This is a genomic window from Paraburkholderia polaris, from assembly GCF_012927345.1.
Lineage (GTDB): Bacteria > Pseudomonadota > Gammaproteobacteria > Burkholderiales > Burkholderiaceae > Paraburkholderia > Paraburkholderia polaris.
Genome location: NZ_JABBGJ010000010.1, coordinates 1 through 207,775, shown reverse-complemented (window position 1 = coordinate 207,775; position 207,775 = coordinate 1). Strand labels below are relative to the sequence as shown.

Genomic DNA, 207,775 nt, shown 5'->3' with positions numbered 1-207,775 from the left:
CCCCGCTCGTGCCGCGCAACGACTTCGGCTTGCGCCCGGGCCCATCGCTTGAGGGCGGCTTGCTGGAGTTACGACTGTTCTTCTCGAGTTTCGCTTCGAGCGCGTTCAGACGCTTCACGAGATCAACGATGAGCGCGTCCTTCTGTTCGTGTGTGAGGTCTTTGAAATCAGGCATCTTCGTCATGTCCTTCACTATGCACAGCCTGGCTGCAGTTTACAAGCGCTGAATAGTTACGCCGCCGCAAAGAAAGTAAGCAAAGAAAGCGGCTCAAACCGCTAATGCTAAGTGGGCGCCCTTGATCGGAAGAGGTAGTGGCTCCGTAGAATCTGTGCCCGTGCCCATTCACCTCTTAGTGACAAAGGCGTCATACTTCCAGCGACGCTGCGCGCGCCGAAGAGCACTTCATAAAACCAACCACTGCGTTTCGGCTCTTGCATTGGGGACCTCGCGTTTTGCCCCGCACCGTGATTCGTCGTCGCATCGCCACTGTCGCCGTCACTGTCACTGTCACTGTCACTGCGACTGCGACTGCGACTGCGACTGCGACTGCGACACACCGACATTTCATTCGAAGTGCGGGTTCCCTTATGAAGTACGCAGTCGCCTCGCCGAGGCGAAGCCGATGGCCCCCACCTCAATTGAACGAAGCCCTTGGTTTCCCTGGCAAACCCGTCCGCGACGCACGCAGTGCGGAGTGGGAGCTGATGAGCCCTTAGTCACTCCGGGTGGAGCTTGTGAGGGCCCGGATTCCACGGAGCCACTACCTCCTCTAAGCAAGGGTGCCCACTTAGCATTAGCGGTTTGAGCCGCTTTCTTTGCTTACTTTCTTTGCGGCGGCAAAGAAAGTAAGTGCCTGCCCCGCACAGGGGCGAACGCTAATAAACCACTAACAAATCAAGGAAAGGCCAACACCGCAAGCGCACAGACAAAAAAGCGCGACGCAGGCAAACCAAATCAAGAAAAGGCCTACCCCACAGGCACACAGCCGAACAAGCGCCGAGCAGGCAAACAAATCAACCAAACCGCCGCACAGGCAAAAACCCAAACCTATTTCGCCACCGGCATAGTGAACTCAGCCCCCTTCCCGATGCTATCGGGCCACCTCTGCATGATGCTCTTGTAGCGCGTATAAAACCGCACCCCCTCTTCCCCATAGGCATGGTGATCACCAAAGAGAGACCTCTTCCACCCACCAAAAGAGTGCCAAGCCATCGGCACCGGAATCGGCACATTAATCCCCACCATCCCAATCTCAATCCGCCGCGCAAAAGCCCGAGCAACCCCACCATCGGAGGTAAACAACGACACCCCATTAGCAAACTCGTTAGAGTTGATAAGCTCAACAGCAGAAGCAAAATCCGGCACCCGCACCACACACAGCACCGGACCAAAAATCTCTTCACGGTAAATCTTCATATCGGTCGAGACATCATCGAACAACGTGCCGCCGAGAAAGAATCCCTTCTCATGCCCGGCCACCTGATGGCCGCGCCCGTCAACGACCAGCTTCGCACCAGCCGCAACGCCGGCATCGATATAACCCGCCACTTTCTCGCGATGCGCCGCCGTCACCAACGGCCCCATCTCAGCTTCCAATTCCATCCCATTCAAAATCTTCAGGCTCTTCACCCGCGGCGTCAGTCGCTCGATCAGTTCATCGGCAATATGCCCCACCGCGACTGCCACCGAAATCGCCATGCATCGCTCGCCAGCGGAACCATAGGCCGCGCCGATCAGCGCATCGACAGCCTGATCGAGATCCGCGTCCGGCATCACCACGAGGTGATTCTTCGCACCGCCCAACGCCTGCACGCGCTTGCCATGCTTCGCGCCTTCCGTATAGATGTATTCGGCAATCGGCGTCGAACCGACAAACGACAACGCACTCACCTCGGGATGCACGAGCAACGCATCCACCGCCACCTTGTCGCCATGCACGACGTTGAACACGCCGTCCGGCAATCCCGCTTCTTTCAGCAGTTCGGCCAGTCGATTCGAAACGGACGGATCACGCTCTGACGGCTTCAGCACGAACGTGTTGCCGCATGCGATCGCCACCGGAAACATCCAGCACGGCACCATCATCGGGAAATTGAATGGCGTAATGCCGGCGACCACGCCCAGCGGTTGGCGCAGATTCCAGTTGTCGATGCCGCCGCCGATCTGGTCGGTGAAGTCGGTCTTCAGCAGATTCGGAATGCCGCACGCGAACTCGACGATCTCGATACCGCGCATCACCTCGCCCTTCGCATCGGAAAACACCTTGCCGTGCTCACGCGTGATCAACTCCGCCAGTTCGTCATGGTGACGGTCGAGCAATTCCTTGAACTTGAACAGCACGCGCGCCCGCTTGATCGGCGCGGTTTCGCTCCATGCAGGAAACGCAGCGTTGGCGGCAGCGACCGCCGCGTCTACTTCTGCGACGCTCGCCAGCGGCACGCGTGCGCTCACGCTGCCAAGCGCAGGATTGAAGACGTCGCCGAAACGGCCGCTCGTGCCTTCGATGGTCTTGCCGTTGATGAAATGGGTCAGCGCGCGTGCGCTCGTCTCGCTCCGGACGGTCGCGTCCTGATATGTCTCGCTCATCTTCTTGTCCTCTTCCTATGAATGTCTTCCGCCCAACGCGAACGGCGTGATGAACGCAAGCGTACGGCGCTTCGGGGCCACAAATCCAATGAGTAATGCTCAACTGCGCTATAAGCCGAGCTAATATCAGGATATGGATCTGACTCTGCTACGGGCATTCGTCACCGTCGCACGCGAGGGCAACCTCACGCGTGCCGCGGTGCAGCTTCACCTGACCCAACCTGCCGTCAGCCTGCAAATCAAGCATTTGCAGGAGACGCTCGGCGTGACGCTGTTCACGCGAACCTCGCACGGGCTTTCGCTGACACGCGATGGCCAGGCCCTGCTGCCCCATGCCGAACGTGCGCTGGGCGCCGCGAGCGACGTGCAGCGTGCAGCGGCGTCGCTGCGCCACGAAGTGCGCGGCCGATTGCGGATCGGCACAATCCTCGATCCGGCGTTTCTGCGCCTCGGCGGCTTTCTCAAGCAACTGGTGGAAACCTGGCCGCGCATCGAAACGGCCTTGCGACACGGCATGTCGGGCTGGGTGCTGGATCAGGTTCGCGCGGGGGAACTGGATGTGGGCTATTACATCGGCCTTCCGTCCGATGACGATGCCCGTGACGGCGCCGCGTTTCACGCCGTCACACTGACGCACTTCCAGTACCGCGTGCTGGCGCCGGCCGGCTGGAAAGATCGCGTGAAGGGTGCGCGCGACTGGCGTTCGCTCGCCGCACTACCGTGGATCTGGACGCCGCCGGCGTCCGCGCACAATAGATTGTTGTCGCGCTGCTTTGGCGAGGCCGGCGTAAAACCGGTTAAGGTGGCGGAAGTGGATCAGGAGCCGTCGATGCTCGATCTGGTCAAGTCAGGCGTCGGTCTAACGCTCGCGCGCGACGCCACCGCGATCGCCGAAGCTCATGCGCATGCGTTGACCATCGTCGAAGGCGTCACCGTGCCGACCCAGCTCAGCTTTATCACGCTGGCGGAGCGCAAGGACGAACCGGCTATTGCCGCCGCGTTAAAGCTGATCGAGCAGCAGTGGGCGACATGAAGGCGGACATGGAGGCAACCTGAGGGCAAAACGGGAGCGATATGAGCCACTCTCATGACAGCCGCGCTCCATTCGGCCGATGGTCACCGTCATTGGCTGCGCCATTAGGGCGGCGTCCTTTGTTGTCCCGTACCGGCCGCCGTCGCTGCTCGCCGCCGCACGCGGGTGGTCGGCGCTGATCGCTTTCCCAAGTGACGTTGATGGCCCGCGCTCGTCGCCCCTGATCCGAAACCACACCGTCACGCGCTTTTTGTTAGATTGAGGGTTTGCGCTCATGCGCCGGCCCGCTTCGTTTTTTGTTCCGTCTGACTTTGTCCTTCCCGGCAGCTTCGCCCCGGCAACACCGGAAGCCGCCGACCACGCCATCCTTCGACAGGAGCCTGACATGGCACGCAACATTGAAATCAAAGCCCGCGCCCAGCATTTCGAGCAACTGCGCGAGCGAGCTGCAAAGCTTGCACCGGACGCGCCGCTGATCTTTCGCCAGCAGGACTTTTTCTACGATGTGCCGCGTGGCCGCCTGAAGCTGCGCCAGTTCGACGACGGCACGCCAGCCGAACTGATCTTCTATCAACGCGACGACCGCGACGGCCCGAAGGCGTCGTATTACACGCGCAGCCCGGTCACCAACCCTGAAGCGATGCACGCGCTGCTCGCCACCGCGCTGACCACGCGTGGCATCGTCACGAAGGAACGTCACGTTTATCTGACGGGCCGTACGCGCATCCATCTGGACCGCGTCGATGGTCTTGGTGACTTCGTCGAGCTCGAAGTCCTGCTGGCTCAGGACGACGACGAAGAAGGCGGCCATGCCGAAGCGCACGCGATGTTCCAGACCCTCGGCGTGCCGGAATCGGACCTGGTGGCGGTGGCCTACGTCGATTTGCTGAGTCCGGACAGTGAACCGAAGCAAGCTGCTTAAAACTTGAGCATCAGGGGTCGCGGCGGCCTCAATCCTTGAGCCGCCCTCCCCAAAAATCCCAAACATCCCGAAAGCCGGGAAGCCGCCGCATCAGGCGGCGGCCGCCCCCGGCGACAGATGGCCAAGCGGCAACGGCCCGTTGCGCTTGAACGTGGTCAACACGATGTTGGAGCGCACACTGTCGACGCCCGGTACACGCATCAACTTTTTCATCACGAACGTCGACAGATAATTCAGATCGGGCGCGACGATGCGCAGCAGATAGTCGGCGTCGCCGACCACCGCGTGACATTCCAGTACTTCCGGCAGCACCTCGATCTGTTGCTGGAATTGCTCGATGATCGAGTCGCCGTGATGCTTCAACTTCAGACTCGTGAAAGCCGTCACGCCGAGCCCGAGTTTTTCCGGGCGCAACACGACGCGATAGCCGTCCACCACGCCCACCTGCTCCAGGCGCTGCAAGCGCCGCCCGATCTGCGACGGTGATAGCGGCACCTGCTCAGCCAATTGCTGATGCGTGGCCCGGCCGAAGCGCTGAAGAACGTCCAGCAGCGCGAGATCGAAGTGATCGAGTTCTAACATGATGAATATCCGCATTAAACATGTAGTCTATGCACGATTATTGCATATCAGCATGCCATAACGCCATCGTTGCGCCCTTTCCGTACGCTCGCCGCTTGACACTTGCATTACCGTTTCAACCCGCAGTCACCGTAGAGCGCGCAGCATCATGTCCACAGCCAACACCGCCAAACTCAAAGAGCAATTCGACGCCGGCCTCGAAACCCGCGCGGATTTCACCATCGACCAACCGACCGCACGATACGGCGCAGTCGACCACGCAGTATGGCAACAGCTTTATGCACGCCAGACCGCGTTGCTCAAGGGCCGTGTGTGCGATGAGTTTCTGGCAGGCGTCGACTGTATCGGCATGCCATCCGACCGCGTGCCCGCCTTCGACGAAATCAACGCAAAGCTGACGCCCGCGACCGGCTGGCAAATCGTTGCCGTGCCCGGACTCGCGCCCGACCAGGTGTTCTTCGAGCATCTGGCGAACCGTCGCTTTCCCGTGACATGGTGGATGCGCCGCCCCGACCAACTCGATTATCTGCAGGAACCGGACTGTTTTCACGATCTGTTCGGCCATGTGCCGCTGCTGATCAATCCGGTGTTTGCGGACTATATGCATGCGTACGGCCGCGCCTCGCTCGCCGCTAATGATGCCGGCGCCCTGCCGCTGCTCGCGCGGCTCTATTGGTACACCGTCGAGTTCGGTCTGATCCGCGACGCGGCGAGTCCGAACGGCGTGAAGATCTACGGCGCGGGCATCGTGTCGAGCAAAGGCGAAACGCTCTACAGCCAACAAAGCGCGGCGCCGAATCAGCTCGGTTTCGACCTCGAACGCGTGATGCGCACGCGTTACCGCATCGACACGTTCCAGAAAACCTACTTCGTGATCGACGACTTCGCGCAATTGTTCAGTGTCGCGCAAACCGACTTCGCGCCCCTGCTGGCAAAGCTGGCCGCGGAACCGGCGTTCGCGGCAGGCGACGTGCTCGCGCGCGATCGCGTCATCACGCGCGGCTCGCAGGAAGGCTGGCAAGCCGACGGTGATATCTGACAATGCAGCCTGATCAGATCGACAGCAAGCTGACGGCATCCGTGAAAAAATAGCGGATGCGCACGCCCACCGGCGCGCCTGTTCAGATCAACGAGGTAGCACCATGATTAACAAACTGACTTCCGAAGAACGCGCCACGCAAGTTGCGGAACTGCACGGCTGGCAAACCGTGGCGGGCCGCGACGCGATCCAGCGCCACTTCAAGTTCGCCGACTTCAACGAAGCATTCGGCTTTATGACGCGCGTGGCGATCAAGGCGCAGGAGATGGATCACCACCCGGAATGGTTCAACGTGTACAACAAGGTGGAGATCACACTGTCGACGCACGAGGCCAACGGCTTGACCGAGCGGGACATCAAATTGGCTCGATTTATCGACACTATTACCGCGTAATACACGCGATCAGAGGCCTTGATGCACCCTGCATCGAACAATTTGATGGAAATGAAAGGGCATTGCAGGCAATCTGACGCCCAAACCTTCAGTTCTACAGGCTATTATTAAGGCGCACGTAAGAATCCCACGCAAGCCTCGCAATCCCGTCCAAACGATCCGGCGATAGCGTCTGCTGACGCTGTACAATCATCAGCGCATACGGCTTGGAGAGCGCGCTTGCCTCCTTGCACAGAACGAGTTCGTCGCCGCTCGAAGGTGAGCGGGCGCGCCAGAAGTTGATCGCGGCTTCCAGTTCGTGAATCGTTATCTCGGACATGACGTCGTGATCGCTCGGTGGCTGCTTGATGGCTGCTTGATGGCTACATCACGGCTGCTCGATAGCGGCTTCATGGCCACCTGGTGCCCATTCGGCACGGCCGTGCAGCACGCTGCCTGTGCAGCAGGCGCTCCGGCGAACCGCTTGCCCAAACGCCTAAACCCATTGTACTTGAGCGAAATCCATGCGACTCCTTCTGATCGAAGATGACCGCCCCATCGCACGCGGCATCCAAAGTAGTCTCGAACAAGCCGGCTTCACCGTCGACATGGTCCATGACGGCATTTTCGCCGAACAGGCCCTCACCCAAAACCGCCACGAACTGGTGATCCTCGATCTGGGCCTGCCCGGTATCGACGGCATGACGCTGCTCGCGCGCTTCCGTCAGAGCAATCGCCACACGCCGGTGATCATCCTCACCGCGCGCGACGAGCTGAACGACCGCGTGCAAGGCCTGAATTCCGGCGCGGACGACTACATGCTCAAGCCGTTCGAACCCACCGAACTCGAAGCGCGCATTCGCGCCGTGATGCGCCGCAGCGGCCCGCACGGCGATATGCCGCGTCCGGAAGTGTCGCTGGGCGGTGTGCGTCTGTCGGGCGTCGATCGCCGCATTTTCAACGACGACAAGCCGCTCGAACTGTCGCCGCGCGAATTCGCGGTGCTGGAAATGCTGCTGCTGCGCCACGGCCGCGTGGTCAGCAAGGCTCAGCTGCAAGACCATCTGACGCACTTCGGCGGCGATCTCGGCGATACCGCGATCGAAGTCTATGTGCACCGGGTACGTAAAAAGCTCGAAAACTGCCGTGTCGAAATCGTCACGGTGCGTGGCTTCGGTTATCTGTTGCAGGAAATCCGCCAGGCCGCATAATCGTCGCAAGGGCCGCAACTTGTGTTGCGGCCTGACAGCGCCGGGCCGGCGCCGCGCACTCGGTGCGCCATTCGCCGGCTTCCGGCGAATTTTCACGGCGCCACGGTGATTTACGCCGTTGCCTCTTTCCCGCGCGTTCGATCATGCCCCAGCCGGCCGCCAATAGTCTGCGCCGCACGCTGCTGCGGCGCCTCGCTGCTCCCCTTTCGCTGCTCGCACTGATGAGCGGCCTGATCGCTTACTGGCTGGCATGGCAGTACACGCAGCACGTGGTTGACCGGTCGCTCGCCGATCTCGCCACCGCGATCTCCAAACAGATCCAGATAGCCGGCCCTAACGCCAAGGTGACGGTGCCGCCGCTCGCGCAGGCCATGTTCTCCGATCCGGTCGAACATCTCGTCTATCGAATCAGCAACGGCGAAACCGAAATCGCCGGCGACCACAATCTGCCGCTACAGGGGACGAGCGTGCGCCGTATGCATTACGCGTACGTCTTCGAGACCCAACACGAAGGCGTGACAGTACGCGTGGCACAGGTACGCGTCGATCAGCCGACCGGCAATCCGATCGTCGTCGAAGTGGGTCAGCCGGTGCATCACCGTTTTCGCATCGCCGCCGAGTTTCTGGTCGCGATCATGATGCCCCTGCTGTTGCTGCTGCTGGCGGGCTGGGTGATCGTATGGCGTGTCGTCAATCAACAGCTCAATCCGCTCACTGATCTCGCAGACTCGCTGAACCGGCAGACCCACACGTCGCTCGAACCGGTGGACGAAACCTATGTGCCGGTTGAAATCCGGCCGCTCACTGGCGCCCTGAACGCGCTGCTCGATCGTCTGAAAACCGCCCTCGACGGCCAGCGCAAATTTATCGCTGACGCCGCGCATCAGCTGCGCACGCCGCTCACCGCCGTCAAGCTGCATGCAGAACAGGCCGCGGTCGCGCGTGACCCGCAGCAGACGCTCGCTGCGGTCCGTGAATTGCGCGCAGCGGCCGACCGCGCCGTGCGGCTGTCGAACCAGCTGCTTTCGCTTGCTCGCGCCGAGCCGGGCGAACAGGCGGCACGTTTCGTCAACGTGGATATGGCCGCACTCGCATTCGATACGGGTGCGGAATGGGTGCCGCGCGCGTTGACCTTCCACGTCGACCTCGGCTTCCAGCGGCTCGACGATCCGGCCAACGATCACCCGCTGATGGCGCGCGGCAATCCGGTGCTGCTGCACGAAGTGCTCGCCAATCTGCTGGATAACGCGCTCAAGTACGTGCCGCCTTCACGCTTCGATGGCGGCCGCATCACAGTGACGGTGTCGCAAACCGTGATCGACGATGTGCGCATGGCCGAAATCATCGTCGAAGATAACGGGCCGGGCGTGCCGCTCACGCAGCAAGCCGATCTGTTCAAACGATTCTTCCGCGGCGACGGCCAGAGCGACGCCGGTGTGGATAGCGGCGCCGGTCTCGGTCTCGCGATCGTTCACGACATCATGGTGCTGCATCGCGGCAGCGTGCATTACGAAGATGCGCCGGAAGGCGGTGCGCGCTTCATCGTGCGTATTCCGCTTATCGCGACCAGCGTTCAGCACGACGTCGTTCCCGAGACACGGCGTCCGGCAAAAAAATCGGCGCACTCGGCGCCGATCGATATGTGACTCTGCAGTGGGTCAATGCGCTGCCACGGGCCGGCTTGAGTTTACTTACGTTCAACTCAGGCAGCCCGCGTCTTATTTCTTCTTCGCTTTTTTTCCCGGCGGCTTCACCTTCTTAGCCGACTTGTCGGACCTGGAAGCGCCCTTCTCTTTCGCCGGCGGCGCCAGCATCGTGCCGCGGCACTTGCGCGCGCCGCAACGGCATTCGTATTCCTTTTTGAGCTTCTTGGTCTGGCGCGCATCGATGACGAGGCCGTAGTCGTAAAAGACTTCCTCACCCTCGGCGATGTCGCGCAGCGCGTGCACGTACACGTGACCGTCGATCTCTTCGGCTTCGCAGTTCGGCGCGCATGAATGGTTGATCCAGCGCGCGCTGTTGCCGTCCACCTTGCCGTCGATCACCTTGCCACTGTCGAGCGCGAAATAGAACGTGTGATTCGGTTCGTCCGGATTATGCGGATGACGGCGCAACGCTTCTTTCCAGGAGATCCGCTCACCCTTGTATTCGATCAGCCGTTCGCCGGCCGCAATCGGCTCGATGGCAAACACGCCTTTGCCGTGCACACCCGAACGGCGCACGGCGATCCTGCGTGAACTCATTGAATGAATCCTTGTGAAGAACTGGGGGTGAAGATCCGGCAGCCGCCAGAAACGCCCGCGTCTAACGCGCTGCTTTTTCTGACGCGGATAGCAAACGCGGCGCCTTGCGAGCGCCGCGTCGACCTGCGACGCTCGTGCGCCACATCCGGCATCCTACACGTTCAAGACGGCTTCCTTCAACCGTCAAAAAGACGTGGGCGCACGGGGCGCTCTGGCAGGTTCACCGTTGTCCGAACGAAATCTCGCCAAACAGTGCCTTTTGATCGCGCGGTTGCGAACGCCAGTACTGCGGCGGCGCTTCGACCGTCGCGCCGAGTTGCGCCGCGGCATGCCACGGCCAACGCGGGTTGTACAGCAACGCGCGAGCCATCGCGATCAGATCGGCATCACCCTCTTCGATGATTTGTTCGGCATGAAACGGATCGGTAATCAGGCCCACGCCGATCGTAACAAGGCCAGTTGCCTGTTTGACGGCCCTCGCGAAGGGAATCTGATAGCCCGGCTCAAGCGGAATCTTCTGCAACGGCGAGACACCCCCGGACGACACGTCGATCCAGTCGCAGCCGCGCTTTTTCAACTCCTGCGCGAACGCGATCGTGTCTTCGAGCGTCCAGCCGCCGTCGACCCAATCGGTGGCCGAGACACGCACGCCGACCGGTTTGTCGGCGGGAAACGCGGCGCGCACGATGTCGAAGATTTCGAGCGGAAAGCGCATACGGTTTTCTAGCGAACCGCCGTAGTCGTCGCTGCGTTGATTGGCGATCGGCGACAGGAACTGATGCAGCAGATAGCCGTGCGCCGCGTGCAGTTCCAGTGCATCGACGCCGAGGCGCGCGGCACGCCGCGCGGAGGCCGCAAACGCTTCGCGAATCCGGTTCAGTGCCGGTGTATCGAGCGCCAGCGGCGGCTCTTCACCCGGTTTGTGCGGCAACGCCGACGGCGCATGCGGCAGCCAGCCGCCTTGCGAAACCGGAATCAGCTGACCGCCTTCCCAAGGCGCCTGACTCGACGCCTTACGCCCTGCATGCGACAACTGCATCGCGACACGAATATGCGAATGCTTGCGGATCGCGGCCAGGACCGGCTCCAGTGCGGCTTCGGTGGCGTCGTCCCACAGTCCGAGATCGCCTGGCGTGATACGGCCATCCGGTTCAACGGAGGTCGCCTCGATGCACAACATGCCGGCGCCGGATAACCCGAGACTGCCAAGATGGATCATGTGCCACGCCGTAGCCTCGCCACGTTCGGCGGAATACTGGCACATCGGGGAAACGACAATACGATTGGGAAGCGTCACGCTACGCAGCGTGAGCGGGGAAAAAAGCGCGCTCATGGAATACGCCCAGTAAAAACCCGAGAGCGAACGAGCATAGCACCGCGGTTGATTGTCTGCAGGCGCGCGCAGATCAGGGTTTCGGTTCGACCTGATCGAGCCACTCGCCGAACATCCGGCGCGCGGCGGCTTCCAGCGCCGGACCGAACTGCGCCGTCTCGGCCCGCAACTGACGTGCATCGATACCGCGGCCGGCAATCTCGCCGGCGTTGCCGATCAGCCAGGGCTCGAACCGGTCAGCGCGAATCTCCGGGTGACATTGCAGACCCAGCACGTGACCGCCCCAGGCGAACGCCTGATTTTCGCAGGCAGGCGTCGAGGCGAGACGTGTGGCTTTGTCGGGCAGATCGAAGGTGTCGCCATGCCAATGCAGCATCGACGTGTGCGCGCCATCCAGATGACGCACCGGCGAAGCACGGCCGGCATCGGTGAGCGTAAGCGGTGTCCAGCCGAGTTCGGTATGGCCTGCGGGATAGACGCGCGCACCGAGCGCACGCGCGATCAATTGCGCGCCGAGGCAGATGCCGAGCGTCGGCAAACCGGCGGCAATGCGCTTTTCGATCATGGACAGCAACGGGACGAGCGTCGGGTAAAGCGCGTCGTCGGTTGCGCTGATCGGGCCGCCGAGTACGACCATGAGCGATGCGGCAACCGGGTTCGGCGCTTCGATACGGGCAAAACCGACATCGAGATAACGCACCGGCCGACTACGCTCGCCGAGCACCAGTTCAAGACTGCCCAGATCCTCGAAGTGCACATGGCGAATGGCCAGAACTTCGTGATTCATCGGCCTGCCCCACCTTCAGGTTGACTAAAGACTTGCCGCTACGCGGCGCGAACCGTCCGGCGGACGGCAATCGCCGCCCGCCGGAACACGGCGTGGCAGTGTAGCGGATTGTCCCGGGAGAAGCCGCCTTATTGGGCGAAGATCTTCCAGGTCTTCTTTTGGGTAGCGACGTCGGCCACTTCGTACACCGAGCAATCGAGACGCAAATCCGTGTCCGACATGTTCATGTCGAGCAGCGCGCAATGATGCGGCGTCTTCTTCGGATTCTTGCTCGGCTCGAAGTGCGTGCAGCTCAGGCACATGCGGTGCGGCGGAATGGTGCCTTGCGCTTCCAGCTGGTGGATGGTCTTGAGCAGCGTGCGATAGAACAACGTCTGCTCTTCGTCACGCAGCGTGCCGACCGCTTTGGCCAGGAAGTCCGGCCATTGCGCGGCGCGCTTCGCGGCGGTGCGGCCACGCGCCGTCAGACGGACCGCGAGGGCGCGGCCGTCGTCGAGAGCACGGCGTTTTTCGACCAGGCCTTTGGTCTCGAGCGTGCTCACGGCATCGCTGGTGGTCGCGGCGGTCAGCGCCGTTTCCCGGGCAATTTCGCCAAGACGCATCGGGCCTTTACGCTGCATGAGCAAGACCAGGATTTCGCCCTGGGTCGGCGTAAGGCCTGCGCCTTCCGCCCATTCCCAAGCCTGGCTCCGCATGGCCGTGCTCAATCGCAATAGGCTGTGGGTCACTCGCCCGGTTGCCTGTTCTCCGTATACGCCTTCGCTCATAATCTTCGTGTGGTTTATTAAAGCTTGCGTGCGATGCCGGCGAACCGCTGCCGAACACGCCCGTAGCCTGTGTGGGGTAGCCTCGCCCAAAAGCAGACGAGACGGTTTCTACTATCTCAAAAATTTACCGCCTTGCAAGCCAAAGGCAGCGAAAACGACATTCTATGCGAGACCGGCCAATCGTACAGCTAAGTTATTCAACGTAAGCTGTGGATAACCATGGGAAAACATAGGGGATGGCATGTGTGTCGATTCTTGATAAGCAACTAGCCGCCTCCGCCCCTACCGAAGTTGTCCTCGTTTACCGGCGCCGATGCGCCCCGGATCAGCCCAGTTATGGTTTACCTAGCGCTTTGACTTTTCAGGGAATTATTCAGTTGTCCACAGGCAGATGCAATGCTTGTTAACTACTACTACGTTTGTATACGTAAACTTTGGAAAAACCTAAAGCCCTGCGAGCTAGAAATTTATTTACGAAAAAAAACCCGCTCGAAGCGGGTCTTCCTTACGGTTTAACGTAAACAATCCTGTGTCCGGCTAGGCTCGCCACTGCAGACACTGCTGCCTGACAGCTTCGTGCAAGGACTTTTCCTGCTCGAAGACACCGCGCAGCCATGTCGCATCATTGATCTGACCGCGTGCAATCGCGCCGATTTCGGCGAGCGCGTTGCCCGAACCCAATGCTTCGGCGTGCGGCGCAATCAGATCCAGCGTTTCGAGGATGTCTTCGGAAATCGTCTTGCGTTCGCTCGTCTGCGGATTGATGCAGTTGCCGGCCAGACCGAAGCGGCATGCTTCGAAACGGTTGAACGTGTAGACAAGGTAATCGTCTTCCTTCGGCGTGATCGGCTTGTCGAGCAACAGATGCCGTGCAAGCGTCTGGATGTAGCAGGCAATCGCCGCGGCGCGATCCACTGAAAACGGCGTATCCATCACGCGCACTTCGATCGTGCCGAAACCGGGCTTCGGCCGGATGTCCCAGTAAAAATCCTTCATGCTGTTGACCACGCCCGTGTGGACCATCTTCGAGAAGTATTCCTCGAAGCTGTCCCACGTCAACACGAACGGCGCGCGGCCCGACAGCGGAAACGCGAACACGGAATTCAGTCGTGCCGAATGAAAACCGGTGTCAACACCTTGTACGAACGGCGACGAAGCGGACAACGCGATGAAATGCGGAATGAATCGCGACATGGAATGCAGCAGATACAGCGCGCTGTTCGGGTCCGGACAGCCGATGTGCACGTGCTGGCCGAACACCGTAAATTGCTTGGCAAGGTAGCCGTACAACTCTGAAAGATACTGAAAGCGCGGCGTATCGACGATCTGCCTTTCACTCCATTGCTGGAACGCGTGCGTGCCGCCGCCGCACAAGCCGACGTTCAGATGGTCAGCCGCGGACACCAGCGTGTCGCGGATCTTGCGCAAATCGGTGACGGCCTGTTCATGGGTCGTGCAGATACCGGTCGACAACTCGATCATGCTTTCGGTGATTTCCGGCGTGATGTTGCCGGGAATTTTCTCGTCCTTGATGAGGCGCATCAGATCCGAGCCGGCTTTGGTCAGATCATAGTCGTGCGTATTCACGATCTGCATCTCGAGTTCGACACCGAAAGTGAACGGTTTCGAATCGATGAAGGGTTCGAGTGACATGGCGTCCCTTGAGTCAGGTCGGCCGGTACGTGGCACCTGTCTGTGTCACATACCCGGCCGTTTTTGAATCGAATAAGTTGGATAAAGCGCGCAAATCGAGCGCCCGAAGCATCGAGCAGCGTTGCTGCGCCTAGTCTTCGCGCCGTTCAGCCACCAGCGCCAGGCTGCGATACACGAGCCACGGCCCGAGAATCTGCAGCACGAAAATCGAGCACATCACGATCGCACGCAGTTGCGGATCGAAATTCGGATAAAGGTTGTAGGTATCGTCGACAAGCAGGTACGCCAGCGCCGACATGGGCGATAGCGACAAACCGAGCGCCATCCCCTGCTTCCAGTTCAAGCCGCTCGGTTTGGCGAAGGCCATCACGCCCACCAGTTTCGCAACCAGACGCGCAACAATCAGACCCAGCGCGGCGACACCGCCAAGCGCGATGTCTTTCCATTCGAATGAAGTCAGCGTCAACACGAACAGAATCACGGTCAATAACCAGCCGGCCGTACCGAAATGTTCCGGCCACAACTGCGGACGCGCTTCAAGATTCTTCACGATGATGCCTGCGGCTAGCAACGCAAGAATGGTGGAAAGCTTGAACACATGCGCCACCGCGATCGCCAACAGCACGAGGCCGAATAGCGCGACGAACGAATGCTCGTCCTGCATGTTCAGACGGCGATAAAAAAACGTGCACGTGCGCGCCAGCAGATAGGCCAGCACGAGCGAACCGACCAGCAGATACAGGGGCTGCAGAATCGTGGCGTAGACGTTGCCGTAAACCTCCTGATGCAACCAGCTCGATACGAGCTTTTCGATCACCACGGCATACATGCTGTTCAGCGCGGTAAGGGTCAACAAACGTTGGGTGACCTGACCTTCCGCGCGCAGTTCGGTTTTGAGCTGGATCACCATCGCCGGTGAAGTCGCCATGGCAATCGCGGCGAGCACCGTTGCCACCATCAGCGGCACGTTCAGAAACAACAAAACCGGCAAAACCAGCGCGAACGTGAGCGTGGCTTCGGCGACGCTCGACAGAATCAGCCAGGGATTGCGGCGTATCCAGCGCAGATCAAGCCGGCTGCCAAGTTCGAATAGCAACAAACCGAGCGCCACATCGAGCAGCGGCCGCGCGGCGCTCGCAGAATCCGCGTCGATCACGCCGAAACCGGCTGCGCCAGCTACCAGACCGATGACCGCATACCCGGAAATGCGCGGCAAACGCCATGCGCGATAACAAAGTTCGCCGCACAGACCCGCGGCGAGCAATGCAAGACCAGCCCAAAAAATGGCGTCGGGTGTGAGTGGCCAGGCTGGAAAAAATGAAAACGCCGAATTCATTGTGATGGGTTCTCCTTGGCAGCAACGGCAGGCGACACGAACCGGCGCAAACACCGGCGAGCGGCTGAACGCACGAAGCGCTCACTGTCGCGATCGCTTCGCGTGACCCGCGTTGCGAGTTTTCAACGATCGGATGATCTGAACGCGCCGCAGCCGCAGGGAGCGCGGCGCGTTCTGGGGTGCGGCCGTAGCAACCGGCCCGGCACGGTGAAAGAATGCCGTCGACTTTGAATCAGATTCTGATTGAGCGGCACCGTTCCGTTGCAGCGTGTGCCGCCAGAGGCGAGGCACGACGCGGAAAAGAACGGCGATTGTGCCATAGCTTTTTCAGACTTGACCGAAAACACAGGAACATGCAGGCAAAACGGTAAAAACGTACGTTATCTTCGCAAGATGAGGAAAAAGCGACCGTTTAAAAACCGGGTCGGGCTCTCATAGCGTACAGATTCGACCTTGCAGATGTGTTTCCTGGGACACCGCCGGAGGCGTTTTCCTCCAACTTTCGACGATTCGAGCCCAACGATTGCGCTCGATCTGGGGACGGCCTTTCTGTTTACAGGTTTACCGTATGTATACGTAGTAACAGTTAACAAGGTGCCTCGTTTTCTGTGGATAACCTCCGTTTACCGAATCAATTCATCGGCTTGCCGCTCGCATAACAGGACGCACAGCGTGTGCGGCAGCGGCGGGTATACATGAGTAACTTTTGGCGATTTTCGACCGCAGCAAAGTTACCCCGTTTACGTCCACAACGGTTCCACATGAGTTAGGCCGGTAAACGATGCGGTTATCCACAAGCTTCAGTGGATAACTTTTCTTGTTGCGGACATTCAGCGCGCAGTGTTAACTCGCCGTGCCATGGCGCAACGCGCGTAAAAGGAAGCGAGCGGGATCGATGTCTTCGGCCAACTCCCGTTCGATCGGCCACGGCTCACCTTCGATCTGCGAGGCGATCAGCTCGGCACCGAGCGCTGCCCATACCAGACCGCGTGACCCGTAAGCGAATGCGCTATACAAGCCGTCGACCCGCGGCAAATCGAGTGGCCATGCGCCACGCAGGCGCTGGGCGTCGCGCGTCGATGCGGCTTCGTCGGCGAAATTGCCGATCATTGGCATCCGGTCGCTCGTCACGCAGCGAAACGCAACGCGCCCGGCGAGTGCCGCTGCGCGTGCCGGATCGACGATGCCGTCAAAGGCCGGCAGCATCTGCGCGACACGCTCGAGGTTTTCCAGATGGCCGTCCGGTCGTAGCGAGGTGTCAGGGTCGTCTAGCTCATAGGTAGCGCCGGTCAGCGTGACGCCGTCAGCGAGTGGGACTGCGTAGCCTTCACCGATTACCGGCATTCCGAGCGGAGGGACGGTGCCCGGCGGCAGCAAAGTCAACTGGCCGCGGATGCTGCGGGTCGGCGCGTGCCGCAAACCGGCGATGCGTGCGGCGTCGTGTGCGCTCGCGACAATGACCACCGGCGCGCGCGCGACGGCCTGCCCTGCTGCGTCGAAGACGGTCCATTGATTGCCGGACCGTTCGAGGCGCGCCACGTCCACGCCGAATCGGCGTTCGAGCAACCCGCCGGCCGCTGCGCACTGCGCGGCGCAAAGCGACGTTGGGTCGATCCAGCCGCCATGCGGAAAGAGCCAGCCGCTGCGCGCGAGCGGCATGCCCGCAAGCCTTTGTGCTTCGCTCAGTGATACGGGCGTGACATATTCAGACGGGTAACCGAACGCCGCGATTGCCTCGCTCATCGAGCGTGCTTCTTCGTCGTCCGCGGCGATCTGCAGCAGGCCAGGAGCGCCGCGCAATGGATCGTGTCCAAGCCGTTCGAGCGCCGCCCAGCGGCGCAGCGTGTAGAGAAAGCCGGCACGCGTGACGCGCGAAGCGACGCTGTCGTCGCGTGAGATCATTGGATGGAACACGCCGGCCGGATTGCCCGAGGCGTCCTGGGCCACCGACCCGTGTCGCTCCAGCGACGTGACGCGCCAGCCGCGCGAGGCCAGACGTTCGATCGCCGCGCAGCCGGCGAGCCCAGTGCCGATCACGATCGCATGCCGTTCATCGACTTCCAGTGGCGCGGGCGGCTCATAGCGGCGCACGCGCCAGCGTGGCGCGAAATGGCCGACCAGCATCGCGCGTTTCCAGCCGAAGCCGTCGACTTTTTGGTACACAAAGCCGTTTTGCGTCAAAGCACGTTTGATGTCGCCGGCACTGCTATAGGTCGCGAACGTGGCACCCTCGCCAGCCAGCCGAGCGAGCGCTTTGAAGATCGCGGGCGCCCACATTGCAGGGTTTCTGGCCGGCGAGAAGCCGTCGAGATAGAACGCATCGGCGCGCAGCCTCAACGCTGGCAAGCTGTCCGCCGCGTCGGCGAACACGAGCGTCAGCGTGATCCGTCCGCCCTCGAAATCGAGCCGGTGCGTGCCGGGGACGAGCATCGGCCATTCAGCGGCCAGCGTTTCCGCCAGCGCGGCAATCTCCGGATCTGAAATCGTCGCCGCGTAGACGCTGCGCAAATCGACCTGAGTAAACGGATGCTTCTCAGTCGAGACGAAGTGCAGTCGCTCGCAACGCGTCGGGTCGGCGCGCCAGGCAGCCCAGGTCGTGAGGAAGTTGATGCCCATGCCGAAGCCGGTTTCGAGCACGGTGAAGAGGCGGCGTTCCTGCCACCGCTGCGGCAGTCCATTGCCGCGGAGGAACACGTATTCAGCCTGTTCGAGACCACCGACGGCGCTGTGATAGATGTCGTTGTAGAGCGGCGAAAAAGGCGTGCCGTTGTCGCGGAACGCGAGGACGGCTGGGATCAGCGGATCGGTCATGCGCGGTGGAAAATGATGCTCGAAAGAGCGAGTCAGACGTTACCGCCAGCGCGCGCAGCTCGCCGGGCGGCGAAAAAGACGTGCTGCAACGTTGGCAAAATCCAACGCTAAGCCCCGTCCGTACTGGGTTTCAGCCTTCGATTGGGGCTCGCGAAGAGAAAAAAGAAGGGTTTCCCCTCGATATTGCTCCCGGAACCGCTTAATTCTTTGAAACCCTTATCCTGATTGGGTTTGCGCTGCGCTATCATAGCAAGCGCCGCGAAGGGAGCGGCAGCACGGCCGACGGGCAGTCAATCGCCCGGCGCTATATCCGGAGGGGATCCGGAGCCGCCGCTGCTCGACGGCGCGGCCCGCGCACGTATAATCGGCGCGTTCGCGCTGTTCGTGTCAACCTAAACTCAGAAAGGAACCTTAATGAACAAACAGGAACTGATCGACGCCGTCGCAGGACAGACCGGCGCCAGCAAGGCTCAAACCGGTGAGACGCTGGACACGTTGCTTGAAGTGATCAAGAAGTCTGTGTCGAAGGGTGACGCGGTCCAGTTGATCGGCTTCGGCAGCTTCGGTTCGGGCAAGCGCGCAGCACGTACGGGTCGTAACCCCAAGACCGGCGAAACTATCAAGATCCCGGCCGCCAAGACCGTCAAGTTCACGGCTGGTAAGGCGTTCAAGGACGCAGTCAACAAGCGCTAAGCAGATTACTGCCCGGCAGTTGACACCCGCCAACGGCGGGTTTTTTTTCGTCTGCGATTTTTGTTTTAGCCGCGACGGGCGACGCGGCTAAACACTCAGCGCCAGGCGGAAAGGCCGCTCAAGCTCAATCGTGGCGATGCACGATTTCGCCGTGGCCATGGCCGTCGTGGTCATGATGATCGTGGTCATGGTCATGGTCATGGTCATGGTCATGGTCGTCTTCGTCGAAGTCCCACGCCGGGAACGGATCGACGAATTGTTGCCACGCTTGCGGTCCCGCCGCGCATTCCTCGTCGGTTACGAGGCACGCGTCGAACTTTGCTTTCCAGACAGCCGGCTCAATGCCGACGCCGATCATCACCAGTTCCTGGCGACGATCGCCGATGCTCAGATCGTCCGGATCGCCGTGCCAGTCGGCGGCAATTTCGGCGGCCAGCTCATCATCGCCGTCGGGCCATTCGCTGCGATCCTGAGCGGCCCACCACATTCCTGCCGGACCATGCCGGCAAGCGCCACCCGCCTGCGACAGCGAACCGGCAATGTCGTTACGCGTGGCGAGCCAGAAGAAGCCCTTGCTGCGCAAGACGCCCTTCCACTCCTGATGCAGCAGCGCCCACAGGCGCTCCGGATGAAACGGCCGCCGCGCGCGGTAAATGAAATCGCCGATGCCGAATTCGTCCGCTTCACCGTGATGGGCATGGCCGTGCTGATGGCCATGTTCGTGCTCATTTTCATGATTAAGCGACGCCAGCCAGCCCGGTGCGCTCGATGCCTCGTCAAAATCGAAACGCCCGGTGTTCAGCACTTCGGCAAGCGGTACCTCGCCGAAACGGCTCACCACCTGCACGGCGCGCGGATTGATACGGGCGAGGATGCGCTGCAAACGCGTGAGTTCATCGGCGCTCACCAGATCCACCTTGTTCACCACCAGCACGTCGCAGAATTCAATCTGCTCGATCAGCAATTCGACCAGCGTGCGATCGTCCTCTTCGGTCGCGGCGATGCCCCGTTCGGAGAGCGCGTCGGCTGAACCGTAGTCGCGCAGGAAGTTGAACGCGTCGACCACCGTCACCATCGTATCGAGCTGCGCGACATCGGACAGCGACGCGCCGTCGTCGTCGACAAAGGTGAAGGTTTCGGCGATCGGCATCGGCTCAGCCACGCCGGTAGACTCGATCAGGATCGCATCGAAGCGCTTTTCGCCGGCAAGCCGCTTGATCTCGACCAGCAAGTCGTCGCGCAACGTGCAGCAGATGCAGCCGTTCGACAGTTCGACGAGCTGCTCCTCGAGATGCGAGAGCGCGGCGGCGTCGCGCACGAGCGTTGCGTCGATATTGACGGCGGCCAGATCGTTGACGATCACGGCGACGCGCAAACCGGCACGATTCGCGAGGATGTGGTTCAGGAGCGTGGTCTTGCCGGCGCCCAGAAAACCGGAGAGCACGGTGACGGGCAATAGCGGCTGGTTCATCGCAAGTACGGAAAGACAAGAGGATTGGAGGGCGTGCCGGGCTTGGGGTCGCATGACTCCGGGGCCAGAAGATGGCCGAACACCGGCGGCAGCACGAAGCCGCATTGTGCATCAAACGGGAAACGGGTGCGTGGCGGGGACTGCTCAGCGTGCAGCCGGCATCAGATTCCACTGGCGCAGGATTGCGGCAATTTGCTGCGCGTATTTATCACGCAGCGCCGGCGTCTCGGAGTGATACGCACCGACCGCCTGCCAGGTATTGCCGTACTTGTTCATCTGGCGGCGCAGATGCCATGCTGCTATATAGACGTTCTTGCAAGGCTCCATCAGCGTGCCTTGCGAGATGCCGTACTGGGCGAGCGTGGGCAGATGAACGGAGTTGATCTGCATCAGGCCGTAGTCGGTCGAGCCGTTGGCGTTCTTATGCAACGCATCCGGTCGATTGTGTGACTCTTGCCACGCAATTGCGCGCAGAATCAGGGGGTTGACCTTCTGGTATCCTGCCGCCGCGTCAAAGCAGTCGGCGCGTGCGGACCCTGCTGCAACCAGCACGGCAAGTCCTGCGGCGACGGTGACGAAGGCTCTTTTCATCAGTCCAGAAGATCGGTCAAGACGACTAAACAACTCGCAAGGGTAAGGTTTGGTAAGGCATCACATCGGCCATAGTTCAGTCGCTGGAAGCCGGTAAGGCTCGCTGGCCGGGCCTTTGTCGGGCATCGGGGAAAACCCGTGTCAGCAAGTCGCAACCAGCACCTCGAACGGCTCGTATCATACCGGCAGACCTACACGCGTCAAGTTGGCTAACCGACATAATCACGCGTAAAACGAAGCGCTTCTGCGGCTCGGCGCACAGAAGCTCATTGCTTTCAATTGATTGACAGTTCGTAACGGTCTCTAGAGTAATCGCACGGAGCCGTTTGTTTTGTGACAAATCCGACATGAAAAACTGTTACTGTTCATTTTTTTCGGACATTGGATGGTCGGCATCCGGGGCGTTGATCGCCTATGAGGCTGGCTGGCAGACCGACAGGGCGGCGGCCTGCTCAAATGTTCGCAGCGCATGACCGTCGACGGCTGTGGCCGTCGGCATCGATCCCACATTCCATGAGAAGAAATCGTATGGCATTGCGTCGCGTCGCAACGGCGCTGCTGGTGGCTGGATTGATCACCGCGCAGGCAGCACAGGCACAGGTGACACTCAACTTCGTGAACGCCGATATCGACCAGGTGGCCAAGGCGATTGGCGCGGCAACCGGCAAAACGATCATCGTCGACCCACGCGTGAAGGGTCAGCTGAACCTCGTGTCGGAAAATGCGGTGCCTGAAGACCAGGCACTGAAGACCTTGCAATCCGCTTTGCGGATGCAGGGCTTTGCGCTGGTGCAAGACCACGGCGTGCTGAAGGTCGTGCCCGAGGCCGATGCCAAGCTGCAAGGCGTGCCGACCTACATCGGCAATGCGCCTGTGGCGCGCGGCGATCAGGTGGTCACGCAGGTGTTCGTGCTGAAGAACGAATCGGCCAACAACCTGCTGCCGGTTTTGCGTCCGCTGATCTCGCCGAACAATACGGTCGCAGCCTACCCGGCCAACAACACCATTGTCGTGACCGATTACGCCGACAACGTGCGGCGCATTGCTCAGATCATTGCGGGGATCGATACGGCTGCGGGCCAGTCGGTGTCGGTGGTGCCGGTGAAGAACGCGAACGCGATCGATATCGCCGCGCAACTGACCAAGATGCTCGATCCCGGCGCGATCGGTAGCACCGACGCGACGCTGAAGGTGTCGATCACCGCGGACCCGCGCACCAACTCGCTGCTGATCCGTGCGTCGAACGGCGGCCGGCTCGCGGCGGCGAAGCAGTTGGCGAAGGAACTCGACGCGCCGACCACCCTGCCCGGCAATATGCACGTCGTGCAACTGCGCAATGCGGACGCGACGAGACTCGCGAAGACCCTGCGCGGGATGCTCGGGAAAGGGGGCGACACCGGCTCGTCGGGCGGCTCGAACGAAGCGAATTCGTTCAACCAGAACGGCGGCGGTGGTGGATTGGGCGGTAATTCGACGGGCACGTCGGGTACGCCGCCGCTGCCGTCGGGCGGACTTGGAAGCAGCTCGACGGCGTCGCCGATGGGCGGCAGCGGGGGAGGATACGGCTCGAGCGGTTCCGGTTCCGGCGACCTGATCGGGAGCGACAAGAGCAAGAGCGACGACAATCAGCCAGGCGGCATGATCCAGGCGGACGCCGCGACCAACTCGCTGATCATCACGGCGTCCGAGCCGGTGTACCGCAACCTGCGGGCGGTGATCGACCAGCTCGACGCGCGGCGTGCGCAGGTCTATCTCGAGGCGCTGATCGTCGAACTGAACTCGAATACGAACGCCAATCTCGGCATTCAGTGGCAGGTCGCGAACGGTTCGACCTTTGCCGGCACCAACCTGGCGACCGGCAACGGCAACAGCATCATTAATCTCACGGCGGCCGCGGCGACTGGCGGTCTCGGTGCTGCGCTCGCAACCCAGCAGCTCCAGCAGGGCCTCAACGTCGGCTGGGTGCACAACATTTTCGGCGTACAGGGGCTCGGCGCGCTGCTGCAGGCGCTGTCGCAGACCGCTGACGCGAACGTGCTGTCGACGCCTAACCTCATCACGCTTGACAACGAGGAAGCCAAGATCGTCGTCGGCACGAACGTGCCGATCCAGACCGGTTCGTATTCGAACCTCTCGAGCTCCACCGCGACCTCGGCGTTCAATACCTACGACCGCGTCGACGTCGGTCTGACGCTGCACGTGAAACCGCAGATCACCGAAGGCGGGATTCTCAAGCTGCAGCTCTACACGGAAGACTCGGCGATCGTGAACGGCACGACCAACGCGACGACCAACCCCGCCGGCCCGGAGTTCACCAAGCGTTCGATCCAGTCGACGGTACTTGCCGATAACGGCGAGATCATCGTGCTGGGCGGCCTGATGCAGGACAACTACCAGGTCAGCAACAGCAAGGTGCCGCTGCTGGGCGATATCCCGTGGATCGGGCAGTTGTTCCGCTCGGAACAGAAGACCCGCAACAAGACCAACCTGATGGTGTTCCTGCGCCCCGTGATCATCAACGATCGCGATACCGCGCAGGCCGTGACGGCGAACCGTTACGACTACATCCAGGGCGTGCAGGGTGCGTACAAGTCGGACAACAACCTGATCAAGGATAAGGACGATCCGGTTGTGCCGCCGATGCCGATCGGCCCCAGCCAGGGTGGCTCGCCCGCGATGAACTTGTTCGATCTGAACAATATGCGCCGTCAGCAGATGATGGCACCGCCAGTTTCTGCTCCGGCGCCGGTCACAAACGGCGGCGCTGTACAGACGAACCCTGTCATCACGAACGGCGGCACTGTGCAGACGAACCCTGTCACGAACGGTGGCGTTGTGCAGACGAACCCTGTCACGAATGGCGGCGCTGTGCAGACGAACCCGGTACCGTCCACCGCGTCGCCTGGAGTGCAGCCGTGAGCACGCCGTCCACGCCGCCGTCAGCTTCCGGGTTGCGGACAGCGACGCAAGCCTCGGCGATTCCGCCCGCAGTCGTGGCGGAGCATGCCGAACGCATCGCGCCGTCGGCGGTCGCCGCGCGCCTCGTGCCCTACGGCTTCGCCCGCAGCGGCCAGATTCTGGTCGCGCATCAGCACGCTGACAGCCTCGAAGTGTGGATCAGCGAACGCACCAATGACGCGGCGCTTGCCGAAGTCGCGCGCAACTTCGGCGCATTGTCCGTCGTGCGTGTGTCGGCTGACGAACTTGCCCAGGCGATCAACCAGGCCTATGCGCGCCAGGATGGCAGCGCGGCGCAGGTGGTTGGCGAAGTGGAAGGCGAAGTCGATCTGTCGCGCCTGATGCAGGACATTCCCGAGGTCGAGGATCTGCTCGAATCGGAAGACGACGCGCCGATCATCCGCATGATCAACGCGCTGCTCACGCAAGCGGCGCGCGAACAGGCCTCGGATATTCACATCGAGCCTTTCGAGACTTCATCGGTGGTGCGCTTTCGCGTCGACGGCACGTTGCGCGATGTCGTGCGGCCGAAAAAAGCGCTGCACGGCGCGCTGATCTCGCGGATCAAGATCATGGCGCAACTCGATATTGCCGAGAAGCGTCTGCCGCAGGACGGCCGTATCACGCTGCGCGTCGGCGGACGCCCGGTCGACGTGCGTGTCTCGACACTGCCCACAGGTCACGGCGAACGCGCGGTGCTGCGTCTGCTGGAAAAGGACGCATCGCGCCTGAATCTCGAAGCCCTCGGTATGGCGCCCGACACGCTCGTCAAATTCGACAAGCTGATTGGCAAGCCGCACGGCATCGTGCTGGTGACCGGCCCGACCGGCTCGGGTAAGACGACCACGCTGTACGCGTCGATGTCGCGCCTCGAAACCGCGACGACCAACATCATGACGGTCGAAGACCCGATCGAATACGACCTGTCCGGCATCGGCCAGACGCAGGTCAACGAGCGGATCGGCATGACCTTCGCGCGGGCACTGCGCTCGATTCTGCGGCAGGACCCGGACGTCATCATGATCGGTGAAATCCGCGACCTGGAAACCGCGCAGATCGCGGTGCAGGCATCGCTGACGGGCCACCTTGTGCTGGCGACGCTGCACACGAACGATGCGGCATCCGCGGTGACGCGTTTGACCGACATGGGCGTCGAGCCGTATTTGCTGGCGTCGTCGCTGCTTGGCGTGCTGGCGCAGCGGCTGGTGCGGCGCTTGTGCCCGGTGTGCCGCGAAGAACGCGTCGAAGAAGATGGCAGCGTGCGCTGGCACCCGGTCGGTTGCGAGAAGTGCGGGCAGTCCGGCTACGCAGGCCGACGCGGCGTGTACGAACTGCTGCTGATCGACGACGAAATCCGCTCACTGGTTCACCGCAACGCATCCGATGCGGAAATTCTTGCGTCGGGCCGCGCGCAAGGCATGCGCACGCTGCGCGAAGACGCGGACCGCTGGCTCGCCTCCGGGCTGACGTCGCTCGAAGAAGTGATCCGCGTGACGGGCGGAGCATAAGGTCATGCCGGCATTTCGTTTCGAAGCGATCGATGCGGCGGGCAAGGCGCAAAAAGGCGTGCTCGACGCGGACAGCGCACGCGGCGCGCGGACCAATCTGCGTTCGCAAGGACTGACGCCGCTCGTCGTCGAGCCGGCTGCGACACGCACCCGTGGCGAGCGTAATCAGCGCTTGTCGCTGGGACGGCGCTTGTCGCAGCGCGAGCAGGCGATTCTCACGCGTCAACTGGCCAGCCTGCTGATTGCCGGCTTGCCGCTCGACGAAGCGCTTTCAGTGCTGACCGAACAATCAGAGCGTGATTACATCCGCGAACTGATGGCGTCGATTCGCGCTGAAGTGCTCGGCGGCCATTCGCTCGCGAATGCGCTGACGCAGCATCCTAAAGATTTCCCCGAGATCTATCGCGCGCTGGTCGCGGCCGGTGAACATACCGGGAAGCTCGGTCTCGTGCTCTCGCGGCTCGCCGACTACATCGAGCAACGCAACGCGCTCAAGCAAAAGATCGTGCTCGCGTTCACGTATCCGGCGATCGTAACCCTCATCGCCTTCGGCATCGTCACGTTTCTGTTGAGCTACGTGGTGCCGCAAGTGGTGAACGTGTTCGCCAGCACCAAACAGCAACTGCCGATTCTCACCATCATGATGATGGCGCTGTCCGGTTTCGTGCGGCACTGGTGGTGGGCGATGCTGATCGGTGTGGTCGCGCTGGTGTATCTGGTGCGCTCGATCCTGAAGCAGCCCGGCCCGCGCCTCGCTTTCGACCGGTGGCTGTTGACCGCCCCGCTGCTCGGCAAACTCGTGCGCGGCTATAACACGGTGCGCTTTGCCAGCACGCTAGGCATTCTGACGGCAGCGGGCGTGCCGATTCTGCGTGCGCTGCAAGCCGCCGCCGAAACGCTCAGCAACAACGCGATGCGTGAAAACATCGACGATGCGATCGTGCGTGTGCGCGAAGGCACGTCCCTGTCGCGCGCGCTGGGCAATACGAAGACGTTTCCGCCGGTGCTGGTGCACCTGATCCGTTCGGGTGAAGCAACCGGCGACGTGACGACCATGCTCGACCGTGCAGCAGACGGCGAAGCACGTGAGTTGGAGCGTCGCACGATGTTCCTGACGAGCCTGCTCGAGCCGTTGCTGATTCTGGCGATGGGAGGTGTGGTGCTGGTGATCGTGCTGGCGGTGATGCTGCCGATCATCGAGTTGAACAACCTGGTGCAGTAAGGCGGTGAGGGGCTTCGATGGCAGGGCTGCGGCGGTTGATGTTGCCACCGCAGTGGCAACCACACGGTGGCAGCCGCATGGGGAACCTGCTGTGGCAAGCGTGGCGACCGCATGTAGCAAATCGCAGCGCCACCGCATGTGGCAATTGCGTCGGATGGCGCAATCAGCTGAAGCTTGCAGAACGGCTTAGGCAGAACGCTTGAGTCAGCGCACGTAGATGGTAGGACCTGCGGGATTGGCCGGCAGGAACACTTCGGAATGCGCGCCATTGCGGTCGATGATGATCGAGCGAGCGCGGACCTCGGAGAGTTTGGCGCCTTGCATGAGCGTGCTGCCGAGCGACACCGCATGCGGCGGTTCGCCGCCGACGCTGACGATGGCCGCAGCGCCTTCGCGCAAAGCGAGGATGCCGAACAGATGCACGTCCTGGTTGGCGCCGCGGGTGAGCTGGCCGCCGAACAGCGTGGCGGCCTGTTCGGTCGAGACCTGCGCATGCGCGGCGGCAGCGGGCAACGGCGCGCCGGACATCGTGGAGAGCGTGATGACCCAGTAGGTCAACGTCGCGCAAAACACGGCGAACAGGGCGAGCGACAGAAGGCGGATTTGAATGGCGTTCATGCGCATATTGTACGGACTATTGTGAAAATTGCGTTGGTGGAAAGCACCCCTAACCTGGCGCTTCGTGCCAGGCCCCCGAAGGGGGGCGATCCCTCAACGGGCTCCCTGCGGAGCGGAAACTTGGGGCGGCCCGGCGTTTTGTCGCAACCCTTCAAGAACATGACATTAGAATGACCGGCCGGGCGTGTTCAATGGCACCCTGATTACCTGACACGCGAATCCCGCCCGATCAAAAATTTCACCTGAAAAGAGGTAGCAAGCTATGCAACTGTCGACCACTCGCCGTATCGAAATCGCGGGTCCGCGCAGCCGTCGTCAACGCGGTTTTACGCTGATTGAAATCATGGTCGTGATCGCGATTCTGGGCATTCTGGCTGCGTTGATCGTGCCGAAAATCATGAGCCGTCCGGACGAAGCGCGCCGCGTGGCTGCCAAGCAGGACATCGGCACGGTGATGCAGGCGCTGAAACTCTACCGTCTCGACAATGGGCGTTACCCGACTCAAGAGCAAGGCCTGCGCGCGCTGATCGAAAAGCCGACCACGGACCCGGTGCCGAGCAACTGGAAGGACGGCGGTTACCTCGAACGTCTGCCGAACGATCCGTGGGGCAATACCTACCAGTATCTGAACCCGGGCGTGCATGGCGAAATCGACGTGTTCAGCTATGGGGCAGACGGTAAACCGGGCGGCGAAGGCAACGACGCCGACATCGGTTCGTGGCAGTAGTCCGGTAGTTGAGTAGTTCATTAAGCGCCGTTGATTTATCAGGCGCGCCGGGTCGCCCTGCTCTTTGGCGATCCACCGCGCGTCTTATCGACTCATTGTTTTTCTGATCTTTAGTTGATCGTTCGTGGCCGGCACTATGCGACTGTCCGCTTGCAAGTCCTGTGTGGACGCTCCGTGTACGGCACCACTGCCGGGCACGGTGTGCGCCGGCGCGCGTGTGCGCGACCCGCGGGATCCACGCGCAGGCGGCCCGAAGCGTGCGGCGGGTTTTACGCTGCTGGAAATGATGGTGGTGCTGGTGATCGCGGGCATTCTGGTATCGCTGACAGCGCTGACGATGACCCGCAACCCGCGCACCGATCTGAACGAAGAAGCGCAGCGTCTCGCGCTGCTGTTCGAATCGGCCGGCGACGAAGCGCAGGTGCGCGCACGGCCGATCGCCTGGCAGCCGCTCGACGGCGGCTTTCGTTTCGATCTGCGTACCGAGGACGGCTGGCGTCCGCTGCGTGACGATCTGCTCGGGCCGCGCAACTGGGAAGGCGGCGTGACCGGCGTAACGATCAATTACCCTGGGTCGGATTCGCACCCGAGCCGTGTCGTGTTCGGTACCGAAGCGATCGACGTGCCCGTGCAGATCACGCTGTTTTCGGCTGTGGGGAGCGCGACGATCGTCGGCACCGGCAACGGCCGCTATGAGGTGCACTGAGATGCGTCGTTGCAGGGACATGGGCGCGCGCGTATCGCAGTGTGATTCGCAGCGCGGTTTTACGATGATCGAAGTGCTGGTGGCGCTGGCGATCATTGCGATTGCGTTGGCGGCGTCCTTGCGTGCGGTGGGGAGTCTGGCGAACGGCGAAGCCGATTTGCATCAACGGCTACTGGCGGGATGGAGCGCGGACAATGCGCTGGCGCAATTGCATTTGACGCATGGCTGGCCGAACGTCGGCTCGACGAGTTTTGACTGCTCGCAGGGCAATTTGGAGTTGATCTGTACCGAGCAAGTGACGGCGACGCCGAACCCGGTGTTTCGCCGCGTGGAAGTGATGGTGACGACGCCTGGGCGTTCCGGCAATCTTGCCCAGATGGTGACGGTGGTCGCGAATGAAAACAACCGTTCGCTCTAAGCGCCGCGGCCGAATGGGCGCGCGTGGTTTCACGCTGATCGAGTTGCTGGTTGCGATTGCGATCATGGCGGTGATTGCCGTGTTGTCGTGGCGCGGGTTGGACCAGATCATTCGTGGCCGGCAGACGATTACGAACGCGATGGAAGACGAGCGCGTCTTTGCGCAGCTATTCGACCAGATGCGGATCGACGCGCGGCAGGCCGCGTCGGATGATGAGGCTGGCCAGGCGGCCGTGTCGGTCAGCGGCAGCGTGCTGCAGATCGTGCGGGAGACGTTGTTGCCGGGGACCGCGCCACGTTTGCAGGTGGTGAGGTATCGCGTGTCCGAGGGGCGTGTGGTTCGGTATGCGTCGCCGCCGTTGGAGAATGTGGGCGAGTTGCGGAGTGCGCTGCGCGGTGGCGAGGGAGATGACTGGACGGCGGTGCCTTTGATGGGCGGCGTCGGTGCTATTTCGGCTCGTTTGTATGTGCCGAAGGTTGGCTGGTCCACGCAGATGAAGGATGTGCAGAGTGCGATTACGGAGAACGATAATAATTTGAAGGTGCCCCAGTTGGGGAATGCGCCGCTGCCGCGGTCGGTGACTGGGCTGGAAGTGAGTGTCGGGGGTAAGTCGTTGGCGCGGCCTATTACGCGGGTTTTTCTCGTCGGAGAATGAAATGAGGTTTTCTTTTTTGTCTCCGCGACGGTCTGGATTTTCGTTTTCGTTGTTGTTGTCTCCGCGACGCTCTGTGTCTGGGCGCCTGCGGCGGTGCTTTTCCTTGGCTCCTTTGCCTGCTGCCTGGCGGTTTTGTCTGCGCTCTTATGGCGTTGGCCTTTCCTTGAATTGCTTTTCGTCTATTAGCGTCGCCCCTGTGCGGGGCAGGCACCTACTTTTCTTTGCCGCCGCAAAGAAAAGTAGGCAAAAGAAAGCGGCTCAAACCGCTAATGCTAAGTGGGCACCTTTGCCTGGAAGGCGTAGTGGCTCCGTGGAGTCAGTGCCCCTGCCCCTTCAGGCGTCTGTGACAAGGGCGTCATACCTCCCGTCTCGCACTACGTGCTCGCCGGAAGAGCACTTCAAAAAACCAGTGGTTCGCTCGGTCCCGCCCCATTCGCAATTACTGCCTTTCACTTCGAGCGCCTGTGCAATTCGCCACCGACTAATCAGGCACCTCGCCGAGGCGAAGTCGACGGCACCTGCTGCAAAAAAATCTGAGCACTGGTTTTCTGAAGTACGCTTCGGCGCGCGCAGCGCCGCCGGAAGAATGACGCCTTTGTCACTGACGCCGAATGTGAGAGAACACGGATTCCACGGAGCCACTGGCGGTTCTGAGCTACGGTTCCCGCTTAGCATGAGCGGTTTGAGCTGCTTTCTTTTGCCTACTTTTCTTTGCAGCCGGCAAAGAAAAGTAGGTGCCCCCCCGCACAGGGGGAACGCTAATAAACCAAAAGCAAAACAAGGAAAGGCCAACGCCGTAAGCGCACAGACAAAAGCGCCGAGCAGTCGGCAGAGAAGCCAAGAAAAGGCCAACACCGCAAGCGCACAGACAAAAACGCCAAGCAGGCAAAAAAGCCAAGAAAAGACCAGCGCCGCAGGCAAACAACCGACCTCAGCGCAGGCAACCCAACACGGAGTTGCCATCATCAGCGCCCTACTAGTAGTCGCGCTATCAGCGATCCTGGTATCGGGCATGCTCTGGCGCCAGCAAGTCCAAATCCGAAGGATAGAAAACCAGCGCCTCCTATCCCAGGCGCAATGGATCGCACGAGGCGCGCTTGACTGGACGCGCCTGATCCTCCGCTCAGAGGGCGACACCTCAGCAGGCATCACCTATTTAGGCGGCCTATGGGGCGTCCCCATCGCCAAAACCCGCCTGTCGGATTTCCTCGGACAAATAGGTGAAGTCAGAGCCGAGCAAGGCCAGGAGACCTTCCTCTCAGGTTCAATCGAAGACGCCCAGGCGAAATTCAACCTCCGTAATCTGGTCTCGAGCCCAGCTCCCGGCATCATGCAACTGAACACGGAACAGATCGGCGCCTATCAGCGTCTGCTCGTGTCGCTCGGCGTAAACAGCCAGCTGGCGAAAGCCACCGCCGTCCAGGTTCGCACGAGTCTCGCTCAATCGGCGACACGTTTTCAGCAGGTCACGTCCCCCAGCGGGACAACGGCGACCCCGATCACCGCGGGCGGCGGCGCCACCGGCGGCAGCTTCACCGACAAACCCGGTATCGAAGACGGCGACGACAACGCGGCGGTCGCGCCGCTGCAAATGACCAGCGTCGATTCGCTGCTCGATATCCCCGGCTATACGCCGGAAATGGTCGCGCGCTTGCGGCCGTTCGTCACCGTGCTGCCGACCGTGTCGCCGGTCAACATGAATACGGCTTCCGCCGAAGTCATCGCGGCGATCGTGCCGGGAATGAGCCTGTCCGCCGCGCAAGCCTTCGTCGCGCGTCGGCAGACAGTGTTTTTCCATAACGTCAGCGACGTGCAACTCGCCTTGAGCGGCGCCGGCGTACCGTCGGCCACAATCGATCCGAATGAAATGGACGTCAACACGAACTACTTTCTGATTCACGGCCGTGTGCAGCACGAACGTGCGGAAGTGGACCGCACGACCCTCGTCTATCGCGATGCATTGACTCACACTACGCGTATCGTGCGGGTACAAGATCAACTATGAATAACGCCTTTCCCAGAGAGAGTGGCCTTTGAGCACGCTGATCGTTCTATTGCCGCCGCGTGATCCGGCGGTGCCATCGCAGGAATGGCAACTGCCGGAGTTGCCGTTCGTGTTGCTCGACAAGTCGGGCCGCACCCAACGCGCGGGCCGCTCGGCGCTCGCGCTGCTGCCGCGCGCCTCGTCGACGGTGCTGATGGTCGCCGCCCGCGACCTGCTGATGATGCCCGCCAAGCTGCCGCCATTGCGCGGCCCGCGGCTGCGTCAGGCATTGCCCAATATCGTCGAGGATCAGCTGATCCAGGACCCGCAAACCTGTCACATCGCCGTCGATCCGCAGCCGGTCGCGGGCGGCCGGCAGTTGCTCGCGATCATCGACCGCGGCTGGTTCCGCTTCATCTGCGAAGGCTTTGCCGCAGCCGGCCACCGCAGCGTGCGCGCCGTGCCGGTCACGCGCTGTCTGCCGCAAGGCGTCCCGCTCGATACACCCGCCGAAGTCGCGGAAATGGTCAATGCGGGCGAGCCGGTCATGGCGGGCTCCGCTAGCGTGGCGACGTCGCTGCCGGGTGTCGCGCCGGTGGTGGCGCCAGGCGTCGCGTCGGTGTTGCCGATGGTGGCGGCCGTGCTCGGCGCCGTTGTCCAGACCGCGCCCGCGTTGCTACTTGAAGGCGCAGTCGAAAACATGGTGGCCAACGGCGCGCCACGCGTCGAGCTGGCTATCGCGCGCGGCGTGCAAGGCGAAGGACTGGCGGTGCCGGCTAGCGCCGTGAACGCGACGCTCAGCGCGCTCGCCGGCGCAGCGCCGGTCTCGCTGTACATGCTGACCGAGGTGCCCGGCAACGAGCCGAGTCTCGCAGCAACCAGTCCGGCGAAGCTCGCCGCCTACGTGCACGGGGCCAGCCCGTTGCCGTTCGAGCAACTTGCGCGCCGCGCGCTGGCGTGCCGCTTCGACCTGTGTCAGTTCGAATTTGCCTCGCAACCGTGGCGGCTCGACCGCGCGACGTTGCGGCGTCTGCGCCTGCCGGTCATGCTGGCGGTCGGCGCGCTGGTGATCGCGCTTGTCGGCGCGAACGTGCAGTGGCTGATGCTCTCGCGTGAGCGCGACGCAATCAACACGCAGATGACCGAGCTGCTCCTCAACACTTTCCCGAAGACGACGGTCGTGCTCGATGCGCCCGATCAGATGTCGCGCCAGTTGCAGCAGTTGCGGGTGGCGGCGGGTGAACTGTCGCCGGACGATTTTTTGTCGCTCGCCGACGGCCTCGCGCGTTCGTTGGCGCCGGTGCCGGTCAACGGCATCGCGGCGCTCGACTATCACGACCGGCGGCTGGATGTGACCTTCAAGCCCGAGGTGAAACTCGACGCTGATTTCGCCAAGCGCCTTGCGCGCAACGGCCTGACCGGCGCGATCGACAGCAACACCGGCAAGTGGACCATCAGGAACGGACAATGAAAGCTGAACTCGCCCAAAGCTGGGCTGGATTCTGGGACCAGCGCACCGAGCGCGAAAAAACGCTGCTGGTATGGGGCGGCGGGGCGCTGGCCGTGGTGATCGCGTGGTCGGTGCTGTGGGCGCCGGCACAGGATGGCCGCGCGCATCTGCGTGAATCGCTGCCCAGCTTGCAGCGTCAGTTGGCACAGATGACCGCGGAGTCGAATGAGGCACGCCAGCTCTCCGCAGCGGCTCAAGGTGTCGCGCCGACTGGCGCTGCGCTGAAGGACGCGCTTACCGCCTCGCTCAGCGATCACGGCCTTGCCGCGACCCAGGTACAGGTGATCGGTAACGCGGTGCAGATTCAGATGAAGAATGCGTCGTTCCCCGCGTGGACGAGCTGGGTCGACGACGCGCGCAAGCAGTTCAAGGTGCAGGTCGCCGAGGCGCACGTCACCGCCCTCAAGGAAGACGGCCAGGTGGACCTGACGGCGTCGCTGCAGCCGTCTACCGCGAAATGACCGCGCTGTTACAGGATCTCGCATGACTTACTGGATGCGGCGCCTGCGCGTCGCGCTACCCTGGCTGGCGGTCGCGGTGCTGGCGAGCGCCGCCGTGATGCTCACGCTGTTGCCGGCCGCCTGGATTACGCCGCAGTTCGCCAAACAGACCCGGGGCCACGTCAATCTCGTCGATCCGGCCGGCTCGCTGTGGCACGGCTCGGCCACGCTGATGCTCGCCGCCGGTTCCGACATGAGCGCGGCGACCCTGCTGCCGGGGCGGATCGAATGGCGCACGGCGTTCTGGCCGCTCTTCACCGGCCGTGTACGGATGATCATGCGGCACAGCGAAGCGATGCCCGACCCGATCACCGTCGATATCACCCCGCGCAGCGCCACCGTTTCGCCGGGCGCGATGGCGGTGCCGGCGTCGCTGCTGAGCGGCCTCGGCGCACCGTTCAATACGCTCGATCTGCAAGGCGACGTGCGCCTGGCATGGTCGGATTGGCGCAGCTTCAATCAGGAGGCGTTCGGCCAGCTGACCGTGACGCTCAACGATGTCAGTTCGCGCGTTTCGCTGGTCAAGCCGCTGGGCTCTTATCGGCTGCTGTTCCAGGCGCAGGGTACGTCGTCCACGCTTGATCTGACGACCCTCAAGGGGCCGCTGATGCTAACCGGCAACGGTGCGGTGTCGGCAGTCTCGACATCGTTTCATGGGACGGCCAGTGCCGCCCCGGAAGCGCGCGACAACCTCGCGGGGCTGTTGAATCTCTTGGGCCGGCCAAGCGGACCCGATACGGTTGCGTTGACGTTCGTGCGCTGAGGCGGATGCCTCGCGCGCGTGCGCGATTGCGGTGCGGGGATAGGCTCGCCGTTCTCACCGCCGCAGTTCGGGCAGTGCGAAGCGGGGGCCGGTTTGCCCCGCGCGCCTAGTTGCTCTGCGCCGGTTGCGGCGCGGCGCCGCTTTGCGCCACCGGCGTGGCCGACGCTGCCGGCAGCGGCGCGGGCGCCGCCATATCGCCCGTTTCGCGATTCATTTGCGACGCATCCCAACCACCGCCGAGCGCCTTTACCAGACCCACCGACGACACCATCCGCTGCCCTGCGAGGCTCTCGAGCTTCTGCTCAGTCAGGAAGGCCGTGGTCTGCGCGGTCAGCACGTTGACGTAGCCGACCGTACCCGCTTTGTACTCGTTCGTGACGATGGTGACCGCCTGACGCGCCGAATCCACCGCTTGCCGCTGCACGACGATTTCCTGTTCAAGGATGCGCTGCGAGGCGAGATTGTCTTCGACGTCCTGGAACGCCGCCAGAATCGTTTGACGGTACGTCGCGACGTCCTGATCGTAGACAGCGCGAGCGGCTTCGGTCTTTGCCTGTCGCAAGCCGGCGTCGAAGATCGTGCCGGCGAGTTGCGGGCCGAGCGTCCAGAAGCGCGACGGCAAGGTCAGCAGCTGCGAGAACACCGAACTTTCGAAGCCGCCGGTAGCCGACAGCGTGAGCGACGGGAAGAACGCCGCGATGGCGACGCCGATCTGTTCGTTCGCCGCCGCCGCCTTGCGCTCGGCCGACGCAATATCCGGACGCCGCTCGAGCAGCGCCGACGGCATCTGCGCGGGCACGGCGGGCGGCGTGGCGGTCAGCGGCATCGGCGGAATCGAGAAGGTCGAGGCCGGCTCGCCGACGAGCACGGCGATCGCGTGCTCGTCCTGCGCGCGCTGCACACCGTTGTCGATTGCGGCCGCTTGCGCCGATTGCAACTGCGTTTGTGCCTGAATGACGTCCGAGCGTGCGGCGACGCCCGCCGCGTACTGATTCTGCGTGAGCTGCAGCGAGCGCTGATAGGCGACGACGGTGTCGTCGAGCAGCTTCTGGGTGGAGTCGAGCGCACGCAGCGAGAAATAGGTTTGCGCGAGCGTGGCCTGGGCGGACAGCCGCGCATTCGCCAGATCGGCGGCCGCGCCCTGTTGGCCGGCTTTCTGCGAATTCACCGAGCGGGTGACCGAACCCCACAAGTCCGGCTCCCAGCTTGCGTCGAGTTGCACGTTGTAGCTGTTGTTGACGCCGGAGCGGCTTGAGGTGGTGGTCGCGTTGCCACTGGACGACGAACCAAAGCCGGAACGCGTACCGCCTGCCGATGCCCCGACGGTCGGGAAATACGCCGCGCGCGCTTCGCCGACCAGCGCACGTGCCTGGCGATAGGCGGCGGCAAATTGGGCGATGGTCTGATTCGACGCGTTCAGCTTGTCTTCGAGCGCGTTGAGTTGCGGGTCTTCGTAGATGGTCCACCAGTCGCCGCGGTCTTGCTGATCGGCCGGCTGGGCGACTTTCCAGCCGGGTGCGGCTTCCTTATAGGACGCGGGGATTTCGGCCGCGGGCCGCTTGTAGTCAGGGCCGACCGCACACCCGGCCAGCAGGGTGGCGAGGGCAGCGGCTACTGCAATAGTCAGGGCGCGGGGCGCAAGCGTCCGCGCGCGCGAGATTCGATCAAACTGCATGCAATGGATTCCTTCAGGACGCCGCAGTGCGGCCGATGGCGGCACTGCCGGCCGGGCGAGATCATGGCTCTGCCGGGATGTTAGCGTATGGGACCGCTTGGGCGCGGGAAACTGAAAGGGTAATGCGGGGGAAGGCGGAGGTGTGTTACTTAGGGTGTCGGGATGGTTACGTGCTGTTACCGGCTTCGTGGCCTTTGGCGGCGGCAAAAACGCCACTCAGGCAACGAAGGCCGGCTCTGCCAGAGAAGAATTAAACCCGCGAATCCGATGACGTAGTTTGCCGGGCCAGCTTTCCAGCTGCAGCCCGACACGGCGCACCTAAGCGTGCCTGGCAAGCGCCCGTGGCGCTTGGCGCCGCGCTCGAAGCCGCGGCAACACTCGCCGCCGCAATGGAGGACCCCGCCGATTCCGCTGGAACGGCCTTAGCCCCCTTCTGCACCCGCCGATGTTCAACCCACGCAAACACCGCGACTCCCACCGATCCGCCGGGCAGCACGAACAGCACAGCGAACAACGCCAGTCTCCACCAGCGATGCGGCCCTTGAAAGCTGCTCAGCGCGGAATCGGTCAGGGAGCGGCTCAAGCCGCCAAGGGTGTTTTTGAGGTACAGCATCGCGGGAAATCCTTTTCGCACGGCGCCGTTGCGGCGTGCAGACAATCGGTCAGAACATGGTCTCGGGTGGCGCGGATCGCGCGTAACTCGTTGCCTATAATAATATTGACTATGCAATCAAATTTCAAGATACTTTGCTTCGCGCGCGATGGTGGTGTTGTTTTTTGCGCGGTTCACGCTACGCGAAATCCCGTTTGACTTGTCTGCTTAGGCAGCTAGAATTCGTTCTGCTTGGCGATGTTCCCGGATACACGATGACTGACGGCCCCTACAAAGCGGACGAGATTCACCTCGAATCGAGTCTTGGCTATTACCTGACGAAAGCGCGAAATGTGCTCGTCGAGCGGATGGACCGTGCGGTCAAACCGTTAGGACTGACTGCGCAGCAGATCGGTGTGATTCTCGTGTTGTCCGCGCAACGCGCGAGCACGCCGTTCGAGTTGTCGCGCGTCATGTCATACGACAGCGGATCGATGACGCGTCTGCTCGATCGCCTTGAAAAGAAAGGCTTTATCGTGCGCACGCGCAGCGACGCCGACCGCCGGATGGTCAAGCTGGAGCTGACGCCGCAGGGCCACGAAGCCGCGCGGCAATTGCCCGGGTTGGGCGCCGCCGTGCTGAACGAGCAGTTGCGTGGATTTTCCGCCGCCGACCACGCCACCCTGCTCGACCTGCTCGGCCGTTTCATCGCGAACGGCATCGGCGAGGGAGCAAGCGCCGGCTGTGGACTCGGACCGTCGCAGGAATCGCTGGAAGACTCACCCGAAGAGCCGTCGTCAGATCACGGCGGGCAGTAACCAAGAGGCGCTTTTGAAAGCGCCATCGTTTGAAAATGTCTGTCTGGGCAGAGGGTGATCCGGCATGTAAGCGCGCCATTCGGTGGGCGTAATAAAGCTGCCGCGACAAGCTTTCCCAGCTGAGGAGAAACACACATGGCTGCCACGGCTCCCGCCGAAGCCCTACCCGCCGCCGAACTCGCCCCGCTCAAAGGCGGGGCGCTGGCGTTGCTCACCGTCGGTCTCGCGCTCGGCACGTTCATGGAAGTGCTCGACACATCGATCGCGAACGTCGCTGTGCCGACCATTTCTGGCAGCCTTGGTGTGGCGACCAGTCAGGGCACCTGGGTCATCTCATCGTATTCCGTGGCCTCGGCGATCGCGGTGCCGTTGACCGGCTGGTTGGCGCGGCGCGTCGGCGAGGTGCGGCTGTTCACGCTGTCCGTTCTGCTGTTCACGATCGCCTCGGCGCTGTGCGGCTTCGCGCAGAACTTCGAGTCGCTGATTGCGTTCCGGCTTCTGCAAGGGCTCGTCTCCGGGCCGATGGTCCCGCTCTCGCAGACGATTCTGATGCGCTCATACCCACCGGAAAAGCGCGGGCTCGCGCTCGGCCTCTGGGCGATGACCGTGATCTGCGCGCCGATTTTCGGGCCCGTGATGGGTGGCTATATCACCGACAACTACACGTGGCCGTGGATCTTCTACATCAACGTGCCGATCGGGTTGTTCTCGGCGGTGTGCGCGTTCCTGCTGCTGCGCGGCCGGGAAACCAAGGTCACCAAACAGCGTATCGATGCGGTCGGCCTGGCGTTGCTCGTGATCGGTGTGTCGTGCCTGCAGATGGTGCTCGACCTGGGCAAGGATCGCGACTGGTTCAACTCGACGTTCATTATCACGCTGGCGATTATTGCGGTGGTGTCGATTGCGTTCCTGCTAGTGTGGGAGATGACGGATAAGGAACCCGTCGTCGATCTTTCGCTATTCAAGGATCGTAACTTCGCGCTCGGCGTCGTGATTATTTCGTTCGGGTTTATGGCGTTCTTCGGGTCGGTGGTGATTTTCCCGCTCTGGCTGCAGACGGTGATGGGGTATACCGCTGGGCTTGCCGGTTTGGCGACAGCGCCGGTCGGCATTCTTGCGCTATTTTTGTCGCCGATGATCGGCAAGAATATGCATCGGCTGAACCTGCGCGTGGTGGCGAGTTTTGCGTTCATCGTGTTTGCGTTCGTGTCGTTCTGGAACTCGACTTTTACGCTCGATGTGCCGTTCAATCATGTGATCTGGCCGAGGTTGGTGCAAGGGATTGGTGTGGCTTGCTTCTTTGTACCGATGACTACGATTACGCTGTCCAGCGTGTCGGATGATCGGCTTGCTAGTGCTTCCGGGTTGTCGAACTTTTTTCGGACGCTGTCCGGGGCTATTGGGACGGCTATTAGTACGACTTACTGGGAGAATGACACGATTTATCATCATGCGATGTTGACCGATTCGGTCAATGTCTATGCGGCTAATACCAATGCTTATACCAATGCGTTGGCTGGGCTCGGGCTTTCTGGTGATAGCCTCACCGCTCAGCTCAATCAGGTCGTTACGGCTCAGGCTTATATGATGGCCACTAATGACTTTTTCCGCATTTCTTGTGCGGCGTTTCTTGTGTTGGCTGTGCTTGTTTGGGTTACTAAGCCGAGGAAGGGGATGGGGGCTTCTATGGGGCATTGAGGTTTTTTTGCCTTTGGCGGCGGCGTTGGGTGGTGTGCGTTCGGTGTTGGCCTTTGGTTGAATTGTTTGCGTGGGCGCTGTTTTGTGTTTTGTGTTTGTGTGCTTGGGGTGGTGCCTTTTCTTGTTTTGTTAGTGGTCTATTAGCGTCGCCCCTGTGCGAGGCGGGCACTTACTTTCTTTGCCGCCGCAAAGAAAGTAAGCAAAGAAAGCGGCTCAAACCACTCCTGCTAAGCGGGTCCCCTAGCTTGGAGGGGGTAGTGGTGCATCTGGAATCTGTGTCCTCGCACATTCGGCGCTAGCGACAAGGGCATCATTCTTCCGGCGGCGCTGCGCGCGCCGAAGAGTCGTTCTTAAAACCTCTCGCTGCGCTTTCGCGCGGCGGGGTTGGTCGGCGCTCCGCTTGCTGTTCATGCCCCCCGCTTTTCCCTCCCTCACTGCGTTACCGCTTCCCCACTCGTTCCCGGGATCGATTGTCCCGACGCGTCCGGGTGCATCGCCGTTGGCGCAGGTTGCGATGGTTTCTCGCCGCTCTGTGGCGAGCCCGCTGCGGTGCCTCGTACGTATTCCTTGAAGTCGGCGCCCGCCTCCCATGGGTTCGGGTTGCAACCCGTCGAACCGTCACAATGCGCCGCGAAACCAATCGTTGCAGTGCCGTCCGGGTTCGGTGTGCGCGTGATCTGGTACGCCAGCGCACGCTTGCCGCCGTCCGGGCCCGCTGTCTGAATTAGCGTGTCACTCGAGGATTCGATCTTGTACTTCGAATGGCCCGCTACCCACGTCTGCGCTCGCTGCCACCAGACATCACACTCGGCTTTGGTCGAACACGTCAACGGCGTGGTCGCGATCTGCATGACGTCCGGATTGACCTGCCCCTGCGTCGAACACCCCGCCGCCGACATCAGGCACAGTACGGCCAACAGACCTTTTTTCATCACGTTGAAGCCTCCCTCTCTGGAGCGTGTCATCCATGTTGGACCGCATCCCCCGCACGGTGTTTCATACGCATTTGCGATTGGCTAAACCGAGTGGAGATTTTGCCGATACAGTTGGGCGGCTAGCATCGCTTTGCGTAGACGTTACCTGTGCGCAATAAAAAAGCGGCCCTGAAGGCCGCTTCCTGCTTCACAAATGAAAATGCCGTTCAGCGTTAACTGAACGGCATTTGCTCTCGGGGCCGTTTTTTTCGACGCGGTCTACGTTCGTCGTTTAGACGCTAAACCGGTTCAGTGTGTATGCCCGATATGCCGCGACAAATGCGTCGAATGAACCCACCTCTTCCCGTTCAAGTTTGGCCTGCTCCGCAAGCGATCGCGCAGCAAGGTCGGCGAATTCCCTGGTCTGCGCAGCATCCAGCGGACGCGCACGGAAATCCGCGGCGTGCGCTTCGCTTTGTTCGAGGCCAAATGCAAGGAAGCTTTGCTGCTTGTCGCGCATCATCTGCAGCACACGTGCTGACGGCGTCAGCGATGCGTCCGCCAGTTTCGCGCGCTGAACCGCTACGGCGCGCGCGTGTGCGTCGCCGCCGTGTAATGCGTCGAGTGTGGCCGCGGCTGCGTCGATCTTGACGAGCAATTCGTTCGACCAATCCGTCATCGCGATCGGACTGCCGTCGCGCGTCAGTTCGAGGCCCGGCTTGCGGCCTTCCATCGTCACGCGGCCGAAGTTCTGATTCGCCTCGGCATAGGCGTCCGGCGGCAGCGGCGCGCTGTCGTCGAGCGCGCAGACCAGCAGGTAGGCATCGAGGAAGCGCGACGTCTCCAGCGAAATGCCGGTCGGCTCAAACGGATCGATGTCCATGCAACGCACCTCGACATACTGCACGCCACGCGCAGCCAACGCATGCAGCGGACGCTCGCCCGGATACGTGACGCGCTTCGGACGGATCGTCGAATAGAACTCGTTTTCAATCTGCAGCACGTTCGTGTTGATCTGCACCCACTCGCCGTTGCGCTGTGTGCCGATCGCCTCATACGCGGGATACGGCTGGCTCACGGCCTTCGCGAGCGCGTCAAGGTAGCCCGGCAACGTGTCGTAGTCGGCGTGCAGCGCGGCTTGCGCAGTAGTGTTCGAGTAGCCGAGGTCACTCATGCGCAAGCTGGTTGCATACGGGCGATACAGCGTGTCGGCGTCGAAGGTTTCGAGCGTATGTTTACGATCACGCAGGAATCGGCGATCCAGCGCCGGCGACGCGCCGAACAGGTACATCAGCAGCCAGTTGGTGCGGCGGAAATTGCGGATCAGCGCGAGGTAACGGTCGGACTGGAAATCGACGGCGTTTGCCGTGGATTGCTGGTCGGCATGCAACACCCGCCACACTTCTTCGTTCAGCGAATAGTTGTAGTGGATGCCCGCAATGCACTGCATCGTACGGCCGTAACGGAGCGCCAGGCCAATGCGGTACACGTACTTCAGTTTGCCGATATTCGACGTGCCGTAATCCGCGATCGGAATGCCGTCGTCTGTTTCGGGCAGCAGGCCCGGCATCGAGTTGTTCCACAAGATCTCGTCGCCGAGTTCGGCGTAGACGAAACGATGCAGGATATCGAGCTTCTCCAGCGTGATCGCGACGTCGTTCTCGGCCGGCGTAATCAGTTCGAGCAACGCTTCAGAATAGTCGGTGGTGAGCGACGGATGCGTGAGCGCTGAACCGAGCGCGCGCGGATGCGGCGTCAAGGCAAGCTTGCCGTCGTGCGTCACGCGCAGGCTTTCCTTTTCGATGCCGCGCAGGCCGCGTATCAGCGCGTCGCGCTGCGGGCCTGAGGTCAGCACGGACAGGCGGTGCGAGAACGCGTCGTTCGTGCGGGAAGGTGTCGTGTTTGGCATTGATGCGAGTCGGGCGTTGTCGGCCGCCATGTACCGCTTCACTGCATAGATGCAGCACTGCGCGGTTGACAACGTTCGGCGGAATTTTCGGGTAGCGGGCACTTTAACATCTCGCCACGGCGGCTGCTTGAGGCCGCTTCGGCTGGCCCTCGGGCGACACAACCTGGCCTAATTGCAGGACGAAAAAACGGCCTGCCCTGCGCCTCGTTATGCTACCCATTACGCCCGATGGGCGATCCGTGCTTGTTCCCGACCAGCGTATGACCTCAGCCGCGGCGCAGGGGTGTCAGCCCCTGGTCCGCAAGTCCTTGCGGCGTTGCTCCCTGAGTGCCGTACGCCCTCAGCCGCCGCGCGCGGCGCCTGCCCGATCCGCCACCTCGTTCCACAGATGCATCGCCGCATACGCGCGCCACGGCCGCCACGCGTCGGTGCGAGTGCGTTGCTGTGTGGGCCGCACGAGCGACGGATCGCGCGCGCAGATCGACTGCATCAGCACGAGGTCCCATGCGGGCCAGGCGTCGGCGTCACGCCATGCACGCATCGCCACATACTCGACTGTCCATGGACCGATGCCAGGCAGTGCCAGCAACGCTGCGCGCAGGCTGTCGGCATCGGCGACGCTGCTGTCGAGCGGTACGTCGCCTGAAGCGACCGCTTGCGCGAAGCCTTGCAACGCAGCTACGCGTTTACCCGGCATGCCGATCTTTTCCAGATCCACAGTCGCGAGTGCAGCGGGCGTGGGAAATCGCCACGCGGTGTTCTCATGCGGATGACCTTCGATGCGCTCGCCGGCACGCTGCACCAGTCGCCCGATGATCGTGGTCGCCGCCTTCACGCTGACCTGCTGCCCGACGATGGCGCGCACCACCAGTTCGAAGCCCGACCACGCGCCCGGCACGCGCAAGCCCGGCACGGCTTCGACCAACGGCGCGAGCCATGGGTCCGCGGCCAGTTCGTTGCCGATCTTCTTCGGATCGGCGTGCAGGTCGAACATCCTCGCAATCGGCGCGGCGAGCGCGTCGGCGTGACGGCTCGCTGGGCCGTCGATGTTCGCGACGATGCAGCGCTTGCGCGGATGCAGGCGCACGGTCAGCGTGCCGCTGTCGCCGGCCCAATCGATCGCACGGCGATAGGCGCCGTCTTCGACCGCTTCGACGCCGGGCGTCGCGCGTCCGCCGAAAAAGCGCAGCAGGCGCGGCCAGTCGAAGGGTGGTTTGAATGGCAGTTCGAGGGTTGCGACGTTGTCAAGCGTGCTCACGCGGCGTGGTCCAGGTTGGGGGTGGTTACTGCAATGGCCGCATGCTCGCGGCGATCACGCTCATCGCGCGAAACGCCGCCTGCGTGCTGGGCTTCGTTGTCGAGCAGTGCGGCCTTGCGCGGCAGGCCCCAGCGATACCCCGCCAGCGCTCCGCCCTTCTGCACGACGCGGTGACATGGAATCGCCAACGCGACCGGATTCGTCGCGCACGCGCTCGCCACCGCACGCACGGCACGGGGTGAGCCGACCGCTTCCGCGATCTGGGAATAGCTGCGCGTCTCACCGTAGGGAATGCGCCGCAGCGCGTCCCATACACGTTGCCGGAACGCGGTGGCGGCGATATCCAAAGGCAGATCGAAGTCCTGACGCGTGCCGCGCAGATAGGCGTCGATCTGGGCGATGAACGGTGCGAGTCGCGTTGTGTCTTCGACCAGCTCGGCGTTGGCGAACTCGCCGCGCAGATCGTCGGCGAGTATCGCGGCATCGTCGCCGAAACCGATTTTGCAGATGCCTTTATCGGTTGCTGCGACCAGCACGAAGCCGAGGGAGCTCGGCGCGCTGGCGTAACGCACGGTAAGCCCCGCGCCTTTGCGGCGGAATGCGGACGGCGCCATACCCAATTCCGCCGAAGCGCTGTCGTACATCCGCGACGGCGAGCCGAAGCCGGCGTCGAGCGTGGCGCGCGTCACGTCCGACCCGCTCTGCAGCGCATCGCGCAACGCGGCGCCGCGCTGCGCGGCCTGATACTGACGCGGCGACACGCCGACCACGCGCTTGAACAGACGCTGCAAGTGGAACGGGCTGACGTGCACCGCGTCGCTCAATTGCGCGAGCGTGAGGCGTTGCTGCGGATCGGCATCCAGCGCGGCGCAAGCGCGATTAACGATCTCCAGCTCGCGCGGCAGGCCGCCGGGCTGGCAACGCTTGCAATCACGATAGCCCGCGGTGCGTGCGGCGTTTGCGTCGGTGAAGAAAGCGACATTTTCGCGGCGCGGCTGGCGCGATGCGCATGACGGGCGGCAGAACACGCCCGTCGTTTTGACGGCGTAGAAGAACGCGCCGTCGGCCTGCGGCTCGCGGCGGGTGACGGCTTCCCAACGCTCGGCGTCGGTGCTCCAGCGGGTGGTGCCGGCGGCGGTGTCGCTGCCGGTATCGGTACGGTCGGTGCGGTTCATGATGGTCCCGAAAAAGCGGTGTCGATGCTCACCAATGTAGGCCGCATGAGGACACACTACGCCCCGGTTCTTGCTCTGTCATTGCGCTTCCTCGCAGGCCTCAAGCCCCGCCAGGCGCTCGTTTCGCCTCAAACTGCGACAATTTGGCCCGATATCGGGTTTTCCCTTAAAAAGTTATTGCGTCGCATCAACCCCATGTGTATATTAGTACCTGTCTCCTCCATGTCTCCTCCTGATATGGATTCAGCCCGCTCCACATAGAGCGGGCTTTTTTTCGTCTGATCATTTTAGATCTGTCCCTCACGGCCGGGTCATCGCCCGCTCTCGCTACTGCTTCCTTTCTTCTACACTGGTGGCTGGTCATCCGTTCTGCGAACCAGTTAGGGGCGTTCGACATGAAAATCCACATTCGCGAGATCGATCACATCGTCATTCGGGCGGCGAACGTTCCGGAGATGCGGCGTTTTTATTGCGAAGTGCTCGGTTGCAGCGTCGAGAAGGAGCAGCTTGATCTGGGCCTGACGCAATTGCGCGCGGGGCGCTCGCTGATCGACCTGTTGAAGGTCGGCGCGAAGCTCGATCACCCCGAAAACGGCGTGCCGGGCGCGGGGCGGAATATGGACCACTTGTGTTTGCGCGTCGACCCGTTCGACGCCGACGCGCTCAAGGCGCATCTGGCCGAACACGGCGCTCGGCCGGGCGAGGCAGCGTTGCGCTATGGCGCGGATGGGTTTGGGCAGTCGCTGTATCTATTCGACCCGGAAGGCAACATGGTCGAACTCAAAGGGCCGCCCGAAGCCGCGCGTGTGACGTCGCTGTGACGTCGTGGTGACGGCGCAAGTGGCTCACCATCGCGGCACTGGCGAAGGCCGTATAGCCGGTCTTCCACGCAGATTCATTCCAGCTCGCGGGTGCCAAAGCCATGCATGCGTGGATGGGCTCAGACAAGCGTAGACGAACTCAGGCAGTATCCACTGCCAGCGCTACCAAGCTTTGGCGGGTGTTTTCAATACCGTCCATTCGATCTTCACCGCATCGGCCTCGGCGCTGCCGAGCCATGCTTCGCCGTCCTGCACGGTGCATTGCAAACGCATGGTCCGTTCTGCGAGCGAGCCGAGCGCGGCGGCGATGTCTTCGCCGAGCGTCCAGACCGTCACATTGCGCATGCGTTCAACCTTGCTGCGCACCCCTTGCCACCAGATGTCCGACGTGCGGCCGCCATAGGCGATCACGATCACTTCGTTCGAGCGGCCGCTTGCCTTGGCAATGCGCCGTTCGTCCGGCTGGCCGACTTCGATCCAGGTTTCGATCGCGCCGGTTAGGTCCTTCTGCCAGAGATCCGGTTCGTCGACGTCCGACAAGCCTTTACAGAATTCGAGGCGTTCCTGCGCGAACAACGCGAAGGCGGCGACGCGGACCATCATCCGTTCGTCGGTTTCCGAGGGATGGCGGGCGATCGTCAGGGAATGGTCGGCGTAGTAGTGCCGGTCCATGTTGGCGATCTGGAGTTCTGCCTTGTAAATCGTCGATTTGAGAGCCATGCCGTTACTAAACCAGGCGCTCGCTCCACCGGAGCGAACAGAAAAAGAATCGTCGACGGCTCGTTGCCGTTTTCCGTGTTTGGTGTACATCGCGTGTTCCTCCCGAGCCGAACGTCGGCTGCAATTGCAGCTATCGCAATGGGAGAAGCATTTATCGCGCCACTGCCGGCTCGAAAGCGGTGCCATAGACCTCGGCGGCGGCTTCCCGCAAGGCTTCCAGCACGACGGAGGCCGCCGGCGAAAGCAGGTGCGACTGGCGCGTGATGATACCGAATGTATCCATTCTGCACGGTAAATCGATCGGTACCTGCTTGAGAACACCGTACTGTTGGTACTGACGCGCCACTTCATCAGGTAAAACCGCCAACATGTCGCTTTGGAGCAATAAGCTCGAAATCGCCAGAAAATTGTTGGTATTGACCACGTTTTGGGGTGGATTCAGTCCAATCTGCGAAAACATCAGATCAAAGCGATGGCGCAAAACGCTGCCCGGCGGGTGCAAAACCCAACTGGCGTTGACGATTCCCCGCAGTGTCAAACCTGTTTCAATTTCGAGAGGATGGCCGGGACGCGCCACCACGCACAACGGCTCGTCGGCAAGCGGTTCGTAGCGGACTTCGGCCTTGAACTGGTTTTGCCGTTCCAATACCCGGCCGATCATGATGTCCAGCTCGCCCTCGGCGAGCTTCGGCAGCATGACGTCTGACGTCTCCACTTCCGCCCAGATTTGCAACTGGGGATAACGTTCTTTCACGCTGGCGATGGCACGCGGCACCATCGTCGCAGCGGCCGCTGCGATCACACCGATGCGTACCTGGCCGGCCAGGCCGGCGCGCAGTGCCGAGATTTCGTCATGTGCGTGGCTGAGATTCGACAGCACCATGCGCGCGTGACGGATCATCACTTCGCCGTACAGGGTGGCGTGCATGCCATGCGGCGTGCGGTCGAACAGGCTCACCTCCAGCATGTCCTCCAGCTCTTTCAGGAGCCGCGACGCAGCGGGCTGGGTCATACCGAGCACGTCGGCGGCACGCCGGACGTTGCCCTCCTCCTCCATTGCGGCGAGCAGCAGCAACTGTCGCGTCTTAAGCCGCGCCCGCACGAACCAGTTCGAGTAGCTACGCGTCATGGACTGTCTCCTTATGCTGCATGAAGCCGTCTGTCGGACGATTTGCCGTCGTGAAGTCCCCATGATGCCATATCGAAATTGATATCGGGATGGCCTAAAAAGGGATTGGAAAGTTATTGGGCCGGCTCATACCATTCGTGGACTTTCTGAGCTTCCTCATGAGTTTCCTTAGCTGGCGCCTCCCTTCGATGAATCGCGATCCGCTTGTTCCGCTCGTTGCCAGTCCGTTCCGCCATTACATCAATGGCGGCTGGGAGACGGGCGCGACCACGGGCGTATCGCTCAATCCGTCGGATCTGGACGAACCGGTCGGCGACTACGTGCGGGCCGATGCGAGGCAGACCGACACTGCGATCGAAGCGGCCAGCGCGGCCTTCCGCGAATGGTCCTTGGGTTCGGCACAGCGCCGCGCGGACGCGCTCGATGCGATCGGCAGCGAGATGCTGGCGCGGCGTGACGAAGTGGGCCGGCTGCTTGCCCGCGAGGTCGGCAAGACACTGCCGGAAGCCTTGGCCGAAGCAACGCGAGCCGGCCAACTTTTCAAGTTTTTCGCCACCGAGGCACTCCGCGCATTTGCCGAGTCCGGGGCGTCGGCGCGCGCCGGTGTCGAGATCGATGTGACGCGCGAACCGCTCGGCGTGATCGGCATCATCGCGCCGTGGAGCGCGCCGCTGGCGATTGCCGCCGCGAAGATCGGCGCCGCCCTCGCCCACGGCAATTGCGTTGTCTTCAAACCGGCCGAATCGGCGCCGGGTTGCGCGGCGGCGCTGGCGTCAATCGTGAGTCGCGCCGGTTTGCCGGCCGGCGTATTCAACCTCGTGATGGGCAGCGGCCGGCAGGTCGGCGCGCGGATCGCCGCGCATCCGTTGGTGGCGGCGATCAGCTTCACCGGCTCGGCAGAAACCGGCACGCGTGTTTTGCAGGCCGCTGCGGCCCGGCAAGCGCGCGTGCAACTGGAAATGGGCGGCAAGAATCCGTTCGTGGTGCTCGCTGATGCCGATCTCGACGGCGCTGTCGAGGCAGCCCTGAGCAGCGCCTATGGCTGCGCCGGCCAACGCTGCACGGCCGCATCAAGGTTGATTGTCGAACGTGCGGTGTTCGAGCCGTTCGTCGACGCGTTGCAGACGAAGCTCGCGAAGCTCAGCGTCGATCACGCACTCAAGCACGGCACGGATATCGGCCCGCTCGCCAACGCCGCGCAGTTGGAGCGCAATCTCGACTACATGCGCGTCGGTCAGCAGGAAGGCGCGCAATGGCTTCACGGCGGCCGTCAGCTTGAACGCGCGACACGAGGCTACTTTTTCGAACCGGCGCTCTTTATCGCCGAACCGGAGCACCGCATCGCGCGAGAAGAGATTTTCGGTCCGCTCGCCGTAGTGCTGAGAGCCGACGACTACGACCACGCCCTGCATCTCGCGAACGACACCGTCTACGGTTTATGCGCTGGCATCTGCACGCGCTCGCTGAGCCGCGCGCGGCATTTCCGCCGTCACGTGCAGAGCGGCCTCGTCACGATCAATCTGCCGACGACGGCCGTCGAGCATCACACGCCTGGTGGCGGTCGCAAGGCATCGGCCTACGGCGCGACCGATGCAGCCTTCTGGACGGCCGTGAAAACGGCCTACGTTGCGAGTTGATGGCCGTGGCACGTGCTCACTTCGCCACTTCTCGCGCGCCTCAGTGCGCTACGCATTGCTGCGCCCAAGCTGTCCTGTCCCTCGCAATTCACTCCGCCGTGAACCTCGCCGCCCTGCATAGCGCGCATTGCGTGGCGCACGCTGTCGCTTCACCGAACGCTCGTCCGCCCCCCGGCTGACGCCGCCGTGCATCCCCCGCTGCAATTAAACGAAACCAATGCAGCTTTCCAACCTCAGCAACTATGTTGCATGGGACCGGAGTAAGCGCTAAAGCGCTAACTCCGATCGACAGGAGACAAGTATGACCAGCAAGCTTCGCCGTTTGACGCTATCCGCGATCGCTGCCGCCGCCCTCGCCGCGCCCTTTGCCGCACAATTCTCCGCGCATGCGGATCAGCCGCTCAAAGTCGGCTTCCTCGTGAAGATGCCGGAACAGGCGTGGTTCATCAACGAACAGAAGGCCGCCACTGCGCTCGGTCAGAAGGACGGCTTCTCGGTGGTCAACATCGGTACGCCCGACGGCGAAAAAGTGCTGGCTGCAATCGATAACCTCGGCGCGCAAGGCGCCAAAGGCTTCGTGATCTGCGCACCCGACGTGCGGCTCGGCCCGGCGATCCAGGCGCGTGCGAAGCGCTACAACATGAAGTTTGTCACCGTCGACGATCAGCTGGTCGACTCCACTGGCAAGCCGCTGCCGAATGTGCCGCATCTGGGCATGTCTGCGTTCAAGATCGGCAATCAGGTCGGCACCGCGATCTCTGAAGAGATGAAACGCCGCGGCTGGAAGCCGGAAGAAGTCGGCGCGCTGCGCATCACGAACTATGAACTGCCGACCGCCAAACTGCGTACCGACGGTGCGACGGAATCGCTGTTGGCCGGCGGCTTCAAGAAGGAAAACATCTTCGACGCTCCGCAAAAGACCACCGATGACGAAGGCGGTTTCAACGCATCGTCGCCGGTGCTTGCGCAGCATCCGAACATCAAGAAGTGGGTGATCTTCGCGCTCAACGAGGAAAGCGTGCTGGGCGGCGTTCGCGCGACTGAGCAGCTGCACATTCCGGCGACGGACGTGATCGGCGTCGGCATCAACGGTGCGGGCGAAGCGTTCGCCGAGTTCCAGAAGAAGGAACCGACGGGCTTCTACGGCACGATTGCCGTGAGCTCGACGATGCACGGCAAGGAGAGCACAGAGAACCTCGTGGACTGGATCAAGGACGGCAAGCAACCGCCGGCCGACACGCAAACCACGGGCAAGCTGATGGTGCGCAGCAACTGGCAGGACGTGCGTAAAGAGCTCGGCATTTAAGCGGTATTCGAGTCTGCAAGCTGCGGGCCTTTTTCACGCTCATGCTCACGTTCATGTTCACGCCAACGCGAGATCGGCCCGCACAGCTTGTCCACCCGCTAGAGGCTTTCGATGACGGTTTCTCACACAGGCGAAATGGGCCAAGCGGCGCAGCCCGCGCATGCGCCCTCGCCTACGCTTGCGTCGGCTGATCCGTATCTGCAACTCGACGGTATCACCGTGCGCTTTCCCGGCGTGCTCGCGCTCGACCAGGTGTCGCTCGACGTGCGGCGCGGCGAGGTACACGGTTTGATGGGCGAAAACGGCGCCGGCAAATCGACGCTGCTCAAAGTGCTGTCGGGCGTGAATCAGCCGGCGGCGGGCACCTTGTCGCTCGATGGCGTCGAACAACAGTTCGTCACCACCAAGGCGGCCATCGCGGCGGGCGTCGCGATCATCTATCAGGAGCTGCATCTGGTACCCGAGTTGACGGTTGCAGAAAACCTGATGCTCGGCGCCCTGCCCAACCGCTTCGGTGTGCTCGATGAAAAGGCGCTGGTTGCACGTGCGGTGCGCGAGTTGGAAAGACTCGGCGAAAAAATCGACCCCGCGCAGCAGGTGAAAAATCTCTCGATCGGTCAGCGGCAGATGATTGAAATCGGCAAGGCGCTGCTGCGCGATGCGCGCGTGATTGCGTTCGACGAACCGACCAGTTCGTTGTCGTCGCGCGAAACCACGCAGCTGTTCCGGATCATTCGCGCGTTGAAGGCCGAGGGCCGCGCAATCATCTACGTCACGCACCGGATGGATGAGGTCTACGAACTGTGCGACCGCGTGACGGTGTTTCGCGATGGCCGCCACATCGATACGTTCGAGGCCGGTGAAGGACTCGATCGCGATCGTCTGATCAGCTGCATGGTCGGCCGTTCGATCGCCGACGTGTACGGCTACCGTTCACGCGAACTCGGCGACGTGCAGCTCGACGTCAAGGAATTGATGGGACGTGGCTTGCGCGAACCGGCTTCGTTTAGCGCACGTAAAGGCGAAATCCTCGGGTTCTTCGGCCTGGTCGGCGCGGGACGTTCCGAGTTGATGAAGCTTATCTACGGCGCGGTCAAACCGGCTGCCGGCGAGATCACGCTCAAAGGCAAGCGCGTGCGCTTCGCTACGCCGCGCGATGCCGTGCGTGCGGGCGTCGCACTGTGTCCTGAAGATCGCAAGCAGGAAGGCATCGTCTCGATTGCTTCGGTGTCGGACAACCTCAACATCAGTTGCCGCCGCCACTTCAGCCGCTTCAACGTGCTCAACGGCCGCAAGGAAGCGCAGACCGCCAAAGAGTTCATCGGCAAGCTCTCGATCAAAACGCGTAACGGCGACACGCCGATCGGCACGCTCTCCGGTGGCAATCAGCAGAAGGTGATTCTGTCGCGCTGGCTCGCGGAAGACATCGATGTGTTCCTGATGGACGAACCCACGCGTGGCATCGACGTCGGCGCGCGCAGCGAGATTTACGGCCTGCTTTATGGGCTCGCCGAAGCGGGCCGCACGGTCATCGTCGTATCGAGCGATCTCGCCGAAGTGATCGGCGTGGCGGATCGGGTGATCGTGATGAAGGAAGGCCGCATCGTCGGCGATCTGCCGAAGGCGCAAGCCACACCGGATGCGCTGATCAAGCTCGCACTGCCTCGCTAGGAGCGCCGCGTCTCATCAGCGACGTGAAGGCAACCGGCGGCCACTGCATCGCGCCATTGAAAACGGAATAGACATTATGCACACACCCTCAACCGACTCCTCTACCCCAGCCATCGCGTCTTCGGGCTTGAGCGCGCGCGCCGCACGTACCTGGGACCTGATCAACAAGTCCGGAATCGTGATGGTGTTCATCATCCTGTTCGCGGCTTTGTCGTTCACCGTGCCCGATTTTTTAAGCTCGCGAAACATCCAGGGCCTGCTGCTCTCCGTCACGCTGATCGGCTCGATCTCCGTGACGATGATGTTCGTGCTTGCGCTGGGTGAAGTGGATTTGTCGGTGGCGTCGATCGTTGCGTTCGCGGGCGTGGTTGCGTCCACCCTGATCACCGCGACGCATAGCGTGATGCTCGGTATCGCCGCCGGCGTGCTCGCGGGTGGCGCGGTCGGACTGGTCAACGGTGTGCTGGTCGCGCGCTACAAGATCAACTCGCTGATCGTCACGCTGGCGATGATGGAAGTCGTGCGCGGCCTCGCCTTCATCACATCGAACGGCGACGCGGTGATGATCTCCGAAGAACGCTTCTTCGACCTCGGCGGTGGCGCGTTCCTTGGTATTTCGTATCCGATCTGGAGCAACATCATCGGCTTCGTGCTGTTCGGTTTTCTGCTGAAGAAAACCGTGTTCGGCAAGAACGTGCTCGCCGTCGGCGGCAACAGCGAGGCCGCTTTGCTCGCGGGCTTGCCCGTCACGCGGATCAAGATCACAGTGTTCGTATTGCAGGGCCTCGTAACGGGTTTTGCAGGCGTGATGCTGGCGTCGCGCATGAGTCTGGGCGACCCGAAAACGTCGGTCGGTCTCGAACTCGGCGTGATCTCCGCATGCGTGCTCGGCGGCGTCTCGCTGACGGGCGGCGTCGCGACGATTTCCGGTGTGCTGGTCGGCGTGTTGATCATGGGCTCCGTGCAGGACGCAATGAGCCTGATGAACGTGCCGACCTTCTACCAATACCTGATTCGCGGCGGAATTCTGCTGCTCGCGGTGCTGTTCGATCAGTTCCGCCGCAGCAAGCGCGTGCACTGACGCTGATGCCCGCCCGGGGATAGGTGCCCCGGGCTAGGCACCCCCCTACATGCTTGCCAACAGGAGATTTCATGGCTGATTCCAACCAGACTAAAAAGCCGCTGCGCAGCCAGGCGTGGTTTGGCCTCAAGGACCGCGACGGTTTTCTGCATCGCTCGTGGATGAAAAACCAGGGCATCCCACACGACGAATTCGACGGGCGCCCGGTGATCGGCATCTGCAATACGTGGTCCGAACTGACACCTTGCAATGCGCATTTTCGCGAGCTCGCCGAGTACGTGAAAAAAGGCGTGCATGAAGCGGGCGGTTTGCCGCTCGAATTTCCGGTGATGTCGCTCGGCGAGACCAATTTGCGGCCTACCGCGATGCTGTTTCGCAACCTCGCGTCGATGGACGTCGAGGAGTCGATTCGCGGCAACCCGATGGACGGCGTGATCCTGCTGGTCGGCTGCGATAAGACGACGCCCGCGCTGCTGATGGGCGCGGCGTCGTGCAATCTGCCGGCACTGGCTGTGTCGGGCGGCCCGATGCTCAACGGACGGTTCCGTGGCAAGAACATCGGCTCTGGCACGGGGGTCTGGCAGATGTCCGAGGAAGTGCGCGCCGGTACGATGACGCAGGAAGAATTCACCGAAGCCGAGTCGTGCATGAACCGCTCGCGTGGCCACTGCATGACGATGGGCACCGCGTCGACGATGGCCTCGATGGTCGAGTCGCTCGGCATGGGCTTGCCGCACAACGCGGCGATTCCCGCGGTCGATGCACGCCGGCAAGTGCTCGCGCATCTGGCCGGCCGGCGCATCGTCGATATGGTCCGCGAGGATCTGACGATGGACAAGATTCTCACGCGCCAGGCGTTCGAAAACGCGATCCGCACCAATGCGGCGATCGGCGGCTCGACCAATGCGGTCGTGCATCTGATCGCGCTGGCCAAGCGCATCGGCGTGGAGCTTTCGCTGGAAGACTGGGAGCTCGGCTCGAACGTGCCGTGCCTGGTGAATCTGCAACCGTCGGGCGAATACCTGATGGAAGACTTTTACTACGCGGGCGGCTTGCCCGCGGTGCTCAAGCAACTCGGTGAGCAAGGCCTCTTGCATCGCGAAGCGCTGACGGTGAACGGCAAGACGATCTGGGACAACGTGCGCAACGCGCCGAATCATGATGAGAAGGTCATCACGACGTTCGCCGAGCCGTTCAAGCCGAAGGCCGGCATTGCGGTGCTCAAGGGCAACCTGGCGCCGAACGGCGCGGTGATCAAGCCGTCGGCCGCGACGCCGCATCTGCTGAAGCATCGTGGCCGTGCGGTGGTGTTCGAGAACATCGAGGAGCTGCACGCGAAGATCGACGACGAATCGCTCGACATCGACGAACACTGCGTCATGGTGCTCAAGGGTGCGGGGCCGAAGGGTTATCCGGGCTTTGCGGAAGTCGGCAACATGCCGCTGCCGAAGAAGGTGCTGCAAAAGGGCATCACGGACATGGTGCGCATTTCCGATGGCCGCATGAGCGGCACGGCGTATGGCTCGGTGGTGCTGCATGTATCGCCGGAAGCGGCCGCAGGCGGTCCGCTTGCGTTCGTGCAAACCGGCGACATGATCGAACTCGACGTCGACGCGCGCCGTCTTCATCTGGACGTCACCGACGCCGAGCTGGAACGCCGCCGCGCGGCCTGGCAACCGCCTGCGTCGCCCACGCGCGGTTACTACAAGCTCTACGTCGAACACGTGCTGCAGGCGGATCAGGGCGCGGATCTCGACTTCCTGGTCGGATCGAGCGGCGCGCCGGTGCCGCGCGACTCGCATTGATCGCCGTTTGAACGGCTGGCCGTTTCTCCCTGCGCTTTGCGAGAAGGCGTATTGCCGATGCGGATCGAAAGCCCGCATCGGCTTTTTTATCGGCTTCACATCCTGGAAAAAGCGAGCAGAAATAAAAACGGCCGGGCGCGTAATGCCCAGCCGTTTTATAACTCGCAGGTTCACAGCCCCTGGCTTTTAAAGTCAGAGGGTTTATGGCGTAAATTAAAGCCGAGTCAAACCCCGGCGTTTCGCCGGAGCGTTGGCATTCGGCTTATTGTTTGATGAATCGATCGTTTACCCAGAGGCCTTGCGTATCGCTATTGCCGGCATTCACGAATTCGACATCATGGCCGACCACGCGCACAACCCGGAAACTTGAATTTTCCGGCGTGGAAACGCACTGATATCCGGAGAACAATTCCTGCATCTGTTGCTGTTCACCGGCTTGCGCATGGACATCGGCGGCGTCGAGTTTATCCTTCGACAGACAGCCATACGCGTTGGCCTTGAACTGGATGGTTTGCTGCGGCTTGACCATGGCGTCTTGCGCCTGAACAGAAGCGGCAGCCAAACCCGCAATGGCGAAAACAAGGGCGATTCGCGCTTTCATATTTTTCCTCCGGTGCGGGTTGAATACTCAGGTTAGCTATGTATTTAACTTTAACGTCGAACCCGCACCGTTCACTTTAGGAGAACGTGAGAGAACAACAAGCACATCTTGTGTGCGGTCGCAACAGCGGCGAATTGTCGCACCACCTGCCGCACCTGCTTAAACCTTGGGCAGCAGCCTAAACAGGGCGGATTGAAACGGATAACTAAAAGAGGGGTGGGGTGCGCCGCTTTAACCAGTAAAGCTTTGCGGTGCGTATTGGCGTAAACGAGAGGCACCAATTAAGTGAATTAATACAATCAGCGAATGTGTTTGGTGCATTGCACACAAAGTCATTCACCCGACTAATCAAAAATCACGAAATAACGGTGTGTGTACAGAAGATAAACGATGCCAGGTGCGTCAGGCGACGCAGCATGACGTCCCTGGGCGACGTTGGTTGAGGTTACTCGGCGTGCTGATTGCCCTTGAAGAACTCGGACTGGAACATGCACATGCGCAACGCATTGTGATAGCGGCCGTTGCCGAAAAACTCCTCGATTAGCTCGGCCTCGTGCCTGAAACCGCACTTTTCATAGACGTGGATGGCAGCGGTATTCGACTTGTCGACGATCAGGTAGACCTTGCGCAGGTTCAGCACCGAAAACGCGTAATCGATCGCGAGCTGCGTGGCGACGGTGGCGTAGCCGCGGCCCTGCGCATGCGGCGCGATGATGATTTGGAACTCGCCGCGCCGGTGGATATAGTCCAGCTCGATCAACTCGACGACGCCGATGGTCTGACCGTCATTGTCGATCGCCACGAAACGGCGCTCGCGCAGATCGTGCACGTGCTGGTCATACAGCTGGGTCAATTCAGAGAACGTTTCATAGGGCTCTTCGAACCAGTAACGCATGATCTTTGCGTTGTTGTTCACCTCGTGGACGAAGCGCAGATCGGTGCGCTCGAGCGGGCGCAGGGTCAGTTCACTGCTGCGTTCGATAGTCATTGGATTCCCCTTGAGAATTATTGGTTTGAGTGCGCAAGCACCGGGTGAGCCGTCGGCCTTGCGTTTCCGTTAGTCAGGGCTCAGCGCGGGGAGTTCTTGCAATGCGTGGCGCCGACGCGGGTCGTGCTTGCAAAGCGCGAGGCGCCGTGCGGGTTCGGCGAGAGTGGGGCGTCGCGTTGTCGCAGGCCGCTTATCGCAAATTTGTGAGGGGCTCAGCACCGTGTGGGCACATGCGGTGCTCTACAATGAAATCATGCTCTTGCGACGGAGGCTACCGTGATCGAGCACTTGATATTAGGCGCCTTTCTGGTCATTCCGCTACTCATCGTCGCGTTTCTTTTCTCCGACGAATTGTGGCAGGAACATAGGCATCTGCACGATTTGCATCTTGAGCCGGGGAAACCTCGCCGTATCGACTGGCGGCATCCGCTGCGCCGCTCGCGGCATCGGGTTTGAGTCGCTTGGCTGGCCGCATGAATCATCGTGCCGCAAGCATCGCTGCGAGGCGAGGGCGGCTGGCGAATTGGATCCGCAAAAGATCCGCGAAAGACCCGCAAATAAAAAAGCCTGCCGTTTCGGGCAGGCTAAAAAGAGATCCACACTCAATGCCTTGCGGGTACAAGGCAGGCGCCAGTCTAGCCGTACAGCGTCTACGGCTGGTTTCACCAGCCTTTACACATATTACGGGGCGTGACCGGCTGCGCCGCGCCCGGTGTCAGTGGGCGCGCCAGTGGTCGCGAATGCGCGTGGCCAGCGCTTCGAGCGTGGCCGCGTCGGCGACATCACGCGCATGCATGCGCAGCGGCTGTCCTTCCCAGCGCGGGATCACGTGAAAATGCACGTGTGGCACCGTTTGTCCCGCTGCGGCGCCGTTGAACTGTCCGATGAACACACCGTCGGGGCGTAAGGCCGCGCGAACGGCGATGGCGAGCTTCTGCGCCATGCGCATGCAGGCCACCGTCGACGCATCCGACAACTCGAAAATCTCAACCGCCTTTTCCTTCGGCACGACCAGCACGTGACCGTCGGCTTGCGGCATCAGATCCATGAAGGCCAGCGCGGCATCGCTCTCCGCCACTTTGATGCAAGGTAGTTCGCCGCGCAGAATCTTCGCGAAGGGATTGCTGTCGTCGTAGTTCATCACGCGTCCTTTTGGGTTGCCGTACGTATCAGGTGGAGATGCTGTCGGCGATATTGTCCACCACCTTTGTTACAACGCGCGCGCCGCGCGTTTAATCGCTTGCGGTGGCTGGCCGAACGCGCGCAGAAAGGCGCGCCGCATCCGTTCGGTATCGACGAAACCGGTTTCGGCCGCGACGGCTTCCATCGAGTGGCGCCCCGCTTCGAGCATGCCGCGCGCGGCTTCCACGCGCAACGCCTCGATGGCCTTGGCCGGCGATTGGCGCGTTTCGTCGCGAAAAGCGCGGCTGAATTGGCGGGGGCTCAGATGCGCGACATCGGCGAGCTGTTCGACCGTCAACGGTTCGCGCAGATGGTTCTTCGCGTATGACAGCGCGTCCTGAATGCGGTCGGACTTCGGTTCGAGATCGAGCATGGCCGAGAACTGCGACTGACCGCCGGTGCGCCGGTGATAGACCACGAGCTTCTTGGCGATCGCGCGCGAGACCTCGACGCCGAGATCGCTTTCGATCAGCGCCAGACACAGATCGATGCACGCCGTCATGCCGGCAGAGGTCCACACGGTGCCGTCGACGATAAAGATGCGGTCTTCGTCGATACGTGTATCGGGGAAGCGCCGCTGCAATTCGCGGGCGTGGTACCAGTGGGTCGTGGCATGCCGGCCGTCAAGGATGCCCGCTTCGGCCAGCACGAACGCGCCGGTACAGATGCTGGTGGTGCGGCGCGAGGCGGCGAGGGCGTCGTTCAAAAACGCCCGCAATCCCGCCGATGACGGCTCGATCTGCATCGCGCCCGTCACGACCACCGTGTCATACGCCGGATCGCCGAACGGTTGCGTTGCGATCTCGACGCCGGACGAACTGCGCACCATCCCACCCTGTTCCGAGATGACCTCCACCTCGTATTCCGGCTGCCCGGCCTCGAGGTTCGCCAGTTCGAACACGGAGATCGCCACCATATCGAGGATCTGGAAGCCGGGGAAAACCACCACGCCGACGCGTTTCATTGCGATGTCCTAAAACGAGGTAAATACGACATTTGAGACAAGAGGCTACGCGCCTAGACTTCCCTCGTCAACACCGCGATGCCCACAAAAAAGGCACAGCGGCGGAGGTTCTAGGTTTTCCCATTCATCGTTCAGGGCTCAGGCGCGACGCGCAAAGCCCGCAAGGAGAGCTTCAAATGGCAACGCAAGCAAACAAGGGCACGGCATTGATCACGGGCGCATCGTCGGGCATCGGCGCGGTTTATGCGGACCGCCTCGCGCGCCGCGGGTACGACCTGATTCTGGTGGCGCGCGACGTCAAACGCCTGAGCGGCGTGGCCGAGCGCCTCGCCAGCGAAACCGGTCGGCATGTCGATATCGTCGCCGCCGATCTCACCGACAAAGCCGACACGCGCCGCATCGAGGAGCGTCTGCGGACCGACCGCAGCATCACGATACTGGTCAACAACGCGGGCGTCGGCGCGACGGCTTCGCTGATCGACTCGGACGTGGATCAACTCGAAAGCATGATCGACCTGAATGTGACGGCGCTAACGCGCCTGACGGCGGCGGCCGTGCCGGGTTTTGTGGAGCGGGGCAACGGGATCGTGATCAATATCTCGTCGATCGTTGCGCTCTCGCCGGAGACGTTGAACGGCACCTACAGCGGCACCAAGGCCTATGTGCTGAACCTGACGCAGTCGCTGCACCATGAAGTGGGCGGCAAGGGCGTGCAGTTGCAGGCCGTGCTGCCGGGCGCCACCAGTACCGCGTTCTGGGACCGCGCCGGTCTCGCCGTCGAACATCTGCCCGCGCAGATCGTGATGACCGCCGAGGATATGGTGGACGCGGCGCTCGCCGGTCTCGATCAAGGTGAACTGGTGACCATCCCGTCGCTGCCGGATGCAGCCGATTGGGACCGCTTCAATAACGCTCGCCAGCAACTGCAGCCGAACCTGTCGCACAAGCTGCCGGCCGCACGTTATACGCGCTGATCAGCTGCTCACCGCCACCTGATTCTTGCCATCCCGTTTCGCCCGATACAGTCCGACATCGGCGGCTTCGATCAACGTCGTCACCGGTTCGGCTGCGGACGGCACGATCATCGCCGCGCCGATGCTGATCGTCACGACACCGCTCGTCGAACCTGCATGCGGAATGGCGAGCCCTTCGATTGCAATGCGGATCTTTTCGGCGAGCAACCGCAAGCCACCTGCAGACGCGCCAGGCAACACCACCGCAAACTCTTCACCGCCGAACCGTGCCGCGAGATCGGGCGAGCGTCCCAGGCACGACTCGATGGTATGCGCGACGCGTTTAAGCACTTCGTCGCCGGCGACGTGCCCATAGGTGTCGTTGTAGGCCTTGAAGTTATCCACATCGATCATCAGAAAACCGAGGCCGGTCTTGTCACGCGTGCCGCGACGCCATTCGGCGGCCAGGTACTGATCGAGGTAACGGCGATTCGACAAACCCGTCAAACCGTCCGAATGCGTGAGCCGCTGCAGTTCCAGATTGGTCGCGAGCAACTGCTGTTGCGACTGGCGCAGCGCCTGATAGGCCTCGTCGCGCTGCAGCAGGTTCAGATACGAGCGCGAGTGATAGCGAATCCGCGCGATCAATTCGATGCGATCCGGCAGCTTCACGAGGTAGTCATTGGCGCCCGCAGCGAAGGCCGCGCTTTTCACCAGCGGCTCTTCCTTGGTCGACAGCACGATGATCGGAATATCGCGCGTCGCCGGGTTCTGGCGGTATTGCCGCACGAGGGTGAGGCCGTCGGTGCCGGGCATCACGAGGTCTTGCAGGATCACCGTCGCGCGGGTTTCCTCCGCGCAGCGCACCGCCTCTTCAGGCGACGCGCAGTAGTGAAAGTCGACGCTCCCTTCATCGGCCAGCGCCTGACGCACCGCCTCGGCGATGATCGCCTGATCGTCGACCAGCAGCACCATGATCGGGCACTCGGCCGCGGGTGGATTGCCGAGGATGCGCGCCAACGCGTCGTCGATGGCGCTATTGGGCGCGTCCTCCGCGTACGCCTGCGCGTTCGCGTCGTGTTCTGCGAGGTCCGGCGCGGTGGCGTTCTGATGCGGTTTGGAAGTGTCCATATTGGTCAGCCAGAATGAATGTCAATGAATCGTAGCGGGCTAATGTGCGGGTAGTGTGCGCCTACCCAACGCTAACGTGCGCCGACGGCGGTGGCGAGCGCAGCGGCAATCCGGGGCAGCGGCAGAATCGCGGCGGCGGCGTCGAGCGCTGCGGCTGCCTTCGGCATGCCGTACACGGCACAGGTCGCCTCATCCTGTGCAATCGTGTGGTAGCCCTTGGTACGCATCGCCTTGAGCCCGATCGCGCCGTCGCGGCCCATGCCGGTCAGCAGCACACCGATCGCCCCGGCCTGCCAGCGTGCCACGACACTATGAAAAAACACATCGACGGAAGGTCGGTAGGGCGTTTCGGCCGGCACGTTCGTATAGCCAAGCACGTTAGGCAATTTCAGGTGCAGATGATCGTCGGTGGCGGCGAGCAGGACGACGCCTGCTTGCGGTCGGTCGCGTTCGTTGGCGATCCGCACCGGCAGCGCCGACTGCTGGTTCAGCCAGTCGGCCATGCCGGCGGCGAATGCCGCGTCGACGTGCTGGACGATGACGATGGCCGCCGGGAAATCCTTCGGCAAACCGGCGAGCAGCGTGGCAAGTGCGGCCGGGCCGCCAGCCGAAGCGCCGATCGCAACCAGCGGCGTGTCGCGATTCGTTACGCTTGTCGGTCCCGCCGCAGCTGCGGCACCGGGCACATTGCGCTCCGCGACCAGCGCGGCGATGCGGTCGATCTTCGCGATCAGGGTGGTGATGCTCTTGTGCGCGTCCGGACCGCTCAGCGAGGGCGTATCCACCGCATCGAGCGCGCCCGCACCCATTGCTTCGTAGACGCGCCACGCGTTCGCGCCAACGTCGACGGTCACGATCAGGATCGCGCACGGCGCTTTCGCCATGATGCGGCGCGTGGCTTCGATGCCGTCGACGTTCGGCATCACCAGGTCCATCAGCACGATGTCGGGCCGCTGCGCGGTGCAGAAATCGACCGCCTGCTGGCCGTCCTGCGCGACCCACAGCACCTCGTAGTCGTGGCGCGCCGCAAGCGCGCGACGTAGCGCCTCGACGGCGAGGGGCAAGTCATTGACGATTCCGATTTTCATCCGTTTTACCCGTAGGTTTAACCGTAAGCTTCGCCGATCAGATCACGCACTGCATCGAGCAATGCTTCGTCGTGGAAACTGCCTTTTGCCAGATAGTAATCCGCGCCCGCGTTCAGGCCGGCGCGGCGGTCCTCTTCACGATCCTTGTACGAGACGATCATCACCGGCAGCGCCTGCAGTTGCGGATCGCGCTTGATGAGCGTGACGAGTTCGATGCCGTCCATGCGCGGCATGTCGATGTCGGTAATCACCAGATCGAAGCGCTCGGCGCGCACCGCGTTCCAGCCGTCCATGCCGTCGACGGCGATCGTCACGTCGTAGCCGCGCGTCGCCAGTAGCTTGCGTTCGAGCTCGCGCACGGTGAGCGAATCGTCGACCACCAGCACGCGCCGCGTGACGCGCCGGGTGGCGAGGGCAACGCCGTGCTGCGTGTGTTTCAGGTCACCGCCCGCCACGAGCCTTTCGACCGAGCGCAGCCAGTCGTCGACATCCGCGATCAGCAACGGGTCGCCGTTCTCCATCAAGGCGCCCGCGGTGATGTTCCTGATCTTGCCGAGGCGTGGGTCGAGCGGCTGCACGACCAGCATCCGCTCGCCGAGAAAGCGATCGACCACGACGCCGTAGGTCTCTTCGCCGTCGCCGATCACGATCATGCTGACGGTATCGGTTTCGTGGGCGGCCGGTGCGGTGTCGAGAATCTGATGCGCGGTGACGACGCCGATGCGGCGGCCGTCGAAGGCAATGTGCTGATGGCCTTCGAGTAATTCGATCTCCGCACGGCTCACGTGCAGCGTGCGGTTCACATGCGCGAGCGGCACGGCGTACGGCTCGCCCGCGACTTCGACGAGCAGGCTGCGGATCACCGAAAGCGTGAGCGGCAGTTGCAACTGCACGCGCGTGCCGACGCCGGGTTCGTGCGTGATGCGCACCGTGCCACGCACGCGCTTGACGACGTCGTACACCGCGTCGAGTCCGACGCCACGGCCCGAGATCTCGGTGACCTGATCGCGCAGCGAGAAGCCGGGCAGCAAGAGGAATTCGAGCAGTTCGGTCTCGGACAGGCGCGCGGCCGTTTCAGCACTCGCCAGTTTTTTGCGAACGATCGACGTGCGCAATGCGTCGAGGTCGATGCCCGCGCCGTCGTCGGTGACGGTGATGAGCAGGGCGCCGGCGGTGTGGCGCGCGTCGAGCGTGAGCGTGCCTTCTTCGGACTTGCCCTGCGCGAGACGTACCGCAGGCGCTTCGATGCCGTGGTCGATCGCGTTGCGCAGCATGTGGCCGAGCGGCGCTTCGAGCAGATCGAGGATGTCGCGGTCCACCTGAGTCGATTCGCCGACCACTTGCCAGCGCACCTTCTTGCCGAGCGAACGCGCGACGTCGCGCACCATCCGCGCGAGACCGCTGGTGCCGTCGCCGAAGGGGCGCATCCGGCATTGCAATGCGGCGTCGTAAAGCTGCTGCGACAGATGCGTCGAGCGGCGGTCGAAGCTCTCCAGATCGGCGAGGCGCTCGGCGAGCAGATGCTGCGACTCTGCGGTGAGACGGCGCAATTCTTCGAGCGCGGCCTGTGCGCGCGGGTCGAGCTTCAGGTCGGCGAGCGTTTCGTGCAACTGATCCAGCGCGCGCGAGCCGTCACGTTGGACGCGCTTGACGCGCAGCATCGATTGCGCGAAGGGTTTGAGCCAGCGCGATTCAACCAATGATTCGCCGGATAAGGAGAGGAGCCGGTCGAGGTTGTCGGCGCGTACGCGCAGCATGCGGCCCGGGTCTGTTGCTGTGGGGCTTGCTTCGCTCTGGGTGGATGCGGTCGCGGTCGACGACGCAGAGGCGCTTGCGGGAGCGGCCGCGGTTGCGGCGGCGGACGCTGACGCGCTTGAAGAAGCGAACGGGGTCGCAGAGGCAGACGCTGACGCGCTTGCAGGAGCAAACGGGGTTCCAGGGGCGGGCGCGGCTGCATTTGCAGTCGTGCTGGCTGGTGCGGCTGAGGCGGGCGTCGCTTCGGCGCGCAGGGCGTTGGCTAGCAGATTGAATGCGGCATCGGCGTCATGGTCAGCGTCGGCGGAGGCGGCGTACGGTTCGGTGGCTACGCTGGGTGCAGATGCAGATGCAGATGCAGATCCGGGGACGCGCGTAGGACTTGCCACAGGCGTAGCGACATCCGGCGGTACAGCCTCCCGCCGAAAGGCCGCGCCATGCGGCACGACACCCACCATACGCGCTTGCAACGACGCCACGCACGCACTGACCGCGTCACGCGCCGACTCGTCTTCGTCATTACCAATGCGCGCAACGATGTCGACACCGCGCAGCAACTCATCAATCCAGGCGGCATCGAGCAACGCGCGCCCTTCCTGCGCCGCAACGAAACAATCTTCCATCGCGTGCGCGAGTTCGACACCCACCTGCACACCGACGATACGCGCCGCGCCCTTCAGCGAATGCGCCGCGCGCATGCAGGCCTCGAGCGCGACGGCATCGCGCGGCGCGCGGTCAAGGGCGAGCAGGCCGTCGTTGAGCACGCGTGCCTGGGTTCGCGCTTCCTCGCGGAAGAGATCGATCAGCGACGGGCGGCGCGGGTCGTCCGTCATCCGAGACTCCTGTTCAAGGTATCGAACAATGCATCGGCGTCGAGCAGGCCGACCGTCATGCCGCGCCACGGAGCCACGGCGCGCGTATGCGCAGCGGCGGCTTGCGAGAGCGTCGCGGGCGGCGGGCAAAAGGTAGAGACCGCGATCCGATGCACGCCGTCGACCTGATCGACGGGGAACACCGCGTGCTCTTCGGCGCGCGAAACCACCAGCAAACGCGGCAGATCGTGACGCGCTTTATCATCGCCCGCGATGGTGTCGGCCTCGAAACCCAGCAGATGCGCGAGCGACAGGCACACCAGCAAGTCGCCCTGCACATTCACCACGCCGAGCACCGCGCGATGCTGCCGGTGCGGCAACGTATGAATCGGCCGCGTCTGCACGATGCGCTTGAAGACCGTCGTAGGAAGCGCGAGCCATTCGCCGCCGATACGGAAGATGAGGAACGACTCACTCGCACCTTGTGGATCACGTCGTTGCCGTAGCGCTGGGTTGTCGGCGTCACGCAGCGACAGATCCACGAGCGGAATCGGTCGCTCCAGCAATTTGGCCGCGGCCGCTTCGAACACGGGGCAATTCAGACAGCGCACGTATTCGACCAGCCGCTCGCACGACGAATCGCCGCGCACGCCGATGCGGTTCCAGCAATCGTCGAACGTTACCGAGCGGTCCTCAACCACGTTGCGCTCCCTGCGCGCGTGATGCGCGTTCCATCAACAGACGCGCGCCGTTGCGGTCGCCTTCGAGTTCGAGCAGCGTCGCCAGATGCGCGAGTGCTTCGGTGTGCCGCGGGTCGAGATAGAGCGCCTTGCGATACTGGCCGCGTGCGAGGTTCGTATCGCCGCTAGCGTCGGCCAGCACACCGAGCAGGTAGAACGCATCGGCGTGCGGCGCGTGCTGTTCCAGATAGACGTTGATCGCGTTCGCGGCTTCGGTCAGACGGCCCGCGTCGGCCAGCGCGTGCGCGGCTTGCAGCGTGTCGCGTGCGGCGTTGGTCGGCGAGGTGACTTCCGGCGACAGGAACTCATGCGACCGCGACGCGGCTCTGAACGGCTTGGGCGAGTGCTGCGAAATACTGTCCCAAGGCGTGTGCTGTGAAATGTCTTTCGGCGATGTGCGTTGCGGAATACCACTCAATGACGTGCGCTGCGAAATGCCATCAAACGGTAAGCGTTGCCCAATACCCTCCAACGGCAGGTGGGGCGAAATGCCTTTGGACGGCGTCTGCGCCGAACCACCGCTGAACGGCGTGCGCGCAACCGGATCGGGCCACGCGAAAGGCTCTGCCGAGAACACTTGCAGCGGCGCGAGCGCGGGCACTGGCGAATGTGTCATCGCGAGTGCCGCAGCGGTGGCAAGCGGCGCGGTGTGCCAGCCGCTGAACTGCGCTTCAGCGGGCGAGGCGCGGTGGAAAGCAAACGCCAAAGGAATCTTCGCCGACTGCATGCCATGACGCATCAACAGCCCGGTTTCCGCAGGACCGACGAACAGCGTGCCGTTTTCCGCCAACACGCTGTTGAGCGCATGCAAGGCCGTCTGTTGTGCGTCGCGGTCGAAGTAAATCAGCACGTTGCGGCAGAACACGAAGTCGTAGACGCCGAGCGCCGCGGCATCGAGTTGCATCAGGTTGGCGCGCGAAAACCGGACCGCGTCGACGATGCGCGGCGCGAGACGCCAGCCGTCTTCGGTGCGCGTGAAGTGGGCGTCGCGAAACGGGAACGCGTTGCCGCGAAACGAGTTGCGGCTGTACACGGCGCGCTGCGCGACGGCCAGCGAGCGCTCGCTGATATCCATCGCGTCGATGCGCATGTGCGCGGCGCCGATGCCCGCGTCGAGCAGCGTCATCGCGATCGTGTACGGTTCTTCGCCGGTCGAGCAGGGCAGGCTCAGAATTCGCAGTGGCAGCGCGGTGCCGCGCTCGTCAAGACGTTTGTGCGCGAGACGCGCAAGCGCTCTGAACGCATCGGCGTCGCGGTAAAACCAGGTCTCCGGCACCACCACCGTTTCGACCAGCGCCTGCACCATGGCCGGCGATGTGTGCGCGGCGTCCCAGTAGTCGGCGAGCGTGGCGTCGGCGTGGCCGTCCGCGCACCAGGCGGCGGCGCGCTGGTCGACCGCGCGTTCGATCGCGCTATGACCGAGCGACGCTGCATCGAGCCCGATGGTTCGATGCAGCAGATCGGTGAAGCGTCGATAGAGCGGCGCGTTGTCGTGATGCGCGTTCATGCGTGCGCCTCGGGAAACAGCAGGGCTTTGACATCGTCGGGCAGCAGATGCTCGACGCGAATCCATTGCACCAGACCGCCTGCTTCGCTCGCGACCGGGCCCAGATAGCGCGCGTGCGGCAGGTCGATGCCGGCATCATGAAACGCGTCGGCGGCGAGGCGGATGGTGCGCGTGGCGCCTTCGAGCAGGAGCGCGAGCAGGCGCACCGTGCCCGCATGGGGATAGCGCACCAGCACGACGCGCGTCGACATCAACTGCGCGGCGGGGCGGCCGAGCGCAAGCGCCGGCAGATCGATCACCGGCAGCGGTGCGCCTTCGTGTTCGAGCACGCCCGCGACCCACGACGGCGCGCCGGGGATCGTCTTTGGCGGCGACTGCGGCGTGAGCGGAATCAGACGCTCCACCTGCGTCGCGTCGATTACGTAGCGTTCGCTATCGAGCGTGAAGAGGATGAAGAGCATCGGCGTGGGCTTTGGCTGTGGAGAGGCGTATGGGTGGGTCGGTGTCAGCGTGCTTCAGTGAACCCGACGCCGCGCGTCAGGCCACCACCTTGAAGCGCGATACGCCGGTGCGCAGACTATTGGCGACGTGGGTCAGATCGTCGATCGCCTGAGTCGACTGGCGCAGCGATTCGGCCGTCTGCTGCGCGGCCTCCGAGAGCTGGGTCAGCGCCTGGGTAATCTGCTCGGCGCCCGTGGCTTGCGTCTGCATGCCCTCGTTGACCATCGAGAAGCGCGGCGCGAGCGCCTGCACCTGCTGAATGATCTGCGTGAGATGGCCGCCCACGTTCTGCACGTCGAGCATGCCGCGCCGCACTTCTTCGGAGAACTTATCCATGCCCATCACGCCCGCCGCGACCGCCGACTGGATCTCTTTGACCATCTGTTCGATGTCGTAGGTCGCCACGGCCGTTTGATCCGCGAGGCGGCGAATCTCGGTCGCCACGACCGCGAAGCCGCGGCCGTATTCGCCGGCCTTTTCTGCTTCGATCGCCGCGTTCAGCGAGAGCAGGTTGGTCTGGTCCGCGACCTTGGTGATGGTGGCGACGACCTGGTTGATGTTGCTGGCCTTCTCGTTGAGGATCGCGAGCTTCGCGTTGACCGAACCGGCCGCTTCCATCACGAGGCGCATGGTCTCTTCCATGCGCGCGAGACCGGCGTGGCCGGTGCCGGCGAGTGCCGCCGATTGGCCGGCCACTTCGGAGACTTCGTTCATGGTGCGCAGCAGATCGCGCGAGGTCGCGAAGATTTCGCGCGACGTGGCGCCGATCTCGGTGGTGGTCGCCGCGGTTTCGTTCGCGGTGGCTTGCTGTTCACGCGAGGTCGCGGCGATTTCCGTCACCGATGTGGTGACCTGGACCGCCGACTTCTGCGCCTGGCCAACCAGCGCGGTGAGTTCGTCGGTCATGCGGTTAAAGCCTGCTTCGAGCGCGCCGATTTCATCCGCGCGGTTCAGCTGCAGACGTTGCGTGAGGTCACCCGTGCGCATGATGTCGACGACTTGCAGCACCTTTGCCATCGGCGTGGTGACTGCGCGCAGCAACCAGTATCCGGCCAGCATGGCGACGACGGCGGCGACCAGCAACATCACGAGCAGCACGATACGGGTGGCCTCGACCGATTTGCGGATGCTTTCGGCGGCCTTGTCGGCGTCGGTCTTGTTATTCTCGACAAGGTTGCGCGCCGAGACACGACCCGCTTCCCAGATCGACGTGAGTTGCGTGTTGAAGATGCGCTCGGCGTTCTCTTTCGAACCCGGCAAGGCATTCAACAGGGAGGCCTGGATCGGCAGGTACTGTGCGTGTTGCTGGCGGAAGGCGTTGAAGAACTCACGATCGTTGTCGCGGAAGATGGTCGCGCCATAGTCGCCGAGGAGCTTCGTCAGCGTTTGCTCGGTGTCTTGCAAACGTGCGGTGTCGCGCTTGACGGAGTCGGGGTCCGTGTCCACATAGATGAGACGCTGCGTGACGGTGTAGTTCTCGAACCAGGCCGCGCGCATCGCGGTTGCGTAGTAGAGGCCGGGCATCGAGTCTTCCTGCTGGCTCTTCGCGTCGCGGTCGATACCGCCGAGTTGCTCGAAAGTGACGATTGCCATTGCCAGCATCACGATCAGCACGATCCCGAAGCTGCACAGAATCCGTTGCCGGATGGTCCATTGTTTCACGCGCACGCCCCTTAACTTTTTGGCTTGGTCTCGACGCCGACGTCGACTTGTGGGTCCGGACGCCGAAGGATCGGAAAGCTTTGCGGTCGTCAGATTTGTCCGACGGGTCATGCGGCGAATTTTACATTGATCGTGGGAATGGATGGCGGTAGGCGAGCTGCCATTTTCAGGACTTAGCGGGTTGCCGGTCAGAGGCGCGCCGTTTTCCCGCTCGCGGAAAACGGTGAGCAGGAATACCTGCGCGACGTTACATCGGTAATGGCCAGTTACCAACTGCAGCATCTATTTCCGCGCGCGCCCTACACAATCTGTTCCATGCCTGAACGGCGGGAGCGAAACATGAAAAAGATTGCGGTGGCGTTGTTGATGGTGGGGAGTCTGAGCGTGGCGGGGCAAGCGTCGGCTCATGGCGATGGCGGCGATGTCGTCGGTGCGCTGATCGGCGGGGCCGTGCTGGGCGCGGTGGTGACGTCCGCGTTGAATCCGGCGCCTGTGGTCGCTTACCAGCAGCCGGTCTATGCGCAGCCGGTGTATCAGCCGGCACCCGTCTATGCGGGGCCGCCGCCGGGATACTGCTATGACCAGTACCAGCGTGCGTACGTCGCGTGCGGTGCGCCGCCGCCGGCACAATATGGGTATCCGCAGCAGCCTCAACCGGGCTGGTAACTGACGAGCGCTGGCGCGCGCGGACTCGATGCTCGCGCGCTACAGAGAAAAAGGCCGTCGCAGGGTGCGACGGCCTTTTCTTGTTGGGTGTCTCCGCTCAATGCTTGTGATGCAGCCACTCCGCATAGTGCGTGTCGAGCCAGCGCTCGAGGCGCTCCGGCTTCGTCTTGTCGTGATAGAGGGACGCGGCCCAGATCGCCAGGCCGACCACCAGCATCACCAAAGGTCCCAACAAATAAGCCATTAACGATTCAGACATGGGAGCCTCCGTCCCGGCGTGCATCCATGCTTCAGTTTAGACGATGAATGGCGGGAAAAAAGGACGCAGTGATGGGTTGGCTGGCAGCGCGGCGAGATTGACGTGAATGCACCGGCAACGGTGCAGAAGATAGTGAAATAGAACCTAGTGAAGATGGTGTTTTTCTTTTTATTGGCAGTCACTTGCGGTCAATGAATATTTCCGTGTGTACCATAAAATGCGTTGCCGGCGTTGCCGGCGTTGCCGGCGTTGCCGGCGCTGCTGGCACGATGGTGAGATGCACTGCGACAACCGGGTTTGCACCTGCCACATCTGCCGCACTCAGCCGATCACGCCTTGTCGGCCGCTCCCGATCTGGGCGTCGACGAAATCCGCCCACAATTGCAAGGTTCGACGCCGTTCTGCTGCATTCTCAGCGTGGCCATCTCTGCCCGGGGCGTCTTTGACGGTATGCGCCAGCGCATTGTTAATCGCGTCCGAAGGCTGCCCCATCTCGCGCAAGTGAGTCGCGGCGGTGCGTCGAAAGTCATGTAGGACGAAATGCTCGACGTCGAGTCCGAGCGATTTGACGGCTTGATTGAGCGTGCTCTTGGCGATCGGCCGATCGTCGCCCCTCACGCTCGGGAATACGAAATTCCGACTGGTCTTCGTGTCCTGAAGCTCGCGAAGCAGGGCAACCGCCTGATGCGAGAGATACACCACATGCTCGCGGCCCTTGTTCATCCGCGCGGCGGGGATCGTCCATCGCGCTGCGTTGAGGTTGAATTCGGACCAGGCCGCCTCGACGATGTCCGATTTCCGCACCATCGTCAGCACGAGCAGGTGCAAAGCCAATTTCAATGGACGTCGAATGTTCGATGCGTAGATCGCGCGGAGCATGGCGCGCATTTCGTCTGGGGCGAGCACGCGGGTGCGGCTGTCCGGCGTCGCGATGAAGCGTGCCGGGATGAGCGCCGCCGGATTGGTCGTGGCGAGTTGCCGGGCGATCAGGTACTCATAGAGCCGCTTGACCGCGTTGCGCGTGTGCAGCGCCATCTTGGGCGAGCCACGGCTTTTGATCTGGTCGCATATCGCGCGGATGTCGTCGTCCGTCACGGCTTTGATCGGCTTGGCGCCAATGGCGGGGAGAACATCTTTTTCGAGCGCGCGCCGCGTGGTGCGCTGATATTCCGCGGACTTGCCGGCCATCTCCGTCGCGAGATAGAGCTCCGCGCCCTCGCGCAGCACCTCAGCCTTGCTCTCCGCGCCGCGGTCGCGGCGCGCCGTCGCCACCGGCGAGACGCCGCTCGCGACCATCTCCGCGTACTTCTGCGCCTTGGCGCGCGCGACCCGCAGCGAAATCATCCGGTAGTCGCCGATCGTGGCCAGCGGCTGGCGCTTGCCGTTCAGTGAATAGCGGAAGCGCCAGACCTTGGTGCCCGTCGTCATGATTTCGATGACGAGGCCGTTGCCGTCTGCGACGCAATAGCGGGTGGCGCGGGGTTCAAGCGCGCGGATCTGCGTTTCGGTGAGGGGGGCGGCTAGTTTGGGCATGGCGGATCGTTTGATACACGGACAGCGGGGATTTTAGAGCGGTTTGTCTTTTGTGTACCAAAAAAATGGGCAGATTTAGGTCAACAGAGGGTGTTCAATACACGGCAGGCAGACGTGACGCGGGGGAGGTCGGTGATCCCGCGCGTTGCTCCGTATCCAAGGGTCACCATTCTGGTGGCTTCACCGAAATGGTCTTGGACCGGGTGGTCCGACCGTCTGCAGGCAATCTTCGCCTTCTCGGTGGGCGACAACCTCTAGCGACGTGCTTGCGAACGTTGGTCGTCGCTCGGCAGCACGTTATTTCCCGATACAAAACCGGCTGAAAATCACCCCGAGCAGATCGTCCGAACTGAATTCCCCGGTAATCGAGTTCAGTTGGTCCTGCGCGAGCCGCAACTCCTCGGCGAACAGATCGAGTGCTTGAGCGTTCTGATCCGCGTGCGCCGCAGCCGTCGCCAGATGCTCCTGGGCCGCGCGCAGCGCAATCAGATGCCGCTCGCGCGCGAGGTAGACGCTCTCCGCGCCGGCCTGCCAGCCGGCGATGCGCAGCAATTCCTCACGCAGCAACGCAACGCCATCGCCCTGTTTCGCCGACAGCCTTACTTCGCTGAGCTCGAGGTCCGCGTCCAGCGGTGTCACGGTCGGTGCGAGCCCGGTCAGATCCGTCTTGTTCAGCACGCGCACCACCGGCACGCCGCTCGGGAAGCGACCCGCGATCGTTTCGTCTTCGACGTTCATGCCAGTTCGCGCATCGAGCAGGTGCAGCACGACGTCCGCGCGTTCGATCTCGCTCCACGTGCGCGCAATGCCGATCTTCTCCACCTCGTCTTCGGTATCGCGCAGGCCGGCCGTATCGATTACATGCAGCGGAATGCCTTCGATCTGGATCGTCTGCGCGACCTTGTCGCGTGTGGTGCCGGCGATTGGCGTGACGATGGCCAGCTCCGCGCCGGCCAGCGCGTTCAGCAGCGACGACTTGCCGACGTTCGGCTGTCCCGCCAGCACCACCGACAAACCCTCGCGCAGCAACGCGCCCTGGCGCGCTTCGCTCAGTACGTGCGTGAGGCGCTCGCGGATCCGCGCGAGCTTGCCGCGGGCGTCGGCGGCTTCCAGAAAGTCGATTTCTTCTTCCGGGAAATCAAGCGTCGCCTCGACCAGCATCCGCAGCGTGATGACCTCCTCGACCAGAGCATGGATGTCGCGCGAAAACGCACCGTCGAGCGAGCGGCCCGCCGAGCGTGCGGCGGCCTCGGTGCTGGCCTCGATCAGATCGGCGACGGCTTCCGCTTGCGCCAGATCCAACTTGTCGTTGAGAAACGCGCGTCGCGTGAATTCGCCCGGTTCGGCTAGACGCAAACCGAACGCACGGCCGGCGTCGATGCATCGCTGCAGCACCAGTTGCAGCACGACCGGACCGCCGTGGCCTTGCAACTCGAGCACATGCTCGCCGGTGTAGGAGTGCGGCGCGGGAAAGTACAGCGCGATGCCGCGGTCGAGCGCGTTGCCGGTGCCGTCGAGGAAGGGCACATAACTCGCATGCCGCGGCGCAAGTGCCTGGCCGGTGAGTGCTTGCATCAGCGGCTGCGCGGCGGCTTCTCCGGCACGACCGCACGAAATCCGCACGACCCCGATTCCGCCTCGGCCGGGTGCGGTGGCAATGGCGACGATCGGATCGGAATCGGTGGCGAGCATGGGGACGAGGCTATCAGAAGGGATTGAATGCGCACGAGCGGGCGCCGGGCATTGTAACGCGGGCATCCGCTGGCTCTTGAACCGGGCCAGACTCCTAGCATGGCTTGCTTTTCATAAGACAAATAAGGATTTATCTCACACAAGCTAAGATAGCTTAAGACACCCTTGCGACAGATGGACGCGCCAGAATGCCTAAAACGCACGCTGCGCAAGGAAAAGACGATATTCGATGAAATCGTGAAACACGGCATTCAGTGCCGATTTCAGGCTAAGAATAGCTTATTTGAGCAATAAAGTAGCGCAGTTGGTTGTCCACTGATTATGCGCCGAATTGCACAATCGGGCCCATGCCGACCTCCAAAGAAAAAGCAGCTTTCGCCAAACGGCTGAAAGACTCACTCCCCAAAGACATTAAGGGTGGGACCGATTTAGCCAGGGAATTCAATCTGCTTTATAGCAGTGGCCCTGCCGTCTCACCGCAAACCGCGCACAAATGGCTCGCGGGTACGACGATCCCCAAGCGCGATAAGTTGCAGGTTCTAGCTACGTGGCTGCAAAAGGACGTTCATTGGCTGCATTACGGGCCGACTCCATCCGGCAAGGCTAAACCGCTCGGCCGTGGCGAGAAATATCCGCTGGCGCCGGAAACGATCGAGATGGTTACGCAGATGGCTAACCGGTTCGCGGGTTTGTCGCCCAAGCAGCGCAATCTGGTGGAAGAACTGATCACTGAATTTGACGGCGGCACGCAACAGGAAACCGGCGCCGCGCCTGAAGACGCATCGACATCGAAAGAGAAGGGCCCATCGGCCGAGTCATAAAAAAAGCCGCCCGGCGCAAACCGGGCGGCTTTTTATACGGCTAGCTTCTGCTTCTGCCTGTCAGTCAGCGGACACTACCACCGCCCGCTGCAGGCAAGACATCAATCAGGCCGCTTTCGTCTTCGGCTTACCCATCATCCGCGTGATGTAGTACTGCTGTGCGATCGACAGCACGTTGTTCACGACGTAGTACAGCACCAGACCGGCCGGGAAGAAGAAGAACATGACCGAGAACGCGATCGGCATGAACATCATCATCTTGGCTTGAACCGGGTCCGGCGGCGTCGGGTTCAGCTTGGTCTGCAGGAACATCGAGACCGCCATCAGGACCGGCAGGATGAAGAACGGATCCTGTTGCGACAGATCGTGAATCCAGAGAATCCAAGGCGCGCCGCGCATTTCAACCGACGACAGCAGCACCCAGTACAGCGAGATGAACACCGGAATCTGAATCACGACCGGCAGACACCCGCCGAACGGATTGACCTTCTCGGTCTTGTACAGCTCCATCAGCGCCGAGTTCATCTTCTGCGGATCGCCCTTGAAGCGTTCGCGCAGGGCTTGCATACGCGGCGTGATCGCCTTCATGCGCGCCATCGACTTGTAGCTTGCGGCCGACAGCGGGAAGAACACGGCCTTGATCAGCAGCGTGAGCAGCACGATCGACCAGCCCCAGTTGCCGACATAGCTGTGGATCTTTTCGAGCAGCCAGAACAACGGCTTCGCGATGATCGTGACCCAGCCATAGTCCTTCACCAGTTCCAGACCCGGGGCGATGCCTTCGAGCATGCGCTCTTCTTCCGGACCGGCGAACAGGCGCGCGGACACATCAACCGATTGGCCCGGGGCGATAGTCGCCACCGGTTGCTTCACGCCGACGCGATACAGCGTCGGATCGATCTTCTCGACATAGATGTCGCGCTTCGCACCTTGCTGCGGAATCCACGCCGACGCGAAGTAATGCTGCACCATCGCGATCCAGCCGTTGTCGGCCGAGTTGACGAAGTCTTCCTTGTTCTTGTCGATGTCGCTGAACGTCATCTTCTGGAAGTGGTGCTGGTCGGTGTAGACAGCCGGTCCGATGAACGTGTGCGAGAAGCGCGGCGTTTCCACCGGCGTGTCGTCGCGCACCAGTTCCATATAGACCGACGGCGTGACCGGCGCGGTACCGACGTTCTCGATCTTTGTGTCGACCCCGATCACATAGCTGCCGCGCGTGAACGTGTAGGTCTTGATGACCTTCACGCCACCCTTGACCGGCGACTCGAGGCTGAGCTGGAACGACTTGGCGTCGCCCGTCAGATCGTGCGGCTGGTTCGGCACCGGCGTGAAGACGTCGGTGTGGTTCGGGAAATCGCCGCCGAGCAGACCGGTGCGCGCCAGATACGTATGGTTGGCGGTGCGGTCGAACAGCGTGATGACCAGATCGGGCTGCTTGCCGTCGCCTTGCTTGACGAGCGACAGCTTCGACAGCGTGCCGCCGCGGGTGTCGATCTCGCCGTTATAGACGTCAGTGCTGAAGCTGATCAGCTGGCCTTGGGCCGCCGCTGCCGGCGCATTGCCAGGCGCTGCTGCAGCGTTGGTGGCCGGCAGATCGGCGGACTGGGTTCCCGGCGTCGTGGTTCCCGGTGCGGCGCTACCGACGGTCTTGGTCGGGTTGGCGCCTGGGAAGAACATCGACGGGCGTCCGTGGTCGCGTTGCCAGTTGTCGAACAGCATGACCGCTGACATGAAAAAGATGACCCATAGGACGGTGCGTTTGATATCCATGCGTTGTCTCAGTGTCGATGGAACGGCGCGTCAGCGCTTTTCAGAAGTGGGAGGCGGGACGAGATCGATGCCGCCCGCGGAAAACGGGTGGCAGCGGCAAATACGCCTGGCGGCGAGATAAGTCCCGCGCGCGGCGCCATGATACTGGATTGCTTCGCGCGCGTAATCAGAGCAGGAAGGGTAAAAACGGCACCGGTTGCCGAGCATTGGGCTCACGGCAACCTTGTAGAAACGCAGTAAAGCGATGAGTACCGTTTGCATGGCTGGTGCGGCCGGACGGCGCCGCGCAACGTGGAGTACCGGGTGAGGCCCGCGCAGCAGGGCTGCTGGGGCAATTGAGGCAGCTTCGGCGAACCGGGCTGCCCGAACGACCCACCGGGCGCTCACTTGAGCGTCATTCCGTCTTGGGCGCTTCCGCGGGCGGCGCCTCGCGACGGAGAATTTCGCGCGCTGCCTTGTCGAGCAGCGCCTCTATCTCGCTGCGGCACAGCGCCCTCAACGGCGGCGACGAGGCGCTCGGCAAAGCCTTCTTGTCGAAGCGCGTGTGCAAACGCAGCAGCACATCCCAACCGCCGAATTCCGCGCGACGCAGCCGGAAGGCTTCACGCGCGAGTCGACGTACCAGATTACGCGTGGCCGCGCGCGGCGCATACTTCTTGCCGATCACGAGGCCTAAGCGAGCGTCATTGCCGGTGGGCCGGCCGTACACCACGAAGTGCGCGGTGCGGCGCCACGGGCGCAAACGAAAAACGGATGAAAATTCATCCGTTTTCAGTAGCCTTGCGGCTTTGGGGAAGGCGGCTTGCGCTCGCAACGGAACCGAGCTCAGTTGCGGCGCCCCTGCCGTTCCCGCTTCACCGCGGGCGTCACCTGTCGGCACAGACAGAGCGCGCAATCCGCTCGCCTGCCTTAGATGGCGAGGCGCTTGCGGCCCTTCGCGCGACGTGCGTTGATGACCTTGCGGCCACCTGCGGTCTTCATGCGAACGCGGAAGCCGTGGGTGCGCTTGCGACGGGTAACGGAAGGTTGGTAAGTACGTTTCATGTTGCTCTCACTTGATCGAAAAATAACCGCGCGATCATCGCTGAAAGCGCAATGGCCGGAGGTTTACTGAATTGGTTTTCGCGGAACCCGCTATTTAAACCGGTTTTTCGTTGACCGTCAATAGTTTAGCCTGGTTCGGCCTGACCCCGAGAGGACTTCGTCGGATGATCCGTCCCTGTGGATAACTCCCTTTCGCTGACGTTTTGGCGTTAGAATCTCGCCTTACTTCCCAAAAATCCTGCACGCCGCTCCGGCTCGCTTGCCCCGCAAACCCTTGTGGCACAAGCGCCTGGAGCCATTACGCCTGGTTCGGTATGACTGCTCAGGGCCTTGTTGCGTATGCGCGACAGGGGCAGCGGCGAACCGCCGTGCACACCATAACGACAGCAACTCGATGAACGATTTCTGGCAACACTGTTCCGCATTGCTGGAGCGTGAGCTTACGCCCCAGCAGTACGTGACGTGGATCAAACCGTTGGCCCCGGTCGCCTTCGACGCCGCTGCGAACACGCTTAGCATCGCCGCGCCGAACCGCTTCAAGCTCGACTGGGTCAAGAGCCAGTTTTCCGGCCGCATTTCCGATATGGCACGCGATTTCTGGCAGACGCCGGTCGATGTGCAATTTGTGTTGGATCCGAAAGCCGGCATGCGCGCCCCCGCGGCAGCGTCGCCGGCTCCGCCGCGTCCGTCTTCCGCGCCCGGCGCAATGGGCGCAGCGGGCGGTGGCTATTCGTCTGGCTCAAACGGCGGCGGTGCCGCGGTGGACGCGGCCGTCGGCGCGGTGCAATCGGCACAAGCTGCGCGCGCCAATGGCGCGAACAGCGCGATGGCGAACCTCAACGCGAATGCACGCGCGGCAGCTGAACAAAACGCAAACGCACGCGCGGCCGCCGAAGATGGCGCCGACCTCGATCTGCCCAGCCTCGACGCGAACGAAGCCGCCGCTGCCCGCCGCACGTGGCGTCCGGGCCAAAGCGCCAGTTCGAACGGCAACGGCGAGAACGACTCGATGTATGAGCGTTCGAAGCTCAACCCCGTGCTGACCTTCGACAACTTCGTGACCGGTAAGGCCAACCAGTTGGCGCGCGCCGCGGCGATTCAGGTCGCGGACAACCCGGGCATCTCGTACAACCCGCTGTTTCTGTACGGCGGCGTCGGTCTGGGCAAGACCCACCTGATCCACGCAATCGGCAACCAGCTTCTGATGGACAAGGCCGGCGCGCGGATTCGCTACATCCACGCGGAGCAGTACGTGTCTGACGTGGTGAAGGCCTACCAGCGCAAAGCGTTCGACGATTTCAAGCGTTACTACCACTCGCTCGACCTGCTGCTGATCGACGATATTCAATTTTTCTCAGGCAAGTCGCGCACACAAGAGGAATTCTTCTACGCGTTCGAGGCGCTGGTCGCGAACAAGGCGCAGGTGATCATCACCAGCGACACGTATCCGAAGGAAATCTCCGGTATCGACGACCGCTTGATCTCGCGCTTCGACTCGGGCCTGACGGTGGCGATCGAGCCGCCCGAACTGGAAATGCGCGTCGCGATTCTGATGCGCAAGGCGCAATCGGAGTTCGTGAGCCTGAATGAAGATGTGGCGTTCTTCGTCGCCAAGCATCTGCGCTCGAACGTTCGTGAACTCGAAGGCGCGCTGCGCAAGATCCTCGCGTATTCGAAGTTCCACGGCCGTGAAATCACGATTGAAGTAACGAAAGAAGCGCTGAAAGACCTGCTAACGGTACAAAACCGGCAGATTTCGGTGGAAAACATCCAGAAGACCACGGCTGACTTCTACAGCATCAAGGTCGCGGACATGTATTCGAAGAAGCGTCCGGCGAACATTGCACGGCCACGGCAGATCGCGATGTATCTGGCGAAGGAGCTGACGCAGAAAAGTTTGCCGGAAATCGGCGAACTGTTCGGGGGGCGCGATCACACCACCGTGCTGCACGCGGTGCGCAAGATTGCCGGCGAGCGCACAACGGATGCCCAGTTGAACCACGAACTGCACGTGCTGGAGCAAACGCTGAAAGGTTAAGCAGGCCGGATGGGAAAATCGACCTGTTTATTTCGGAACTCGCCCCCATTTTAGGGGAGCGGTTCTGTTTTCAGGCACAATACAGGTTTAACCGCCCGGCGGCCGCGGGCGGAATTCACGCCGTGACAGGCGCTGCGTGGCGCCGGCGGGGAGCCGCGGCTGCGCACTGTAAGGCTGGCAAGCTAGGCGCGCAGGCCGTCATATCAACGAAGGAACTCTATGCAACTGGTCAAGACCGAACGCGATAACCTCCTCAGGCCGCTGCAAACTGTGAGCGGCATCGTCGAACGCCGCCATACGTTGCCGATCCTCGCCAATTTGCTGATTACCAAGAACGGCCCTGAAGTGTCGTTCCTGTCGACCGACCTCGAGTTGCAGATCACCACGCGTGCCGATTTTGGCGTGGGCGGCGATTCGGTCGCGACCACGGTGGCAGCAAGAAAGCTCCTCGACATTCTGCGCGCGATGCCCGACGGGCAAGTTACGCTGACCTTGAACGACAAGCGTTTGACCGTGCAATCCGGCAAGAGCCGCTTTGCGCTGCAAACGCTGGCGGCCGACGAGTTCCCGACCGTCGCTCAAGCTAAAGACTACGGCGCGAACCTGGTGGTTCCCCAAAAGACGTTCCGCCAGTTGCTCGGCATGGTCCATTTTTCGATGGCCCAGCAGGACATCCGCTACTACCTGAACGGCATGCTGCTGGTGGTGGACGGCGACCAGCTGATGGCAGTCGCAACCGACGGCCACCGCCTCGCGTTCTCGTCGATGAAGATCGAAGGCTCGTTCGCGCGTCAGGAAGTGATCATTCCGCGCAAGACGATTCTCGAATTGCAGCGTCTCTTGGAAGACATCGACGACACGCTGAAGATCGACATCGCGCCGACGCAGGTGAAGTTCACGTTCGGCCAGGTCGAACTGGTGTCGAAGCTGGTGGAAGGCAAATTCCCCGACTTCCAGCGCGTGATTCCGAAGTCGCACAAGAATCAGTTCTTGATCGGCCGTGAAGAACTGCAGCGTTCGCTGCAACGCGCCGCGATTCTGACGTCGGACAAATTCAAGGGCGTGCGCTGCATCGTCGAGCCGGGCCAGTTGAAGATCATGTCGACCAACGCCGATCAGGAAGAGGCGCAGGAAGAACTGGAAATCGCGTACGACGGCGACAGCGTCGATATCGGGTTCAACGTCACGTATCTGCTCGACGTGCTCGCGAACCTGAAGGTCGACATGTTGCAAGTGAGCCTTGGCGACGCCAGCTCCAGTGCGTTGATCACGATTCCCGAGAACGACGAATTCAAATACGTCGTGATGCCGATGCGCATCTAACGCGTCCAAAAACCAAGAACACACCAAGGGGCGCAGCGCCCCTTTGGCGTTTTTATGGTGTTTTGAAAAGTCCCGAGCAGCAACCCAGCAGCAACGCAGAACCGGAAAAAATCCATGACTGAAACGAACAATTCGCAACCCGACAATAGCGGCTACGGCGCCTCGTCCATTCAGATCCTTGAAGGTCTGGAGGCGGTGCGCAAGCGTCCCGGGATGTATATCGGCGATACATCGGACGGCACCGGCCTGCATCACCTCGTGTTCGAAGTGCTCGACAACTCGATCGACGAAGCGTTGGCCGGGTGGTGTAACGACATCCAGGTCACTATCCACGCGGACAACTCGATTTCGATCACCGACAACGGCCGCGGTGTGCCGACCGGTCTCAAGATGGACGACAAGCACGATCCGAAGCGCAGCGCCGCTGAAATCGTGATGACCGAGCTGCACGCCGGCGGCAAGTTCGACCAGAACAGCTACAAGGTGTCCGGCGGCCTGCACGGCGTGGGTGTGTCGTGCGTGAACGCGCTGTCGTCGTGGCTGCGCCTTGTGGTGCGCCGTGACGGCAAGAAGCACTTCATGGAATTCCACCGTGGCGTGCCGCAGAACCGCGTGATCGAAGAGATCGACGGCGTGGCTGTGTCGCCGATTCCGGTGATTGGCGACACCGAAAACCGCGGCACCGAAGTGCACTTCATGGCCGACGAGACGATCTTCGGCAATGTCGAATATCACTACGACATTCTGGCCAAGCGGATTCGCGAACTGTCGTTCCTGAATAACGGCGTGCGGATTCGCCTGCACGACTTGCGCAGCGGCAAGGAAGAAGATTTCGCGTTTGTGGGCGGTGTGAAGGGTTTTGTTGAGTACATCAACAAGAACAAGGCCGTCCTGCACCCGAACATTTTCCACGTGAGCGGTGAGAAGGACGGCATTGCCGTCGAAGTCGCGATGCAGTGGAACGACAGCTACAACGAAAACGTGCTGTGCTTCACGAACAACATTCCGCAGCGCGACGGCGGCTCGCACTTGACCGGTTTGCGTGCGGCGATGACGCGCGTGTTGAACAAGTACATCACCGATCACGAAGTCGCGAAGAAAGCGAAGGTTGAGACGGCCGGCGACGACATGCGCGAAGGGCTCTCGTGCGTGCTGTCGGTGAAGGTGCCGGAGCCGAAGTTCAGCGCGCAGACCAAGGACAAGCTGGTGTCGTCGGAAGTGCGCGCGCCGGTGGAGGATGTGGTCGCGAAGGCGCTCGAAGAATTCCTGCTGGAAACGCCGAACGACGCGAAGATCATTTGCGGCAAGATTGTTGATGCGGCGCGGGCGCGGGATGCGGCTCGGAAGGCGCGTGAAATGACGCGTCGTAAGGGCGTGCTGGATGGCGTGGGTTTGCCTGGGAAGCTGGCGGATTGCCAGGAGAAGGACCCGGCGAAGTCTGAGATTTATATCGTCGAGGGTGACTCGGCAGGCGGCTCGGCGAAGCAGGGGCGTGACCGGAAGTTTCAGGCGATCTTGCCGCTGCGCGGCAAGGTGCTCAACGTGGAGAAGGCGCGCTATGACAAGCTGCTTTCTTCGGAGCAGATTGTGACGCTGATTACGGCGCTGGGTTGCGGCTTTGGCAAGGAAGACTATAACGTCGACAAGCTGCGCTACCACCGGATCATCATCATGACCGATGCGGACGTTGATGGTGCGCACATTCGAACTCTGCTGCTGACATTCTTCTACCGGCAAATGCCTGAGATGATTGAGCGTGGCTTCATCTATATCGCTCAACCGCCTCTTTACAAGATCAAAGCGGGCAAAGACGAGCGGTATTTGAAGGATGCTACTGAGCTGAACGCTCATATGCTGAAGTTGGCGCTCAATGGGTCAGAGCTCGTGCCGGGCGAAAACGCTACGCCGATCACGGGCGATGCGTTGGGCAGTTTGGCAAGGTCGTACCTGTTGTCGCAGGCGGTCGTTGATCGGTTGAGCCGACTGTACGACGCTGGGGCGCTTGAAGCGGTCATGGACGGAATAGTGATCGATCTGTCGAGCGAAGAAGCAGCTGAAGCTTCTGCGAAGTCACTGGAGGCAAAGCTGCGTGACGATCCGTTGAAACCGGACGTTCGTGTGACGACTCGGTATGACGAAGTGCGCGAGCTCCGCTCACTGCATATTTCGCGCACGCATCATGGTAACCAGAAGGTGTCAGTGTTTGACCAGGAATTTCAGCTGACCGCAGACTATCGACAGCTCATCAACACGTCAGATACGTTCAAGGGCTTGATCGGACCGGGGGCGGTCATCAAGCGCGGCGAGCGGAGCATGGCTGTTATTGACTTCAAGAGCGCTATGAAGTGGCTGATCGCAGATGCTGAGCGGAATATTTCGAAGCAGCGATACAAAGGCTTGGGCGAGATGAATCCCGAGCAGCTTTGGGAAACGACGATGGATCCGGCGGTTCGGCGATTGTTGCGGGTTCAGATTGAGGACGCAATTGCAGCGGATGGAATTTTCACGACGTTGATGGGCGATGAAGTGGAGCCACGTAGAGCGTTTATCGAATCTAACGCACTCAGAGCCGGAAATATTGACGTGTAACATGTCGGGTGCCACAGAAAGTGAAAACTGTGCCAAGAAAATGAAAAACTGCTGCCACAAATAGTGAAAAAATCGGGCAAGCTTTCGTGAGCCTTGGTACTCGCCGCTCAAGACTTTGATCTAGCTAAGTGGCCGCACGTGCGGGCGTCAGTTATTGCGACAGGCTGACGGGGCGAAAGGTCAAGCAGGAGCGGCGGACTCACAATCTGCCTCCGAAAGGATACCGTGAGGTCGACTCCCGCCCAACCCACCAAGGGTTCCAGCGATTTTTGAAGCGTCAGATATTTCCGCAATTTCACTGCTTTCAGGCAGCTCGATATTCAATCGGTTCTGACGGGTAGGTGATGGGGGCAGTCTCCCGCAAATCTATGACCCGACCGTACGAGACCGCACAGCTTACTAGGTGCGGTCTTTTTGTACGTCCAGAATTCCAGGAAAGTCGGGCCACCCGCAAATAATGATCTTCGGTAACCAAGAGAGCGGGCATGCCGCTCGACTCAAAAACGAGAGAAGAAGACGAGGGCCAAGAATGTATGAGATCGTAAAAGAATTAGGTCATGGCGGCTTCGGGCGCGTCTACGAGGTATATAACGCCGCCGCGAATCCGAACCGCGCTGCAATGAAAACGCTGGAGCCAGCAGCAGGGATCGTGAACGACGTGGGTATCGTGGAGCTTACGGCTCGATTCGCCCGTGAGGTCAGGTATCAATCTGCGGTGAAGCACCCGAACGTCGTGGAGATTCTAGGCTCCGATTTGTCGGCAAATCCTCCGGCGTTCTTCATGCCTCTGGCGGATTGCACGCTTGAGCAGGAATTGGAGCGAGACCCGACTTTGGGTGGCGCTCCATTGCCGATTCTGTTCGGCATACTCGCGGGACTCGAAGCACTGCATGCCGCGGGCTATGTGCACAGAGATCTGAAGCCCTCTAATGTTCTTCGCTTTAGTGAGCAAGGTTTCATCAGATACGCAGTTTCGGATTTTGGTCTTATGTCGTCTCCGAACAGCAATTCCACGACCCTAACGCCATCTGATGTAGGCGGAGGGACGCCTTATTATGCGGCACCGGAGCTGGCGGTAAATTTGAGGCGCGCCACGGCTGCGGCGGACATCTACTCGTTCGGCGCGATCTTGCACGATATCTTCGTGAGAGCGAAGCGCACACCCTACAGTCAGCTTCAAGGCCCAGGTGCGATTGGTGCCGTTATTGAGAAGTGCACTCGACGCTCGCCGAGGTTGAGATATCGCGACGTGGTAGAGTTGCGAGAGGACTTGTTCAAGGCGTTGGACGGCTACGTACCCACTTTTTCGTCCAACGAGGAAGGGCACGTCGTCGCAATGCTGAACGCCGTCAGTGATATGACGGAGGATCAATGGGATAGGGTGCTAGCTCTGCTTGATACGTACCAAGATAAGAGGGTGGCGCCCTACAATCTTTTCAAAGCAATGAATGCGGCTCACTTCACCTCTCTCGCCGCCGCCTCCGTCGATATCTTCGTCGCCATTGCTGCCGATTTTTGTGAGCACGTCATTCAAATGGCATTTGACTTCGACTACTGCGACATTCTTGCTAGCAAACTGGAGGCAGTTTTCAACGCAGGCCCGGTGGAGTCGAAAGCCCTGTCGCTAGTCGCACTTCTGGAGCTTGGCGCCGGACACAACCGCTGGTTTGTTGAGCGTAAATTTATGCAGTTGGCTTCCAAGGAACTCGACCCGCAAGTGGCACAGCGCTTTGTGGTCGAAGCAGTGGTCCAGAATGTCGATGTGAAGCAGAGGGTTGCGCATGTCGAACACTCGATCGGGGCAACAAGGCAGTCGCTCTCGCCGATAATTCAGGCAGCTCTGTGATATTTGCGAGTGAACATTTTTCCCTGATAGGGCGGCACGACGTCAATCAAGACGCCGTGCTGTCGCCGCTCGTGCGCGGCAAATATACCGTTTTTGGAATAGCTGACGGCGTCGGAGGCTCTGATCGGGGTGAAGTTGCGTCTAGGTCAGCGCTCCAAGCGGTTGAGCAGACGTTCATCGGTGATCCGTCTGCCGCCGTTGTTGAGACACTGTTTCAAGCGGCGAAGCGAAGGATCGACGCTATACACTCGGCCGAGGAAGAGTTGGGAAGCTTGAGCACAACTCTGACGGTATGCATCTACGATGACGAGACTAGTAATGTATCACTCGGACATGTGGGTGACTGCCGCGCCTATCATTTATCAGGCGCGGGAATCCTTACCCGGACGAAAGATCAGACAGAGGCGCAACGCCTGGTAGAAGAAGGCATCCTAAGACCAAACCAAGTCGCAAAATATCGGCGAAAGAACGTCTTAGAGTCTGCGATCAGTCCGAAGCGCGACTACGACTTGTTCCGCTCTGACTTTATTTTGAAGCCTGGTGATCGACTGATTTTATGCTCTGATGGTTTTTATTCAACCGTTTTGAAGAGAGAGATCGTCGGAATATCACTATCGTGCGCGAACATCAAGCAGTTTCTTTGCGAGCTTAGCAACTTGGCACGTGAGCGCGTTCCGTCAGATGACTGCACAGCCTTGGGTGTGCAACTCGTTTAGGCTACTACCTGAATGGCGCCACATACGCGCCGAACCTCGGTTTCGGAAATACCGTATCTCTTGCCAACATGCGCCATTGGAACCGCCCACGCCTCTTAGAAGAGATGCTCACGATCGATTGAATTCAGGTTACGGTTGCCACGCATGAACGCCCCTCTAGCGAATTGTTTATGTTCGCGCTCGGGCAAAGAGCTCGCACGGGAAGGCAGCAAGTTCTAATGTTATGCACGATTGCGCGATTGCAGCCTAATAGACTAGGGGATGATGCCCCCCGGAATGGCTCGACCCATTGGATTTGTGGATGCAGATTTGTCTCTCGCCCACTTAAAGACTAAAACTGAAGAAACGGACATAAAGCTCGGAGCCGGGAGGCTCCGGGCTTTATGTCGACATCGGCTGCGAGTCGCTCCCGGCTAACGACGAAACATGCGAACGAAAGTCGGCGTTATTATCAAACACACTCCCGTTAACAGCAGCATCCAGAACACGATTTTCCCGAGAAGAGTGGGTTTAACTGCGTTGTACCTATTAACTACGTCCGCGGAGACAACCCACGTTGTGTGTGAGTTGCTCGGTGTACAGCTTAAACCGTCGCCGTAACCGTGCAGCGCGTCGTATGTTAATCGAGGTCTTCCGTGCAATAGGAATTCCCGAAATTACAGTTACGCCCGCCCGAAATTTCCTTCGCATGCACCGAGTGGTAGAAGTCTTCATCCGGGATATCAAGCACAGCATCATTTTTGACCCCGCCACTCCCTGCATCCAACGAGGCTGGAACACCTTCTAATGACCGGCACCGGGTAAATTCTATTAGCCTGGTGCTATATAAGACATGATTCAGATCTTGCCTACCTTTATCACTTAGCTCGTTATCAAGCTTGCCAATGGCAGTGAGAAGTGAGGTTAGGGCAGTCACGATGAGCATCAACCCTCCGAGCAAACGCACCATCGCATTGGACCACGACGGGTGCTGTTGTCCATTTCCGTTTTCAGGAGAATGGCCGTGGCCTATGGGATCATTCACGTGAGCCCTTCTTAAGGACGCCGGAATCGAGCTCGCCCATTAGGAGACGGATGATGGGCATGCAATTTTCGATCATCTTCATGAACAAAATCATCAGGTAGTGTATCATTCTAAGACAGCTGATTTAGTCTCCGCCCACGCTTCATTGTGAACATGCACAGGCCAGAAAAATGATCCGCATCCATCTCTCTCGGCTGCTGGGAGAAAACAAAGAAAAGATCGCCGACCTTATTCGTGCTACGGGGCTTTCGCGAAACACGGTTACGGGGCTGTATCGAGAAACCACGGCTCGCGTCGATCTAGACACGCTTAACACGATATGCAAGCACTACGACTGCGCTATTGCCGACATATTGGAATATCAGCGCGACGAGATAAGCCAATTGAGCGATAAAAGCAAGACCATGGTTTGAGGTGGCACACCTGAAACGGCACCGGGGGAATTCATGGAATTGGATAAGTACCAGCTCAGCGAACGCGACATTTGCACCAAATACATCACTCCAGCCATTCGGCAGGCGGGCTGGCAGCAGCACGAGTTTCGCGAGGAAGTTCCTCTCACAGCGGGGCGCGTGATGGTCCGCGGCAAACTGGCCACGCGCATTCAAAATCCCGACGCTAAAGGCGGCCCAAAGCGCGCCGATTTTGTGCTTTACGCCCGACCGGATGTCCCTGTCGCTGTCATCGAAGCCAAACAGGCCAAGTTCTCGGTGGGCCACGGCATGCAACAGGCACTAGCCTACGCTGAGATGCTGGATGCGCCGTTTGCTATCAGCAGCAACGGGAACGCTTTTCTCATTCATGACCGCACGGGCCTAACTCAGCCCGTGGAGCGCGAGCTTAGAATCTGCGATTTTCCGTCTATTGCCCAACTCTGGCCGCTGTACCAGCAATGGAAAGGCTTGACCGAGCCCCAGTCGGTGAAACTCATCGAACAGCCCTTCCATTCTGATGGCACCGGCCGAGAGCCTCGTTATTACCAACGGGTCGCCATCAATCGTGCCATCGAGGCCATTGCCAAGGCGCAGCAACGTGTACTGCTTGTCATGGCCACTGGCACCGGCAAGACCTACACAGCTTTTCAGATCATCTGGCGACTGTGGAAGGCCAAAGCCAAGAAGCGCATTCTATTCTTGGCAGATCGGAACATTTTGGTTGACCAGACCATGCAGCAGGACTTTGCCCCATTCGGTGAAGTGATGCACAAGATTACCAATCGCGAGATCAAGAAAAACTACGAAATCTATCTCGCACTTTACCAGGCCGTCACCGGTAAGGAAGAGTGGAAACAAATCTATCGCCAATTCCCTGCCGATTTCTTCGACCTCGTTGTCGTAGACGAATGTCACCGGGGCAGCGCCGCAGATGATTCTGCTTGGCGAGATGTGCTCGATTACTTTAGCGGGGCTACCCACTTAGGCTTGACCGCCACGCCCAAGGAAACCAAGGAAGCCAGCAACATCACGTATTTCGGCGAGCCAATTTATACCTACTCGCTCAAACAAGGCATTGAAGACGGCTTCCTCGCGCCCTACAAAGTTATCCGCATTGCCACCGATGTTGACGCAGTCGGCTACACCCCCGCGAAAGGCAAGGTCGACAAGCTCGGCCAAGTCGTTGAGCACAGACAGTACAACACCAAAGATTTCGATAAAAATCTGGTGCTGGGGAAGCGCACCCAACTGGTCGCCAGCAAGGTCTGGGAATACCTCAAGGCCACCGACCCAATGGCCAAGACCATCGTGTTCTGCGACGATCAAGACCATGCGGAACGGATGCGACAAGAGTTGGCCAAGCTGATCCCGGCCGCCGCCAGCAACCGTCGTTACGTGATGCGTATCACTGGCGATGACAACGAAGGCAAGGCTCAGCTGTCGTACTTCATCGACAACGACGAGCCTTACCCCGTCATTGCCACCACCTCAAAACTGTTGACCACGGGCGTAGACGCCAAGACCTGCAAGTTGATCGTGCTGGACCAGAACATCAACTCAATGACTGAGTTCAAGCAGATCATCGGTCGTGGCACCCGCCTGCGCGACGACTACCAGAAGCTTTACTTCACCATCATGGACTTCAAGGGCGCTACGCGGCTGTTTGCAGACCCTGATTTCGACGGCGAGCCTGTGGTGATCTACGAACCCAAGCCCGGCGAGCCTGTGGCACCGCCCGACACCATCGACCCACCTGGCACTACGGAGTCTGATCCGTCGCAGCACGACTTTGGCGGCGATAGCACAGAGCACCGCGGCGATACTAGGGGCGGCGCAAGCATGGGCGAGGGTCGCATCAAATACGTCATCGACGACATAACCGTGAGCGTGGCCGTTGAACGCTCGCAGTACCTGGACGCCGACGGAAGACTCATCACCGAGGACTACCGAATCCTGCTCAAGGACGCCATCAAGAAAACCTTGCAAAGCGAATTCGGTAGCCTCACCGACTTCCTGCGCCGTTGGAACGCCGCCGAGCGCAAGCAGATAGTGCTGGAAGAATTGGCCCAGCACGGTGTGTCGCTGGATATCCTACAACAAGCTGTAGCCAATGGCAGCGAATTGGATGCCTTCGATCTGGTCGCCCATGTCGCCTTCGATCAAAAGCCGCTCACCCGGCGAGAGCGGGCTCACAACGTCAAGAAGCGCGACGCATTCGGCAAATACGGCCAGCAAGCCCGCGCCGTGCTCGAAGCCCTGCTCGATAAGTTTGCCAATCACGGCGTGCAAGACATCGAGGACGCCAAAGTGCTCGAATTGCCGCCGTTCGACCAGTTCGGCAGCAAGACGCAAATTCGGCGCGGCATCTTCGGCAGCATCGCGCAGTACACCCAAGCCGTGCACGAGCTCGAACAAGCGCTGTACGAAACCCCCGAACAAAAGCAGGCCTGAGCAATAGCCAGAAGCTGCACTACAAGAGAATAACCAGATGAATCTCAGCAGTACCATCAAATCAATCCAGGACATCATGCGCAAGGATGATGGCGTCGACGGCGACGCTCAACGCCTAGGCCAGCTCACGTGGATGCTCTTCCTCAAAGTCTTCGACCAGCGCGAGGAAGAATGGGAAGATGACAACCAGAAATATAAGTCGCCTCTGCCCGAACGCTTTCGCTGGCGCAATTGGGCCGCATATGTGGCGGACAGCGATGGGAAGAAGAAGCCTCAGATCGCTGGTAGCGAACTGATCTCCTTCGTCAACAACGAATTATTCCCCGCGTTGAAGGAGAAGATCGACGCCAACCAGAGTCCACAGCACAAGGTGATCAAGAGCGTCTTTGAAGACGCTAACAATTACATGAAATCCGGCCCACAGATGCTGGCCGTGATCGAGAAACTGGAAGAGGCCATCAACTTCCACGATTTCAAGATCCGCGCCAACTTGGGCGACGTCTACGAACAGATGCTCAACGACCTGCGCGGCGCTGGCAACGCAGGTGAGTTCTATACCCCGCGCGCCATCACCGCCTTCATGGCCGATCGCGTCAATCCCAGCCTGAAGAGGCGCGAGACCGTGCTCGACCCAGCCTGCGGCACCGGTGGCTTTTTGACTGCGGCGATCGACCACCTGCGTCACCAGCTCAGTACCAAGGCGAGCGCAAAGGACAAGCGTGCCATTGAAGGGCTGATTCATGGCATCGAAAAAAAGCAGCTGCCCCATCTACTCTGCACCACCAACATGTTGCTGCACGGCATCGACGTGCCTAGCCAGATCGAGCACCGCAACACGCTCGGCATAGGGTGGAACGAGTGGAGCGCCAACGACAAGGTCGATTGCGTAATTACCAACCCCCCCTTTGGTGGCTATGAAGACGATGGCGTTGGCAGTGACTACCCGACCGAGTTGCGGACCCGCGAAACCGCTGACATGTTCATGGCGCTCATCGTCAAGAAGCTGCTGAAGGAAAACGGCCGCGCCGCAGTGGTGTTGCCCGATGGCTTCCTGTTTGGCGACGGCATCAAGGCCACGTTGAAGAAGCTGCTGTTGCGCGACTGCAAGCTGCACACGATAATTCGCCTACCCAAGGGCGTGTTCGCGCCCTACACCACGATCAAGACCAACCTGCTGTTCTTGGTTGTGGTGCAAATAGCGATCAACGAATCGGTTAGAGTGTCGGCCTGACCGATTTGAGGGCCCGCGATGAGCAAGCTGAAGAGTCTGGACGGACTGTTCGCCGGCCGTCACTTTGACCGTGACGTGATCATTCTTTGTGTGCGCTGGTATCTGCGCTACAAGCTCAGCCTGCGCGATCTCGTCGAGATGATGGCTGAGCGAGGGCTGGCGCTTGCTCACACGACGATCCTGCGTTGGGTGCGGCGCTATACGCCCGAGTTCGTCAAGCGTTGGAATCGTTTCGCAATACCTGCGGAACAGTCGTGGCGGGTTGACGAGACGTACCTGAAGATCCGTGGCAGATGGGTCTATCTTTACCGGGCGGCTGATCGGGTCGGCCAGACGGTAGATTTCGTGCTTCGCGCAAAGCGTGACGTGAAGGCAGCCAAAGCGTTTTTCCGTAAGGCCATCAAGCATCAGGGCCAGTCTCCGAAGACGATCACGCTCGATGGCTACGCGGCCTCGCATCGCGCCGTGCGCGAGATGAAGGCCGAGGGCCTGCTGCCTGAGGACACGAAGGTTCGATCCTCAAAATATCTCAATAACCTGATCGAGCAGGACCATCGCAACGTAAAGTCCAGAACAAACGCGATGCTCGGCTTCAAACGCTTCAGGAACGCGGCCACCACCGTTGCGGGCATTGAGTTGATGCACCGTATTCGCAAGGGGCAATTTCGCCTGAACGGCCTGTACCTCAAAGATACCACCATGCCTGCCGTCTGGAATGCGGTCCTCGCTGCTCAATAAGGTGTCCTGATCTGGTGGCATTAGCTCGCCGAAATCATCTATTTGCACCAGAACCCCTTCCATGATGTCCTGCTTGAGAAAGTGCTGGATGAGTTCCAGAATCCGGCCGTCCGCAATTCGCTCGGCCACTCTCGCGAGAAGGGACAGGGGTGGAATCGAGTCGAAAGAGCCGTCTACAGGTTCACGTGTTCCCGCCGCATGTTTGATCGAATCAGCTAGGCAACTGCACTGAACTGCTGCCGATCGAGAGACACAGTTTCAACAATGACCCCAAATTCCGAAAACAAATCCGGATAGTGCTGTCGCAAATGTTGGGTAACAGAATCGTTCTTCAACAGCTTCGCAAGATATCCCTTTGCAAGCACGAGATTCAGTACATCCTGACCGTACGTCTGCTCAACTAGCTTGTATTGCCCCTGCAGATTACCCATCTCCCTCTCCATTTTTGCCATCTGCTCAGGGTTGATTCCAGCAAGTCTGGTAGGCTTTTTCCCTTCAACAAGTAGCGCAATAGGCGTCGCTACCAAAAGTGCCTCCGCGTACGCCACGGTGACGTTGTTGGCTGCAACCATTAGCTCGACGCACTCAACCTGCCGCGTTGGCTTCATTTTGCGAAGCACTCGAGAAAGGTCCGACGAGAACTGCCTGTCTCCAAGTAGTTCGGCGGCCTCGGTGCATATTCCGTTGAGAAGAGACAGTCTTTTCAAAATCGAGGTTACATCGATGGCAAGCGCTTTCGCCAGTCGTTCCGGCGAAATGCCGCGATCGACTGCACGACGGATCATTATGTGTTCCTGTATCGTCGAAAGTCTGTTCACCCTGTTGTTGTACGTGTAACTTTCGTCGTCAGTGGCGACAAGGCACACTGCTTCCACTTGTCTCAGATCCTGTATCGCGAGAAGTCGCACATGCCCGTCCAGCAGAATATAGTTTCCGGTAGTCTGATCCATTGCACTGACGGAAAGTGGCTCAATGAGTCCGATTTCCTCGATGGAAGACCGCACCTGTCGGAATTTCCGCGAATCGAAGATCGTCGAGGGTAGTCGACGCGACGGCAGAATATGATCGAGCGCTATCGACAATGGCTCAGGTATGAAAGCAAGGGTGACGCCAGTCATACCGAATTCCCTCCTGACCAGACTCGCTCAGCCAGATATTTTGGGAGCGTTGCGAGACCCTCTGCGCGGAGCAAGTTGACAAAGTTCTCATCAGCGAGCAACTGTTTAAGCGCGCCAACGACAAACATGAGCCTTTGGTGCGCGAATTCAGCTTTTCTCACCATAGCCTTCTGACGCGCTACTTCGTTCTGGTAGGTTCGAACAAGACTTGACGGTGTTACGTCTGAGGTCTTACGAGACATGACGCGACTGGCGGAGCGTCCAAGTGTCTTGCGTCGATCGATAACGCGGCGCGCATCCATTAATGCCCTGCCTCGCAATTTTCCTGATTCGTATGCATCTTGAAGCGCGGCCTGTACGGCGGCGTCATCATCACCTGCGCCCACAATTGTGAGCGCCGCATTTAGCGGAATCAAACCTTTCTCGACAGCGACGACCAGTCGTTCCTCGCCTTGGTGGAGCAGGGAAAGGATACCGGTCAAGTAGTGAGGGTTAAGACCTGTTTTCTCGGCAATCGATTTCGGCGTATATCCTCGCTCCTGCAATTGCCGTATTCCGGTGAGGAGTTCAAGCGGTCGGCATGTGCGCCGCGCAATGTTCTCGGCGAGGCTCATGATGAACGCGTCCTCGTCGCTGACATCCACGACTAGCGCGGGTATGTTCGCTTCGCCCAGCGACTTAAAAGCCTTCAGGCGGCCCTCGCCGCAGACGAGCAGGTACTTTTCGGTGCCGTCGCTCGCTAAACGTTTTGTGACCTTGATAGGCTTCTTTAAACCAATCGTCTTGATGTTGACCACGATGTCGTTGAACACCCGACTGTTGCGTTCTCGAGAATTGATGACCTCGATCTTGTTGACTGGAACCATCTGCACTTGGCCGACTTGCTGAATCTGGTTCATGCTACTCTCCGCAAGCGCGCTCTTTCGGCCATTCCGTATAGATAGTCAAGCGTATCAAAGCGATAGCATTCGAACTCCGTCGGATTCTGGTCAGCGAGGTTGATTCGTCGTTGGTCAAAGTCCAGTCGCGGCAGCAGGTAGTAATCTAGTGTGTCGGTGTTCGCGTGCGATAGTCTTACCGCCACCGTAATGTCGGGCAACAGGCTTGTATCGAATCTTATTTTCCAGTGGTTTCTCCCGTTGTCGTGCGCCTGGCATCGGGCCAGAACTATGCAGGCCGTAAACTCTCTGTTGATGCTCAGCAAATCCGTCGCTGGATCACGTAGAACGCAGCCACCAAGGTCCACAATTTTCGTTTCAGTCTGAGCTACGATCTCTGGATGAAGCTTGCGGAGGAAACGGTTTGTCTCGATATAGCGATAATCGCGCCCGGGTGTGAACCCTACGGTCTGGTATGCGCGAATCAGACTACCAAATCGATACATGTAGACGGAGCTGGATGGCATGCCGTCCGTCTCGTCGATGACCAAGCCAGACAGGAAGCCCCTATTGCGATAGAGGTTGCGCAGGCGCTCAATGAGCTCCTCATTCGAATAGCGTCGAGCCCTTGCGCGCATGATGCCCTGCGCCGTGTAGAACGCTTCGCTGGGTATGATTGACTGAAACGCGCCCTCCTTGCGAATCCACATGTCAGGTGGGTTCACTACACGCATCTTTTTGAGCTTGAACGAGACACGGTTATACACGTTGTTGCCGATGTATTTCTCGTTGGTCAGTACCTCGCGAACAGTTGACCTCGTCCAGTTGCGATCAAGATCCGTCCGGACCGACATGTTATTCAGACGGGCTGCGATCTCGTATTCGTTGAGAGACTCTTCAATGAACCAGTTGTAGATGAGGTTTACGATCCGAGTTTCGCTTTCGGGCCCCGGCACCAATACGACACGATCGGTTTGCAGGCTTTTATGTTCGCCTCGTTGCAATTCGCTTTTCATAATCCCGTGCTGGTCGATTAGCACGCGGCGAAGTCCGTATCCGGCGGGCCCTCCTTGCCGGAACCCAAGTTCAATCAGGCGGCACTGCCCGGCGAATACCTTGGCTGAAAGTTCACGGCTGTACTCACCAGCCATCGCGCGCTTCACTCCTTTTACGATAGTGGAAACAGGCGAGCCGTCGTTTTCGAACTGCTCAGCACAATACGCAACCTGGATTCCGACGCGCCGGCAAACATACTCGTAGTACGCACTTTCATCCGCGTCCTGGAATCTTCCCCATCGACTGACGTCATAGACGAGGATTACGCGAAAATCAGCGTTTCCACTTTCGACATCGTTAATCAGCTGCTGGAGTGCTTGGCGTCCATCAATACGCAAACCACTCTTCCCCTCGTCCGCATACGTGCGAACGATTGTGAAACCGCGACGTGCTGCGTAGTCGCTAATCCTGTCTCTCTGGTTCTGGGTTGAGTATTGCTGATGCTCGGTTGACATTCGAACATATTGCGCTGCTCGCACCGCGGGAGCCTGCAAGACGATTGCATCGCTTGTGTGATCGAGTGACACGGTTTCGCTCCAGCCAGCGTCTCGTTCATGCTCCGTCTCAGTGCGTCGCTAAGCACTGGACGTCTATTTGCCAGTTGCGGTCGTACTTCGCATAGAACGCTGTGAGGTCGGCGCGGGTACAAGTCAAAGATAGCAGTCTCGACAATAAAATCGATCACGTCATCTCTTTGCAATTGTCGTCTGACGACCTGCTTAGCGTTGACAGCACGGAGATGTGGACGACGAACGCGTTCATCTTTGCAAGGTCGGTCTCAAGCGCGCTTCGCAGGATATAAAAGCCCGAAGACACCGCGGCTTTGAGTTGCGACCCGTCCATGTTTGCAAACTTGTTAGGCAAATGCCTATTCCGGCCCCGCTGCAGGGCGCAATTACGTGCTCGATAGCTCGGGTGAGTTGCGCGGTAATGGCGCCAATAGTCGGGGTGGCGGGCGCGCCAGTTTGCTTGCGCCCGCGCCTGGTTATCGCGATAGTCCGGATCGATGCGCAATTGCTTTCGTTGCCAGCGCCGCCGCCGTTCGCGCTGGCATTCAGCAGCGGAACAGAAGTGCTGATTCGGCACATGTGGCAAGGGAGGAAAAAGGTTACCGCAGGCGAGACAACGGCGAACGCTATTCATCACGCACTCCATTAATGGGGTAGCGATTCGGAGCACGTTGGCAGCCGGCGTCCATCTCCCCGATCGTGCGCGTACGTCAATGCAGGCCGGAAATGGAGCCACGGCGTCGCGATATGGGGCCGGTCCAGTTTACCTAAATTGCGTTGCGACCTGCAGCAGGGTTCTTCCGATGGGTCTCGCGGACCATCAGGTCGCAGCGACGCTTGGCGGCTCAATCTGTCCCTAAACCGCGAGTCTTCACAGCGATGAACTTGAGCAGCTATAGGCGGGTGCAAAAAATACACTGGGGAATGCCGAATGCGACGCTGGCAAGGCTTTTCGACGACGTGTCGGAAATTTTCAATAATTGCGGCACAGCCGCCGTTTTTTTTCATTTTCTTTGGCAGAGAGGGGTCTGAGTCATGTCAGGTTTTTTGAAATAACCCTTAATTTTCAACATAGGGTTTTTCACATAATGTGACACTCGACATAACACAACGCATTTCGTCTAACGCGGGGGAAGCCGACAAGGCAGGCGAAGCGCTTCCGCCGTAGCTGGATTGGGTGGCATTTGTGAACGTCTTCAGCGAGTCGATCGCTTGCATATCGGCTGCACCGTGTTGTTGCGCAGTGTCCGCCGTTGCGCTCAACAACTGCTGACCTGCGGTCAACTGACCGCGCGCCTCGGTGGCGTCGAGTTGCTCACCGCTCGCAGCCGGACGGCCAAACGTGCTGATGTAGAGCCCTTTCTGGGAGCGGATCGCGCCGTAGGCGTCGGTGGCAAGTTCGAAGCCCGTGCCGCGGAATGCGCCACGCGTGTTGTCGGTTTGCGAGACCAGATAGCCGAGATTCAACTGTGCTGCGGTTTGCGTGCTGTAAAGCTGCGCGCGATTCTGACCGGTGGAATCGTCGAGCACTAGCTGGTTATACCCCGAGCCTTTATGTTCCTTTGACTTATAGCCGGACAGCTGGCCCTGCGTGTGCCACTGCGGCGAGCTTGCGGAGTTATAGACGCGGCCTGTAATGAGCGGCCGGTCAGGATCGCCGTCAATGTACGTGATGATGACTTCCTGACCGATGCGCGGCACGAAGACGCCGCCCCAGTTGCTGCCGGCATTCGGGTATGACACGCGCACCCAGCAGGATGCCTTTTCGTCACCGCTATTGATCCGGTCCCAGTGCATGCGGACCTTCACGCGATTCAACGAGTCCGTAAAGACTTCTTCACCCGAGGGACCGACGACCGTTGCGGTCTGCGTCGGCATGACGGGTTTGTGATGGTCCAACGGACTGCGAAACGGAATGCTGCGCCGCTGAGCCTCAATGGTCGCCATGAAAAAGCCGGTGCTGCCGTCGCCGCTCGGAATCAGCGCGGACGGCTGCACTGGGCCGAAATTGGCGCGTGTCGTGTTGACCTTAGTCTGGAGGCTATGCGGAAAATCGGCACCGCTACGTGATACCGGCAGATTGTTCTCGATAACCCAATCCACTGCTAGCACGGCGAATTGCCGCTCTTGCTCGTTGCCGCCTGAATGATCCGGATGATCGACAAGTTCAAACCACTGCCCTGCATCGATCCGCCTCACTGCGCCTACGCCATAGAAACGCTTTGCGCGCGACTCCCACTCCTCCATGCGGATCTTCGAAAGCGCGTCGCCACGGTCCTGCTCGCGATACGTGTACGCACCGGAATATTCGTAGACTTCCGCTTGCGAAGGCAATGAACCCTGATTGCCGACCGTCGGGATATTGGTGCCTTTCGCATATTGCGGCGATTTATAGTCGAATGTACTCGTGACAAGCGAGGTGCTTTGCAGCGTCCGGGTACCGGACCATTGAACGAGCGCGTCGGTTTCGCTGTTAGTGCCCGCCCGATAGAACGCCACGCTTTGCGGTGACGCAGATTTGAACGAATCCAGATTGTCCGTCACCACCAACTTGTGCGATTGTCCGTCGTCGGCCTGTTCAAAATAGCTGTACCAGCCTTCAGCTTCCATCAAACGACTGACGAAATTCCAGTCGTCTTCGTACTGAATGCAGAATGACCGCGGCTGAAGCGGCTTATTCAGCGCAAAGCGAAATGCGCCTTGGGCTTGAGGATGCTGATTGAATACGTCAGTAATGATTTCATCAACCGTGACGTCCTGCCAGATGCGCGCATCACGTCTGAACCGCAGAAAATGCAACCAGCATGCAAATGCGACTTGATAGCTGGTCAGCCCGCCATCCGAGCCGAGCCGGCGAGCGGTGTGAACGAAGCCGTGCACTGGCCGATACGATTTGTCGGTTTGCTGCATCCATAGCGTAACGGGCTGCGCGATAAGCCGTTTAAGTTCGATGTTTTCGTCTGTAGACGCGACGTCGACGGTGAATGCGTAATCGCGGCCTATGCGGCTGTTTCCAACCACTCGCTGGACGAGCAATGCATTCGCACCGATAGGCGTATCCAGTTTGAGCAAACGCTCATTCTGGAATATTCCCGAACGAATTTGTTCGATTAGGTCAGCTGCGCCCATTTTTTGCACCCCGTCTTGTCACGTATTGGTTCTAGCCCGCAGATTCTAAGTCTGATGATAGCGCGTGGTAAACATTCCCTTTGAATGTAGCTATCCGTTCCTGTTAAAGGCGGCGGCGACCGGAAATACATTCCGATCAAATTGTTAAATTCTTGAAATCGGAAATATTTTCTTGAGAACGTGCGCGTTACTGTAAACGTCTCCCAATTAGCAAGATGAGATTCGTGACAATGAGTTTGCCCTCGTAAAACAAATCCCTTGCTGAACAGATAAACTCAAGCAAGGAGCTGGCGATGACCGGCAAGGCAAAGCGGACAAAGTACGCGCTCGAATTCAAGCTAAAAGCGATACGGCGGGTCAAAGAAAAGCAAAGTATGGCGGCAGTGGTGAGGCATTTGTTGAAATAACTTCGGCAGGACTTATCGTCCATTTTGGAAGCGACCACGAATGACCGAAAGTGGCCGCGCCCAGTCTCCCTCGGCTCGTCGCTCCACTGGTTCCAGTTCCTTTAGCGAAAGAAGGTCAGATAGTTCGGCCGGGGAAAGACGCTACACTTTCTTTTCGAGTTTTCAACATCCGCATGGCGCTTGTGCCCATTAAGCCGTTCCGGCGCTTAAGTATCTCGCCACCCGCCGATCGATCGAGCTAACCTGATGAGGCAAGACATTTAATCGCCGCAAAAGCATAAGCGATCGACGGGAGGCTTCGCAGCAGCGCTCGGTACCCTTCCGGATTCAGAAGCGGGAGTTTAAAACAGCCTTTTCAGTCAGACGCGAATGCAAAATCTCCAGACACTTTTCCTGTTCGTGTCGACGCATTTCATAGAATGACAGTGCGGCTCGACGCGGACTGGTACGCGCTTCATTCGGGCGGTTATACCGGATCGCCAGCAGAAAGCGCCCCCGGTTTACAAAAGCGATGTTCTCGTAAAGAATCGTGGTGCGACCCACCTTGCATCGATCGACATAGAAAACTGCGCGTGTCGTGAAATTCATGCTTACCAGGGCAGCCAGAGGTGCGAGGAAGACCATAAAAACATCGCCAAAACTCATGAATGGGTTCCCCTCTTCCGAGGGGGCTGAATGAAAGCTGAAACGACATCCGGATCGACTGCCCAGCTATTACGCGGGCGGATCAGCAATTTGCGGCAAACGCGCCGAAGTCAGGACTTTTTATTTACGGCGGCGGATCGCACGAAGATGGGAGCCGCGGCGATCACCGCAGGGGTTGTTGGCTTAGGGGGAATTGCCGTCGGATTGAGCGGTATGGCAATAGACACCACTGAAGAGGCGGACCTACTTGAATTCAACTTAGATCAAAAGCGTATCCGAGCCTGGGTATGGACTTCCGTATTTAAGGACGGTGACGAAGTAGAGGTTGTCGCGGAGGAGGCGGACGACGGGTGGCAAGGTTATGGAGTGCGACGCATTGACGACAAGATCGTTGCGTTGTACCCGCACTGTAGTCGCGGCCGATATGCTCACTACAAGGCGACGTTTGCTTGGCTCATCAAGATATTCGGAGCATTGTATGTTTTCATGTGGGTCCTGGGTATTGTCATGATGGCCCTGAGACGCGACATAGATTATTACTCGTTCGTCACTTACATGCTGATGGGGGGCTTGTCCGGGCTACTGGTGTTTGGATTCATCGCGCTAAGGATATCGAGCAAGATGATGGGTTTTGTACGTCTCGCGAAGGCATTTTTGATGGATTCGGCTGGAAAAACGTCAAGAGCATTGATCTCCCATCGATCACGAAGAAGGGGAAGAAGCCCGGCGACCCGGGGCCGTTGGGTGTGCTGTATTTCCGCTATTAACGGGTATTGATACAGCATCAATGCAGTCGACATGTCCTGACAGGCGGTCACGGCGGAAATTAAAACTATCAGGCGGTTGCAATGATGAAATGGACGGAGGCGTTAAAGAAGGCTCCCTATGCATTGCCAGCGCGACTCTGTCTCGCTGCCCTGCTTGTAAGCGCAATCAACTGGATTGTCAGCGGGAACAACTACATGTCCGCCGGCTCGTTGAACTGGCGCATGTCTGATCTAGTGCTGTTATTTCTGATCGGAAGTGCCACGTTTTTTCCTGTTTCATATTTATCCGCAGCCCGGATTCAGGCGGAGCATCCGCCGCTTTCCGCAAGACGGCGCTACATCCTGATGTTCGGCTCACTTGTTGTCGCGATCATCGTGTCAACGGTCATAAGATTGATTACTGTCTAAAAATGAGATCTAAATCGACGTTCCGCCTATGCATGGCACTGCTCATACTCTCAGCAGCGACCGCCGCGTGCTCAAAGAAAGAGACGCTGAAAGATACGATCGCGTGTCCTTCGGCGCAAGATGCAGCGGGTGCCTGGATCGATTATCAATCGACCATCTACGGCACTTATCAGGCGTTGGCGGATAATTACGTCAACGATAAGAAATGCAAAGTACTACAGCCGGCCTCAGTTCATGCAGGCGAAGAGCAACTCGTTAGCTTGCCTGACGGCGAAGTAAAAGTGCTCCGCCTAACTGAACTGCCAGCCGACCTTGGGTTTCAGAAAAATGAAGCCTATGTCGCTAAGGGCTGGCTTCAATAGACGTTAACTACTGCGCGGTTACGAACGTAGCAGGCGACGAGGGCGCACGGGGCTCGGCGGGCGGTTAGGGTTCGTAGTCTTGGCGAATGGACCGCCATACTTAAACTCCGCCCCACTCGATCTGCTCGAAGATCCGCTTCAGCTTCGCGCCCCTTGTCGCATTCAGCATCGCAGCATGTGCGACGCGGCCGGCCAGATGCGCGCGAAACTCCGAATGTCCCTCGCGATTCTGCGAACTTGGCCTGTGCCTCACACAATTCGTGAGCACCGCCTTCAGCGCATCGAACTCCGCCCGCACAAGATTCGGATGACTGTTCACCACAACCCCAGCGAGATGCTGTCTCGCACCCCGACGCATCACGCGAGTCTTCCTTAGATTGACCGCAAACCCTTCCTCAATAGCAATCGCCGCCACGCGAATCTCAAGCCGCTGAGCCATCCGCGCGAGATCGTCACCACCGGAAAACGCTAGGTCATCGGCATAGCGTGTATAGGTCGCGCCGAGAGATCGCGCCAGTCCGGCAAGCCTTATGTCGAGCCGAAAAGCACACAAATTCGCCAACGCAGGCGAAGTCGGCGCACCCTGCGGCAAATGCCGGTTCCGATACCGCTGCCGTTCCTGCCAATCGATCCTGTCCCGCACATCCCGCGCCAGCAGACGACCACTTGGAACCCGGTTGGTACACAGCGCAGTCAACGCCCGCGCAACCTCCAACGGATAACAGAAAGCACGTATCGTGGAGTAAACGCGCCCCTCGTGGACAGACGCAAAGAAATCCGTTAGATCGAAACGAATCACAACCGCCTTCCCGGCATGTGGCGCCGCGAATGTAACCGTATTCCGCCCACGTCGAAAACCATGCGCTGCATCGTGAGCAGGAACCCGATCGAGCAAACCGTGAAGCACTTTCCTCTGCAAAGCCCGCAAGCGCAATTTGGGCACTTCGACAATCCGACACCGCCCGTCGCGTTTCTCGACCACCTTGTACGAATAGTGATGAAGCGGTGTCGCCGCACTCTGCGCAGGCACACGCCAGCGATCAGCAAACCAGTCCAGTTCGTCCGGCTCGATTTCCAGCCACGCGGCCAGATTGCCGAGCGTCGGCAACTGCGGTAGCGCCGCGTCAGGCAACCATGGCGGAGGAGGCCGCTGAAAAGGAGGGCGAGTCAACACACGAACGACCCTCGGACGGTTCTCACCCCTCCACGCCGAGACAAAGCCGGTGTTCTCAGCAACAACCTTCGACAATTCTTTACTTTCGACGCTGTCCCACCGCGAGCCAAATCGCTTCGCGACCCTGCGCGCCAATCCATTCATCCAATCCGCGTGTTCCCCCAACACACGCGTCATCCGCTCGACCATCGCCGAGGCTTCGGGCGGCCCGGCCAGCATGGCGTCGGCGATCGCGTAGGTGACAAATTGCAGAGAAGATAACGGCATAGAGCAAAGGTAAGGGCGGGCCGGCCAGTCAACGCGTCTTGTGCTGCGTGAGCGCCGCTGCGCAAGGCGCAGATAACGCTCATGCGACGAACTGCGGAGGTCATTCTGATCCACGGGGTAGCCCCGTAGTGCCCGGAACGAATACTGCCCGTACCTTGGCAAGCTTGACCAGCCGTCCCGCGTGCCGAAGATAAGCGACGCGCCTAAGTGTTGTCAATGTATCTGCACTACGAATCAATTCTGCAATAAAGTGTTGTCGGGGCGCCTGATTGATGCAGAAGGCACGGTGACCGGCCGTCGACAATGTGCAGTAGCAAAATCAGCAACAGGCAAGGATACGGCCTACCATCGCGCAGACGGTATCCGATAAGTACGACAACGAATTCTGATTTGACTTTGCCGCAGCGACTACGTGCTTTGCTGCGCGGTCTCCACCTCTTTTACCTCGCCCGACCCAATCCGATCGAGAAATCAGTCGCTCGCGAGGCGCCCACGGTCCCAAGCGGTGAATAGCACCCGTAATCTCCGCATTTTCTGCGGAGAATAATCTGTGTCCGTAGGGAAAATAGCCCGGATCAGCGTCGCCATTCGGGGTGTTAAAAAAATCAGCAGCAGGGGGCCGCAGCACCTCGTACGAGCTAGCGGATTGACCACCGGATAAGTCACTCCACTTATCCACAGCCCCCTCTGGACAACTTTTGTACAAGCCCCCTGGCACCTTGTGGGCGAAACCTTGATAAATCCGCGATCTCGCCAGACCGCCCAAAAGTTTTCCCTGGCTCCTCCTCCCTGTTCGCCCACGCTCCGCAGGGTTATCGATTCCGCAGTCCCTTGATCCGTAAACGAAGATTCAAGTTATCCACAGCCAGGTGCGGTGCTTGTTAACTATTACTACGTATACATATACAAAGACTATAAAAACCAGAGAGGCATCCATGAAGCCCGCTACGTAAACATGCACAAAGCGGGCAAAACAAACAGAACCAAGCCAAAGCCATCAAACCAACGGCAAACAAATCTCCGTTAACAGCTCAGCAGGCGCAGTCTCCTTAGGGCTATTCAAATACTCCTCGAACACCGGCGCATCCGCCGCTTCCCGCCCCGACTGCACGAGCCACGTCCCATACAACCACTCATAAGCCGCACGCATATCGCTGTACGGCCCCTTGTGGCGCAACACCGCGTACTCACCGCCTTTCACATGCGCCACCGAAACCGGCGGACTCACCGTCACCGAAGCCTGCACCGGATGCGGCAACAACACCCCAGCCTTCGACCGCAACGCGTTCTCATCCACCACCCCCGGATCGTCGTAGTAAATCCCGATCATGCGCATCTGCCCCGCCAGCAAATTGTGTTTCGCCAACCAGCCGAACAACCCATCGAACGCCTTACCGATCTGCATATACGGTCCTACGTGATCTACCGACAAAACCTCAATCGGCTCAACGTGTCGAATCACCACTTCGCGCATCGCCATTTGATCGTCTCCTGAAAGCGCCGGACGAAACCGGCTATGTGTGCCCTGCTTGCGGTACTGCGCCGGCGGAACGCCGAACGCCGCGCGAAAGGTGCGAGAGAAAGACTGCAAACTGCTATAGCCCGAACGCTCGGCAATTTCCGCGATTGGCATCGAGCCATTCGCCAGATATCCCGCTGCGCGATGCAGTCGCAAGCGACGCACGGTCGTCGCGACCGTCTCGCCATACATCGCCTGATAGATGCGGTGCCAGTGATACGGCGACATACAGGCAATTTCCGCTAAACGATCGATATCCAGCGGTTCGTCGAGATGATCGTAAATATGGTCCAGCACGCGGCCCAGCCGAGTTTCGTAGCGAGCCCGATTGTCCGAATGGTTCATGAGTGTTGAGCTAACCGAGGGAAGATTGCCGAAGGGATGCGAACCAAAGTACCACGTCCCCATTTACCAAATCCTGCGAACTTCACACACTGCACGTAAACGGAGTTAAGCGCCCACTGACACAAACACCTCCGAACTTTGCCGAATTTCGATAACACCTCGAATAATGGCTCACTACCATCGGCTGAAGCCTGTCCGCCCATGCACCGCCAAGCCTTGCGGCGTCGAGCAAGCGGCAACATCAGGAGTGCCCGATGAAATCAGAGTCCAAAAGTCAGCACGTCGGTAAAGTCACGCATCACGAGTTGAAGCAAACACTCGGCACGTGGCAACTGTGGGGGATCGCGGTCGGTCTGGTCATTTCCGGCGAGTATTTTGGCTGGAGCTACGGCTGGGCGAGCGCCGGCACGCTTGGCTTTGTCATCACGGCGGTTTTTATCGCGGCGATGTACACCACATTCATTTTTAGTTTCACCGAGCTCACCACGTCGATTCCGCATGCGGGCGGCCCGTTCGCCTACGCGCGTCACGCCTTCGGCCCGACCGGCGGTTATCTGGCGGGCGCGGCAACATTAGTCGAATTCGTCTTTGCGCCGCCTGCGATTGCACTTGCGATCGGCGCCTATCTGCACGTGCAGTTTCCGGGGCTCGAGCCTAAACATGCGGCGATGGGCGCATATCTCGTCTTCATGGCGCTGAATATCGTCGGCGTGCAGATTGCCGCAGCCTTCGAGTTGTGTGTGACGCTGCTCGCGATTTTCGAATTGCTGGTGTTCATGGGCGTCGTTTCACCGGGATTCCAGTGGTCTAACTTCATGAAGGGCGGCTGGTCGGGCGCGGACACCTTCAGCATGGGCTCGTTCCACGGCATGTTCGCCGCGATTCCGTTCGCTATCTGGTTTTTCCTCGCGATTGAAGGCGTCGCGATGGCGGCCGAAGAAGCCAAGAATCCGAAGCGTTCGATTCCGATCGCTTACATCACCGGCATTCTCACGCTGGTCGTGCTCGCCGTCGGCGTAATGGTGTTTGCAGGCGCCGCCGGCGACTGGACCAAGCTGGCGAACATCAACGATCCGCTGCCGCAAGCCATGAAATTCATCGTCGGCGAACATAGCGGCTGGATGCATATGCTGGTGTGGCTCGGCCTGTTCGGGCTCGTCGCGTCATTTCACGGCATCATCCTCGGCTACTCACGTCAGATCTTCGCGCTGGCTCGCGCGGGTTATCTGCCGGAGTGGCTCTCGAAGGTGCATCCGCGCTTCAAGACGCCGCATCGCGCGATCATCGCGGGTGGCGTGGTCGGCATCGCCGCGATCTATAGCGACGAGCTGATCCAGTTCGGCGGTCAGACGCTGACGGCGAACATCGTGACGATGTCCGTATTTGGCGCTATCGTGATGTACATCATCAGCATGTTGTCGCTGTTCAAGCTGCGCCGCTCGGAACCGAACATGGAGCGCCCGTTCCGCGCACCGCTGTTTCCGTTCTTTCCGGCGTTCGCGCTGGTGGCCGCGGTGATTTGTCTGGGCACGATGGTTTACTTCAATTTTCTGGTGGCGATCGTGTTCGCGATCTTCCTCGCGCTGGGCTACGTCTACTTCCTGTTGACGCGCCATCAACGGGAAGCAGCGCCATCGGACGCTTTGCTCGAAGAATGACGGATCGAGCCGCTGCGCAAGCAGCGGCGATGGAGTTGCAACGATGAGCTACACCGAGACAATCGGCAGCCGCACGTATCGTTTCGCCGACCTGAAAACGTTGATGGCGAAAGCCAGCCCGCAGCGTTCCGGCGACCAACTCGCGGGCGTCGCGGCGGCGAGCGAAGAAGAGCGCGTCGCCGCCAAGATGGCGCTCGCGCAGGTGCCGCTGCGCACGTTTCTCAACGAAGCGCTGATCCCGTACGAAAGCGACGAGGTCACGCGGCTTGTGATCGACGATCACTCGCCGCAAGCGTTCGCTGAGATCTCGCATCTGACGGTCGGCGATTTTCGCAACTGGCTGTTGAGCACCACGACCGATGCGGACGCGCTTACGCGTATCACCGCCGGCCTCACGCCGGAGATGGTGGCGGCGGTCTCGAAGCTGATGCGCAATCAGGATCTGATCGCGGCGGCGCGTAAACGTCCGGTGATCACGCGCTTTCGCAATACGATCGGCTTGCCGGGTCATATGTCGGTGCGTCTGCAACCGAATCATCCGACCGACGATGTCAAAGGCATCGCTGCGTCGATGCTCGATGGCCTGATGTACGGCTGCGGCGACGCGATGATCGGCATCAACCCGGCCAGCGACAATCTCGCCGCGATCACCAAGCTGTTGCTAATGATCGACGACTTCCGCCAACGCTATCAAGTGCCGACGCAATCGTGTGTGCTGACCCACGTCACGAACACGATCGCGGCGATCGAGAAAGGCGCGCCGGTCGATCTGGTGTTTCAGTCGATTGCCGGAACGGAGAAAGCGAACGCGGGTTTCGGTATTTCGCTTGCGCTGTTGCAGGAAGCGTATGAGGCAGGGTTGTCGTTGAAACGCGGCACCGTCGGCAATAACCTGATGTATTTCGAAACCGGCCAGGGCAGTGCGTTGTCGGCCGATGCGCATTTCGGCGTCGATCAACAGACGTGCGAAGTGCGCGCCTACGCAGTCGCGCGCAAGTTCAATCCGTTTCTAGTGAACACAGTGGTGGGCTTCATCGGACCGGAATATTTGTACGACGGCAAGCAGATCACTCGCGCAGGTCTTGAAGATCACTTCTGCGGCAAGCTGCTCGGCGTGCCGATGGGTTGCGACATCTGCTATACGAATCACGCCGAAGCCGATCAGGACGACATGGACAACCTGCTCACGCTACTTGGCGTGGCGGGCATCAACTTCATCATGGGCATTCCGGGCGCGGACGATGTGATGCTCAACTATCAAAGCACGTCTTTCCACGACGCCCTTTACGTGCGCGACGCGCTTGGCCTGCGCCGTGCGCCGGAATTCGAAGAATGGCTGGAGTCGATGCAGATCACTGACTCTCGCGGCGCGTTGCTGAGTGCCTCGTCACAGCAACCGCTGCTGGAAGGCGCGAATGACTGGATGGGCATCGTATGAGCGACTTCCTCGAAAAGAATCCATGGAACGCGCTGCGGCAGTTCACCAACGCGCGCATCGCGTTGGGCCGCGCGGGCAACAGTTTGCCGACGGCGCCGTTGCTGGCGTTCAACCTGTCGCATGCGCAGGCGCGCGACGCCGTGCATCATCCGCTCGATACGGAGGTGCTGCACGAACAGCTGCGCGCGCAAAGTTTCAGCACACTGGATGTGCATAGTGCCGCGCCCGATCGCGAGCATTATTTGCGGCGGCCTGATCTCGGCAGGCGTTTAAGCGACGAGAGCCGGGCAGCGCTTGGGCAGCTCAAGGTCGATTCACCCGATGTGGTCTTCGTGATCGCCGATGGCCTCTCTGCATTCGCTGCGTCGAAACAATCGATCCCGCTGCTGCAAGCTGTTTGCGCAAAACTCACAGACTGGAAGATCGGCCCCGTCGTAGTCGCGCGTCAGGCCCGCGTCGCGCTCGGTGACGAGATCGGTGAACTGCTCAATGCCAAACTGGTTGTGATGTTGATTGGCGAGCGTCCAGGTCTGAGTTCGCCCGATAGCCTTGGTATCTACCTGACGTACGCGCCGAAACTGGGCTGCAGCGATGCGCAACGCAACTGCATTTCGAACGTGCGTCCTGAAGGTCTTAACTACGAATCAGCCGCGCACAAGTTGCATTACTTGCTGACGCATGCAAGGCGCTTGGGTCTCACGGGCGTTGGTTTGAAAGACGATAGCGACGCGCTGCTACCGAGTACACCGACAACACCCGCAGTCAGCAACAATCCGAACACAGGCGCGACGTAGAAACACGACTTAAGCATCCACCCGTTCCACCGGATGCGTTTCGAGCCACGCGTTTTCGTCGTCCTCGAACAGTCGCGAGCGCGTGAGAAAACGCAACCCGCTCGGCCGCTCCAGTGAAAACATCCCGCCATTGCCCGGCACCACGTCGATAATCAACTGCGTGTGCTGCCAGTATTCAAACTGCGATTCGCTCATATAGAACGGCACGCCGGCAATCGTGCCGAGTTTCACATCGGACGAGCCGACCATGAATTCACTCTGAGAGAACATCATCGGCGCGCTGCCGTCGCAGCATCCACCGGATTGATGAAACAACACGGCCCCGTGTTCGGCGCATAGCTTATCGATCAGATCGACCGCGGCAGGCGTGGCTATCACACGCGCTACTTGCTTCTCATCAGCCATCACAAGCCCTCGCTGAAAAAGAGCGAGCCGCGCAATGCGGCCCGCTCGAACAGAATTGCTAACGTCTCGGAAAGCTTAGAAGAAACCGAGCGGCTTATCGCTATAGCTGACGAGCATGTTCTTCGTCTGCTGATAGTGGTCGAGCATCATCTTATGATTTTCGCGGCCGATGCCCGATTGCTTGTAGCCACCGAACGCGGCATGTGCCGGATACGCGTGGTAGCAGTTGGTCCATACGCGGCCCGCCTGGATTTCCCGGCCGAAGCGATAGGCGCGCGTACCGTCGCGCGTCCATACACCGGCGCCCAGACCGTAGAGCGTATCGTTGGCGATCTCGAGCGCTTCGTCTTCGGTCTTGAAGGTCGTCACGGAGACGACCGGCCCGAAGATTTCTTCCTGGAAGATGCGCATCTTGTTGTGGCCGCGGAAGACGGTCGGCTTCACGTAGTAGCCCTTGCTCAGTTCGCCGCCCAGCGAATTGCGCTCACCGCCGATGAGACACTCAGCGCCTTCCTGCTTGCCGAGGTCGACGTACGAGAGGATTTTTTCCAGTTGTTCCTGCGAGGCCTGTGCGCCGATCATCGTTTTCGTATCGAGCGGATGACCCTGCGTGATCGCAGCCACGCGCTTCAACGCGCGCTCCATGAAGCGGTCGTAAATCTTTTCGTCGATCAGCACACGCGACGGACACGTGCACACTTCGCCCTGATTCAGCGCGAACATCGTGAAGCCTTCGAGCGCCTTGTCGAAGTAGCTATCGTCCTCGTTCAGCACGTCGGCGAAGAAAATGTTCGGGCTCTTGCCGCCGAGTTCGAGTGTCACCGGAATGATGTTCTGGCTCGCGTACTGCATGATCAGTCGGCCGGTCGTTGTCTCGCCCGTGAACGCGATCTTCGCAATGCGCTTGCTCGACGCGAGCGGTTTGCCGGCTTCGAGGCCGAAACCGTTCACCACGTTCAGCACGCCCGGCGGCAGCAAATCCTGGATCAGTTCGAGCAGCACGAGAATCGACGCAGGCGTTTGCTCGGCCGGTTTCAGCACGACGCAATTGCCGGCCGCCAATGCAGGCGCAAGCTTCCAGACCGCCATCAGGATCGGGAAATTCCACGGAATGATCTGGCCGACCACGCCGAGCGGTTCGTGAAAGTGATACGCGACGGTGTCGTGGTCGATTTCAGAGATCCCACCTTCCTGCGCACGCACGGCGCCGGCGAAATAGCGGAAATGATCGATGGCTAGCGGGATATCCGCCGCCATTGTTTCGCGCAGCGGCTTGCCGTTGTCGATCGTTTCAGCCACGGCGATGCGTTGCAGATTCGCTTCCATCCGGTCGGCGATACGGTTCAGGATGTTCGCGCGATCGGTGGTCGATGTTTTGCCCCACGCTGCCTTCGCACGATGCGCGGCGTCGAGGGCGAGTTCGATATCGGCTTCGCGCGAGCGCGGGATCGACGTGAACGGCTCACCGGTGATCGGCGACACGTTGTCGAAGTACTCACCGCCCACGGGCTTGACCCATTCGCCGCCGATAAAATTCGCATACTGCTTTTTGTACGGGAATTCGGTAGTCAGAAACTGCATCTCTGCATGATTCATCTGTGTGCTCCTCACATGTTGGAATGGGCTATATTCGGCGCGATATTTCGCTTGGCCGCGACTGACTAGAGCCAGAACCGTGCCAATGCACCGCGCTGGTGAGCCGTGCACGTGCAGCAGGCACGCCATGCGAAGCATGGCGCGTGGCATTGCTCACCTTGCCGGGGAATGAACGTTTCGTTTCTGACCACTGTGCGCAGCGCTGTTCAGGAATTGAACAGGACGTGAGCACCTACCGGTAAGATCAAAGCAAAGTAAGCGGCGAATCCGTTCGGCATGGGAATTGCCTTCCTTTTCCCCTCAATACTCCGTTTTCGCAGATCCGGTATGACGACTGAATTCCGAAACGACAGCCTGACAGTACCCACGCACGCGCAGCAGCCGAGCTTTTGCGTGCAGACCTGCGTCGCCTACGACGCCGACGAGCAAGCGCGTAATCTCCACGGCTGGAACCAGACCTACGACCAACTGACTGCGGGCCGCTTCGTCGGCGGTTTGACGGAGTTGTGTCTCGATCACATGCAGGTGTTCGTCGAAACCACTAGCCATACGCTGCGGCAAACCTGCGAGGTGCAGGAGGACGCCTACTGGTTCGGCATTCCGATTTGCCCCGAAGGTTCCGGCCGGATCGACGCACAGGTCATCGCGGGCGATGCGCTCGCATTTCGTCCGGGCGGAATCGAATTCGAATTGCTGACCTCGGCGGGCTACGAGATTTTTGGCGTGGTGGTGAAGGGTGAAGTGCTGCGCCGGTACGCGGCCGAAGTAGAGCGCGTCGGTCTGGCCGACCATTTGCCGAACACGGAAGTCGTGTCGATCGGCATGGCGCGTAAGGAGCGGCTGTGCGCGTCGCTGCGGCAGCTTCTCGACGACGGCGCAGCGAGCGGCACGCCGCTGTCCTCGTTCGCGCGCAACAATCTGCAGGCGGCGGTGCTGGCCTCGTTGTTCGACGTCGGCGCGTTACCGGCTGATGGGCAGATTGACATGCCCACGCGTGGGCGGCGTCAGTCGATCGTGTCGGAAGCGCGCGAGTATGTGCTGGCCAATCGCGACCGCGCGATCAACGTGCCGGAGTTGTGCGAGCGTTTGCATGTGAGCCGTCGCACGTTGCAATACTGCTTTCAGGATGTGCTCGGCATGGCGCCCGCCACGTACCTGCGCACGATTCGCCTGAACGGCGCGCGACGCGATCTGTGCAATGCGTCGCTTGAATCGCGTTCGGTGCAGGATGTGGCGGCGGCGTGGGGCTTCTGGCATCTCAGCCAGTTCGCTACCGACTACCGGAAGCTGTTCGGCATGCGGCCTTCCGATACGTTGAAGGCCGCGATCGGCGCTCATCAGGTGACGGGGAATCGTTCGTTCGCTCACTAGGATCACGCGGCGCGTTGCGCGTTGCGCATTGCTGGCAAAACGTACGCCGGCTGGCGGCACGATGTGACGCTGTGTGGAGGCGGCGGCCGCTACGGCCGCCACGGATGCAGCCGGATGCGCCGCGGAGTTCCCACCGCCCCGCGCACCCTTATTTGCGGAGCAGCCGCAGGCCGTTCGCCACCACCAGCAGGCTCGCGCCCACATCCGCGAACACGGCCATCCACATCGTGCCCAGACCCATCACCGTCAGCACGAGAAAGACGCTCTTGATGCCCAGTGCCAAAGAGATGTTCTGCACCAGCACCGAATGCGTCGCCTTCGACAGACGGATGAACTGCGGAATCTTGCGCAGATCGTCGTCCATCAAGGCGACGTCGGCGGTTTCGATCGCGGTGTCGGTGCCCATGGCGCCCATCGCAAAGCCGATGTCGGCGCGCGCCAATGCGGGGGCGTCGTTGATGCCGTCGCCGACCATGCCCACCGTCGCGCCTTCCTGCGACCACTGCGCCACCACGTTCAGCTTGTCTTCGGGCAACTGATTGCCGCGTGCTTCGCCGATGCCGACTTGCTGCGCGATCGCGGCGGCCGTGTGCGGGTTGTCGCCGGTGAGCATGGCGGCCCGTACGCCGAGGCGTTGCAAATCGACGATGGCGGCGCGGCTCGTGTCCTTCACCGTATCCGCCACGGCAAACAGCGCGAGCACGCGTTCGGCATCCACCAGCATCACGACCGTTTTGCCTTGCCCTTCGAGCGCGTCCAGCCGCGCTTCAAGCGACGCTGAGCAGCGTCCGAGCTCTTCGACCAGCCGATGATTGCCGAGCCAATACGGCAAGCCGTCGATTTCGCCGCGCACGCCGCGGCCTGCCAGCGCCTCGAAGGCATCGACCGTGACGCTGGCGATGCTTTCGCTTTTCGCCGCCGCCGCGATCGCCATCGACACCGGATGATCCGAGCGACCCGCAAGGCTCGCCGCGAGTGTCCTGCAATGAACGACGTCGACGTCGGCCCGTATTTCAAACTCGGTTTGCACGGGTTTGCCGTGCGTGATCGTGCCGGTTTTGTCGAGCGCGAGCCGGCTCAGCTTGCGGCCCTGTTCAAGGTAGGCGCCGCCTTTGATCAGGATGCCCTTGCGGGCGGCAGCAGCGAGGCCGCTGACGATCGTGACCGGCGTGGAGATCACCAGCGCGCACGGACAGGCGATCACCAGCATCACCAGCGCCTTGTAGACCCATTCGTGCCACTGACCGCCGAACACCAGCGGCGGCAACACCGCCGCGGCGAGTGCGGCAGCGAACACGATCGGCGTATAGACGCGCGCGAACTGATCGACGAAACGCTGGGTCGGCGCTTTGGTGCCTTGCGCTTCCTCGACCGCGTGAATGATGCGCGCGAGCGTCGTGTTGCTGGCCGCAGCCGTGACGCGATAGTCGAACGAACCGGCCTGGTTGATGGTGCCGGCGAACACCGCGTCGCCCACGGTCTTGTCGACCGGCAGACTTTCGCCGGTGATCGGCGCCTGATCGACGCTCGAGCGGCCCGCGACGATTTCGCCGTCGAGCGCAATCCGCTCACCCGGCTTCACGCGCACCACCGCGCCGAGTGCGATCGCTTTGAGGTCTGTGGGCCGCCAGCTGCCGTCGGCTTGCTGCACGCTGGCCTGTTCGGGCGTGAGTTGCATCAACCCCTGGATGGCATTGCGGGCGCGGTCGAGCGACTTCGCTTCGATCAGTTCGGCAATCGTGAAGAGCACCATCACCATCGCGGCTTCCGGCCACTGCTGCAGGATCAACGCGCCGGTCACCGCAATGCTCATCAGCGCGTTGATGTTCAGGTTGCCGTTGCGGATCGCGAGCCAACCCTTTCTGTACGTCGTGAGCCCGCAGGAGGCGATCGCGAGGAGCGCCAGACCCGCAGCCACCCAGACCGGGGCGCCAAGCCAGCTGGCGGCCTCTGAGCCCACGGCAGCAATGCCGGCGAGCGCCAGCGGCCACCACGGCTTGGGCGGCGCTTGAGGGGCGGCCGCTGCCTTGTCCGGGTTCGCGTCTGCCAGCTCAGGCGTGAAGTCGAGCGAACGGATCGCGGCGAGGATCGAGTCGAGGGCGTCCGGTGCGTGGACGACGGTCAACACGCGCTGCATCAGGTTGAAGTCCATGCTGCGCACGTACGGCATGCGGCTGAATTTCTTGCGGATCAGCGCTTCTTCGGTCGGACAGTCCATCTGCATGATGCGGATCGCGGTGCGCACGTCGCTGCCGACGGCTTCCGATTGCGGGAGCTTGACCGGTGCGGCTGGAGTGTGCGCGGTGCCGCAGCAGCTTGCTTCGGCGTGGCTGTGGGCGTGTGAGTGGGTATGACCGTGTGCTTTGTGGTCATGGCGGGAGCTTTCGCCGTGGGCGTGAGCGTGTTGATGCTCGGGTTGGTGACCGTGTGCTTTGTGGTCATGGCCGCAGCTTTCGCCGTGGGCATGGGTGTGTTGATGTTCGGTTTCATGGGCGTGTGCTTTGGCGCCATGGCTGCAGCCGTCGCCGTGCTCGTGAGCGTCTTCACGAGTACCTGCTTCGCGTCCGTGACCACAGGATGCCCGATGACCGCGACCGTCCGGATTTTCATCGGCATGCTCGTGGATATGCCCTTCATGCCCGTGGGCACAGGCTTTGGGCTGCTCCGGGCGGTCCGCTTCGGCGAGGTTGGCGTGAGGCATGGGTGGCTTCCTGGTTCGATTTGTGGTCTAGTAAACACCTTGAAGCCACTACAAGGTCAAGGCCGCAATCCGGAGGGTCCATGAAAATTGGCGAACTGGCGAAAATCGCCCATTGCACGACCGAAACCATCCGTTTCTACGAAAAAGAGGGCCTGTTGCCCGAAGCGGAGCGCACCGAGGCCAATTACCGCAGCTACTCGGCGAGGCACGTCGAACGCCTGCGCTTCATCCGCAATTGCCGCGCGCTCGATATGACTCACGACGAAATCCGTGCGTTGCTGCGTCTGACAGACGCACCGGCGGACGGCTGCGGCGGTATCAATGCCCTGATCGACGAGCACATCGCGCACGTCGACACGCGTATCGACGAATTGAAGCAATTGAAGGTGCAACTGACCACGCTGCGCGAGCAATGCCATGGCGAACAGGCCGTTGAAGACTGCGGCATCGTCCAGGGCCTCACCGAAATGGACGTGAGCGCGACGCGTGCGCGGCATACGCATCTGGGTTGAAGCGCTCCGCCCGTACTGACGGCGGCGCCGACCATGGCAGTGACAGCATTCACGGCTGGGCCTTTTATCCGGCCCACCGAATAAACAATCGAATCCAGTTGGAGAATCAACGTGTTTACCTGTAGAAACCAGCCCTGCGGCGAGCAGTGGGAGATGTCGGACGTCGTCATCAAGAATGAAGGGCAGGGACTCCTGTTCCGTTGCCCGATGTGCGGCGCGCGCAATTACGTCGAACGTTTCGACGGGGAAGATGGCTCGGTGCTGTACGAGCAGATCGAAGGCCGTCCCGCCACCGGCCCCATGGCCGAATAGTCCTGAGCCTTCAGTCTCTTCAGCCTCTTCAGTCGATAGCGAGCCATTACCCTATGAACAGTCCCACTCAAGCCGGCGCGCCGTTTAGCCAGCTACCGCTGCCGCCCGCGACACTCGCCAATCTGACGCAGCTCGGCTATGTCGAGATGACGCCGATTCAGGCAGCGAGCTTGCCGATCGCATTGGCCGGCAACGATCTGATCGCCCAGGCGAAAACCGGCAGCGGCAAGACCGCGGCATTTTCTCTGGCGCTGCTTAACCGCCTCGACGTGCGCAACTTCGCCGTGCAGGCGATGGTGCTGTGCCCGACGCGCGAACTCGCCGATCAGGTCACGCAGGAAATCCGCCGTCTGGCGCGCGCCGAAGAAAACATCAAGGTGCTGACGCTGTGCGGCGGCACGCCGATGCGCCCGCAAACGGCCAGCCTCGAACACGGTGCGCACATCGTGGTCGGCACGCCGGGCCGGATCATGGATCACCTCGAGCGCGGCAGCCTGCCGTTGCAGTCGCTCAACACACTGGTGCTCGACGAAGCCGACCGCATGCTCGACATGGGGTTCTTCGACGACATCGCGACTGTCGTGAAGCAATGTCCGAAAGAGCGGCAAACGCTGCTGTTCTCAGCGACGTACCCGGAAGGCATCGTCAAACTCAGCCAGCAATTCCTGCGCAATCCGAAGGAAGTGAAGCTCGCCGAGCGGCACGACAACACCAAGATTCGTCAGCGCTTTTATGAAGTCACCGAAGACCAGCGTCTGCATGCTGTTGGTTTGCTGCTGAATCACTATCGTCCGGTGAGCACGCTCGCGTTCTGCAACACCAAGCAGCAATGCCGCGATCTGCTCGACGTGCTGCGCGCGCAGGGTTTTCATGCGCTCGCGCTGCACGGCGAACTTGATCAGCGTGAACGCGATCAGGTACTGATCCAGTTCGCAAACCGCAGTTGCTCGGTGCTGGTTGCCACGGACGTTGCCTCGCGCGGTCTGGACATCGCGGAGCTCGAAGCCGTGATCAACGTCGACGTGACGCCGGACCCGGAAGTGCACGTGCACCGCATTGGCCGCACGGGTCGCGCCGATCAGGAAGGCTGGGCGCTCAGTCTAGCCAGCATGAACGAGATGGGCCGCGTGGGCAGTCTCGAACAGGCGCAAAAGCGTGAAGTCGAGTGGCACAAGCTGGCCGATCTCAAGCCCGCGAGCAACGAGCGGCTGCTGCCGCCGATGGAAACACTGCAGATTCTCGGCGGTCGCAAGGAAAAGATCCGTCCGGGCGATGTGCTCGGCGCGCTGACCGGCGAAGCAGGTTTCGCCGGTTCGCAGATCGGCAAGATCAACGTGACCGAAATGTCGACCTATGTGGCCGTGGAGCGCAGCGTCGCGCGCGACGCATTGCGCAAGCTCAGCGCCGGCAAGGTGAAGGGCAAGAAGGTCAAAGTCCGCATGATGGACGAGACTTGATCGCTGACTAGTTTGCTTTTGACGGCTGCGACCGCCTGGTCGCAGCCGAGTTGGTCCGCACCATCGCTGCGCGTCATCGCAGCAAATCGCAACGCCCCATCACCGCCGCGCATCACATTACGTCATACCTCCGCCGGTTTCCGCGCTTCCCGCGCGGCTGCATTTCTCCCCCAAACCCCCCGATTTCATTGCCTTAGCCCGTCCCAGCACGGCATTGCGCGAGCCATGACGTAAACGCATGCCGCGCATGACAAAGTTTCGATTGTGACCGTTCTTTGGCTGATGCCTAATCATCGAACTGGATGGGACTGCCGCGCAGTTGGCAGTCCGCGAATCCGCTGCCGGATGAAGAAAGGGAGAAAGCCTTATGCAGAGCGCCATGCAAGCCCGCTCGAAACTGCCTGACGTAGGCACAACGATTTTTACCGTGATCGGCCAACTGGCCGCACAACACGATGCGCTGAACCTGTCGCAAGGTGCGCCGAATTTCGCGCCCGACGCGAAACTGGTCGACGGTGTCGCGCAAGCCATGCGCGCCGGTCATAATCAGTACGCGCCGATGGCCGGCATCGCCACCCTGCGCGAAGCGCTCGCCGAGAAAGTCGAGACGCTGTACGGCGTGCGCTACGACCCGTCGAGCGAAGTTACCGTGATCGCCAGCGCCAGCGAAGGCCTGTATTCCACGATCAGCGCGTTGGTGCACCCCGGCGATGAAGTGATTTACTTCGAGCCGTCGTTCGATAGCTACGGCCCGATCGTTCGCCTGCAAGGCGCGACGCCGATCCCGATCAAACTGTCGTTGAGCGATTTCCGCGTGGACTGGGACGAGGTCGCCGCCGCGATCACGCCGAAGACGCGCATGATCATCATCAACACGCCGCACAACCCGACCGCGACCGTGTTCAGCGAGGCCGACATCGCGCGTCTGAAGGCCGTGACGCGCAACACCGACATCGTGATTCTTGCCGACGAAGTCTACGAACACGTGGTGTTCGACGGCGCCAAACATCAGAGCATGGCCTGCGACTCTGAGCTCGCGGAGCGTAGCGTGATCGTGTCGTCGTTCGGCAAGTCGTATCACGTGACCGGTTGGCGCATCGGCTACTGCCTCGCGCCCGCCGCGCTCATGGATGAGATTCGTAAAGTCCATCAGTTCATGGTGTTTTCTGCCGATACCCCGATGCAATACGCGTTTGTCGATGCGCTGGCCAATCGCGAGAGCTATCTCGGTCTGTCCGCGTTTTATCAGAAGAAGCGCGATCTGCTCGCCCATGCGCTGCGCGATTCGCGCTTCGAGTTGTTGCCGAGCGAAGGCAGCTTCTTCATGCTCGCGCGTTTTCGCGGTTTCTCCGAGGAAAGCGATAGCGATTTCGTGCTGCGCCTGATTCGCGATGCGCGTGTTGCGACGATTCCGCTGTCGGCGTTCTATACCGATGGCACGGATTCTGGTTTGATTCGCCTGAGCTTCTCGAAGGACGACGCCACCTTGATCGAAGGCGCGCGGCGTTTGTGCGAAATCTGATTCGCCGGTTGTGCGAGGTATTCGCGGTGAGCGCATGAAGACCTGATCTGATCTGATCGCAAAGGGACGCGATCAGCTCGACAGTAGCGCGAACCGGCAGCATTTTTTGACCGCAGTATGATCGTCGCGCCATTGCGTCGTTATGCATCAGCGCACTGCATGCTGGTGTGACAACAATATCGAAGGAAAAGGGATCCGTTATGAAATTGCTCAAGCCTCTATTGGCGCTGGCCTGCGCATTCGCGTCGATTGCTGCCTCGTCTGCCGCGATCGCCGCCGACACATCGACGCTGCGTTTCGGACTCGAGGCGCAGTATCCGCCGTTCGAATCGAAAGGGCCGAACGGTGAGTTGCAGGGTCTCGACATCGACGTCGGCAATGCCGTCTGCGTCGCCGCGCATGTGACGTGCAAGTGGGTCGAAACCTCGTTCGACGGCTTGATTCCAGCGCTGCAAGGCCGCAAGTTCGACGCGATCAATTCGGCGATGAACGCCACCGAGCAGCGCCGTCAGGCGATCGATTTCACGACCGTCGTGTATCGCGTGCCGACGCAACTGATCGCAAAGCGCGACAGCGGTTTGCTGCCGACGCCGGCATCGTTGAAGGGCAAACGCGTCGGCGTGTTGCAGGCGTCGATTCAGGAAACCTTCGCGAAGACGCATTGGGAACCGGCTGGCGTCACCGTCGTGCCGTATCAGGACCAGAACCAGGTTTATACGGATCTCGTGGCGGGTCGACTCGATGCGACGCTCGTTCTGGCGCCGGCTGGAGAGACGGGTTTTCTGTCGAAGCCTAGCGGCAAGGACTATGCGTTTGTCGGTCAGCCGGTGCGCGATGACAAGATCCTCGGCAGCGGCATCGCGTACGGGATTCGCAAGGGCGACACCGCGCTGCGTGATCAGCTGAACGCGGCGATTGCGAAGGTCCAGGCCGACGGCACGGTAAAGACGCTGGCGGCGAAGTATCTCGGCAATATCGACGTCTCGTCGAAGTAACTTACTGGCCGTGCTCGGTGGGTGCCGCGTGGCGATCGGCACCGCGAAACTCGTTCTCGGCGTCGATCATGCGGCGCTTGAGCATCGGCACGTTGTTCACCACGCGCAAGCTGGTGCGCATGGCACTTAACGCCATCCGTCCGACCACCGGCCGATGCAGCGCGCCGCGCGCATCGAACTGCTTGCGCGATTCCGCGACTGCGTGAAAGCCGTAGCGGCGCATCTCCTCTTCGTAACCCGCGACGGCGTCGTGACCCGACAGCTTGCCCTGTTGTGCATCGGCCAGACGCGCGGCGAGCAGCGCGGCATCGCGCAGCGCGGTGTTCGCACCGACGCCGCGGCCCGGCGTCATCAGATGCACCGCATCACCCAGCACTGTGACATTGGTGGTCGGCCATGCGTCGACGGGAACCGACGTGCGCACATCGACGCTGAAGGCGGTGGACGGATCCGAGGCGCGAATCAGGGCGCGTAGATTGGGATGCCAGCCATCGGTGATCTGCGTCGCGAGCGCGAGTAACGCGGCCTGTCCGAGCGGTTTGGGATCGGCCGGCAAGTTGTGCAGTGCGCCCCAGACACCCCACATCAGATAGTCGCGTGTGTTGTCGTAGAGCAATCCAGGCCAGCCCGAGAGCAGCTCGGCATCGTTACTGCCGATGCCTTCCTTCATGCCGCTGCCGTCCGCGCGCCACGGAAATTCCATCACATGCACGATGCCGCCATAACCCTTTGGCGCGTTGATCAGCGTAATGCCGTCGAGCACCTTGGGCGGCAGCAGCGCGCGTGACGCTTCGTCCATGGGCACTTTTGCACCGACGCTAACGATGCCGGTGTTTTCCAGCCGCGCGTGCGGCAGCAATTGGCGGCGCACCTTCGACCGCGCCCCGTCTGCGCCGATCAGCAGATCCGCGGTGGCGTGGGTGCCGTCCTCGAAATGCGCGGTGACGCTGCCGTCGGCATGCTGTTCGTACGACGTGAACGTCTTGTCGAAGTGCACGTGCGCTTCGAGGCCCGTGAGCAGCACTTGCCTAAGCGTCATCCGGCTGACCGATTTGCCGCCGCTCATCGATTCGTCTTCGAGCGGCACCGTGAGCAATTCGGTCATTCGTTCGGTGAGGATGTTGAAGTGGCCGGGCGTGCGTGCGCAAGTCGCCAGAAACGTCGCATAAAGTTCTGGCGAAAGGCAGGCTTTCAGCGACGCCAGCCCGTGTGGATTGATACCGACGCGATAGCCCTGCAAACCGTCCGCGCGCGTGCGGTCGCGTTCATAGACATTTACGTTGATGCCGGCGCGCTTCAACCCGTGCGCAAGACAGAGGCCGCCGGTGCCGGCCCCGATCACGATCACCTCCATGGGTTCACGATTCATGACTTAGCCTCCTTCTTTGCGGCAGGTTGGGCCGGCCGGTATTTGTATTCGCCGGCGGGCAGCGTGAAGCGTTGAGCAATGTCTTCGAGCCATTCCGGGCTCCAGGTCAGCGTGCCGGACTTCAGATCGGACACCACGCTGCGAACCCACTCCAGCTCGACAAGCAGCTGCGCACGCACCAGTTCGCCTTCGAGCAGGAACAGCCGCGGCACCTGCATCTGGGTGGCTTGTTCAGTGGCGTCGTCGAGCCGGATCAATTCCCGCTCGAGTGCGCCGATGCGGGTCTCGAGCTGACGGCATACGTCGTCAGGTGAGAGCAGCGGCAGGAAGGAGAGCGCGGCCGGAAAGGCAGGGAAATCGCGGGCGGGTTGCGCGAGCTGTTCGCGCAACCACAGACGGCCGGTGTCGCGCCCGGCTTCGGTAATTTCATAGACCGTGCGTTCCGGGAATGCACCGTCGCGTTCCGTTTCGCGGACGGCGATCAGGTCGCCGCGCAACAGGCGATCGATTGTTTGGTACAGGCTGTTGCGCTGACCGACGTTGATGACCTCGTCTTTGCCGCGTGCCTTGATGAGCTGCTGCATTCGGTACGGATGCATCGGCGCCTCAGTCAGCATGGCGAGGACAGCGAGGGCGAGCGGAGAGTGGCGGACCATGGTTGGGGTGGCTGCGAGCTAGTCTTTGTTTATCTAGTCATAATATAACTATAAATTTTTGAGCGTGGCAAGCACGGAATTTCGGGGTGATCTGCGGGCGCACTGTTTCCATCGCTGGCGCACGGCAGATTGCACCGTTACGATGTGGTGCGCGCCGACGACCTGATCTACAGGTGACGAAGCTGCGACGGGACAAAGCGCATGACCGAGGAGCACGTGATGAGCGGGACGAACGATAGGAGTGATTCAGCGGCGACGGCTGCGGCACCGAAGTTCTGGCGCGATGAAGCGTTGCCGTTCATCGAGGCGCGTTCTATCGATGATGGCCGCGAGGTCTGCTATGCCAAACACTCGCACGAGACGTTCTCGATCGGCGCCGTCACCGGCGGGCATAGCGCGTATGTGAATCGCCACGCGAGTGAATGGATCGGCGCCGGTGCGGTGGTGCTGATGAATCCGGACGACGTGCACGCGTGTAACCCGGTTGCCGACGAGCGCTGGTCGTATCGGATGCTGCACGTTGATGTTGACTGGCTCACGGGTTTGCAACACGACTTGGGTTTCAGCGACAACCACGCGTTTCGCGCTTTCTCGCAGACCATGACGACGGACCCGACGTTGTTCGACGGTTTGAACCGTCTATACGCGATCCTCGTCGACGACGATAGCGAGTCGATGCGCAAGGAAAGCGCTGCGCTCACGTTCTTCTCGGAAGTGCAACAGAAGTTGAATCCGGCGCCCTTGCCGGATTGCGACGCGAGCGGCCAACTCGCGCGCGCCGCGGAGTTCATTGCCGAAAACTGCACCCGTCCGCTGAAGCTGGAGGATGTCTGCAAGGCGGCTGAGCTGTCCGCCTCGCACTTGATCCGCGCCTTCAAACAGCGTTATGGCATGACGCCGCACGCCTATCTGATCAATCGACGCATCCAGTACAGCCGCGCGCAACTCCGGCGCGGCTACCCGATAGCGGACGTCGCGCTCGATGCGGGCTTTGCCGATCAGGCGCATTTGCAGCGGACCTTCAAGCGGCTGGTTGCGGCGACGCCGGGGCAGTATCGCAGTTGACGCTCGCTGGCCGTTCGGGCGCCTGGGCAATAGACCTTCAGGCGACCGGTGGCGATGGTGTCGTGGCAACGTGGCAGTTGAAGAAGCGGTTGCGCCTGGTAAGTGCATCCTGCTGCGCTCCTCACGCTATCAGCAGATACAACGCGCTGGCCGCGAGCAACGCCGCCATCACACGATTGAATAACCTCACGTGCTTCGGCTCCTGCAAGTATCGACGCAGGAACGTGCCGGCATATGCCCAGCTTGCAATCGACAAATAACAAACCACGAAGTACACCACGGTGAATTGCCAGACGAGCCGGCCGTCGCCGTCGGCTGCGTAGGCGCCCATGCCGGCCAGCGAAGCGAGCCATGCTTTCGGATTAAGCCATTGCATCGCTGCGCCGTATGCGAAGGACGGCCCGCGGGTGGGCTTGTCCGCGCCGAGCTTGCCGTCATCGACGGCGAGTTTGAAGGCCATGTAAAGCAGAAAGCCGACGCCGGCCCATTTGACGATGTCGATCAGATTGGGGAAGTGCGCGAGCAACTCATGCAGCCCCAGACCGATCAGCAACAGCAACAGCGTGAACCCGACGGTCGCGCCGGTCACATGCCGCATGCTTGCGGTGAATCCATGTTGCGCGCCGGCGCTGAGCGCGACGACATTGACTGGCCCGGGAGAAATCGACGAGGCCAACGCAAAGGCGGCCATGGAGAGTAAGACGGTCATCGGATGCCTCGATACGTGAGTGCGCAGGATTTGCGACGCTCAACGGTATCGGGCAGCAGGGAGGGGTGTATTGAAGGAAATTGCTTTCAGTGAAGCGTGTCGGCAGCGCCGCAGCACTTTTTGAATTTCTTGCCGCTGCCGCAAGGACAGGGATCGTTGCGGCCGACCTTCGGTTCTGTGCGTTGCATCGCAGACGCGAGCTTCCGTTCGTGGACGGCCTGACGGTGAGGAAGCCAGAAACGATAGATCGCGGCGATGCTGGCGGGAATCTGTTTGGTGAGGGCTTCGCGCTGTTCCGGCGTGTCGATCAACGCCAGCTCTTCCGGCGTGAGATCCTCTGAGCCCATCAGATGTAGCGGACTCAGCCATGCCTGGCCCTGCTCGCTATCGAACAGCGCTTGCCAATCTGCCCGAACCAGGGCGAGGCCCTGCATGAAGCCGAAAGCCCACGCTTCGCCGTCGATGTATTCGCGTTCGCTGTCGTCAACACGGCTGAAGCCAAACACCGGCTCGAACTCATCCGGGTCATCTTCCAGTGTGGTGATGATGCCGTTCATGTTCCGCAAGATCAGCCCGAGAATGTGCTGCGCCTGATCCATTGTTTCGAATGCAGGAGCGTCATCCTCGCTGGGGCCCCACACGCCCGGCAGCCAGTAACTCGGCGGCACGGTAGTCGGCCCGATGGCCATCGCGGTCAGATAACCGTCGAGTCCTTCGATCGTCAGCGTCTCTTCCGACGTTACCTCGGAAATCAGAAACTCATCGAGTTCGTCGAACTCTTTTTCGGAGAGCGGCGTAGCCAGATCGGCGGGGTTGAGTTTTGATTTGGACATGGTGCGGCTCCGATGCTTCGAATCTTGAGTCCCGATGGCCTACCGGGGGAAATGCGGAGTCGGCTTGCTCACACGGCACCGGCGCCGCAAAGCAAAAAGCCCAGTCGCATGGACCGGGCTTTTTGTTGAAACTTTGGTGGGGCGTGACAGATTCGAACTGTCGACCTACGGATTAAGAGTCCGCTGCTCTACCAGCTGAGCTAACGCCCCAAACAGAAGCGAAATTATGCCGAAACTTTCCGAGATTGCCAACCCCCTTTAGCAGATTTCTTAAAAAATCTCGGAAGGGCGGCGACCCGGTGCCTGTGCTGCCTGCCGTCAGGCACCGGAAAGGCGCACGGCTCACCGTCCGGTATCATGTCGCGGACACCTGCCGCACGAAGCGTCGCGCGGCATTCGACCGGGGACCGCCATGGATGACAAAGAGATTATCGAGCTGCTCGACCGCATCCTCGCACCTTGGGTTCGCGCGCTGACGCTGACCCCGGTCAAGGTCGACGAAGAAAGTGCAACCTTGCGCCTGCCGTTTTCCGGCGGGTTTCGCCATTCGGGCGGTGTGATCTGCGGCCAGGTCTTCATGGCGGCCGCCGACACGGCCATGATCGTCGCCATCTCGGCCGCGCTCGGCGGCTTCAAGCCGATGAGCACCGTCTCGCTCAACATCAGTTTCATGCGCGCGGTCCGCAACGGCGACGTGCTGATCACCGCGCGCGTGTTGCGCATGGGCCGCAATCTCGTGTTCGGCGAGGTCGAATTATTCGACGAAGCCGGCAACATGGCCGTCCACGCCACCACCACCTACGCGCTGCTCGACTGAAACCTGAAACGGGCCCGCAAGCTGCATTAGAGGAAAAAGCGAAGATGTTCGATCAGGTCGTATTCGCCGGCGGCGGCAATCGCTGCTGGTGGCAGGCGGGATTCTGGGACGTGGTGCAGCCGGAGCTGGACATCCGTCCGCGCGTCATCGCTGCCATTTCGGCCGGCGCCGCCACCGCGTGCATGCTCTACACGCGCGATTCCGACTGGGTCATGCGCTATTACGAAGACGCGCTGCGCCACAATACCCGCAACGCGTACTGGGGCAATCTGCTGCGCGGCGAATCGGTTTTTCCGCACTACCGGATTTACCGCCAGGCGCTGCTCGACATCTACAGCGACAAATTCTCCACACTCGCTGACGCGCCCGAAATCCGTATCGGCGTGTCGCACCTGCCGCGCTGGCTTGGCGCGCGAAGCGCGGTCGCCGCGGGCCTGATTGCGTACAACATCGAGAAATACGTGCGCAAAACGCTGCATCCGACACTCGGTCAGACGCTCGGTTTTCATCCGGAATTCGTGTGCGCGCAGGACTGCGCGACGGTCGAAGATCTCGCCGATCTGATTCTGCAATCGTCGAGTACGCCGCCTTTCACGCCGGTTTTACGGCGCAACGGCCGGCCAGTGCTGGATGGCGGGATGGTCGACAACGTGCCGGTCGGCGCGCTCGACGCCGATGCGCCCGGCAACGTGCTGGTCATGGTCACGCGCCTTTATCCGCGGCCGCAGATGTTTGTCGTGCCGCACGGCGTGCAGCAACGGCTCTATGTGCAGCCGTCGCGCAAGGTGCCGATTTCGAGTTGGGATTACACGAGCCCGTCGCAGATGGTGCACGCGTACAACCTCGGCCGCACCGACGGCGAGACCTTTCTGGAACGCATGCCCGATCTGCTGGAAGCCGGCGCGCACGAAGCGCGCTGAGGTGAGCGGCGGTGGCGCGGTTTGCAAAAGCGTTGCGTGGCTCGCGGCTTCGCGCCGGCGGAATCGATGGGTAGATTGAAACCGGAGGCGATCGCGAGCGATTAACGCGGGCGCTTAACCGAAAAATGCCGCCCGAGACTAGCGCAGACGCTTAACGCCGACGCCCACCCTGCAGCGCTTCCGGATTCGCCACGCTGGACGTATCGCCGGCGTCGAAAGCCAGAATGTTCTGGAATGCCGCGGTGAAATACAACTCGTAGCTCTCGCGCTCCACGTAGCCAATGTGCGGCGTGCAGATCACATTCTCCATGCGCAACAGGCTGTAGCCCTGCAGAATCGGCTCGCTTTCGTAGACGTCGATCGCGACCATGCCTGGACGGTTGTGCGACAGCGCGTTCACCAGCGCGTTTTCGTCGAGCAGTTCTGCCCGGCTCGTGTTCACGAGCAACGCGGTCGGCTTCATCCGCATCAGATCTTCCTGCTTGACGATGCCGCGCGTGTCGTCGTGCAGACGCAGGTGCAACGACAGCACATCGCTCTGCTCGAACAGCGCCTCACGGCTCTCGGCCACGCCATATCCGTCCGAGCGCGCCGCTTCGCGCGAATGCTCGCGACCCCAGATCAGCACGTTCATGCCGAACGCCTTGCCGTACCCGGCAAGCAGCCGGCCGATCTTGCCGTAACCCCAAATTCCCAGCGTCTGACCGCGCAACACCTGGCCCAATCCGAAGTTCGGCGGCAGCGCCGACGTCTTCAAACCGGACTGCTGCCAGGCTCCTTGCTTAAGGTTTGCTACGTATTGCGGAATTCGCCGCTGAGCCGCCATGATGAGGGCCCACGTCAGTTCGGCCGGTGCGACCGGCGAGCCGCTGCCTTCCAGCACGGCGATGCCGCGCTCGGTACAGGCTACCAGATCGATGTGGCTCGAGACCTTGCCGGTTTGGCTGATCATGCGCAAACGCGGCAACTTGTCGAGTAGTTGCGAGTTGATGCGGGTGCGTTCGCGAATCAGGACCAAGGCGTCGACTTCCGAAAGACGGCTTGCCAGTTGGCCGAGACCGCGGACGGTGTTGTTGAAGACCTTGACCTCATGGTCGGCCAGCAGTTGAAAGCAGTCGAGCTTGCGGACGGCGTCCTGGTAATCGTCGAGGATTGCGATCTTCATGGTATGTGTCTTGCGGCGCACCATAGCGGTGCGGAACGGAGTGTTATGCTGACTGTCCCACCATGTGACCTAGGTCACATGCAGGTTTGGCTGGATGCCTTACCGTAGAAGCTGCCGCGAAGAACGGCAGCGCCACGGCAAGGCCGATTGACATCGTTTTTAACAGTTTGTTGCGTGTTGAGGCAAGTCGCTTTACAGACGGTTGCAGAAGGCCGTCGGCGGACAGCTCCGCGCAACATGCTGTGTGGCCCAGGATGACCTGCACAATCGCGCGTCGGCTTGTAGGAATACCGGCGCGATGAATTGAACGCCTCTCGCATGCAGCGTCGCTGGGCTTGTACCGTTTTTCTATTGCTTTCAAAACGGAGACAAGTCGATGAATCATCCCTCATTCGAAGGACAGCCCACTATCGAGGCGTCCGCAGGGGCGCCCGAGTGGGTCAAACAGCGGAAACTGATCGACTGGGTCCAGCGCGTTGCCGCCATGACCAAGCCCGACCGAATCGTCTGGTGCGATGGCTCGCAAGAGGAGTACGACCGCTTATGTGCTCAGATGGTCGAAGCCGGTACCCTCAGGAAGCTCAATCCCGCCAAACGTCCCAATTCCTATCTCGCATGGTCCGATCCGTCTGACGTGGCGCGTGTCGAAGACCGCACGTTCATCTGTTCAAAGCGCCGGGAAGATGCCGGGCCAACCAACAACTGGATCGAACCGGCTGAGATGCGTTCGACGCTCGACGGCCTGTTCGACGGCGCCATGCGTGGCCGCACGATGTACGTGGTGCCGTTCTCGATGGGGCCACTCGGTTCGCCGATCGCGCACATCGGCGTCGAGTTGAGCGACAGCCCGTACGTGGTGACCAACATGCGCATCATGACGCGCATGGGCCGCAAGGTGTACGAGGTGCTGGGCGAAGACGGCGAGTTCGTGCCGTGCGTGCATTCGGTCGGCGCGCCGCTCGCGGCGGACGCGAAAGACGTGCCATGGCCGTGCAACGACACCAAATACATCGTCCATTTCCCCGAGTCGCGCGAAATCTGGAGCTACGGCTCGGGCTACGGCGGTAACGCGCTGCTCGGCAAGAAGTGCTTCGCGCTGCGCATCGCGTCCACGATGGGCCGCGACGAAGGCTGGCTCGCCGAACACATGCTGGTCCTCGGCGTGACGTCGCCGGAAGGGTACAAGCATCACGTCGCGGCGGCGTTTCCGTCGGCTTGCGGCAAGACCAACTTCGCGATGCTGATTCCACCGGAAGGCCTCAACGGCTGGAAAATCTCCACCATCGGCGACGATATTGCGTGGATCAAGCCGGGTCAGGACGGCCGTCTGTACGCGATCAACCCGGAGGCGGGCTATTTCGGCGTCGCCCCGGGCACGAGCGAAAAGACCAACTTCAACGCGATGGCCACGCTGAAGGAAAACGTGATCTTCACGAACGTCGCGCTGACCGACGACGGCGACATCTGGTGGGAAGGCATGACGGACGAGCCTCCCGCGCATCTGATCGACTGGCAGGGCAAGGACTGGACGCCGGCGAGCGCAAAGGAAAGCGGACGCAAGGCCGCGCATCCGAACGCGCGCTTCACGGCGCCGGCCTCGCAATGTCCGTCGATCGACGCCGACTGGGAGAACCCAGCGGGCGTCGCGATCGACGCGTTCATTTTCGGCGGCCGCCGTTCCACCACCGTGCCGCTCGTCACCGAAGCGCGCAACTGGGTCGAAGGCGTCTACATGGCGGCGACCATGGGCTCGGAAACAACCGCGGCGGCGGCGGGGCAGCAAGGCGTGGTGCGCCGCGACCCGTTCGCGATGCTGCCGTTCTGCGGTTACAACATGAGCGACTACTTCGGGCACTGGCTGAAAACCGGCGAGCGTCTCGAGAACCTGGGCGCGAAGCTGCCGAAAATCTTTTGCGTCAACTGGTTCCGCAAGGGCGCGGACGGCAAGTTCGTCTGGCCGGGCTTCGGCGAGAACATGCGCGTGCTGAGCTGGATGGTCGGGCGCATTGAGGGCAACGCGCAAGGTGAAGAACACGCGTTCGGCGTGTCACCGCACTATGACGACATTGACTGGAGCGGGCTCGATTTCAGCCGCGAGCAATTCCAACAGGTGATCTCGGTCGACGACGCGGCTTGGCGCGACGAACTCTCGCTGCATGCGGAGCTGTTTGACACATTGCAGCAAGGTTTACCGCCGGCTTTGACCGAGGCAAAACGCGCCCTTGAGGGAAAACTCGCTGCCTGATCACGTGAGTATTCACTTCGCACGGAAGCCGCCTTCGGGCGGTTTTTCTTTGTCGGTCTGACCCCGCCTCGCGACTTTTCCACATTTCGCAATGCCGGGACGACCTTTGCATCTGTTCGAACAAAAAAGACAGTGCAAGCTGCAGTGCAGCAGATTGTTGCTTTTGTCGGAACAATCGAGGTTCATGCCCCACACTGGGGAACACAGTCGCACAAATATCGACAATATTTCCGCTTTGGCGGGCAACTTCTGCACGATTTCGCGAGTCGTAGGAGAATTCCAAGTTCGCTTCACTGGTTTTCACTAATTGTCAGGAAGCTGTAACACGGCAGGAGTTGTCCTATGGATCATTTGCAGTCGATGCGAGTTTTCGTCAAAGTGGCGGATCTCGGCAGTTTTGCCCGCGCTGCTAGCGCGATGGATATTTCCAACGCAGTTGCCACCCGTCACGTTGCCGATCTCGAAGGCCGTCTTGGTACGCGGCTGCTCAATCGCACAACCCGCAGCTTGTCTCTGACCGAATCCGGCCAGGTTTATCTCGAGCGCGCGCGCCAGATTCTCGACGAACTGGAAGACGTCGAGCAGATGGTGGTCGCGCGCAATCACGAACCCGTCGGCACGTTGCGAATAGTCGCGCCGGTCGTGTTCGGGTTGCATAACCTTGCACCCGTGCTGCAGACGTACGCGGAGCGCTATCCGAAAGTCATTCCCGATGTCACGCTGGTCGACCGTCAGGTCGATCTGGTCGAAGAAGGTTTCGACGTGGGCGTGGTGGTCACACGGCAGATGCGCAGCGCAAGCATTGTCACGCGGCGGTTGACCACCGGTTGTATGACGGTGTGCGCGACGCCCGCGTATCTGGAAAAACACGGCACACCCACGCGTCCCGAACATCTGCTTGAGCACCCGTGCCTGAGCTTGCCGTCCGAGTATTGGGGCGACGAGCGGGTGTTCACGGGTTCGGAAGGCGAAGTGCGGGTGCGGCCGGTCAACGTCATCGTGGCGAACAACACGGAAATGCTGCGGCAATTCGCGCTGCTCGGCATGGGCATCGCGATTCTGCCGAGCTATCTGATCGGCCGTGACATGACGCGCGGCAGGCTTGTGCGTTTGCTCGGCGATTTCCGTTTGCCGCAGGTCGAGATCAACATCGCGTATCCGAGCCGCCGTCACTTGCCTGCCAAGGTGCGGACGTTCATCGATCATCTGGTCGAGCATTTCAGCCAGACGCCGAACAGTCTGCTCGGCGAGCAGTGGATCAAGGACGGCCTTGGCAGGTCCGCCACGTCCGCCGCGCTCGATTCCGCGGATCACATGCCGCCGGAAGCGTTCGACGGCGCTGAGCCGCTGTCACGGCTGCTGGATAGCGAGTTATCGCCGCTGCCGAAGACTTTGGCGAAGACGACGAACCGTCCGCGGCCCACCGCGGTGTCGCCGTTGTAACGATTCGGGCGATGGTGCCGGTTATGCTGAGGTAAGCGTAGTCTGGTCGACAAATAAAAAGGCGCAGTCACGTCAGTGACTGCGCCTTTTTTCTGGCAATGTCGGAGCGGGCTGGAAGCTGAATGCTCTTCCGGCCACCCGCCCGAATTACGAACCGGTCTTGCGCGCTGCCGTTTTCTTGGCCGGTGCTTTCTTGGCCGCGGTGGTCTTGGCCGCCGCAGTCTTGGTAGCGGGCGCTTTCTTCGCTGCCGCCTTCTTGGCTGCTGGCACTGCTTTCACTGCGACCGCTGCGTCGTCGTCATCCGCTTCCGGCGCTGCTTTGGCTGCTGCCTTGGCCGCCGCGGTCTTCGCTGCTGTCTTGGCCGACGGCTCTTTCTTCTCGAATTCGAAGCCGATCTTGCCGTCGTTCTGCTTGACGAGGAATGCCTTGAAGTTGCGGCCGGTGCGCGACGACTTGAAGTTCGTCAGCAGGTCGGTGCGTCCTTCCTCGAGCAATTTCGCCATCTGCTCACGCGCGATTTCCTGCTGCAGAATCACCTTGCCCGAGCGGAAGTCGCAAGTCTTCGGGTTTGCAACCGAGTTCTCGCAGACATAGCTCATGCCGTGTTCGAACACGCGACCCTTGCACTTCGGGCACGCGCCGACCGGTTGTTGATCGGAGAAGTCGGGCGGTTCACCGTCTTCACCGCCCGAATCCTGACCGAAGTCGAATTCGAGCTTGTAGTTCTTGATCTCGTCGTCGAGCGAGAGCTTCAGGATCGCGGAGAACGGACGGCCCATCTTGCTGCGAAAACCCGAGAGCGGTCCGATCGTCTTGTTCTGCAACAGCTCTTCAACTTCCGGAATTTCGAACTGACGTCCGCCCGGAATCTTTGAGATCGAGAACTCGCACTTCGAGCACGCAAAGCGCCGGTAGTTCTCCTTCACCTGACCGCCGCAATTCGGACACGGCGTTTGCAACGTCGCGTAATCGCCCGGGATCGTGTCGGAATCGTACTCTTTCGCCCGCTTGACGATGGTTTGCGTCATGCGAGCGATTTCCTGCATGAACGCGTCGCGCGGCAGGTTGCCACGCTCCATTTGCGAGAGTTTGTACTCCCACTCGCCGGTCAATTCCGGCGCGGTCAACTCCTTCACGCCGAGGCCGCGCAACAGCGTCATCAGCTGGAATGCCTTGGCGGTCGGAATCAGATCGCGGCCTTCGCGGATCAGATACTTTTCGCCGAGCAGCCCTTCGATGATGGCGGCGCGCGTGGCCGGCGTGCCGAGCCCCTTGGCCGCCATGGCTTCGCGCAATTCGTCGTCTTCGACCAGTTTGCCCGCGCCTTCCATGGCCGACAGCAAGGTCGCTTCGTTGTAGCGTGCGGGCGGTTTCGTCACCAGTTGCTGGGCGGCGATCTTGTCCGTCTTGACCTTCTCGTCCTTCTGCACCGGCACGAGGTTCGCGTCTTCGCCGCTGATTTCGCGGCCGTAGACCTGCAACCAGCCCGGTTCGACCAGCACCTTGCCCTCAGTCTTGAAGTGATGACCGACCACTTCCGTGATCCGCGTCGTCACCCGGTATTCGGCGGCCGGGAAGAACACCGACAGGAAGCGCTTCACGACCAGGTCGTAAAGCTTCTGTTCCGGCTCGGACAGATTCTTCGGCGCCTGCGCCGTCGGGATGATTGCGAAGTGGTCGCTGATCTTCGAGTTATCGAAGATGCGCTTGTTCGGCTTTACCCAGCCCTTGTCCAAGACCTGTTTGGCATACGGGAGATAGTTGTTGCTCTCCTTGAGCATGCCCAGCGTTTCCTTGACCGTATCCATATAGTCTTCCGGCAACGCGCGCGCGTCGGTCCGGGGATAGGTCAGCACCTTGTGCTTTTCGTACAGCGCCTGAGCGAGGCCCAGCGTGTTCTTCGCCGAAAAGCCGAAGCGGCCGTTGGCCTCACGCTGCAAGCTGGTCAGGTCGAAGAGCGCCGGCGACAGTTGCGTGGACGGCTTCGATTCTTCGGTCACCGTGCCGATCTGGCCACGGCAGGCCGCGACGATCGTCTCAGCTGCAGGCAGTGCCCACAGACGCGAATCGCGCTTTTCAGGATCGAACTCGTCGCGCTTGAATTTCGGATCGAACCAGCGGCCTTCGTAGAAGCCACCGGCGCAGACGAAGTCCGCCTTCACTTCCCAGTAATCGCGCGGCACGAAGCGGCGAATCTTTTCTTCGCGTTCGACGACGATCGACAGCGTCGGTGTTTGCACCCGCCCGACCGTGGTCAGGAAGAAGCCGCCGCCCTTGCTGTTGAACGCGGTCATGGCCCGCGTGCCGTTGATGCCGACCAGCCAGTCCGCTTCCGAACGGCAGCGCGCCGCGTCGGCGAGCGGCTGCATTTCTTCGTCGCTACGCAAACGGGCAAAACCGTCGCGGATCGAGCCGGCTGTCATCGACTGAAGCCACAGGCGCTGCACCGGTTGTTTGGCTTTCGCGTGCTGCGCGATCAGGCGGAAAATCAGCTCGCCCTCGCGCCCCGCGTCACATGCGTTGATCAGACGGTCGATGTCTTTACGCTTGAGCAGCTTGGTCAGCACCTTCAGGCGCGACTCGCTCTTGGCAATCGGATTAAGGTCGAAATGTGGGGGGATGACGGGCAGATTGGCGAAACTCCACTTGCCGCGCTTGACTTCATAGTCTTCGGGCGCGGCGATTTCCAGCAGGTGGCCAACTGCCGAGGAAAGGACGTAGTCGTCGCTTTCGTAGTATTCGTCATGCTTGGTAAAGCCGCCCAAAGCCTTCGCGATGTCGTTCGCGACGGAAGGCTTTTCGGCGATGATCAGTGCTTTGGACATGACTCGATGTGAGGTTGGTAGATCCGGGTTGATGGCCTTGAGTGCGCTCAATTAGCGCGACCCTCGTTTGCGACCTTTGCGACCCAATAACGACCGCTTTATAGCACACGGCGCGAAAGCGGCGTGTCAAGTGCCATAAAAAGCGCGCCATGATAATTGCGCGCTCAGTAATTGAGCAAGCTGCGGAAAACGTGCCGTGTACCGCCCGCAACGCCCGCTCCGCAAGGTTCAGCGGCTGGCGGCCGCACTCACGCGGCAGTCAGCGCGGGCCGCAGCTTGGGCGCGCCGCTGACGCCGGGCACGGCCGTCAGGTCCGACAACATCCGCTCCACAATCGCCGCCTGCGGCAAAACCGTGCCAAAAAAACGTGTCGTTACCGAGTCTTCAATCAGGATGGTCGGGAAATTCTCGACATCCAGATCGTCGAAGCGGTCCGCATGGGTTTCGATGTCGATCCATGCGAAACAGATCTCCGGATGCTTATCCGCCAGCCGGTCGAAGGCATCCCGATACTCACGACAGGTCCCGCACCATTCCGCGCACAGGCAGGCAACGAACAGCGTATCGGGTTCGTTGACGCGCTCGGCAATCCGGTCTTGGTCGGTGTCGAGATTCAGCGCGGGCATGGTGGTTCCTTGCGTACTTTTGTCAGGTGCTTTGGCGCGAATGTAGCATGGCCGATCCCGAATCGTGGTCAACCCTGGTCAATGCGGGGTCAGCCGTGGGTCGCTCGCGTGAAGCGGCCGCCGGGCAGCGCGGTCACCTGGCCGGCGAGTTCGAGCTGCAGCAGCGTGTTTTGCAACGCCGCGTCCTCCATCTCGGTGCGGGTGGCAAGAATTTCAAGCGTGGCGGGGGCATGACCGAGTGCGTCGAGGAGTTGCAGCGCTTCGGTGCCCATGGCCGGCGGGGCAGTGGGCAATGTGGGCGCCGCTGCTAATTCGGGCTGAGTCGCTGCTGATGCCGGCGCGGCTACCGAATCCGGTTGATCTGCCACCGACGCCAGCCGCGTTGAGGAATCCCGCGTGCCCGCGCCGTCCCAAAGAACCGTCTGCTTGCTGGCGGCCTTCGCAGCAATGGGCTTGGCGAAGCCCAGTTCCTCCAGGACCTCATCGGGCGTTTCCACCAGCTTGGCACCCTGCTTGATGATTCGATGACAGCCGCGCGACAACGGCGCGTGGATCGAGCCGGGCAGCGCGAAGATATCGCGCCCCATTTCATTGGCGAGCCGGGCCGTGATCAACGAGCCCGAGCGCATGGCGGCCTCGACGATCACAACCCCGCTGACGAGGCCGGCGATCAAACGGTTACGTTGCGGAAAATTGGCGGCGCGCGCTGGCGTGCCGAGCGGCCATTCCGAAAGGATCGCGCCTTGTGCCGCAATCTGCCGCGCCAGCGCGTGATGCGCAGCCGGATACACGAGGTCCGCGCCGGTGCCGATCACGGCCACCGTACCGCCGACACCTTCCAGCCCGCCTCGATGCGCGGCACCGTCGATACCGAGCGCCAGCCCCGACACGACAGTGACGCCGGCTTGAGAAAGCTCACGCGCGAAGCGCTCAGCGTCTTCAGCGCCTTGCGGTGTCGCGCTGCGGCTACCCACCAGGGCGACCGCCCGCGTATGCAACAGATCCAGCCGGCCCTTTATATATAGTAGCGGCGGCGGATCGGGCATGGTGAGCAGCGCGGGCGGGTAGGCAGGATCGTCGAGTGTCGCCACGTGGTTACCGGGCAACTCGCACCATGCGATTACCGCGTCGAGTTGCGCGTCGAAGTCTGAATTAGGCGGTGCCAGCACAGCGCGCGCCGCAGTCTCGCCTGCGATCTCGGCAAGGGCCTCGTGCGATTGATTAAAAATGGCTTCCGGTAGTCCAAAAGCGCTCAGCAGTAAACGCAGGGCAGCGGGTTTCAACCCTGGCGCAAGTGAAAGCCGCAGCCAGGCGGCGAGTTCAATATCGGTTGCGGGCAAGGTGTGCATTGAAAGTCGATCCTCTTACAGGGCCAGCGGGCAGGCGGGCGCCATGCTAAAATTTTCATCATCCGAAATAACTGCAGCGCCGCGCCCACCCGCGCGGGCTCGTCGCTTAGCGCACGTGGCGCGTTGAATCGAACCGGTTCAACACCATCTATCCTCCGCGTAACGCGATGCGCCCACAACCTGGCCGAATGGCCAACGCTAGCCTTCCACCGGTCTGCGGCGCCTATAAAACACACTCAAGATCATGGCTTTACTGAACATTCTCAATTACCCGGACAAGCGGCTGCACAAGATTGCGAAGCCGGTCGAAGCGGTCAACGACCGCATCCGCCGGCTTGTCGCCGACATGGCTGAAACGATGTACGCCGCGCCCGGCGTCGGCCTCGCAGCGACCCAGGTGGACGTGCATGAACGCGTGATCGTGATTGACGTGTCGGAAACGCACGACGAACTGCTCGCGCTTATCAACCCGGAAATCATCTGGTCGAGCGACGAGAAGGAGGTGTCGGAAGAGGGCTGCCTCTCGGTGCCGGGCATTTACGACAATGTCGAGCGCGCCGAGAAAGTGCGCGTGCGGGCCCTGAACGAGAAGGGCGAAACCTTCGAGCTCGATTGCGAAGGGTTGCTGGCCGTGTGCGTCCAGCATGAAATGGATCACCTGATGGGCCGCGTGTTCGTCGAGTACCTGTCGTCGCTGAAACAGACGCGCATCAAGAGCAAGATGAAGAAGCTCGCCCACGCGATGTAATGCGCGTCCACCTCGCCTACCACCCCCGTTCATGAGTCATTCGTTGCGCGTCATCTTTGCCGGTACGCCGGAGTTCGCCGCGGCCGCGCTGGCCGCGATCCACAGCGCCGGTTTTCCGGTGCCGCTCGTGCTGACCCAGCCCGACCGGCCCGCGGGACGCGGGATGAAGTTGCAGGCGAGTCCGGTGAAGCGCTACGCGCAGGAGCATGGGCTTAGCGTGGCGCAGCCACCTTCACTGCGCCGCACTGGCAAATATCCGGCTGAAGCCGCCGCTGCTATCGAGCAGTTGCGCGCCACGCCCCACGACGTGATGGTGGTGGCTGCCTATGGTCTGATCCTGCCGCAGGAAGTGCTGGATATTCCGCCGCTGGGCTGCATCAACATTCACGCATCGTTGTTGCCGCGTTGGCGCGGCGCCGCGCCGATCCACCGCGCGATCGAGGCGGGCGACGCTGAAACCGGCATCACGCTGATGCAGATGGACGTCGGCCTCGACACCGGTGCAATGATCTCCGAAGCACGCACGCCGATTTCCGTCGACGACACCACGGCCACCCTCCACGACCGTCTCGCACAAGACGGCGCGCGGCTGATCGTCGAAGCGCTGATCGAACTCGAGCGCAGCGGCAAGCTGGCGGCAACGCCGCAACCGGCGGATGGCGTGACTTACGCGGAAAAGATCGGCAAGCACGAGGCTGCGCTCGACTGGCGTAAGCCCGCCGCAGTCCTCGCGCGCCAGGTGCGCGCGTTCGACCCGTTTCCCGGTGGCGTGGGCACGCTGGAAGACGGCACGGCGATCAAAATCTGGGCGGCGATCGCGGTCGAGGCACATGGCAACAGCGCGCCCGGCACGGTCGCCGAAGTCTCTCCCGAAGGCGTCGTGGTTGCCTGTGGCGAAGGCGCACTGCGTCTCACGCAACTGCAAAAGCCCGGTGGCAAGCGCTTGCCGGTGCGCGAATTCCTGGCCGGCGCAACGCTGGCAGCGGGGCAGCGTTTTCAGCTTCCCGAAGCAAAATAGCCGCCTTGCGCATACCTTGAACATCGTCCATTCGGCCGGTGTTCAAGAGCCCCGCCGCGAGTCTGCAGCGCGTTAGAATCCTCTATGCAACGGCCCGCATTTAGAGGATCCCCATGTTTGGCATCACCCATTTCGAGTTTTTCGTCGTCGCGGTCTTTCTGCTGAACGTGACGCCCGGTCCCGATACGGCTTACATTGTTGGGCGCAGCGTCGCTCAGGGCCGTGGCGCGGGTTTGATGTCCGCGCTAGGCATCTCCGCCGGTTGCTGCGTTCATTCGCTTGCCTGTGCGTTCGGCTTGACGGCGCTGCTGGCCGCTTCGGCCGCCGCGTTCACGGTCATCAAGTTCGTCGGCGCTATTTATCTGATCTATCTCGGTGTGCGCCTCATTTTTGCCCAACCGGCGGCAGACCAGGCGGTGGGCGAAGCGCGCGCTGCCGGCGCGCCGAAATCGTTGCGTCAGTTGTTCCTGCAAGGCTTCTGGACCAATGTGCTGAACCCCAAGGTCGTGCTGTTCTTCGTGTCGTTTTTTCCGCAATTCGTCACAACGGGCAGCGACCATAAGGCGCTGGCGTTCCTCACGCTCGGCGTGGTCTTCGTCATGATGAGCATGGTCTGGAACAGTTTTGTCGCGTGGATTGCCGGCAGTGTGACCCGCCGTTTCTCCGGCAAGCCGTCGGTGAAAAAGTGGCTGGACCGCGGCGTCGGCAGCGCATTCGTCGGCTTGGGCGTCAAGCTCGCTACCGCATCAAGATGATTGAATTTTCCTCACGCGCCCATATCTAACATTTCGCTTACAATCAGCCGCCGCGATCATGCGGCGCAGATATGAACCCGCGTTAGGGCAAGGAGTTGCAGACATGTTCAATTGGGTCAAAACCGCGATGTTGATGGCCGCGATCACGGCCCTTTTCATCGTGATCGGCGGGATGATCGGCGGGTCGCGCGGCATGACGATCGCGCTCGTGATCGCCCTTGGGATGAATTTCTTCTCGTACTGGTTCTCGGACAAGATGGTCCTGCGCATGTACAACGCGCAGGAAGTCGACGAAAACAGTGCGCCGCAGTTCTATCGCATGGTGCGCGAACTCTCCACGCGCGCGGGCTTGCCGATGCCGCGCGTCTACCTGATCAACGAAGACGCGCCGAACGCGTTTGCTACGGGCCGCAATCCGGAGCATGCGGCCGTCGCCGCCACCACCGGCATCTTGCGCGTGCTGTCCGAGCGCGAAATGCGCGGTGTGATGGCGCATGAACTGGCGCACGTGAAGCACCGCGACATCCTGATCTCAACGGTTTCGGCGACGATGGCCGGTGCTATTTCCGCACTGGCGAACTTCGCGATGTTCTTCGGCAGCCGCGACGAAAACGGCCGTCCGACGAACCCGATCGCGGGCATCGCTGTTGCGTTGCTCGCGCCGATCGCCGGTGCGCTGATTCAGATGGCGATTTCGCGTGCACGCGAATTCGAAGCGGACCGCGGCGGCGCGCAGATTTCCGGCGATCCGCAGGCGCTTGCCTCGGCGCTCGACAAGATCCATCGCTACGCGAGCGGCATTCCGTTCCCTACCGCCGAGCAGCATCCGGCCACCGCGCAGATGATGATCATGAATCCGTTGTCGGGCGGCGGCATCGCGAATCTGTTCTCGACACACCCGGCCACCGAGGAGCGCATCGCGCGTTTGATGGAGATGGCGCGTACGGGGCGCTTCGAGTAACGGTGCGCTGATCCGGCGTGACAAAAGGCGAGTCTGCGGACTCGCCTTTTTTGTTCACGCGCCGCGTCGTTTGCCGCGCGCTGCGGGTCCTTGCCTATTGCTCGTGCTCTGGCTGCAAGGGACTACGGGCGTTGGCTGTCATCCGCCCTCCGCGGCCCCGTCCTGCGCCACGCTACAATGGGTGCTGTTTGCGTCGCGCGCACCGCGCGGCCTGCCTTTGCCTCTTTCATGACTCCAAAGCCTTCTTCGCGTTCTGCTTCCCCATCGGCGCGTCCGCGCGAATCCCGTCTGTCGATGCTGCATCTCGCGCCCGAATCGCTCGGCTTCGCGCTCGACTGCGCGGGCCAGGCCGTCGGCGCCGTGCGCCTCGGCGCGGCTTTGCCGGCCGCGTTGCAATCCGTATTCGTCTCCGCGCCTGAAGGCAGTGCTGCCGCTGCGCGCGGTGCCGTGCAGGACATCGCGTACCGCACCATGCGGCGTCTGGCGACCGCCGAATGGCTGATCGCAAAGCTGGTGAAGAAGGCGCCGCCGCCGCACGTCGGTCATGTGCTCGCCTGCGCGCTCGCCTTGCTCATTGACGACGAAGCGAACGCCGCCTATGCACCGTTCACGGTTGTCGATCAGGCGGTGAGTGCAATCGCTGCGCGTCGTGAGTTTGCGTTCGCAAAGGGGCTCGTCAACGCCGTGCTGCGCAGTTTCCTGCGCGAGCGTGAAGCGCTGCTGAGCGCAGCGCAGGCCGACGAAGTCGCGCGCTGGAACTACCCGGCGTGGTGGATCGATGCGGTCAAAGCCGCGTGGCCCGACGCGTGGCAAGCGGTGCTTGCTTCCGGCAATACACAAGGTCCGTTGACGTTGCGAGTGAACGCACGCCGCTCGACCGTCGATGCCTATTTGCAAGTGCTGCACGACCATCACATCCCTGCGAGCAGAGCCGGCGAATACGCCGTCAAGCTTGCCACGCCGATGCCGGTCGACCGTATCCCTGGCTTTAACGACGGCATTGTGTCCGTTCAGGACGCCGGCGCGCAACTCGCCGCGCAACTGCTCGGCGTGCGTGACGGTATGCGTGTGCTCGACGCGTGCGCGGCGCCGGGCGGCAAAACAGGCCATCTGCTTGAACTCGCCAACCTTCAGCTCGTAGCGCTCGAAAGCGACGCGTCGCGCGCGCGCCGCATCGGTGAAAACTTGCAGCGGCTCAAGCTCGAAGCGGAAGTGCGTATCGGTGACGCGGGCACGCCGGCAAAATGGCACGACGACATCGACCAGCCGTTTGACCGCATTCTGGCCGACGTGCCGTGTTCGGCCTCGGGCATCGTGCGGCGTCATCCGGATATTCGCTGGCTGCGTCGTGCGTCGGATATCCCCGCGCTGGTCGCCGAGCAGCGCCGCATTCTCGACGCACTATGGCCGCTCGTGAAGCCAGATGGCGAGTTGCTCTACGTTACGTGTTCGATCTTCCCCGAAGAAGGCGAGTTGCAGGCGCAGTGGTTTGGAAACAAGTATCAGGATGCGGTACGATTGGACGCGCCGGGCCAACTTTTGCCCTCAGTTGCCCGCGCGCCCGCCGATACATCGGCCGGTTCCCATGCTGGACACGCCGCTGAAGATAGCGCCGGCTCGAACTCAGACCACGACGGATTTTTCTACGCGCGCTTTCAGAAACGGTGACCATCAAACGCTTTTTCCCGCTTCGGCTCGCTGCCGTGCTCTGGATCGTGCTGGCCGTCTGGCTCGCCGTACCGGGCGCGGCGTATGCCGATTCGATCGCGGTGCAGCGCGCCTCGCTGCAATCGGACAACACCGGCTGGAACATCGACGCGCGTTTCGACTTCGACCTGAACAGCAATCTCGAGGACGCCGTCAACAAGGGCATTCCACTGTATTTCACGACCGACTTCGAACTGAGCCGGCCACGCTGGTACTGGTTCGACGAGCAGCCGGTAAGCGTGTCGCAGAGCGTTCGCCTGTCGTTCCAGCCGCTCACGCGTGAGTACCGTGTGTCGAGCGTGTCGTCGGGTGGGTTGCAGCTCGGTTTCACGACGCTGAAGGATGCGCTCGCCGTGATCAAGCACATCACGTCGTGGCACGTGATCGATCGCAATCAGGTGCATGTCGGAGAGACGTACAACGCGTCAGTGCGCATGCAACTCGACATCGCGCTGATGCCCAAGCCGTTCCAGATCGACGCGGTGAACAACCGCGACTGGAGCCTCTCGTCGGAGTGGAAGCGCTTTACCTTCACGGTGACCGAACGTGCTAAATAGAGTGCGCAGAGACACCAGCGTCAGCAGCATCGTCGTGCGCGTGCTGGTGTCCACGGTCGCCGTGACGGCCGTGCTGCTGCTCGTGCTGCTTGCAGCAGCGAGCGCGAATACCGAATTCTTCGACCGCTATTACCAGTGGCTGTATGCGGCCAACCTCGTGGTCGCGATGATCTTTTTGCTGGTGGTGGCGACGCTCATCATCATCATCATTGCGCGGCTTAAAAAAGGTAAGTTCGGCACACGGCTGTTAGCGAAACTCGCGTTCTTCATGGCGCTGGTCGGCGTGGTGCCGGGCGGCATCATTTACGTCGTCTCGTACCAGTTCGTTTCGCGCAGTATCGAGTCGTGGTTCGACGTGAACGTCGAAACCGCGTTGACCTCGGGCCTGAATCTCGGTCGCGGCATGCTCGACGCCTCGCTGTCCGATCTGCAGACCAAGGGCCGCTTGATGTCGGAGCAGTTGGCGAGCGCGGATGCCGCCGGCACCACGCTCACGCTCCTGCGCTTGCGCGATCAGTTCGGTGTGCAGGACGCAACGATCGTCGAACCCACGCGCAGCATGTCGGGGGCGACGCCGGATATGCACGTGGTCGCGCAGGCGTCTGGCAATTACGCGACCCTCGTGCCGAACGACTTGCCCACGCCGCTGATGATCGATCAGGCGCGCGGCCGCGGTTACGCGGCGATCGAGGGTGAACTCGACGGCGATCCGCACGCGCATGGCAGCAAGGGCGCGCTGCGTTTGCGCATCGTGCAACGCATTCCCGATTCGAACGCGTCGCTGCTGCAGCCCACTGAACGCTTCCTGCAACTCACGCAGCCGGTCTCGCCGTCGCTCGCCCGCAATGCCGATGCGGTGCAGCGGGCCTACCGCGAGTATCAGGAGAAGGCGCTGGGCCGCACCGGCTTGCGCAAGATGTACATCGGCACACTGACGCTCGCGCTGTTCCTCGCCACCTTCATCGCGATGATGCTGGCGCTCGCGCTCGGCAATCAACTCGCGCGACCGTTGTTCCTGCTAGCGCAGGGCACCAAGGAAGTGACCGAGGGCGACTACACGCCGAAGCGCGAAATCAAATCGCGCGACGAACTGGGCTTTCTCACGCAGTCGTTCAACGCGATGACGCGGCAGCTGTCCGAAGCGCGCGCGGCGGTGGAGAACAACCGCATCGCGCTCGAGCATTCCAAGGCTTATCTGGAAAGCATTCTCGCGAACCTGACCGCGGGCGTGTTCGTGTTCGACAGGCAGTTCCGTCTCACCACCGCGAACCGTGGCGCCGAGCGGATTTTCCGTCAGCAGTTCCAGGAGGTGCTGGGTTCGGCGCTTGAGCAGATCGGCGTGCTGAGCGAATTCGGCGGGATGGTGCGCAAGGCGTTTGCCGATCGCGAAGCAGCGAGCGGCGATGGTCACGACGATCGCGGCCACTGGCAGCAGCAGTTCTCGGTGCAGGTGCCGGGCGAAACTGAGCCACTCACTTTGCTTGTGCGGGGCGCGCGCCTTGTGTCCGCGACTGACCGCGATGCGGAAGACATGCAGACCTCCGGCTACGTGGTCGTGTTCGACGACATTTCGGATGTGATCTCCGCGCAGCGTTCGATCGCCTGGGGCGAAGTGGCGCGGCGTCTTGCGCACGAGATCAAGAACCCGCTCACGCCGATTCAGCTCTCCGCCGAGCGTTTGCAGATGAAGCTTGCCGACAAGCTCTCGCCATCGGATGCGGATGTGCTGAAGCGCGGCGCGACCACGATCGTCAACCAGGTCGCGGCGATGAAGCAGATGGTCGACAATTTCCGCGACTATGCACGCACGCCCCCGGCGGTGCTCGCGCATCTGCAACTGAACGAACTGGTCAGCGAGGTGCTGACGCTGTACGGTATCGAGGAAGGCATGGGCGCGATTCAGGTGGAGCTCGCAGACTTGCCGGCGATTCGCGGCGACGCCACGCAATTGCGTCAGGTGATTCACAACCTGCTGCAGAATGCGCAGGATGCCGTGGCCGACCTCGAACAACCGCGTGTGTTGCTCGAGACGAGGACAGTAGAATACGGAGACCCCGACGCGGAAGGCAAAGTACGTGTCGCGGTGCGTCTGACGGTGTCGGATAACGGACCGGGCTTCCCCGCGCGTATCCTCACACGTGCATTCGAACCTTACGTGACGACCAAGGCCAAAGGTACGGGTCTCGGTCTTGCGATGGTCAAGAAGATCGTCGACGAACACGGCGCGCGCATCGACATTCGGAACCGCTTGAAAGCGGGCGATGTGATCGAAGGCGCGCAGATTTCGATCCTCTTCCTTCAACTGGCAGACGATGCCGCGGCACCTGGCGCAGGGTCGCGGCCGGCGCATGGCAATGCGTCGCAGGGAATGACAAAAGCAACAGTGCAGACAAGGGCAGCGTAAATGGCAACCATCCTGGTGGTAGATGATGAAATGGGCATCCGGGAATTGCTCTCGGAGATCCTGAGCGACGAGGGGCATGTCGTGGAGGCGGCGGAAAACGCGCAGGAAGCGCGCGAGTTCCGTTTGCGTCAGGCGCCTGATCTGGTGCTGCTCGACATCTGGATGCCCGACACCGACGGCGTGACCTTGCTCAAGGAATGGGCCGCGCAAGGGCAGCTGACCATGCCGGTGATCATGATGTCCGGGCACGCAACCATCGATACTGCGGTTGAAGCGACCAAGATCGGCGCACTTAATTTCCTCGAGAAACCGATTGCGTTGCAGAAGCTGCTGAAGGCGGTCGAGCAAGGCCTCGCCCGCGGCAATGCGGCAGGTGCGCCGGGCGGCGCGGTTGCCAAGCCAGCGTTGCCGGTCAGCGCTTCAGCCGTGGCATCGGCGGCTGCGTTGCCGATGCTGTCGTCGGATGGCATGGGCAGCGGCGCGTTGGCCGCGCAAACGGCGTCGATCTCGTTCGACATCCCGTTGCGCGACGCGCGCGATGCGTTCGAGCGCGCTTACTTCGAATATCACCTCGCGCGTGAGAACGGCAGCATGACGCGCGTCGCGGAGAAGACCGGCCTGGAGCGCACGCACTTGTATCGCAAGCTCAAACAGCTTGGTGTCGATCTCGGTAAGAACAAAGGGGAGTGAACGGCCGCGCCCTACGCGCAGGTTGGGCGCGGCAGATTTTTTCGAGAAGGGGCTTGCCGTGCTGCTGACCCTTTGATATGATTTCGTTCTTCGTTGGCCCGGTAGCTCAGTTGGTAGAGCAGCGGATTGAAAATCCGCGTGTCGATGGTTCGATTCCGTCCCAGGCCACCAGGATTCAGCCCCAGGAAATCGCAAGATTCCTGGGGCTTTTCCTTTTTTGCCCCTTTATTGACGGGCATTCGTGGCGGCATGGCTTGCTTGCCTCTACGGCGGGCGTGCTCGGCGGCATTGGGCGTCGCGTGATAAAATCGCGCCAGTTCAAGGACTTGCATGCGAGCGCGTCACTGGCGCGCCACCGCACCAAACACGTCTTTTCGTATCCTGAAGCTGGGCCTTTTGCGCACTCTGCCGCAACACGGCAAGGCCGCAACAGGCGCCGAACCCTTCGCCCGACGATTAACGGTATAAGCGCCCAGCGACTCTGCATGCGGGAGGCGCGGCCTATACTGCTTTGGGCCGGCAGCAGTGCCGGCACGCGTCGCGCCGCGTTGCTTGCATGGCGCACCTCGCGCAGCGCGACGTGGCACTCATCATTCACGGAGTTTCACGGTGATCCGCAAAGACGCTAAACGTAGCGCTCTGGTGCTGTTTTCCGGCGGCCAGGATTCCGCCACGTGCCTCGCCTGGGCGCTCGAACGTTATGAAACGGTCGAGACGCTGGGCTTCGATTATGGCCAGCGGCACCGAGTCGAACTCGAATGCCGCGAAGGGTTTCGTAACGCTGTGGTGCGCGCTTTTCCGGCGTGGGCCGACCGCCTCGGCGAAGATCACATGATCGACCTGTCGGTGCTCGGCTCGATCAGCGATACCGCGATGACGCGCGAGATCGAGATCCACGCCACGGCGAACGGGTTACCGAATACGTTCGTACCGGGGCGCAATCTGATGTTCATGACGATCGCTGCGGCCATCGCGTATCGGCGTGGTTTGCAGGTGCTGGTCGGCGGCATGTGCGAGACGGACTTCTCGGGCTACCCCGATTGCCGAGACGACACGATGAAGGCATTGCAGGTTGCGCTGAACCTCGGCATGGACACGCGCTTCCTGCTCGAAACGCCGCTAATGTGGCTCGACAAGGCCGATACGTGGCGTCTCGCGCATGAGCTGGGCGGCGACGAACTGGTCGAACTGGTGCGTATCGAAACGCATACCTGCTATGTTGGGGAGCGCGCCGAGTTACACGCATGGGGCTTCGGCTGTGGCGAATGCCCGGCGTGCCGCTTGCGCAAGCGGGGTTATGAAGCGTACCTGGCTGGCGAGAAGGTGACCGAGCCGGTCTGACGGTCTCACGGCGTTTTTAGGCTAGCGCACCGTGCGAACGGTGCGCAGCGCGGGCAATTATTTTCAGGAACACAAGGCAGAAAGCAGCATGACTTACGCGGTCAAGGAAATCTTCTACACATTGCAGGGCGAGGGCGCGAATGCCGGGCGTCCGGCCGTGTTCTGCCGGTTCGCCGGCTGCAATTTGTGGTCGGGCCGCGAAGAAGATCGTGCGGAGGCTGTGTGCCGCTTCTGCGATACTGACTTCGTCGGGACTGACGGCGAGAACGGCGGTAAGTACCGCACCGCCGATGAGCTGGTGCAGATGATCGCGTCGCAATGGCCCGAAGGTGAGGGCGAGCGTTTCGTGGTCTGCACCGGCGGCGAACCGATGCTGCAGATCGACCAGCCGTTCGTTGACGCGCTGCATGCTGCCGGTTTCGAAATCGCTATCGAAACCAACGGCTCGCTGCCGGTGCTCGAGACGATCGACTGGATCTGCGTGAGCCCGAAGGCCGACGCGCCGCTCGTCGTCACTAAGGGCAACGAACTGAAGGTCGTGATTCCGCAGGACAACCAGCGTTTGTCCGAGTATGCGGAGCTCGACTTCGAGTATTTCCTCGTCCAGCCGATGGACGGCCCGTCGCGCGATCTCAACACCAAGCTCGCGATCGACTGGTGCAAACGCCATCCGCAATGGCGCCTGTCGATGCAGACCCACAAGTATCTGAACATTCCCTGATTTGCCGTGCTGACGATTACACGAAAACTCGAATTCGACGCGGGCCACCGCATCCCCGATCACCGCAGCCAGTGCCGTAATCTGCACGGCCATCGCTATGTGCTCGAAATTACGCTGCAAGGCGACCTGGTCGACACCGAAGGCGCGCCGGATCGCGGCATGGTGATGGACTTCGCCGACGTGAAGTCGCTCGCGGTCGAGCATCTGGTCGACAAGTGGGACCATGCGTTCCTCGTCTACGAAGGCGATACGCAGGTGCGCGGTTTTCTGGAAACCATGGCGGGGCACAAGACCGTCGTGCTCGATCGCATTCCGACCGTTGAAAATCTCGCTGCCGTCGCGTTCGATATTCTCGCGAACGTCTATGACGCGCATTACGGCGTGAATCTGCGACTGCATAAGGTGCGTCTGTTCGAGACGCCGAACTGCTGGGCCGACGTCGTTCGCGACTAACAGCCGCCTGGCGCGTGGACGGCGCGACGCGCCGTACTGCGCGGCGCCGTCGCTGCACCGTCTGCGCGACGCCCTTGCGCGTCTCAACCCCCGCGTTATTGTCACGGTATGATCGCTCCGATAACCACACGGAGCGAGACATGCCGGTCACCGCATTGCGTCGCAGCAGGCATTCAGGCCGTCACGGCCCACGCGTTGGTCTATTCCGCCACGCCAGCATCCTCACCCGTGCTTCAGGCGATATGTCCCATCGCCAGGGAGCGCGGCAATGAGCACCTTCACGAATCCCCTCAAGCAACGTCTGAGAGAAGCCGATCCGCTGTTCGGCCTGTGGCTTTCGCTCGGCAGCGATGCGGCAGCCGAGGCGCTCGCGCACGCCGGTTTCGACTGGCTCCTGATCGACATGGAGCATGCACCGAACGATAGCGGCGACGTCACGTCGCAATTGCGCGCGATCGCCGCCGCGCATCTGCCGAGCGAGCCGGTCGTGCGCGTGCCTGCCAGCGAGCCGTGGCTCGTCAAGCGCGTACTGGACGCGGGCGCGCGCACACTCATGTTCCCGAATATCGAAACCGCGGAAGAGGCGGCACACGCCGTGCGTTTGACGCAGTATCCGACCGCGGATGCGCTCGACGGTCAGCGCGGCGTCGCCGGCGCGGTGCGGGCGGCTGCGTACGGCATGCGGCGCGATTACGTGCAGACCGCCAACGCGCAGATCGCGACCATTGTGCAGATCGAGTCGGCGCGCGGCTTGCAGGAGGTGGAGAAGATTGCGGCGACGCCGGGCGTCGATTGCCTGTTCGTCGGACCGGCCGATCTCGCCGCGAGCCTCGGTCACCTCGGCGATTCGAAGCATGCCGACGTGCAGGCAGCGATGGCGCGCATTGTCAGCGCCGCCGACAAGGCCGGTATCGCCGTGGGAATTTTTGCTATGGACGTCGCGAGTGCAAAGCAGCATCGCGATGCCGGTTTTCGTTTTATCGCCCTGGCCGCCGACGTCATGTGGATGTTGCGCGCGACCCGCCAGGCGTTGCAGGAGGTGAGGACATGAAGGGGATGGTGCAGTGCGTCGCGATGCGTCTGGCGGTCACAGCGGCGTTGGTGGCGAATGTGACGGCGTATGCGCAGGACAACCGCGTCGCGAAGTCGAACGATCCGGAGACGCAAACCGCGGTCGCCGATTACAACGCCGGCAATCTGGGCGCGGCGCTTGCCGAGTTCCGTAAAGCGGCGGAGCGCGGCAGCCGGCTTGCCGAGTTTAACTACGCGATGATGCTGCTCAACGGCGAAGGCACCACAGCCAATGTCGACGAAGGCAAGAAGTGGCTGCGCAAAGCCGCCGACGCCAACATGTCGCACGCGCAGTACGTGTACGGCAAGATGTACGACGACGGTGAGTTCGTCGGGCGTGATCCGGTCGAGGCGCATCGGTGGTTCCTGAAGGCTGCGCAGCAGGGGCATGTGCAGGCGGAACTCGCGCTCGCCAATCAGTTCCTCGATGGCCGTGGCACCGAGCGCGATAACAAGCAGGCCTTCGTCTGGTACAAGAAGGCCGCGCAAGGCGGCGACATGACCGCGCAGTACGTGACCGGCTCGTTCTATGAGCGCGGTGGCGACGGCGTGGACAAGAACCTGAACGTGGCGCGCGCCTATTACGCGGCGGCAGCGGCACAGGGCGATCCGGCGGCGAAGCTCAAGTATCAGCAACTGAGCGCGCAGCTGCGGGATCAGAAGGAAGTGAAGCCGCAGTAAATCAGACCGCAGTAAATGAAAAAGGGGCGCTCCCGACGGTGCGCCCCTTTTGTTCATTGGGCCTTCTGTGGCCTGCTTTGACTTTACCTTTGCCTCATTGGCCCTGCATCCTTCGCTTCTGCTGCCCTCTGCTCCGCGGTCTGCGCCTTGAGCCCTACGCCCTAAGCGCTGCCCCGCGCTAACTCTGCATCAACCGCTTTTGCCGCGCGACATTCATGATGAGGCCGATCGCGACCCCCAGCGTAGTCAGCGCGGTGCCGCCGTAGCTCATGAATGGCAACGGCACGCCCACCACTGGCAAGATCCCGCTCACCATGCCGATGTTGACGAACGCGTAGGTGAAGAACGCCATCGTTAGCGATCCAGCCAGCAGCCGCCCAAACAGCGTCGCACCATTGGCCGCGATAAACAGCCCGCGCGCGATCAGCAGCATATAAAGCGTGAGCAACACGATCCCGCCTGCCAGCCCGAACTCCTCAGAGAACACGGCGAAGATGAAGTCGGTGTGCTTCTCGGGGATAAATTCCAGATGCGCCTGGGTACCCTTGAGCCAGCCCTTGCCGAGCGGGCCGCCCGAGCCGATTGCAATCACCGCTTGAATCGTATGGAAACCCTTGCCGAGCGGATCGGACGTCGGGTCGAGCAGCGTACAGATACGATGCTTCTGATAATCGTGCATCAGCGGCCACTGCACGTCCGGCTGACAGATCTTGTCCTGGAACGCCGCGATCGAAGCGACCGCGATCACGCCGGCAATCAGCACCGGCACGATCAGCTTGAAACTCAGTCCCGCGAAGTAAATCACGAAGAAGCCGGCCGCGAACACCAGCACGGCGGTGCCAAGGTCGGGCTGCTTGGCGATCAAACCGACCGGGACAATCAGGATCAGGAAGCCGACCAGAAAGTCGTACCAGCGCATGACGCCTTCGCGGCGCTGGTAGTACCAGGCGAGCATCAGCGGGGTGGCGATCTTCAGAATCTCCGACGGCTGGATTACCACGCCGACGTTGATCCAGCGCTTGGCGCCCTTACGCGTGAGGCCGAACAGCGCTACCGCAACCAGTAACGCGATCCCGAACGTATAGAGCGGGACCGCGAAGCGCATCAGCGTGGTGGGTGGCACATTGGCCAGCGCCCACATCAGCACGAACGTCAACATGATGTTGCGCAGTTGGTCTTCCACCCGGCCGGGCATGTCCAGCGTCGCGCTGTACAGCGTGACGATGCCGACGCACAGCAGCAGAAACACGATCAGGGCGAGCGGCCGGTCGAAGCCCAGGAACATCCGCTTGATGCGGTCGAGCCAGGCGCGCTTGTCGAATTGCATGCCTTTCTCCTTACTCGTCGATGCCGCCGGAGACCGGCTGGCGTGGCGAAGTAGACTGAATGCTGTCATCCCGCGACGGAGCGGCGGCGGTCGGCACCGGCTCGCTGCTCGGGCGGGGTTTGTGCGGGACGCCGGATTTATGCGGCGCTGATTTCTTTGCCGCGGCAGATGCGGATGCCGCCGCGGAGACGGCCGCCGACGCCCCAGATGCGGGAGCAGCCGTCGTAGCCGCTGATGCCGGAGCCGGAGCCGTAGCCGCAGCCGCTGATGCAGCGGCCGGCGCCGATGCAGCCGCAGCAGCGGAAGCTGCCGCCGCGGCCGAAGCGGCGCCGGGCATCGGCAGTGCCGTGAAGCCCGCGGCGACCTTGACCGGCTGCGCCGTGTCCTGTGGCGCCGGCGCGCCACCCACTTCAGGCGCGGACGCATCCTGCGTCGCCGAGGCCGCTGCCGCGACAGCCGCCGCTTCAGCGCCGGGCTTGTTTTTGCCGACCAAGTAGTAATCGAGCACACGGCGCGCGATCGGGCCCGCCGCTTCCGCGCCCCAACCCCCGTTTTCGACGATCAATGCAATCGCGATCTTTGGCTGTTCGGCAGGCGCGAACGCGATGAACAGCGCGTGGTCGCGCAGATGTTCGGCGATCGCGTGGCCTTTGTAGTTTGCGCCTTGCAGCGAGTAGACCTGCGCCGTACCCGTCTTTCCGGCCGCCTGATACGGTGCGCCGATGAACAGCTTCGACGCCGTACCGTTGGTCACGACGCCTTCCATCGCGCGCTTGATGATGTCGATGTCCGATTGCTTCACGGCGATCTTGTCGCTCGGATCGCGCACGACCGGGCGCGTATCTTTCGTAATCGGATTTTCGATGTCGCGCACGAGGTGCGGCTTCATCACGACGCCGTTGTTCGCGAGCGTGGCCGTGGCGTGGGCGAGTTGCAGAATGGTGAACGAGTTGTAGCCCTGGCCGATGCCCAGACTGATCGTTTCGCCTTCATACCAGCGCTGCTGTTCGGGCTTGCGGTATGCCTTGCGCTTCCATTCCGTCGACGGCAGGATGCCGCGCGCTTCGCCCGAAATGTCGATGCCGGTGATCTGGCCGAAGCCCCACGGCTTCATGAAATTGGCGATGTTGTTGACGCCGAGGTCGTGCGCGAGCATGTAGAAATACGTGTCGTTCGACACCACGATCGCACGGTTCATGTCGACCCAGCCTTGACCCGAGCGCACGTCGTTGCGGAACGTATGGCCGCCGAACGTGTACGAGCCCGGATCCTGGAAGCCCCAACCCGGCGTGCGCTTGTGCAGCGTGAGCGCGGCGAGCGCCATGAACGGCTTGTAGGTCGAGCCCGGCGGATAGGTGCCGTGCAGCGGGCGGTTCAGGAGCGGATGGTCGGGTGAGTTATTGAGGTCGTCCCAGGTCTGCTGATCGATGCCGTCAACAAACGAATTCGGATCGAAGCTCGGCGCCGACACGAACGCCAGTACGTCGCCGGTTGCCGGTTCGATCGCGACCAGTGCCCCGCGGCGGCCGGCGAAGGCCTGCTCGGCGACCTGCTGCAGGCCGATGTCGATCGACAGTTCGAGGTTATTGCCCGGCGTGGCCTGGGTGCGCGACAGCGTGCGCACGGGCCGGCCACCGGCGGTTACTTCGACTTCCTCAAAACCGGTCTGGCCGTGCAGTTCCGTCTCATAGCTCTGCTCGACGCCGATCTTGCCGATGTAGTCGGTGCCCTTGTAGTTGTTCGCGTCGAGGCGCGGATCGTAGTGGTCCGGATCGCTGTCGTTCTGATCGCTGGCGTCGTCGATGCGGTCCTGATCGCGCTGCGAAATCCGGCCGATGTAGCCGATCACGTGTGCAGCGGTCGGTCCGAGCGGATATTGGCGGAACAGGCGTGCGCGCACTTCCACGCCCGGAAAGCGGAAGCGTTGCGCGGTGAAGCGCGCGACTTCGTCGTCGGTGAGGCGGGTGCGGATCGGCAGGCTTTCGAAGTTCTTCGAGTCTTCCTGCAGCTTCTTGAAGCGGCGCCGGTCGCGTGCGTCGATCGAGACCACAGTGGCCAGGTTGTCGATCACGTTTTCGAGCGTGTCGTTCAGCTTCGACGGTGTGATTTCGAGCGTGTACGCCGAATAGTTCTTGGCCAGCACCACGCCGTTGCGGTCGGTGATGATGCCTCGGTTCGGCACGATCGGGGCGACCGAAATGCGGTTTTCGTCGGCTTGCAGCGAGTACTTACTGTAATGCCAGACCTGCAGGACCAGGAAACGGAAGCCGATCAGCCCGAAGCAGACGAACACGAACACGCCCGCCGCCGCGACGCGCAGGCGGAATTTCGAGAGCTGTTGCTGAGTGTCCTTGAATTCGGTCATGCGATTCTGCAAAAGGCCGCGTGACGGCCATCATGAGTGTGCGCCCAAACCGGCCGGAACCGGGAGGCATGAACAGCGATGCGCGTCGAGCGGGTCGGGTACCTGGGGTCCAGGGGAACGGCCGGCGTGCTCGATACGTGTTTAAATCGGCCGCGTATCGTCCGGATCGGCCGGGCGGCGCTGCGGCATCAGCAGCAGCACGCTGGCGACCGGCCACAGCGCGGCTTCGACGAAGCCGTCGATCAGGTAACCCCAGCCCGGAAACGCCGCGCCCGTCAGCAGACGGATCACGAACGGCACCAGTTGCGCGACGACCAGCAGCGGCATCACCGCGAAAGTCTGCACGCCGAGCGACATCCACAGCACCCGGCGATGGATCGTAATCGCGCCATACGACAACAACGTATACGCCAGCGCGTGCTCGCCGAGCAGGCTGGCGTTGTGCACGTCCATTAGCAAGCCGAGAAAGAACGCGATGCCCATGCCGACTTTGCGCGGCTGGTGCACGTTCCAGAACAGCAGCACGAGCGCCACGAAGTCCGGCACGCCGGCGAGGCGTCCCCACGGCATCAGGTTTAGCAAAAAGGCCGCAGCGAGGCTGAACGCGATGAAGTACGGATTGACCGGCTGCAGGATGTATTGGGGACGGTTCATGGCTGGGCCCCCGGCGTGGCTTGTGGCTTCGCGCTCCGATCAGCGGCCGCTTTCTTCTCGGCGACGGCTTTCTTCTCCGTGGCGGCGGTCTTGGCAGGCGCTTTCTCGGTGGGCTTGGTCGACGGTTTTTCGGCGGGCTTGGCAGCAGCGGCCGGCTTTTCGGCAGGCTTCGCAGCGGCTTTATCCGTCGCGGCCTTGCTGTCCGCAGGCTTGCCGCCCTTCTTCGCCTTCGCGTCCTTGGCGGCCGTGGCCGCATCGGGCTCTTCCGCCGGACGCGGCGGCACGTTGTTCAGATAGTGCAGCACCAGCAACTGACGCGCGCCGCGCACGGGAGCAACCGGCAAGCAGATCACGCGCGCGAACGCCGTATCGGCCTGCTTGTCGACCCGCACGACCTTGGCGACCGGCAGCCCGGGCGGATAAACGCCGTCGAGCCCACTGGTGACGAGTTCGTCGCCCGTTTGTACGTCGGCGCTGATCGGCACGAAGCGCAGATCGAGCGTATCGCCCTTCGGCGTGCCGTAAATCACGCTGCGCAAGCCGGTGCGCACGATCTGCACGGGCACCGCCTGATCCTTGTCGGTGAGCAGCGTCACTTCCGCTTGCAGCGGGAACACGCGCGTCACCTGACCGATCACGCCGTCTTCGTTGACGACCGGCGAACCGTCCTGGACGCCTTGCTGGGCGCCGCGGCCGATCACGACCTTCTGCGTGAACGGATCGCGTGTGTCGTACTGGACTTCAGCAGGCAGCGATTGCGTGGCCGAGCGCTGCGAGAGTTGCAGCAGCGCGCGCAAATGGGTGTTTTCGGCGGCCAGTTCGGCAGCCGTATTGGCTTGCTGCGAGAGCTGAAGATCTTTGGTGCGCAGCTTGTCGTTTTCGCTGCGCAATGTGGCGCTGGTCACCGCCAGGTCGGCGGCGCCCATGAAGACGTCGCGCGGCACGAGGGCTGCGCGTTGCAACGGATAAAGACCCGCGCCGAGCACGCCGCGAACGATTTCGAGCGTTTTGAAGCGTGCGTCGGAGATCAACAGGGCGAGCGCCAGCACGACGAAAAACACCAGTCGTGCGAGGGCGGACGGGCCTTGCTTGAACAGGGGCGGCGGACTGTATTCCATGGTCGGCGCCGGGGGCGTGAGCGGTTGGGTGAGACGGCGGCGCGCGAGGAACGCGCGTTCAGCGCGCGGAGGCTGGCAGGCCCAGCCAACGGCAAACCGGCCCGCAAGGGGCCGTTTGCCTGATCCGCGCTACTGACATGGAGACGGGCTCGCTTACTCGTACGAGAAGATGCTGCCCAGCTTGTCCATGCGTTCGAGCGCCATGCCCGAGCCGCGCACGACGCAGGTGAGCGGGTCTTCGGCGACGAGCACCGGCAGGCCGGTTTCTTCGGCGAGCAGGCGGTCCAGATCGCGCAGCAATGCGCCACCGCCCGTGAGCATCATGCCGCGCTCGGCGATGTCGGCGCCCAGTTCCGGCGGCGTTTGTTCGAGCGCGATCTTCACCGACGACACGATCTGGTTCAGCGGATCGGTGAGGGCTTCGAGAATTTCGTTGCTGGAGATCGTGAAGCTGCGCGGAATGCCTTCCGACAGATTGCGGCCCTTCACTTCCATTTCCTTGACTTCGGAACCCGGGAACGCGGAGCCGATTTCTTTCTTGATGGCTTCTGCGGTTTGCTCGCCGATCAGCATGCCGTAATTGCGGCGGATGTAGTTGACGATGGCTTCGTCGAACTTGTCGCCGCCGACGCGCACCGACCCCTTGTACACGATGCCGCCGAGCGAGATCACGCCGACTTCGGTCGTGCCGCCGCCGATGTCGACGACCATCGAGCCGGTTGCTTCCGACACCGGCAGGCCTGCGCCAATTGCCGCTGCCATGGGTTCTTCAATGAGGTAAACCTGCGAAGCGCCTGCACCGTGTGCGGCTTCTTTAATGGCGCGACGCTCGACCTGGGTCGAACCGCACGGCACGCAGATGATGATGCGCGGCGACGGCGAGAACATACGCGATTCGTGAGCAGTTTTGATGAACTGCTTGATCATCTGTTCGGTGACGGTGAAGTCGGCGATCACGCCGTCTTTCATCGGGCGGATCGCCTCGATGTTGCCCGGCACCTTACCAAGCATCTGTTTGGCTTCTTTACCGACTGCCTGAATGGTTTTTTTGCCGTTGGGACCGCCTTCCTGGCGGATCGAGACCACCGACGGCTCATCAAGAACGATACCCTTGCCACGCATGTAAATGAGCGTGTTGGCAGTGCCAAGGTCAATCGCCAGATCGTTGGAGAAGTAGCTGCGCAGAAAACCGAACATTCAAAATCCTGTCTCGCTTAGGGCCGGCCCTCGCAACATATGCGCAGGGCGGCAGCGGAAAAAATAACAGCTTCAACCGGGCGGACGCGGCGCCACAGGAACTTGAAGCTGCGAGGGAGTCTACCGGAGGCCGGTGCAAGGCCAAGTCAGAAAAATCCGAACTATCTTTGGGAATTGTTCAGAAAGGCCTTGGTAAGTCGGTCCGGGTTTGGGTCGAACGCGTAATGATACCTTATAATTTTGGATGTTTTGAAGGAAACGGACGGCACTTTTCGCCGCCGCTGGCCCCTTTTTCGAGGTCTTCCTCCAGTGTCGTAACCCGCTGTCGCAGCATCGTTTTTCCCCCGCTGCGGCGGTCCACCACATTTTCCGGTGACTGCATGGCTCTGACCCTGACCGATGTTAAACGCATCGCGCACCTTGCGCGGCTCGAACTGGCTGACGCCGACGCTGAGCACACGCTTGCCCAGCTCAACGATTTCTTCGGCCTTGTCGAGCAAATGCAGGCGGTCGATACCACCGGCATCGCTCCGCTTGCCCATCCGATCGAGCAGATCGAAGACGTCGCGCTGCGTCTGCGTGACGACGCGGTGACCGAAACGGTCGACCGTGAAGCTTTCCAGCGCCCGGCGCCGGCCGTCCAGGACGGCCTGTACCTCGTGCCGAAAGTGATCGAGTAAGACCCGCGAATAAAGCCCAGGATAAAACGCAATGCATGAAAAAAGCTTGACCGAACTGCGCGCCGCACTGGCGGCCAAGGAATGCTCCGCAGTCGAACTGGCGCAGCTGTATCTGAAGCGGATCGACGCGGCCAATAGCCTGAACGCCTTCATTCAGGTCGACGCCGACCTGACGCTCGCGCAGGCGAAAGCGGCCGACGCGCTGCTTCACACCGGCCATGCCGGCCCGCTGGTCGGCCTGCCGATCGCGCATAAGGACGTGTTCGTCACCAAGGGCTGGCGCTCCACGGCCGGCTCGAAGATGCTGTCGAACTACGAAAGTCCGTTCGACGCGACGGTGGTCGCGCGTCTGCAGAACGCCGGCATGGTGTGCGTGGGCAAGACCAATATGGACGAGTTCGCGATGGGCTCGTCCAACGAGAATTCGTACTTTGGCCCCGTGCAGAATCCGTGGGATCGTAAGGCTGTGCCGGGCGGTTCATCGGGCGGCTCGGCGGCTGCGGTCGCGGCGCGCCTCGCGCCTGCTGCCACCGGCACGGATACAGGCGGCTCGATTCGTCAGCCGGCGTCGTTCTCCGGCATCACCGGCATCAAGCCGACGTACGGCCGCGTCTCGCGTTACGGCATGATCGCGTTCGCGTCGTCGCTGGATCAGGGCGGTCCGATGGCCCAAACAGCCGCGGATTGCGCAACCTTGCTCAACGCCATGGCCGGTTTCGACGAGCGCGATTCGACCAGCCTCACGCGCGAGCACGAAGACTTCACGCGCTACATCGGCAAGACGTGGAAAGACGACAGCGTGGACAAACCGCTCGCCGGCCTGCGCATCGGCCTGCCGAAAGAGTATTTCGGCGCAGGCCTGGCCGAGGACGTGCGCGCCTCGATCGACGCCGCCTTGAAGCAATACGAAGCGTTGGGCGCGACGCTGGTGGAAGTCTCGCTGCCGAAAACCGAGCTGTCGATCCCGGTGTACTACGTGATCGCACCGGCGGAAGCGTCGTCGAACCTGTCGCGCTTTGACGGCGTGCGCTTCGGCCATCGCGCGGCGGAATACCGCGATCTGCTCGACATGTACAAGAAGTCGCGTGCCGAAGGCTTCGGTCCGGAAGTGAAGCGCCGCATTCTGGTGGGCGCCTATGTGCTGTCGCATGGCTACTACGACGCGTACTACCTGCAGGCGCAAAAAATCCGCCGCATCATCGCGCAGGACTTCCAGGAAGCGTTCAAGCAGTGCGACGTGATCATGGGGCCGGTCGCGCCGTCGGTGGCGTGGGACCTGGGTGCGAAGGGCGACGATCCGGTGCAGATGTATCTGGCCGACATCTACACGTTGTCGGTGAGCCTCGCCGGTTTGCCGGGCATGAGCGTGCCGTGCGGCTTCGGCGCGGGCGCGAATGCGCAGCGTCCGGTGGGTCTGCAGATCATCGGCAACTATTTCAATGAAGCCCGGATGCTGCAAGTGGCCGACGCGTTCCAGCGCGCGACCGACTGGCACCGTAAAGCGCCGGCAGGAGTGTGAGCACCATGACCAAGCAATGGGAAGTCGTGATCGGTCTGGAGACCCACGCGCAACTGTCGACCCAATCGAAGATTTTCTCGGGCGCCGCCACGCAATTCGGCGCTGCACCGAACACGCAGGCCTGCCCCGTCGATCTGGCCTTGCCCGGCACGCTGCCGGTGATGAACCGCGGCGCCGTTGAGCGCGCGATTCAGCTTGGCCTCGCAATCGGCTCGACAATCGCGCCGCGCAGCATCTTCGCGCGTAAGAATTATTTCTACCCTGATCTGCCGAAGGGCTATCAGATCAGCCAGTACGAAATCCCCGTCGTGCAGGGCGGCCAGGTCACGATTCAAGTCCCGGCTAACGAAAAGGCGGGCAAGGAAGCGTACGAGAAGGTCGTCAACCTGACGCGCGCTCACCTCGAAGAAGACGCGGGCAAATCGCTGCACGAAGATTTCGCGGGCATGACCGGCATCGACCTGAATCGCGCCGGTACGCCGCTGCTCGAAATCGTCACCGAGCCGGAAATGCGCAGCGCGGCGGAAGCGGTCGCGTACGCCAAGACGCTGCACACGCTGGTCACATGGCTCGGCATTTGCGACGGCAATATGCAGGAAGGCTCGTTCCGTTGCGACGCGAACGTATCGGTGCGCCCGGTCGGTCAGGCAGAATTCGGCACGCGTGCCGAGATCAAGAACCTGAACTCGTTCCGCTTCCTCGAAGAAGCGATCCAGTACGAAGTGCGCCGTCAGATCGAATTGATCGAAGACGGCGGCACGGTGGTGCAGGAAACGCGTCTGTACGATCCGGACAAGCGCGAAACGCGTTCGATGCGCAGCAAGGAAGACGCGCACGACTACCGCTATTTCCCCGATCCCGATCTGATGCCGCTCGTGATCGACGCGGCGTGGGTCGAGCGCGTGAAGAGCGAAATGCCGGAACTGCCGGTGGCGATTCAACAGCGCTTCGTCACGCAATACGGCCTCACGCCGTACGACGCGAACGTGATGACGTCGAGCAAGGCCATGGCTGCGTACTACGAAGCGGTCGTTCTCAAGGTCGGCCCGGCGAACGCGAAGGTCGCCGCTAACTGGTTGATGGGCGAAGTGTCGTCGCAACTGAATCGCGAAGGCCTGGACATCGCAGAGAGCCCGGTGTCGTCAGCGCAACTCGCGCTGCTGCTGCAACGTATCGCCGACGGCACGATCTCGAACAAGATCGCCAAGGAAATTTTCCTCGCGATCTGGGAAGAGAAAGCCGCCGACGAAGCCGCCGCCGATCGCATCATCGAAGCGAAGGGTTTGAAGCAGATTTCGGACACCGGCGCGCTGGAAGCGATCATCGACGAAGTGCTTGCCGCGAACCAGAAGTCGGTTGAGGAATTCCGCGCCGGCAAGGAAAAGGCGTTCAACGCACTGATCGGGCAGGCGATGAAGGCCACCAAAGGCAAGGCCAATCCGGCGCAGGTGAACGAACTGCTGAAGAAGAAGCTGTCCTGAGTTGAAGCAATGTGGCCGGCGCGAGTGTGCCGGCCATCACGGGCTGTTGCCGGAAACGAAAGTGGGGCAACGGCCCGTTTCATTTTGCGGGCCCGCTTTATGTACCGCTGAACGCAGATCACGGAGTGTGTGAATGGCGAAGCAACCCGAACTCGACGATTTCCGCGTGCCGTATTTTGACGACGGCAAGAAGAACAGCAAATTCTCGCTCGACACTTTCGACCCGGCCACGAAGCCTTTTTCGACCGGTTCGAAAGACTCCGACCGGGCGCGATTGTCGGAGATCGGCGCGAAGCTCGACACACTGCAGGAGTGCCTGCACGCGCAGCAGAAGCGCCGGGTGTTGCTGGTGCTGCAGGGCATGGATACGAGTGGCAAGGACGGCACGATCCGCGCGGTGTTTCATGAAGTCGATCCGCTCGGTTTGCGCATCGTGCCGTTCAAGGCGCCGACGCCTGTCGAACTGGCGCACGATTTTCTCTGGCGCGTGCATGCACAGGCGCCCGCTGCCGGTGAACTGACTATCTTCAACCGCAGCCATTACGAAGATCTGCTGGTGCCGGCCGTGCTCGGCAATCTGCACGCCGAAGCATTCGAGCGACGCTGTTGCCAGATTCGCCAGTTCGAAGAACTGCTGGCATACAGCGGCACCACCATCATCAAATGCATGCTGCACATTTCAAAAGATGAGCAGCGTGAGCGTCTGCAAGCGCGCATCGACGATCCGAGCAAGCACTGGAAATTCGACGTCGCCGATCTCGAAGCCCGCAAGCAATGGGACAAATATCAGGTGGCGTACCGCGACGCGCTGGCCGCGACTTCGACCGACTACGCGCCGTGGTACGTGATTCCGGCCGATTCGAAGACCCATCGCAATGTGATGGTCGCCGAGTTGTTGCTGCGCACGTTCGAAGCGTTAAAGCTTGAATATCCGCCTGCGAAAGAATCGCTGAAGGGCATCAAGGTCGAATGACGCTGTGCTTTCGGCCCTTTTGCTCCAGAAACGAATTGAACATAAAAGGAACAACATGTTGCGTGTGATTACCGCCAACCTGAACGGCATCCGCTCAGCGGCGAAGAAGGGTTTTTTCGACTGGTTCGGCGAACAGAAAGCCGACGTGCTGTGCGTGCAGGAAATCAAATGCTCGCAAGACGATATGACGCCCGAATTCATGGCGCCGCACGATTACACCGGCTATTTCCAGCATGCGGTGAAGAAGGGCTATAGCGGCGCGGGCGTGTACACGCGACATGAGCCGGATGAAGTGGTGATCGGGTTCGGCAGCGAGGAATTCGATCCGGAAGGGCGCTATGTCGAATTGCGCTTCGGCAAGCTGTCGGTAATTTCGGTGTACGTGCCGTCGGGATCGAGCGGCGAAGAGCGCCAGCAGGCCAAGTTCCGGTTCATGGACGAGTTCATGCCGCATCTCGCGGAACTGGCCCAGGAGCGCGAAGTGATCGTGTGCGGCGACGTGAACATCGTCCACAAAGAGATCGACATCAAGAACTGGAAGAGCAACCAGAAGAATTCAGGCTGCCTGCCGGAAGAGCGCGAGTGGCTCACCAAGCTGTTTGACGAAGTCGGTTACGTCGACGTTTTCCGCACGCTCGATCAGCGGCCGGAACAATACACGTGGTGGAGCAATCGCGGCCAGGCGTATGCGAAGAACGTGGGGTGGCGGATCGATTATCAGATCGCGACGCAGGGCATCGCCGGCAAGGCGAAACGCACCGACGTGTTCCGCGATATCAAGTTCAGCGACCATGCGCCGCTGACGGTCGATTACGACCACAAGCTCAAGAAGTAAGCACGGCCCGAACTGCAGCGGAACCGCGCGAGCCACAGGCGAGCCCGAGGCCGCAAGCCGCAAGCCGCAAGCCGCAAGCCGCAAGCGCCGCGGCCCACGCAACTCACTCGCTGATCGGTTTGCGGCGCGGGCGGCCCATGCCGGCATAGTCCGGTAGCGCATCAACGCTCTTGCCGATTGCCTTCGCATAGAGCGGCAGCATATCCGGCAAACGCTTGATGATGTCCTGGCGCCGCGCCGGCGTGTACGGGTGCACGTAAATATAGCCCTGGTCGCGATTGCTGCGCGTCGCCGTGGCCAGCTTGTCCCATAGCGTGACTGCCGCGCGCGGATCGAAGCCGGCGCGAGAGGCGATATCGCTGCCGATCACGTCGGCCTCGGTTTCGTCGGTGCTCTCGTACTTCATCTCCAGCAATCGCGAACCGATGCCGAGCGGCGCCGCGCCCAGATCGGCGAGTCCGAATAGCTGCGGGATCGTGCCGGACGAGTCGAGTTGGCTGGCCTGCAGTTCGCCGAGCCGCTCGCGCGCATGCTCGCGCAATGCGTGTGCGATCTCGTGACCGATCAGCATGCCGAGTTCGTTGTCGTTCAGACGCGCGCGATCGAGCAGGCCGCTATACACGACGATCTTGCCGCCCGGCAGGCAGTACATGCGAATATCGGGCGAGCGCACCACCGCCACATCCCACTTCCAGTTCCTGGCCCGCTCGTTCCACTTCAGCGAGTAGGGAATCAGCTTGTCGACGATCGAACGAACCCGCGTGACGTGGGCGTCGGTGTCGCCATACAGACGGTTCGCGTGCTCTGCGCCGTACGTGATCTGGCTGAACTCTTCGGCGGCTTGCGCCTCGAGCATCGGCGACGGGATCAGGTTGCGAAACACGAGATAGCCGCCGTAGCGCAACTGTGTGTTCGGAGCGCTGTAAGAGGGCGGCGTGGGGGCGCTCGCGGCTGCGGCGGGCGTTGAAGTTGCGGCAGGCGCTTTTGCGGCCGCTGCCGGCGCCGAGGTAGGGGCTGAGGTAGCTGCCGGCGTTTTGGCCGTTACCGGTGCCGGTGGCGGCTGCGTTGAAGCGGGCGGCGTGGCGACCGCAGGCGCGCTGCCGGCGCTCGTGGCACTGGTCGCGCCAGCCGCCGCCGATGTCGCGTTTTCAGAACTCGCCGTGTTCGGCGCCGATTTTGCCGCAGGCGCAGGCGTCGGAGCCGGCGTTGCGGTGGCCGCTGCTGCTGCACTGGTGCCGACCGCGGGCATAGCGGTCGCGTACGCGCTCAACGGCGCCGCCAACGTCAGGCTCGCGCAACCGAGCGCCACCGCCGCACGCAGCGCCGCGCGGCCGGCCTTGGGCGAAGAAATCCTGGCGGCATCCGATTCCGGGTGCATTGGGCGCTTTGACCGAAGCGCCGTCACGACCGCGTTCTCCAGGACTGGGTTCTCCAGGGCGCGATGCGCAGCAGAAGCAGCATGCCGGGCAGCCCCAGCGCGGTACACACAATGAAGTAGTCGAACCAGCCGATCTGCGCGACCACATAGCCGCTTGCCGCCGATGCCAAGGTGCGCGGCACGGAAGCCAGGCTCGTGAAAAGTGCGAACTGCGTAGCGGTGTAACGCGGATCGGTGGTGCTGGCGATGTAAGCGGTGAAGGCCGCCATCGTCAGACCGGTCGCGAAGGTTTCCAGGCCGTAGACCAATGCCAGCGCGACTGAGCGCGGATCGAGCTGCACGGTCCAGTCGATGCCGACCAGCGCGAGCAGCTTTGAGGTGCCCTGGCTCAGCCAGACGGCGATGTCATAAATTACGGCAAGACCAGGCGATGCCGGGCCAAGATGCGCAAGCCATGCGAAGCCGAGCGTCGACACCATCTGCAGGACGCCGAAGATCCAGAGCCCGCGGCCGATGCCGACTCTCATCAGCCAGATCCCGCCGACGATCCCGCCCGCCAGACTCGCGCCGAATGCGGTGGTCTTGGCGATCACACCGATCTGTGTGCGCGAAAAGCCGATGTCGAGAAAGAACGACGTGGACAGCGTGGTCGCCATCGTGTCGCCGAGCTTGTAAAGGAAGATGAAGCCGAGCACGAAGAGCGCACCACGCCAGCCGTCGCGTTGGATAAATTCGCTGAACGGTTGCATGATCGCTTCGCGCAGATTCTTCGGCGGCGTGCCGTGCACTTCGGGCTCGCGCACCACCAGCGTCATGATCATGCCAGGCAGCATGAATGCAGCGGTGACGATGAAAACGGTGGTCCACGGCAAATGGTCGGACAGAATCAGCGCCAGCGAACCGGGCACCAGCGCGGCGATCTTGTACGCGTTCACATGCACCGCATTGCCCAGACCCTGCTGCGTGTCGCTCAGCAGCTCGCGCCGGTATGCATCGATAGAGATGTCCTGACTCGCGCCGAAGAACGCGACCAGCGCTGTCAACGCGGCCACCGTCCAGATCGAGTCGCGCGGCGACACGAAACCTAAAGCCGCAATCGCGCCCGCCACCAGAATCTGCGTGACCAGCATCCAGCCGCGCCGTCTGCCCGGACGCCAGCCCGGCAAACGCGGCACGTAGCGGTCCATCAGCGGCGCCCAGACGAATTTCCAGGTGTACGGGAACTGAATCAGCGCGAACAGGCCGATTTCCTTCAGATTGACGCCTTCGGAGCGTAGCCACGCCTGCACCAGATAGACGAGCGTGAACAGCGGCAGTCCCGACGTAAAGCCGAGAAAGACGCAGATCAGCATGCGCGTATTCAGAAACGCGCGCCAGCCGGGATGTTCTTCGTGAGCGGTAAGTGCAGGCGCCTCGTGCGGCGGGTTCGACATGTGGATAAGTGGTGTTAGCTTTTCTTGACGCGATAGACCGCAAGACTACCACGCCAGTTCACCCCCCATCGCACCACCTGGCCTTCGTGCAGCACCACGCGGTCGAGAATCTCGATACCGACTTCCGGCGCCAGCGCCTCGAAATCCTTGATCGTCAGCACCCGCACGTTCGGTGTGTTGTGCCACTGGAAAGGCAGCGACTTCGACACCGGCATGCGGCCTTGCAGCACGGACAGCCGATGCGCCCAGTAGCCAAAATTCGGGAACGAAACGATGCATTCCTTGCCCACCCGCACCGTCTCGCGCAGGATCGCAGCGGTTTGATGGATGGTTTGCAGCGTCTGCGACAGAACCGCGAAATCGAAACTGCTGTCTTCGAACAGACGCAGGCCGTCTTCCAGGTTCTGCTGGATCACGTTGACGCCGTTCTGGGTCGACGCCAGCACGCCGGCGTCGTTGATTTCGATGCCGTAGCCCTGCACGTCCAGTTCTTCGCTCAGCAGCGACAGCAACGAGCCGTCGCCGCAACCCAGATCGAGCACGGTGGCGCGCGGTTCGACCCAGCGGGCGATCGCGCGGAAGTCCGGGCGCAGCGCCAGGTAATCGAGTGCTCGCTGGTTCATGCGTTCACCTCGTTCGCAATACGTTCGTAATAGGCGCGCATCAGGTTGTGATAGCGCGCGTCGTCGAGCAGGAAGGCGTCGTGGCCGTGCGGCGCGTCGATTTCCGCGTAGGTCACCGTGCGCTTGTGGTCGAGCAGCGCCTTCACCAGTTCGCGCGAGCGGGCCGGCGCGAAGCGCCAGTCGGTCGAGAAGCTGGCGATCAGGTATTTCGCCGTGGTGTGCGCGACGGCAGCGGTCAGATCGCCGTCGAAGGCTTTGGCCGGATCGAAATAGTCGAGCGCGCGTGTGATCAGCAGGTAGGTGTTCGCGTCGAAGTAGTCGGCGAATTTGTCACCCTGGTAGCGCAGATACGACTCCACTTCGAATTCGACGTCGAAGTTGAAGTTGTACGCGTCCACCGCCCCTTCTGCACGGCGCAAGGAGCGGCCGAATTTCTCGGCCATGTCGTCGTCCGACAGATACGTGATGTGGCCGATCATGCGCGCGACGCGCAAGCCGCGTTTCGGCTTCACGTTGTGTGCATAGTAATTGCCGCCGTGGAAGTCGGGGTCCGACAGGATCGCAGAGCGCGCCACCTCGTTGAACGCGATGTTCTGCGCGGACAGCTTCGGTGTGGACGCAACAACGATGCAATGGCCCACGCGCTCCGGATACATCATGCTCCACGCGAGCGCCTGCATGCCGCCGAGGCTGCCGCCCATCACCGCCGCGAAGCGCGTGATGCCGAACTCATCGGCGACGCGCACCTGCGCGTTCACCCAGTCTTCAACGGTGACGACAGGAAAGGTCGCGCCATACGGATTGCCCGTAGCCGGGTCGATGCTCATCGGCCCGGTCGAGCCGAAGCACGAACCCAGGTTGTTCACGCCGATCACGAAGAACTTGTTGGTGTCGAGCGGCTTGCCTGGGCCAACCATGTTGTCCCACCAGCCGATGTCCTTCGGATTGTCCGCGTACACGCCCGCCACGTGGTGCGACGCGTTGAGCGCGTGGCACACCAGCACGGCATTGCTGCGCGCGGCATTGAGCGTGCCGTAGGTCTCGACCATCAGGTCGTAACCGGCCAGCGAGCTGCCGTTCTGCATGAGCAGCGGCTCGGTGAAATGCATTTTTTGGGGAGCGACGATACCGATCGATTCCATTCATTCCGCCATTTAACAAATACAGGGCGGCTAGATTGGCGTCGGCGAGGCACGGAGGAGACACGGTGTGCGCGGCTGACGACCTCTTTAGCCGCATTTATAGTGAACCGCGGGAAACATTCCCGGCAGTTCGCGCGCCCGCAATCGAGTCAGCAAATCGGCGCGTGATAGGTGTTCAAGGTGCTCTGGACAGCGGTCTCAGGTGATTCGACGAGCCGCAGTCAGGCGCAAAGTATAGCGGAAAATTTCATGCGACAGCGTCGCGGGCGCCGCTGTGCGACCTCGCGTGCCGCGCGGGCTACTGAAGAATCAGGAGCAGTTGTGCATCGGCGTGTTCAGCGGGCGGCCGCGCAAAGCCGCTGCGCACATACCGGTGCCAGCGACCAATGATGTAGCTCAGCAGCAAGCTCGCGCGGATCGCGGGATCGTAGCCGGCGGGCAGTAGGGCATGCGCATTTGCGCTCTGGCTTGCGTTTTCAGCCGCGCTTGCGTTGGCCTCCATTTGAGCCATCCGCAAACACTGCTTCAACGACGCTTCGACCCGCTCAAGCATCTGATTGACGCGTTCGGTCAGCCGTTCATGCTCGCCGACCAGCGCCTCGCAGGTCAGCACGCGCGTCATGCCGGGATTCTTCGCAGGAAAGTTGAGCAGCATCAGCGCGATCGCACGGGCTTGCAGCACGCCGTTGCTTTCTTTGTCGGCGATCTGGTTGATCAGACCGAAGATGGTCTGCTCGATGAACTCGATGAGCCCTTCGAACATTTGCGCCTTGCTGGCGAAATGGCGGTACAGCGCGGCTTCCGAGACGCCGAGCCGGGCGGCGAGTGCCGCTGTGGTGATCTTCTCGCTCTTCGGCGCCTCCAGCATCGCGGCAAGCGTCTGCAGGATGTGCACGCGGCGCTCACCCGGCTTCAGGCGCGCCGCACGCGGGGCGGCCGACGGGGTGGGTTCGTCTTCGGCTACGGCTTCGTCAGGCTTGTCGATCGGCTGCATGGCTGTCGTCCCGTCTGCTGTCCCTTCAATCGAACCGAGCGGGTGCCCAGTCGTAGCGATTTTAACGAACGAATGCTGCGATCGACATAGTGCGGCCGGCCGGTGCCCGGCAGACGCGTCGGCACGCCGTCCGCGTGCGGTTTGCGCGGCAGATGGCCGGTGATCCACACGGTGCGGATGCCGAGCCGCCGGTAGTTCTTCAGATGCGAGCGCGTGTCTTCCACGAGGATCACGTCTTTGAGCGAGACGTGCGCGTCGCGCATTGCCTTGCGCAGCATCGAATGGTCAGGTTTGGCGCGCCAGCTGCGGCGATCGCGCATATGTTCGATGGCAATCACCTGCTCGAACAGACGCTCGATGCGCAACTCTGCGAGCACCGCGCGCGCATAGGCCTCGGGCGCATTGGTCAGCACGATCTTGCGACCGGGCAGCGACGCGACGAGCCGCGCGACACCGCGTTCGTGACGGATCATCGAACCGAGATCGGGGAACGTGTGGACGACTTTCAGGAAGTCGTTCGGGTCGAGCGGATGATGGCGGGCCAGACCGAGCAGCGCCGCGCCGTAACGTTGCGTGTAGCCGGTGCGCAGACGGTTGGCTTCGTCGATATCGACCTGCAATGCGTCGATGATGTACTGCGTCATTCCGTGATTGATCGCCGGAAAGATCGCGTGCGAGGCGTGATGCAGCGTGTTGTCGAGATCGAACAGCCAGACCGGACTGCCGCCTGCGATGTGCGGACGACGGCGTCGGGAAGTGGGGGTGCGCATGATGAAAGACGCCGTTCAGGCGCGAGCAGTCGCATCACGCAGCGGACGCGGAGGGTTCGCGGTGCGGATGACGGTGAAAGAGGGGAGAGCTTGCTGGCGCGAGAGGGCGGCGCGCTGTGGGCTGCCGCGTTGTGGTCCGCCGTGGCGTGAGCCCGCGCCGGGCATGCAGGAATCCGCGGAGACAGCAACGGTACTGCACGGCACATATGACACGCCGGGCAAGCGCGCCGTATGGGCCGTATTTGAGGCAGGAATCAATGCGAGCGGATCATCGTGCCGAACGGCTGTTCGGTGAGAATTTCCAGCAGCACCGAGTGCTCGATGCGCCCGTCGATGATGTGTACCGAACGCACACCGCTCTTCGCCGCATCCAGCGCCGACGAGATTTTCGGCAGCATGCCGCCGGAGATCGTGCCGTCTGCGAACAGGCCGTCGATTTCGCGCGCCGACAGATCGGTCAGCAGATTGCCTTCCTTATCCATCACGCCCGGGATGTTCGTCATGATCACGAGCTTTTCGGCGTTCAGCACGACCGCCAGTTTGCCCGCGACCAGATCCGCGTTGATGTTGTACGACAGGCCGTCTTCGCCGAAGCCGATCGGCGAGATCACCGGAATGAACGCGTCGTCCTGCAGCGCTTTCACGACCGCGGGATTGATCGCCTCGACTTCGCCCACCTGGCCGATATCGACGTACTGGCCCGGATTGTCGCGATCCGGCATCTGCATCTTGCGTGCGTGGATCAGGCCGCCGTCCTTGCCGGTCAGACCGACCGCGTGGCCGCCGAAATGGTTGATCAGCGTGACGATGTCCTGCTGCACTTCGCCGCCGAGCACCCATTCGACGACTTCCATCGTCTCTTCGTCGGTGACGCGCATGCCCTGAATGAACGTGCCCTGTTTGCCGATTTTCTTCAGCGCCTGGTCGATTTGCGGACCGCCGCCGTGCACGATGACCGGATTGATACCAACCAGCTTCAGCAGGATCACGTCGCGCGCGAAGCCTTGCTTCAGCCGCTCTTCGGTCATGGCGTTGCCGCCGTATTTGATGACTACGGTCTTACCGTGATACTGGCGAATGTAAGGCAGCGCCTCGGCCAGGATTTCAGCCTTCAGGGTGGGCGCGATCTGCGAAAGGTCAGGAAGCTCGGACATGGCGGCAGGCTCAGGCACGGGACAGTTAAAACAGGGCGAATTGTACAGGACTGGCGCGCTGCAACAGGGTTTTCGATACCGGCGCCGGTGACGGGCGGCGCGGCCTTTGCGCACTGCGCAATGGACGGGCGCAAGCGCCGGCTGACAATCAAGCGTACCGCCGATCGGATAGGCCGGTAGATTGGCCGAATGACCGACTCACGGCGGCGCGCCAGTCGTGGCATTATTTCTGGGTTCAGGCTGAAGCGAGACCACTTGGCCCGTTATGAAATCGTCAGCTTCCCGATCTCAAAGTAGCGCGTTTTGTCCGCGCTGCGGTCATGCATTCGATTGCGCCATGCATGGGGTGCCGTTTGACTGTTGGTGCCGTGAGATGCCAGCAATGCCGGCAGACCGGCTCGATCCGTCCGGCCGTTGCCTGTGTCCTGAATGTCTCGCGGCGGAGATCGCGCGAGCCGTGCAGCCGGCGCCGGGAGTCGGTTCGCCTTGAAGTGTAGAACCGCGGAAACCCGGGCGCCGTGAACGCCGTACGGCTTCAACAATGCGGTGGCGATCTATGCCACGCGTTGTCGGGCCGCGAGCGCGCTCAAATCACATGCGACTGCTTCCAGCGCGGGGTTCCATTCCCTAAACCGTGGCTGCCGGTAGAGCGTCGCGCTCGGATACCACGGGCTGTCGGGTCGGTCGAGCAGCCAGACCCAATGCGGATTGACGTCGAGCAGCACCCATGTGCGCTGGCCGAGCGCGCCGCTCAGATGCGCCACGGAGGTGCAAACCGTGATGACGAGGTCGAGCGCACTGACAAACGCCGCCGTATCGTCGAAGTTGGCGAATTCAGCGGTGTAGTCCGACATGGGCAGACCCGCCGCCCGGGCGGCCGCGATGTCCGCCTCGGCACCCGGTTGCAGCGAATAGAACGCCACGTCGTGCATGCCGCCGAAATGTTCCGCGTAGCGCTCCCAACCCACCCTCCGGAATGGATTGCGCTGATGGCCAAGGCTGCCGGTCCATGTCAGTCCGACCTTGAGCCTCGTTTCTCCGGCAAGCCTCTTTCGCCACGACTTGCTGGCTGCGGACTCCGCATGCAGGTACGGAATCGCAGCGGGGATGGTCTCTGCGCGCGTGTCGAATATCAAAGGCAGGCTGAGTAACGGAATTTCGTAGTCAAACGGCGGCAAAGATTCGACGCCGCCGCCGGCCGAATAGTCGTCCAGATGATCGCCGAGGCTGCGAGCGAGCAACGCGCCCATTTGCGGAAATGAATTCCAGAGGAGACGGCCGCCCTCGCGATGAACACGCTCGGCCAGCAGAGGGACATAGCGGCTGAACTGCAAGACATCGCCCATACCCTGCTCACCCCACACCAGCAGTGTTTTGCCAGCGAGCGATTCGCCTTGCCAGGTCGGCGCGGGCATGGCGGGGCGATTGCCGCCCAATTCAAACGAGCCGTCCCAGCGCGCTTCGTGGGTTTGCCAGCCGTGCGCGTAATCGCCGCGCATGAGCTGCAGCATGCTGAGATTGGAGCGCATGGTCGCGTTGTTGGGCGCTAATGCACAGGCAGTTCTTTCGGCGTGCTCCGCTTCGTCCCAGCGTTGCGCTTCACGCAGCGCCAGCGCATAGTTGTTATGCGCCAGCGGGCTATGCGGCGCGCATTGCACGGCTCTTGCGCCCGCTTCGAGCGCGCGCGGCAGATTCAAATTGACGCGGCTTGCCTGAGTGAGATTGGTCCATGCGTCGCCATGGCCAGGTTCGTCATGAACCGCACTTTCCAGTAGTGCGATCTGCTCGTTGAGGTCGCCGCCAGTGAGTGTGAGGGCGCCAGCGAGATTGTTGCGCAACTGCGGCAATGTCGGGTCGATGGCGAGTGCGCGACGATAGGATGCGATTGCCTCGCCATGCCGGTTTGCCATCTGCAGCGCGTAGCCGAAACGGAAGTGTGCAAGAGCGCGATGGGGATCGAGTTGGGCAATAATGGCGGCGAGTTCGATCGCGTCGTTATGACGATGTTGCTCGAGCAGCGTAGCAATGAGCGATTCGATCGACTCGTCGTCGAGTGGGTGGTGTTGTGCAGCGGCATCGAGCCAGCTCGCCTCCGCTTTTGCGGTGCCGTTTTGCCGGGCTGCGGCGGCATGTCGCAGGAAAGTCAGGAAAACTGACGAGGGGTGCGTCTCGTTGTCAGAGGTAGGCAGCATGGACGGGTTTGGGCGTCGTAAGAACCGATAATGAGCGATTGGTCCGTGCGACGCTGTCGCAAAAATACCATGGTACCGGCACACGGCCTCAAGGTAAGTCGGACTAGTCCGAACAGTTAAACTAAAGTCATGCATCGTATAACCAACACCGGCCGGGTCAATCTCGGTCATCTGTTCTGGCTACGCAGCCTCGCCATCATCGGCCAGTTGGTGACGATCGCGGTCGTGCAGACTTTCTTTGGCGTGCATCTGCCGTTGCCCGCTATGTTGCTCGTGATCGCCCTCGAAGTGATCTTCAACGGGCTCACGTGGTGGCGTGTCTCGCAGCAGCGGCCCGAGTCCAATCTCGAACTGTTCGGCCAGATCTGGGTCGATCTCGGCGCGTTGTCGGCGCTGCTGTTCCTCTCCGGTGGCACCACCAATCCATTTGTTTCGCTGTACCTTCCATCGCTCGCGATTGCCGCGGCCGTGTTGCCATGGCATCTGATGGCGTGGCTCGCCGCGTTCGCCGTAGCCTGCTACGCCGTGCTCGGCTTCGATTCCGTACCGCTCAATCTCGACAACCCCGCGAACCTGTTCGACTACTTTCGTGCCGGCATGTGGGTGAACTTCATGGTCAGCGTCGGGCTGATTGCGTGGTTCGTCGCGCGCATGTCACGCGCTCTGCGGCTACGTGACGCAGCGCTCGGAGACGCGCAGCAGCGCTTGCTTCATGACGAACGCGCCGTCGCGCTCGGTGTGCAGGCCGCCACTGTCGCGCACGAAATCGGCACGCCGCTGTCTACAATTGCGATGTTGTCCGAAGAATTGCGCGACGCCGCGCGAACCGATAAGGGACTCGCGCCGTACAGCGCCGATCTGGAGCTGCTCGAACAGCAAATGACGCTGTGTACTTCGGCGCTTGCGCGACTGCGCAGCCGTGCATCGACAACGACCAACCGGCAGACGGTCAGCGAATGGCTCGAGTCGTTTGGCGAGCAATGGCGCTTGCGTCATCCGCATGTGAAGTTCGAGCGGATCGGTGTGCCGCCTGCGGGCGTCAGTCTTGACGATACGGTTGCCGTTAGTCAGATTCTTACGATTCTGCTCGACAACGCCGCGCGTGCGAGCCGCGATCACGTAACGCTGTCGTGCACGCTTACAGCTCGCGGCGACCAGATCGTATTCGAGGTATGCGACGCGGGCCCTGGTATTCCGGCCGCGTTGCGTGGGTCGCTCGGCGCGATGCCGGTCGACAGCACACAGGGTGGACACGGCGTGGGCCTGTATCTGGCATTTTCGGCGGCGGCACGTTTGAAGGGATCGATCGAGCTGGACGATGTCAGCGAGATCAAGCCGCGTGGCACGCGTGCAGTGTTGAGACTGCCGCTTGCAGCGCGCAAATTATCAGGTGCGGGCCGTCAAGGCACTACGCCATCCAACACGGAGAAACAGGCATGAGCGATATGAATTTTCTGGTGATCGACGACGATGAGGTGTTCTCCGGTATCCTCGCCCGCGGTTTGACGCGGCGCGGTTATACGGTGGCCGAAGCGCACAACGCGGATGAGGCGATCAAGTTGGCGAACCAGCAAAAGTTCAGCCAGATCACGGTGGACCTGCATCTCGGCAACGATTCCGGTCTGACGCTCGTCGCCCCCTTGCGTGATTTGCAGCCTGACGCGCGCATGCTTGTGTTGACCGGTTATGCCAGTATCGCCACGGCGGTGCAGGCGGTGAAGGACGGCGCCGATAACTACCTCGCGAAGCCCGCCAATGTCGAGACGATTTTGTCGGCGCTGCAAAGCGAGGCGAGCGCGCTGCAAGCTGAAGAGGCGATTGAGCATCCCACGCCGTTGTCGGTTGCGCGCCTGGAGTGGGAGCATATTCAACGCGTGCTCGCGGAGCACGGCGGCAATATTTCGGCTACTGCGCGCGCGTTGAACATGCATCGTCGAACGCTGCAGCGGAAGTTGGCGAAGCGGCCGGTCAAGCAGTAAGAATTGAGGCCTGCTTGGCCCCTCCTTGCGCTAGGGGGCCGGAAAGCAAAACGGGCTGTCTTGCACAAGACAGCCCGTTTTTTACGCCTCACATATGATCAGCCGCATGCGAGGCACGCATGCTTTAACGCGACATCAGCGTCGGTATCGACTCGGCCTCTGAGTCTGCATCAGCATCAGCATCAGCATCGACGCGACATCGACATCGACATCGACATCACAGCACGTAGCGCGACAGATCCTCGTCTTCCGCCACTTCGTTCAGCGCGCGATCGACATACGCCGCGTCGATCTGCACCGTCTTGCCCGAGTGATTGCCTGCTGCGAACGAGACATCTTCCAGCAGTTTTTCGATCACCGTGTACAGGCGGCGTGCGCCGATGTTTTCGGTTTTCTCGTTGACCGAGTACGCGATTTCGGCCATGCGACGAATGCCGTCGTCGGCGAATTCCAGGTGCACGTCTTCCGTAGCCAGTAGTGCCTGATATTGCTTGACGAGGCTCGCGTCGGTCGACACCAGGATCGATTCGAAATCGCCCACCGACAGCGAATCCAGCTCGACCCGAATCGGGAAGCGGCCTTGCAGTTCCGGAATCAGATCGCTCGGCTTGGCAAGATGGAACGCTCCGCTCGCGATGAACAGAATGTGGTCAGTCTTCACCATGCCGTACTTGGTGTTGATCGTGGTGCCTTCGACGAGCGGCAGCAGATCGCGCTGCACGCCCTGACGCGACACTTCACCACCGCCGGCTTCATTACGCGACGCGATCTTGTCGATTTCGTCGAGAAACACGATACCGTTCTGCTCAACGTTCTGTACCGCCTTGGCTTTCACCTCTTCGTCGTTGAGCATCTTGCCGGCTTCTTCGTCGGTGAGGACCTTGAGCGCTTCCTTCACTTTCAGCTTGCGGCGCGTTTTCTTGCCGCCGCCGATGTTCGCGAACATCGAACGGATCTGCTCGGTCATGTCTTCCATGCCCGGCGGCCCCATGATGTCCATGCCGACTTGCGGCTGTTCGACGTCGAGTTCGATTTCCTTATCGTCGAGCAGACCCTCGCGCAGGCGCTTGCGGAAAGTCTGACGCGTGGTGCTGCCTTCGTCCGCCGTGTCGACGGCGCTCGAGCTCGCGCCGAAACCAACCGGCCGGGCGCTCGGCAGGAGGATGTCGAGGATGCGGTCTTCGGCCTGATCTTCTGCCTTGGTCCGCACTTTGCGCATTTCCGTTTCACGCGTCTGCTTGACCGAGATTTCGATCAGATCGCGCACGATGCTGTCGACGTCGCGGCCGACATAACCGACTTCGGTGAATTTGGTGGCTTCGATCTTGATGAACGGTGCGTCGGCGAGTTTCGCCAGACGCCGCGCGATTTCGGTTTTGCCGACGCCGGTCGGTCCGATCATCAAAATGTTCTTCGGCGTGATTTCCTGACGCAGCGGGTCTTCAACCTGCTGACGGCGCCAGCGGTTGCGCAGCGCCACGGCAACTGCTTTCTTCGCGCGGCCTTGGCCGATGATGTGTTTGTCGAGTTCCGAGACGATCTCGGCAGGGGTCATGGTGCTCATCGTGGGTCCTTACTCGATCGTCTCGATGACGCGGTTATGGTTCGTATAGATGCACATGTCGCCGGCAATCTCCAGCGACTTCTCGACGATCTCGCGCGGCGACATCTCGGTGTTGTCGGCGAGCGCCTTCGCGGCGGCTTGCGCGTAAGCGCCGCCCGAACCGATTGCGCAGATACCGCCTTCCGGGTCGAGCACGTCGCCGTTACCGGTGATGACGAGGGTGGTGGTGGCGTCCGCGGCGATCAGCATTGCTTCCAGACGGCGCAGCATGCGGTCGGTGCGCCAGTCTTTGGCGAGTTCGACGGCGGCGCGCGTCAGATTGCCCTGATGTTTTTCCAACTTCGCTTCAAAGCGGTCGAGCAGCGAGAAGGCGTCGGCCGTGCCGCCGGCGAAGCCGACCAGCACCTTGCCGTTATAGATGCGCCGGACTTTCTTCGCACCGCCTTTCATGACGATGTTGCCCAGCGTTACCTGGCCGTCGCCGCCAAGCGCGACTTTGTCGCCGCGGCGCACGGAAACGATCGTCGTGCCGTGAAATTGCTCCATATGCGTTCCTCTTTGCAAAACGGGTAGGACACGGTGGCGCAACACCACCGCATGAATCCTGGAAGCGGACGGCGCGCAACGCTGAAACGATCAACCGGTCGGCGCGCGCGCGTACAACGCATGTCGGACTTATTTTAGGGCGTGCGCGGTCATATCAAGAGCCGGCAAACGGCATAAGACAAAAACTCGGGATTCAGATCGAGGGATGGTGCGAAGGCGCACACAAAAGAAAAAAGGCGCACAGATCACCGTGCGCCTCTCGACGAAGCAGCTTAAAAGGGCGCGGAGCCGAAGCCGCGCCGCAGGTGTTCAGTCGCCGAACAGCTTCTGGCGCAGTTCGCGGCGTTCCTGCGCTTCGAGCGACAGGGTAGCCGTGGGCCGTGCGAGCAGACGCGGAATGCCGATCGGCTCGCCGGTTTCTTCGCACCAGCCATAGTCGCCGGAATCGATGCGCGCGATCGATTGCTGCACCTTCTTCAGCAGCTTGCGCTCGCGGTCGCGCGTGCGCAGTTCGAGCGCATGCTCTTCCTCGATCGTTGCACGGTCGGCCGGGTCCGGCACGATTACTGTTTCGCGCAGGTTCTCGGTCGTCTGGCCGGCATTGCGGAGAATGTCCGCCTGCAGCTGTTCGAGCTTGTTCTTGAAGAAAGCGAGCTGATCCTCATTCATGTAATCCTTGTCGCTCATCTTCAGGATTTCGGCTTCAGTCAAGAGTCGTTTCGTCGTCATCTGGCTTGCTTCTTCAATGTGAGGCAAAACTCTTACATAGTGCCCGCACTTTCGTATTGCCCACAAAGGCGCCACGAGGACGCTGAGCGCTGGGCAGGCACGGACGATGGACTGTCGGTGACGCCGAAGCGCCTTGCGCCCACGCGCCGGGCGTCGCTACGCCAATGCGGGGCCGAACTCCTCTGGAAACCGATTCTCAATTGTTCCTGAGGCATTGCTTGCCGGCAGCGCGCTTTTCGAGCTGTGCCAGCCGGCATTGTCGGCGTGATTTCCGGACAAGATTTTCCGGCGCCGTTTCAGGCCCGGCGCGAGATACGCACTGACCGGGCAATTCGTTGTCATTCTCCAGTGGGCACGTATTGTAACTGAATCACAATCCAGCACCGCAACTCGTGAAAATCCCCCGGCGGCGCACTGATATCCCGAAAATATAACGCGCGCACGGTCAAAAAGCGATGGTCGTGCACGCATTAATACAGCAGGGTTTTCACGTGTTTTTCACACGATCGACATTTCAGCGGGCTTTCGGGCAATCTTTTGCGTATTCTGCAGACGATTGCCTCGGTGCCCGACGAACACACCCTTAGCGCGCTCCAGCATGCCGCGTGCCGCGCCATTTGCCCGGCCCGGCCCCCCGTGACGCTTACGCCAGACAGGCGTCCAGGCCGTCGGTGATCAGGTCCTGCGGCAGTTCGATGCCGATGAACACCATCTTGTTGGTCTTCTTCTCGATTGGCTGCCATTTCGCGGCCAGATCGCTGCCCATCATCTGGTGTACGCCCTGGAACACAACCTTACGGTCGACGCCCTTCATATACAGCACGCCCTTATAGCGCAACAGGCGCTCGCCGTAGATCTGCAGAATGCCGCCGAGGAAGTCCTCGAGCTTGTTCGGATCGAACGGACGGTCGCTGCGGTAGACGAACGATTTGATCTTGTCGTCGTGGTGCGCGTGATGGTGATGCGCGTGGTCGTGGCCTTCGTGGTCGCACTTGCCGTGGTCGTGATCGCAGTTTTCGTGATCGTCATGGGTATGACCGTGCTCGTCATGCGCGTGAGCGTGGTTGTGCGCATGTTCGTCTTCAGCGAGGAAGTCCGGGTCGATTTCGAGCTTCGAATTCAGGTTGAAGCCGCGCAGGTCGAAGATTTCCTTGATGTCCGCTTCGCCGAAATTGACGATCTTGATCGCCGCCCGCGGATTCATGTGCACCAGGCGATGGCGCAGATCGTCCACGTGCTTTTCGTCGACCGTATCGGACTTGGTGATGAACAGGCGATCGGCGAAGCCGACCTGACGCTGCACCACTTCGTGTTCGTCCAGCTGGTGGTTCGCGTGCTTCGCGTCGACCAGCGTGATGATTGCGTCGAGCAGGAATTCGTTGGCGATCTGGTCGTCCATGAAGAACGTCTGCGCGACCGGGCCCGGATTGGCGAGACCGGTGGTTTCGATCACGACACGGTCGAAATCCAGTTCGCCAGACTGTTTCTTCGCCGCCAGATCACCCAGCACGCGCGAAAGGTCGCCGCGGATCGTGCAGCAGATGCAGCCGTTGCTCATCTGGATGATCTGCTCGCTCGTATCCTGCACCAGGATTTCGTTGTCGATGTTCTCTTCGCCGAACTCGTTCTCGATCACGGCGATCTTCATGCCGTGCTTTTCGTTCAGGATGCGCTTGAGCAGGGTGGTTTTGCCGCTGCCGAGAAAGCCGGTCAGGATGGTGACTGGGATCATGTTGGTCGCCTGTAAGTACGTGAGTCTGTGCGTAATCAAAATGTGCAGCGCGGGATCTGCAGCGCGAAATGTGCGGCGCGCAAGCTGCAGCGAATCCGTCTGCGAATCCGGTTTGCCGGGCGAGGCAGCCTGACGGCGCGCGACCCGATCTAGCCGGATATTGAAACATATCTGTCAAGCCGGCGCTGGCGGCGGGCCGAACCCCACCGCGGCGCGCGGGAAATAAGCCCGAATCTATGGGCGATCAGGCAATTTGCAACAGCAGGCCTTTCAGGTATTCGCCCTCAGGGAATGCGGTGAGCAACGGGTGGTCGACCCCGGCGCCGAGGCGCTTGAGAATCCGCGCATCGACGCGCGCATCGGCCGCCGCGCCGGACACGATCTTCTGGAACAACTCCGAGTCGATCGCGCCGGAGCATGAATAGGTGAACAGCAGGCCGCCCGGGCGCAGCAGCTTCAGGCCGGTCAGGTTGATGTCCTTGTAAGCGCGCGAGGCGCGGTCCACGTGTTCACGCGAGGGTGCGAATTTCGGCGGATCCAGCACGATCAGGTCGAAGCGTTCGCCTTCGTCGTAGAGGCGGCGCAGGGTTTTGAACGCGTCAGCGTCGAGCCAGGTGGCGCGTTCGGCGTCGAAACCGTTGGCGGCCACGTTCTGTTGCGCGATCGCAAGCGCGTCGCCCGACGAATCGATCGACACCACGCGCTTCGCCCCGCCTTTCAATGCCGCCAGCGAAAAGCCGCCGGTGTAGCAGAAGCAGTTCAGCACGTCGCGATCTTTCGCCAGCTCCTGCACCAGCAGGCGGTTGTCGCGCTGGTCGACGTAGAAGCCGGTTTTGTGGCCGTTGCGCACGTCGACGTGGTAACGCACACCGTTTTCGCTCGCGATCAGCGTTTCCGACGGCACGTCGCCCGCCAGCACGCCGGTGATCTGTTCGAGCCCTTCCTTCTGACGGATCGACACGTCCGAGCGCTCGTAGACGTTCGGGCAGCCGGTCGCGCCGACCAGCGCGGCGACGATCGCCTCCTTCCAGGCTTCGACGCCCGTCGCCATGAACTGGCACACCAGCTGGCTGCGCTGGCCTTCGTCCTCGGCCACGTAATGATCGACGATCAGACCCGGCAGGCCATCCGCTTCGCCGAAAATCAGCCGGACGGCACCGGTGTTGTGCACCATCGTTTGACGATGCGCGAGGGCGCGTTGCACACGGCGCTTGAAAAATGCGTGATCGATCGGCTCGGCTTCGTCGAAGCTCCACACGCGCGCGCGAATCTGCGAAAGCGGGCTGTAGGCCGCACGCGCGAGGAAACGGCCGTCGTGCGCACGCACCAGCACGGTCGCGCCGGGAGCGGGATTGCCGTCGACCCGATCGATCGCGTTGGCATAGACCCACGGGTGGCGGCGCAGCAGCGATTTTTCTTTCGACGGTTTGAGCGTAACGGTATTCATCAGGGTGTCAGCAGGAGCAGTTGGCCGCGTGGACAAAGAGGCACACGGCAGGTGAAGCGAAGGTGGAGACCGCAAGCCGCAAAAAGCAAAGAGCGGAATCAGTCGCGTTTTTTGGCGCGCGGATGCGCCTGATCGTAGACGTGCGCGAGATGCTGGAAATCGAGCGCGGTGTAGACCTGCGTGGCGGTGATGCTGGCATGCCCGAGCAGTTCCTGCACAGCCCGCAGATCGCCGCTCGACTGCAGCACGTGTGTGGCGAACGAATGCCGCAGTACGTGTGGATGCACGTTGGCGGGAATGCCGGCGACCAGCGCCGCGCGCTTCACACGATCACGCACGACATTCGGCGACAGCCGATTGCCGCGCGCCGAGAGAAACAGCGGATGCGGATCGTGCCGGACCATCTGGTCGCGCACCGCGAGCCACGCGTTCAAGGCGTCAATCGCTTTGCTGCCGACCGGCACGATACGACGCCGGTTGCCTTTGCCGAGCACTTCGACTTCGGCGGAATCGAGCTTGAGCCAGCCCGCGGAGCGGTAGCCGTCGGCATCGGCAAAACGGGCATCGAGGCCGACCAGTTCGGATAGACGCAGGCCTGACGAGTAGAACAGTTCGAGCATCGCGTGGTCGCGCAAACCTTCGGTCGTTGCGGCGGCCGGACTCTCCATCAGGCGCGTGGCGTCGTCGACGGAAAGCGCTTTCGGTAGTGCTTTAGCCTGCTTCGGCGCCCGCACGGTGGCGACCGGGTTGGCCGGCAGATCGACGCGCCCCGCGAACCAGCGGTAGAACGCCCGCCACGACGACAACCGATGGCTGATCGAGCGCGCCGTCAGGCCACCGGCGTGTGCCCGCGAAACCGCGCCGCGAATATCGACAGCGGTGAGGCTTTCGAGCGGCCGGCCTTTGGCCAGCAGCTTGAGTTCCTCGAGTTCGTGGGTGTAGCCGCGCAGCGTATGTGCCGACAGTCGCCGCTCATGTTCGAGATTCGACAGGTAGGCGGCGATCGGGTCGGCGTCGGTCACGATGGCTTTTTGTGGGATCGGCGGCTCAGCGCGGCAGCAGACGGCTTAGCGCCGCGCTCGCCAACGCGCCGATCTGCGTCAGGAAATCGGTGGCCATGCCGTCGTGGAAGCGGCGGGCGTCGGCCGAACCCATGACCAGCAGGCCGAAGGTGGGCGCTTCTTCCTTGCCTTCGGGGTCGCGCAGCGCGAGCAGCGCAATTGACTCGGTAGCGTGCGCGGACTCGCTTGTACCGCCTGCGGACGCGCCGTCGCTCACCGCCGACACCGCCGGCGTCAGCCACTGCGCCGCTTCGAAACCGGTGTTTGCACCACAGTACGGCGTGGTAAGGCTATTCGCGAAGATTCGCACTTCCTCACCGACATGGCGCGCGAACTCGGCCTGTGCATACGGTTCGGAGACGTCCCATACGCGCAGCGCGGCTTGCGGCACGTCGAAAATTTCCCGCAACCCTGTGGCGATCGTGCGCGGCAGCGCGTACGGATCGCGCTCGGCCATCACGCGGATGGTCCAGCGATTGAATTTCGAGGCAATGCTGTCGTTTTCGTGACCGTAGCGCAGCAGCTCGGCCAGACGCCGTTCGAGATGCTTGTTCTTGTCGCGCAGCATTTCCATCTGCCGTTCCTGCAGCGACACCGCGGCTTTGCCGTGCGGGTTCGCAAGCCGGATCGTCGCGAGCATTTCCGCGTGTTCGGCGAAGAATTCGGGGTTGGCGAGCAGATATTCGGCGACTTCGCGATCGTTCATGGTTTCGGCTAAAGGACTACGGGACGACGCCTTCGGGCGGCGCATCGGTCATGAGTTCGGTCGGCCGGTGAAAGAGGCCGCGAGGTCCGGCTCTTCATCGGCCTTCGTTGGCCTTCATTGGCTTATTCATCGGCCTATTCGAGGCCACGTGTCGGGTACTTCCTGGGCCGATCGCTCGACCTCTGAATCGGGTATTGCGCTGGCGCGGGTCAGTCGGCCAGTTCGATCTCGCCTTCGAAGACCGTTGCCGCCGGGCCGGCCATGAACAGCGGCGCGCCTTCTTGCGTGTGGTCCCACGTGATAGTCAGCTTGCCGCCGTGCGTGTGCACCAGCACCGGCGCATCCAGCAGCCCGCGGCGAATGCCGGCGGCGACCGCCGCGCACGCGCCCGTGCCGCAGGCCAGCGTTTCGCCGGCGCCGCGTTCGTAGACCCGCAGCTTGATTTCGCTGCGGCCGACAATCTGCATGAAGCCCGCATTCACCCGTTGCGGAAAGCGGGCATGCCGCTCGATCACCGGGCCTTCGACGAGCACCGGGAAATCTTCGACGTCGTCGACCACTTGCACGGCGTGCGGATTACCCATGGACACCACCGAAATCCAGCGTGTCACGCCGTTCACGTCGAGCGGCCAAAGCGTGTCAGCGCCCTCGCGGCGGCCTTCGAGGCCTTTGGTGGCGAACGGTACGCGCTCCGGTTCGAACACGGGTGCGCCCATATCGACCAGCACTTCGCCGTTTTCCTGCATGGTCAGCAGGATGGTGCCGTTCTGCACTTGTACGCGCACGCTGCGCTTGTCGGTCAGGCCGCTGTCGCGCACGAACTTGACGAAGCAGCGGGCGCCGTTGCCGCAGTGCTCGACCTCGCCGCCGTCGCAATTGAAGATGCGATATCTGAAATCGACGCCGTCCATGGTGGGCTTTTCGACCAGCAGCAACTGGTCGGCGCCGACACCGAAATGCCGGTCCGCGAGCGCGCGCACCTGCGCCGGCGTCAGGTTGACCGGTTGGGTGTAGCCGTCGAGCACGACGAAGTCGTTACCCGCGCCGTGCATTTTGGTGAATTTCAGTTTCATCACGCTATTGTAAGTGACGCGCCTGCAGGTGGGCCGAACGCCGCTTTATTTGCCGCTTCATTTCCGCGTTCAGGCGCTTTTTTGAAGACCGGTCAGTAGACGCTCGGCTCGCCCGGCGGCCGGGTCTTGAAGCGCTTGTGCACCCAGTAGTACTGCTCGGGGATCAGCGGAATCTGCTCTTCAAGGAAGGCGTTCATGCGGCGCGCGTCGGCTTCGTCGTCGCCGGTGGGGTAGTTGTCCCACGGCTTGAATACCTTCAGGCGATAACCTTTGTAATTCGGCAGCACCTCGCCGATGAACGGCACCACTTGCGCATGGCCGACCCCGGCGAGCCGTCCGACCGCCGTCAGCGTGCACGCCTGTACGCCGAAGAACGGCACGAAAGTCGAGTTGCGCGCGCCGTAGTCCATGTCGGCGCCGAGCATGACGGGCTTGCGGTCGCGCAACCAGCGCAGCACGATGCGCGCGCTGTCGGCCCGGCTTGCCATGTCCGCGCCGAAGCGGCCGCGCGCGGCCTTCGCCACGTCGTCGAGCACCTTGTTGGACATCGGCTGATAGAGCGCGCCGCACTGCCGGTGCAGCGCGTAATTGATGAACACCGAGCCCGCCTCGATGCCGACGAAATGCGCGCCAAGCAGCAGGGTGGGGGGCATATCCGGATCGCTCAGGTCGATCTCGCTATCCACCTGCACGAGCTTCTCCAGCTTCTCGGCAGAGCCGAACCACTGGACGCTGCGCTCAACATAACTGCGGATCGCGTGGCGGAAGTGTTTCTGCGCGATCTCCTCGCGGCGCTCGGCGCTCCACTCCGGGAAACACAAGCTCAGATTGATGTGGACGATGCGCTTACGGTTGCTGGGGATCTGATAGAGCAGCCAGCCCAGCCCGTCGCCGAGTCGCGCAACGAAACCGTACGGCAGCAATGCCAAAAATTTCAGCAGTCCAATGGCGAGTTGGGCGCCGAGGCGGCTCAGCATGCGGTGGCTCCGCAATCTGCACCAGCCGACACTGTGCTTAAGAAAACGGCAAACGAGTCGAAATACAACACGTGTGGGTACTCTGTGACAAATGTAGGAAGTCGCTATAATAAGGGCTTCGCCGAGTTAATAGACAACTTGCGGGGCGAAGCTGGCGGGTGCGATCCATTGGATACGCCCCTGTCGGTAAGGTAATCCGCTAAAGCGTCGCCGCTTCAAGGCTCCCCGAAGCTGGCTACGTGAAACTCAACCGTAACCACACAACAGGAGTCTGCAACGTGGCAAACGACTATCTCTTCACCTCCGAATCCGTTTCCGAAGGCCATCCCGACAAAGTCGCGGATCAGATCTCGGATGCGATCCTCGACGCCATCCTGACCCAGGACAAGTACTCGCGTGTCGCAGCCGAAACGCTGTGCAACACGGGTCTCGTCGTGCTGGCCGGGGAAATCACCACCACCGCGAACGTCGATTACATCCAGGTCGCGCGCAACACGATCAAGCGTATCGGGTATGACAACACCGATTACGGTATCGATTACCGCGGCTGCGCGGTGCTGGTGGCGTACGACAAGCAATCGCCGGACATCGCCCAGGGTGTGGATCGTGCGCACGACAACAACCTCGATCAAGGCGCTGGCGACCAGGGCCTGATGTTCGGTTACGCCTGTGAAGAAACGCCGGAATTGATGCCGCTGCCGATCCACCTGTCGCACCGTCTGGTGGAGCGTCAGGCGAATCTGCGCCGCGACGGCCGTCTGCCCTGGCTGCGTCCGGATGCGAAGTCGCAGGTCACCGTGCGTTATGTCGACGGCAAGCCGCATGCAATCGACACTGTGGTGCTGTCCACGCAGCATTCGCCGGACATCGAACTGTCCACGCTGCGCGAAGCCGTGATCGAAGAAGTCATCAAGCCGACGCTGCCGGCTGAGCTGATCAAGGGCGACATCAAGTTCCTGGTGAACCCGACCGGCCGGTTCGTGATCGGCGGCCCGCAAGGCGATTGCGGTCTGACGGGCCGCAAGATCATCGTCGATACGTACGGCGGCGCTGCGCCGCACGGCGGCGGTGCGTTCTCGGGCAAGGATCCGTCGAAGGTCGACCGTTCGGCAGCTTATGCTGGCCGTTATGTCGCGAAGAACATCGTGGCGGCTGGTTTGGCCTCGCGCTGCCTGATTCAGGTGTCGTACGCGATTGGCGTTGCGCAGCCGACTTCGGTCATGGTCAATACGTTCGGCACGGGCCGCGTGTCGGATGCGACGATCACGAAGCTGGTGCAGGAGCATTTCGACCTGCGTCCGAAGGGCATCATCCAGATGCTCGACCTGCTGCGCCCGATCTACGAGAAGAGCGCGGCCTACGGTCACTTCGGCCGCGAAGAGCCGGAATTCACGTGGGAATCCACGGACAAGGCTCTGGCGCTCGCCGAAGCCGCAGGCACGGAACCGGTCGCCGCGCTCGCCTGATAAGCAAGCGCGCAGTCCGCTTCAGCAAAAAACCCCGCCGGCGCGAGCCGTGCGGGGTTTTTCTATTACTGTTGCGGCGTTTGCCGGCTGATTCAGCGGCTGATTCAGCGGTTCATTCAGTGGCTCGCGAACGCGAATGCGAACGCAAACCAGCCGGTGCTGCCGCTCGTCGACATACGGCGCGGGCGGCGGCTCGTATTCTGCGGCGCTGCGACCGGTGCCTGGCGCGTAGCGGTGAGGCGCAGCGGCGTCGGTTTGCGCAGCAGCGTACGCAGCGAGAAACGACGCGAATTGCCTTGCAAGCGAAGCGCAGAGAAGAACGTGTGGAACCAGGTGCGAATGCCGTCGACTGCTTTGGCTTCGCGCCATTGCTCACCTAATGCGCGAGTGCGGGTGGCATGGTGACGCAGCGCACGCACGACATGACGGCGCGCCGGACGCGCCGCTTTCAATGCAGCGCGGGTAAGACGGGTGCTCAGGAGAGTATGCATGGCTTCACAAGTAGGCAACGTGTCGCGCGACGGAATGTACGCCAGAAGGAGCACCAAATGTGCCAATGGCGGTATCGCGATGGACGGCGCGAAAGCCTGGAATTCGACTGGAAAGGGCACGGAGGACGGCGGAGTCGGCGATAGCGGCCTGCGCGCGCCGCAAAAGTGCGGGAGTAGCGATCAACATGCGTGAAGGCTACACGCGATTCATGACGTCAGAAAGTCCGTTTTTACCCTGCGAATACGGGTTTTTACGGAGTAGGAACGATCTGCGGGTTTGCGGGGTCGCGCCCTTTGCGGTCGATTTTCGTGCGCGCGCGCCCTGGCAAGGTGCCGCGCAAACTGCGATTTCGCGTGAAAGTTGTGCTAAGGCCTTGGCTTCTCGAAAGGCGAAACAGCGCACAGTCCGATCGCGCCCGTTTTACAATCGAACATCAGCCAGTCGAAAGTAACGGAACACCATGTCACTTCACTCGAAGAAAGAACAGATTCAAACGTTGCGGGAGCAAGGATTTGTCGTTGTGCCTGGATTGGTGTCGCCTGAGCGTTGCGGCGAGCTGAAGCAGATTGCGGAGCGGCAATTACAGGAAGCGGCGGCGCCGATTGAGTTCGAAGCGGATCTTCGCTATCCGGGCGCGCCGGAGTCGAAATATGCGCCGGGCGGGCATACGGTTCGCCGGCTGCTGGATGCGTACGGGCGTCATCCGAGTTTTTCGCAATGGGCGACCGCGCCGGAAATTCGCGGCTGGATGGAGTTGTACTTCGGTGAGGAGCCGCGCTTATCGCGGGCGCATCACAATTGCATGATGACCAAGCATCCTGCTTATGGCAGCTTGACCGGCTGGCATCGTGATGTGAGGTATTGGTCGTTCGAGCGCGACGACCTGGTGTCGGTGTGGCTCGCGGTTGGGTCGGAGACTGTCGATAACGGCGCGTTGTGGTTTGTGCCGAAGTCGCATAACACGGCTTTCACTTCCGACCGGTTCGACGATGCCAAGTTTTTCCGCTCAGATCTGGAAGAGAATCAGGCGTTGATTCGCACCGCGGTTTCGCCCGAGCTCAAGGCCGGGGACGTGGTGTTCTTTCATTGCAACACGCTGCATTCGGCGGGCAAGAACCTCAGCGATCAGGTGAAATTTTCATTGGTATTTACCTACCATGGGGCGAGCAATGTGCCCCTGCCGGGATCTCGCTCGGCGGCCAAGCCTGAAATTGCCTTTTAGGTTTTTTGCCCTGCGCGGCGCGGATGATCGCTGGTCTCGCGCCGCGTAGGCAATCAACGCTCTACCGCTTGCGACCGGAAAGGGCCACCCCGGTGAGGCCGGCGATGGTGGCGATAACGCCGCCCACAATCAGCATGATCGCCTTATTGGTCGGAGACCCGGTAAACACGCGAGACACCTCGCTGCTGACCGAGTTGAACGCCTGCCCGCCGAAATACAACAGCGCAATACCGCCGACAATTAGCGCGATTGAGATCGCCTTCGTCATGAATCCACCCCTTTCGATAAGCTTTGGTCGGCCAAAGTGTAGGGGAGCCGCAAGCGATCGTCCATCCCGCATAGTGGGCCTCTGCAGGCAGCACGGCGATTGGCTACCATAGCGGTCTGGTCTCACTCATACCTGAACATAAAACCTGCACGCCTCCCGCAGTACGTGATGATTTCCTCACGCCCGTGATCGCCGGGCGACTTCAACATCAAGGACACTAGCAATGGCTTACGAAGCAGCTTCAGAACGCTATTCGGACATGCAATACCGCGTCTGCGGCAAGTCGGGTCTCAAACTGCCAGCGCTGTCACTGGGCCTGTGGCACAACTTCGGCGATACCACGCCGATCTCCACGCAGCGCGATATCCTGCGCACGGCCTTCGATCTGGGCATCACTCACTTCGACCTCGCCAACAACTACGGCCCCCCGTACGGCAGCGCCGAAACCAATTTCGGCCGGCTTTTCAAAGACGACTTCAAGCCGTATCGCGACGAACTCCTGATCTCGTCGAAGGCAGGTTGGGATATGTGGCCAGGTCCGTACGGCCAGGGCGGCGGCTCGCGTAAGTACGTGCTCGCGAGCCTCGATCAGAGCCTGCAGCGCATGGGCCTCGACTACGTCGATATCTTCTATTCGCATCGTTTCGATGCCGATACGCCGCTCGAAGAAACCGCCGGCGCGTTGGCGAGCGCGGTGCAGCAGGGCAAGGCGCTGTACATCGGTATTTCGTCATACTCGGCAACTAAGACGCTCGAAATGGCCAGGCTGCTCGCCGAGTACAAGGTGCCGCTGCTGATCCATCAACCCGCGTACAACATGCTCAACCGCTGGATCGAACATGAGCTGCTGGACACGCTGGAGAAAGTCGGCGCGGGCGCCATCGCGTTCACGCCGCTCGCGCAGGGCTTGCTCACCGGCAAGTATCTGAACGGTGTGCCCGAAGACGCGCGCGTCAACAAGCCGGGCGGCGGTTCGTTGAAGCAGGAGCATCTGAGCCCGCAAAACATCGAGCACGTCCGCAAGCTCAACGATATCGCGCAGCGTCGCGGACAAAGCCTCGCGCAGATGGCGCTCGCCTGGGCGCTGCGCGATCCGCGCGTCACGTCCGTGCTGATCGGCGCAAGCCGCGCGGAACAGGTGCGCGAGAACGTCGGTGCGCTGAAGAATCTCGCGTTCTCGAAGGAAGAGCTGGCGGAGATCGACCACTACGCAACTGAAGGTGGCATTAACCTTTGGGAAAAGCCGTCGACGGATCAGGCGATCTGATCCGGCGGTTTTTTGCCGTAGACGTAGACGTAGAAAAGCCGCCGGTAAGGCGGCTTTTTGTTAGGCGTGTCCAGGTGGCGCGCGCGGTTTTCGGCGGCAGGTAGCTTAGCTGCGCGCGCATGCAAACAAGGTGGCGATAGCAGGGGTCCAATCGTGAGCGCTGGTCAGATCAATGGCGCACACAGACATCGCAGTGGCCGAAGCGACTGCGTTCAGTCGACCGAACCATCGGCGAAGCGTCCAGGCCGTCTTCGCCAGACCCCGCTAAACCAGCGCAGGCAAGCCCTCGACCAGCACGACCGCGAACACCACGCCGATCAGCGCGCCTAGCACGCGTAGCGCGTTGTGACGCAACTCCGTCTTGCAGGGAAGTGCGCCGACAAACAAAGCGCCGGCCAGCGCCATCGGAATGACCAGGATGAAATCGGCGATCGTGAAGTAGGTCGTCATACCCGTCTCCTTATCTAGTACGGCGAGGGCAGCGGCTCTATTTCTGGAGTCATGCACTGCCAACGCTCGATTCGAGTATAGGCGACGGTTAGATCAACATAACAACGCTTTGCGGCGCTGCAGCGTGTCTTCGCAGGCTGCTGAACCTTGTGCTACAAGGGCCACAGCGATTGGCGCGCCGCAGCAAAAACGCCGTCAAAAATGAAGTGTTTGCTTACACGGTCCTTACTTTTCAGGGTGGTTCGATGCGCAGCGGATTGTTTGCGCCTAACTGGGTTCACCCGATTTGAGCCCGGTGCCATGGTGCGTCCGGGCTCGGTTTTCCCGAAGCTGATCAGCAGCGTTCCCTCATACCGCGGTCCGTTCGCGTCGACGCAAGCGCATGGCCGCAGCGATGCCGATGACAAGCAGCGCGCCCACCAGTCCAGCGACACCGTTCCAGCCATAACCGGCCCATACATGGCCGCCATAAGAGCCGACCACGCTTGAGCCGATGTAATACGCGAGCAGATACAGGGCGGCCGCCTGCCCCTTGGCTTCTTTGGCAAGGCGTCCGACCCAGCCGCTCGCCACCGAGTGTCCGGCGAAGAAACCGAACGTCACGCATGCGATCCCGGTTGCAATTGCCGCGATCGGATGGAGCATCGTGAGGGCGAGTCCGAGCGCCATCATTAGCAGGCTGCCAGTCAGCACACGCGCCCGGCCGAAGGTGTCGGCCATGCGGCCCGACCACGGCGAGGCGACTACGCCCGTCAGATAGACGACGAAAATCGCGCCGATCTCCGTCTGACTCAACAGATAGGGCGGCGCGAGCAGCCGGTAACCGATGTAGTTGTACAGCGTAACGAAGCTGCCCATCAGCACGAAACCGAGCAAAAACAGCAGCGGCAAGCCGGGCCGCGTGAATTGCTTCAGCAAGGCAGTGCGGTGATGGCCAAAGCCGAGCCCGCGACGCGGTACGAAATGGCGGGATGGCGGCAGCAGCGCGCGAAACGCGAGCATCGAGAGAATGCCGAGCACGCCGATCGTGCCGACTGCCACGCGCCACGAAAACAGATCCGCGACGACGCCGGTAATCACGCGCCCAGCCATCCCGCCGATCGCCGTGCCGCCGACGTACAGGCCCATCGCAAGACCGAGTCCATCGGGGTGCACTTCTTCCGCGAGGTACGCCATCGCAACAGCGGGCACGCCACCGAGCGCGAGGCCTTCGAGCGTGCGCAACACGAGCAATTGATGCCAGTGCGGCGCGATCGAGACGCCGATCGTCAATAGCGCCGACAGCGTGAGCGATGCGGTCATCAGCTTGTGACGGCTCCAGCCTTCCGAGACGAAGCCGGCCACGAACACGGCGAGCGCGAGCGCGGCTGTAGTCAGCGAGAGTGACAAGCTGCTCTGTGCAGGCGTCACGCTGAATGCCGTAGAGAGCGCAGGCAGCAGTGGCTGTACGCAATACAACAGCGAGAAGGTGGCGTAGCCGGCGAACAGCAGCGCGATGCTGGCGCGCCAATAGGCACGCGTGCCGCGCTCGAGATAGGGGATGTCGGTGACGTCAGGCACGGCAGCGGAGGTGAAAGAAGCAGACGAAGCGGGAACAGCCGAAGTAGCAGTCCGGTCGAGTTCCGGCGATGCGGTCACGAAAAAATCTCCTTGGGGAGCGCGAAGTGCTCAAAGAAGTTAAGGATACGCTGAAAAGGCTAAGCGGGCGGGCGCGACGCGCAGCGCGGCGTTGTCACGAAGGGCGCGGACGGCTTGCTCGCTGCGGTTTTGGCATCCCTTGGGGAAATGATCGCTAACCGCTACCCATGCGCCGCTGCATCACTCGCAGGCGCAGCGGGATGCACGATCTGTTCGTCGGTCGGCAATGCGGATGTGTCCCAACCGCCGCCCAAGGCCTTGATCAACGCGACGCTCGCCGCCATACGACGGCGCGCGATCGACACTGCATCCCGTTCGTTGGTGAGCGCGGTGGTTTGCGCGACCACGACGTCGAGATACGTGATTGCGCCGTTTTTATAGCGGTTCGACACGACAGCCAGCGCACGCTGCGCGGCGGCCACTGCGTCGTCCTGCGCGGCGGCTTCCTGCTCGAGCACGCGCAATGCGGCGAGGTTGTCTTCGACCTCACCGAATGCGGTCAGCACGGTTTGGCGGTACTGCGCGACGCTTTCGTCGTAGTGTGCGCGGGCCTGCTCTTTCACCGATGCACGGCCGCCGAAGTCCAGCAGCGTGCCGGCCAGTGCCGGCCCGAGCGACCACAGACGGCTCGGCGCCAGTAGCCATTGGCTGTAGTTGGTCGCTTCGAGCCCGCCCGTCACCGACAAAATCAGGCTCGGAAAGAATGCGGCCGTCGCCACGCCGATCTGCGCGTTCATATCGGCGACGTGCCGCTCCGCAGACGCGATGTCGGGCCGTCGTTCGAGCAACGCGGATGGCACGCCGGCCGCCGCGACCACCGGCACCGCGGTGAGCGGCGCAACCGGCAGCGAAAAGCCTGAAGGCGTCTGGCCGATCAGGATCGCGATCGCGTGTTCGAGTTGGGCGCGCTGCACGCCGAGGTCCAGCGCTTGCGCCTGGGTGGTTTGCAACTGCGTCTGCGCCTGCGCGACATCGGCGTCGGTGGCGATGCCGCCGGCGTAGCGGTGTTGCGTCAGATCGAGTGCTTCCTTGTAGGCCTTGATCGTGTCGTCGAGAAGTTGGCGCTCCTGATCGAAGCCGCGGAGTTCGAAGTAGTCGGTCGCCAGTTCGGCCTGCATGGAGAGGAGCGCGGCTTGCACATCGGCGGCGCTCGCCTGCGCCTCGGCTTTCGCGCCTTCGACGCTGCGCGACACGCGGCCCCACAAGTCGGGTTCCCACGAGGCGTCGCCTTGCACGAGGTAATCGTTCAGCGTGAGACCCGCGGTCGATTTGTGCAGCACATTCTCCGAGGTCCGCGCGCGTGAATAATCGCCGTTAGCGCTGACTACGGGGAAGAAATTCGAGCGGTATTGTGCGACTGTCGCGCGGGCTGCGCGAAAACGCGCCTCGGCGGCCTGCACGTTCTGGTTTGCGCTCGCGACCTGCTGCTCGAGCGCGTCGAGCGATGGGTCCGCGTAGACGCTCCACCACGCGCCACGCGTGAGGGTGTCGGCGGGTTGCGCGGGTTTCCATCCGCTGCCTTCCAGTTCCTTGTAGGTCGCGGCGGTGACCGCGGGCGGCTTGACGTAGTCGGGGCCTACGGTGCAGGCGGTGAGCGCGCACGCCAGTGCTGCGGCAAGCAGCGAGACACGTGTGGCCGGCGGCGCGAAACGGTGACGCGGTGCCGGCGCGTTCACGGTTCACCCCTCACCGCTTGCAGACTGGCGCCGCGCGCAGCAGGCGCGCCAGACGCGGCTGCTCCAGAAGCGCCCGCCGCACCCTCACTACCTGCCGCGGCTCCAGAAGCGCCCGCCGCACCCTCACCACCCGCGGCTGCTCCAGAAGCGCCCGCCGCACCCTCACCTCCCGCCGCGGCTCCAGAAGCGCCCGCCGCACCCTCACCACCTGCCGCCGCGCCAGAAGCCCCAGCCGCATCCCCCGCTTTTGCCGGCACGATCCGCACCGGCGCCCCATCGATGACCGAATCCTGCGGGTTCAGAATCACCTGCTCATTGCCCTGCAAGCCGGATGCGATCGCCACGCGCGTGCCGAAGTCAGTTCCGAGCGAAACCGGCAGCAGTTTCACCTTGTGCTGCGGATCCACGGTGGCCACTTTCACGCCGTCCGGCCGGAACAGCAGCGCGTTGCCGGGCACCGTAAAAGGCGCCGCGCCCGCACCCAAAGCGAAATGCACTTGCGCATACGCGCCCGGCAGCAGATCGCCGTTGCGATTGTCGACATCGACTTCGACGAGCATGGTCCGTTGTTGCGGATCGACGGCGCCCGCAGTGCGCGCGACGATGCCCGGATAGTGTTTCGACGGCGTCTCGGTCAGCGTCAGAAACGCCGTCTGCTGCGCACGAACCTGCTGCGCGTTGGCCTGCGGCACGTTCACATACACACGCAATCTGTCCGCCTGCGCGACATGGAACAACTCCTTCGCCGGTCCGCCTGAACTCCCTGCATCGATCAGCGCGCCGACGTCGACATTGCGAGCCGTCACGATGCCGTCGAACGGCGCGTAGACCTTCTGGAACGATTGCGTTTTCTCCAGGCGTGCCACGTTGAAGCGCGCGGCATCCAGCGTGCCTTTCTTCGCCAGCATGTCGCCGACCTTCTCGTCGGTTTCCTGTTTCGAGACTGATTTGCTTTTCAGCATTTCAGTCCAGCGGTCGGCGGTGCTTTTCGCGAGCGCATAGTTGGCGTCCGCATTCGCGAGATCGGCGCGGGCGGCGCGCAGTTGATCGTCCACTTCGGGCGTGTCGATTTCCGCGAGCAACTGGCCGTTCTTAACGTGCGCGCCGATGTCCGCATACCACTTCTTCAGGTAACCGTTGGTGCGTGCGTAAATCGGCGTGTCGAGAAACGCCTGCACGTTGCCGGGCAGCACGAGGTCGAGTCCCGCCGTCGACTTCTGCGGGCGCACGACCTCGACGCTCGTCTGGCTGGCGTGCTCGGCGTCGCGCTCGAGTGCCGCATGCGCATCATGACGCGACCAGATGCCTTGCGCCGCGAGTACGACCACCACCACGGCCACCGCCACGATGACCCAGCGCGCGCGCTTGCCCTTCGCTGGATTGAGCGTGGCGTTGGATTCGCCTGGACGTTTTCCTTCCATCAACCTTCCCCTATCAGAATGCCTGGGCAGTCAACGCTGCCTCTCGTGTTTCGTGTTTCGTGTTTCGTGCTGCGTGTTGTGCGCTGATCGTCATGGCTTTTGCACCACATGCTCGGCCGCCCGCTGACGCCGTGCCGCGAGCCGCCGGTAGATCATCGAAAACACGACGGGCACGAAGATCAGCGTAGCCAACGTGCCGACCGTCAAACCGCCGATCACCGCGCGCCCGAGCGGCGCATTCTGCTCGCCGCCTTCGCCGAGACCGATCGCCATCGGCACCATGCCGATCACCATTGCGAGCGCCGTCATCAGCACCGGACGGAAACGCGTGAAGCCCGCTTCGATCGCCGCGCGCGTCGCGTCGCCGTGTTCGAGCAACTGTTCGCGTGCAAAGCTGATCACGAGAATCGAGTTCGCGGTGGCGATGCCGATACACATGATCGCGCCGGTCAGGGCCGGAATCGACAGCGTGGTGTGCGTGAGAAACAGCATCCACACGATGCCCGCGAGCGCGCCCGGCAGCGCCGTGATGATGATGAAGGGATCGAGCCACGACTGGAAATTCACCACGATCAGTAGATACACCAGCAGGATCGCGAACACGAGACCGGCGAAGAGACCCGAGAACGAATCGTTCATCGTCTGCACCTGACCGCGCACTTCGATAGCGGAGCTTTTGGGAAGATCGGCTTTGGCGTCGTCGATGATCTTGCTGATGTCGTCGGATACGCCGCCGAGATCGCGGCCGTCGGCGGTGCCGAAAATGTCGATAGTGGTTTGTGCGTTGTAGTGCGTGAGCACCGCGTTGCCGGCTTCGCGTTTCATCGTGGCGAGCGAGCCGAGGATATTGCTGCGGCCGTTAGCATTCAGCGGAATGTTCGCGAGCGATTGCAACGAATCGATCGTGTATTGGGGCGCTTCCGTGATTACGTTATAGCTGACGCCGTTGCGCGGGTTGAGCCAGAACGTCGGCGTGGTCTGCTGGCTGCCGGACAGCGTAATCAGCAGATCGCTCGCGATGTCGCGTTGCGAGAAGCCTGCTTGCTGCGCGCGCGTGCGGTCCACGTCGATAAAGATGCGCGGCAAATCCGCGGGCTGCTGGATGCGTGCGTCGGCAAGACCCGGCACCGTGCGCAGGCGATTCAGCAACTGCGCGGCGAAGGCGCGATTGCCAGCCACGTCGCGCCCGACGATCTGAATGTCGATCGGCGACGGCATGCCGAAGTTGAGCGTCTGACTGACGATATCCGCGGGCAGGAAGGCGAACTGCACGCCGGGGAATTCATCGGTGAGCGTTCGGCGCAGGGTGCGCACGTAGTCCGCGCTCGGATGATGATCGGGATTCAGCGTGATGAGTACGTCCGAATCCGAGGTGCCGATCGTGCCGGTGTTGCTGTACGAGAGGTTGATGCCCGAGACCGGCAGGCCGATATTGTCGATGAGCGAATGCAACTCGCCCGGCGGTATCAACTGACGAATCCGCGTATCGACCCGGTCGGTGACTACCGCGGTTTCCTCGACCCGCATGCCTGTTTTCGCGCGCAGATGCAACGCGATGGTGCCGGCATCGACCTGCGGGAAAAAGTCACGGCCGAGAAACGGCATCAGCAGCATCGACGCGCCACAGCAGACGAGAAACAACGTCACGAACAGACCCGGCCGCGCAACCCGCGCTTCGAGAAACACGCGATAGCGCTCGCGAAAACGTGCGAAGCCGCGCTCGAAGGCATAGTGCGCGCGCATGAACGGATTGCGCGTTTGCTCGGGCGCGTGATGCAGGTCCGCCGGCTTGTGGTGATGGCGCAGCAGGTATTTCGCCATTGTCGGCACGAGCGTGCGCGAGAAGAAATACGAGGCCAGCATCGCGAACACCACCGCTTCGGCGAGCGGAATGAACAGATAGTGCGCGACGCCCGTCAACAGAAACATCGGCACGAACACGATGCAGATCGATAAAGTCGAGACCAGCGTCGGAATCGCGATCTGGTGTGCGCCGTCGAGAATCGCCTGCTCCAGCGTCTTGCCTTGTTCGAGTTGGTGGCTGATGTTTTCAATTGCGACGGTCGCGTCGTCGACCAGAATGCCGACCGCGAGTGCGAGCCCGCCCAACGTCATGATGTTGATGGTTTCGCCAAGCATGGACAGCGCAATGATCGAGGTGATCATCGACAGCGGAATCGACACGGCGATGATCAGCGTCGCGCGCCAGTTGCCGAGGAACAGCAGAATCATCAGGCCAGTCAGGCATGCGGCGATCAGCGCCTCGCGCAGCACGCCCTGCACGGAGGCGCGCACGAACAGCGACTGATCAGCGACCGGATCGATATTCAGCGAAGCCGGCACGAGATTGCGCAGCGTCGGCATCATTTTCTTGATGCGGTCGACGATTTCGAGCGTGGACGTGTTGCCGCTTTTATTGATGGTCAGCAAGGCGGCGCGCTGGCCGTTCACGCGCACGATGTTGGTTTGCGGCTGGAAGCCGTCGCGCACATGAGCGACGTCGCGGATATAGACGGTGCCGTTAGCGGTGGATTTGATCGGAATGTTATTGAGGCCCGCGAGCGAATCCGGACTGCCGTTCATCTCCACCGAATATTCCGTCGAACCGATTTTCGCGGTGCCCGAGGGCAAGATCAGATTTTGTGCGCTGACCGCGTTGACCACGTCCATCGGCGACAGATTGCGCTCCTGCAGCTTGCGCGAATCGATATCCACCATGATTTGCCGCTGTTTGCCGCCGTATGGCAACGGCGCAGAGGCGCCGGGCACGGTGGCAAGCTGCGTTTTCAGGAAGTTGTTGCCGAAGTCGAACAGCTCCTGCTCGGTGAGCGACGCGGAAGACAGCGCGAGGCGCAGGATCGGCACCGTCGAAGCGTTGTAGCGCAGGATATTCGGCGGCGTGATGCCCGGCGGCAACGAGCGCAATTGTGTCTGTGACAGCGCGGTGACTTCGGCGAGCGCTTCATCGATATTCGCGTGCGGCTGAAAAAAGATCTTGATCACCGCGATGCCGTTCAGCGAAGTCGACTCCGTATGCTCGATATCGTTGACCGCGGTCGACAGCCCGCGCTCGTAGTTGAGCACGATGCGCTTTTCCATTTCGTCGGCGGGCAGGCCGTTGTACGACCAGATCACCGACAGCACCGGAATGTCGATATTTGGGAAGATGTCGGTCGGCGTGCGCAGGATCGTCATCGGACCGACGATCAGCAAAAGCAGGGCCAGCACGACGAAGGTATAAGGGCGCCGCAGCGCCAGACGAACGATCCACATGACTAGTGAGGTCGATGAAAGCTGTAGCCGGCGGCATTGCACGCGCGGCAGCTGTCGAGCAAGCCGCGACGCAGGCCGGCGGCCCCAACGGGCGGATTAAGAGGGTCGTTATGGCGGTGCATGATTTTGATATATCGCCCCGGCTGGGTTTATGATGGTCTCGTTACGACGCGTTACGTCCAGATCATCGGCCCGGCGCGCTGTAATGGGAATAGGGCGAAACGACGGGTGAACAGCCTTGAGTTCGCGCTTTCCATGGCCCCGCGAAACGGGAACAATGACTCGAACCTCTCACGCGTCTTACGCGCAGCAGATTGGGTGCGTACGCAACGTTATTGGCGAAGCGGCGCTTTTATCATCACCTTGACCGGCGCGGAATCCATAAAGCCGGCTATGGGAGAAACGGGGAAACTTCATGCAAATCGGTTCCATTGTCCGATCGGTGCATATCGCCGTGCCGCAAGGCGCACGCGGGATCGTCATGCGCATTCTTGGCGATATGGCTATGGTGGCTTGGTATGCCGGCGAGCCCGGCACTTCCGAGCATTTGAATACTGAACCCTTTTTCCTTGAAGATCTGATCGATACGGGCGAGCAGGTGCGCCCGTCGAGCGCACAGGTGCATTGACGCTGGTTTGAGTCCGCTTCATGTGGTTGCAGGTGGCAGTAAACCGCAGGGTGAGCCGACGCCCTCGTCTTTGACGGCGGCGCGGCGCACAATGCGGACATGAACGACGACAATTTCGACCCACAGGACGGCGCCGATAGCGCCGTGCCTTTCGCCCGGCTCAAGCCGGAAATCGTGCTCGACGCGCTCGACAGCGTGCTCAGCAGCGTCGGTGTGTACACCGACGGCCGCATGCTGCCGCTCAACAGCTACGAGAACCGCGTGTACCAGGTCGGCGTGGAAGACGGTCCGCCGGTGGTCGCCAAGTTCTACCGTCCCGAGCGTTGGACCGACGCCGCCATTCTCGAAGAACACGCTTTTGTCGCCGATCTCGCCGCGCGCGAAATTCCGGTGGTGCCCGCGCGTGTTTTTGAAGGCCGCACGCTGCATACCTTCGGCGGTTTCCGTTTCTCGATCTTCGAACGCCGCGGCGGCCGCGCGCCTGATCTGGACCGGCGCGATACGCTCGAATGGCTGGGGCGTTTTATCGGCCGCATCCATGCGGTTGGGCAGACACAGAACTACACCGAGCGTCCCACACTCGACATCAACACGTTCGGCTACGAGCCGCGCGACTTCCTGCTGTCACACCACTTCGTGCCCGACGACGTGCGGCCCGCGTGGCAAGCCGTGGTAAATCTCGCGCTTGAAGGCGTCGAACGCGCCTTCGAGCGTGCCGGCGATATTCGCATGTTGCGAATGCACGGCGATTGTCATCCGAGCAATGTGTTGTGGACCGACGCGGGCCCGCATTTCGTCGACTTCGACGATAGCCGCATGGGTCCGGCGGTGCAGGATTTGTGGCTGCTGCTGCCGGGCGATCGCGTCGAGGCTTCGCGTGCGCTGGCGGATCTGCTCGCCGGTTACGAAGACTTCTGCGACTTCGAGCCGCGCGAACTGTATCTCGTCGAAGCGTTGCGCACGTTGCGGCTGATTCACTACCAGGCGTGGCTTGCGCGCCGCTGGGACGACCCGGCGTTTCCGGCGGCGTTTCCGTGGTTCAACACGCAGCGCTATTGGGAAGACCGCATCCTCGAACTGCGCGAGCAGCTCGGCGCGATGCAGGAAGGACCGCTCTGGCCGGTTTGAGCGAGCGCGGTTCCATGCGTGTGCCGTTCCAGGGCAGCAGGTCATGCGGCGGCAATTCGTCTGGCGGTTGCGCTAAAAGGTAGGTAGAGGTGCCGCAGATCTGCGGCACCTCTACGGTGTTTCAAGGCGCCTGCGACGCCACGCTCGACGATTCCACCAGCGTCGATTTGACGATCACTTCGGCGCGCACGTCTCGTCCGATCGCTTCGATCGCGGGACGCATCTGCACGAAATCGTCGGGTGTGCAGACCTCGCTGTCGAAATGGGTGGCGCCGTCGCGCGCCATCGTCACCACGTTGCTGAGCGGATCGAACGTGTATTGCGACTGAAAATCGACGAAGCGGTCCTCGGTTCGTTTCGCTTCCGGCATCTCGAGCACGTGGAAATTCGCGGGTAATTCAATGCGCGCGCGTTCATGCAACGCCAGGTTGTGGCAAATGAACGGCTGCGTGCGCTGCCGTTCGCCAAGCCAATAGCGGGTGTCCGCTTCGAAGCCGCCGGCCAGACTTGTCAGCGCCGGAATCGATGCCGCTGCGCCCGGCACCACCAGACTTTCGAGCGTGCCTTTCATCGTGATCGTCAGCGGGCCGTCGGCAACGCTGAGGTCGCTGGTGGTTAGCGTGGCGGTGCCGCGCAGGTTGGCGCTGCGCAGTTCCGCCTGGATCGAGTCCTCGCGTTGCGCGGGCGTCTGCGTGCGCAACATCGCGCGCGCCTGTTCGGCTGTCGCACCCGAGGCTTCCAGCCGATACGTGAAGCTCGCCGAGCCATCCGGTTCGACCTTGATCGACAGGTCGGTGCTGCGCGTCGTCAACTCCGTGGCCGGCGTTTGCGCAACCACCCCCTGATTGACGAGGACGGTGGGCCGGTCCATATCGGACGACGGCAAAAAACCGAATTCAACATTCGACGCCGTCGAGTCGGCGTATTGCTGCAAATCGGGCAGCCACGTGATGGCGTGATTGATGACGCCGTAGCCCGGCACGCTGGGCAGCGTATAGATCGAGCCGCTGCTGATCAAAGCCGGCTCATTGCGGATGCCGACCGCGTCGAGCAGCGCGCCATATAGCGCCACGTGATCCTTGCAGTCGCCGTAGCGGTTCGCGAGGATCGCGCTTGCGCTGTGCGGCACCACCGAGCCGCGCCCGACATAGATCGCCACATAGCGGACGTTGCGGCGCACCCAGTCGTACAGCGTCTTGGCTTTGTCGCGCGGGGTGTGGTCACGCGCGGTGAGGTTTTGCGCGAGACGCGTGACGGCGCCGTCGCGCGTGCTCGGGTCGGCGGCGGACGCCTTGTAGCTGGCGGCGAAAGCGGCGTAGTCCGGAAAGGTCGAGACCATCAGCCGGTCGCCATACGACACGTACGCAATCGAGCCGCGCTCGAGCCGGCTGAAATGCGCCTTGTCGTAACGATATTCGTAGCGTGTGCGGCCGTCGCGCGTGACCGGTTGCAGTGTGGTGAAGCCGCGTGCATCGGCATAGAGCGGCTTGTCTGCGGGCAGGTCGTAGATGAGGTGAAAGTTGTGGGTCGGCGCGAGATCGGGCGGCGTGAAGTCGCTGAACTCGCCCGGCACGATCGGCTGCTTTTGCGTCTTCCGATAGGTGAGGTGCACGCGCGCGCCGGGCTCGACGGCGGGGAACACGATCACCTTTTCCTGGATGTCCTGAAACATCGGCGCGTCGAACGAGCGGGCCTCCTGCACGTCGCGGATCTGCTCGGGCTGCACGTCGTGACGCACGCCATCGGCGGTGGTCGTATACGCCTCGAGGATCTGCACGTCCGCGATATTGCGGTTGAACCAGACGTATTGCTGCGCCACCCGCGCGACGCCTGCCTCGTTGTTCACGTGCAGCGTCATCGAATCGAGCTTCGAAAAGGAGCCGTCGGCATTGACGGTGAAGGTCTGCGTTTCACCTTCGTTGGTATAAGGATCGTCCAGTTTGGTTGCGATGTTCGCGCTCGCGGCGTGGGTGCACGCAAGCCAGCCGAGAGAAGCAAGACAGACCCAAGAGGCGAGGCGCATGGCAGGCAGGTATCCGGAACGGCAACGTTGACGGGATCGCCAGTTAGAGTCGGTTTGCGCCGCCCGGATGTCAAGCGGATACCGCGCTTTGCGATTGAGCAAATGCCCTAATTATGTAATGATAGCTATTCTCAATTGAAAGGCATCGCTAGCTTTCTGTCACATTTCTCCTCTTCTGTGACTGCCAGCCAGCCTCTCAGCCGGACGGCCTGGACCGCAAGCCGGGTTTGTCTGGCCCTTCCTTTCGAACTTTCCTTTACCGCTGATGTGAACGAGCGCCTTGTCGTCGCCCGTCGCTCGTCGGCGAGGGTTTAACTTACTGCGCCTGGAGCCTGGATGTGAACGCGCCTGATGCGATCGATATGAAACCTGCTGCGGGTGACGGCACGCAATACACCGCTCGTACGCTGGAGCGTGGTCATCATCTGATGGACGACGCCGAGCAGGCGGCCCGGCGCCAGCGTTCGCGGCGGGCGAATTTCATCAAGTGGTTGCGCAAGGTGCACGGCTGGGTCGGCCTGTGGGGCGCGGTGTTGGGGCTGATGTTTGGCGCGACCGGCTTTTTGCTGAACCATCGGGGCGGCCCGTTGAAGGTGTCATCCGGTGAGCCGCAGGTCGAGGAGATGCAGATTCCTGTGCCGCAGAAAAAGTTGGGTTCGCCAATGGAGATGGCGAAGTGGCTGAAGGGAGAGTTGAAGATCGACGGCAAGCCGGGGAGGGTGAAGCGCGAGCCGGCGCATCCAGTGGCGTGGGGCGATCGCAGCACGATGCAACCGGAGTTCTGGCAAGTCGGGATTTTTGGCCCTAATCAGAATGTGCAGGCTGAGTATTGGGTTGGGAATGGGTTTGTTGCGGTGAAACGCACGCAGAACTCGTTTCTCACGACGATGAATAATTTGCATCGCGGTGTGGGGTTGAGTGTAGGGTGGGTTTTGTTGATCGATACAATCGCTGGTGGGATGATTCTGCTTTCTCTGACCGGTGTCCTGCTGTGGACCGAACTTAACAAACGGCGAGTTGTGGGTGTCGTGCTGGTTGGATGCTCAGTGGTTGCCGCGGTGGTTTGTGGGTTAATGTAAGCGGCTTTTGCCTTGCGCGGCGGCATGGGGTCCATGAAGCGCCGCGCGAGCAAAAATCAGACGCGCCCGACGCTCCCCATATTCGTGTTAAACGCTACAAGCCGCCCCCCCAGAAGCCGCAATCTCCCGCGCTGCCTTAGCGCCTTCCACCTGCAACAAAGTCGGCAACGAAACGCCATTCTTGGCTGCCGTCACCTCGGCGAGAATAGAAACGGCAATCTCAGGCGGCGTCCGGCTACCAATATAAATCCCAACCGGCCCATGCAACCGGGCCAACTCGGCATCGTTCAGATCGAACTCCTTCAACCGCTCGCGCCGCGCCTGATTATTCCTTCGCGATCCCAAAGCACCCACATAAAAAGCCGGCGTCTTCAACGCCTCCATCAAAGCGAGATCATCCAGCTTGGGATCATGCGTTAAAGCAATCACCGCACACCGCTCATCGAGCTTCATCTCGATCACCGTATCGTCCGGCATCGTCCGCACGATTTTAGTGCCGGGAATATTCCACTCCTCGGTGTACTCCTCGCGCGGATCGCACACGGTGACCTGATAATCGAGCCCGACCGCAATGTTGCACAGATAGCGCGACAACTGCCCCGCGCCGATCACCAGCATCCGGTAACGCGGGCCGTGAATCGTCAGCAGACGCTCGCCGTCGAAATGCACGCCGTCCGTCGCCTGCGCCGTATCGAGCCGCACCGCGCCCGTCACCATATCGACTTCACGTGCCACCAGACGGCCGTCCTCCACCGCATTGCACAGATCGGCAATGCCGCTTTGCGTCGTCAAAGGCTCCAGCACCAGCTGGATCGTGCCGCCGCACGGCAGGCCGAAGCGATGCGCTTCCTCCGCCGTGATGCCGTACTTCACCGCCTCCGGGCGTGTCTGCTCAATACCCTTTTGCCGCACGCGGTCGATCAGGTCGTCTTCGATACAGCCGCCCGATACCGACCCCACCACGAGTCCATCGTCACGCACCGCGAGCATCGCGCCCTCGGGACGCGGCGACGAGCCCCACGTCTTCACCACCGTCACCAGTAGCGCGCGATGTCCCTCCTCCAGCCAACGTGCGCTGGACTTCAGGACTTCGAGATCCACGCTGTCCATGATTTCTTCCTCTTCGTTCCGTCGCCGCCGGACTCAGTGTCCGTGGCCTCATTCGATTCTGTATTTTGCACCGCCGCTTCGGCGGCTGCAGTTTCGCTGCCATCCGGGGGCGTTTCGCCGTCAGCGTTGCCGCCAACCTGCGCGCCGAAGCGCTTGAAAAATTCGCCCGCGATTTTACGCGCCGCACCGTCGACCAGCCGGGAACCGATCTGCGCGAGCTTGCCACCGACCTGCGCCGTCGCGGTGTATGTGAGCTTCGTCGCGGTGTCGCCTTCCGGTTCGAGCGTGACGTGCGTATTGCCCTTGCCGAAGCCTGCCGCGCCACCCTGGCCTTCGAAAACGATGGTGTACGTGTTCGGCGCATCGATGTCGGTCAGCAGCATACGCCCTTTGAAGCGAGCCTTCACCGGACCGACCGATGCGCTCAGCACCACCGCGTATGCATTTTCGCCGTCCGGGTCGATGCTCTCGCAGCCGGGAATGCACGCGCGCAGGATTTCCGTATTGTTCAGGGCATCCCAGGCGCGCTGCTGAGAAACCGGCAGCGTATGGGTTTCACTCAATTCCATGGCGTTGCTCCCGCGGTTGTCGTGGCGGATACGGCGAGACGAGGCGCGCGCGTGAGTTGCGCGAGATCGCGGCCGAACGCCGCCAGACTGTCTAGATTATGGACCGGACGATGCGCGTCGACATACGGCAGGATCGCCTGCACGCCGCGCGCCTTCGGTGAAAAACCGCTGAAACGCAGCAGCGGATTGAGCCACACAATACGATGTGCGAAGCGGCGCAGGCGGGCCATTTCGGTGTCGAGCACGTCGATTGCTTCGTGATCGAGGCCGTCGGTGACGAGCAGTACGGTGGCTCTGCCAGTCAGCACGCGGCGCGCCCAGCGTCGGTTGAATTCGGCGAGCGCAGCGCCGATCCGTGTGCCACCGGACCAGTCGACCACCTGATCGGTGAGCGTCGCGATCGCCACGTCGGGATCACGTTCGCGCAGCGCGCGCGTTGCGTTGGTCAGGCGCGTGCCGAAAAGGAACACCTGCAGGCGTTCACGCGATTGCAGCAGCGCGTGGCAGAAGTACAGCACCGCGCGCGAATAGCTGCTCATCGAGCCGGAGATATCGAGCAGCAATACCAGCGGCGGTTTGCGTTCCACCACCGCGCGATACTTCCACACCGTCCAGTCACCGCCCGCGCGCACCGCGTGCCGGGCACTCGCGCGCAAGTCCGCGTGCGTGCCGTGCGAAGCGGCTTTCAGACGGCGCGTCGGTTCGGTGGCGAGCGGCAGACGCTGGCCGCGGATCAGATGACGCAAGGTGCGCCATTCATCAGCGGAAAGCGTTTCGAAATCGCGATGACGCAGCCGCTCTTCAGCGCTGAAGGTGACGTGCGCGTGCAGGTCGTGCTGTTCCGTTTCCTGTGGCGCTTTGCGGTGCGGCGAGTGCGGTGTGCGCACGGCGAGCGCGTCGGCGAGACGGTTGTTGCGTTTGGGAGGAGGCAGGCCATCGCGGACTTTCGGCAGCAGCAGCGCGCGCAGCTTGCCTTCCCAATCCGGATCGCGCCAGAACAGATCGAAGGCAGTATTGAAGAGGTCGCGTTCGTCCGGCGCACCGACCAATAGTGTGGCGAGCGCGGCGCGGACATCGTCGCGCCGGCCGAGGTCGATCCAGTGCAACGCGGCGAGTGCGTCGACGGCTTGCGCCGGCGACATCGGCAAGCCCGCGCCGCGCAGCACGCGCACAAAGTGCACGACGTTGCGGGCCAATGTGGGCGTATCGATCGGCGCGGCCGACGTGTCGGCGGAGGCGGTCGTCGCGCGCGCACCGGCTTCGCCCGCCTGAGCGCCACTGCTTGCCGAAGCGCCGTTGCCGTCGTCCGCTTTCTTTTCCATCGCCGTTATCCCGGCGCCGCGAGACATTGCGCGATCTGCGCGGCATCGACGCGCGCCAGATCGTCCTGATATTTGAGCAGCACACCCATGGTGTTCTGCACCGATTGCGGGTCGAGTTCCGTCACCGACAGCGCTTCCAACGCGCGGCACCAGTCGATCGTTTCGGCGATGCCGGGCGCCTTGAACAGATCCATACCGCGCAGCCGATGCACGAAATCGACGGCACGCCGTTGCAATTCCGCCGACGTCTGCGGCGCACGCGCGGCGACGATTTCGAGTTCGCGATCGCGCTCGGGATAGCCGATCCATTGATACAGGCAACGGCGCTTCAATGCGTCGTGTACTTCGCGCGTCCGGTTCGACGTCATCACGACAAGCGGCGGCTGTTCCGCGCGCACCGTGCCGTACTCGGGAATCGATACCTGGAAGTCCGAAAGCAGCTCTAGCAGGAAGGCTTCGAACGGCTCGTCGGCGCGGTCGATCTCGTCGATCAACAACACGCGCCGCGCGCCCGGATGATTTTCGTCGGGCATCAGCGCTTGCAGCAACGGACGCTTCAGCAGGAATTCGCTGCGATATAGCGTGTCGTTGCCGGGCCGCTCGCCGGCGGCCTCGGCCAGACGCAGCGCCATGATCTGGCGCGGGTAGTCCCATTCGTAGAGCGCGCTGGCGGTGTCGAGTCCTTCGTAGCATTGCAGGCGCAGCATCGTGGTGCCGAGCATCCCCGCCGCGGCTTTGGCGAGTTCGGTCTTGCCGACGCCCGGCTCGCCTTCGACAAACAACGGCCGCTCCATGCGCAGTGCAAGGTACAACGCGGTCGCGAGCTCGCGGCTGGCGAAGTAGTCCTGGGCCGCGAGTTGTGCGAGGGTGTCGTCGATTGAAGCAGGCTGCATGGTGTTCCTGAATCTGCACGGTGAAACGGGTGAGGCGCGGGGCGGCGCGTCAGCCGCCAACCGCGCGTACTGCTAACCGTTCGCCTTCGTCACCGCTCGCGCGGCCAGCACCGGAATCAGGTGCGCGCGATATTCGGCGCTCGCGTGCATGTCGGTGTTCAGGTCGGCGTCGGATACAGTCACCGCTCGTGCAGCCTCGGGCGTGAAATTCGCCGATAGCGCGCTTTCCAGTTCCGGCACGCGAAATACCGAAGACGCCGCGCCTGTCACCGCAACGCGCACGCCGCTCGCGAACTTCGCGACGAACACGCCGACCAGCGCAAAGTGCGACGCCGGATTGCGGAATTTCTCGTAGCCGGCGCGCTCGGGCACCGGAAACTCGACGGCCACGATCAACTCGTCGGGCGCCAATGCGGTCTCGTACATGCCGACGAAGAAATCGCTCGACGAAATCCGTCGCCGATCGGTGACGATGGTTGCGTCCAAAGCCATCGCCGCAGCCGGATAGCAGGCGGCTGGATCGTTGTTCGCGAGCGAGCCGCCGATGGTGCCGAGCGCGCGCACCTGGCGATCGCCGATGTGTCCGGCGAGGTCCGCGAGCGCCGGCAGCACGCGCCGAAGCTCGGCGTGATCGGCGACGTCCGCGTGACAGACGGCGGCGCCGATTGTCACCTTGCCGGCATCGACAGTGATCGATTTAAGCGCCGGAATCCTCGTCACGTCGATCAGTTGCGAGGGCTGCGCGAGACGCAGGCGCATGGTCGGCAACAGGCTTTGCCCACCGGCGAGAAATTTCGCGTTGCTGTCGGCGGTGATGGCTGCGGCGGCCGCTTTCGGATCCGTCGCGCGTTGATACTCGAATGAATACATGTCGAATGCTCCGCTCAGGATCTCAGTGGGGTTGCTTGGCAGCGTGGATCGCGGACCACACGCGATGCGGCGTCGCCGGCATTTGCAGGTCGGTCACGCCGAGCGGCGCGAGCGCGTCGAGGATCGCGTTGATGACCGCCGGTGGCGAGCCGATCGCGCCCGCCTCGCCGCAGCCTTTCACGCCGAGCGGATTGTGCGTGCACGGCGTGCCCTTCGCGGTTTCGACGGTGAAGTTCGGCAGATCGGACGCATGCGGCATCGCGTAGTCCATGTAGGAGCCGGACAACAACTGGCCGCTCTCGTTGTCGTACACGCAGCGCTCCAGCATGGCCTGGCCGATGCCCTGAGCGAGCCCGCCGTGCACCTGGCCTTCGACGATCATCGGATTGATCACGTTGCCGAAATCGTCGACCGCCGTGAAATGCTGGATGCGACAGACGCCCGTCTCCGGATCGACCTCGATCTCGCAGATGTACGAACCCGCCGGATACGTGAAGTTGCTCGGATCGTAGAACGCGCATTCATCGAGACCCGGTTCGAGCACGTCGAGCGGATAGTTGTGCGGCACGTAGGCGGCAAGCGAGATGTCGGCGAATGCCTTGGTCCGATCGGTGCCCGCAACGCGGAACACGCCGTCCTTGAACTCGATGTCTTCCGCCGCGGCTTCCAGCAGATGCGCGGCAATCTTCTTCGCCTTGGTTTCGATCTTGTCGAGCGCCTTCATGATCGCCGAGCCGCCGACCGCGATCGAGCGCGAGCCGTACGTGCCCATGCCGAACGGAATGCGGCCGGTGTCGCCGTGAACGATCTCCACGCTTTCCAGCGAAATACCGAGCCGGTCCGCGACCACTTGCGCGAAGGTCGTCTCATGCCCCTGGCCGTGACTGTGGGAGCCGGTGAACACGGTGACCGAACCCGTCGGATGCACGCGAATCTGGCCGACTTCGAAGAGCCCGGCTCGTGCGCCCAATGCGCCGGCAATGTTCGACGGCGCCAAACCACAGGCTTCGATGTAGCACGAGTAGCCGAGGCCACGCAGCTTGCCGTTCTTTTCGGATTCCTGCTTGCGCGCGGCGAACCCTTTCACGTCGGCGAGTTCGAGCGCACGGCTCAGCGTGGTGTCGTAGTCGCCGGTATCGTAAGTGAGGCCGACCGGCGTCGCGTACGGAAATTCGCGGATGAAGTTGCGGCGGCGGATTTCCGCGGGATCGAGCTTCATTTCACGTGCTGCTGTTTCGACCAGACGCTCGACGACATACGTCGCTTCTGGACGACCTGCGCCGCGGTAGGCGTCGACCGGGACGGTGTTGGTGAAGACCGCTTTCACCTCGGCGTAGATGGCGGGCGTCGTGTACTGGCCGGCGAGCAGCGTCGCGTACAGGATGGTCGGCACGCTCGACGCGAAGGTCGACAGATACGCGCCCATGTTGGCGATCGTATGAATGCGCATCGCGAGGAACTTGCCGTCGGCGTCCATCGCCAGTTCGGCTTTGGTCACGTGATCGCGGCCGTGCGCGTCGGACACGAAAGCTTCCGAGCGCTCCGCTGTCCATTTGATCGGACGGCGAATCTTCTTCGATGCCCACGTCAGCGCGACGTCTTCGGCGTACAGGAAAATCTTCGACCCGAAACCGCCGCCGACATCCGGCGCGATGACGCGCAGTTTCGATTCCGGCAGCGACAGCACGAACGCGGCCATCAACAGGCGTTCCACGTGCGGATTCTGGTTCGAGACGTAGAGTGTGTAGCTCTCGTCCTGCACCGAGTAGCTCGCGTTGACCGCGCGCGGCTCGATCGCATTCGGGATCAGGCGGTTGTTGACGATGTCGAGTGTGGTGACGTGCGCCGCTTTGGCGAAGGCGGCGTCGGTCGCGGCTTTGTCGCCGTGGCCCCAGTTGTAGCAGACGTTGTCCGGCACTTCGTCGTGAACCGCGGCTTGGCCCGGATCGCCCGCGTGCGCAGTGTCGACCACGGCCGGCAGCACGTCGTAATCGACCTCGATCAGTTCGGCCGCGTCTTTCGCGGCCTTGATCGAATCGGCGATGACGAGCGCGACCTGATCGCCGACGTGGCGCACTTTCGTGTGCGCGATGATCGGATGCGGCGGCTCGTTCATCGGCTTGCCGTCGGTACTGTGGATCAGCCAGCCGCACGGCAGACCGCCGACATTGTCCGCCGCCATGTCCGCGCCGGTGAAGATCGCGACGACACCGGGTGACTGTTTGGCAGCGGTGGTATCGATGCTGTTGATTTTTGCGTGTGCGTGCGGCGAGCGTAGGAACACCGCATAGGTTTGCTGCGGCAGGACGATGTCATCGGTGTACTGACCGTTGCCGGTGAGGAACCGATAGTCTTCCTTACGTTCGACGGAAGCGCCGATGAGGTGGGTGTCGGGTGCGTTCATCGTCGGCTCCTCAGGCGGTGGCTGGCGCAGTGGCCGCGGCGCTGGCTGTGCCGGCGGACTTCATGCCTTCGGCGCCTTCGAGCACAGCTTTGACGATGTTGTGATAGCCCGTACAGCGGCACAGATTGCCGTCGAGCTGGGCGCGCACGTCGTCGCCGGTGAGATTGGGCTGACGCTCGACGAGGGAGACCGCGCTCATTACCATGCCGGGCGTACAGAAACCGCACTGCAGGCCGTGACAGTGTTTGAAGGCGGCTTGCATCGGGTGCAGGGCGCCGTCTTTGGCGAGTCCTTCGATGGTGGTGATGTTTGCGCCTTCGGCCTGGACAGCGAGGATGTTGCAGGATTTGATCGCGCGGCCGTTCAGGTGGACCGTACATGCGCCGCATTGGGCGGTGTCGCAGCCGATGTGCGTTCCGGTGAGGCGAAGTTGATCGCGAAGGAACTGGACAAGCAGGGTGCTAGGGTCGATTGAGGCGCTGATGGGCGCGCCGTTCACCGTCAGACTGATGCTGATCGCCATGAAGTTGTCTCCTTATGGGGTGAAACCGGACCTTTGTTTTTTCCTGCCTTCAGCTGCCTGCTCGTGGGGTCCGATGAGGGTGCTGCGGTTTTGCTGGTTTTTCTGGGTCTGCCGAAAAGTAAAGCACAAATTGGGGGATGGCGCTATTGGTGGTGGGCCTTTAGATTTTGGTTTTTTTTGCCTGCGCGGCGCTTGGTGTCTGTTTGCCCTGGGGCGTTGGGGCTTGGTTTGATTTGTTTGCCTGCACGGCGGTTTTGTCTGTTTGCCTGAGGGTTTTGGCCTTTGCTTGAATTGTTAGTCTTACTGTGTCACATAGTTTTCGTGCCATCGCTGCGATGAATGGTGCAGACGTTGCGTGAGCCGTAGTCCGAGCAGGATACGCAACGTCGTGATGGAGTCAGGAACGTGGCGTTGTGCGCGCTGGACTGCCGCGTGCGATGTAATCCGCGGGAAGCGCAGGCAGCGCGCGTTCGATGAAGTTTTTTTTATCGCCGCTGCCTGATCCCATCCTGAGTCGCTGGGCCATCAGAAACCCATATGCGGCAATACTCAGCGTGGCGTGGTGGTGAAAGCCCCGCCAGCCGCGACCTTCGTAGTGACCCAGTCCGAATTCCTGCTTCAGATCCTGATAGTCGCGCTCGATGCGCCAGCGCATCTTGG

The 207,775-nt window shown here is 61.5% G+C and carries 181 protein-coding genes, 2 tRNA genes and 1 pseudogene; 85 read left to right on the top strand and 99 right to left on the bottom strand.

Annotated features, from left to right (window positions below; all coding sequences use genetic code 11):
• Both HHL24_RS43920 and HHL24_RS11735 read right to left on the bottom strand, forming a co-directional pair.
• The coding region (locus HHL24_RS43920) for a DUF6444 domain-containing protein (protein WP_230417418.1) at positions 1 to 175 on the bottom strand (175 nt) is incomplete at its 3' end.
• 873 nt (positions 176 to 1,048) lie between these two features.
• On the bottom strand, positions 1,049 to 2,587 hold the full coding sequence (locus tag HHL24_RS11735; RefSeq protein ID WP_169485639.1) for a CoA-acylating methylmalonate-semialdehyde dehydrogenase: 1,539 nt from the start codon (positions 2,585 to 2,587) through the stop codon (positions 1,049 to 1,051).
• A 133-nt stretch (positions 2,588 to 2,720) separates the two neighbouring features.
• Between HHL24_RS11735 and HHL24_RS11730 the strand changes: the two genes are divergently transcribed.
• Both HHL24_RS11730 and HHL24_RS11725 read left to right on the top strand, forming a co-directional pair.
• A complete protein-coding gene (locus HHL24_RS11730) occupies positions 2,721 to 3,620 on the top strand; it encodes a LysR family transcriptional regulator (RefSeq protein WP_169485638.1) in 900 nt (299 codons plus the stop codon).
• 385 nt (positions 3,621 to 4,005) lie between these two features.
• Positions 4,006 to 4,542: a class IV adenylate cyclase gene (locus tag HHL24_RS11725; RefSeq protein ID WP_169485637.1), complete on the top strand. Its 537-nt coding sequence runs from the start codon at positions 4,006 to 4,008 to the stop codon at positions 4,540 to 4,542.
• A 90-nt stretch (positions 4,543 to 4,632) separates the two neighbouring features.
• Here the strand turns inward: HHL24_RS11725 and HHL24_RS11720 are convergent, their stop codons facing one another.
• Complete coding sequence (locus HHL24_RS11720) at positions 4,633 to 5,124, bottom strand: Lrp/AsnC family transcriptional regulator (protein WP_054042727.1); 492 nt, start codon at positions 5,122 to 5,124, stop codon at positions 4,633 to 4,635.
• Positions 5,125 to 5,272: 148 nt separating this feature from the next.
• Here HHL24_RS11720 and phhA point away from each other — a divergent pair, with 148 nt between their 5' ends.
• The gene (gene phhA, locus HHL24_RS11715; protein ID WP_206002809.1) at positions 5,273 to 6,163 is read left to right on the top strand and encodes a phenylalanine 4-monooxygenase; all 891 of its coding nucleotides are present in this window, start codon (positions 5,273 to 5,275) and stop codon (positions 6,161 to 6,163) included.
• A 49-nt stretch (positions 6,164 to 6,212) separates the two neighbouring features.
• Positions 6,213 to 6,557, top strand: coding sequence for a 4a-hydroxytetrahydrobiopterin dehydratase (locus HHL24_RS11710; RefSeq protein WP_329606616.1), 345 nt, complete (start codon positions 6,213 to 6,215; stop codon positions 6,555 to 6,557).
• A 94-nt stretch (positions 6,558 to 6,651) separates the two neighbouring features.
• Here the strand turns inward: HHL24_RS11710 and HHL24_RS11705 are convergent, their stop codons facing one another.
• Positions 6,652 to 6,876, bottom strand: a complete 225-nt coding sequence (locus HHL24_RS11705; protein WP_063498128.1) for a DUF3717 domain-containing protein — start codon at positions 6,874 to 6,876, stop codon at positions 6,652 to 6,654.
• Positions 6,877 to 7,060: 184 nt separating this feature from the next.
• Between HHL24_RS11705 and HHL24_RS11700 the strand changes: the two genes are divergently transcribed.
• Positions 7,061 to 7,747 carry a response regulator transcription factor gene (locus tag HHL24_RS11700; protein WP_028197606.1) on the top strand — a complete coding sequence of 229 codons (687 nt, stop codon included), beginning with the start codon at positions 7,061 to 7,063 and terminating at the stop codon, positions 7,745 to 7,747.
• 143 nt (positions 7,748 to 7,890) lie between these two features.
• On the top strand, positions 7,891 to 9,393 hold the full coding sequence (locus tag HHL24_RS11695; RefSeq protein ID WP_169485635.1) for a sensor histidine kinase: 1,503 nt from the start codon (positions 7,891 to 7,893) through the stop codon (positions 9,391 to 9,393).
• Positions 9,394 to 9,465: 72 nt separating this feature from the next.
• Here the strand turns inward: HHL24_RS11695 and HHL24_RS11690 are convergent, their stop codons facing one another.
• The 7 genes from HHL24_RS11690 to mnmC form a co-directional block, all read right to left on the bottom strand.
• Positions 9,466 to 9,990, bottom strand: coding sequence for an SET domain-containing protein (locus HHL24_RS11690; protein WP_169485634.1), 525 nt, complete (start codon positions 9,988 to 9,990; stop codon positions 9,466 to 9,468).
• A 220-nt stretch (positions 9,991 to 10,210) separates the two neighbouring features.
• On the bottom strand, positions 10,211 to 11,323 hold the full coding sequence (locus tag HHL24_RS11685) for an NADH:flavin oxidoreductase/NADH oxidase (protein WP_169485633.1): 1,113 nt from the start codon (positions 11,321 to 11,323) through the stop codon (positions 10,211 to 10,213).
• A 73-nt stretch (positions 11,324 to 11,396) separates the two neighbouring features.
• Positions 11,397 to 12,110 (bottom strand): glutamine amidotransferase, encoded by a 714-nt coding sequence (locus HHL24_RS11680; RefSeq protein ID WP_169485632.1) that lies wholly within the window; start codon positions 12,108 to 12,110, stop codon positions 11,397 to 11,399.
• Positions 12,111 to 12,238: 128 nt separating this feature from the next.
• Positions 12,239 to 12,877 (bottom strand): MarR family winged helix-turn-helix transcriptional regulator, encoded by a 639-nt coding sequence (locus tag HHL24_RS11675; protein WP_169485631.1) that lies wholly within the window; start codon positions 12,875 to 12,877, stop codon positions 12,239 to 12,241.
• A gap of 537 nt (positions 12,878 to 13,414) precedes the next feature.
• Complete coding sequence (locus HHL24_RS11670; RefSeq protein WP_169485630.1) at positions 13,415 to 14,530, bottom strand: YbdK family carboxylate-amine ligase; 1,116 nt, start codon at positions 14,528 to 14,530, stop codon at positions 13,415 to 13,417.
• Positions 14,531 to 14,660: 130 nt separating this feature from the next.
• Positions 14,661 to 15,866 (bottom strand): cation:proton antiporter, encoded by a 1,206-nt coding sequence (locus HHL24_RS11665; protein ID WP_169485629.1) that lies wholly within the window; start codon positions 15,864 to 15,866, stop codon positions 14,661 to 14,663.
• An 843-nt stretch (positions 15,867 to 16,709) separates the two neighbouring features.
• Positions 16,710 to 18,677, bottom strand: a complete 1,968-nt coding sequence (mnmC, locus tag HHL24_RS11660) for a bifunctional tRNA (5-methylaminomethyl-2-thiouridine)(34)-methyltransferase MnmD/FAD-dependent 5-carboxymethylaminomethyl-2-thiouridine(34) oxidoreductase MnmC (protein WP_169485628.1) — start codon at positions 18,675 to 18,677, stop codon at positions 16,710 to 16,712.
• 414 nt (positions 18,678 to 19,091) lie between these two features.
• Between mnmC and HHL24_RS11655 the strand changes: the two genes are divergently transcribed.
• Complete coding sequence (locus tag HHL24_RS11655) at positions 19,092 to 19,370, top strand: HU family DNA-binding protein (RefSeq protein WP_006050811.1); 279 nt, start codon at positions 19,092 to 19,094, stop codon at positions 19,368 to 19,370.
• Between the two features lie 124 nt (positions 19,371 to 19,494).
• On the opposite strand, the gene HHL24_RS11650 is transcribed toward HHL24_RS11655, so the two are convergent.
• Positions 19,495 to 20,841 carry a GTP-binding protein gene (locus HHL24_RS11650; protein ID WP_169485627.1) on the bottom strand — a complete coding sequence of 449 codons (1,347 nt, stop codon included), beginning with the start codon at positions 20,839 to 20,841 and terminating at the stop codon, positions 19,495 to 19,497.
• A gap of 144 nt (positions 20,842 to 20,985) precedes the next feature.
• On the bottom strand, positions 20,986 to 21,432 hold the full coding sequence (locus HHL24_RS11645) for a lytic transglycosylase domain-containing protein (protein ID WP_169485626.1): 447 nt from the start codon (positions 21,430 to 21,432) through the stop codon (positions 20,986 to 20,988).
• Between the two features lie 528 nt (positions 21,433 to 21,960).
• Between HHL24_RS11645 and gspD the strand changes: the two genes are divergently transcribed.
• Genes gspD through gspF form a run of 3 tightly spaced genes read left to right on the top strand, consistent with a single transcriptional unit; the run spans position 21,961 to position 27,120 of the window.
• On the top strand, positions 21,961 to 24,351 hold the full coding sequence (gene gspD, locus HHL24_RS11640) for a type II secretion system secretin GspD (protein WP_169485625.1): 2,391 nt from the start codon (positions 21,961 to 21,963) through the stop codon (positions 24,349 to 24,351).
• On the top strand, positions 24,348 to 25,898 hold the full coding sequence (gene gspE, locus HHL24_RS11635; RefSeq protein WP_329606613.1) for a type II secretion system ATPase GspE: 1,551 nt from the start codon (positions 24,348 to 24,350) through the stop codon (positions 25,896 to 25,898). The genes gspD and gspE overlap by 4 nt, the downstream gene beginning before the upstream one ends.
• Positions 25,899 to 25,902: 4 nt before the next feature.
• On the top strand, positions 25,903 to 27,120 hold the full coding sequence (gene gspF, locus HHL24_RS11630) for a type II secretion system inner membrane protein GspF (protein WP_169485624.1): 1,218 nt from the start codon (positions 25,903 to 25,905) through the stop codon (positions 27,118 to 27,120).
• A gap of 204 nt (positions 27,121 to 27,324) precedes the next feature.
• Here the strand turns inward: gspF and HHL24_RS11625 are convergent, their stop codons facing one another.
• Complete coding sequence (locus HHL24_RS11625; protein WP_169485623.1) at positions 27,325 to 27,738, bottom strand: type II secretion system protein N; 414 nt, start codon at positions 27,736 to 27,738, stop codon at positions 27,325 to 27,327.
• A 262-nt stretch (positions 27,739 to 28,000) separates the two neighbouring features.
• Here HHL24_RS11625 and gspG point away from each other — a divergent pair, with 262 nt between their 5' ends.
• The 8 genes from gspG (at position 28,001) to HHL24_RS11585 (ending at position 35,001) form a co-directional block, all read left to right on the top strand.
• Positions 28,001 to 28,465 (top strand): type II secretion system major pseudopilin GspG, encoded by a 465-nt coding sequence (gene gspG / locus HHL24_RS11620; protein ID WP_169485622.1) that lies wholly within the window; start codon positions 28,001 to 28,003, stop codon positions 28,463 to 28,465.
• A gap of 136 nt (positions 28,466 to 28,601) precedes the next feature.
• Positions 28,602 to 29,171, top strand: a complete 570-nt coding sequence (locus tag HHL24_RS11615) for a GspH/FimT family pseudopilin (RefSeq protein WP_169485621.1) — start codon at positions 28,602 to 28,604, stop codon at positions 29,169 to 29,171.
• A gap of 1 nt (position 29,172) precedes the next feature.
• The gene (gene gspI, locus HHL24_RS11610; protein ID WP_230417414.1) at positions 29,173 to 29,589 is read left to right on the top strand and encodes a type II secretion system minor pseudopilin GspI; all 417 of its coding nucleotides are present in this window, start codon (positions 29,173 to 29,175) and stop codon (positions 29,587 to 29,589) included.
• Entirely contained in the window at positions 29,567 to 30,244 is a 678-nt protein-coding gene (locus HHL24_RS11605) for a prepilin-type N-terminal cleavage/methylation domain-containing protein (RefSeq protein WP_169485620.1), read from the top strand. The genes gspI and HHL24_RS11605 overlap by 23 nt, the downstream gene beginning before the upstream one ends.
• Before the next feature lie 673 nt (positions 30,245 to 30,917).
• Complete coding sequence (gene gspK / locus HHL24_RS11600; RefSeq protein WP_230417413.1) at positions 30,918 to 32,249, top strand: type II secretion system minor pseudopilin GspK; 1,332 nt, start codon at positions 30,918 to 30,920, stop codon at positions 32,247 to 32,249.
• Positions 32,250 to 32,277: 28 nt separating this feature from the next.
• Positions 32,278 to 33,699, top strand: a complete 1,422-nt coding sequence (gene gspL, locus HHL24_RS11595) for a type II secretion system protein GspL (protein ID WP_169485619.1) — start codon at positions 32,278 to 32,280, stop codon at positions 33,697 to 33,699.
• A complete protein-coding gene (locus HHL24_RS11590) occupies positions 33,696 to 34,199 on the top strand; it encodes a type II secretion system protein M (protein ID WP_169485618.1) in 504 nt (167 codons plus the stop codon). The genes gspL and HHL24_RS11590 overlap by 4 nt, the downstream gene beginning before the upstream one ends.
• A gap of 22 nt (positions 34,200 to 34,221) precedes the next feature.
• The gene (locus tag HHL24_RS11585) at positions 34,222 to 35,001 is read left to right on the top strand and encodes a type II secretion system protein N (RefSeq protein ID WP_169485617.1); all 780 of its coding nucleotides are present in this window, start codon (positions 34,222 to 34,224) and stop codon (positions 34,999 to 35,001) included.
• 106 nt (positions 35,002 to 35,107) lie between these two features.
• Here HHL24_RS11585 and HHL24_RS11580 read toward each other — a convergent pair whose 3' ends face one another.
• Entirely contained in the window at positions 35,108 to 36,676 is a 1,569-nt protein-coding gene (locus HHL24_RS11580; protein ID WP_169485616.1) for an efflux transporter outer membrane subunit, read from the bottom strand.
• A 250-nt stretch (positions 36,677 to 36,926) separates the two neighbouring features.
• Positions 36,927 to 37,289: a hypothetical protein gene (locus HHL24_RS43915; RefSeq protein WP_169485615.1), complete on the bottom strand. Its 363-nt coding sequence runs from the start codon at positions 37,287 to 37,289 to the stop codon at positions 36,927 to 36,929.
• A 254-nt stretch (positions 37,290 to 37,543) separates the two neighbouring features.
• Here HHL24_RS43915 and HHL24_RS11570 point away from each other — a divergent pair, with 254 nt between their 5' ends.
• Both HHL24_RS11570 and HHL24_RS11565 read left to right on the top strand, forming a co-directional pair.
• Complete coding sequence (locus HHL24_RS11570; RefSeq protein WP_169485614.1) at positions 37,544 to 38,086, top strand: MarR family winged helix-turn-helix transcriptional regulator; 543 nt, start codon at positions 37,544 to 37,546, stop codon at positions 38,084 to 38,086.
• 135 nt (positions 38,087 to 38,221) lie between these two features.
• Positions 38,222 to 39,784 carry a DHA2 family efflux MFS transporter permease subunit gene (locus HHL24_RS11565; RefSeq protein WP_169485613.1) on the top strand — a complete coding sequence of 521 codons (1,563 nt, stop codon included), beginning with the start codon at positions 38,222 to 38,224 and terminating at the stop codon, positions 39,782 to 39,784.
• A 431-nt stretch (positions 39,785 to 40,215) separates the two neighbouring features.
• On the opposite strand, the gene HHL24_RS11560 is transcribed toward HHL24_RS11565, so the two are convergent.
• The 4 genes from HHL24_RS11560 to ada form a co-directional block, all read right to left on the bottom strand.
• Complete coding sequence (locus HHL24_RS11560) at positions 40,216 to 40,716, bottom strand: hypothetical protein (RefSeq protein WP_206002808.1); 501 nt, start codon at positions 40,714 to 40,716, stop codon at positions 40,216 to 40,218.
• A gap of 274 nt (positions 40,717 to 40,990) precedes the next feature.
• Positions 40,991 to 42,607, bottom strand: a complete 1,617-nt coding sequence (gshA, locus tag HHL24_RS11555; RefSeq protein WP_169485611.1) for a glutamate--cysteine ligase — start codon at positions 42,605 to 42,607, stop codon at positions 40,991 to 40,993.
• Between the two features lie 340 nt (positions 42,608 to 42,947).
• Entirely contained in the window at positions 42,948 to 43,865 is a 918-nt protein-coding gene (locus tag HHL24_RS11550) for a DNA-3-methyladenine glycosylase family protein (RefSeq protein ID WP_169485610.1), read from the bottom strand.
• The gene (gene ada / locus HHL24_RS11545; protein WP_169485609.1) at positions 43,862 to 45,040 is read right to left on the bottom strand and encodes a bifunctional DNA-binding transcriptional regulator/O6-methylguanine-DNA methyltransferase Ada; all 1,179 of its coding nucleotides are present in this window, start codon (positions 45,038 to 45,040) and stop codon (positions 43,862 to 43,864) included. The genes HHL24_RS11550 and ada overlap by 4 nt, the downstream gene beginning before the upstream one ends.
• A gap of 395 nt (positions 45,041 to 45,435) precedes the next feature.
• Here ada and HHL24_RS11540 point away from each other — a divergent pair, with 395 nt between their 5' ends.
• Complete coding sequence (locus tag HHL24_RS11540) at positions 45,436 to 45,861, top strand: VOC family protein (RefSeq protein WP_169485608.1); 426 nt, start codon at positions 45,436 to 45,438, stop codon at positions 45,859 to 45,861.
• A gap of 162 nt (positions 45,862 to 46,023) precedes the next feature.
• On the opposite strand, the gene HHL24_RS11535 is transcribed toward HHL24_RS11540, so the two are convergent.
• A complete protein-coding gene (locus tag HHL24_RS11535) occupies positions 46,024 to 46,581 on the bottom strand; it encodes a YaeQ family protein (RefSeq protein WP_169485607.1) in 558 nt (185 codons plus the stop codon).
• A 151-nt stretch (positions 46,582 to 46,732) separates the two neighbouring features.
• The gene (locus tag HHL24_RS11530; RefSeq protein WP_169485606.1) at positions 46,733 to 47,710 is read right to left on the bottom strand and encodes a LysR family transcriptional regulator; all 978 of its coding nucleotides are present in this window, start codon (positions 47,708 to 47,710) and stop codon (positions 46,733 to 46,735) included.
• Positions 47,711 to 47,898: 188 nt separating this feature from the next.
• Between HHL24_RS11530 and HHL24_RS11525 the strand changes: the two genes are divergently transcribed.
• From HHL24_RS11525 to HHL24_RS11505, 5 genes are all read left to right on the top strand, one after another.
• Positions 47,899 to 49,347, top strand: coding sequence for an aldehyde dehydrogenase family protein (locus HHL24_RS11525; protein WP_169485646.1), 1,449 nt, complete (start codon positions 47,899 to 47,901; stop codon positions 49,345 to 49,347).
• A gap of 301 nt (positions 49,348 to 49,648) precedes the next feature.
• On the top strand, positions 49,649 to 50,653 hold the full coding sequence (locus HHL24_RS11520; RefSeq protein WP_169485605.1) for an arabinose ABC transporter substrate-binding protein: 1,005 nt from the start codon (positions 49,649 to 49,651) through the stop codon (positions 50,651 to 50,653).
• A 111-nt stretch (positions 50,654 to 50,764) separates the two neighbouring features.
• On the top strand, positions 50,765 to 52,324 hold the full coding sequence (gene araG, locus HHL24_RS11515) for an L-arabinose ABC transporter ATP-binding protein AraG (RefSeq protein ID WP_407947494.1): 1,560 nt from the start codon (positions 50,765 to 50,767) through the stop codon (positions 52,322 to 52,324).
• Between the two features lie 76 nt (positions 52,325 to 52,400).
• A complete protein-coding gene (araH, locus tag HHL24_RS11510) occupies positions 52,401 to 53,405 on the top strand; it encodes an L-arabinose ABC transporter permease AraH (RefSeq protein ID WP_169485604.1) in 1,005 nt (334 codons plus the stop codon).
• A gap of 71 nt (positions 53,406 to 53,476) precedes the next feature.
• Positions 53,477 to 55,210, top strand: a complete 1,734-nt coding sequence (locus tag HHL24_RS11505) for an IlvD/Edd family dehydratase (RefSeq protein ID WP_169485603.1) — start codon at positions 53,477 to 53,479, stop codon at positions 55,208 to 55,210.
• 262 nt (positions 55,211 to 55,472) lie between these two features.
• Here the strand turns inward: HHL24_RS11505 and sap1 are convergent, their stop codons facing one another.
• Both sap1 and speG read right to left on the bottom strand, forming a co-directional pair.
• Positions 55,473 to 55,811 (bottom strand): surface attachment protein Sap1, encoded by a 339-nt coding sequence (gene sap1, locus HHL24_RS11500; RefSeq protein ID WP_169485602.1) that lies wholly within the window; start codon positions 55,809 to 55,811, stop codon positions 55,473 to 55,475.
• A gap of 445 nt (positions 55,812 to 56,256) precedes the next feature.
• Positions 56,257 to 56,799 (bottom strand): spermidine N1-acetyltransferase, encoded by a 543-nt coding sequence (gene speG, locus HHL24_RS11495; protein WP_169485601.1) that lies wholly within the window; start codon positions 56,797 to 56,799, stop codon positions 56,257 to 56,259.
• Positions 56,800 to 57,075: 276 nt separating this feature from the next.
• On the opposite strand from speG, the gene HHL24_RS11490 reads away from it, so the two are divergent.
• Positions 57,076 to 57,255, top strand: a complete 180-nt coding sequence (locus HHL24_RS11490; RefSeq protein WP_169485600.1) for a hypothetical protein — start codon at positions 57,076 to 57,078, stop codon at positions 57,253 to 57,255.
• Between the two features lie 259 nt (positions 57,256 to 57,514).
• Here the strand turns inward: HHL24_RS11490 and HHL24_RS11485 are convergent, their stop codons facing one another.
• Together HHL24_RS11485 and HHL24_RS11480 are read right to left on the bottom strand one after the other, a co-directional pair.
• On the bottom strand, positions 57,515 to 57,940 hold the full coding sequence (locus HHL24_RS11485) for an HIT family protein (protein WP_169485599.1): 426 nt from the start codon (positions 57,938 to 57,940) through the stop codon (positions 57,515 to 57,517).
• Between the two features lie 69 nt (positions 57,941 to 58,009).
• A complete protein-coding gene (locus HHL24_RS11480) occupies positions 58,010 to 58,945 on the bottom strand; it encodes a GlxA family transcriptional regulator (protein WP_169485598.1) in 936 nt (311 codons plus the stop codon).
• Between the two features lie 176 nt (positions 58,946 to 59,121).
• Here HHL24_RS11480 and HHL24_RS11475 point away from each other — a divergent pair, with 176 nt between their 5' ends.
• The gene (locus HHL24_RS11475) at positions 59,122 to 59,919 is read left to right on the top strand and encodes an SDR family NAD(P)-dependent oxidoreductase (protein ID WP_169485597.1); all 798 of its coding nucleotides are present in this window, start codon (positions 59,122 to 59,124) and stop codon (positions 59,917 to 59,919) included.
• Here HHL24_RS11475 and HHL24_RS11470 read toward each other — a convergent pair whose 3' ends face one another.
• The 7 genes from HHL24_RS11470 to HHL24_RS11440 form a co-directional block, all read right to left on the bottom strand.
• The gene (locus HHL24_RS11470) at positions 59,920 to 61,029 is read right to left on the bottom strand and encodes a diguanylate cyclase (protein WP_169485596.1); all 1,110 of its coding nucleotides are present in this window, start codon (positions 61,027 to 61,029) and stop codon (positions 59,920 to 59,922) included. It lies immediately after the preceding gene.
• A gap of 71 nt (positions 61,030 to 61,100) precedes the next feature.
• Positions 61,101 to 62,117 carry a chemotaxis response regulator protein-glutamate methylesterase gene (gene cheB, locus HHL24_RS11465; protein WP_169485595.1) on the bottom strand — a complete coding sequence of 339 codons (1,017 nt, stop codon included), beginning with the start codon at positions 62,115 to 62,117 and terminating at the stop codon, positions 61,101 to 61,103.
• A gap of 17 nt (positions 62,118 to 62,134) precedes the next feature.
• Positions 62,135 to 64,705, bottom strand: coding sequence for a hybrid sensor histidine kinase/response regulator (locus tag HHL24_RS11460; RefSeq protein ID WP_169485594.1), 2,571 nt, complete (start codon positions 64,703 to 64,705; stop codon positions 62,135 to 62,137).
• Complete coding sequence (locus HHL24_RS11455) at positions 64,702 to 65,385, bottom strand: chemotaxis protein CheW (RefSeq protein WP_169485593.1); 684 nt, start codon at positions 65,383 to 65,385, stop codon at positions 64,702 to 64,704. Before HHL24_RS11455 ends, HHL24_RS11460 begins: the two co-directional genes overlap by 4 nt.
• A complete protein-coding gene (locus tag HHL24_RS11450) occupies positions 65,378 to 66,931 on the bottom strand; it encodes a CheR family methyltransferase (RefSeq protein ID WP_169485592.1) in 1,554 nt (517 codons plus the stop codon). The genes HHL24_RS11455 and HHL24_RS11450 overlap by 8 nt, the downstream gene beginning before the upstream one ends.
• Positions 66,928 to 67,392 carry a chemotaxis protein CheW gene (locus tag HHL24_RS11445; RefSeq protein ID WP_169485591.1) on the bottom strand — a complete coding sequence of 155 codons (465 nt, stop codon included), beginning with the start codon at positions 67,390 to 67,392 and terminating at the stop codon, positions 66,928 to 66,930. Before HHL24_RS11445 ends, HHL24_RS11450 begins: the two co-directional genes overlap by 4 nt.
• Before the next feature lie 76 nt (positions 67,393 to 67,468).
• The gene (locus tag HHL24_RS11440) at positions 67,469 to 69,094 is read right to left on the bottom strand and encodes a methyl-accepting chemotaxis protein (RefSeq protein ID WP_169485590.1); all 1,626 of its coding nucleotides are present in this window, start codon (positions 69,092 to 69,094) and stop codon (positions 67,469 to 67,471) included.
• Positions 69,095 to 69,433: 339 nt separating this feature from the next.
• Here HHL24_RS11440 and HHL24_RS11435 point away from each other — a divergent pair, with 339 nt between their 5' ends.
• Positions 69,434 to 69,760 carry an ecotin precursor gene (locus tag HHL24_RS11435; protein ID WP_169485589.1) on the top strand — a complete coding sequence of 109 codons (327 nt, stop codon included), beginning with the start codon at positions 69,434 to 69,436 and terminating at the stop codon, positions 69,758 to 69,760.
• A gap of 97 nt (positions 69,761 to 69,857) precedes the next feature.
• Here the strand turns inward: HHL24_RS11435 and HHL24_RS11430 are convergent, their stop codons facing one another.
• From HHL24_RS11430 to mnmE, 3 genes are all read right to left on the bottom strand, one after another.
• Positions 69,858 to 70,019 carry a hypothetical protein gene (locus tag HHL24_RS11430; protein ID WP_169485588.1) on the bottom strand — a complete coding sequence of 54 codons (162 nt, stop codon included), beginning with the start codon at positions 70,017 to 70,019 and terminating at the stop codon, positions 69,858 to 69,860.
• A gap of 321 nt (positions 70,020 to 70,340) precedes the next feature.
• Positions 70,341 to 71,552: a tyrosine-type recombinase/integrase gene (locus tag HHL24_RS11425; protein WP_169485587.1), complete on the bottom strand. Its 1,212-nt coding sequence runs from the start codon at positions 71,550 to 71,552 to the stop codon at positions 70,341 to 70,343.
• A 297-nt stretch (positions 71,553 to 71,849) separates the two neighbouring features.
• A complete protein-coding gene (gene mnmE / locus HHL24_RS11420; protein WP_169485586.1) occupies positions 71,850 to 73,244 on the bottom strand; it encodes a tRNA uridine-5-carboxymethylaminomethyl(34) synthesis GTPase MnmE in 1,395 nt (464 codons plus the stop codon).
• A gap of 347 nt (positions 73,245 to 73,591) precedes the next feature.
• On the opposite strand from mnmE, the gene HHL24_RS11415 reads away from it, so the two are divergent.
• On the top strand, positions 73,592 to 74,065 hold the full coding sequence (locus HHL24_RS11415) for an XRE family transcriptional regulator (RefSeq protein WP_230417412.1): 474 nt from the start codon (positions 73,592 to 73,594) through the stop codon (positions 74,063 to 74,065).
• Positions 74,066 to 74,170: 105 nt separating this feature from the next.
• Here HHL24_RS11415 and yidC read toward each other — a convergent pair whose 3' ends face one another.
• From yidC to rpmH, 4 genes are all read right to left on the bottom strand, one after another.
• On the bottom strand, positions 74,171 to 75,835 hold the full coding sequence (yidC, locus tag HHL24_RS11410) for a membrane protein insertase YidC (RefSeq protein WP_169485585.1): 1,665 nt from the start codon (positions 75,833 to 75,835) through the stop codon (positions 74,171 to 74,173).
• 30 nt (positions 75,836 to 75,865) lie between these two features.
• Positions 75,866 to 76,096 carry a membrane protein insertion efficiency factor YidD gene (gene yidD, locus HHL24_RS11405; RefSeq protein WP_007180115.1) on the bottom strand — a complete coding sequence of 77 codons (231 nt, stop codon included), beginning with the start codon at positions 76,094 to 76,096 and terminating at the stop codon, positions 75,866 to 75,868.
• Between the two features lie 133 nt (positions 76,097 to 76,229).
• Positions 76,230 to 76,730: a ribonuclease P protein component gene (rnpA, locus tag HHL24_RS11400; RefSeq protein ID WP_206002807.1), complete on the bottom strand. Its 501-nt coding sequence runs from the start codon at positions 76,728 to 76,730 to the stop codon at positions 76,230 to 76,232.
• A gap of 14 nt (positions 76,731 to 76,744) precedes the next feature.
• Positions 76,745 to 76,879, bottom strand: a complete 135-nt coding sequence (gene rpmH / locus HHL24_RS11395; RefSeq protein ID WP_004198824.1) for a 50S ribosomal protein L34 — start codon at positions 76,877 to 76,879, stop codon at positions 76,745 to 76,747.
• Positions 76,880 to 77,273: 394 nt separating this feature from the next.
• On the opposite strand from rpmH, the gene dnaA reads away from it, so the two are divergent.
• The 5 genes from dnaA to HHL24_RS11370 all read left to right on the top strand — a co-directional run bounded on the left by dnaA (position 77,274) and on the right by HHL24_RS11370 (position 85,391).
• The gene (dnaA, locus tag HHL24_RS11390) at positions 77,274 to 78,917 is read left to right on the top strand and encodes a chromosomal replication initiator protein DnaA (RefSeq protein ID WP_230417411.1); all 1,644 of its coding nucleotides are present in this window, start codon (positions 77,274 to 77,276) and stop codon (positions 78,915 to 78,917) included.
• Between the two features lie 219 nt (positions 78,918 to 79,136).
• A complete protein-coding gene (dnaN, locus tag HHL24_RS11385; protein WP_097390825.1) occupies positions 79,137 to 80,240 on the top strand; it encodes a DNA polymerase III subunit beta in 1,104 nt (367 codons plus the stop codon).
• 114 nt (positions 80,241 to 80,354) lie between these two features.
• Entirely contained in the window at positions 80,355 to 82,829 is a 2,475-nt protein-coding gene (gyrB, locus tag HHL24_RS11380) for a DNA topoisomerase (ATP-hydrolyzing) subunit B (protein ID WP_169485584.1), read from the top strand.
• Positions 82,830 to 83,358: 529 nt separating this feature from the next.
• Positions 83,359 to 84,675: a serine/threonine-protein kinase gene (locus HHL24_RS11375; protein ID WP_169485583.1), complete on the top strand. Its 1,317-nt coding sequence runs from the start codon at positions 83,359 to 83,361 to the stop codon at positions 84,673 to 84,675.
• Positions 84,672 to 85,391, top strand: a complete 720-nt coding sequence (locus HHL24_RS11370) for a PP2C family protein-serine/threonine phosphatase (RefSeq protein WP_169485582.1) — start codon at positions 84,672 to 84,674, stop codon at positions 85,389 to 85,391. The genes HHL24_RS11375 and HHL24_RS11370 overlap by 4 nt, the downstream gene beginning before the upstream one ends.
• Before the next feature lie 619 nt (positions 85,392 to 86,010).
• Here the strand turns inward: HHL24_RS11370 and HHL24_RS11365 are convergent.
• The gene (locus HHL24_RS11365) at positions 86,011 to 86,415 is read right to left on the bottom strand and encodes a hypothetical protein (RefSeq protein WP_169485581.1); all 405 of its coding nucleotides are present in this window, start codon (positions 86,413 to 86,415) and stop codon (positions 86,011 to 86,013) included.
• 170 nt (positions 86,416 to 86,585) lie between these two features.
• Here HHL24_RS11365 and HHL24_RS11360 point away from each other — a divergent pair, with 170 nt between their 5' ends.
• The 4 genes from HHL24_RS11360 to HHL24_RS11345 are packed head-to-tail and all read left to right on the top strand — an operon-like array spanning position 86,586 to position 91,269.
• Entirely contained in the window at positions 86,586 to 86,828 is a 243-nt protein-coding gene (locus tag HHL24_RS11360; protein ID WP_169485580.1) for a helix-turn-helix domain-containing protein, read from the top strand.
• Between the two features lie 39 nt (positions 86,829 to 86,867).
• Positions 86,868 to 89,300, top strand: a complete 2,433-nt coding sequence (gene hsdR, locus HHL24_RS11355; protein WP_169485642.1) for an EcoAI/FtnUII family type I restriction enzme subunit R — start codon at positions 86,868 to 86,870, stop codon at positions 89,298 to 89,300.
• A gap of 37 nt (positions 89,301 to 89,337) precedes the next feature.
• Positions 89,338 to 90,531, top strand: a complete 1,194-nt coding sequence (locus HHL24_RS11350; protein WP_206002806.1) for a class I SAM-dependent DNA methyltransferase — start codon at positions 89,338 to 89,340, stop codon at positions 90,529 to 90,531.
• Positions 90,532 to 90,549: 18 nt separating this feature from the next.
• Positions 90,550 to 91,269: an IS6 family transposase gene (locus HHL24_RS11345; protein ID WP_169485579.1), complete on the top strand. Its 720-nt coding sequence runs from the start codon at positions 90,550 to 90,552 to the stop codon at positions 91,267 to 91,269.
• A gap of 215 nt (positions 91,270 to 91,484) precedes the next feature.
• Here the strand turns inward: HHL24_RS11345 and HHL24_RS11340 are convergent, their stop codons facing one another.
• From HHL24_RS11340 to HHL24_RS11315, 6 genes are all read right to left on the bottom strand, one after another.
• Positions 91,485 to 92,387, bottom strand: a complete 903-nt coding sequence (locus HHL24_RS11340) for a plasmid partitioning protein RepB C-terminal domain-containing protein (protein WP_169485578.1) — start codon at positions 92,385 to 92,387, stop codon at positions 91,485 to 91,487.
• Positions 92,384 to 93,286, bottom strand: a complete 903-nt coding sequence (locus HHL24_RS11335; protein WP_169485577.1) for a ParB/RepB/Spo0J family partition protein — start codon at positions 93,284 to 93,286, stop codon at positions 92,384 to 92,386. The genes HHL24_RS11340 and HHL24_RS11335 overlap by 4 nt, the downstream gene beginning before the upstream one ends.
• The gene (locus HHL24_RS11330; protein ID WP_169485576.1) at positions 93,283 to 94,848 is read right to left on the bottom strand and encodes a recombinase family protein; all 1,566 of its coding nucleotides are present in this window, start codon (positions 94,846 to 94,848) and stop codon (positions 93,283 to 93,285) included. The genes HHL24_RS11335 and HHL24_RS11330 overlap by 4 nt, the downstream gene beginning before the upstream one ends.
• Positions 94,849 to 95,002: 154 nt before the next feature.
• Complete coding sequence (locus tag HHL24_RS11325; protein ID WP_169485575.1) at positions 95,003 to 95,464, bottom strand: hypothetical protein; 462 nt, start codon at positions 95,462 to 95,464, stop codon at positions 95,003 to 95,005.
• A gap of 425 nt (positions 95,465 to 95,889) precedes the next feature.
• Entirely contained in the window at positions 95,890 to 97,959 is a 2,070-nt protein-coding gene (locus tag HHL24_RS11320) for a type VI secretion system Vgr family protein (protein WP_169485574.1), read from the bottom strand.
• Positions 97,960 to 98,693: 734 nt separating this feature from the next.
• A complete protein-coding gene (locus tag HHL24_RS11315) occupies positions 98,694 to 99,011 on the bottom strand; it encodes a hypothetical protein (protein WP_169485573.1) in 318 nt (105 codons plus the stop codon).
• Positions 99,012 to 99,041: 30 nt separating this feature from the next.
• On the opposite strand from HHL24_RS11315, the gene HHL24_RS11310 reads away from it, so the two are divergent.
• From HHL24_RS11310 to HHL24_RS11300, 3 genes are all read left to right on the top strand, one after another.
• Positions 99,042 to 99,788 carry a putative type VI secretion system effector gene (locus tag HHL24_RS11310; RefSeq protein ID WP_407947493.1) on the top strand — a complete coding sequence of 249 codons (747 nt, stop codon included), beginning with the start codon at positions 99,042 to 99,044 and terminating at the stop codon, positions 99,786 to 99,788.
• Positions 99,789 to 99,859: 71 nt separating this feature from the next.
• Positions 99,860 to 100,186, top strand: coding sequence for a hypothetical protein (locus tag HHL24_RS11305; protein WP_169485572.1), 327 nt, complete (start codon positions 99,860 to 99,862; stop codon positions 100,184 to 100,186).
• 32 nt (positions 100,187 to 100,218) lie between these two features.
• The gene (locus tag HHL24_RS11300; protein ID WP_169485571.1) at positions 100,219 to 100,548 is read left to right on the top strand and encodes a hypothetical protein; all 330 of its coding nucleotides are present in this window, start codon (positions 100,219 to 100,221) and stop codon (positions 100,546 to 100,548) included.
• 100 nt (positions 100,549 to 100,648) lie between these two features.
• Here HHL24_RS11300 and HHL24_RS11295 read toward each other — a convergent pair whose 3' ends face one another.
• Positions 100,649 to 101,866 carry a reverse transcriptase family protein gene (locus HHL24_RS11295; RefSeq protein ID WP_329606615.1) on the bottom strand — a complete coding sequence of 406 codons (1,218 nt, stop codon included), beginning with the start codon at positions 101,864 to 101,866 and terminating at the stop codon, positions 100,649 to 100,651.
• Positions 101,867 to 102,986: 1,120 nt separating this feature from the next.
• A complete protein-coding gene (locus HHL24_RS11290; protein WP_169485569.1) occupies positions 102,987 to 103,853 on the bottom strand; it encodes an AraC family transcriptional regulator in 867 nt (288 codons plus the stop codon).
• Positions 103,854 to 104,107: 254 nt separating this feature from the next.
• Here HHL24_RS11290 and eat point away from each other — a divergent pair, with 254 nt between their 5' ends.
• The 3 genes from eat to eutC are packed head-to-tail and all read left to right on the top strand — an operon-like array spanning position 104,108 to position 107,743.
• Positions 104,108 to 105,511 carry an ethanolamine permease gene (eat, locus tag HHL24_RS11285; RefSeq protein WP_169485568.1) on the top strand — a complete coding sequence of 468 codons (1,404 nt, stop codon included), beginning with the start codon at positions 104,108 to 104,110 and terminating at the stop codon, positions 105,509 to 105,511.
• A 43-nt stretch (positions 105,512 to 105,554) separates the two neighbouring features.
• Entirely contained in the window at positions 105,555 to 106,949 is a 1,395-nt protein-coding gene (locus HHL24_RS11280) for an ethanolamine ammonia-lyase subunit EutB (RefSeq protein ID WP_169485567.1), read from the top strand.
• Positions 106,946 to 107,743: an ethanolamine ammonia-lyase subunit EutC gene (gene eutC, locus HHL24_RS11275; protein ID WP_169485566.1), complete on the top strand. Its 798-nt coding sequence runs from the start codon at positions 106,946 to 106,948 to the stop codon at positions 107,741 to 107,743. Before HHL24_RS11280 ends, eutC begins: the two co-directional genes overlap by 4 nt.
• A gap of 9 nt (positions 107,744 to 107,752) precedes the next feature.
• Here the strand turns inward: eutC and HHL24_RS11270 are convergent, their stop codons facing one another.
• Together HHL24_RS11270 and adh are read right to left on the bottom strand one after the other, a co-directional pair.
• Positions 107,753 to 108,148 (bottom strand): DUF779 domain-containing protein, encoded by a 396-nt coding sequence (locus tag HHL24_RS11270; RefSeq protein WP_169485565.1) that lies wholly within the window; start codon positions 108,146 to 108,148, stop codon positions 107,753 to 107,755.
• Between the two features lie 75 nt (positions 108,149 to 108,223).
• Complete coding sequence (adh, locus tag HHL24_RS11265; RefSeq protein WP_169485564.1) at positions 108,224 to 109,744, bottom strand: aldehyde dehydrogenase; 1,521 nt, start codon at positions 109,742 to 109,744, stop codon at positions 108,224 to 108,226.
• A 327-nt stretch (positions 109,745 to 110,071) separates the two neighbouring features.
• Between adh and HHL24_RS11260 the strand changes: the two genes are divergently transcribed.
• The gene (locus HHL24_RS11260; protein ID WP_169485563.1) at positions 110,072 to 111,115 is read left to right on the top strand and encodes a helix-turn-helix domain-containing protein; all 1,044 of its coding nucleotides are present in this window, start codon (positions 110,072 to 110,074) and stop codon (positions 111,113 to 111,115) included.
• Positions 111,116 to 111,263: 148 nt separating this feature from the next.
• Here the strand turns inward: HHL24_RS11260 and HHL24_RS11255 are convergent, their stop codons facing one another.
• Entirely contained in the window at positions 111,264 to 113,816 is a 2,553-nt protein-coding gene (locus HHL24_RS11255) for a heavy metal translocating P-type ATPase (protein WP_407947492.1), read from the bottom strand.
• A gap of 80 nt (positions 113,817 to 113,896) precedes the next feature.
• Here HHL24_RS11255 and cadR point away from each other — a divergent pair, with 80 nt between their 5' ends.
• The 5 genes from cadR (at position 113,897) to HHL24_RS11230 (ending at position 118,614) form a co-directional block, all read left to right on the top strand.
• Entirely contained in the window at positions 113,897 to 114,328 is a 432-nt protein-coding gene (gene cadR / locus HHL24_RS11250) for a Cd(II)/Pb(II)-responsive transcriptional regulator (protein WP_115781533.1), read from the top strand.
• 111 nt (positions 114,329 to 114,439) lie between these two features.
• Positions 114,440 to 114,640 carry a hypothetical protein gene (locus HHL24_RS11245; protein ID WP_028197690.1) on the top strand — a complete coding sequence of 67 codons (201 nt, stop codon included), beginning with the start codon at positions 114,440 to 114,442 and terminating at the stop codon, positions 114,638 to 114,640.
• 53 nt (positions 114,641 to 114,693) lie between these two features.
• Positions 114,694 to 116,097, top strand: a complete 1,404-nt coding sequence (dbpA, locus tag HHL24_RS11240) for an ATP-dependent RNA helicase DbpA (protein WP_169485562.1) — start codon at positions 114,694 to 114,696, stop codon at positions 116,095 to 116,097.
• 367 nt (positions 116,098 to 116,464) lie between these two features.
• Positions 116,465 to 117,619 (top strand): pyridoxal phosphate-dependent aminotransferase, encoded by a 1,155-nt coding sequence (locus HHL24_RS11235; protein ID WP_169485561.1) that lies wholly within the window; start codon positions 116,465 to 116,467, stop codon positions 117,617 to 117,619.
• 200 nt (positions 117,620 to 117,819) lie between these two features.
• Positions 117,820 to 118,614, top strand: coding sequence for an ABC transporter substrate-binding protein (locus tag HHL24_RS11230; protein ID WP_169485560.1), 795 nt, complete (start codon positions 117,820 to 117,822; stop codon positions 118,612 to 118,614).
• Position 118,615: 1 nt separating this feature from the next.
• On the opposite strand, the gene HHL24_RS11225 is transcribed toward HHL24_RS11230, so the two are convergent.
• Together HHL24_RS11225 and HHL24_RS11220 are read right to left on the bottom strand one after the other, a co-directional pair.
• Complete coding sequence (locus HHL24_RS11225) at positions 118,616 to 119,983, bottom strand: FAD-dependent monooxygenase (protein ID WP_169485559.1); 1,368 nt, start codon at positions 119,981 to 119,983, stop codon at positions 118,616 to 118,618.
• Positions 119,980 to 120,639 carry a PadR family transcriptional regulator gene (locus tag HHL24_RS11220; protein WP_169485558.1) on the bottom strand — a complete coding sequence of 220 codons (660 nt, stop codon included), beginning with the start codon at positions 120,637 to 120,639 and terminating at the stop codon, positions 119,980 to 119,982. The genes HHL24_RS11225 and HHL24_RS11220 overlap by 4 nt, the downstream gene beginning before the upstream one ends.
• A 219-nt stretch (positions 120,640 to 120,858) precedes the next feature.
• On the opposite strand from HHL24_RS11220, the gene HHL24_RS11215 reads away from it, so the two are divergent.
• Complete coding sequence (locus HHL24_RS11215; RefSeq protein WP_230417409.1) at positions 120,859 to 121,704, top strand: helix-turn-helix transcriptional regulator; 846 nt, start codon at positions 120,859 to 120,861, stop codon at positions 121,702 to 121,704.
• Between the two features lie 121 nt (positions 121,705 to 121,825).
• Here the strand turns inward: HHL24_RS11215 and HHL24_RS11210 are convergent, their stop codons facing one another.
• From HHL24_RS11210 to HHL24_RS11200, 3 genes are all read right to left on the bottom strand, one after another.
• Complete coding sequence (locus HHL24_RS11210) at positions 121,826 to 122,413, bottom strand: LysE family translocator (RefSeq protein ID WP_169485556.1); 588 nt, start codon at positions 122,411 to 122,413, stop codon at positions 121,826 to 121,828.
• 86 nt (positions 122,414 to 122,499) lie between these two features.
• A complete protein-coding gene (locus tag HHL24_RS11205; protein WP_169485555.1) occupies positions 122,500 to 123,246 on the bottom strand; it encodes a UPF0149 family protein in 747 nt (248 codons plus the stop codon).
• Between the two features lie 134 nt (positions 123,247 to 123,380).
• A tRNA-Lys gene (locus HHL24_RS11200) sits at positions 123,381 to 123,456 on the bottom strand.
• A gap of 202 nt (positions 123,457 to 123,658) precedes the next feature.
• On the opposite strand from HHL24_RS11200, the gene HHL24_RS11195 reads away from it, so the two are divergent.
• On the top strand, positions 123,659 to 124,063 hold the full coding sequence (locus HHL24_RS11195; RefSeq protein WP_169485554.1) for a PaaI family thioesterase: 405 nt from the start codon (positions 123,659 to 123,661) through the stop codon (positions 124,061 to 124,063).
• Between the two features lie 44 nt (positions 124,064 to 124,107).
• Positions 124,108 to 124,983 (top strand): patatin-like phospholipase family protein, encoded by an 876-nt coding sequence (locus HHL24_RS11190; RefSeq protein ID WP_169485553.1) that lies wholly within the window; start codon positions 124,108 to 124,110, stop codon positions 124,981 to 124,983.
• Between the two features lie 151 nt (positions 124,984 to 125,134).
• On the opposite strand, the gene HHL24_RS11185 is transcribed toward HHL24_RS11190, so the two are convergent.
• Positions 125,135 to 126,148, bottom strand: a complete 1,014-nt coding sequence (locus tag HHL24_RS11185) for a D-2-hydroxyacid dehydrogenase family protein (RefSeq protein WP_169485552.1) — start codon at positions 126,146 to 126,148, stop codon at positions 125,135 to 125,137.
• A gap of 376 nt (positions 126,149 to 126,524) precedes the next feature.
• Here HHL24_RS11185 and HHL24_RS11180 point away from each other — a divergent pair, with 376 nt between their 5' ends.
• Both HHL24_RS11180 and HHL24_RS11175 read left to right on the top strand, forming a co-directional pair.
• The gene (locus HHL24_RS11180; protein ID WP_169485551.1) at positions 126,525 to 128,393 is read left to right on the top strand and encodes a phosphoenolpyruvate carboxykinase (GTP); all 1,869 of its coding nucleotides are present in this window, start codon (positions 126,525 to 126,527) and stop codon (positions 128,391 to 128,393) included.
• Between the two features lie 342 nt (positions 128,394 to 128,735).
• Positions 128,736 to 129,836 (top strand): LysR family transcriptional regulator, encoded by a 1,101-nt coding sequence (locus HHL24_RS11175; RefSeq protein ID WP_169485550.1) that lies wholly within the window; start codon positions 128,736 to 128,738, stop codon positions 129,834 to 129,836.
• 147 nt (positions 129,837 to 129,983) lie between these two features.
• Here the strand turns inward: HHL24_RS11175 and HHL24_RS11170 are convergent, their stop codons facing one another.
• The 3 genes from HHL24_RS11170 to dprA form a co-directional block, all read right to left on the bottom strand.
• A complete protein-coding gene (locus HHL24_RS11170) occupies positions 129,984 to 132,662 on the bottom strand; it encodes a DNA topoisomerase III (protein WP_169485549.1) in 2,679 nt (892 codons plus the stop codon).
• A 248-nt stretch (positions 132,663 to 132,910) separates the two neighbouring features.
• Entirely contained in the window at positions 132,911 to 133,288 is a 378-nt protein-coding gene (locus tag HHL24_RS11165; protein WP_169485548.1) for a thioredoxin family protein, read from the bottom strand.
• An 89-nt stretch (positions 133,289 to 133,377) separates the two neighbouring features.
• Positions 133,378 to 134,637: a DNA-processing protein DprA gene (gene dprA, locus HHL24_RS11160; protein WP_169485547.1), complete on the bottom strand. Its 1,260-nt coding sequence runs from the start codon at positions 134,635 to 134,637 to the stop codon at positions 133,378 to 133,380.
• A gap of 244 nt (positions 134,638 to 134,881) precedes the next feature.
• On the opposite strand from dprA, the gene def reads away from it, so the two are divergent.
• From def to HHL24_RS11090, 14 genes are all read left to right on the top strand, one after another.
• A complete protein-coding gene (def, locus tag HHL24_RS11155; RefSeq protein WP_169485546.1) occupies positions 134,882 to 135,385 on the top strand; it encodes a peptide deformylase in 504 nt (167 codons plus the stop codon).
• 31 nt (positions 135,386 to 135,416) lie between these two features.
• Entirely contained in the window at positions 135,417 to 136,403 is a 987-nt protein-coding gene (gene fmt, locus HHL24_RS11150) for a methionyl-tRNA formyltransferase (protein WP_169485545.1), read from the top strand.
• 113 nt (positions 136,404 to 136,516) lie between these two features.
• Complete coding sequence (locus tag HHL24_RS11145) at positions 136,517 to 137,158, top strand: LysE family translocator (protein WP_169485544.1); 642 nt, start codon at positions 136,517 to 136,519, stop codon at positions 137,156 to 137,158.
• A 103-nt stretch (positions 137,159 to 137,261) separates the two neighbouring features.
• Positions 137,262 to 138,119: a zinc metalloprotease HtpX gene (gene htpX, locus HHL24_RS11140; protein ID WP_054037107.1), complete on the top strand. Its 858-nt coding sequence runs from the start codon at positions 137,262 to 137,264 to the stop codon at positions 138,117 to 138,119.
• A gap of 228 nt (positions 138,120 to 138,347) precedes the next feature.
• Entirely contained in the window at positions 138,348 to 139,787 is a 1,440-nt protein-coding gene (gene rsmB / locus HHL24_RS11135; RefSeq protein ID WP_169485543.1) for a 16S rRNA (cytosine(967)-C(5))-methyltransferase RsmB, read from the top strand.
• Entirely contained in the window at positions 139,784 to 140,383 is a 600-nt protein-coding gene (locus HHL24_RS11130) for a DUF4390 domain-containing protein (RefSeq protein WP_169485542.1), read from the top strand. Before rsmB ends, HHL24_RS11130 begins: the two co-directional genes overlap by 4 nt.
• Positions 140,373 to 142,787 carry a sensor histidine kinase gene (locus HHL24_RS11125; protein WP_169485541.1) on the top strand — a complete coding sequence of 805 codons (2,415 nt, stop codon included), beginning with the start codon at positions 140,373 to 140,375 and terminating at the stop codon, positions 142,785 to 142,787. Before HHL24_RS11130 ends, HHL24_RS11125 begins: the two co-directional genes overlap by 11 nt.
• Positions 142,788 to 143,477, top strand: coding sequence for a response regulator transcription factor EsaR (esaR, locus tag HHL24_RS11120; protein WP_169485540.1), 690 nt, complete (start codon positions 142,788 to 142,790; stop codon positions 143,475 to 143,477).
• A gap of 95 nt (positions 143,478 to 143,572) precedes the next feature.
• Positions 143,573 to 143,648: transfer RNA gene (locus HHL24_RS11115), tRNA-Phe, on the top strand.
• A gap of 438 nt (positions 143,649 to 144,086) precedes the next feature.
• On the top strand, positions 144,087 to 144,818 hold the full coding sequence (gene queC / locus HHL24_RS11110; protein WP_169485539.1) for a 7-cyano-7-deazaguanine synthase QueC: 732 nt from the start codon (positions 144,087 to 144,089) through the stop codon (positions 144,816 to 144,818).
• An 88-nt stretch (positions 144,819 to 144,906) separates the two neighbouring features.
• Entirely contained in the window at positions 144,907 to 145,539 is a 633-nt protein-coding gene (gene queE, locus HHL24_RS11105; protein WP_169485538.1) for a 7-carboxy-7-deazaguanine synthase, read from the top strand.
• Between the two features lie 9 nt (positions 145,540 to 145,548).
• Entirely contained in the window at positions 145,549 to 145,992 is a 444-nt protein-coding gene (queD, locus tag HHL24_RS11100; protein WP_093634683.1) for a 6-carboxytetrahydropterin synthase QueD, read from the top strand.
• 268 nt (positions 145,993 to 146,260) lie between these two features.
• Positions 146,261 to 147,043, top strand: a complete 783-nt coding sequence (locus tag HHL24_RS11095; protein ID WP_169485537.1) for an HpcH/HpaI aldolase family protein — start codon at positions 146,261 to 146,263, stop codon at positions 147,041 to 147,043.
• Positions 147,040 to 147,744, top strand: a complete 705-nt coding sequence (locus HHL24_RS11090) for a tetratricopeptide repeat protein (RefSeq protein WP_169485536.1) — start codon at positions 147,040 to 147,042, stop codon at positions 147,742 to 147,744. The genes HHL24_RS11095 and HHL24_RS11090 overlap by 4 nt, the downstream gene beginning before the upstream one ends.
• A gap of 178 nt (positions 147,745 to 147,922) precedes the next feature.
• On the opposite strand, the gene rodA is transcribed toward HHL24_RS11090, so the two are convergent.
• The 5 genes from rodA to HHL24_RS11065 form a co-directional block, all read right to left on the bottom strand.
• Positions 147,923 to 149,071 (bottom strand): rod shape-determining protein RodA, encoded by a 1,149-nt coding sequence (rodA, locus tag HHL24_RS11085; protein ID WP_169485535.1) that lies wholly within the window; start codon positions 149,069 to 149,071, stop codon positions 147,923 to 147,925.
• Between the two features lie 10 nt (positions 149,072 to 149,081).
• Complete coding sequence (gene mrdA / locus HHL24_RS11080; RefSeq protein WP_169485534.1) at positions 149,082 to 151,436, bottom strand: penicillin-binding protein 2; 2,355 nt, start codon at positions 151,434 to 151,436, stop codon at positions 149,082 to 149,084.
• 141 nt (positions 151,437 to 151,577) lie between these two features.
• Positions 151,578 to 152,090: a rod shape-determining protein MreD gene (gene mreD, locus HHL24_RS11075; RefSeq protein ID WP_063494468.1), complete on the bottom strand. Its 513-nt coding sequence runs from the start codon at positions 152,088 to 152,090 to the stop codon at positions 151,578 to 151,580.
• Positions 152,087 to 153,208 (bottom strand): rod shape-determining protein MreC, encoded by a 1,122-nt coding sequence (gene mreC / locus HHL24_RS11070; protein WP_169485533.1) that lies wholly within the window; start codon positions 153,206 to 153,208, stop codon positions 152,087 to 152,089. Before mreC ends, mreD begins: the two co-directional genes overlap by 4 nt.
• Positions 153,209 to 153,361: 153 nt before the next feature.
• Complete coding sequence (locus HHL24_RS11065; protein ID WP_004189550.1) at positions 153,362 to 154,405, bottom strand: rod shape-determining protein; 1,044 nt, start codon at positions 154,403 to 154,405, stop codon at positions 153,362 to 153,364.
• A gap of 380 nt (positions 154,406 to 154,785) precedes the next feature.
• On the opposite strand from HHL24_RS11065, the gene gatC reads away from it, so the two are divergent.
• The 5 genes from gatC to HHL24_RS11040 all read left to right on the top strand — a co-directional run bounded on the left by gatC (position 154,786) and on the right by HHL24_RS11040 (position 159,893).
• The gene (gatC, locus tag HHL24_RS11060) at positions 154,786 to 155,085 is read left to right on the top strand and encodes an Asp-tRNA(Asn)/Glu-tRNA(Gln) amidotransferase subunit GatC (protein WP_063494470.1); all 300 of its coding nucleotides are present in this window, start codon (positions 154,786 to 154,788) and stop codon (positions 155,083 to 155,085) included.
• Between the two features lie 31 nt (positions 155,086 to 155,116).
• The gene (gene gatA, locus HHL24_RS11055; protein WP_169485532.1) at positions 155,117 to 156,604 is read left to right on the top strand and encodes an Asp-tRNA(Asn)/Glu-tRNA(Gln) amidotransferase subunit GatA; all 1,488 of its coding nucleotides are present in this window, start codon (positions 155,117 to 155,119) and stop codon (positions 156,602 to 156,604) included.
• 5 nt (positions 156,605 to 156,609) lie between these two features.
• Complete coding sequence (gene gatB, locus HHL24_RS11050) at positions 156,610 to 158,085, top strand: Asp-tRNA(Asn)/Glu-tRNA(Gln) amidotransferase subunit GatB (protein ID WP_169485531.1); 1,476 nt, start codon at positions 156,610 to 156,612, stop codon at positions 158,083 to 158,085.
• 133 nt (positions 158,086 to 158,218) lie between these two features.
• Positions 158,219 to 159,058 carry a PPK2 family polyphosphate kinase gene (locus tag HHL24_RS11045; protein ID WP_169485530.1) on the top strand — a complete coding sequence of 280 codons (840 nt, stop codon included), beginning with the start codon at positions 158,219 to 158,221 and terminating at the stop codon, positions 159,056 to 159,058.
• Positions 159,059 to 159,113: 55 nt separating this feature from the next.
• On the top strand, positions 159,114 to 159,893 hold the full coding sequence (locus tag HHL24_RS11040; RefSeq protein WP_169485529.1) for an exodeoxyribonuclease III: 780 nt from the start codon (positions 159,114 to 159,116) through the stop codon (positions 159,891 to 159,893).
• 103 nt (positions 159,894 to 159,996) lie between these two features.
• Here HHL24_RS11040 and HHL24_RS11035 read toward each other — a convergent pair whose 3' ends face one another.
• From HHL24_RS11035 to argB, 7 genes are all read right to left on the bottom strand, one after another.
• Positions 159,997 to 161,271, bottom strand: coding sequence for a M48 family metallopeptidase (locus tag HHL24_RS11035; RefSeq protein WP_169485528.1), 1,275 nt, complete (start codon positions 161,269 to 161,271; stop codon positions 159,997 to 159,999).
• Positions 161,272 to 161,294: 23 nt separating this feature from the next.
• A complete protein-coding gene (locus HHL24_RS11030; RefSeq protein WP_169485527.1) occupies positions 161,295 to 162,704 on the bottom strand; it encodes an AmpG family muropeptide MFS transporter in 1,410 nt (469 codons plus the stop codon).
• Between the two features lie 14 nt (positions 162,705 to 162,718).
• Positions 162,719 to 163,327 (bottom strand): methionine biosynthesis protein MetW, encoded by a 609-nt coding sequence (gene metW, locus HHL24_RS11025; protein ID WP_169485526.1) that lies wholly within the window; start codon positions 163,325 to 163,327, stop codon positions 162,719 to 162,721.
• Positions 163,324 to 164,469: a homoserine O-succinyltransferase MetX gene (metX, locus tag HHL24_RS11020; protein WP_169485525.1), complete on the bottom strand. Its 1,146-nt coding sequence runs from the start codon at positions 164,467 to 164,469 to the stop codon at positions 163,324 to 163,326. Before metX ends, metW begins: the two co-directional genes overlap by 4 nt.
• Before the next feature lie 298 nt (positions 164,470 to 164,767).
• Positions 164,768 to 165,463: a nucleoid occlusion factor SlmA gene (gene slmA, locus HHL24_RS11015; RefSeq protein WP_169485524.1), complete on the bottom strand. Its 696-nt coding sequence runs from the start codon at positions 165,461 to 165,463 to the stop codon at positions 164,768 to 164,770.
• Positions 165,430 to 166,233, bottom strand: coding sequence for a pyrimidine 5'-nucleotidase (locus tag HHL24_RS11010; RefSeq protein ID WP_169485523.1), 804 nt, complete (start codon positions 166,231 to 166,233; stop codon positions 165,430 to 165,432). Before HHL24_RS11010 ends, slmA begins: the two co-directional genes overlap by 34 nt.
• Positions 166,234 to 166,487: 254 nt before the next feature.
• Positions 166,488 to 167,387, bottom strand: a complete 900-nt coding sequence (gene argB / locus HHL24_RS11005; RefSeq protein WP_028197732.1) for an acetylglutamate kinase — start codon at positions 167,385 to 167,387, stop codon at positions 166,488 to 166,490.
• Between the two features lie 265 nt (positions 167,388 to 167,652).
• Between argB and HHL24_RS11000 the strand changes: the two genes are divergently transcribed.
• Positions 167,653 to 167,877 (top strand): cysteine-rich CWC family protein, encoded by a 225-nt coding sequence (locus tag HHL24_RS11000; RefSeq protein ID WP_169485522.1) that lies wholly within the window; start codon positions 167,653 to 167,655, stop codon positions 167,875 to 167,877.
• Between the two features lie 64 nt (positions 167,878 to 167,941).
• Here the strand turns inward: HHL24_RS11000 and HHL24_RS10995 are convergent, their stop codons facing one another.
• Positions 167,942 to 169,579, bottom strand: coding sequence for a tetratricopeptide repeat protein (locus tag HHL24_RS10995; protein ID WP_169485521.1), 1,638 nt, complete (start codon positions 169,577 to 169,579; stop codon positions 167,942 to 167,944).
• 129 nt (positions 169,580 to 169,708) lie between these two features.
• Between HHL24_RS10995 and HHL24_RS10990 the strand changes: the two genes are divergently transcribed.
• Both HHL24_RS10990 and HHL24_RS10985 read left to right on the top strand, forming a co-directional pair.
• Complete coding sequence (locus HHL24_RS10990) at positions 169,709 to 171,019, top strand: ATP-binding protein (RefSeq protein WP_169485520.1); 1,311 nt, start codon at positions 169,709 to 169,711, stop codon at positions 171,017 to 171,019.
• Positions 171,016 to 171,558: a response regulator transcription factor gene (locus HHL24_RS10985; RefSeq protein ID WP_028197735.1), complete on the top strand. Its 543-nt coding sequence runs from the start codon at positions 171,016 to 171,018 to the stop codon at positions 171,556 to 171,558. Before HHL24_RS10990 ends, HHL24_RS10985 begins: the two co-directional genes overlap by 4 nt.
• Before the next feature lie 217 nt (positions 171,559 to 171,775).
• On the opposite strand, the gene hslU is transcribed toward HHL24_RS10985, so the two are convergent.
• From hslU to HHL24_RS10940, 9 genes are all read right to left on the bottom strand, one after another.
• Positions 171,776 to 173,122: an ATP-dependent protease ATPase subunit HslU gene (gene hslU, locus HHL24_RS10980; protein WP_169485519.1), complete on the bottom strand. Its 1,347-nt coding sequence runs from the start codon at positions 173,120 to 173,122 to the stop codon at positions 171,776 to 171,778.
• A 9-nt stretch (positions 173,123 to 173,131) separates the two neighbouring features.
• Positions 173,132 to 173,668, bottom strand: a complete 537-nt coding sequence (gene hslV / locus HHL24_RS10975; protein WP_091797221.1) for an ATP-dependent protease subunit HslV — start codon at positions 173,666 to 173,668, stop codon at positions 173,132 to 173,134.
• A gap of 309 nt (positions 173,669 to 173,977) precedes the next feature.
• Positions 173,978 to 174,397 (bottom strand): RNA polymerase-binding protein DksA, encoded by a 420-nt coding sequence (dksA, locus tag HHL24_RS10970; protein ID WP_012431412.1) that lies wholly within the window; start codon positions 174,395 to 174,397, stop codon positions 173,978 to 173,980.
• A gap of 643 nt (positions 174,398 to 175,040) precedes the next feature.
• Complete coding sequence (locus tag HHL24_RS10965) at positions 175,041 to 176,129, bottom strand: CobW family GTP-binding protein (RefSeq protein WP_169485518.1); 1,089 nt, start codon at positions 176,127 to 176,129, stop codon at positions 175,041 to 175,043.
• 244 nt (positions 176,130 to 176,373) lie between these two features.
• On the bottom strand, positions 176,374 to 177,576 hold the full coding sequence (locus HHL24_RS10960) for a class I SAM-dependent rRNA methyltransferase (protein ID WP_169485517.1): 1,203 nt from the start codon (positions 177,574 to 177,576) through the stop codon (positions 176,374 to 176,376).
• Positions 177,577 to 177,674: 98 nt separating this feature from the next.
• Entirely contained in the window at positions 177,675 to 178,598 is a 924-nt protein-coding gene (gene xerC / locus HHL24_RS10955) for a tyrosine recombinase XerC (RefSeq protein WP_169485516.1), read from the bottom strand.
• Positions 178,599 to 178,623: 25 nt separating this feature from the next.
• Positions 178,624 to 179,343, bottom strand: coding sequence for a DUF484 family protein (locus tag HHL24_RS10950; protein WP_169485515.1), 720 nt, complete (start codon positions 179,341 to 179,343; stop codon positions 178,624 to 178,626).
• Positions 179,344 to 179,552: 209 nt separating this feature from the next.
• Positions 179,553 to 180,416 (bottom strand): diaminopimelate epimerase, encoded by an 864-nt coding sequence (dapF, locus tag HHL24_RS10945; protein WP_169485514.1) that lies wholly within the window; start codon positions 180,414 to 180,416, stop codon positions 179,553 to 179,555.
• A 92-nt stretch (positions 180,417 to 180,508) separates the two neighbouring features.
• Positions 180,509 to 181,393, bottom strand: a complete 885-nt coding sequence (locus HHL24_RS10940; RefSeq protein WP_169485513.1) for a lipid A biosynthesis lauroyl acyltransferase — start codon at positions 181,391 to 181,393, stop codon at positions 180,509 to 180,511.
• Positions 181,394 to 181,671: 278 nt separating this feature from the next.
• Here HHL24_RS10940 and metK point away from each other — a divergent pair, with 278 nt between their 5' ends.
• A complete protein-coding gene (metK, locus tag HHL24_RS10935) occupies positions 181,672 to 182,859 on the top strand; it encodes a methionine adenosyltransferase (RefSeq protein WP_169485512.1) in 1,188 nt (395 codons plus the stop codon).
• A 116-nt stretch (positions 182,860 to 182,975) separates the two neighbouring features.
• Here metK and HHL24_RS10930 read toward each other — a convergent pair whose 3' ends face one another.
• Positions 182,976 to 183,350: a hypothetical protein gene (locus HHL24_RS10930; RefSeq protein ID WP_169485511.1), complete on the bottom strand. Its 375-nt coding sequence runs from the start codon at positions 183,348 to 183,350 to the stop codon at positions 182,976 to 182,978.
• On the opposite strand from HHL24_RS10930, the gene HHL24_RS10925 reads away from it, so the two are divergent.
• Entirely contained in the window at positions 183,349 to 183,543 is a 195-nt protein-coding gene (locus tag HHL24_RS10925; protein ID WP_169485510.1) for a hypothetical protein, read from the top strand. The genes HHL24_RS10930 and HHL24_RS10925 overlap by 2 nt on opposite strands.
• 268 nt (positions 183,544 to 183,811) lie before the next feature.
• On the top strand, positions 183,812 to 184,573 hold the full coding sequence (locus HHL24_RS10920) for a phytanoyl-CoA dioxygenase family protein (protein WP_169485509.1): 762 nt from the start codon (positions 183,812 to 183,814) through the stop codon (positions 184,571 to 184,573).
• 61 nt (positions 184,574 to 184,634) lie between these two features.
• Here the strand turns inward: HHL24_RS10920 and HHL24_RS10915 are convergent, their stop codons facing one another.
• On the bottom strand, positions 184,635 to 184,841 hold the full coding sequence (locus HHL24_RS10915) for a DUF3185 family protein (protein WP_169485508.1): 207 nt from the start codon (positions 184,839 to 184,841) through the stop codon (positions 184,635 to 184,637).
• A gap of 223 nt (positions 184,842 to 185,064) precedes the next feature.
• On the opposite strand from HHL24_RS10915, the gene mgrA reads away from it, so the two are divergent.
• A complete protein-coding gene (mgrA, locus tag HHL24_RS10910) occupies positions 185,065 to 186,108 on the top strand; it encodes an L-glyceraldehyde 3-phosphate reductase (RefSeq protein WP_169485507.1) in 1,044 nt (347 codons plus the stop codon).
• A gap of 264 nt (positions 186,109 to 186,372) precedes the next feature.
• Here mgrA and HHL24_RS10905 read toward each other — a convergent pair whose 3' ends face one another.
• From HHL24_RS10905 to HHL24_RS10885, 5 genes are all read right to left on the bottom strand, one after another.
• Positions 186,373 to 186,558 carry a hypothetical protein gene (locus HHL24_RS10905; RefSeq protein WP_169485506.1) on the bottom strand — a complete coding sequence of 62 codons (186 nt, stop codon included), beginning with the start codon at positions 186,556 to 186,558 and terminating at the stop codon, positions 186,373 to 186,375.
• A gap of 348 nt (positions 186,559 to 186,906) precedes the next feature.
• Positions 186,907 to 188,118 (bottom strand): MFS transporter, encoded by a 1,212-nt coding sequence (locus tag HHL24_RS10900; RefSeq protein WP_329606614.1) that lies wholly within the window; start codon positions 188,116 to 188,118, stop codon positions 186,907 to 186,909.
• Between the two features lie 239 nt (positions 188,119 to 188,357).
• Positions 188,358 to 189,872, bottom strand: a complete 1,515-nt coding sequence (locus tag HHL24_RS10895; protein WP_169485504.1) for an efflux transporter outer membrane subunit — start codon at positions 189,870 to 189,872, stop codon at positions 188,358 to 188,360.
• Positions 189,869 to 191,293, bottom strand: coding sequence for an efflux RND transporter periplasmic adaptor subunit (locus tag HHL24_RS10890; protein ID WP_169485503.1), 1,425 nt, complete (start codon positions 191,291 to 191,293; stop codon positions 189,869 to 189,871). The genes HHL24_RS10895 and HHL24_RS10890 overlap by 4 nt, the downstream gene beginning before the upstream one ends.
• 90 nt (positions 191,294 to 191,383) lie before the next feature.
• Entirely contained in the window at positions 191,384 to 194,566 is a 3,183-nt protein-coding gene (locus HHL24_RS10885) for an efflux RND transporter permease subunit (protein WP_169485502.1), read from the bottom strand.
• Positions 194,567 to 194,981: 415 nt separating this feature from the next.
• Here HHL24_RS10885 and HHL24_RS10880 point away from each other — a divergent pair, with 415 nt between their 5' ends.
• Both HHL24_RS10880 and HHL24_RS10875 read left to right on the top strand, forming a co-directional pair.
• Entirely contained in the window at positions 194,982 to 195,194 is a 213-nt protein-coding gene (locus tag HHL24_RS10880) for a hypothetical protein (RefSeq protein WP_035554043.1), read from the top strand.
• Positions 195,195 to 195,293: 99 nt separating this feature from the next.
• Positions 195,294 to 196,322: a serine/threonine protein kinase gene (locus tag HHL24_RS10875; RefSeq protein WP_169485501.1), complete on the top strand. Its 1,029-nt coding sequence runs from the start codon at positions 195,294 to 195,296 to the stop codon at positions 196,320 to 196,322.
• Between the two features lie 121 nt (positions 196,323 to 196,443).
• On the opposite strand, the gene HHL24_RS10870 is transcribed toward HHL24_RS10875, so the two are convergent.
• Complete coding sequence (locus HHL24_RS10870; RefSeq protein WP_169485500.1) at positions 196,444 to 198,345, bottom strand: DUF3857 domain-containing transglutaminase family protein; 1,902 nt, start codon at positions 198,343 to 198,345, stop codon at positions 196,444 to 196,446.
• 338 nt (positions 198,346 to 198,683) lie between these two features.
• On the opposite strand from HHL24_RS10870, the gene HHL24_RS10865 reads away from it, so the two are divergent.
• Positions 198,684 to 199,424, top strand: a complete 741-nt coding sequence (locus HHL24_RS10865; protein ID WP_169485499.1) for a PepSY-associated TM helix domain-containing protein — start codon at positions 198,684 to 198,686, stop codon at positions 199,422 to 199,424.
• An 87-nt stretch (positions 199,425 to 199,511) separates the two neighbouring features.
• Here HHL24_RS10865 and HHL24_RS10860 read toward each other — a convergent pair whose 3' ends face one another.
• The 8 genes and pseudogenes from HHL24_RS10860 to HHL24_RS10825 all read right to left on the bottom strand — a co-directional run.
• Positions 199,512 to 200,534 carry an XdhC family protein gene (locus tag HHL24_RS10860; RefSeq protein ID WP_169485498.1) on the bottom strand — a complete coding sequence of 341 codons (1,023 nt, stop codon included), beginning with the start codon at positions 200,532 to 200,534 and terminating at the stop codon, positions 199,512 to 199,514.
• Positions 200,507 to 201,103, bottom strand: a complete 597-nt coding sequence (locus tag HHL24_RS10855) for a CoxG family protein (protein ID WP_169485497.1) — start codon at positions 201,101 to 201,103, stop codon at positions 200,507 to 200,509. Before HHL24_RS10855 ends, HHL24_RS10860 begins: the two co-directional genes overlap by 28 nt.
• Positions 201,094 to 202,425, bottom strand: coding sequence for a vWA domain-containing protein (locus tag HHL24_RS10850; protein ID WP_230417408.1), 1,332 nt, complete (start codon positions 202,423 to 202,425; stop codon positions 201,094 to 201,096). Before HHL24_RS10850 ends, HHL24_RS10855 begins: the two co-directional genes overlap by 10 nt.
• A 5-nt stretch (positions 202,426 to 202,430) precedes the next feature.
• Positions 202,431 to 203,318 carry an AAA family ATPase gene (locus tag HHL24_RS10845; RefSeq protein ID WP_169485496.1) on the bottom strand — a complete coding sequence of 296 codons (888 nt, stop codon included), beginning with the start codon at positions 203,316 to 203,318 and terminating at the stop codon, positions 202,431 to 202,433.
• A gap of 72 nt (positions 203,319 to 203,390) precedes the next feature.
• Positions 203,391 to 204,188, bottom strand: a complete 798-nt coding sequence (locus tag HHL24_RS10840) for an FAD binding domain-containing protein (protein ID WP_169485495.1) — start codon at positions 204,186 to 204,188, stop codon at positions 203,391 to 203,393.
• A gap of 22 nt (positions 204,189 to 204,210) precedes the next feature.
• On the bottom strand, positions 204,211 to 206,592 hold the full coding sequence (locus HHL24_RS10835) for a xanthine dehydrogenase family protein molybdopterin-binding subunit (protein WP_169485494.1): 2,382 nt from the start codon (positions 206,590 to 206,592) through the stop codon (positions 204,211 to 204,213).
• 10 nt (positions 206,593 to 206,602) lie between these two features.
• Positions 206,603 to 207,115 carry a (2Fe-2S)-binding protein gene (locus HHL24_RS10830; RefSeq protein WP_169485493.1) on the bottom strand — a complete coding sequence of 171 codons (513 nt, stop codon included), beginning with the start codon at positions 207,113 to 207,115 and terminating at the stop codon, positions 206,603 to 206,605.
• Positions 207,116 to 207,512: 397 nt separating this feature from the next.
• Positions 207,513 to 207,775 (bottom strand): annotated as a pseudogene (locus HHL24_RS10825) (IS701 family transposase); the annotation flags it as partial.

What these genes read in the sequence shown, in the direction of transcription:
- HHL24_RS11460 (WP_169485594.1), bottom strand. Translation starts at nt 64,705, where the DNA reads ATGACGGACGACCCGCGCCGCCCGTCGCTGATCGATCTCTTCCGCGAG.
- HHL24_RS11585 (WP_169485617.1), top strand. Translation starts at nt 34,222, where the DNA reads ATGACTTACTGGATGCGGCGCCTGCGCGTCGCGCTACCCTGGCTGGCG.
- HHL24_RS11065 (WP_004189550.1), bottom strand. Translation starts at nt 154,405, where the DNA reads ATGTTCGGTTTTCTGCGCAGCTACTTCTCCAACGATCTGGCGATTGAC.
- yidD (WP_007180115.1), bottom strand. Translation starts at nt 76,096, where the DNA reads ATGCAAACGGTACTCATCGCTTTACTGCGTTTCTACAAGGTTGCCGTG.
- sap1 (WP_169485602.1), bottom strand. Translation starts at nt 55,811, where the DNA reads ATGAAAGCGCGAATCGCCCTTGTTTTCGCCATTGCGGGTTTGGCTGCC.
- HHL24_RS11210 (WP_169485556.1), bottom strand. Translation starts at nt 122,413, where the DNA reads ATGACCGTCTTACTCTCCATGGCCGCCTTTGCGTTGGCCTCGTCGATT.
- HHL24_RS10995 (WP_169485521.1), bottom strand. Translation starts at nt 169,579, where the DNA reads ATGCTGCCTACCTCTGACAACGAGACGCACCCCTCGTCAGTTTTCCTG.
- adh (WP_169485564.1), bottom strand. Translation starts at nt 109,744, where the DNA reads ATGAATCATGCAGAGATGCAGTTTCTGACTACCGAATTCCCGTACAAA.
- HHL24_RS10960 (WP_169485517.1), bottom strand. Translation starts at nt 177,576, where the DNA reads ATGAATACCGTTACGCTCAAACCGTCGAAAGAAAAATCGCTGCTGCGC.
- HHL24_RS11340 (WP_169485578.1), bottom strand. Translation starts at nt 92,387, where the DNA reads ATGACTGGCGTCACCCTTGCTTTCATACCTGAGCCATTGTCGATAGCG.
- HHL24_RS11205 (WP_169485555.1), bottom strand. Translation starts at nt 123,246, where the DNA reads ATGTCCAAATCAAAACTCAACCCCGCCGATCTGGCTACGCCGCTCTCC.
- hslU (WP_169485519.1), bottom strand. Translation starts at nt 173,122, where the DNA reads ATGAGCACCATGACCCCTGCCGAGATCGTCTCGGAACTCGACAAACAC.
- HHL24_RS11175 (WP_169485550.1), top strand. Translation starts at nt 128,736, where the DNA reads ATGGATCATTTGCAGTCGATGCGAGTTTTCGTCAAAGTGGCGGATCTC.
- HHL24_RS11145 (WP_169485544.1), top strand. Translation starts at nt 136,517, where the DNA reads ATGTTTGGCATCACCCATTTCGAGTTTTTCGTCGTCGCGGTCTTTCTG.
- dbpA (WP_169485562.1), top strand. Translation starts at nt 114,694, where the DNA reads ATGAACAGTCCCACTCAAGCCGGCGCGCCGTTTAGCCAGCTACCGCTG.
- HHL24_RS11345 (WP_169485579.1), top strand. Translation starts at nt 90,550, where the DNA reads ATGAGCAAGCTGAAGAGTCTGGACGGACTGTTCGCCGGCCGTCACTTT.
- HHL24_RS11195 (WP_169485554.1), top strand. Translation starts at nt 123,659, where the DNA reads ATGGATGACAAAGAGATTATCGAGCTGCTCGACCGCATCCTCGCACCT.
- HHL24_RS11520 (WP_169485605.1), top strand. Translation starts at nt 49,649, where the DNA reads ATGACCAGCAAGCTTCGCCGTTTGACGCTATCCGCGATCGCTGCCGCC.
- cheB (WP_169485595.1), bottom strand. Translation starts at nt 62,117, where the DNA reads ATGAAAATCGGAATCGTCAATGACTTGCCCCTCGCCGTCGAGGCGCTA.
- HHL24_RS11315 (WP_169485573.1), bottom strand. Translation starts at nt 99,011, where the DNA reads ATGAGTTTTGGCGATGTTTTTATGGTCTTCCTCGCACCTCTGGCTGCC.
- HHL24_RS11505 (WP_169485603.1), top strand. Translation starts at nt 53,477, where the DNA reads ATGGCTGATTCCAACCAGACTAAAAAGCCGCTGCGCAGCCAGGCGTGG.
- gspD (WP_169485625.1), top strand. Translation starts at nt 21,961, where the DNA reads ATGGCATTGCGTCGCGTCGCAACGGCGCTGCTGGTGGCTGGATTGATC.
- HHL24_RS10830 (WP_169485493.1), bottom strand. Translation starts at nt 207,115, where the DNA reads ATGGCGATCAGCATCAGTCTGACGGTGAACGGCGCGCCCATCAGCGCC.
- argB (WP_028197732.1), bottom strand. Translation starts at nt 167,387, where the DNA reads ATGTCCGAGCTTCCTGACCTTTCGCAGATCGCGCCCACCCTGAAGGCT.
- queE (WP_169485538.1), top strand. Translation starts at nt 144,907, where the DNA reads ATGACTTACGCGGTCAAGGAAATCTTCTACACATTGCAGGGCGAGGGC.
- slmA (WP_169485524.1), bottom strand. Translation starts at nt 165,463, where the DNA reads ATGCAGCCGATCGACAAGCCTGACGAAGCCGTAGCCGAAGACGAACCC.
- HHL24_RS11325 (WP_169485575.1), bottom strand. Translation starts at nt 95,464, where the DNA reads ATGAATAGCGTTCGCCGTTGTCTCGCCTGCGGTAACCTTTTTCCTCCC.
- HHL24_RS11530 (WP_169485606.1), bottom strand. Translation starts at nt 47,710, where the DNA reads ATGACGCGTAGCTACTCGAACTGGTTCGTGCGGGCGCGGCTTAAGACG.
- HHL24_RS11270 (WP_169485565.1), bottom strand. Translation starts at nt 108,148, where the DNA reads ATGGCTGATGAGAAGCAAGTAGCGCGTGTGATAGCCACGCCTGCCGCG.
- HHL24_RS11425 (WP_169485587.1), bottom strand. Translation starts at nt 71,552, where the DNA reads ATGCCCAAACTAGCCGCCCCCCTCACCGAAACGCAGATCCGCGCGCTT.
- HHL24_RS11090 (WP_169485536.1), top strand. Translation starts at nt 147,040, where the DNA reads ATGAAGGGGATGGTGCAGTGCGTCGCGATGCGTCTGGCGGTCACAGCG.
- araG (WP_407947494.1), top strand. Translation starts at nt 50,765, where the DNA reads ATGACGGTTTCTCACACAGGCGAAATGGGCCAAGCGGCGCAGCCCGCG.
- dprA (WP_169485547.1), bottom strand. Translation starts at nt 134,637, where the DNA reads ATGCACACCTTGCCCGCAACCGATATTGAACTCGCCGCCTGGCTGCGG.
- HHL24_RS11485 (WP_169485599.1), bottom strand. Translation starts at nt 57,940, where the DNA reads ATGAACTACGACGACAGCAATCCCTTCGCGAAGATTCTGCGCGGCGAA.
- HHL24_RS11450 (WP_169485592.1), bottom strand. Translation starts at nt 66,931, where the DNA reads ATGAACGCGCATCACGACAACGCGCCGCTCTATCGACGCTTCACCGAT.
- HHL24_RS11215 (WP_230417409.1), top strand. Translation starts at nt 120,859, where the DNA reads ATGAGCGGGACGAACGATAGGAGTGATTCAGCGGCGACGGCTGCGGCA.
- mreD (WP_063494468.1), bottom strand. Translation starts at nt 152,090, where the DNA reads ATGAACCGTCCCCAATACATCCTGCAGCCGGTCAATCCGTACTTCATC.
- def (WP_169485546.1), top strand. Translation starts at nt 134,882, where the DNA reads ATGGCTTTACTGAACATTCTCAATTACCCGGACAAGCGGCTGCACAAG.
- mreC (WP_169485533.1), bottom strand. Translation starts at nt 153,208, where the DNA reads ATGGAATACAGTCCGCCGCCCCTGTTCAAGCAAGGCCCGTCCGCCCTC.
- HHL24_RS11030 (WP_169485527.1), bottom strand. Translation starts at nt 162,704, where the DNA reads ATGTCGAACCCGCCGCACGAGGCGCCTGCACTTACCGCTCACGAAGAA.
- HHL24_RS11415 (WP_230417412.1), top strand. Translation starts at nt 73,592, where the DNA reads ATGCCGACCTCCAAAGAAAAAGCAGCTTTCGCCAAACGGCTGAAAGAC.
- HHL24_RS11615 (WP_169485621.1), top strand. Translation starts at nt 28,602, where the DNA reads ATGCGACTGTCCGCTTGCAAGTCCTGTGTGGACGCTCCGTGTACGGCA.
- HHL24_RS11675 (WP_169485631.1), bottom strand. Translation starts at nt 12,877, where the DNA reads ATGAGCGAAGGCGTATACGGAGAACAGGCAACCGGGCGAGTGACCCAC.
- mrdA (WP_169485534.1), bottom strand. Translation starts at nt 151,436, where the DNA reads ATGACCGAATTCAAGGACACTCAGCAACAGCTCTCGAAATTCCGCCTG.
- dapF (WP_169485514.1), bottom strand. Translation starts at nt 180,416, where the DNA reads ATGAAACTGAAATTCACCAAAATGCACGGCGCGGGTAACGACTTCGTC.
- eat (WP_169485568.1), top strand. Translation starts at nt 104,108, where the DNA reads ATGAAATCAGAGTCCAAAAGTCAGCACGTCGGTAAAGTCACGCATCAC.
- HHL24_RS11260 (WP_169485563.1), top strand. Translation starts at nt 110,072, where the DNA reads ATGACGACTGAATTCCGAAACGACAGCCTGACAGTACCCACGCACGCG.
- HHL24_RS11705 (WP_063498128.1), bottom strand. Translation starts at nt 6,876, where the DNA reads ATGTCCGAGATAACGATTCACGAACTGGAAGCCGCGATCAACTTCTGG.
- HHL24_RS10870 (WP_169485500.1), bottom strand. Translation starts at nt 198,345, where the DNA reads ATGCGCCTCGCCTCTTGGGTCTGTCTTGCTTCTCTCGGCTGGCTTGCG.
- HHL24_RS10860 (WP_169485498.1), bottom strand. Translation starts at nt 200,534, where the DNA reads ATGGACAGCGTGGATCTCGAAGTCCTGAAGTCCAGCGCACGTTGGCTG.
- HHL24_RS11625 (WP_169485623.1), bottom strand. Translation starts at nt 27,738, where the DNA reads ATGAACGCCATTCAAATCCGCCTTCTGTCGCTCGCCCTGTTCGCCGTG.
- HHL24_RS11255 (WP_407947492.1), bottom strand. Translation starts at nt 113,816, where the DNA reads ATGCCTCACGCCAACCTCGCCGAAGCGGACCGCCCGGAGCAGCCCAAA.
- HHL24_RS11045 (WP_169485530.1), top strand. Translation starts at nt 158,219, where the DNA reads ATGGCGAAGCAACCCGAACTCGACGATTTCCGCGTGCCGTATTTTGAC.
- HHL24_RS11290 (WP_169485569.1), bottom strand. Translation starts at nt 103,853, where the DNA reads ATGAACCATTCGGACAATCGGGCTCGCTACGAAACTCGGCTGGGCCGC.
- HHL24_RS11230 (WP_169485560.1), top strand. Translation starts at nt 117,820, where the DNA reads ATGAAATTGCTCAAGCCTCTATTGGCGCTGGCCTGCGCATTCGCGTCG.
- HHL24_RS11220 (WP_169485558.1), bottom strand. Translation starts at nt 120,639, where the DNA reads ATGGTCCGCCACTCTCCGCTCGCCCTCGCTGTCCTCGCCATGCTGACT.
- HHL24_RS11730 (WP_169485638.1), top strand. Translation starts at nt 2,721, where the DNA reads ATGGATCTGACTCTGCTACGGGCATTCGTCACCGTCGCACGCGAGGGC.
- HHL24_RS11375 (WP_169485583.1), top strand. Translation starts at nt 83,359, where the DNA reads ATGTATGAGATCGTAAAAGAATTAGGTCATGGCGGCTTCGGGCGCGTC.
- HHL24_RS11010 (WP_169485523.1), bottom strand. Translation starts at nt 166,233, where the DNA reads ATGCGCACCCCCACTTCCCGACGCCGTCGTCCGCACATCGCAGGCGGC.
- gatA (WP_169485532.1), top strand. Translation starts at nt 155,117, where the DNA reads ATGCATGAAAAAAGCTTGACCGAACTGCGCGCCGCACTGGCGGCCAAG.
- mnmE (WP_169485586.1), bottom strand. Translation starts at nt 73,244, where the DNA reads ATGCTCGCCACCGATTCCGATCCGATCGTCGCCATTGCCACCGCACCC.
- HHL24_RS10890 (WP_169485503.1), bottom strand. Translation starts at nt 191,293, where the DNA reads ATGGAAGGAAAACGTCCAGGCGAATCCAACGCCACGCTCAATCCAGCG.
- HHL24_RS11040 (WP_169485529.1), top strand. Translation starts at nt 159,114, where the DNA reads ATGTTGCGTGTGATTACCGCCAACCTGAACGGCATCCGCTCAGCGGCG.
- HHL24_RS11540 (WP_169485608.1), top strand. Translation starts at nt 45,436, where the DNA reads ATGAAAATCCACATTCGCGAGATCGATCACATCGTCATTCGGGCGGCG.
- mgrA (WP_169485507.1), top strand. Translation starts at nt 185,065, where the DNA reads ATGGCTTACGAAGCAGCTTCAGAACGCTATTCGGACATGCAATACCGC.
- metW (WP_169485526.1), bottom strand. Translation starts at nt 163,327, where the DNA reads ATGAACCAGCGAGCACTCGATTACCTGGCGCTGCGCCCGGACTTCCGC.
- HHL24_RS11470 (WP_169485596.1), bottom strand. Translation starts at nt 61,029, where the DNA reads ATGGACACTTCCAAACCGCATCAGAACGCCACCGCGCCGGACCTCGCA.
- HHL24_RS11525 (WP_169485646.1), top strand. Translation starts at nt 47,899, where the DNA reads ATGAATCGCGATCCGCTTGTTCCGCTCGTTGCCAGTCCGTTCCGCCAT.
- rodA (WP_169485535.1), bottom strand. Translation starts at nt 149,071, where the DNA reads ATGCAATTCGACAAGCGCGCCTGGCTCGACCGCATCAAGCGGATGTTC.
- dnaA (WP_230417411.1), top strand. Translation starts at nt 77,274, where the DNA reads ATGAACGATTTCTGGCAACACTGTTCCGCATTGCTGGAGCGTGAGCTT.
- speG (WP_169485601.1), bottom strand. Translation starts at nt 56,799, where the DNA reads ATGACTATCGAACGCAGCAGTGAACTGACCCTGCGCCCGCTCGAGCGC.
- HHL24_RS11180 (WP_169485551.1), top strand. Translation starts at nt 126,525, where the DNA reads ATGAATCATCCCTCATTCGAAGGACAGCCCACTATCGAGGCGTCCGCA.
- rpmH (WP_004198824.1), bottom strand. Translation starts at nt 76,879, where the DNA reads ATGAAACGTACTTACCAACCTTCCGTTACCCGTCGCAAGCGCACCCAC.
- HHL24_RS11165 (WP_169485548.1), bottom strand. Translation starts at nt 133,288, where the DNA reads ATGCCCGCGCTGAATCTCGACACCGACCAAGACCGGATTGCCGAGCGC.
- HHL24_RS10985 (WP_028197735.1), top strand. Translation starts at nt 171,016, where the DNA reads ATGAGCGATATGAATTTTCTGGTGATCGACGACGATGAGGTGTTCTCC.
- gspI (WP_230417414.1), top strand. Translation starts at nt 29,173, where the DNA reads ATGCGTCGTTGCAGGGACATGGGCGCGCGCGTATCGCAGTGTGATTCG.
- HHL24_RS10850 (WP_230417408.1), bottom strand. Translation starts at nt 202,425, where the DNA reads ATGGAAAAGAAAGCGGACGACGGCAACGGCGCTTCGGCAAGCAGTGGC.
- HHL24_RS11295 (WP_329606615.1), bottom strand. Translation starts at nt 101,866, where the DNA reads ATGAATGGATTGGCGCGCAGGGTCGCGAAGCGATTTGGCTCGCGGTGG.
- HHL24_RS11665 (WP_169485629.1), bottom strand. Translation starts at nt 15,866, where the DNA reads ATGAATTCGGCGTTTTCATTTTTTCCAGCCTGGCCACTCACACCCGAC.
- HHL24_RS11225 (WP_169485559.1), bottom strand. Translation starts at nt 119,983, where the DNA reads ATGAATCGTGAACCCATGGAGGTGATCGTGATCGGGGCCGGCACCGGC.
- HHL24_RS11310 (WP_407947493.1), top strand. Translation starts at nt 99,042, where the DNA reads ATGAAAGCTGAAACGACATCCGGATCGACTGCCCAGCTATTACGCGGG.
- HHL24_RS11605 (WP_169485620.1), top strand. Translation starts at nt 29,567, where the DNA reads ATGAAAACAACCGTTCGCTCTAAGCGCCGCGGCCGAATGGGCGCGCGT.
- HHL24_RS11035 (WP_169485528.1), bottom strand. Translation starts at nt 161,271, where the DNA reads ATGCACCCGGAATCGGATGCCGCCAGGATTTCTTCGCCCAAGGCCGGC.
- HHL24_RS11350 (WP_206002806.1), top strand. Translation starts at nt 89,338, where the DNA reads ATGAATCTCAGCAGTACCATCAAATCAATCCAGGACATCATGCGCAAG.
- HHL24_RS10930 (WP_169485511.1), bottom strand. Translation starts at nt 183,350, where the DNA reads ATGCATACTCTCCTGAGCACCCGTCTTACCCGCGCTGCATTGAAAGCG.
- HHL24_RS11185 (WP_169485552.1), bottom strand. Translation starts at nt 126,148, where the DNA reads ATGAAGATCGCAATCCTCGACGATTACCAGGACGCCGTCCGCAAGCTC.
- HHL24_RS43915 (WP_169485615.1), bottom strand. Translation starts at nt 37,289, where the DNA reads ATGCTGTACCTCAAAAACACCCTTGGCGGCTTGAGCCGCTCCCTGACC.
- HHL24_RS10965 (WP_169485518.1), bottom strand. Translation starts at nt 176,129, where the DNA reads ATGATCCCAGTCACCATCCTGACCGGCTTTCTCGGCAGCGGCAAAACC.
- HHL24_RS10905 (WP_169485506.1), bottom strand. Translation starts at nt 186,558, where the DNA reads ATGACGACCTACTTCACGATCGCCGATTTCATCCTGGTCATTCCGATG.
- HHL24_RS10950 (WP_169485515.1), bottom strand. Translation starts at nt 179,343, where the DNA reads ATGAACGATCGCGAAGTCGCCGAATATCTGCTCGCCAACCCCGAATTC.
- HHL24_RS11480 (WP_169485598.1), bottom strand. Translation starts at nt 58,945, where the DNA reads ATGAAACGCGTCGGCGTGGTGGTTTTCCCCGGCTTCCAGATCCTCGAT.
- HHL24_RS11430 (WP_169485588.1), bottom strand. Translation starts at nt 70,019, where the DNA reads ATGTCTGAATCGTTAATGGCTTATTTGTTGGGACCTTTGGTGATGCTG.
- HHL24_RS10885 (WP_169485502.1), bottom strand. Translation starts at nt 194,566, where the DNA reads ATGTGGATCGTTCGTCTGGCGCTGCGGCGCCCTTATACCTTCGTCGTG.
- HHL24_RS11360 (WP_169485580.1), top strand. Translation starts at nt 86,586, where the DNA reads ATGATCCGCATCCATCTCTCTCGGCTGCTGGGAGAAAACAAAGAAAAG.
- gatC (WP_063494470.1), top strand. Translation starts at nt 154,786, where the DNA reads ATGGCTCTGACCCTGACCGATGTTAAACGCATCGCGCACCTTGCGCGG.
- esaR (WP_169485540.1), top strand. Translation starts at nt 142,788, where the DNA reads ATGGCAACCATCCTGGTGGTAGATGATGAAATGGGCATCCGGGAATTG.
- HHL24_RS11280 (WP_169485567.1), top strand. Translation starts at nt 105,555, where the DNA reads ATGAGCTACACCGAGACAATCGGCAGCCGCACGTATCGTTTCGCCGAC.
- HHL24_RS11690 (WP_169485634.1), bottom strand. Translation starts at nt 9,990, where the DNA reads ATGAGTTCACGCAGGATCGCCGTGCGCCGTTCGGGTGTGCACGGCAAA.
- dnaN (WP_097390825.1), top strand. Translation starts at nt 79,137, where the DNA reads ATGCAACTGGTCAAGACCGAACGCGATAACCTCCTCAGGCCGCTGCAA.
- HHL24_RS10880 (WP_035554043.1), top strand. Translation starts at nt 194,982, where the DNA reads ATGCAAATCGGTTCCATTGTCCGATCGGTGCATATCGCCGTGCCGCAA.
- HHL24_RS11000 (WP_169485522.1), top strand. Translation starts at nt 167,653, where the DNA reads ATGAAATCGTCAGCTTCCCGATCTCAAAGTAGCGCGTTTTGTCCGCGC.
- HHL24_RS11720 (WP_054042727.1), bottom strand. Translation starts at nt 5,124, where the DNA reads ATGTTAGAACTCGATCACTTCGATCTCGCGCTGCTGGACGTTCTTCAG.
- eutC (WP_169485566.1), top strand. Translation starts at nt 106,946, where the DNA reads ATGAGCGACTTCCTCGAAAAGAATCCATGGAACGCGCTGCGGCAGTTC.
- HHL24_RS10835 (WP_169485494.1), bottom strand. Translation starts at nt 206,592, where the DNA reads ATGAACGCACCCGACACCCACCTCATCGGCGCTTCCGTCGAACGTAAG.
- yidC (WP_169485585.1), bottom strand. Translation starts at nt 75,835, where the DNA reads ATGGATATCAAACGCACCGTCCTATGGGTCATCTTTTTCATGTCAGCG.
- cadR (WP_115781533.1), top strand. Translation starts at nt 113,897, where the DNA reads ATGAAAATTGGCGAACTGGCGAAAATCGCCCATTGCACGACCGAAACC.
- gyrB (WP_169485584.1), top strand. Translation starts at nt 80,355, where the DNA reads ATGACTGAAACGAACAATTCGCAACCCGACAATAGCGGCTACGGCGCC.
- HHL24_RS10875 (WP_169485501.1), top strand. Translation starts at nt 195,294, where the DNA reads ATGAACGACGACAATTTCGACCCACAGGACGGCGCCGATAGCGCCGTG.
- HHL24_RS11170 (WP_169485549.1), bottom strand. Translation starts at nt 132,662, where the DNA reads ATGTCCAAAGCACTGATCATCGCCGAAAAGCCTTCCGTCGCGAACGAC.
- ada (WP_169485609.1), bottom strand. Translation starts at nt 45,040, where the DNA reads ATGAACCGCACCGACCGTACCGATACCGGCAGCGACACCGCCGCCGGC.
- gshA (WP_169485611.1), bottom strand. Translation starts at nt 42,607, where the DNA reads ATGCCAAACACGACACCTTCCCGCACGAACGACGCGTTCTCGCACCGC.
- HHL24_RS10925 (WP_169485510.1), top strand. Translation starts at nt 183,349, where the DNA reads ATGGCTTCACAAGTAGGCAACGTGTCGCGCGACGGAATGTACGCCAGA.
- fmt (WP_169485545.1), top strand. Translation starts at nt 135,417, where the DNA reads ATGAGTCATTCGTTGCGCGTCATCTTTGCCGGTACGCCGGAGTTCGCC.
- gspK (WP_230417413.1), top strand. Translation starts at nt 30,918, where the DNA reads ATGAGCGGTTTGAGCTGCTTTCTTTTGCCTACTTTTCTTTGCAGCCGG.
- HHL24_RS11570 (WP_169485614.1), top strand. Translation starts at nt 37,544, where the DNA reads ATGACTGACGGCCCCTACAAAGCGGACGAGATTCACCTCGAATCGAGT.
- HHL24_RS10840 (WP_169485495.1), bottom strand. Translation starts at nt 204,188, where the DNA reads ATGTATTCATTCGAGTATCAACGCGCGACGGATCCGAAAGCGGCCGCC.
- mnmC (WP_169485628.1), bottom strand. Translation starts at nt 18,677, where the DNA reads ATGACCGATCCGCTGATCCCAGCCGTCCTCGCGTTCCGCGACAACGGC.
- HHL24_RS11560 (WP_206002808.1), bottom strand. Translation starts at nt 40,716, where the DNA reads ATGAAAAAAGGTCTGTTGGCCGTACTGTGCCTGATGTCGGCGGCGGGG.
- HHL24_RS10845 (WP_169485496.1), bottom strand. Translation starts at nt 203,318, where the DNA reads ATGCAGCCTGCTTCAATCGACGACACCCTCGCACAACTCGCGGCCCAG.
- HHL24_RS11320 (WP_169485574.1), bottom strand. Translation starts at nt 97,959, where the DNA reads ATGGGCGCAGCTGACCTAATCGAACAAATTCGTTCGGGAATATTCCAG.
- gatB (WP_169485531.1), top strand. Translation starts at nt 156,610, where the DNA reads ATGACCAAGCAATGGGAAGTCGTGATCGGTCTGGAGACCCACGCGCAA.
- HHL24_RS11725 (WP_169485637.1), top strand. Translation starts at nt 4,006, where the DNA reads ATGGCACGCAACATTGAAATCAAAGCCCGCGCCCAGCATTTCGAGCAA.
- HHL24_RS11475 (WP_169485597.1), top strand. Translation starts at nt 59,122, where the DNA reads ATGGCAACGCAAGCAAACAAGGGCACGGCATTGATCACGGGCGCATCG.
- araH (WP_169485604.1), top strand. Translation starts at nt 52,401, where the DNA reads ATGCACACACCCTCAACCGACTCCTCTACCCCAGCCATCGCGTCTTCG.
- gspG (WP_169485622.1), top strand. Translation starts at nt 28,001, where the DNA reads ATGCAACTGTCGACCACTCGCCGTATCGAAATCGCGGGTCCGCGCAGC.
- HHL24_RS11300 (WP_169485571.1), top strand. Translation starts at nt 100,219, where the DNA reads ATGGCACTGCTCATACTCTCAGCAGCGACCGCCGCGTGCTCAAAGAAA.
- dksA (WP_012431412.1), bottom strand. Translation starts at nt 174,397, where the DNA reads ATGACGACGAAACGACTCTTGACTGAAGCCGAAATCCTGAAGATGAGC.
- phhA (WP_206002809.1), top strand. Translation starts at nt 5,273, where the DNA reads ATGTCCACAGCCAACACCGCCAAACTCAAAGAGCAATTCGACGCCGGC.
- HHL24_RS11685 (WP_169485633.1), bottom strand. Translation starts at nt 11,323, where the DNA reads ATGAGCGCGCTTTTTTCCCCGCTCACGCTGCGTAGCGTGACGCTTCCC.
- hslV (WP_091797221.1), bottom strand. Translation starts at nt 173,668, where the DNA reads ATGGAGCAATTTCACGGCACGACGATCGTTTCCGTGCGCCGCGGCGAC.
- HHL24_RS11590 (WP_169485618.1), top strand. Translation starts at nt 33,696, where the DNA reads ATGAAAGCTGAACTCGCCCAAAGCTGGGCTGGATTCTGGGACCAGCGC.
- HHL24_RS11445 (WP_169485591.1), bottom strand. Translation starts at nt 67,392, where the DNA reads ATGCTCTTCATCCTCTTCACGCTCGATAGCGAACGCTACGTAATCGAC.
- HHL24_RS11580 (WP_169485616.1), bottom strand. Translation starts at nt 36,676, where the DNA reads ATGCAGTTTGATCGAATCTCGCGCGCGCGGACGCTTGCGCCCCGCGCC.
- metX (WP_169485525.1), bottom strand. Translation starts at nt 164,469, where the DNA reads ATGGAATCGATCGGTATCGTCGCTCCCCAAAAAATGCATTTCACCGAG.
- HHL24_RS10855 (WP_169485497.1), bottom strand. Translation starts at nt 201,103, where the DNA reads ATGGAATTGAGTGAAACCCATACGCTGCCGGTTTCTCAGCAGCGCGCC.
- HHL24_RS10920 (WP_169485509.1), top strand. Translation starts at nt 183,812, where the DNA reads ATGTCACTTCACTCGAAGAAAGAACAGATTCAAACGTTGCGGGAGCAA.
- HHL24_RS11700 (WP_028197606.1), top strand. Translation starts at nt 7,061, where the DNA reads ATGCGACTCCTTCTGATCGAAGATGACCGCCCCATCGCACGCGGCATC.
- HHL24_RS10915 (WP_169485508.1), bottom strand. Translation starts at nt 184,841, where the DNA reads ATGACGAAGGCGATCTCAATCGCGCTAATTGTCGGCGGTATTGCGCTG.
- HHL24_RS11235 (WP_169485561.1), top strand. Translation starts at nt 116,465, where the DNA reads ATGCAGAGCGCCATGCAAGCCCGCTCGAAACTGCCTGACGTAGGCACA.
- HHL24_RS11190 (WP_169485553.1), top strand. Translation starts at nt 124,108, where the DNA reads ATGTTCGATCAGGTCGTATTCGCCGGCGGCGGCAATCGCTGCTGGTGG.
- HHL24_RS11335 (WP_169485577.1), bottom strand. Translation starts at nt 93,286, where the DNA reads ATGAACCAGATTCAGCAAGTCGGCCAAGTGCAGATGGTTCCAGTCAAC.
- rsmB (WP_169485543.1), top strand. Translation starts at nt 138,348, where the DNA reads ATGACTCCAAAGCCTTCTTCGCGTTCTGCTTCCCCATCGGCGCGTCCG.
- gspF (WP_169485624.1), top strand. Translation starts at nt 25,903, where the DNA reads ATGCCGGCATTTCGTTTCGAAGCGATCGATGCGGCGGGCAAGGCGCAA.
- HHL24_RS10990 (WP_169485520.1), top strand. Translation starts at nt 169,709, where the DNA reads ATGCATCGTATAACCAACACCGGCCGGGTCAATCTCGGTCATCTGTTC.
- HHL24_RS11670 (WP_169485630.1), bottom strand. Translation starts at nt 14,530, where the DNA reads ATGTCACTCGAACCCTTCATCGATTCGAAACCGTTCACTTTCGGTGTC.
- HHL24_RS11735 (WP_169485639.1), bottom strand. Translation starts at nt 2,587, where the DNA reads ATGAGCGAGACATATCAGGACGCGACCGTCCGGAGCGAGACGAGCGCA.
- HHL24_RS11535 (WP_169485607.1), bottom strand. Translation starts at nt 46,581, where the DNA reads ATGGCTCTCAAATCGACGATTTACAAGGCAGAACTCCAGATCGCCAAC.
- HHL24_RS11565 (WP_169485613.1), top strand. Translation starts at nt 38,222, where the DNA reads ATGGCTGCCACGGCTCCCGCCGAAGCCCTACCCGCCGCCGAACTCGCC.
- HHL24_RS11695 (WP_169485635.1), top strand. Translation starts at nt 7,891, where the DNA reads ATGCCCCAGCCGGCCGCCAATAGTCTGCGCCGCACGCTGCTGCGGCGC.
- HHL24_RS11435 (WP_169485589.1), top strand. Translation starts at nt 69,434, where the DNA reads ATGAAAAAGATTGCGGTGGCGTTGTTGATGGTGGGGAGTCTGAGCGTG.
- HHL24_RS11680 (WP_169485632.1), bottom strand. Translation starts at nt 12,110, where the DNA reads ATGAATCACGAAGTTCTGGCCATTCGCCATGTGCACTTCGAGGATCTG.
- HHL24_RS11650 (WP_169485627.1), bottom strand. Translation starts at nt 20,841, where the DNA reads ATGAACCAGCCGCTATTGCCCGTCACCGTGCTCTCCGGTTTTCTGGGC.
- HHL24_RS11095 (WP_169485537.1), top strand. Translation starts at nt 146,261, where the DNA reads ATGAGCACCTTCACGAATCCCCTCAAGCAACGTCTGAGAGAAGCCGAT.
- htpX (WP_054037107.1), top strand. Translation starts at nt 137,262, where the DNA reads ATGTTCAATTGGGTCAAAACCGCGATGTTGATGGCCGCGATCACGGCC.
- HHL24_RS11655 (WP_006050811.1), top strand. Translation starts at nt 19,092, where the DNA reads ATGAACAAACAGGAACTGATCGACGCCGTCGCAGGACAGACCGGCGCC.
- HHL24_RS10940 (WP_169485513.1), bottom strand. Translation starts at nt 181,393, where the DNA reads ATGCTGAGCCGCCTCGGCGCCCAACTCGCCATTGGACTGCTGAAATTT.
- HHL24_RS11645 (WP_169485626.1), bottom strand. Translation starts at nt 21,432, where the DNA reads ATGAAAAGAGCCTTCGTCACCGTCGCCGCAGGACTTGCCGTGCTGGTT.
- HHL24_RS11305 (WP_169485572.1), top strand. Translation starts at nt 99,860, where the DNA reads ATGATGAAATGGACGGAGGCGTTAAAGAAGGCTCCCTATGCATTGCCA.